The following is a 226774-nucleotide window of genomic DNA, read 5'->3' on the forward strand; positions in this document are numbered from 1 at the left end:
CCTTTGCTGAAACCTTCCCCATCGCCGAGGCCGCCGCCGCCAACCGCCCCTATGTGCCGACCAATCTAGCCGAGGTGAATCAGCCTGAACTGTATCAGCGCATGCAGGCGACGGCGGAAACGCATTGCCCCGAGGGCAGCGAGCAGATGGCGCGTTTCCTGAGCGCGCATGCGGATACGCTGGCGCCGCTGCTGAGCCAGCATCCCGACTTGGATCTGAGCCCGCGCGCGCATGATGTGGAGTTCCACGGTACGCCGGCGCAGATCGAGCAGTGGCGTGCCTGAGCGGCGACTTCTGCCACCGAAAGGCCGCGGCCTCCCCGCCGTGGCTTTTTCGTGCCGCGGGCGGGGGCAACCCCGTCCAGCGTTCTTGACGCCCTCCGCCAGCCTGTTTAGGCTTGGTCCCGCGCCGTGCTCAATCACACCGTGCAGGGTTTGCAGGCCCATCATTTAACTCTCCCGCAGATACAACGGTCCGCTTTGGCACCGTTACGTCTGCTGCCACGCCGTACCCATTCGGGGCGGGCCGTGGCAGGGAGCCTTCGGGCTACCGGTTTTTGGTAGAGTTAGCCGGTCCTGCAACCTTGTCATGTGCCTGCCCCAGCCTCGCCTGGGCAGGTTTCCAAAGATGACATGGAGACCGTGATGACCTTCTCTACTTTTCCCCCCGCCATGCCGCCGCCCGCCTGTCCTCACTGCGCAGGCCAAACTCTCGCACCCGCCGCTGTGCCGGTGATGGAGCAGCTGCACCACTGTTCCCAGCGCTTGCCCGCCGCCGCCGGCGATGTGGCGCTGCTGGACGAATTGGGCCAGCAAATCAACCAGTGCTATGTCGAACTGGACTCCGCCTTGCTGCGCGGGATGATGGATATGCGCGCCGCCCACACTGGGCTGTTGGCCTTGCTGACTTTGCTGGAACGACGCGACGAGCCGCTGCTGTTCAGCAGCGAAGAAGCCTTGGCCCTGCTGGAGCCGATACAGCAGCGCTTGAAACAAGGCTTGGATCACTTCAACCACCTGCTGTGATTCCGGGGAGCATTGCCATGATGAAACTGCTGATCCAGCACAATCAGGCTCTCAAGCGCGCCGCCCGTTTGATCATTGCTTATTGAGATGCGGCTGGGGGTGATTTCTCTGGCGGAGAACAACCCAATCCATCCGGCCAATACCGAAGACATCCATCAGGAAATCAAGCAGGCGTTGGCGGCTTTCCACCTTTGGCGCAAATGGCGTGGCGAGCACGAGCCTGCGCGCGCCGCTTTATTGGAGATGTGGGCGTCCGGGAAGTGGACCAACCGCGATACCTGTGTGCGGCAGTGTTATCGCCTGGCGGGGTCCAACAATATGGTCACTGCCCGTCAGGCGCTGGTGGGCGCGCCGCCGCCGGAGCCTTTGGCGATTCAACGGCAACGCGCCATGTGGGCGGAGCCGTAGGCTGTCACCGCCCAACGCGCGGCCGTTCCGTGTGCCGAGAAGGGCCAGCCTGCTTCCGTTTACGCGCCGCCGCCGTCCGCGGCCAGCCAGCCCGCGCCGTTGCGGTCCAGCTCGCGTACCGCCTGCTCGCCGATGCACAGCCCCAGTTTGCGGTAGCTTTCGAACTGGGACTCGTCGAACCACTGATTGAGCGTGGATTGGTGCGGGAAAGCCGGATGTTCCGCTCGGTATTGCTGCACGTCCACCGGCTCCAGGCCATGACCCTGAATACAGGGTTTCAGATAAAGCAGGTGGCCGTTGGCGCCGGAGGCGTAGCGGATGTAGCCGACGGCGAAGGCGGCCCGGCTGAGGCCGGTGGCCGGGTCGCGGCGGATGGCGTCCACGTCGATGTGGATTTCCGCGCCCAGGTCTATCCGGCATTTGCGGATGGCGTTGCCCAGGTCTTCGAAAGTCATTTGCTCGTCCTGACCGGCGTCGCTAATCACGATCAGCCTGCATTCCCGCCGCAGCAATTCATACAGCCCCAGGTTTTCGAAATGGCCGCCGTCGCTGAGGTAGACGAAGTCCGAACGGGCATTGGTCTGGCCCAGCAATTCCTTGAGCAGGTAGACCCAGCCCTGCGGCGGGGACATCGCTTGCAGGTCCGCGCCGGGTTTGCCGGGATTGGGGCACCAGCGCCCCAGCCGCACATTGAACACCGTCAGCAGGAAGGTTACCGCCGGCGAGCTGTGATAGCCCTGGTTGGGGCTGACCGCCGCGCCGGACACCGCCATCAGCGAACCCAGCATCGGCCCCCGGTCCATGCCGGAGACATCGTCCAGCATATAGGCGTTGGTGGGCGCGAAGGCGTCGATGGCTTCCGGCGCGCCGTCCGGAAACTTGTAGCCGCAGTGCCGAGGGGTGAAGGTGAAGGAGGCGGCCTTGCGCTGCTGCCAGGCCAGGTCGTCGCCGGCCACCAGATTGAGGGCGGTGTTGATCAGGTGGTAGGGCCGTTGCGGCGGGGCGCCGTCCCGGCCGGCCAGTTCGGCCAGCGGCAGATCGTCGCCGGCGTTGAAGCCGGTGAAGCGGTTGACCGTGTCCGTCCGTTGCGGCGCGCTGGCGCCCAGGTAGCCGCGGGTAAGCCGGTTGCGGTAGAAGTTGTGCAGGGAGAACAGATTGATGTCGAAACGGGAGGACGCGAACACCGCCAGTCCCAGACAGGCCAGGATCAGCGCCGCGTAGAGCCCGCCGCCCAGGCCCTGCTGTTCCGATGCGGCGAAGTGCAGCGTGGTCCAGTCGCTGAGGTCGCAGTGGCGGAAGCCGCACAGCTGTTGGCGCAATTGCCAGCCGCCGGCGCGCACCTCCAGCGCGGTCAGCAGCCAGCTGAGGCCGGCGCTGAGCAGGATCAACAGGCCGGCGATGAAGACATAAGGCCCGATGCGGGCGAGCAGGTCGCGCCAGCCGGCGTTTTGCATGCCGCCGGTGCGCGCGGACTGGCCTTGCCACACCGCCGCCAGCGTGGTCAGCAGCCAGGCCGGCAGCGTTAGCGCGCGCAGCCAGTCGGCGCTCACCGCCAGCAGCGGCAGGGACAGCGCCACCACGACGAACAGCAGCGCCAGCGCCAGGTCCAGCGCCAGCAGCAGGCCGCCCAGACGGGACCACCATTCGCGTTGCAGGTCGGAGAAGCTGCGCTTGACCAGGCCGATGTGCAGCGCGGCGGTCAGGGCGAACACCGGCGGCAGCACGAGAAAAACGCCGCCCACCAAATACCAGGCTTGGGCCAGCGGCGCGCGGATGCCCAGGCCGTAATCCAGCGCTTGCAACGCCAGCCACAGCTTGCCGCCGCCGGCCAGGCCGGCCAGCAGCGCCCACAGCACGCTGCGCAGGTAGCCATTGCCGCGCAGCTGGCTGAAGCCGCGCGCCAGCAGGGCCCAGTAGCCGGCGTAAGCCAGACTGGACCCCAGCGCCACTCGCCACAGCGGCAACTGGTGCCAGAAGTCGTCCCGGCTGTCCAGGCGGTTGAGCGTGAACACCGCCATTGCGTAACAGAACAGCAGCAATAGAGCGACGCTGGCGCTGGCGGCGCCGGGCGGGGCGGCGTCCTTGCCGTCGCGGGTGGTGGCGCGCGCCAACAAGGCGGACAGCACGGCGGCGGCGGCGGCCACGGTCAGCGCGGCGGGGCCCGCGTAAGGGGTGGAGGCGATGTTGCGCGCCAAGCCCACCAGGAAGTGGGGGCCCAGCAGCAGCGCCAGCAGCAGGCTTTGCAGCACAACCTGGTTGAGGATGAAGTTGCGCCAGTAGGTGATGACGGCGGACAGGGTGTCCAGGCTGAACAAGCCGGTTTTGGGGGTCAGGTAGTTGCTGTAGTCGCGCAGGAACTGAATGGCCGGCTGGCGGCCTTGATGGTCGCGCAGCGTTTGTTCCATGCCGGCGTTGCCGGCGCGGTGTTTGAGCGCGGACAGCCAGCCGCCCAGGTAGCCGCCGCCGGAGACGGTGGACAGATAGTCGAACTCGCGCAACCAGCGGCTGCTCGCCAGCGCTTGCAGCACGCCCAGGTTGAAGGTGGCGCTGCGGATGCCGCCGCCGGAGAAGGCGAGGCCGGCTTGCGGCGCTTCATCGCCGCCCGGACGGTCCACGCCTTCGTCCGCCCGCGCGGCGGCGAGGCCGGCGCGTTCGTCGGCGTTGACTTGGGAGAAGGACTGGGTCGGGGTGCTCATCGGGTTCTTTCCGTTGGTCCGGCTTTGTCGGCAGGTGTTGGACTGGCAACCATTTCGTCGAGGCGGCTGATGATATTCATGGCCCTGAATCCGCTGCGCGGATGATGATTTTGATTGCCGGGGCTGCCCGGCGGGCAGGGAAAGGATATTTGTTTGGCCAAATATCCTCTCCACTCCTAAAGGCCACCCTGCAAGCCTGGCCTGCGGCTTCCCGCCGGGTCCCGTCAGGCCCGAGGCGCGGCTGAACTCGCGATTTGCTAGCGTCAAATCGCTCAAACAGGCAGCCGCTTAAGACCTCGGGCCTGCCACCCGGCGGCAGGCTTGAAGGGACCCGGGGCGCGTCGGATATGTAGTGTTTTTGGCGTTTTTCTAGTGGCTTCACATTGCTAGCTAAAACCGTGACTCGCCCTCCCTCAACGCCTGGCGTCCTCCAGAATCACCTCCGCCGCCTTCTCCGCGATCATGTACACCGCGGAGACGATGAAGAAGCCGGGGATGCGCGGAAACACCGAGGCGTCCACCACGCGCAGGCCGCTGACGCCGTGAACCCGGAAGCGGCTGTCCAGCACGCCGCCGGCTTCGCGCGCGCCGATGGCGCAGCTGCAGGAGGCATGGTGGCCCCAGGCGTTGTCGCGGACGAATTGACGCAGTTCATCGTCGCTTTGCACGGCCTCTCCGGGCAGTTCCTCTTCCGCGATCAGGTTTTGTTTTTTCAAGTCGGCGGTGAGGCTGCGCACGAACTTGATGCCTTCCACCACTGAGTCCAAATCCTGATCGCCGCCGGGGCTGCCTTCTTCGAAGTAGTGGAAGTTGATGTCCGGCGGGTCGCGCGGGTCGGCGGATCGCAGCGTCACCGTGCCGGCGCGGTTATTGGTATGCGCCTTGAGAATGGCCCAGGTCAGGTAGTTCAGGTGTTCGGGAAACAAGCGGGAGTAGCCGGGGAAATAGCCTTTGAACAGGCCCAGCAGCGCGAAGCAGAACAAGTCCGGCAGCGGCCGCTCTTGCGCCGAACGGCGGATTACCGCCAGCACCGCGCCATTGGTGGTGTAGACGCCTTTGCGGCCTTCCGCCCATTGCTTGTATTGCGGGTCGCCTGGGGCGAACTCCGCGCCTTTCAGGACTTCCCAATGCTTGAAGTTCATCCGGTTGACCACGCCCACTTCGTAGCGGTCCTGCAGATTCTGGCCGACGCCGGGCAGATCCACCCTCGGCGTGATGCCGCGCTCTTGCAAGTGGGCGGCCGGGCCGATGCCGGACAGCATCAGCAGTTGCGGGCTGTTGAAGGCGCCGCCGGCCAGGATCACTTCGCGGCTGCAGCGCGCCTCGCGGCGTTCGCCGGGGGCGTTGCTGACCCGGCCGCTGGCGCGGTAAAGGCCGGCGCCTTTCAGGTATTCCACGCCCACCGCGCGCAGGTTCTCGTCGAACAACACCCGGGTGGCCAGCGCGTCCAGTTCTACGCGCAGCCGGTCCGGGTGGCGCGCCGCCGCGTCCAGCACCCGTTCTCGGCTGCCGTTGCGCTGATGGTTGCGGGTGGCCAGCGGCGGGTAGCAGACGCCGACGGCGTTGTCGCGCACCAGCCGCCAGTCGTTGGGATCGGCTTGGCCTTGCAGCAGCCAGCGCCAGCTGCGGTGCGGCACGTCCACTTCGTCGAAGACCTTGTCCACCGACACCAACAAGGTGTCCACCAGGCCGGCGTCGCCCAGCGCGGATTCCGGAATCGCCTTCTCGGTTTGCAGCCAGCCGCGCCAGCCGTGGCGGGTGGGATTGACGCCGAGCAGGCCCAGCCAGCGGTACAGCGGGCGGTGGTGGCAGTTTTCCAGCCGTTCGAAATAGCCGCGCATGTGGTCCGCGCGCCAGCTGTCGTCGCCGGTGAGTTGGGCGATGCCGTCCCAGTCCGCGTTGTGCGGATAGACGGTGATCATGGCGTTGTGGGCGGTGCAGCCGCCCAGCGCGCCGGCGCGCGGGTAGAGCACGCCGTCCACTTTTTGGCCGTTCCATTCCGCGCGGTATTTGGGGTCGCGCTTTTGCTGGGCGTCGTTGGCGTAGTGGCGGACGAAGTAGTCCAGCTTCATCGCCTCGTTTTCCGAAGCCAGCGCGTGGAACACCGGCACGTCGTAATCGTCGGGCAGCCGTTCCGCCTGGGGCTGCCAGGCGTCGCCGCCCTTGAGCGCGCGCGGGTCGCCGCCGGCCTCCAGCAGTAAGACCCGATGCCCGGCTTCGGCCAGCCGCGCCGCCAGTGTGCCGCCGCCGGCGCCGGAACCCACCACGATGTATTCGTATTCGTCCATGGCGCGCGCTTTAGAAGGTTTTCAGGAATTCGATCAGCGCGTATTTGTCGCTGTCGCTGAGGCCGGGCTCCTGAGTCTGGTAGCCGGTGCCGAAGTAATGACCGCGGTTGACCACGAAGTCCGGGCAGGTGCTCAGTTCCAGCATCGGCTGCGCCAGGTTGGCGAACACCTTGCGCGCTTCTTCGTCGCTGGCGCCCGGCGGCAAAGCCTTGAGGTCGTGCTTGATCTTCAGCAGCAGCTCCAGCAATTTTTTATCGTGCTTGAGCCGTTCGCCCAGCGAGGGATTGTCCAGCGTCACTTGCAGATTGGCGATCAGGTTGACCGGGGTGCCGGCCGGGATGGGCCCCAGCTCCACGCCGTCCTTGCCGAACAACCAGGGCAGATAGCGTTGCAGCGGGCCTTGCAGTTCTTGCAGCGCATCCGGCAAGTAGCCGACGGGCACGCGCAGATAGCTGCGGGCGGTGGTGCGGTCGATCACGCCGGGCACCTTGTCGCCCAGCATCTTGTCCTTCTCGCGTTTTTCCGGCCACAGCAGTTTCTGGATGGAGTCGTTGAAGGAGTCCATGCGCGCCGCCACCGACGGGCTGGGGTTGAATTTGCCCAGGCTGTTGTTGAGCAGGAAGGGCGCGGTGGACCAGACGCTGATCAAGGAAGCCGGGCGGGTATAGCCGCGGCCGCCGGCCGGCATCTTGTACTGCCAGGGCGCGCCGGTGAAGGGGTTGTGGACGGTGATTTCGCCGACCGAGGGCAGGTCCTTATAGGTTTTGGACGAGAAGTTGTCCCAGATATTGCCCTTGAGCGCGTTGGTGGCCAGCGGGCTGCAGGCGTTGGTCTGCAACAGGGTTACCGGCACGCGCAGTTCGGTGGACAGGTAGTTGTCTTTCAGGAAGTCGTCGGCCTGGACGATCTGGCGCATCTGCGATTTGAAGTCCTCGGTCTTGGTCCATTCCCAGTATTTGTTGAAGCAGGCCAGGTAGCCCGGGCCGGCGCAGCCGGCGGTGGGGTCCAGCGGCGGGACTTTGGGCGGCAGCTTGCTGGAGTGGCAGCGCGCGCAGTTTTCCGCGAACACCGTTTTGCCGCGGCTGAGCTGAGCGGCGTCGCGGCTCAGGTATTGCTCGCCGCCGGGTGCGTCCTTCAGCTTGTGCGGGTCCGTGCTCTTCAGGAAGAACAGCGCCATGTTCACTGTCTGCTGTTCGGTGGACTGCCAGTACACCGAGTTCTTGCGCGCGTCGGCGATCTGGATCGGGGTGATGGTTTTGCCGCCCACCAAGGGGTTGAAGTGGAGCAGCCATTCTTCGCTGAACAAGCCGATATTCAGATAGACGCGGTTCAGCGCGCCCAGCGCGCCCACCGAATCCGAGCCGTCCTTCAGCACTCGCGGCGTCCACACGGTTTTGGGCGGCTGGAAGAACTGAGTCAACGGGCCGTCTTTGACGAAGTCGTTGAACTGCTTGTTGTTAAGTTCGCCGCCGGCCAGGGTTTCCTTGCCCCAGCGCTTGGCGATGTCCAGCCGCGGCCCCAGGCCGTATACCGCGTTCATGGTGCGGGGGTTGTTGATCGAGTCGGTGGAGATCAGCGAGGTGTCCAGCGCGCCGGGGCGCGAGGTGTGGAATAGCTGGAAGGGGAAGCTGCTGGGGTCCGCCTGCCAGGAGAAGATGCGGTCCACCCAGAAGTACTGAGCGCCTACGTTGGAGCTGAGGTTTTCCCACTTAGGATGTTCCGGGTCCGCCGGCGGTTTCACCGGGTTGGGGCCGACGTGGCAGAACGCACAGGACATGCCCACGCGGTAGGGGCGGATCAGGTCTTTGTTGTTGTAATACGCCGGGTCTTCGTAATAGCGCTTGGCGTCCCATTTCTTGGCCGCGGCGTCGTCGAAAGCGGGGTTGGGGAACAGGCGCAGGCCCACCACGCCGGTGGCGTAGCCGTAGAAGGAGCCGGCGGGCAGGTTCTTGCCGCGAGCGCCTATGGCCACGCCCGGATATTTTTGCTCGTTCTCGAACGGGTCTTTAGGGCAATCGGCGCGGCGCTGGTCCAGCCACAGGCCGAAGCGTTTATCGTCCGGGCCGCCTGCCTTGTCGAAACAGGGTTCGTTGACCAGGCCCAGGTAGTTCCAGCGGTTGTCGCGGCTGAACTTGAGGCTGGGATGGGAGGACAGGGTCTTGAGCAAGTCCAGGTTGCCGACGCTGACGGTGGACAGTTTGTCCCACAGCCTGTCGTTGCCCCCGGTCCACACCAGCCAGGTGTTGCGCCCCTTGATCTCGGCGGGGTTCAAGGCCACCGCGCCGTCCATGTCCTTGAAGTAGTCCTCGTCGGCGGCGGGGAAGGATTCCACTGTGCGCTGAGCCAGCTTTGCCTCGTCCTGCACGGTGCCGGGTTTGGGCTGATCGTCCCGGCAGCCGGCCAGGCTCAACAGCAATAGCAGCGCCGCTCCCCGGCGCAAGGTGAGGTTCATCCTAGCCATCGCATTTTCTCCAGTGGGCATCGCGGTGTTTTTGATTTTAAGAATTCATTTGGCATTTGAGAGCCTATCTCTGCCTATAGCACGGCTGTCGCCGCGGCGGCGCCTGCGTAGCTTTGCTGAGCGTTATTACTGATGGCGAAAAGCGGCCGGCATGATCGATAGTTGAAAGTTGCCCGCGGCGGGGAAAAGGATAATCGCGACGCTGATTAAAGCCGCGGGGGAGGCATGAGCGTGCTCGTAGCGGCTTCTGTCGCGCGGGCGCCGCAGCTGCGGGCCTGTTCTTTGTGTCTGGCGGGCGCCCGAGCGAAAACTCCGGCTCCCATCAGATTTGCATCAGGATTCGCCCGCGGGGCTGGGGGACACTTTCCCGGTCCAAGCACGAGCCCGGCAGGGCGTTTGACCGATGACCGATAACGATGTGTTGCACCCGCTGGAGACTTTGGAGGCCGCCGCCAAGCGCTGCGCGCCGGCCCAGGACGTCTGGTTGCTGCCGCCGCGCCGGGAAGAGGCGCGGTTGGAATTGAGCTGGGAAGACGGCGCGGAAGCGCTGACCCTGGCGGCGGATTGGCAGGGCCTGCTGTTGCTGGACCGCGTGGAAGTGAGCGTGGTTGCCGGCGCGCTGCCGTTTCAGCCTGTCCGGCTGGAGGCGTTCAGCAAGCTGCTGGCCTTCGTCGACGAAGCCAAGGCCGACGAGGCGCGAGACGCGGACGCGCCTGCAAGCGAAGCGCGCTGCGCGCAATTGCCGCTGGTCGATCTGGCGGCCTGGCAGGACCGCAAGCGTTGCGAGTACTGGTTCTTGCTGCAAGTGTTGACGCCGTCGCCGGCCTTCGCCGCGCTGCTGGCGCTGCTGCGCCGCAGCGAGAGCTACTGGCTGGTGCGTTTCCTGCTGGCCCAGTCCGCCTGCGGCGACAAGTTGCAGGCGCTGGGCGAGCGCTACGGCGTGTCTTACTCCCACTTCCGCCGCTTGTGCCGCCATGCGCTGGGCAACGCGGCCAAGACCGAGCTGCGAGACTGGCGCATGGCCCGTTCGCTGCTGGACGTGGCGGAGGGACGGGAAAACCTGACCCAGGTGGCGCTCAAGCACGGCTACGCCTCGTCGTCGCATTTTTCCAATGAAATCAAGGGGCTGATCGGCGTTTCGCCTCGCGGTCTGTCCAACATCATTCAACTGGCCACCAAATGAATCGAAGCTTTTTATCCGCCGCGCTGCTGGCCGCGGCGCTGCTCGCGTCCGTGCCGGCCGCCGCCGCGCCGGAACCGGCGCGCGCCGCCGACTCCGCCGGCTACGTTGCCAAGAAGGAGGGCCTGCGTTCTTTCTTCGACGCGATTTCCTCGCGGCTGAAAAAGCCGGTGATCGTCAGCAAGCAGGCGGCGCGCAAGCAGATCAGCGGCGATTTCGACTTGGCCAACCCGCAGGCGTTGCTGGACAAGATGACCCAGCAGTTGGGCCTGATCTGGTATCACGACGGCCAGGCCATCTATGTCTACGACGCCAGCGAAACCCGCAATGCGGTGGTGTCGCTGCGCAATGTGTCGCTCTCCGCCTTCAACGACTTCCTGCGCAAGTCCGGCCTCTACGACAAACGCTATCCGCTGCGCGGCGATAGTCGCAGCGGCACTTTCTATGTGTCCGGGCCGCCGGTTTTCGTGGATCTGGTGGTCAACGCCGCCGGCTTCATGGACAAGCAGAGCGACGGTATCGAACTGGGCCGGCAAAAGATTGGCGTGGTGCGGCTCAACAACACCTTCGTCAGCGACCGCAGCTATGAGTTGCGCGATCAGAAAATCGTCATCCCCGGCATGGCCACGGTGATTGAAAAGCTGCTGCAGGGCGAAGACAAGCCCTTGCAGACCCCCGGTGTGAATCCGGTACGGCCGCCGGCGCGGGGCAGCGACATCCCGGCGATGCCGGACTTTCCCGCCAGCGGCGAGCTGAAGGCGCCGGCCTACCAGGCCGGCCTCAGCCTGCCGGACGCGCTGAAGCAGGACGCGGCGGCCGGCGACATCAAGGTGATCGCCTATCCGGACACCAACAGCCTGCTGATCAAGGGCACCGCCGAACAGGTGCGCTTCATCGAAAACCTGGCGCTGGCGCTGGACGTGGCCAAGCGCCACGTCGAGCTGTCGCTGTGGATCATAGATCTGGACAAGGGCGATCTGGACCAGTTGGGCGTCAACTGGAGCGGCAGCGTCACCGTGGGCAACAAGCTGGGCGTGGCGCTGAACCCCAGCAGCTCGATCAGCACCCTGGACGGCACCCGCTTCATCGCCTCGGTGATGGCGCTGTCGCAGAAGAACAAGGCCAATGTGGTGTCGCGCCCGGTGGTGCTGACCCAGGAAAACGTGCCGGCCATCTTCGACAATAACCGCACCTTCTACGCCAAGCTGGTGGGCGAGCGCAACGCCAGCCTGCAACACGTGACCTACGGCACCCTGGTCAGCGTGCTGCCGCGTTTCTCCGCCGACGGCCAGATCGAGATGTCGCTGAACATCGAGGACGGCCGCGAGGCCAAGACGCCTGATTACGACAGGGACCCGCAGGATGCCTTGCCCGAGGTGGGCCGCACCCGCATCAGCACCGTGGCGCGAGTGCCGCAGGGCAAGAGCCTGTTGATAGGCGGCTACACCCGCGACGCCAATATCGAACAGAACAACAAGGTGCCGTTCTTGGGGAGCCTGCCCTTGGTGGGCGGCCTGTTCCGCTACCGCAGCCAGAACCAGAGCAATACCGTGCGCGTGTTCCTGATCCAGCCGCGCGAGATCGACGACCCGTTGACGCCGGACGCCAGCGATCTATCGGCGGCGGTGGCCAAGGAGGGCGGCATCGCCAGCGATCCGCTGCAGCAATGGGTGCGGGACTACCTGGACCGCGAGCAACGCGCCGAGGGCGCGGCCAAGGGCGCTACGCGTGGACATTAGCGGCCGTCCGCCACCGGTCTTTGGCGTCCGCTCGCCCAAGCACCAGGCCAAGCTGGACGCTCAGCGCGACGCCCAGCGTCAGGGCGAGGCCCGGCAGGCGGACGCGCAGCAAGTGGAGGACGCCAGCCCGGCGGCCGAGGTGCAGCGCTTTGTCCAATCCACCGATGAAATGTCCGCGGCGCTGACCCAGTTCCGCAACCGCCGCGATTACGACAAGAAGCTGGGCCATCTGGCCGACAGCTTCGAACGGGTGCTGGACGAGGAGGCCCAGCCCAAGGCGCAGCAGATCGTGAACGTGGCCAAGTCCCACGGGGTCAGCGCCGAGGAGTTGCTGCGCCAAGCGCGTTCCTTGTTCCCGGACGACAGCGATCTGGTGCTGGTGCTGCGCGAACTGTTGCGCCGCCGTCAGCTGGACGAGGTGGTGCGCAAGCGCCTGCAGGCCCTGCTCAAGCAGGTGGAGGACCAGGCCGAGGCCAAGCCTTTGAAGGCCGGCATCAATTGCGCGCTGAAGGCGAGGCTGTTTGGCAAGGCGCTGTCGCTGAGCCCCGGCCTGCTGCGCGCCAGCTACCGCCAGTTTCTGGAGAGCGAGGCGGCGGAAGTGGAGATTTACGCCGACTGGGTGGGCAGCTACGGCTACCAACGCAGAGCGGTGGTGTTGGACTTCATCGAAGGCGCGTTGCTGGCCGACATCGATTCGCTGGACGCCAGCTGTTCGCGGCTGGAGTTCGGCAATCTCCTGGGCCGGCTGAGCCAGCTCAAGCTGCTGCGTTCGGCCGACGCGCTCTTCGTCGGCCGCATGTTGAGCAATCCGCAGGTGTGCGCCTTCAACCCCAGCGAGGCGGACTGGTTGTTGTTTCTGCTGTCGCTGCTGCAACAGCCGCAGCAACTGGACGGCTTGCTGGCGGAGACGGTGGGCGACACCGCCTTGCTCAGCCGCCACAGCGAGCATTCCACCTTGTTGCAGGCGCTGTACCAGGCTTGCAAGGCGCTGCCGCCGCAGCTGTTCGTCGACGAACGCTGGCTGGACGCCTTGCAGGAGGAGTTCCGCCATCTGGCGGCCATCGCTTACCGCCACGAACTGGCCGAGCGCCGGCGCGAGGCCGAGGGCGGCGGCGCGGAGTAAACGAGAGCCGCCAGGCAAGGCGGGGAGATACGTCCCGTCTTGCCTGGCTGTTTTTCCCGGCGGGCCGCGGCCCGCCGCCAATATCGAATCGCTTGGATGACTAACGGTGTTTAATTCCCTGCTCAACGGCGCGCGCTCGCGGCCGGAATTGCTGATCCTGCTGTTGATGGTGATGATCATCGCGATGCTGATCATCCCCTTGCCCACCTATTTGGTGGACTTCCTGATCGGCCTCAACATCGTGATCGCCGTGCTGGTGTTCATGGGCTCGTTCTACATCGACCGCATCCTCAGTTTTTCCACCTTTCCCTCGGTGCTGCTGATCACCACGCTGTTCCGGCTGGCGCTGTCCATCAGCACCAGCCGCCTGATCCTGATCGAGGCCGACGCGGGCGAGATCATCAACACCTTTGGCCAGTTCGTCATCGGCGACAGCCTGGCGGTGGGCTTCGTGGTGTTTTCCATCGTCACCGTGGTGCAGTTCATCGTGATCACCAAGGGTTCGGAACGGGTGGCCGAGGTGGCGGCGCGCTTCTCGCTGGACGGCATGCCCGGCAAACAGATGAGCATCGACGCCGACCTCAAGGCCGGCATCGTGGACGCCGACGGCGCGCGCGAACGCCGCAGCGTGCTTGAACGCGAAAGCCAGCTTTACGGCTCCTTCGACGGCGCGATGAAGTTCATCAAGGGCGACGCCATCGCCGGCATCATCATCATCTTCGTCAACTTCATCGGCGGCATCGCCGTGGGCATGACCCAGCACGGCATGGACCTGTCCACCGCGCTGTCCACCTACACCATGCTCACCATCGGCGACGGCCTGGTGGCGCAGATTCCCGCGCTGCTGATCGCCATCAGCGCCGGCTTCATCGTCACTCGCGTCAACGGCGACAGCGACAATATGGGCCGCAACATCATGAGCCAGTTGCTGGGCAACCCGTTCGTGCTGGTGGTGACCGCGGTGCTGGCATTGGCGGTGGGCATGCTGCCCGGCTTTCCGCTGATCGTGTTCCTGATCCTGGCCGCGGCTTTGGGCGGCCTGTTCTATTACAAGCGCCGCATGGCACGCAAAGGCCCGTCGGGCGCGGCCCAGACTCCCGCGAGCGCGGCCGCCGGCGCGACGCCGGCGGGCGGCAAGGACAGCACCCTGGGCCTGATAGGCAATCTGGACAAAGTGGCGGCGGAGACCGTGCCGCTGATCCTGCTGGTGCCCAAGGCGCGCCGCGCCGCGCTGGAACAGGCTCAGCTGGCCGAGCGGCTGCGCAGTCAGTTTTTCATCGACTACGGCGTGCGGCTGCCGGATATGCTGCTGCGCGACGGAGAAAGCCTGCCGGACAACCGGGTGGCGGTGCTGATCAACGAAATCCGCGCCGACGAGTTCGAGCTGCATTTCGATCTGATGCGCGTGGTCAATTACTCGGACGAGGCCGCCGCGCTTGGGGTGCGGCCGGTGTTCAGCACCCAGGGCGCCAGCCAGTGCGCCTGGGTGCGTCCGGCCGACGGCGACAAGCTGACCAAGCTGGGTTACCAGCTGCGCCCGGCGCTGGATGAACTCTACCTATGCCTGGCCGCGCTGCTGGCGCGCCACGTCAACGAATACTTCGGCGTCCAGGAAACCAAGCACATGCTGGACCAACTGGAAGCCAAATACCCGGACCTGCTCAAGGAAGTGCTGCGCCACGCCACGGTGCAGCGCATCGCCGAAGTGCTGCAGCGTCTGCTGGCCGAACGCATCTCGGTACGCAATATGAAGCTGATCATGGAAGCGCTGGCGCTGTGGGCGCCGCGCGAGAAGGACGTGATCAATCTGGTGGAGCACGTGCGCGGCGCGCTGGCGCGCTACATCTGCCACAAGTTCGCCAGCGGCGGCGAGTTGCGCGCGGTGATGATGTCCGCCGAAGTGGAGGACATGGTGCGCAAGGGTATACGCCAGACCTCGGCGGGGGCCTTCCTCAACCTGGAGCCGGCCGCCTCGGACGAACTGATGGACTTGTTCGCGCTGGGTCTGGACGGCATGGGCATCGCGCACAAGGACTTGGTGCTGCTGGCCTCGGTGGATGTGCGGCGCTTCATCAAGAAACTGGTCGAAACCCGCTTCCGCGATCTGGAAGTGGTGTCCTTCGGCGAAATCGCCGACAGCGTGTCGGTGAACGTGATCAAAACCATCTAACCCCGGTTCCTTTAGAACCGATAGCGCGACAAACGTATCGGTTTTAAAGGGGACTGGAATCAAAAAGGAATCCGCCTATGTTCGCCATCGATATTGCCCAACTGGTCCGCTCCGCGTTGGAAGAGAGCGGCTGCGATCCCGCCCTGCTGGGCGAATTGGACAGCCATTCCACCATCGCGCTGGACCTGCACGATCTGCCCAGCATCCATGTCAGCGCCCAGGACGGCGAGGTGTGGCTGTGGTCGCGGGTGGGCGAGCACAACGAGGCGGTGTTGGCCCAGCGCGCCGCCCAGCTCTTGCAGGACCTGATGCAGGGCTGCCATTTCGCCCGCGGCGGTCAACTGCAACTGGCCGCCAATGAGGGGTATCTGGAACTGAAGGCGATGGCGCACCCGGATTATCTGGCCGACGGCAAGCGCTTCTCCGAGGCGCTGAACGGCTTCTTCGACGCGCTGGAGCGCTTCAGCGAGTCGCTGCTGCGATGAAAGCGCCGCGCCTGCTGCGCCGGCTGGCGTATCCGCAACGCCTGTCCGGCCCCATTCTGGAAGCCGCGCTGCCCGAGGTGGCGATAGGCGAGCTGTGCGACATCCGCCGCAGCTGGCAAGACCGCGACGTGGTGGCCCGCGCCCAGGTGGTGGGCTTTCAAGGCCCGCGCGCGGTGCTCAGCCTGATCGGCAACGCGCGCGGCCTGTCGCGCGAGGCAGTGTTGCAGCCCACCGGCCGCGCCTTGGCCGCCTGGATCGGCGAATCGGCGCTGGGCGCGGTGCTGGACCCCACCGGCCGCATCGTCGAGCGCTTCGCGCCCGAGGCCGGCGTGGGCGGCGAGGAGCGCGGCATCGATGCCGACCCGCCGCCGTACTCTCGGCGCGTGGGCATACGCGAGCCGCTGGCTACCGGGGTGCGCGCCATCGACGGCCTGCTGACCTGCGGCGTGGGCCAGCGCGTCGGCATCTTCGCCTCCGCCGGCTGCGGCAAGACCATGCTGATGCACATGCTGATCGAGCAGAGCGACGCCGACGTTTTCGTCATCGGCCTGATCGGCGAGCGCGGCCGCGAAGTGACGGAGTTCGCCGAGTCGCTGCGGGCCTCGCCCAAGCGCGATCGCTGCGCGCTGGTGTTCGCCACCTCGGACTTCTCCTCGGTGGACCGCTGCAACGCCGCGCTGCTGGCCACCACGGTGGCCGAGTACTTCCGCGATCAGGGCAAGAAAGTGGTGCTCTTCGTCGACTCCATGACCCGCTACGCCCGCGCGCTGCGCGACGTGGCGCTGGCCGCGGGAGAACCTCCGGCTCGGCGAGGCTACCCGGCCTCGGTGTTCGACAGCCTGCCGCGGCTGCTGGAGCGCCCCGGCGCCACCCGCGGCGGCAGCATTACCGCCTTCTACACCGTGCTGCTGGAAAGCGACGACGAGCCGGACCCGATGGCGGACGAGATCCGCTCCATTCTGGACGGCCACATCTATCTGAGCCGCAAGCTGGCCGGCCAGGGCCATTACCCGGCCATCGACGTGCTCAAGAGCGCCAGCCGCGTGGCCGGCCAGGTGTGCGACAGCGGCCATCTACAGGCGGCCTCGGCGCTGCGCGCCTTGATGGCGCGGCTGGAGGAGCTGCAAGTCTTCATCGACCTGGGCGAATACCGCCCGGGCGAGAACTCGGACAACGACCGCGCGATGAACGCCCGCGACGCGCTGCGCCGCTGGTTGCGCCAGCCGGTGGACGAGGGCGCGGGGTTCGCCGACACCCTGCGCAGCCTGCATGAGCTTGTTGCCTAAGCTGGGCGCGCTGCTGCGCCGTTGTCAGGCGGCGCAATCGCGTTGCGAGGCCGAGCTGGTTCAGCTGGCGCGCCAGGACGGCGCGTTGGCGGCGGAGCAAGAGGCGTTGGCTTCGCAGGGCCAGGGCCTGCGCCAATTGCTGCTGGCGCAACGGCCGGCCGGGGCGATGAGCCGCGGCCAGCTCTTCGCGTTGCAGCGCAAGCAGGCGGTGCTCCGCCGCCAGTTGCAAAACCTGGACCTGCAAAGCGGACAGTTGGAGGAGCAGCGCCAAGGCCTGGCCGGCCGGCGCGAGGAACAACAGGCTTTGCGCCGGCAATGGCTGCGCAAGGAAGACAAATATCAACGCTGGGCCAAGTTGCAGCGCCGTCAGGAACGCATGCGGCGTTTGCGGCTGGACGAGGCCGAGCAGGAAGAGAGGACGATATGGAAGCGATGACGCCCATTCCCGCGCCGAGCGCGGACACCCGGCCGGCCACCGCGGCCGACGCGGACGGCGCCGCCGAGGCCTTTGCCCGCGAAGCCCAAAGACAGCGGCGAGACGCCGCCGATCCGGACCGCGACGGCGAGGACGTGGCCGGCGAACGCGAGCAAGACCGCTCCCGCCTGCCGGCAGGAGCCTTGTGGCAACCGCCGCTGCCGCCGCACTGGCATGCGGCGCGGTTGAACGCCGGCGGCCGCCGCGCGGCGGAGGCCGCTTTGTCGGCGCCGGGCAAACGGGGGCAGGCGCCTTTGGGCGACGGAGAACGTCCGTCCGCCGATGCCCGCGGCAAGACCGCCGCCGGGCCGCAGGGCCTGCGCGCCGCCGCTGCGGCGCTGGCGGCTGAGCACGTCGCCAGCCTGACGCCGGCGGCCGACGCGCCGGTCAAAGTCGGGGCGCAGACGCTGGGGGCGCTGTTCAAGGCCGAGCCGGCGCCGCGCAAAACCGAGCACGTGCCGGCCAAGGGCGAGGCCGCGCTGCCTGGGGCCGCCGCGCGCGTAGAAGCGTCTATCGCCATGCCCACGGCTACGCCGACGCCGCATGGACGGAGCGCGCCGAAAGCAGACGCCGCCGCGTCGGCTCCCGCGCCGACGCCGGCCGTCACGCGCGAAGGCGGCGAGGCGCGCAAGAACGAGACCGCGCCGGCGGCCGCCGCGCCGATTGCGCCGCAGCAGGCCCAAGGGTCCGCGCCGGCGACGCCGCCGCGCGATACCGCGCCGCCGGCGCGGCCGCGCCAGGACCCGACCCCGGCTCAGGCACAAACGACCTTGTCCGCGGCCAGCGCGCCGGAACCGGCCCAGCCGGGCCTGACCTACCGTTTCCAGCGCTGGGGCGGCGAACACGCGGTGAACGTGCAAAGCCAGCCCGGCGGCGTGCTCAGCCTGCAGCCGTCGGACAGCCTGGTGCAACAGCGTTTGGGGGAGCAATGGCAGTCCGGCAACCCGCAGCAATGGCAGATGGCCCGCGACGACGGCCGCGAGCAGGGGCGGCAGCAGCCGCAGCGGGATGAGGAGGAGGACGCCTGATGCTGGCGCTCAGACAAATCGACGCGCGCGAGCGCGCTTTGCAGCGCGCCGCCGCTGCCTGGAGGCGCCAGGGTTGGGACGCCACGCTGGAAACGCCGCCGCGCGGCGGCTTGTGGTTGTCGGTGGCCGACGCCGAACAGCGCTGGCAGGGCTGGCTGCAACCGCGCGCCTGGCTGGAGAGCGCCGCGCCGGAACTCGCGCGGCTGGCGCTGTCCGCCGGCGTGGAGGCGCAGGCGGCGCAATGGCTGGCGGCGGCGGAACGGCCGTTGACGCCGCCGATGCCGGAGCTGGCCTATCAGCGCTTGAGCCTGGGCGAAGCGGGGCCGGGCGACGCTTTGCCGCGCCAGGCGCTGCTGCGGGTGATGTGCGCGGAGGGGCCGCTGTGGCTGGAGCGCGCGCCGGCGTTCGAGGCGGGAGACGCGCTGGACCCGGCGCCGTTGCTGAGCTGGCCGCTGCGCTTCGTCATCGGCGACAGCCGCCTCAGCCTGGGTCTGCTGCGGGGGGTGGCGCGCGGCGACGTGCTGCTGATCCGCGAGCAGACGGCGGCGGTGCGCTGCCACGACCGCGCGCTGGGCACTTATCAATCGTATGAGGAAGGAATCGTCATGGAATGGGATGAATCGCAACAGGCGACGGAGCAGGAAGCGCCGGCGCGAGACATGGGGCAGCTGCCGGTGGAACTGGAGTTCGTGCTGCATCGCGGACGGGTGACGCTGACGGAGTTGCAGGACTTGTGTCGTGGCCAGTTGTTGAACCTGCCGGCGGATGTTGAGCGGCGGGTGGAAGTGCGCGCCAACGGCGCGCTGCTGGGACGCGGGGAACTGGTGCAGCTGGCCGGTCATCTGGGGGTGGAAGTGACGGAGTGGCTGGGCGGAGCCGCCGATGTCGAATGATATTTCGCTGATCGCGCTGCTGGCTTTCGCCACGCTGCTGCCTTTCCTGATCGCTTCCGGCACTTGCTTCATCAAGTTCTCCATCGTGTTTGTGATGGTGCGCAACGCATTGGGTTTGCAGCAGGTGCCGTCCAATATGACGCTCAACGGCATCGCGCTGATGCTGTCGATGTTCGTGATGCTGCCGATCGCTCAGCAGGCCTACAGCCATTACCAGGAAGAACAGGTCAGCTTCAACAGCGTGGAGTCGGTGAGCAACTTCGTTGAGAACGGTCTGGACGGCTATCGCGGCTATTTGCAGAAGTATTCCGATCCGGAACTGGTGAGCTTCTTTGAAAAAGCCCAGGCGCAGCGCACCGAACGCGAAACCGGCAATGCGGCCGAGGACGAACAGCCGTCCATTTTCGCCTTGCTGCCGGCCTACGCGCTCAGCGAGATCAAGAGCGCGTTCAAGATCGGCTTTTATCTCTACCTGCCCTTCGTGGTGGTGGATTTGGTGATCTCCAGCATCTTGCTGGCGCTGGGGATGATGATGATGAGCCCGGTGACGATATCGGTGCCGATCAAGCTGGTGCTGTTCGTGGCGCTGGATGGCTGGACTTTGTTGTCGAAGGGACTGGTGTTGCAGTACCTGGACCTGGCGACGTAATGGGCGGCAAAACCGCCAATGCTGCGTTGCGCCTCCTTGCCGTGCTAGATGCACTGTCTGCGTCGGCGCGCCTTGCCTTGGCCGCTGCGCGCGGTTTTGCCGCCCATTACCTAGACCTGGTGATTGTATGAATGAAAAACCGCCGATGCTGCGTTGCGCCTCCTTGTCGTACGACGGGTACTGCCTGCGTCGGCGCGCCTTGCCTCGGCCGCTGCGCTCGGTTTTGCTTCCTGAGTCTTGGAGAGCTGAATGGCTTTAATGGCGCGGGGGGAGTGCCGCGCTGTCCATGCCGCCCGCCTCAATTTTGGAGTTTTGCTATGAATGATCTGGTGTTCGCCGGCAACAAGGCGCTGTATCTGGTGCTGCTGATGTCGGCCTGGCCCATCATCGTCGCCACCGCCATCGGCCTGCTGGTGGGCCTGTTCCAGACCGTGACCCAGTTGCAGGAACAGACGCTGCCCTTCGGCATCAAGTTGTTCGGCGTCAGCCTGTGTCTGTTCCTGCTGTCCGGCTGGTACGGCGAAACCCTGCTCGGCTTTGGCCGGGAGGTGATGCGCATGGCGCTGGCCCGAGGCTGAGACGGATGCAGTTTGGCCTGTTCTTCGAAATCCACGGCTGGGTGGCCTCGGCCGCGCTCGGTTTCGCCCGCGTGGCGCCGGTGTTTTTCATCTTGCCTTTCCTGAACAGCAATGTGCTCAGCGGCGTGGTGCGCACCTCGGCCACCATGCTGGTGGCGCTGGGGCTGTGGCCGCATCCGGTGGAGGCGCTGCCGGCCTTTCAGGCGCTGCCCTTCCTCGCGATGATCGCGCGCGAGGCCGCGGTGGGCCTGCTGCTGGGCTGCCTGCTGGCCTGGCCGTTCTGGGTATTCCACGCCCTGGGCAGCATCATAGACAACCAGCGCGGCGCCACCTTGAGCAGCAGCATAGACCCGGCCAACGGGGTGGACACTTCGGAATTGGCCAATATGTTCAATCTGTTCGCCGCCGCGGTTTATCTGCAAGGCGGCGGCATGAGCCTGATGCTGGACTTGTTCCGTCAGAGCTATCAGCTGTGCGACCCGCTGGGCGTTTGCACGCCGGCGCTGCAGCCGACGCTAAGCCTGCTCAATCAGGTGATCAGCAAGGCGGTGGTGCTGGCCAGTCCGGTGGTGGCGGCCTTGCTGTTGTCCGAGGTGGTGTTGGGCCTGCTGTCGCGTTTCGCGCCGCAGATGAACGCCTTCGCGGTATCGCTGACGGTGAAGAGCGCGGTGGCGCTGTTGATCATGCTGATGTATTTCGGCCCGGTGTTGCCTGATACGGTGACGCGGCTGGCCTTCCCGCCGGAAGCGCTGCCCGGCTGGCTGAGCGCGCCGGTGCGTTGAGATGTCGAACAAAACCGAACAGCCCACGCGCAAGCGCTTGCAGGACGCGGCCAAGAAAGGCCAGTCCTTCAAGAGTCGAGACCTGGTGGTGGCCTGCCTGACCCTGTGCGGCGTCGCCTATCTGGTGTCCTTCGGCTCGCTGGTGGAGCTGATGGGCGCTTTCCGCCAGGTGATCGCCGGCGGCTTTCAGCAGGACATGCAGGGCTATGCCCAGGCGGTGGCCTGGCTGGGCATCAAGCTCTTGCTGCCCATCTTTCTGCTGTGCATCGTCGCCTCCGCCTTGCCGTCTCTGCTGCAAAGCGGCTTCGTGCTGGCCAGCGAGGCCTTGAAGCTCAATCTGGAAGCCTTGAATCCGGTCAACGGCTTCAAGAAGTTGTTCAGCCTGCGCACGGTGAAGGAGGCGGTGAAGGCGCTGTTGTACTTGACCAGTTTCGTGGTGGCGGTGCTGGTGCTGTGGCACAAGCACAAGGCGCTGCTGTTCGCCCAACTCAACGGCGATCCGATAGGCATGGCGGCGATCTGGCGCGAACTGCTGCTGGCGCTGGTGTTGACCTGCCTGGGCTGCATCGTGGCGGTGCTGGTGCTGGACGCGATCGCCGAGTACTTCCTGTTCATGAAGGACATGAAGATGGACAAGCAGGAGGTCAAGCGCGAGATGAAGGAGCAGGAGGGCAACCCGGAGATCAAGTCTCGCCGCCGCGAGGCGCATATGGAGATCCTGTCCGAGCAGGTGAAGTCCGACATCGAAAACTCGCGCTTGATCGTGGCCAACCCCACCCATATCGCCGTCGGCATCTATTTCAAACCCGAACTGCTGCCCATCCCCTTCATCTCGGTGATGGAGACCAATCAGCGCGCGCTGGCGGTACGGGCCTACGCGGAGAAGGTGGGCGTGCCGGTGGTGCGCGACATCCCGCTGGCGCGGCGCATTTTCGCCAGCCATCGCCGCTATTCCCTGGTCAGCCTGGACGAGGTGGAGGAAGTGCTGCGCTTGCTGATGTGGTTGGAGCAGGTGGAAAACGCCGGAGCGGAGGCGTCTCCGGAGCCGCCGCAGGCGGAGCAGGGGACGGGCGCGAGCGCCGCCGGCTCTGCTGTGGATAAATCCGCCGGCACGCCCGCTTCTGTGGATAAGCGGGATGGTCAGGAGGGCTGAGCGCATTCACGTCCTCAAAACGCGCGGGACCGTGAACAGGCCCTCGCCTGGCTAAGCCAGCCTCTTCCCTGGCCGCTGCGGTCCCAAAGCCGGCAGGACCGTATTGAACAAGCCCGGATATCCGATGCGCCCCCGCCATGAGCGATTCCTGAATGTTTCCCCTCGTCGGCCGCTGTTAAATGACAGCGGCGACGGTCATTTCACACCCAAGACAACCGTCGTCTCTAGCCAGCTCTGCCGGGTTGGTGACAGCGATTAGGAGATGTTTGATGAACCCTGAAGACAATGTCAGCGACGACCGCCTGGCAGAGATGGTCTGGGAAGCGGTAAGCGCAGGCGCCACCCTGAAAGACGTGCACGGCATTCCGCCGGACATGATGGAAGGTCTGTACGCCCACGCTTACGATTTTTACAACAAGGGAAGGCTCGACGAAGCGGAAACCTTCTTCCGCTTCCTATGCATCTACGACTTCTACAACCCCGACTACATCATGGGGCTGGCCGCCGTGTGCCAGCTCAAGAAACAGTTCCAGAAGGCCGCCGATCTGTACGCGGTGGCTTTCGCCCTGAGCAAGAACGACTACCGGCCGGTGTTTTTCACCGGACAGTGCCAGTTGTTCATGCGCAAGGCGGCCAAGGCCAGGCAATGTTTCGAGCTGGTGTGCGAGCAAAGCGACGATGAGTCGCTACGCGCCAAGGCCCAAGTGTATCTGGACAGTTTGCAGGAGACGGAGGCCGAGCAATCCCGTCAGCAGGAAAAGGAGCAAGCATGAGCGGTAACACTATCGGTCAAGGCTTCAATCTTGGCAGTGCCGAGCTGGCGAAAGCGCTTTCGGGCAATACCCAGGCGAGCGAGAAATTCGTCGATGCCGCGCAGAAGTCTGCGCAAGCGCTGTTCACGATGCGCGTCAGCGATGACGCCGGCGCCGCCAAGCCGCGCGGCGACCTGAACACGCCGCCGCTGACCCAGCCCACGGCCAAGGCCAAGGAAGAACTGGACGGCGCGGGCAAGCTGACGCTGCTGCTGGGACAGTTGATGTCCTTGCTGGGCAACGTTTCGCTATCGCAGCTGGAAAGCCGCATCGCCACCTGGCGCGCAATGATGGACGCGCAAGCGGCGATGGGCCAGAAGCTGTCGGACGAATTGCAGCAGGCGATAGGCGAGGCGGAACAAGCCACCGAAGCCTACCAGACGGCGCTGGGCGATTTGAAAACGGCCAAAGAAACGTTGGAAGCGGCCAAGCAGAAACTGGCCCAGGCCCAGGCCAAGCTGGATGGCCTGACACCGGAAGACGCCGGCTACCAGCAGGCGCTGGCGGCGCGCGATCAGGCCGCCAACGAGGCGCAGGCCGCCAAGCTCAAGGCCGACAAGGCGGAACAGGCCGCCACCGACGCGCACAATCTGGCCAAGGACAAGACCGCCAAGACCGACTCGCTGTTGACCCAGGCTCAGGGGCTCAATACCAAGGGCGGCGCGGTGCAGCAAGGCGCGGAAGACCACCTGACCGGCGTGGCCAAACTGACCATGCTGATGGCGATGTTCGTCGAGATGGTGGGCAAGAACAGCGAAGAAAGCCTGAAAAACGATCTGGCATTGTTCCAGGCCATGCAGGAAGGCCGCCAGAAGGAAATGGACAAGAAATCCGCCGAGTACCAGGAAGAAGTGCGCAAGGCGGAAGAACTCAATCGCACCATGGGGTGCATTGGCAAGATTCTAGGCGCGGTGCTGACGGTGGTCAGCGTCGTGGCCGCAGTATTTACCGGCGGCGCCAGCCTGGCGCTGGCCGCGGTGGGCCTCGCGCTGATGGTGGCGGACGAGGTGGTCAAGGCCACTACCGGCGAATCCTTCATGGAAAAGGCCATGAAGCCAATCATGGATGCCGTCATGACGATGCTGAAGCCTCTGATGGACCTGGTGGGCAAGATCGTCAGTGAAACGCTCAAGGCATTCGGCGTGGATAAAAACCTTGCGGATACCATCGGCTCCATCGCCGGCATGATTTACGCCGCGGTTGCCATGGTCTTTGCGGTGGTGGCGATCTCCATGGTGGGCAAGGGCGTCGCTAGCAAGCTGGGCGGCGCGCTGAGCAAGATGATGGGCGATTCGATGCGAAAGATGGTGCCCACCCTGCTCAAGGAGATGGCCAAGAACGGCAGCAAGGTGTTGACCCAGGGCTTCCAGCGCCTGGCCAACAGCCTGGGCCTGCCCAAGGACGCCGCGGCCAAGCAGCTGATGGCCAACACCCTCAACCGCGTGGTGGTGGGCGGGGAAGTGGCGCAAGCCGCCACCCAGGCCGGCGGCAATGTGGCGCAGGGGGTGTTCATGAAGAACGCCAGCGACATGTTGGCGGACTTCACGCTGGCGCGCGCCGCGATGGAGCAGATCGAACAATGGCTGAAGCAGGCGGTGGAAGTCTTCGCCAGCACCCAGAAAGTCACCCAGGACCTGACCACGATGATGTCTTCCGCGCTGCAGCAGAATGCTGAGGCCGGCCGCTTCGTGCTGCGTCAGAGTCACGCTTGAGTTAGGAGAGAATATTATGGCAACCATTATTGGCAGTGTTTCCACCCACAATCCGTTTCCGGCGGCGCTTGAATCCGGCGCGGCTGAAAAATCCTCCGTCGCCAAGTCCTTGGTGGACATCAAGGACATCCTGCCCATCCTGAACAGCGCCGGCCGCGACGGCAAGGCGCTGGCCGAAGTGATGAGCGGCCCGCAACTGCGCCCGCCGTCCGCCGAGGTGAGCAAGCAAGTGACCGACGCGCTGAAGAGCTATTTGAGCGAAAAAGCCCAGGACCCGGCTTTTGTTCAGGACCTGGGTGCTGTGTATCGGAAGGTTGAGTCCGGCGTCAGCAAGCTGGTGGACGACAAGGTCAAGGAGCAGGCCGAACAGGGCAAGTCCTTCGACATCAGCGGCATGGCGCCCAACGGCGCGGCCTTGATGGTGGCCGCCATTGTGCTGATGTCGGCGCTGCGTACCGCCGACAACACGCTGAGCAGCAAGCTGTCGCTGGTGGGCTTCGACGCCACCAAGGCCACCGCCGCCTCCATGGTGCGCGAGGGCGTGGCCAATCTGTCCAGCAGTGTTGTCCAGAGCGTCGGTCAGATGGCCATTACCGGCGTGGGCGCCAAGAAGAGCCTGAGCGGTATCAACGCCGAGCGAGGCGCGTTGAAGAACAACGCGCCCAAGCTGGCCAAGCTGGGCGATGAGGGCCGCAACATCCAGTCCACGCTGGGCCGCCAGAACACCGTCAAGCTGGGCACCGACGCCGACGGCCTGAAGCAGGTGGGCTTGAAGCCGCAGCAGCCAGGCGCGGCCAAGCCGGGCGCGGGGGAGTTGAACGCGCAGTCCAACGCCGCCGGCAGCGTGGCGGACGGCATGGCCGGCGACAAGATCGGCCTGCAGTCCAGCAACCAGCGTTTGGCCAAGGAGCATGAAACCGCGCTGCGCAGCGCCGGCGAGAACTTGTCTGTGAAGGGACAGGCGGAACAGCTGGCCATGGACGACACCAAGCTCAAGGCTCAGGCCAAGCAAACCACAGGCAAGGCGATCATGGACAGCTCGTCCGCGGCCAGCAATATTGCCGGAGGTTCCGGCCGCTACGCCGCCACGCTGGAGCAGTCCGAGCAGCAGATCAGCCAGGCTTCCAGCCGCGTGGCCAACACGGCCTCCGAGGAAACCCGCGAGAGCAGCCGCAAATCCGACAGCTTCATCCAGGAGCTGCTGCGCACCTTGGACAACATCAGCCAGTCCAAGAACGCCGCCATGGGCGCGGTGGCCGGCAACATTCGCGCTTGATCCGCTAGCCCGGAACCGGACGGGACCATCCCAGGCTCCGTCCGCCGGCCCGGCCATCCCGGTCGGGTCGGCCTTCCATACCATTCATCCCGCCAGCGCCTGGGCGCCTGCCTCGGCGCTGGCCATGCAGGGGAATCCCCATGAACGGCATTCAAACCACTCTTTCCACGCCGCTGACGCGGCCACAGCTTGCTGAAACCCCGGCCGCCGCGCCGCGCGCCGATGTCGCCGGCGTTGCCGTCGAAACCCGCGCCGCCGCGGCGCAAGGACCGGAGCTGTCCGCGCTCAATACCGCCCAGGGCAAGGCCGACGCGCTGCGCCAGGCCAACGAAACCGTCCGGCGCGTCATCGAAGGACTGGCCGCGTATGAAAGCAAGCTGGCGGCCCAGCGCCGGCAAGCTGCTATTTCCGGTGGCGAGCTGCCGCCGGCCGAGCGCGTGGCATTCCAGCGCGGCGCGCTGACGCGGGCCTTGAACGAGGCCCGCGACATGCAGACCTTGGCAACCCAACAGTTCGTTGGCGCGCTGAAGAGCGTGGGAGATAGCGGCTATGTGATGACACCGCAGCAAAAGCAGCAGCTGCTCGATGGTATCGAGAAGGAAGTCGCCGACGTTTCGCCGACGGCGTGGGAGTTTGCCGCGCCGATGCTGAACGCGACCCGAGACGCCTCCGGCGGAGTGATCTCCGACCGCGAACTGTGGGAACTGATCGGCGATTCCATCGGCAACATCAAGGATGGCTACTTGGGCGTGTATGAGAACGTGGTGGGTAAATACATCGAGTTCTACCAAGAATTCAGCGACATCTTGTCCAAGATGGCCGATTGGATCTCATCCAACGACAAGGGCGACAAAGTCACTTTGAATGTGGGCGATCTGTACGACGCGCTGAAGCAATTGAAGGCGAAATACGAGAACACGGAGTTGTTTGCCAGCACCGCCGATACGCCAGAGAAGGCCAAGGAAGAAGCGGAAAAATGGGCCGCGGAACTGGGCTTGCCCAAGGAGTGTGTGAAGGAACAACCCAAGGGTTCAGGCAGGTACGTGGTGGTTATCGACACCGGTCCGGTGCAGAAAATGATGACGGCGCTGGAAGGGCTGGCGGGCGGCGTGCCGGCGAAAGACAAAAAGGTGGAAATGGACAACGCCAAGTTCCAGTCCTGGCAGTCCGGCTTCAAGGCGCAGGAGGAAAACCTGAAGAACACCCTGCAAACGCTGACCCAGAAATACAGCAACGCCAACTCGCTGTTCGACAATCTTGTCAAGGTGCTCAGCAGCACCATCAGTAGTTGCACGGAAACCGCCAAGTCCTTCCTGCAAGGCTAAGAGCGGCAGACAAAACTCCCGCGATGCCGCGCGCCGATTTGCCGTACGACGGCTACCGTCGGCGCGCCTTGCCTCAGCCGTAAAACCGACTTCTGTTAGCCGCTCTATAAGGCTAAGGAGAACCACATCATGCCCATTACCGGAGCATCCCCTCTACTGACCCGCTCGCTGTCCATGCCGGCGGACACGTCGCGGCGGCCGGCCACCCCGCTCTCGGAGCGTTTCAGCGGCGGGCGCAGCAGCGCCGCCACGCCGGCGCGTCGCCACTCGGTGAGCGATCCGGCCAGTTTCAAGGCCCAGCATACCCGCGACAGCGTGGCGGCCTTGTTCGCCGCCTCGACGGACGCCAAGGCGCTGGACAAGCTCTACCTGGCTTCGCCCAATGTCTACGCCAAATTGGAAATCGAGGAGTTCGCCAAGGTTTACGCGCAGCTTAAGCAGCAGCCGGATCTCAGTCCGCAGGACGCAAAGTCCCTGGACGATCTGGCGCAGCAATACACCGCCCGAATCCTGAAAGACGGCCTGGGCGCCAAATCCGCCTTCGGCCCGTGGACCCAGAGCACCAATAAGCAATACCAGCTGCGCAATCAGCTGGAGCACAAGCTGGCGCTATTGGCGCACCAGCATTGCGGCGGCGACACCATGAAGCTGGGCAACGACTTCATGCAGCGCGAGGTCAGCACCTTCATCCTGTCCTATGTCGAAACCCAACTGGGGCGTTCACTGGATGCAGCCACCGGAGAGCAAGTGATGGAACTGGTGGACAGTGCGGCGAAGCTGGCCTTCGACGCGCTGCGTCAGAGCCGCGGCGAGATGCTGGGACTGAGCGGCACGAGCCTGGGACGGCAGGCGCGCGACCTCGACACCGTGGCGATTCTGCCGCAGCTGCTGCGCAGCGTGCTGGCGGGGCTGGGGCAGGAGACGCCGCCGCGAGCGACGCCGGATCTTCCCGACGCGCCCAAGGGGCCGGACGCTCCCAAGCCCGATCCCTCCGCCGCGCCGGCGGGCGGGCCCAATATCACCATCAATGTCGGTGGCATCAACATCGATAACAGCGTGAATATCACGGGTAGCGGCAATACCTCGGATAGCGGCAACAGCAGCAGCCAGCGCCCCGCCCGTGTAGGGCGAGATCCAAACAGGCTGGTGCAACGTTTGAATCTGAAGATGCATCAGCAGCAGCAAGGCGCTCAGCGCGGGTCGGAGAGCGGCGATGAGCAGACCCGCCGCGCGGCCGCCTCTGGCGATGGCGCAGGGCGTTCGTTCCGCTCCATGGAGACGCAAACGGAGGCAACCGGCGGTCGCGATGGAACGTCGCGTACGACCGAAGTGCCAACGCCGGTGACGGATCTGAGCACCTCGAGCATCACCGTCAGCTCGACGGATGCCGAGCGCGTGGTGATCCCCGCGGATGTGTCCACGCAGGCCGACGACACCGCCGCCGCTTCCCCGCTGTCTTTCAAGCTTTGGCGCAGCAGTTTCCCCGAGGTGGTGTTGAAGTCCGTCATTTACCAGTCCGATGCCAACAAGGCGGCCGGCGCGTTGGCGCAGGACATCCGCACCGCCATGCTGCTGGACAGCCGCAGCGAACTGGACCGCGGCCCCCTGGTACAGGCGCGAGATGCTTTTTTACCCAAGCCCGGCTCAAGCGAGGACGAAAAACTTTATGGTGCGGCCATGTCGGAAACAGCGTGGCAGCATTTGCGGCAGGGACTGGAACAGCACCCGCAGCAGGCGCAGCTGCGCGGCCAGATCCTGAAAACAGCGCGCTTGACCAGCATCGGCAAGTTCGAGGGCGACAAGGACTGCGTGATCCGGCGCTTGCTGAACTGGGCGTCCGTCCAGGCGCCGGCGGCCGGCCAAGCGACCACTGGCGCCGGCCGGCGCGTGGAAGGGGCGTTGCGGAGAGATCCCTTCAATGTCCAGAATCTGTCCAGCCAGCCGGTAGCCCATGCGGCCACGGCGCAACGCAGCCAGCCGCTGACGGCGCCGACGCGGACGGATACCCCGCCGGTCCAGGCCGATGGCGGCGTGGAACCGGCGCGCGTAGAACCCAAGGCGATGGATCTGCGCAGGCAAGCCTTCCTGCAAGGGATGCTGAACGGTGCCACCGCCGCGCCAGCGGCCCAAGAAGTGGAGCGGCTTCAGTCCGCAAGACCTGATCTGGAAGCGGCGGAGCCGACCAGGGAGTATTTCTCGCCGGTGATTATGAACGAATCGACGGTCAAAGTGGCCGAGCTGAGGAAGAACAAGGGCTTGGAGCAATTGCCCGTCAACACATCCTTGATGGATGGACTGAGCGGGGCCTCGAAGCCCGCGGATAGCGTGCCGGCCGAGCTGACCTCGATGCGTTTCCAGCCAGTGACCATGAGCAAGCTAGGTGTCAAAGTGGCCGAGCTGCGTCAGAACAAGGCCTTGGATCAGCTGTCCGCCAGCCAGGCCTTGATGGATGGATTGCGCTCAGCCTTGAAGCCTGTGGACGACACTCCGATTGAGACACAACAGAGCTGGGGAAGCCTACTGGTTGAAGCCTTGTCGGAAGGCGCTTTGAAGAAACAGGCCGCTCTGCCGGAGACTTTGAGGCAAGCGTTGAGCACGCATCCGCAGCGCCTGGTATTGGCGGAGTTCGCCCAGCGGTTACGAGACCAGACAAATCTGTGTCCGTCTGTTGCTGGGGGGCCTTATCCCTTGGTGGGGGCTTTGTTGGAGGGGCTGGGCGTTAGTGCCAAAGCGCCGTCCCGTGTTATCACTACCGTGGATGGCAAGTATTTTGATGCCAGCGGTGTGAAGGGAGCGGCGCAGTGAGCCCCAAACTTGAGCAACAAGTGGTGGCGGTAATGGCCTGTTGCCTTTCGGTGGAGGAGTCCAAGCTGCAGCCGCAGGCGTTGCTGGTGGATGAGTTGTACGCGGACTCGATGGAGCTGCTGGACATGGTGTTGCTGTTGAACGACGAGTTCGGCATCGAGATCGGCGTCGACGACATCGTCGACATCAAGACCGTGGCCCATGTCTGCCAGGTGGTGGAGCGGCAGCTGGCGCGCCGTGTCGCTCAGTCGCCGCTAGGCTCCGCTTGCGGCAGCGCGGCCTCCAGCGCCTGAAGCAGATCCCGCAGCCGGGCGGAGTCCGGCTGCGGCAGGCGCAGCGCGGTTTGCATTTCCGCCGCCAGGGCGGGCAAGCGCGGCAGGCCGGCGCTGAGGGCCACGCCGTGCAGGCGGTGCGCGTAGTGTTCCGCCTGCGTCCAGTCCCGCGCCTGCAAGGCTTGGCGCAGCGCGGCGGCGTCGGCGTCGCAGCTTTGGCTTAGCAATTGCGTCAGCTCGCCGTCGGGCGGGGCCGGCGCGGCGGGCTGCGGGCCGGGGCGGTGGTCCAGCCACAGCGTCATGATCTGTTCCAGCTGGGCCAGCCGCAGCGGCTTCGTCAGGCAGCTGTCTATGCCGCTGTCCAGACACCGCTGCTGGTGTTCTATGCCGGTGGTGGCCGAGATGGCGATGATGGGCAGATAGGGCTGCCACTGCAGCGCCGGGTGGCGGCGCAGCCGCAGCGCCAGTTGATAGCCGCTGATGCCGGGCAGGTTGCAGTCCAGCAGCGCCATCGCAAAGCGCTGGCCCTGATCCAGCAAGGCCAGCGCGGCGGCGCCGTTGTCCGCCGTCACCGCGCGGTAGCCCAGCTGCAACAACTGCTGGGTGATGATGAAACGGTTGGCCGGCTGGTCCTCCACCACCAGGATGGGATCGCAGGCTTCCTTGAGCGCCGCCGGCGCGCTGACGGCGTCCGGCTCTGCGTCCGCGACGGCTTCTGCCGGCGCATGGCGCACCGGCAGCCACAGTGTGACCGTGGTACCGCGCTCCGGCTGGCTGTCCAACGCGATGCGGCCGGACATCAACTCAACCAGTTGCCGGCAAATCAGCAAGCCCAGCCCGGTGCCTCCGTAACGCTGCTGGGTGTTGTCCGCCTGCGCGTATTCTTGAAACAAGCGGGCCTGCTGTTCCGGCGCGATGCCGATGCCGGTGTCGCTGACCTGGATGCACAGCAGCGCCCGTTCCTTTTCTATTTCCTGTAGTTCCAGCCGCAGGCTCACCTCGCCCTGACGCGTGAACTTGACCGCGTTGCTGAGCAGATTGCTCAGAATCTGGCGCAGGCGCACCGGGTCCACCACTAGCAGGCGGCCGCACAGGCCCAACATTTTCAGCTCTAGCTCCAGCCCCTTCTTTTCCGCGCAGGCGCGATAGATCGCCGCCACGCCGCTGGCCAGCGCCGCCGCGTCGGTGGCCAGCGGCTCCAGGCGCAGCCGCCGGGCGTTGAGCTTGGACACGTCCAGCACATTGTCCAACAGCTCCAGCAAATTCACCGCCGAGGCGTTGGCCAGCGCCGCCAGCTCGCGTTCGCGCGGCGGAAGTTCTGCCTGGCGCAGCAGTTCCACCGAGGCCAGCACCGCGTTCATCGGCGTGCGAATTTCATGGCTCATTACCGCCAGAAAGGTGGATTTCTCCGCCTCGCTGCGTTGGGCGGCGCGGCGGGCGGTGTGGGCGCGCTGAGCGAACACCAACAGCAAGAGCAGGACTAGGCCGACGCCGGCCAGCTCCAGCGCGTAGTAGCGGGCGATGGAGTGCCAGGAGGGCGCGCCGTAATCGGTGGTTTGCAGCCAGTCTTCCAGCATGTGCTCGGTGTCGTCCGCGGTTAGCTGTGCCAGCGAATTATTGATGATGGACAGCAGCTGCGGGTGGTCCTTGTTAACGGCCATCGACACCAGTCTGGGCATTTCGCTGACGCTGCCGGCAATGCGCAGCGAGCCGTAATAGCGGCGGCGGATCATGGACTGCATTACCGCGTCCAGCCCCACCGCGGCGTAGGCCTTGCCGTCCGCCACCGCGTCCAGCGCCGCCAGCGGCGTGGGCGTGGCCACAATGTTCACGGCGGGAAAATTCTCGCGCAGGAAGTATTCGTAAGGGTCGCCGCTTTCCACCGCGATGGTCTTGTTGGACAGCTTGGTGGTGCTGAACACGATGGGCTTGTCCGGCTGGGTGACCAGCACGGTGCTGCCGGAAAAATAAGGATCGCTGAAGCGGATGCGCCGTCCCGCTTCCGGCGGGATCAAGCCGGAGGACAGCGCGGTGAGCAGGTCGATGCGGCCGCTCAGCATCATGTCCACCGCTTGCTGGCGGTTGGCCACCGGCACCAGCTCGAAGCGCAGGCCGCTGATATCGGAAATGCGGCTCAGATAAGCCTGGGTCAGGCCGCGGTGCTTGCCGTCCTCCAGGTATTCGATAGGCCAGCCGTGCGGGTCTATCGCGTAACGCACCACCGGGTGCTTGGCCAGCCAGGCGCGCTCCGCCTTATTGAGGCCGGCGCGGCAGAAGCCGGCGGGTAAGCAGAACGCCAACAGCAGACAGGAGAAGAGCAAGAGGCGCGCGCGCATGGCTTTAGTGGCTGGCCAGCCGGCTTTGCAGTTTGAACAGTTCGTTGTCGCTGCGCAGGCCCAGCTTTTTCAGCGCCGATTGCTTCTGGTTGCTGATGGTTTTGATGCTGCGGGAGAACTTGACGGCGATGTCGCTGACCGTCATGCCGTCCAGACAGCAGCGCAGCACCTCGCGCTCGCGCGGGGACAGTTCCGGGTGATCCAGCAGGCTGCGCAGCATGGCTTTCTGCGGCGCAGGCAGGTTGGCGCAGCTCTCGTCCAGCGCGGCGCTCATGTCCGGGCTCAGATAGCCGTGGCCGTCGGCCAGCAGGCGGATGGCCGCCACTAGCTCGTCCAGGCTCTGTTCCTTGCCGATGAAACCGTGCGCGCCGCAGCGCAGCGCCAGCGCCACCGTGGCCGGGGTGTAATAGGCCGACATCACCAGGATGCGCACTCGGGCGAAGCGCCTGCGCAGCCCGCGGATCAGGCTGAAGCCGTCGATGTCGCCGGGGCTGAGCGCGTAGTCGGTGACCACGACGTCGACGCCGTCGTGCTGTTTCAGATGCTGGATCAGCGGCGCGCTGCTGGTGAACTGTCCAGCCACGTTCAGGTCGGTTTCATTGGCCAGGCGGCCGGCCAGGCTGTTCAGCACCATCAGGTGATCATCCAGCAACGTGATCTGTATCGGCTGGCTCCGCAATGATTTGGCATCAGGCATATGAGTATCCCAACAGATGGCGGCGCGGCTGCGCCTTGCGCCATGGTTATGTCTCTGAACCTGTGTACTCTGTTGCGCGGGCGGCGGCTCCGGTTTCGCTCCGGCATCAGGCTTGGTATAGGCCATTACGCAAAGGTTTGGCGGCTTGGAACGCGTGCGCCGCGGGTCTGGCCGGTTGAGGAAACTGAGGGTGGAATGGCGGGACGGGCCAGGCGCTGCGGCGCGGCCGTCGTTGCCTGCGGCGGGGCCGGAGGCGAAGGCGTGCGCATTCGTGATCTCGTTCCCCGGATTGTTAAAGACGGCCAGCAGGCCATTATTCCGTGCCCGCTGCGCCTTGTGAAGCGATTTCGATGCATGCCGGCGGCGTTTAGCGCGCCGGCATGGAGTCGGCGGCGAGAGCCGCCGCCGGAGTGGGGGGGGATGCGCTGATTAGAACGTGTTCACGATCTCGCGAGCTAAGGCGAGACAAGGCGAAAACCGCTGAGAAAGCGGAATGGTCGAGTGGTACATGAGCATTTTGAGCTCATTTTTAACGCGGCATCGCCGAAGCGCAGCAGATGATGAACAGACTCTTAGAAACCCGAGAGCACGATCTTGCCCTTGGCCCGGTTGCTCTCCAGCAAGGCGTGGGCGCGCTTCAGGTTGGCGGCGTCGATGCGGCCGAAGCGCTCGGCCACCGTGCTGCGGATCAGGCCGGCGTCCACCAGCTCGGCCAGCCGGTTCAAGAGCAGATGTTGTTGAATCTGGTCGTCGGTGCCAAACAGCGAACGGGTGTACATGAACTCCCAATGCAGCGACACGCTCTTGCGCTTCAGCTCGCGCACGTCCAGCGCCGCCGGGTCGTCAATCAGCGCCAGCTTGCCTTGCGGCGCGATGGCGGCGGCGATCTCCTTGAAGTGGGCGTCTGTCTGATTCAGGCTGGCCACGTAATCCACCTGGGCATAACCGATGCGCTTGAGCTCCTCGCTCAGCGGGAGGCGGTGGTCGATCACATGGTGAGCGCCCAGCTCTTTGACCCAAGCCTGGGTTTCCGGCCGCGAGGCGGTGCCGATCACGGTCAGACCGGTCAACTGGCGAGCCAACTGAACCAGGATGGAGCCGACGCCGCCGGCCGCGCCCACCACCAGCAAACTCCGGCCGCTGGGCGCGCGGTTGTCCAGCACTTGCAGCCGGTCGAACAACAGCTCCCAGGCGGTGATGGCGGTCAGCGGCAAGGCGGCGGCCTGCTCGAAGTCCAGGCTGTGGGGCATGCGGCCGACGATGCGCTCGTCCACCGCGTGCAGCTCGCTGTTGGCGCCGGGACGGTGCAGCGCGCCGGCGTACCATACCTTGTCGCCGGGTTGGAACAGGCTGACCTTGCCGCCCACCGAGCGCACCACGCCGGCGGCATCCCAGCCCAGCACCTTGGCTTGGCCAGCCTCCGGCGCCGCGCCGGCGCGGACCTTGGCGTCCACCGGATTGACCGAGACGGCTTTAACCTCCACCAGCAGATCATGCTCGCCGATGACGGGCTCGGGCAACTGCACGTCCCGCAGCGATTCCGGATGCTCGATAGGCAGGTTCTGGTAATAAGCGACGGCTTTCATATTCGTATTCTCCATAGTGCGGGGGCCGATAGGGCCCAGTGTTGATGGAGTGGATGTTATTCCTGTTTTTACGGGCGAAAAGCCGGCTAAAATTCGATTTAGTTTCAAATAAATTTTGATAATCATGGTCCGTTTCGAAGATTTGCAGGTATTCGTCCGTGCCGCGGACAACGGCAGCCTGTCCGCCGCGGCGCGTCAGCTGGACCTGAGCCCGGCGGTGGCCAGCGCGGCGCTGAAGCGGCTGGAAAAAACCGTGGGTGCGCAATTGCTGGCGCGTTCCACCCGCAGCCTGCGGCTGACGCTGGCCGGAGAGCGCTATCTGGCCCATGCGCGCGCGGCGTTGGAGGCGGTGGAAGCCGGCGGCCAGGCGCTGGCCTTGCAGCGGCAGGCGCTGAGCGGGGAATTGTCGCTGTCCATGCCGTCGGACCTGGGGCGCAGCCGGCTGCGCGGCTGGCTGGACGCCTTCCTTGAGCGGCACGCCGGCTTGCGCCTGCAATTGCGGATCAGCGACAGGGTGGCGGATTTGTATCGGCAGCCGGTGGACGTGGCCTTGCGCTACGGCGTGCCGGAGGATTCCAGCCTGGTGGCCTTGCCGCTGGCGCCGGACAACCGCCGGGTGTTGTGCGCATCGCCGGACTATCTGGCGCGCCACGGCCGGCCGCAGTCGCCGCAGGAACTACGCCGCCATCAATGCCTGCGCTTGGTGTTGGGCACTGCGCTGCACGAGCGTTGGAGTTTCAGCCAGGGCCAACAGCGGGAGCTGGTGACGGTGGACGGCCGTCGCCAGAGCGACGACGGCGAAGTGGTGAGGCGTTGGGCGCTGGAGGGTTTGGGGATTGCCTATAAATCGCGGCTGGACGCGCTGGACGACTTGCGCGCCGGCCGTCTGCTGCCTTTGCTGGAGGACTGGCAGACCGAGGCCGCGCCGCTGTGCTTGGTGATTCCGCATCGCCTGATGCTGTCGCCGGCGGTGGTGGCGCTGCGCGAGCATTTGCAAGCTTGCTTGCAGGATTACCTGGCTGCGCCTTGAGCGTTGGTTTTCGGTGGGGGAGTGTGGTGGGTATCGCCTGTCGGCTCCCTCATCCTACAAACTATCCTGCGATAGCGCGGGGGGCGCCGTCTTCTTCCTGCCCGCTGGACGGAACCGGTCCTAAAGCGTCCATTCAACAGAATAATCATCGCGATAGGCGTCAGGCTCACAACCTCATCCCCACCCGACCTCAGCCCCCGGCCGTGCGCGCCTGCCAAGCCGGATCGCTGGCGAACCGCTCCACCAGAAAATCCAGCATCGCCCGCAAAGTGGCCGGCATCTGCCGGCGCGAAGCGTAAATACCGTAAATGCCCAATTCCTGCGGCTGATACTCCGGCAACAAAGCCACCAACTGACCGCTGGCGATTAGCGGCGCGGCGGAATACAAGGGTTGCAAGGCGATGCCCGCGCCGGCCGCGGTGGCGGACAACAACACCATGGACTCATTGGCGCTCAGATTGCCGCTGACCGGCACCGCCAACTGCTCGCCGTGACGCTGAAAGCGCCACAGGCTCTTGCCAAAGTAGGAGTAAGTCAGACAGTTGTGCAGCGACAAATCCTCCAACCGCTTGGGCGCGCCGTGGGCGGCCAGGTAGGCGGGAGAGGCGCAGATCACCGACGCGCAACTGGCCAGCGGCCGGGCGATCAGACTGGGGTCCAGCGCGTTGGTGATGCGGATGGCCAGGTCGATTCTTTCTTCCACCAGATTGACCGCGCGGTTGCTGATCTGCAAATCAATGGCGGTTTGCGGAAAGCGGCGCAGAAACTCGGTCACCGCCGCCGCCAGCGCGTCCTGCGCCAGCGACTGCGCGCAACTGATGCGCAGCAGCCCCTGCGGCTGGCCAGGGTCCGCGCTGTTGGCCGCCGGCATCTGACCGGCGATTTCCAGCATCTGCCGGCAACGCGCCAGCGTCTCCTCGCCGGCCGGGGTCAGGCTTAGCCGCCGCGTGGTGCGGTGCAGGAGGCGGGTGCCGGCCCATTCCTCCATCTCCGCCAGATAGCGGGTGATCATCGCCCGCGACATGTCCAGAGTCTCCGCCGCGGCCACCAGGCTGCCGCGTTCGGTAATGGTCACAAACACTTGCGCGGCGGTGATCCTATCCATGATTCGCTCGATTTATGCAACTAACCATTGCTTATTATCCGGTTTTTGATTCGAAAATAGCAATCTATGATTCACATCAGGCTTGCTACCAAGCCGACCGATCTCAAATTCACCAAATGGAAACCATCATGATCCAACACCGCATTTCCGGCAGCTTTGTAGCAGGCGCCCTGTTGATGTCCGCCGCCTTCGCCCAAGCCGACGCTTTGAAAGTCGATGTCTACAACCCCGGCGCCAAGAGCCTGTTCCCGGTGTCCTCGGAACTGGTCACCGGCAAGAGCGAGGCTGTGCTGATCGACGCTCAGTTCCAGCGCAACGATGCCGAGGCCCTGGTAGCCAAGGTCAAGGCCAGCGGCAAGAAGCTGACCACGGTGTTCATCTCCCATCCGGACCCGGACTTCTACTTTGGTCTGGACGTGATCAAAGCCGCCTTCCCGGACGCCAAGGTGCTGGCCACCGCGTCCACCATCGAGGCGATCAAGGCTTCCAAGGACGGCAAGATGGCTTACTGGGGCCCGATCCTGAAGGACAACGCGCCCAAGACCGTGATCGTGCCGGAGCCCATCCAGGGCGACACCCTGAAAGTGGACGGCCAGAAGTTGCAAGTGATGGGTCTGAAAGGCCCGACTCCGGACCGCACCTATATCTGGGCGCCGTCGATCAAGACCGCAATGGGCGGCGTGCTGACCTACGGCAATATGCATGTCTGGACCGCGGACACCCAAACTCCGAAAGACCGCGCGGACTGGCAGAAGTCGTTGAAGAACCTGCAGGCGTTGAAGCCCAAGGTCGTGGTGCCGGGCCATTTCCTGAACAATGCGCCGCACACCCTGGCTTCGGTGAAGTTCACCAGCGACTACCTGAAAACGCTGGAAGCGGAACTGCCCAAGGCCAAGAACTCGGCCGAACTGGTGACGGCGATGAAGCAGCGCTATCCGAAGCTGGAAGGCGTGGCGGATTTGGAGCTGAGCGCCAAGGTGCTCAAGGGCGAGATGAAGTGGCCGCAATAAGGCTCTGAGGGCCGCCAGCGAAAGTCCTGATGCTGCACGGCGCCGACTTGCCGTACTTCATGTACGGTCGGCGTCGGCGCGCCTTGCCTCAGGATTGGTTTGCCGCCCTTCATGCTTTCTACGCCTGAAGATTTGAATGTATGGCCGCCCGCGTTGCGGGCGGCGCAAGAAAGGAAACCGCCATGTCCGGCATTGTTTTGCACACTATTTTTGATCCGCTCTGCGGCTGGTGCTACGGCGCCGCGCCCTTGCTGGAAGCCGCGCGCGGCGTGCCGGGCTTGACGGTGGCGCTGCACGGCGGCGGTATGATGGTGGGCGCCAATCGTCGCCGGGTCAGCCCGGAGTGGCGCCAATTCGTATTGCCGCACGACCGCCGTATAGCCGAAGTCTCGGGCCAGCCTTTCGGCGAAGCTTATTTCGACGGCTTGCTCAAGGATCATGGCGCGGTGATGGATTCCGCGCCGCCCACCACCGCTGTTCTGGCGGCGGAGGAAACGGCCGGCAGCGGCTTGGAACTATTGCATCGCATTCAGCGCGCCCACTTCGTGGAAGGCCGTCGCATCGCGGAATTTCCGGTACTGGCCGAGCTGGCCGCCGACATCGGTCTGGACGCGGACGCTTTCGCCGCGGCTTACCATCGTTTGGAGGGCGCGGCCACCGACGCTCACTTCCAGGAAAGCCGCCGGCTGTTGGCCCAGGCGGGCGGCCAGGGCTTCCCCACGCTGGCGTTGGAGGAAAACGGCCGCTTGACGGTGCTGGATCTGGGCGCCTACCTGGGCCGGCCGGACGCCTGGCGCGCTCGTCTGAGCCAAGCCGCGTCCAGCGCGGCCCCGGCTGCGACGCAGGCGTTGGCCTGCGGCCCGGACAGCTGTGTGTTGCCGCAATGAGGGAAGGGCATGAGCAAACCGATTTTTGGATGGAACAACATGAACGCTAATCAAACCCCGGGCCAGGGCCACCTGAGCAATGTGGACATCGTCCGCGCCACTTACGAAGGCGATTCCGAGGCCAACGGCCGCAATCTCTTGGCCGCGTTGGCGCCGGACGCGGAGTGGACAGAAGCCGCCGGCTTCCCCTATGCCGGCACCTATGTGGGCGCGGAGTCCATCGTCAAGAACGTGCACGAGCGGTTGGGCCGCGAGTGGGAAGGCTACCGCGCGGCGGTGGACAGCTTCTACGACGCAGGGGAACACGTGATCGCCCAAGGCTTCTACCATGGCGTCTACCGTGCCACCGGCAAAGGCTTTGTCGCCTCTTTCGCCCACATCTACACGCTGCGGGACGGCAAGATCGTCAAGTTCGTGCAGATTGTGGACAGCGCCAAGGTGCTGGAAGCGATGCGGGCCTGAGAACCTGTTTACGATCTGCTGCGCGTCGGCGATACGGCGTTGAAACCCGCTTCGAAATGCTCATGTACCACTTGTACATTCCGCTTTCTCAGCGGTTTTCGCCTTGTCTCGCCTTAGCTCGCTAGATCATGAACCGGTTCTGAAAACCGGGTCCGCCAATAAAAAACCGCCAGCCGGCAACGGTTGGCGGTTTTTTTTGCGTAGAGCAGGCGCTCAGGGGCTGATGGCGAAGAACACGAAGGACGCGAAGATCACCAGATGGACGATGCCCTGCAAAATGGTGGTGCGGCCCACGGCCAGCGACATCGAGCTGACCAGCAGGGTCAGTACCAGGAAGATGGTTTCCTTGTTTTCCAGGCCCAGGATCAGCGGTTCGCCCATCACCACGAAGATCAGCGCCACGGTGGGGATGGTCAGGCCGATGGAGGCCAGCGCCGAACCCAGGGCCAGGTTGAGGCTGGTCTGCACCCGGTCCGCGCGCGCGGCGTTGGCGGCGGCCAGGCCTTCCGGCAGCAGCACCAGCGCGGCGATGATGATGCCCACCACGGCGGCAGGCGCGCCGGCCGCTTCCACAAAGCCTTCGATCGACGGCGACAGCAGCTTGGCCAGGCTGACCACGCCCACCAGGCAAACCAGCAGCAGTGCCAGGCTGATCAAGGTCACTTTGACGGACGGCGGCGGCGCGTGTTCGTCCTCGCTATGGCTGCCTTCCAGCAAGAAGTAGTCGCGGTGGCGTATGGTTTGCACAAAGACGAAGGCGCCGTACAGCACCAGGGACACCACGCCGGTGAAAGCCAGTTGCGAGGAGGATAGCAGCGGACCGGGCTCGCTGGTGCCGTAGTTGGGCAAGACCAGCGCCAGCACCGAAATGGCGGCCAATACCGTCAGCGCCACCTTGGCGCCGCTGAGCTGGAAGTTCTGTTCGCGATGGCGCAGGCCGCCCAGCAGCAGGCAGATGCCGACGATGCCGTTGCAGGTGATCATGATGGCGGAAAAGATGGTGTCGCGCGCCAGCGCCAGCTTGCTTTCTCCGCCGGCCAGCATGAAGGAGACAATCAGGGCGACTTCGATCACGGTGACCGCCAGCGCCAGGATCAGCGTGCCGTAAGGCTCGCCCACCTTGTGCGCCACCACTTCGGCGTGGTGGACGGCGGCGAAGACGGTGCCGGCCAACAGCACCGCCAGCAGGGCGATGAACAGCGAGGAGGCGGCAAAGGTGGGTGCGGCCACGATTGCGGCCCAGGCGACAAGCGGGGCGGCGACGGTCCAGTGGGGAATGGTTTTCAGAGACATTGTTTTCCTTGTTATTGACGGGTTGGAGTCAAGCCGCGGCGCGGGCGCCAACAGACGGGTGCTATCACTATACGAATCGGCCTGCGTTCTCGCGACCCCAACGTAACACGGGGCGCGTGGGCGGCCGGGAACCGGCCGGGGCTCGGGAGCAAAGGGGTGCGGCGCTTGCGCGCGAAGGATATAGACAATGGCAATTGGAAGCGGTTCGCCAATGCCTAAAAAAAATGGCCGGATTTCCGGCCATTGGTTGAGAACGGTGGCGATCAGGCTGCGGTTGCCAGGTTCTCTTGACGTTTCAGGCGCTGGAAGGCGCCCCACAAGGCCAGCGCGGCCGCCGTGCCCAGCAGCAGGTTGACCAGCGGCATCGCCAGCCAGACGCCGTCCAGCTTCAGCCACAGCGGCAACAGCCACAAGGCGGGCAGCAGCAGTATGGTTTTGCCTATGGTCAGCAGCAAGGCCGCCCGCGTCAGCGCCATCGCTTGCAGGGCGATGATGCCGATGATCACCAGGCCGTCGAAAGGCATGGCCAGCAAGTGCAGGCGCAACGCGTGGCTGCCGGCGGCGATCAGCGCCAGGTCTTCGCTGTTGTACATCCGCACGATCAGCGTGGGGAAGAGCTGTACCGCCGCCAACGCCGTCAGACCCAGCAGCATGGTGACGCGCAATCCGTAGCGCAGCGCTTCGCGGGTGCGTTCCGGGCGGCCGGCGCCGGTGGAGTGGCTGAGCAAGGGCTGCAGGCCCACCGCCAGCCCGTGCACCACCAGGGTGAACAGCGCTTCGCTGTAGCCGGCGGTGGCGTAGGCCGCCACGCTGAGGTCCGTGCCCCAGCGCAGCAGCTGGAAGTTGTGGGCGAACATCAGCAAGGCCAGGTTGAACTCCATCAACAGGCTGGACAGGCCCAGCGCCAGGACGGGGCCGCAACAGCGCCAATCCAGCCGCCAGTTCGCCAGCCGCAGGCGCAGCCGCGCGTGGCGGGTGAAAAAATAGCCTAGGCCGGCCAGCATTACGACGGATTCGGACAGCAAGGTAGCCTGGGCCGAGCCGGCCAGGCCCAGCTTGAGCACGCCGACGAACAGGTAGTTGAAGACCACGTTGAGCAGTGAGCCTATCACCATCAACAGCGTGGCCAGCCGCGGGCGGCCGTCGTTGCGCAGCAGATAGGTGGCCACCATTTGGCCCATGGTGAACAGCGCGCCGCCCAGCATCCATTGCAGATAGTTGCGCGCCTCCGCCATCACGATAGGCTGCTTGTCGGCTTGCAGCCATTGCAGCAGGGTGTCCAGATATGTGAGGCCCAACAGCGGGATGGCCAGGCTGATCAGGGCCAGCAGCGCCAGCGCCGCCACCAGGGTGGCGCGCGCGCGCTCGTAGTCGCCCCCGCCTTGTAGGATGGCGATGCGGGTGGCCGCGCCCATGCTCAGCATGGCGCCCAGGCCCACTTGCATCATCACCAGCGGATAGGCCAGGGCGATGGCCGCCAAGCCGTGGCTGCCGACGAAGTGGCCGACGAAGATGCCGTCGATGACCACGTAAAGGCCGGTGGCCAGCATGCCGGCGAGGGAGGGAATGGTGTATTGCCAAAACAGTTTGGACACCGGCAACGTGTCCAGGTCGCGGTGGTTTGTTGTTGTGTGTGACATGGTAGTGCCTAAGGAGAGTTTCAAAAGATCGAGGGACGACCGGGCGGCGCGCCTTGCCTGGGCGGGCCGGGTGTTGTCCATTCAATTAATCAATCACGGTTGATTAATTAATTCTTTGAGGTAGCATCTGGGGAAAAGTTCAGAGGCGGATATGGCCAGGAAAACCAAGGAAGAATCGCAAAAGACCCGGGATGCCATCCTGGACGGAGCGGAGCGGGTGTTTCTGCTGCAAGGCGTCGCCAATGCCACCATGGCGCAGATCGCCGACGCGGCCGGCGTGTCGCGCGGCGCGGTCTACGGTCATTACGACAACAAGATGGAAGTGTGCCGGGCAATGGTGGACCGGGTGTTCGAACTGGACGCGCTGCGTTTCCCGGCGGAGCAGGCGTCGGCGGGCGAAACCCTGGTGGCGGTGGGTATGTATTATTTGCGCCAGTTCCACGAGCCTGGCCCGGCGCAACGGGTGACCGAGTTCCTGTATCACAAGTGCGAGCGCAATGAGGAAAACCGAGGCATCCTGCGCCGCCGCGAGCTGATGGACCGCGCCACCATGCATTATGTGCGCCGCCAGTTGAGACGCGCCATCGCTCTGGAAGAGCTGCCGCAGGACATCGAGGTGGGCATCGCGGCCGAGTTCCTGGTGCGTTTGTTCGAAGGCATGTACGGGATGATGGACGGCGGCAAGGCGCCCTTCGCGGCTTGCGAGCGCATTTTGCGCGGGGCTTGGCTGAGTCTGGCAACGGTGCCGGCCTGGAGGGGCCGGGGCTCGCATTCATCCGCATCAATATGAACATTGGGCATTAGGTATGGGTTGCCGCCGCGCGGCCATCTAGACTGGCTCCTCACCCCGGCCGGACCGGGGAACACAGGAGGAGGCCATGCAACAAGATCACAAGCGGGAAAGGCGCGCGCAGCGCTGGTTGGAAACGCGCTCCATCGATTATGTCCCGGCGGAGGAGCGGCGCGGCAAAGCCTGGCACCAGGCGCCGTTCTGGTTTGCCGGCAATTTCGTGCTGACCACCATGATGGTCGGCTTCGCCGGGCCACTGCTGGGCCTGGGCGTCGGTTGGTCGATTCTTGCCATTGCGCTGGGCGTGGGTTTGGGCACCTTTTTGATGGCCTGCCACGCCAACCAGGGGCCACGCCTGGGTTTGCCGCAGATGATTCAGTCGCGCGCCCAGTTTGGCCGCCGCGGCGCCGTTCTGCCGTTCATGGCGGCGGTCTTTGTTTATATCGGTTTTAATGTGTTCGACGTGATCCTGGCGGCCGATGCCATCGCCGTGGTGTTTGAAGCGCCGCGGCCGGCGAGCTATGCGGTCTTGATCGCTGCGGCGGGCATTGTGTCCATCGTAGGCCACGATCTGCTGCATGTGGTGCAGCGCTGGCTGACCTGCGTGTTGATTCTGATATTCGGTGCGCTGAGCATTGCCCTATGTGTCAGGCTGGCTGCCGCCGGTGGCGTGGAGATGGGTGTTTTCGCCTGGTCGGCCTGGTTGGCGCAGATGTCGGCGGCGGCCGGCTATCAGCTTAGCTACTCGGTGTATGTGTCGGATTATTCTCGTTATTTGCCCGAGGAGACGCCGGCCGCGCGGCTGATCGCTTGGACTTGGCTGGGCGCAGCCGGTTCGGCCTTGTGGCTGATGTCGTTGGGCGCGGTGCTAGCGGGGGAGCTGGCGCCGTCGAATGTCATAGAGGGCCTGAGACAATTGGGCGAGGCGCTGGCTCCGGGGTTTGGCGTTTTAGCCGTGCTGATTGCCGCGCCAGCCTTGGTGGGCATCATGGCGGTGAACTTCTACGGCGCCATGCTGACCGGGCTCAGCGCATTGGACGCGATGCGGCCTGTGCCGCGTGGGCTGATTTTCCGCGTGGGCGGAATAACGGTTTCCGCCGTGGTGGTGTGGTTGTCGGCGCTGGGCCTGTCGGCGGATTACCTGGCCAGCTTCAATGTCTTTGTGTCGTTGATGCTTTATCTGCTGGTACCCTGGAGCGCGGTCAATCTGGTGGATTTCTATTGGGTGCGACGCGGGCGCTATGCGATCCGCGACATCTGTCTAGCCGACGGCGTTTATGGGCAATGGTCGCGCCCTGGTCTGTTGTCCTATCTTGGCGGTCTGCTGGCCATGTTGCCCTTTGTGGTGCTGGGGGCCTATGCCGGGCCGGCGGCGAGGGCTTTGGGCGGTGTGGATCTGTCATGGGTGGTGGGGCTGCTGGTGTCCGGCGGCGCTTATTGGATGTTGAGCCGCCAAGAGGCGGCCCAAGCGGCATGGGAGCGGTGAGATGAACAAGATCAAAGTAGCTTGTTGCCAGGTGGCACCGGTATTTGGGGATGTCGATGGCAATCTGGCGCGCGCCGAGCGGGCGCTGGAGTCGGCGGCGGCGCTAGGCGCGCAAGTGGCGGTCTTGCCGGAACTGGCCAATACCGGCTATGTATTCGCCAGCCGCGAGGAGGCGCAGGGCTTGGCCGAGGGGGTTGATGGCCGCAGCGTGTCAGCCTGGGCGGGGTTAGCGCGGCGGTTGGGCATGGTGGTGGCGGCGGGTTTTTGCGAAGCCGGCGCCAATGGCGGTCTGTACAACAGCGCGGTCTTGTTGGGGCCGGATGGCGAACAGGCCTGGTATCGCAAGGCTCATCTGTGGGATGCCGAAAAGCTGATCTTCGATTTGGGCGACCAGCCACCGCCGGTGTTGGATACGCGGTTTGGTCGGCTGGCTCTGATGATCTGCTATGACTTGGAGGTGCCGGAGTGGGTGCGTTTGCCGGCCTTGGCCGGCGCTGAATTATTGTGCGCGCCGGTGAATTGGCCCGTGTTGCCGCATCCGCCGGCGGAGCGGCAGGCCGAGCGTTTCAAGGCTCAGGCCAACGCGGCGTTCAACCGCTTGCCGATCGCGGTGTGCGACCGCCATGGCCGCGAGCGCGGCGTGGACTGGAGCGGCGCTTCGCTGATCGTCGACGCCAACGGCTATCCGCAGGCGCTGGCCGAGACGGGGTTGAAGTCGGACCAGTTATTGCTGGCGGAGCTGGACCTGGCGGCCAGCCGGGACAAGTTCATCAGTCAGCGCAATCATGTGCTTGATGACCGGCGGCCCGGATTGTACCGGGCGCCGCAAGATGAGGACCGCCGGGCGGTGTCCGCAGGCGCAATTGGCGCGGGCTGAGGCCGAACATCTGCCGGCACAGCCGGGTTAGCGCGCTTTGATCGGAAAAGCCGCAGCTTGCGGCGATGTCGGCCAGCGGCCGGCCGCTGTGCTGGATGGCGTGACAGGCGGCTTCCATTCGTGTGAGGCGGATGAACTCGCCTACGCTGGCCTGAAACACCCGCTTCATGCGCCGGTCCATCTGGCCGACGCTGAGACCGGACAGATCGCACAATTCCTCCAGGTGCAAGGGTCGGTCGTAATGGGTCTGGATATGGTCGACGCAGGCGGCGAAGCGTTCGTCCAGCAGCTTCTCGCGGGTGAGCTCGGTCAGGTCCTTGGAAATGCAGACCAGTCCGATCAAGCGTCCGTCAGGATCGTGCAGCGATTGTTTGTTGGTCAGACACCAGCCGGGCGCACGATCATGGTAGACGGTGAGGTCCAGCCGGTTGCGCACCGGCCGCTGCTCCGAGAAGACTTGCAGATCCTGGTTGCGGTAGCGGTTGGCCATGGCGCTGGGAAACAACTCGTGCGCGGTCAATCCTTCCGCCTGCCATTTGTTGCGCAGCGCGCAACGTCCCACGCAACCCTCGCTCAAGGCCAGGTAGCGGCTGTCCAGGTCTTTGACCGCGAACACCACATCGGGCAACTGATCGAACAAGACGGCCATCGCCTGCATGGCGTTCAGGTCGCTGACGATGTAGGGGCGTTGCGGCGGCATGGGCATGGCGGGCGGCCTTATAAGCGGTTTACGGTGTGTTGCGCTCCAAAGAAACAGCCAGCCGCCGACGGCGGACCGGGCTATCTAATCTTAATGTCATTCATTAATCATTTTTTGAAAACAAAGTGCATTAATTCAACCCATTTTGCAAGTCCGCCGCGGACGGGCCGCGGCGGCTTGGGTTGACGTTGCTAGCGCGAGGCTTTTAACCGCTCGCTAATCGTAGCTGGCGCTGACCGTGACGTTGGCGAAAGGTTGACGCGCCTGCAGCGTCAGGTAGTACCAGCGGCCGGCCTGCGGCGCGGCGATGGCCACGCTCTCCTCGTTGCCTGACCCGGCGGATGCGTAGTCGTAATTGCCGGGGGTGGGGTAGCGGTCCAGCGCTACGTAGAGATCGACGTCCCCGCTGCCGCCGCTGGTCCACAGCTTGAGGTTGCGCGCGCCGGCCGGCAGCATGATGGTGGCGTAGGCCGCGCCGGAGGCGGAGGCTGAGAGGCCGCTGATGGAGCAGTTCTTGCCCAGGTAGCTGGGAGAGGCTTCCTTGCACGGCGGCAGCCCCGTGTCGGGCGGCAGCGGCGGCTGGCCGGAGGTGGTGGCGCTTTGCGCCCAACTGGCGAACTCTGCGTCGTAGCGGGCGCCTATCTGCTGGATCTGGTTGCGATAGCCGTTGTAATCGCCGCTGCGGAAGCGGGCGAGGAAGCCGTCCACATCGCCGCGGTGGCGCTCCATCATGAAGCGGGTGGCCATATAGCCCCAGCGGTAGGCGCGGGTGACGTAGTCCGTCATGTCGTAGGTGTTGCCGAATATCTGGCTCAGCGTGTAAGTGCCGCTGCGGGCGGCGTCAATGGCCGGCTGGTTGCCGTTGCCCAGCGACAGGTATTCGGCCAGCCCTTCTATCCACCATACCGTGGGCAGGCGGGTGCTGGCGCTGAAATCGCCGTACATGTCGAAGCGGCCGTCCAGGTAGTGGATGTATTCGTGTTCCAGGTTCCAGACCTTGAAGGTTGGGCGCAGCCAAGAGGCTTCGTGAGCGATGAAGCGCGCTTGGTTGCCGGCCGCGGCCGGGTCGCCTTCCAGATACATGCCGCCGTTGTCGGTGCTGATGCCGTAGATGATGGAGGCGTACTTGGCGTAGTTGTTGTAATCGTCGAACACCACTACTTCCAGCGAGGTGTTGTTGTCGTTGGCCACCGGCTGTTTGCGGGTTTGCAGCATCTGGTGGAAGTAAGACTCCTCTTTTTGCAGCAGCGCGCAGGAGGACTGCAGCTGGTCCAGGGTCATTTCCTGGGAGCGGATGCGGATACTGGCGCTGCAGGTGTAGCGATTGACCAGGATGGCGTCGGCGAGCCGGGTTTCGAAGTCGCAGGTGCCGTAATCGGCGCAGCTGGCGGCGTCGTAATACTTCACCGCCTCGGCGGCGGCCAGCCACAGCTCGTTGTCGTTGCCGGTCATGCTGCTGCCGGAGAGAATGGCCTGGACCTGAGGTTTGATCGCGGGCTTCAGCGCCGGGTATTGCATGAAGCGCAGCCCTTCGCGGGTGGCGTCGCCCAGCTGGAAGGCGCTTTCGGTGCCGAGCAGGGCGCTCTTGTTGGCCAGGGCGAAGCGGGTCAGCGCCGCCGAGTAGCTGCCGTCGTTCTGCAACAGCGGCGCGGCATTGGCGCGGCCGTGGGCGTAGAAGAACACCGTCAGCGCGCCGGTGAAGCCCTGGCTGGCGGTGGTTTCGCGCAGGGCCTGGGCGGCGTTGGGCTGGCTGGCGCTATTGGTGTAGCGCTGCACGATGGCGCGCATGCTGGGCAGATAGTAAGCCTCGTCCGCCATATTGGTGATCAGCTTCATCACCTCGCCGGCGGTCGTGGAGGCCTGGGCGTTGGCGGAGAACAGCGTGTTGCCGTCGGCCAGTTGCTTGATGCCGGGGCGCAGCACGGAGAGCAGATTGGGGTCCAGCGCCGGCAGGGCGCCGCCGCTGGCCAGGTAATAGCCGGCGCGCAGATAGAGGGTGAGGTTGACCAGAGTCATCGAGCCGGCGTTGTACGCCGCGGCTTCTTGGGCGAAGCGTCCGGCGACGGCGTTGAGGTTGGCCGCGCTGTAGAGCGTGGCGGCCAGTTTGCTGTCCACCGAGAACAGGCCGTAGGCGCAGGTGTAGTCGGGTAGGCCGGCCAGGTAGTTGGCCAGCGCCGCGCCGCTGTAGCCGGCCATCGCTTTCACGTCCGGGCATTGCACAACTGCGGCGCGGCGGATCAGCTTGCTTTTGGGCTTGCCGATCACGGTGCGGTCGTCCGGCAAGCGGTAGCGGGATTGCGCGTCGCTTGGCGGACGCTGTTGCCATTGCCGCGGCGGCGGCGCTTGTTTCGGCCGGGCCTGAGCCTGATGAGGGGCTTTTTGCAGCTTGGGCGCGGCCAACGCCGGCTGCGCCAGCAAGGCGGCGGCCAGGCTTAGGCTCAGCGCGGCGAGAGGAATGATCTGCATGGCTTGTCTCCGTGTGTCAGGGCGTGTCCCTGATGGCGAGATCATGCCAATGGCACAGCGGGCTTTCTTGGCGCGCTTGAGCGTCCGCGCGCGCAGATTTGCCAAATCCGCTGCCGGCACGGGGCAGCAGGCTAAGAGCCTGTTCAAAGTCTGGCGAGCCAGGGCGAGACAAAGCGAAAACGAGCTAAAAAGCGGAATGGCCGAGTGGTACATGAGCATTTTGGGCTTGTGCTCACCGTGCAATGCTTCATGACGCGCGGCAAATCGTAAACACGCTCTAAAGGGTTTTCGCTAGGCGGTGATTGACGTGGGCGGCGCGAGGCTATATCATGCGCGTCTCTCTGGAGGGGTTCCCGAGCGGTCAAAGGGATCAGACTGTAAATCTGACGGCTCTGCCTTCGAAGGTTCGAATCCTTCTCCCTCCACCAGATTCAACAAAAAAGCCAGGCGTTGCCTGGCTTTTTTGCGTTCCATCGTCTCACAGACCAAGGTGGCGGGCGTGGAAACGCAGCTGTTCCTCAATCAGGCTGGCGACGAAGTAATAGCTGTGGTCGTACTCGGCGTGGCGGTGCAGCTCCAGCGGGTAGCCGCAGTCCCGCGCCGCCCGTTCCAGCGCCTCCGGTTGCAACTGCACGTCCAGAAAGCTGTCGGCTAGGCCAATGTCCACGCGCAGCGGCAGTTGTCGCTGCGCGTGTTTGAGCAACAGGCTGGCGTCCCAAGCCTCCCAGGCGGCGTGGTCTTCGCCCAAGTAGGCGGCGAAGGCCTTCTGGCCCCAAGGCGCGTTGACCGGATGGCAGATCGGGCTGAACGCCGATGCCGAGACATAGTCCTGCGGCCGCTTCAGCGCGCAGATCAGCGCGCCGTGACCTCCCATCGAGTGGCCGGCCACCGCGCGCTGCTCGGTGACGGGGAAGTTGGCTTCGATCAGCGCCGGCAGTTCCCGGCTGACGTAGTCGTACATCCGGTAGTGACGGTCCCACGGCGCCTGGGTGGCGTTCAGGTAGAAGCCGGCGCCCTGGCCCAGGTCGAAAGCCTCGTCGTCCGCCGCTTCCGCGCCGCGCGGGCTGGTGTCCGGCGCGACGATGGCCAGTCCCAGTTCTGCGGCGACGCGTTGAGCGCCGGCTTTTTGCATGAAGTTCTCATCGGTGCAGGTCAGGCCGGACAGCCAGTACAGCACCGGCACGCGCCGGTTGGCCCCGGCTTGCGGCGGCAGGTAGACGGCGAAGCGCATCCGACAGCCCAGCGTCTCCGAATCGTGCAGATACTGCCGGTGCCAGCCGCCAAACGATTTGTTGGCGCTGATGTTTTCCAGGTTCACGCGCGTCTCCGGCTCAGTAGTGGATCACGGAACGAATGCTCTTGCCCTCGTGCATCAAGTCGAAGGCTTCGTTGACACGCTCCAGCGGCATGGTGTGGGTGATGAAGTCGTCCAGACGGAATTCGCCCTTCAGATAACGCTCCACATAGTCCGGCAGTTCGCTGCGGCCGCGCACGCCGCCAAAGGCGGAGCCGCGCCATACTCGGCCAGTGACCAGCTGGAACGGGCGAGTGGAGATTTCCTGCCCGGCCCCGGCCACGCCGATGATCACCGATTCGCCCCAGCCTTTGTGGCAGCATTCCAGCGCCGCGCGCATCACCTTGACGTTGCCTATGCATTCGAAGGAGAAATCAACGCCGCCGTCGGTCATCTCCACGATCACGTCTTGGATGGGCTTGTCGAAATCATTGGGGTTGACGCAATCACTGGCGCCCAGCTTCTTCGCCAGTTCGAACTTGCTCTCATTGATGTCGATGCCGATGATGCGGCCGGCGCCGGCCATGCGCGCGCCGATGATGGCGGACAGGCCGATGCCGCCCAAACCGAAGATGGCCACGCTGTCGCCTGCCTTGACCTTGGCTGTGTTGATCACGGCGCCCATGCCGGTGGTGACGCCGCAGCCCAGCAGGCACACTTCTTCCAGCGGCGCGGCCGGATTGACCTTGGCCAGAGAGATTTCCGGCAGCACTGTGTATTCGGCGAAGGTGGAGGTGCCCATATAGTGGTAGATGGGCTTGCCGTCTTTGGAGAAACGGGTGCTGCCGTCCGGCATCAGGCCCTTGCCCTGGGTGGCGCGGATTTTCTGGCACAGATTGGTTTTGCCGGACAGACAGAATTTGCACTCGCGGCATTCCGGGGTGTAGAGGGGAATCACGTGGTCGCCCACCGCCACGCTGCTGACGCCGGGGCCGACGGATTCTACGATGCCGCCGCCTTCATGGCCCAGGATGCAGGGAAACACGCCTTCCGGGTCTTCGCCGGACAGGGTGAAGGCGTCAGTGTGGCACACGCCGGTAGCCACCATTTTCACCCGCACCTCGCCAGCGCGAGGCGGCTGCACTTCCACTTCTTCAATGCTCAGCGGCTGACCGGCGGCCCAGGCCACGGCGGCCTTGCACTTGATGATGTCCTGGCTCATGAGCCCTCCTTGGTGTTGGATCGACGCCGTTGGCGGTTTTTGGCCATCGGCGGCAAAAGTTCAATTGTATTTCTCGTGTTTGAATAGATAATCGTGGCAATTGGTAAATGATTTTTTCCGAGGTGGAATAATGTTGGGTTGGGAAGGCATTTGCGAATTCGTCAGCGTGGCGGAACAGGGCAGTTTCACCAAGGCGGCGCAGGCGTTGGGGATTTCCGTCGCTCAGGTCAGCCGTCAGGTCACGCAGCTGGAGCAGCGGCTGGGCGCCAAATTGCTGTATCGAACCACCCGCCATCAGGCGCTGACCGAGATCGGCGCGTTGTATCTGCGCCACTGTCGGCAGTTATTGGATTCGCTGGCGGAGGCGGAGCAGGCGATTTCGCGTTATCAGGCGCAGCCGCAGGGCAAGCTCAAACTCACCGCGCCGCTGGCTTATGGCGAAAGCCATATCGCGCCGTTGTTGACTCGATTTCTACAACGCCACCCGCAGCTGGAGGCCAGCCTGAACCTGTCCAACCAAGTGCTGGATCTGGTGCAGGACGGTTACGATCTGGCGATCCGCATCGGCCATTTGAGCGATTCCACGCTGATAGCGCGAAGGCTGGCTTCGCGTCGCCATCATGTCTGCGCCGCGCCGGCCTATCTGGAGCGCTGCGGCACGCCCTTGGAGCCGGCGGACCTGGAGCGTCACAACTGCCTGTCTTTGGGGGGCGAGCACTGGCATCTGCTGGAAGGCGGCCGCAGGCGGCAGGTGAGGATCAAGGGCAGCTTGCGTTGCAACAGCGGCCACGCCTTGGCGCACGCGGCGCGCTTTGGCCTGGGGTTGGCGCAATTGCCGGATTATTACGTCGCCCGCTTTTTGAGCAGCGGAGAGCTGATCGAGGTGCTGGCCGACTACCGTGAGCCGGAAGAGGGCATCTGGGCCTTGACGCCGCACAACCGCCAGCTGTCGCCCAAGGTCCGGCTGCTGATGGACTTCCTGGCGGACTCCCTGACCGACGATCCGCTGGCCTTGCCGGAATAGCAGGCCGCTTTCGCGGTTGCCAAGCCCGGACGTAGTGGCAATAATCGCGCATTCGATTTTTGGCGGGAGCGTGGAAATGTTGGCGATTGGCGAATGCAGGGTGGAGCGCTTGGTGGTGCACCGGGTGGGCAACGCCGCGCGCGGCGAGGGCGCGCGCTTGTCCGAACGGACCAGCTCCGTGGACGAGGAAGTGTCCTCCTTGTTGTTGGGCGGCTATTTGAAGAACATCGTGTCGGACAAGCGCCAGCATCAGTTTTTCCACGAGTCCGATCTTAATCTGAACGAGATTTACCACTATACCCGCCAGTTTTTCCGCGGAGAGCTGGACTTCCTGGCGGTGTCCCAGCGCATCGCCAAGCATCTGTACGCGCGTTCGCAGCACCCCAACATCAATGCCGGCGACCTGCTGGTGATCTTGTTTTCCGGCCTCAACGACGGAGACCGCGAGCTGCGCGCGCTAGGGGTGTTCAAATCCGAGATCCGCGATGATTTCCTCACCGTGGTGGAGTCCGGCGACGTATTCGACATCAGCCACGCGTCCGGTATCAACCCGCGCTTGATCGACAAGGGCGCGTTGATTTTGGAGCATGGCCCCACGGTGTACGCGGTGGACCGGCTCAGCCGCGAGGCCAAGTTCTGGCTGGACGATTTTCTGAAAGCCATGCGGGTGCCGGACAAGGCATCCAGCAGCAAAATGATGGCCAGCGTGGTGGAGCAGTTGTCGGAGGAGATAGAGGACCCGCTGCAACAGGCGCGCTTCAAGGACGAGTTCCTCAACCTGGTGAGCAGCGAGGAAGACGTGTCGGCCAAGCAACTGGCCAGCGCCGCTGAAAAGTTCGTCCCGCGCGAACAGGTGGATCAAGCCATGGGCTCCGCCGCGGAATCTTATGGTTTCGCGCTGGACGAGGAGGCTAAATTGCCGGCCAAGGGGATGGCGCGGCAGTTGGAAAAAACCTTGTCCAAGTACGGCGTCGGCCACGGCATCAGCGTGCTGCTGCCCAGCGGCATAACCTTGAAGAATATCCAGTCGCAAAATGACGGCGAAGGCGAATTGACCCTGACCCTGCGTCTCAACAAACGCGGCTGATCGCCAGCCGCGCTTGTGTCTTGCCGCGCCGGTAGCGTGACCGGCGCGAAATCTTTTGTCGTGTTTCCGCATCAAGCAGGGGGCGGGCTTATCGCCTTGCCCTGCTTAGAACCGGTTCACGATCTGCTGCGCTGCGGCGATACGGCGTTAAAAACAAGCTCAAAATGCTCATGTACCCCTTGTACATTCCGCTTTTTCGCTCGTTTTCGCCTTGTCTCGCTCTTGCTCGCGAGATCGTGAACAGCTTAGGCTTGCAGCGCCAGCGTGCCGCTGCGGCCGGGAATCTCTCCCATCACCACGCGGCCGGCGGGCAGCGCGGCCGTGTCCAGGCTGCTGAACAGCTCGATGCAGCTGCACAACTGATAACCCTGGGCTTTCCAGCCCACCAGCAGGTGCTCAAAGGTATAGCCCAGGCGCAAGCCTTCCAGTTCGGCGTGCAGCGTGTACACATGGCCGGTGGCCGGGGCTTCTTCCGTCAGCGCCAGGATGTGGTGATGAACATTGTCGGCGGTAAGTCCGTCCAGGCCAATCAGCTCGTCCAGCGTAGGCAGCGTGGTGGGCAATTGCGGCACGCCCAGCGGCTGGCCGGCGGCGTCCACCGGCTGGAACGGGTGAGTGCCGCGGCCGTCGGACGCATACAGCATGCCTAGCTCGCGTTCATAGGCCAGCGCCGCGTCGTTGATCTGCCAGCCGGCAGCGCCGTGGGTGCGCGCCGGTTCGCCGAAGATCTGTTCGAAGCGTTCGGCCGCCTTGCGCATTTCGGCGCGGGTCCAGGCGGCGTCCTTGCCGGCGACATAGTCCTGCCACTTGATGTGGTCCCAAGTGTGGATGCCGACTTCGAAGCCCTGCGCGCGCACTTCGCGCATTAGCTCGGCTTCGCGCTTGCCGATGTCAGGGCCGGGCAGCACGGTGCCGTACAGCAGGGTGCGGATGCCGTAGTGTTCCACCACCGAGGTGCGCGACACCTTGGACAGGAAGCCGGGGCGGAACACCCGTTTGATCGCGCGGCCGGTATGGTCCGGGCCCAGGCTGAACAAGAAGGTGGCCTTGGCGTGGTGCTGCTGCAGCATGTGCATCAGCCGCGGCACGCCGTCGCGGGTGCCGCGCCAGGTGTCGACGTCGATTTTAAGAGCGAGTTTTCTCATGAAGGATCTCTGGAGCCGGCGCCAGGCCGTGGATCTTGGGCCGGCGCCGGGAACCGCTTACTGGGACAGGTCGCGGCTGGCGGCCACTTGGTCGCGGTAGTAGTCGTAGATGCCGCGCAGCGCGTCGGCCATGGTCACGCTCGGTTTCCAGTCCAGGTCCGTCATGGTGTTGTCGATCTTGGGCACGCGGTTCTGCACGTCCTGATAGCCCTTGCCGTAGTAAGCGCCGGACGTGGTTTCCTCGATCTTCACCTTGTCGGCGTTCAGTTGGTATTCCGGGTAGACGCGGGCCAGGTCCAGCATCATCGAGGACAGTTCGCGGATGGAATAGTTGTTGGCCGGGTTGCCGATGTTGTAGATCTGGCCGGAGGCCTTGCCGTCTTTGTTCTCGATGATCTTCATCAGCGCGCTGATGCCGTCGTCCACATAGGTGAAGGCGCGTTTTTGATGGCCGCCGTCCACCAGCTTGATGGTCTCGCCGCGCACGATGTGGCCCAGGAACTGGGTGATCACGCGGCTGGAGCCTTCTTTCGGGGTATTGATGTTGTCCAGTCCGCCGCCGATCCAGTTGAACGGACGGAACAGCGTGTAGTTCAGGCCTTCTTGCATGCCGTAGGCGTGGATCACGCGGTCCATCAGCTGCTTGGAGCAGGAGTAGATCCAGCGCGGCTTGTTGATCGGGCCGCAGATCAACTCGGAGTTCTCCGGATCGAACTCTTCGTCATGGCACATGCCGTAGACTTCCGAGGTGGACGGGAACACCAGGTGTTTCTTGTACTGCACGCACTGGCGCACGATGGGCAGGTTGGCTTCGAAGTCCAGCTCGAACACGCGCAGCGGGTTGTTCACATAGGTGGACGGAGTGGCAATGGCCACCAGCGGCAGCACCACGTCGCATTTCTTCACGTGGTACTCGATCCACTCCTTGTTGATGGTGATATCGCCTTCGAAGAAGTGGAAGCGCGGGTGGTCTTTCCATTCGGCCACGCGGTCATCGTGCATGTCCATGCCGTAGATGTGCCAGTCGGTGGTTTCGATGATGCGTTTGGTCAGGTGGTGGCCAATAAAGCCGTTGACGCCGAGGATCAGTACTTTTTTCATTGAGATTTCCTTCATCGTCCCCTGGAGGGGGACTGTGATTTGCATGTGTATTCCGTGAGTGCGCCGCTTCAGGCCAGCGTCAGCGTCTGTGTTGTCGTCGGATCCAGCGCCGCGCCGTCCAGCGTGGCGGATAGTACCTTCAAGCGGCCGCCGTCCACGGCGTCCAGCCACAGCGCGCCGTTTTCTGAGTGTAGCCGGGCGGTTTGCAATTGCTGACCGTGGCCGCCTGCGCGCAGGGTTTTCCAGATCACCAGCCGGCCGCCGTCGATGTCGGCGAAGGCGCCCGGGAACGGATGGGTCAGCGCGCGCACGAAGTTGTGCAGATCGGCGGCGCCGGCTTGCGGGTCAATGCGGCCGTCCTCCGGTTTGCGGCCGCCGAAATAGCCGCCTTGGCTCAAATCCTGTTGGCGGAATTCGGCCTTGCCGGCAAGCAGCGCCGGCAGGCTGCGGGCCAGCACCATTTCCGCGGCCACGGTGACCTTGGCGAACACTTCGTCGGCATTATCATCCGGCAAGATGGGCACCGCCATCTGATCGACGAGGGGGCCGTTGTCCGGCTTGACGTTCATCACGTGCAGGGTGGCGCCGGTTTTGGTTTCGCCGTGAATGATGGCCCAGTTGATCGGCACCCGGCCGCGGTATTTGGGCAGCAGCGAGCCATGCATATTGAAGGCGCCGCGCGACGGGCATTCCAGCAGCGGGGCTTTGAGCATGTGACGGTAATAGAAAGAGAACAGGAAGTCCGGCCGCGCCGCTTGCACTTGGGCCAGCACTTCCGGCGTATTCGGGTCGTCCGGGGTGATCACCGGTATGCCGTAGTCGCGGGCCACCTGCTCCACGCTGGCGAACCAGATGTTTTCATTGGGGTTGTCACGGTGGGTGACCACCAGCGCCACATCCACGCCGCCGCCGATCAGCGCTCTCAGGCAGCGCACGCCGACATTGTGATAAGCGAAGACCACGGCTTTCATGGTTTGTCCTTTTGCTCCAGCACCGCGCCGATCACATAGCGCGGTCTATCCCGCACTTCTTGGTAGATGCGGCCGATGTATTCGCCGAGCAGGCCGATGCCGAACAGCGCGATGCCGATCAGCAGGAAGGCGATGGCGAACAGAGTGAACAATCCGCCCACTTCCGGGCCGACGATGAAGCGCCGCAGCACCAGGTAGACCACCAGCACGCCGGAGCCGGCGGAGACCAGCATGCCCAGCAGCGAGAACAGCTGCAGCGGCACGATGGAGAAACCGGTCATCAGGTCGAAGTTCAGGCGGATCAGGCTGTACAGCGAGTACTTGGATTCGCCGGCGAAGCGCTCTTCATGGCCGACGGTGACTTCGGTCGGGTTCTGCGCAAACTGATAGGCCAGCGCCGGGATGAAGGTGTGCAGCTCGTTGCACTGATTGATGGTGTCGATGATGCGGCGGCTGTAGGCGCGCATCATGCAACCCTGATCGGTCATCTTGATGCGGGTCAGTTTCTCGCGCAGGCGGTTCATCGCGCGGCTGGCCAGGTGGCGCCACAGGCTGTCGTTGCGCTGGCGGCGGATGGAGCCGACGTAGTCGTGGCCCTTGTCCATTTCAGCCAGCAGCAGCTTGATGTCCTCCGGCGGGTTTTGCAGGTCGGCGTCCAGCGTCACCACCCGATCGCCGCGGCTGTATTCGAAGCCGGCCAGAATGGCGCGGTGCTGGCCGAAGTTGCCGTTGAACAGCACCACTCGGGTCACGTCCGGCCGCAGGTCGAACTGCGCGGCGAGCATGGCCGGGCTTTTATCGCGGCTGCCGTCGTTGACGAAGACGATTTCATAACGCACGCCCAGCGCGTCCAGCGCGGGGTAGAGGCGGTCGAACAGCGCCGGCAGCACGTCCTGCTCGTTGTATACCGGGATGACGACGGAAAGATCGATTACGCTTTTCATAGATGTTTTATACGCTCAGCACGGGCTTCAGCACGCCGCTCACGGCGGCGCACACGCGTTCCACGTCCTCGTCGGCCATGGCCGGGAACAGCGGCAGGGTGACGGTGCGGCGGCCGATGTCTTCCGCCACCGGGAAATCTCCCGGCTGGAAGCCCATCTCGCGGAACAAGGTGAACAAATGCATGGCGGGGTAGTGCACGCCCACGCCTATGCCCAGGTCTTTCATCCGGGCGATGAATTCGCCGCGGTCCATGCTCATTCGGTCCAGCGGCAACAGCGGCTGGAACATATGCCAATTGCTCTGGGCCATGTCCTCTAGCGGCAGTTCGCAGCCCAGCTGGCGGTCGAAATGGCGGAAATACAGCGCCGCCAGCTCGCGGCGGCGGGCGTTGAACCTCTCCAGCCGCGGCAACTGGCCCAGGCCGATGGCGGCGGCGATATCGGTCATATTGGCCTTGCCGCCCAGCACGTCCACGTCCATGCCGCCGTCGGCGTGGCGGGTCACGCCCTGTAGCCGAAGCTTCTCGAACAGACGGGCTTCGTCCTCGTCGTTCAGCACCAGGCAGCCGCCTTCGCCGCTGGTCATGTTCTTGTTGGCGTGGAAGCTGAAGGACACCAAATCGCCAAAGCTGCCGATGCGGCGGCCACGCCAGTTGGCGCCCATGGACTGGGCGGCGTCCTCGATCACGCGCAGACGGTGGCGCTTGGCGATGTCGTAGAGGCGGTCGCGGTCCACCGGCAGGCCGGCCAGGTCCACCGGGATGATGGCGCGGGTGCGCGGGGTGATCGCCGCTTCCGCCTGGTTCAGGTCGATGTTGCGGCTGGCGCGGTCGGCGTCGACGAATACTGGTTTGGCGCCCACTTTCAGAATCACGTTGGCGGTGGCCACCCAGCTCAGCGGGCAGGTAATCACCTCGTCGCCGGGGCCGACGCCGGCCACTTGCAAGGCCATTTCCAGCGCGGCGGTGGCGGATGCCACCACCCGTACCGGACGGCCGCCGACATGGGCGGACAGCTCGGCTTCCAGTTGACGGGATTTGGGACCGGTGGTGATCCAGCCGGAACGCAGCACCTCGCCGACGGCGGCGATGGTGGCTTCGTCGATGTCCGGGCGGGTGAAGGGCAGGAAATCCATTTGAGCCTTTCTGCTTAGCTGCGGGCGACCAGCACCACGCCGATGATGATGACGCCGATGCCGATCAGTTTCTGAGCGCTCAGCGCTTCGCCGAACAGCCAATAGGCCAGCAGCGCGTTGACCACGTAGCCGATGGACAGCATAGGGTAAGCGATGCTGACCTCCACTCGCGACAGCGCCATGATCCATACCACCACGCTGACGACATAGCAGGACAGGCCCCCGACGATGGGCAGATTGGTGGCCAGCGACCAGCCTATCGGCAGTACGTTGGAGGCGGAAAAGTCAAAGTGGCCGATCTGGCGCACGCCGGCCTTCAAGCATAGCTGGGCGGCGGCGTTGAGCAGCACGCCGAGCAGAATCAGGCCGAATTCGATCAACTTCATAGTAGAGCGGGTCCAAAGGTTGGCTGTTTCACGGCTTGGCCACCACCAGGCGGCGCGGATCTTGGTAGACCACCCGCATCGGCAAGCCCTGGGCTTGCAGTTCCTGATAGGTGGCGGGGTCGGTCATCGCCAGCGCGCGCGGGGCGGCGTTCCAGGCGGCGACGAATTGTTCCAGTCGCGGCATCCAGCGCTGCGGCTCCTGGCTCTCGCCGAATTCAAACTCATCGACAAACTGCACCAGGGTGACCGGGCGGCCCAGATAGAACGGGAAAGTCTGGTCGTAATAACGGACCGAGAACACCGGCGTGTCCGCATTGAGATAAGGCTGGATCTGGCGGACGATTTCCTTGCTGCCCTTCAGCCGGCCATAGCTGTCGTGGCCGGCGGCGGCGACGCTGACGGCCAGCAAGCTGCCGAAAGCCAGCCAGCACAGAGCGGCCAGCTTGCGTTCGCGGCCCAGCAAGCGCCGGGCGACGGCGGCGCAGACCAGGAACAGCAAGGCGGCGGCGGCGACGAAATGGGCGAAGCCGTGCAGCACATCAAGCGGGATGTCCTCGGACGCGAAACGATCAACAAAGGGGTAGAGCGCAAGCGCGGCCAGCCACAGCAGCAGCGTCGGCAGCAGGTGCTTCTTCAGCGCGGCGGAGGGCATGCGCTGCAGCGTGGGCGCCAGCAGCAGGGCCAACGCCGGGAACATCGGGAGGATGTAGGACGGCAGCTTGGAACTGGATTTGCTGAAGAAGGCGAAGATGAAGACCGACCAGATCAGCAGCAGGCGGCCGACGCGCAGCCGCGCGCCCGGTTCGCGCCAGCCGTCGCGGCACAGCGCCGGCAGCAGGCTGGTCCAGGGCAGCAGGCCCAGCAGCAGATAGGGAACGAAATACCACGGCGCGCCGGTGCGTTTGTGTTCGGTGGTGAGGAAGCGCTCCAGGTGCTCGCGGATGAAGAAGAAGTGAGCGAAGTCCGGGTTGCGCTGGGACACCAGGATGAACCAGGGCGCGGTCAGCAGCAGGAACAAGGCCAGGCCGCTCAGCCAGTGCATGCGTTTCCAGAAGCCCCATTGCCAATTGAGCAGGCTGTACAGCACCAGCGTGGCGCCGGGGATCAACAGGCCGATCAAGCCCTTGCTCAGCGTGGCGGCGGCCATCGCCGCCCAGGTGACCCACATCCAGTGACGGGTCGCGCGCGCGTCGGCGCTGTCGTGTTGCGCCAGCAGGAAGCCGCACAGCGCCACGGTGAGAAAGAAGCTCACCCCCATGTCCAGCGAAAGGAAATGGCTATTGGCGACAATCCAGGCGCAGCTGCCGGCGGTCAGCGCCGCGTAGCGCCCGGCGTCTACGCCCCAGAGCCGGCGCGCGGTGAAACCGCACATCGCTACGGACAGAAAGCCGGTCAGGCCCGGCCAGAAGCGGGCGGCGAACTCGTTGACGCCGAAGGCGGCGAAGCTCAGCGCGCCCATCCAGTATTGCAGCGCCGGTTTTTCGAAGTAGAGCAGGCCGTTCAGCCGCGGCGTGATCCAGTCGCCGCTGTGCAGCATGAACAGCGACAGCGTCGCGTAGCGGCCTTCGTCGGCGTGAATCAGCCCGCGGTAGCCGAGGGAGCCGAACCAGACGACGGCGAACAGCAGCCACAGCGCCGGCTCCTGCCAGGGGCGGGCGGCGCGGCTGGAGAGCCCAGCCGAAAAATGGGGTTGATTCATGCGGAACGGATGGTCATGGGATTGTTATGGGCAGCTGCGCAAGGATACCCGATTTCGTCGTTCTTGTGATTGGCTAAACTCATGTGAGGGCTGAAGAAAGCGGCGGTATCCGGTTCGGTCGCGGCTCTCAGGCCAGCCAGTCTCGCGGGGCCAGAAAGCGCTCGGTCAGCGCCGCTTCCGGGCTGCCCGGCTCCGGCTGGTAATCGTATTCCCAGCGCGCCAGCGGCGGCATCGACATCAGGATGGATTCGGTGCGGCCTCCGGACTGCAGGCCAAACAGGGTGCCGCGGTCCCAGACCAGGTTGAATTCGACATAGCGGCCGCGGCGATAAAGCTGGAACTGGCGCTCGCGGTGGCCCCAGCTATCGCCCTTGCGGCGTTCGACGATGGGCAAGTAAGCGTTGATGAAGCCGTTGCCCACCGCCTGCATGAAGCGGAAACAGGAATCGAAGCCCCAGGCGTTCAGGTCGTCGAAGAACAGGCCGCCGACGCCGCGCGCCTCTTGGCGATGTTTCAGGTAGAAGTACTCGTCGCACCAGCGCTTGTAGTCCGGGTACACCTGCTCGCCGAAGGGCTGGCATAAATCGCGGGCCACGCGGTGCCAGTGCACCACGTCGGCTTCCACCGCATAGAACGGAGTCAGATCGAAACCGCCGCCGAACCACCATACCGGCGCCTCGCCGTCCTTTTCCGCAATAAAGAAGCGGACATTGGTGTGGCTGGTGGGAATGTGCGGGTTTTCCGGGTGGATCACCAGCGACACGCCCATGGCCTGAAAGCCGCGGCCGGCCAGCTCCGGCCGGTGGGCGGTGGCGGAGGCGGGCAGCGCGTCGCCGTAGACGTGGGAGAAATTGACCCCGGCCTGCTCGAACAAGGCCCCCTTGGCCAAGACCCGGCTGCGTCCGCCGCCGCCGCCCGGCCGTTGCCAAGCGTCCTCGACGAATTGAGCGCCGCCGTCCGCCTGCTCCAGCGCCGCGCAGATGCGGTCTTGCAGGTCCAAGAGAAAGGCTTTGACATCATTGACGCGCGGCTGGCTCATCGCAGTATCCTGAAGGCTTGAAATGGGCTGCATTGTAGCAGACGGGGCGGCGCGCGCAGGCGCGAGCCGCCGGAGCCTTGAATACGGGAGACGCGTATCGTGATTGATCTGTATACCTGGGGCACGCCCAATGGGCGCAAGATTTCCATCATGCTGGAAGAGCTGGAGTTGCCGTACGCCGTGCACACGGTGGACATTGGCAAGGGCGAGCAGTTTGCCGAATCCTTTCTGGCCATCAGCCCCAACAACAAGATCCCTGCCATCGTGGACAGCGACGGGCCGGACGGGCGGCCGCTGGCGATGTTCGAGTCCGGCGCCATTCTGCAATATCTGGCGGAAAAGCATGGCCGTTTGTTGCCGGCGGCGGGCGCGGCGCGCTACGAGGCGCTGCAATGGCTGATGTTCCAGATGGGCGGCTTTGGGCCGATGCTGGGGCAGGCTCACCATTTCCTGCGCTACGCGCCGGAAAGCCTGCCTTACGCGCAGAAGCGATACCACGACGAGGCTTTGCGTCTGTACGGGGTGCTGGACCGGCAGTTGGAAGGGCGAGATTACGTCGCCGGCGAGTATAGCGTCGCCGACATCGCGCTTTATCCATGGGCGGCGCGTCACGAATGGCATCAGGTGGATCTGACGGCGTTTCCCCGGGTATGGGATTGGTTCCAACGGCTGAGCGCCCGCCCGGCGGTGCGGCGCGGCATGGCGGTGCCGACGGCCTGAAACGCAAAACCAGCCGCGAACGCAGGGGCCGCGGCTGGCGAGTGTAGGCAAGACGCGCGATCAGAAGTGGTAGCTGATGCCGGCCTTCAGCACGCTGGTGCCGGAGGTTTTGACCAAGCTCTGGCCCGCCATTTGGAAGTCATTGCCGGCGATGTATTCGTATTCGCCACGCAGAGACAGGTTTTTGTGCAGCTGATACTGCGCGCCGAAACCAAGACCTAAGCGGGTGTCGTTGAAAGTCTTGTTGCCAACTTGGTCGATCTTGAGCTTGGTATGGACATTGTTCAGGCTGGCCTTGCCGAAGACTTCCAAATCCTGGGTCACCGGCAGAATGCCCAACACGGCAATGCGTTCGGCCTTGGTGGCGACCGACACATCGCCGCGGCTGCCTCCGAACACGGGCACCGACGGTGCGATGGAGCCGTTGGCCTTGGATTTGCCGAAATCGGCGTAGGACAGTTCGGTTGCCAGGTATTGGTTGAAACGGTAGCCCGCGCCCAGTTCCCATACCGTGCCGGCGGCCTTGGCGTCTTTCAGAATGATGTTGCGGTTGCCGGACTCCAGCTTGGAGAAGTTATAACCGGTGTTGCCGAAGACGTAGAAGCCGGGATCGGCTGCATGCGCGGACAGAGCTGCCAGGCTCAACACGGAAACGATGATTAGTTTTTTCATTTTTGCGACTATTTGCTTTGTTGATAACGGCGATATTGTGCGAATAAGAAGTAATTCAGTCTGTTGAGCTTGTAAGCGCTCTTTGTGTGCAGGGTGAAGGGCTTGTGTAACGATATGTAACAAAACAGGGCGGGCACCTGAAAGAAAAGATGCCCGCCGAAGCCGGCGGGCACGCAAAGTCACACAAAGGGAAGAGAACGGAACCGTTGCAAGACCGGCTGGGGGCCGATCCGGCTCGTGCAAACAGTTTGCTTCAGCTGATCCTGGCCTTCCATTGTTGCTGTGTTCTGGCTTGATGACGGTTGGTGACGAGCCGGCTTAGAAGTTTGCTCAGCTGTTAAATTCAACTTTCAGTTGTGATCGCTTGCAACTTTAATTCAGGCTGATAAAGCCGATGCGACTGCGCGGGCAAGAAAAAAGGCAAGCAGGAAGCTTGCCTTGATTGCGAGTGCGCGGCGTTCAGGCGGCGGCGAACAGGGCCCAACCGTTTTGCTCGGCGGCAGTGGCCGGCGCTTGAGCGCGCTGGTTGAAAAACTTCAGGCTGCGCTTGAGCACTTCGCCGCGCTCATTGTCCACCATCACCATATGGTAGCTGTTGGACAAAGGCATGAAATCGACCTTGCCGCCCAGGTGGCGTTGCAGGTGATGGGCGGAGCGCGGGCTGGTGATGTCGTCCTCGTCGGCATGTACGATCAGCGTCGGACAAGTGATCTGCTCCAGCCGCGACATCAACTGGCGACGCAGTCCATCCACTTGGCGGATGCAGGCCAACGGGATGTAGGCGTAGTGGAAGCGCTCGCCGCGTTCGAAGCGCTGCTGGATCGCTTTGCGGATGCGGGCGTTCTTGATGCCGAAAGGTTCAACCTCCGGCACGCGCATCTTCTTGGCCAGGCCGGGAATGCGGTAGACGATGTGGCGGGCCCAAGTCAGCTTGGGCAGGCTCCAGCCGTCGAGGAACAGCGGCGGCGCGTACAGCGCGAGGCCGTCCTTGTGGTTTTCCAGCCGCGCCACTTCCAGCGCCACCAGGCCGCCCAGGCAAACGCCGGCCAGATGCACTACCTTGTGGCGTGTTTTCAGCTCCAGGTATTCCTTGCGTATGGTTTCCACCCAGTCCTGCCAGCGGACGGACAGCAGATCTTCCGGCTCGCCACCATGTCCCGGCAGCAGCGGGGTGTGCGTGACGATGTCAGCCTCCTCCAGCGTGCGTCCAAGCGCGCCAAGGTCGTATGCGCTGCCGCCCAGACCGTGTACCAGCAGGGCGGCCGGTCGTGAAGAAACCATGGAAAATACCCGAATCCAAGTTGAGATGCTGGCATTATCCAGGGACGGCGGTCCTGGGTCTGTTGGCTTCCTGTCCCCGCTTTGTGACGGACCGTGACCCAATTCAGATTATTTAACAAACTGCGGCTTTACTTTTTGCCGGCTCAGGAGGCGGCGCTCCGGCATCTTTATCGGGAGTGTTTAGGGGCTGTTCAAAGTCTCGCGAGCTAAGGCGAGACAAGGCGAAAACAGCTGAGAAAGCTGAGTGTGCCAGCGGTACACGCGCATTTCGAATGCTCTACCACCGTGTCATGCCTCACTGCGCGCCGCAGATCGTAAACCGTGCTATTGCTGCGGCTGCATGATGCACAGCGTAAAGCGCGCGCCGCCTAGTTCGCTGGCGGCCACGCTGGCTTGGCCGCCGTGGTGTTCGGTGATCAGTTTGACGAAGGACAGGCCCAAACCGTAGCCGCCGGTGGCCCGGTCGCGGCTGCGGTCCAGACGCAGGAAGGGTTCGAACACCTTGTCGCGTTCAGCCTCGGGGATGCCGCAGCCGTCGTCATCTACATGGATCAGCAACTGGCCGGCGGCGTTGTGACACACCGTCAGCCGGACTTGAGCGTTGGCGTATTTGAAGGCGTTGAGCAAGAGGTTGCGGCTGGCCACGTACATTAGTTTGCGGTCGAAGGCGCCATTGCCCAGCGCGCAGTCCAGCTCCAGCTTGATGCCGGGCGGTTTCAGCGGCGTGACCAGATCGACCAGATCGTCGAACCAGTCGTAAAGGTCAACCGTTTCCCAGTGCAAGGGCACTTCGTTGCGGTTGAGCTTGGCGAACTCCATGCTGGTATTGAACAGTTCTTCCAATTCCTGCATATCGCGCTCCATGCCTTCGCGGTAGCGCTTCCACTCCTTTTCGTCCTCTTCCTCTTCCAGCATGGTCAGGCCGAAGCGCAGCCGCGCGATCGGAGTGCGGATTTCGTGGGCGATGGCGTGCGACAGCGCCTGGCGCGTTTCCATCTGCCGCTCCAGCCGTGCCGCCATGCTGTTGAAGGCGCGCGACAAGGGCGCCAGCAGCCGGCTCTTGGAGGGTTGTGCACGGGCGCTGAAATCCCCGTCGGCGAAAATCTCCGCCTTGAGGCGCACTTCCAGCAAGTCCTTCCATAGCGGGCGCAGGCTGAAATAGATCAGTGTGCCCAGCGTGGAGCCGGTCAGCAAAATCCACAGCAGCAGGATTTCCATGTCCTCGCTGATCCAGCTGCTATTGCTGGGCGGCGCCTCCAAGGGGCCCAGCAGCAGCAGGCGCGGATCATGGGGCAGCGGCACGTAGAGCAATTGGTTGTCGAAGTCTAGATAGGGGCGGCCGCTTAGCAGCGCGGCGTGGCCTTCCGGTTCGAAATCGTCGGGAGGATGGGCGATCAGCTTGACAGGGTAGCTGAAGGCGCGGGCGATATCGGCGAGTTTGCGGTCCCAATCCTGGTGCGGCGTTTGTTCCAGCTGCTGGCGGATCAGGGTCACGGTGCCGTTCATGAATTGAAGCTTGCTGTCGCGGTCGCTGTTTTCGTACAGCTTGGTGACCATGAAGCCAAAGCCGATGATGATGATCAGCTCAGCCAGCATGGTGGCGAAGAAGTAGCGGGCAAACAGGGTGCCCAGCGACGGCTTGAGCCAGCCGCGAAGACGACGCGCGCTCATGCTTTATTCCCAGTCGCTGCGAGAGAACAGATAGCCTTTGCCGCGAACGGTCTTGATCCGGGCCGGTGCGTCCGGATTGTCGCCCAGCTTGCGGCGCAGCCGCGAAATGCGTGCGTCTATCGAGCGGTCCAGCCCGTCGAAGCCTATCCCGCGCAACTCGCTCATGATGTCGTCGCGCGACAGCACCTGGCCGGCGTGGGAGGACAGCAGCCACAGCAGGTCGAATTCGGCGGTGGTCAGGTCGATCAAGTCCCCGCTCAGCGTCGCCTCGCGCGTGGCCTGGCTGATGCAGAACTGGCCGAAGGTGAAGCTGTCGTCGCCGCCGTTATCGCCATCGGCCTGAGCGCCGGGGCCGCCGCGGCGCAGCAGCGCGCGCACCCGGGCCAGCAGGCGGCGCGGTTCCACCGGCTTGGCCAGATAATCGTCGGCGCCCAGTTCCAGGCCCAGGATTTCGTCCACGTCCTCGTCGCGCGCGGTCATCATCAAAACCCTGCCGTTATAGCGCGGACGGATTTCACGGCAGACGTCGAAGCCTTCCTTGCCTGGCAGCATGATGTCCAGGATCACCAGGTCCGGCTTTTCTTCCAGGATGATGGCCGGCGCGGTGTCGCCGCGGCCGTGCTGGGAGATGCGATAGCCGTGCTTGCTCAGATAGGCGCCTATCAATTCGGCTAGTCTCACGTCGTCTTCGACAATGAGAATATAGGGGGTATCGCTGTTCATGTCCGTCGACGGGATTCTGTGGTTCAAATCAAAATATTAGCACGCGGGGTTCGCCGGCGACTTTAGCATTATCGTGACTGCTATTCGTCATAAATTATCGATAGTTTCTACAAATGACATGGCGTGCTTGATTTTCCGGAACTATCAATCCAGAATCGGTCAGGCAAAAAAAGCCGGCCGTGGCCGCTGTCGTCGCCAGGGACCGGGGAATTAAAACGGGATAAAGAGAATAGGAACTTGCCATATGCAACAGATAAGAGAATGGGCCGTGTGGCTGGCCGTCGCCCTGGCCGGCGCAGCGGCCTTCGCCGTAGTGGCCCTCAATCGCGGCGAACCGGTCAACGCTGTTTGGCTGATTGTGGCGGCGGTGTCGGTCTACTCCATCGCCTATCGCTTTTACGGCCGCTTCATCGCCCACAAAGTGCTGGAACTGGACGCCCGCCGACTGACCCCGGCGGAAAAATACAATGACGGCCTGGATTACGTGCCCACCAATAAATGGGTGCTGTTCGGCCACCACTTCGCCGCCATCGCCGGCGCGGGGCCGCTGGTGGGGCCGGTGCTGGCCGCGCAGATGGGCTATCTGCCGGGCACGCTGTGGATTTTGGTGGGGGTGATGCTGGCCGGCGCGGTGCAGGACTTCCTGATTCTGTTCTTGTCGGTGCGCCGCGACGGCAAATCGCTGGGTGAGATCATCCGCACCGAATTGGGGGCGATTCCCGGTGTTATCGCCTCCATCGGCATTCTGATGATCATGGTGATCCTGCTGGCGGTGCTGGCTTTGGTGGTGGTCAAGGCGCTGACCGGCAGCCCCTGGGGCACCTTCACCATTGCGGCCACGATACCGATCGCCCTGTTCATGGGCGTCTACACCCGCTATATCCGGCCGGGCAAAATCGGCGAGATTTCCGTCATCGGCTTTATCCTGCTGATGCTGGCCATCGTTTACGGCGGCGACATCGCCAAGAACGAAACCCTGGCGCCGCTGTTTACCCTGAGCGGCACCACGTTGGCCTGGACTCTGATCGGCTACGGCTTCATCGCCTCGGTGCTGCCGGTGTGGCTGCTGCTGGCGCCGCGAGATTATCTGTCCACCTTCCTGAAAATCGGCACCATTGTCGGCCTGGCCATCGGCATCATGATCGTGGCGCCCAATATGCACATGCCTGCGGTGACCAAGTTCATCGACGGCAGCGGCCCGGTGTTCTCCGGCAATCTGTTCCCCTTCCTGTTCATCACCATCGCCTGCGGCGCGGTGTCCGGCTTCCATGCGCTGGTGGCCTCCGGCACCACGCCCAAGATGCTGGAGAATGAAACCCACGCGCGCATGATCGGCTACGGTTCCATGTTGATGGAAAGCTTCGTCGCCATCATGGCCTTGATTGCTGCCTGCGTGTTGGACCCGGGCGTCTACTTCGCGATGAACAGCCCGGCGGCGGTGATAGGCAAGACCGCGGAGGAAGCCGCCCAGGTGATTTCCAGCTGGGGCTTCGTCATCACGCCGGATATGCTGACCCAGATGGCCAAGGACGTGGGCGAGAGCACCATTCTGTCCCGCGCCGGCGGGGCGCCGACCTTGGCGGTGGGCATGGCGCACATTCTGTCCAATGTGATTGGCGGGCCGGCGATGATGGCCTTCTGGTATCACTTCGCCATCCTGTTTGAAGCCCTGTTCATTCTGACCACCATCGACGCGGGCACTCGCGTGCTGCGCTTCATGATCCAGGACCTGTTGGGCCTGGTCGTCAAGCCCATGGCCAACACCGAATCCTGGACCGCCAACTTGATCGCCACGGGCCTCGCCGTGACCGGCTGGGGCTATTTCCTGTATCAGGGCGTGGTGGATCCGTTGGGCGGCATCAACACCTTGTGGCCGCTGTTCGGCATCGCCAACCAGATGCTGGCCGGCATCGCGCTGATCCTGGCCACCGCGGTGCTGATCAAAATGCAGAAAACCCGCTACATCTGGGTCACCGCCCTGCCTACGTTGTGGCTGCTGGTGGTGACGCTGACCGCTGGCTGGCAGAAGCTGTTCCACGCCAGCCCCAAGATCAGCTTCCTGGCGCACGCCGACAAGTTCTCCGCCGCCGCGGCCAAGGGCGAGCTTCTGGCGCCGGCCAAGAATATGGCGCAAATGCATCAGATCATCTTCAATGACTATGTGGACGCCACTTTGACGGCGCTGTTCATGGCGGTGGTGATCGCCATGCTGGTGTTCGCGTTGAATGTGATGCGCAAATCGCTGGCGGTGAAGTGGTCCACCGCCAAAGAGGTGCCGGCGGTGTTCCGTGAGGAGGGCGCGTAATGAACAAGCTATGGCAGCAATGGGCGAAAACCGCCCGGTTGATGGTGGGCGTCAAGGATTACGACGCTTACGTCGCCAGCCGCCGCCGTTTCAATCCCAACGCGGAGGTGATGAGCCGGGAGGCCTTTTTTCGCCGCTGTCAGGATGAACGCTATGGCGGCAAGAGCATGAAGAAGTGTCCGTGCTGAGTCCTGATGGTTCGGCATAGTTGAACGCCCGGCTTGGCCGGGCGTTTTTCATTGCGTGAGAGGCTGCGCGGTTTGCACGCCGTGCGTTTTATATTTGTAAATGACTATGGGATTGTTTTTCGATTTGCAAATCCAAAATGGTTTGGATTTTAGGTGTTTTTCTGTCCTTGGGTTATTCTGGACGGCCTTTTCACTAGCCCGGATGCGTATGCGAAATGCGCGCCGTTGATGGACGATATGAGCGATTCCACGTTTGCAACCCCGATCCTTGACCGCCTGCTGGAGGGCGGAGTAATTGACCAGGCGCTTTACCAGACGGCGCGCGAAAAGCTGCGCGAGCAGGGCGCGGAGCCTTTCTCCACCTTGGGGGGCGGCTTGGACTGGTTGGAAGAGGAGGAGGTGCTGAGCCTGGAGCAAATGATTGAAATCGAAACCAAGGCGGATGCGGATGAAGGTTTTGCTTCCAATGCGGTGCGCAGGCAAGCGGTGGATGAGTACAACCAGGATTGGGAACTGGAGTTGGCTCTGCTCCAGCAGCAACGGACCACTTCATGGCGCGGAAAGTTGGCTTGGGGGCTGGGTGGCGCGGCGTTGCTTGGCGCGGCAGGCTGGTATTTCCTGACGCCGCCGCTGGTGCCGAGATGCGAAGCATCGGTGGTGAAGAAAAACATACATAAGTCTTTGTGGTCGGCGCAGGCGCACCTGATGTCGCGAAAACCCAGCGCGAGCGCGCCGATAGCGGGCAATTTAGGGAACCTCAAGCTGGAACAGGTCAAGGAACTGGGCTACATCAAGACGGAGCGCGCACGCGGTTGCGTGGCCATGTTGGTTATAAATGAGCAACGCGCGCCCATTGCGTACGAGGTGAAGGGGAAGGGCGAGGATATCTTCGTGATGGGGGGCGACGAGCGTTTGCTGCGCACACGCTACGCTCAGTTGAATTCGGATGGGGCGCTGCCGGAATTGGGCAAGCCTTTGGGGCGGGAGGGCGTGAGGCAGGCGCTGCAACAAGGGGTGCTGGACTTTAGCAAGCTGGGTGGTTCGGCGGCCGACGCATTGGCCCGTATGCAAGGAGCGGCTGGCCAGCCGGAAGTAGCCCTAGGCGAAGTATTGCCTTTGAACGATTGCGTACAAGGTGCGGGCGGCGTTTGGAGCTGCAAGCTGATGGTGCAATATCGCGACCCGTTCATGGTTGCGATCGGCAAGGAGGACCGCTTGCTGCTGGAAGGGGAGTTTGGTTTTGTTCGGGACGGGAAAGACTGGCGCCCGGCTGATAACTTCAAGAGGCAGTTTGCCGCAGCCTTGGTGCAAAGCCGGCTGATGGTTATGAAGGGTTTGTCGCGCGAGCAGGTATCGGGCAATGAGTGACTCTCAAAGCGGCTGAAGAGAGACGACGCCTAGGCATGTCCGCAATGCAACCCCACTATCACCGCCCGGCGTAAACCGGGCGGTTTTGTTTTGGCTTACACAGTGTTTAGTGCAGCAGATGGCTGACGCCGAAGTTGATCAGGCCGCCGCCGACGATCAGCCAGCCAAACAGGATGGAAGCCAGCAGCATCGGTTTGGCGCCGGCCTGGCGGATGGCGGAGAAGTGGGTGGTGATGCCCAGCGCGCCCATCGCGGCGGCCAGCAGCAGGTTGTCCAGCGAGACGATGGCGCCGACCCACGCGGCAGGCAGCAGGTTGAAGGAGTTGAAGGCGGCCACGGCCAGGAAGGCAACGGCGAACCAGGGGATGGCAATGCCGCTCTTTTGTTGACGGCTGCCGTGCGGCTTGGCGGCCAGCCAGCTGGACAAGGCGATCAAAAACGGCGCCAACATCATTACGCGTATCATCTTGGTGATCACCGCGGTGGTCATCGCCGCCTCGCTGACCGATTTGCCGGCGGCAACGGCTTGCGCCACTTCATGGATGGTGGAGCCCGCGAACACGCCGTAGTTGAACTCGGAAATGCCCAGATGGCTAGTCCATTGATACAGCATCGGCCACAGGAACATCGCCACGGTGCCAAACACCACCACGGTAGCGACGGCTACAGCCACTTTTTCCGCATGAGCCTTGATCACCGGTTCCGTGGCCAGAATCGCGGCCGCGCCGCAGATGGAACTGCCGGCGCCGATCAGGATCACGCTTTGCTCGTCCATGCCCAAGTATTTGCGGCCGATGCGGAAAGCCAGCAGAAAGGTGGTGCATAGCACCAAGGTATCGATCAATACGCCGGCAAAGCCTACTGCGGCGATGTCCTGAAATGTGAGTTTGAAGCCGAACAAGATGATGCCCAGTCGCAGCAGCTTTTGCTTGGAGAACTGGATGCCGTGGTGGCTGGCGCCGGCAAAGTAGCGGTAGACGGTGTTGCCTATCAGCATGCCGCCCAGAATGGCGATGGTGAGCGCGGAGAAGCCCAGGTGTTTCATCGCAGGCAAATCCGCTGCGTACAGCGAAGCCACGGCGACGGCGATGGCCAACGCCAGGCCCGGCATGATTTGGCGAAGGTTTGTCATAAGTAAATGCCTGTTTGGTCTATGGCGGATGGAGCTAACGATACGCCCCTCGTTTTCAGTAGAGAAACGGATAAAATGGATATATATCAGTAGTAAAATCGATATTAAGGAGGTGGTATGGGCTTGAAGCTGACCCTGCGCGAACTGGAGGTCTTTGTCGCGGTGGCCGAATACGGCACCGTCACCCAGGCGGCTAGCCATGTCGCCCTGACGCAGTCCGCGGCCAGCCAGGCGTTGGACAAGCTGGAAACCGGCCTCGATGTGCGTCTGTTCGACCGGATCGGCAAGCGGCTGAGCCTGAACGAGCACGGCCGGCTACTGTGGCCCAAGGCGCGGGCGATGCTGGATGCGGCCCAAGACATGCAAAGTCTGTTCAACGCCGGGGCGATGTCTTTGAAGATAGGCGCCAGCAGCACGGTGGCCAACTATTTATTGCCGCAGCAACTGGCGGCCTTCCGCGCCGCCTGGCCGCTGGCGCGGCTGGAACTGGACGTGGCCAATACCCGCGATATCGTCGATGCGGTAGCGGCGCTGCGTGTGGATTTCGGTTTCATCGAAGGGCCTTGCCACCACCCGGACTTGATTGCTCAGCCCTGGCGTCAGGACGAACTGGTGGTGTTCTCCGCCGCCGATCATCCCTTGGCGCGAGGCGAAGCGGCGCGCCAGGACCTGGCTAAGGCCGAATGGATTTTGCGCGAAACCGGCTCCGGCACGCGCGAGGAAGTGGACCGTTTGCTGTTGCCGCACCTGGCCATGCTCAACGTGAGCATGGAGTTGGGCCATTCCGAGGCGATCAAGCACGCTGTGGCGGCCGGCCTCGGCGTCAGCTGCCTGTCGCGGAGGGTGGTGGCCGATCTGTTGCAGACCGGCGCGGTGGTGGAAGTGAGAGCCGGTTTGCCGGCGCTGACGCGTACGCTGTACCAAGTGCAGCACCGCGACAAGACGCTGACCCGCGGCATGGCCGCGTTCCAGAACATGACGATGGCGGCGCTGCTGGCCTGAATGAAAACACGCCGGACAGCTTGGCTGTCCGGCGAGGATGGATGACGGGACTTAATGCGCGCCGCTGTCGCCGCCGGAGGCGGTGAACGGTGGCTTGGCGAACCACACCAGGCCGATCAGCAGTACGAACAGCACGCCGGACAGCCAGAAAATCTCGTTGGCCGCCATGATGTAACCCTGCTTGGTGATCTGCAGCGAGGTCAGCGCCGCCTGCTGCCCGGAGGACAGGCCGGCCATGTCCAGCAGCCGGAACCAGGCGTTGGAGGCCTGATCGTAGAGGCTGACATGCTCGGTCAAGCGTGCGTGGTGCATCGCCTCGCGGCGGTCCCACATCGTGGTGGTGATCGAGGTGCCGATGCTGCCGGCCAGAATCCGCAGGAAGTTGGACAGGCTGGACGCGCTGGCGATCTGGCTCGGGTGCAGGCCGGATAGCGTGATGGTGGTCAGCGGCATGAAGAAGCAGGCCACGCCTATGCCCTGCACCACCTGTGGCCATACTACGTAGGCGAAGTCCATCTGGGGGTTGAAGGTGCTGCGCCAGAAGAAGCAGATGGCGTACACGCTGAAGCTCACCGTCACCACCCAGCGCATGTCCAGCCGCTGCGCGTACTTGCCGATGATGGGCGACAGCACCACCGGGATCAGCCCGATGGGCGCCGCGGCCAGGCCGGCCCAGGTGGCCGTGTAGCCCATCTGGGTCTGCAGCATCAAGGGCAACAGCACCACGGTGCCGAAGTAGAGCATGAAGCCCAGGCTGATGGCGACGGTGCCGACGGTGAAGTTGCGCTGTTTGAACAGGCTGAGGTCGACGATGGGGTGCTTCTCTCCAAGCTCCCAGATCACCAGATAAACCAGCGCCAGCACTGCGATCACCGCAAGTGTGATCACCTCGGTGGAGTTGAACCAGTCCAGCTCCTTGCCGCGGTCCAGCACCATTTGCAGCGCGCCCACGCCGACGACCAGCAGGGCTAGGCCGATGCGGTCGATCGGCAGATCTACGGTTTCGGTTTCGCGTGGCTTGAGGATGCGCCAGGAAATGAAGGCCGCCGCCAGTCCCACCGGCACGTTGATGAAGAAGATCCAGCCCCAGTGCCAGTTGTCGCTGATCACCCCGCCCAGAATCGGGCCGAACACCGGCGCGACGATCACCGTCATCGCCCATAGCGCCAGCGCCATGCCTTTCTTCTCCGGCGGATAGCAGGACAACAGCAGGCTCTGCGACAGCGGAATCATCGGGCCGGCCACCGCGCCTTGCAGCACGCGGAAGAAAATCAGCATTTCCAGGCTGCTGGACATGCCGCACAGCCAGGAGGTGAGCACGAACAGCAGGGTGGAGGCGGTGAACAGCTTCACCTCGCCCAGGCGTTTGGCCAGCCAGCCGGTCAGTGGCACCGCGATGGCGTTGGCCACCCCGAATGAGGTGATCACCCAGGTGCCCTGGCTGGTGGCCGCGCCCAGGTTGCCCGAGATGGTGGGCAGCGCCACGTTGGCGATGGTGGTGTCCAGCACTTGCATGAACACCGACATCGACAGCGCCAGCGTGATCCAGACCAGCTTGGAGCCGGTCAATGGTGGATGATTCATGGTCCGGCCCCCTTATTCGGCCTTGCCTTCACCCGCGTTGGCCGCCAGCAGCGTCCGCACCAGTTCGTCGGCCTGTTTCAGGTCCGGCAACTGGCCGGAGACGTCCTGGTGGGCGACGAAGGGCTGGGCTTCGGCCACGGCCTTGCCGTCGGTGCTGGAGGTGTCCACCACCACGTCCATCGACAAGCCGACGCGCAGCGGGTGCGATTGCAGGTCTTTCGGGTCCAGCTGGATGCGCACCGGTACGCGTTGCACCACCTTGATCCAGTTGCCGGTGGCGTTCTGCGCCGGCAGCAGCGAGAAAGCGCTGCCGGTGCCGGCGGATAGGCCCACCACTTTGCCGTGGTACACGATCTTGCCGCCGTAGAGGTCGGATTTCAGCTCCACCGGCTGGCCGATACGGATCTTGGCCAGTTGGCCTTCCTTAAAGTTGGCGTCCACCCACAGGTTTTGCAGCGGGATCACCGACATCAGCGGGGTGCCGGCGGCCAGGCGCTGGCCCACCTGCACATTGCGGCGGGCGACGGCGCCGTCCAATGGCGCCTTGATTTCGGTGCGCTGCAGCGCGAGCCAGGCTTCTTTCAGCCGGCTGGCGGCGGCCTTGACCGCGGGCTGCTGCGCCAGCGCGTCCTTGCCCAGCAGCGCGGCGCTGGCTTTTTGCTGTTCGCGCGCGGCGTCCAGCGCGGCCTTGGCGCCGGCGACGGCGTCGTTGGCGTGGCTCAACTCTTCCGCCGACAGCGCGTCGGTGCCGGCCAGCTGTTTGCGGCGCTTCAGATCGGCGTCGGCGCGGGCCAGTTCGGTTTCGCGCAGCGTGACTTGAGCGGCCAGTTGCTGGGTGTTGCTCATCAACTGCCGAGTCTGGCGCACGACTTGAGCGAATTCATTGCGGGCGCGGTCGAAGTTGAGCTGCGCGTCGTTCTTGTCCAGGCTGACCAGCAATTGGCCGGCCTTGACGTGCTGGGTGTCGTCCACCAGGACTTTGGCGACGGTGCCGCCCACTTCCGGGGTGACTTGCACCAGATGGCCGCTGACATAAGCGTCGTCGGTGCTTTCCTGGTGGCTGAGCACCAGCGTCCAGTACGCCCCATAGCCGATGGCGATGGCGGCGAATAGGGTGGTGGCGACGATCAGATTGCGTTTGCGGCCTTGCGCGGTTTTGGTTTTCTTGTCCATGGATGCGTTCTCAGTGGGTGGCGGGCGCAGCGTTGAAGCCGCCGCCCAATGCGGTGTTCAGGGAAACCCAGGCCAGTTTGCGGCCGGCTTCGGCGTCGATGCGCGCCGATTGTTGCGCCAGTGCGCTGTCTTGGGCGTCCAGCAGGTTCAGTTTGTTGATGATGCCGGCCTTGAAGCGGGCGGCGGCGGAGTCGGCGGCGCGACGGCTGCTGTCTTGTGCTTGGCGGGCCTGTTCCAGCTGCTTGCCGCTTTGTTGCCAGCCGCTGACGGAGTCGGCGGCGTCGCGGAGCGCGTCCAGTACGGTCTGGTTGTAGCTGTGTACGGCGATGTCGTAGCCGGCCCGCTGTTTGCCCAAATTGGCCTGGATCGCGCCGGAGTGGAAGAGGGGCAGGCTGATCGCCGGCATGAAGCCCCAGAAGGTGGAGTCGCCGTTCATCAACTTGTTGAATTCCAGCGAGGTCTGGCCGGCGAAGGCGGTCAGCTTGATATTGGGATAGAACTCGGCGCGCGCGGCTTTGACCGCGCCGGCGGTGGCTTCCACCCGCGCGCGTTGGGCGGCGATGTCCGGGCGCTTGCTCAGCAGGTCGGCGTTCAGTCCGTCGGCGTCCATGGCCGGCACCGTCAGCGTCTTGCCGGGCTGCAAGCCGCGCAAGGCTTCCGGGCCTTGGCCGGTCAGCGCCGCCAGCGCGTGACGGGCGCGGTCGCTGTCCTGAGTCAGCGCGCTTTGCTGCTGGCGCAGGCGATGCAGCGAGACTTCGTTGCCGCGCTGGTTATCGCCCGGCAGCAGGCCGGCGTTGATGCGGGCTTGGGTTAGCGTCTGGCGGCTTTCCGCCAGTTGGATGCGCTTGGCCAGCACCGCGCTTTGCGCCTGCAGCCGTTGCAACTGGGTGTATTGGGCGATGACGGCTTGAGTCAGCGTCAGCCGGGTTTGCGCGCCTTCGAAGGCGATGGCTTGCTGCTGGCCGACGGCTTCGTCGATCTGGCCGCGGTGCTTGCCCCAGAAGTCGAACTCCCAGCTGCCCATCAGCATCGCGGTGTAGGCGTTGACGTAGTCGCGCGAGATCGGCGCCGGGAACTCGTAATGCAGCTGCGTCATATTGGCGCTGAAATCGAGTTTGGGGCCGCTATTGCCTTCGACGATGCCGACTGCGGCGCGCGCTTGGCGCAGCCGGGCCTCGGCCAGTTTCAGCGAGGGCGCGTCCTGCAGGGCCTTGGCCACCAGCTGGCTCAGCGCGGCGTCGTTCAGTTGCGTCCACCAATCATTGGCGATCCGTTCGCCCTGGCCATCGGTCAGCCGTAATTGTTCGGCTTTGAGCTCAGATGCGGGGACGTTGTCAGGGCCGAAGCTCGCGCAGCCGCCCAACAGGGCGCTGAGCAGCAGGGCGCTGACGCCGTGCTGCCATTGAGTCTTTTTCACCTAGTGGGACTCCCGTGTTCACTTGCTGTATTAGCAATTGGTAAAGTGATTGATGATGTGATAGTCACGCAGGTTATTATAAGGACGAAAAAAAGCCGGTTTCCCAGCTTCAACCGCCCAGGCTGCAGAGCAGCTTGCGCAATAAGCGTTCGAACTCCTGTTTTTCCGCGGCGTCGAAATCCGACCACAACTCGCGGTGGCATTCGCGGGAAACGGGCAGCAGGGATTCCACGAGTTGAACGCCGCCCGGCGTCAACTCCAGCAGGATCTTGCGCCGGTCTTCCGCGCTGGGCGAACGAGCCGCCCAACCGTTTTTGACTAGTTCGTCGGCAATGCGCGTGGCGTTGGTGCGCGATGAATCCAGCGTGTCGCTGATTTCAGACGGATAGAGCGCTTGTTGCGGACAGGCGTATAGCGCCAGCAGGGCCATCCACACCGTCTCGTTGAGGCCGTGATGCTTCAGCTTGTCGCACAGGTGAGCGGACAGCCGAGGCAGGATGTGGTACAGCAAGCGCGCCAGAATGACTTCCTGGCGGGGTACGCCGGGAAAACGCGCTTCGATTCGGTTTACAGCCTGCTCAAGCGTTTGAAATGACTTGGTTGGATTCATGAGCGCCATTTTAGTAACGGATGTTACTATTCCGCAAGTGATAATTTTGAAGGGGATGGGACGAGTGCAGGTTGGCGGGACGTTGAATGCAAAAACGCCCAAGAGCGATTGCCTTGGGCGCTGGAAGGCGGAGCCAGCTAAGCTTAGGAAGCTGTTCACGATCTGCTGCGCGTCACGGTGGACACACCTTCGAAATGCTCATGTACCGTATGTACATCCCGCTTTCTCAGCGGTTTTCGCTTTGTCTCGCCTTAGCTCGCGAGATCGTGCACAGGCTCTTAGTCCAGAAGCTGCAGCACCCGTTCCGGCGGCCGTCCCACCACGGCGCGTTCGCCGCAGACGGCGATAGGGCGTTCGATCAGTTTGGGATTGTCTATCATGGCGGTAATCAGATGTCTGGGTTCCAGCGTGATGTCGTCCAGGTAGAGTTCGGTGTATTCCTCCTCCTTCTGGCGAATCAAGTCGCGCGGCTCCATGTTCAGCAGCGTCAGCAGGTGCTCCAGTTCTTCGTAACTGGGCGGGTGCTTCAGATACTCTACGATTTCGATTTCCGCGCCGGCGTTTTCCAGCAGGCTCAGCGCCTCCCTGGATTTGGAACAGCGCGGGTTGTGATACAGGCGAATCATGCTGGTCTCTCCTTGTTATGGCTGGCGTGGAGTGGATTGATCGTGGCACGAAATCGAAGCCGGCGCCAGCGGCGCGCGCTTGAAAAGCGCGATATGAGGCTATGACGTTTTATTTACATCAGTCCGGTTTGGCAAGTGCTGGCCTAACCGTTAACATGCATTGACTCTCATTGTTATTTATCCGCCATGCATCCCTCCACACGCAGCCACTTCGGGCTGGCAATCCTGCTGGCGGCCCTGTCCACGCTGGGGCCGTTTTCGATCGACACTTTCCTGCCGGCGATGAGCGCGATCGGGCAAAGCCTGGCTGTCTCGCCACTGCAGATGCAGCAGGCGCTGACAGTATATTTATTGTCTTACGCGGTGATGATGCTATGGCACGGCTCGATCTCGGACGCGGTGGGACGCCGCCCGGTGGTGCTGGTCACCACCTTGTTGTTCAGCCTGGCGTCGATAGGCTGCGCCTTGGCCGACAGCCTGGGCCAACTGCTGTTGTTCCGGGCGCTGCAAGGCTTCTGCGGCGGCGCTGGCCTGGTGGTGGGGCGCGCCATCATCCGCGACAAGCTGGACGGCGCCGACGCCCAGCGGCTGATGTCGCAGGTCACCATGTTGTTTTCGCTGTCGCCTGCCATCGCGCCGGTGGTGGGCGGCTGGTTGTTCGGCGCCTTTGGCTGGCACTCCATCTTCGTGTTCATGGCGTTGATTGGCCTGGCCCTCTTCCTGATGAGCTGGTTCGCCTTGCCGGAAACCCATCATGAGTCCGCGCGCCAGCCCTTGAAAATCAAATACCTGTTGGCCAATTACTGGCAGGTGGGGCGTAAGCGCGAGTTTCAGCTGTTGACTGCGGCGGTGTCATTCAATTTCGCTGGGTTCTTCCTGTACATCCCATCGGCGCCGGTCTTTTTGATGCAGCATTTGCATCTGGGACCGGGGCAGTTCCTGTGGATGTTTGGCCCAGCGGTGTCCGGCATCATGTTCGGCGCTTACCTGTCCGGCAAGATGGCGGGGCGGGTATCGCAGAAGGATATTGTGTCTCGCGGCTATGTGGTGATGTTCATCGCCGCCGGCTGGAACTTGCTGTACAACCTGCTGGTTCCGGAAGCCGCGATGCCGTGGGCGGTGTTGCCTCTGGCGCTGTACACCACCGGCATGTCAATCGCCGCGCCATCCATCACCCTGAATCTGATGGATCAGTTCCCATCGCTGCGCGGCACCGCTTCGTCGTTGCAAGGCTTTTTCCAGACCATGATGTCCAGCGTGGTGGCGGGCTTGATCGCGCCATTGGTCTGGGGTAGCCCATTGAGCCTGGCGGCCTGCATGATGGTCATGCTGGTGTTGGGCTTCGTGTTCCGGATGGGCTATAGGCGGAAGGTAACAATGGCATGCTGAGAGCGTCGTGGAGTCTCCACGATTTAAAACTCTATAAATAAAAACACCACAGCGTTGCTGTGGTGTTTTTATTAGTGCTCAGCTTTCTTTGAAGGCTAAGGCAAACTCGCGTAAGCGCCCGGACTGCTTGGCGGCAATCATGCGGTCACGCAGGAAGGCCAACAGAATACCTATTGCCAGTCCCCCAAAGATACCAAGCATGGTGATCTGCGCACGTTTGGGCTTGCTTTTCAGTTCTGGGATATCCGCCTTGTCCAGCACCTGAATTTGAGAAGAGTCCTTGGCCTCTTCTATACGAGCCAGCTCGTATTGTTTGGAGAGCAGCTCAAAGATGGTTTCCTGGTATTTGACATCTCGTAGTCGGCGGAGATATTCAAGCCCGGACTGAGGTACTTTTCCGGTTGGCACCATCACGTCGCCAGCAGTTTCTTTGCCGGTTTCCATTTTTGCCAGTTGGGTCTTTAAGCCGGCAAGTTCTTGGCTTGTACGCTGGTACAACGGATTCTGCTCGGTTGCATAGCTGCGCATAGCTTCCAACTGCACTTCTTTAGCCGCGATACTCGCTTTGAGTTGGGTAACCGTACTCATGATTGCGGAGACCTGTCCTTCCGGTTGAATCAGGCCGGTACGTTCCTGGGTTTGGCGCAGCGCGGTTTCCGCTTCGGCAAGTTGTGCTTTGGTTTGCTTGAGTTGGTTTTCAAAGAACAGGCGCCGTTTGGCCGCGTCGGTCACCGCCAGGCTTTGATTCAGCTTGATAAGCTGCTCGATATAGGCATTAGCCAGCTTGGCAGCAAACTGAGGCTCTTGGTCATCCACGCTGACAGTGATTATGCCGTCTTTACCACTAGTAATTGAGCTGGCGTTTTGCAACTCTTTGCGGGTGGCATCCAGGGAGTCTGTTTGATAGCGCTGCTTAAGTTTGAATTGCTGAATCAAATTGTCGGCAACGGTTCTGCTTTGCAGCATACCGATATAAAGATCGTTTGGATTTTTTAGTCCAGAGACGCTGCCGGCAACTCCGGCCAAGCCGCCTAACTGTCCCAGAAGGGCGCTCATACCGGTGCTCTGCTGCTGTGGGGGCAGGATTTTTGCGGTTGAGGTAAACGTGGGAGGCAGGAGTAGACTGAAAAGCAGTGCAACTCCCCCCAGGCAGGCTGTGCTGCCGATAATCCAGTATTTTTGCTGTACTAAGACTCGAATGATTTCCAGAAGATTGATCTCTTCGGAGTCGTCGTGTGGTCTGATGGAGTTCTCATTCATGGACATAATCAATTCCAGGTGTTAAGGCGGCGGATTGCTTATTTCAGGACTTTAAGACCGGCAGCACCCAAGCCGAACTGATAGAGAATCGAGGTCCACTCTTTCAAGGACTGAGTCCAACTGCTGACGACGACTTCGTCTGGTACGACGATGGTATCGCCTGGATTGATGCGTTTCCCTCCCAAGCTGGAGAACCAGCCGGCATTATTGTTGCTGGCCACGGTGCCATCCGCCCGGAGTACATAGGTGGCGGACTTATCGCCGGTCTGGGTGATGCCGCCTGCGAGATCAAGGTAGTCTTTAACCGCGCGTTGCGGGCGATAGATGAAAGCATTGCTTTGATAGACCGCGCCTAAAACATTGACGGTACCTGGTCGGCGTGGAATGGTGATGGTATCTCCATTTTGCAAGGGCAGGTCTGGTAGGTCTTTGACTTGGGCATCGGCTCCGTTGAGTTCCAGCACCACTCTGCCCTCCGCCTTGACCGTGCGCATTTTCTCGGCCAACTTGCGCTGACGCTCCACTTCCGCGGTGATGGCTGCAACATTGTCTTTGTCGGTTTGTTTGGAGAGTCTGGCTGCTGCAGTTTGTTCCAGTTCTTTCTCGAAACGGGAGGCAACCTGATCCAGCTTGATTTGCTGCTCTTTACGTATACTTTCACGCTGCAGGGCAGTGGCAAAGATATAACCATATTCGGTTACCCCACCCAAACGCATGACTAGCTCGCGCAGTGTTTCGCCTTTTTGCAGTTGAAAAGTCCCGGTTTGTTTGACTTCGCCGCTGATCCGGACAAACTCGGTTTCTTGGCGAAGGTCCACCGGCAAAGCTCCAGGAGCGAATACTCGGAAAATATCACCCGCGGCCAGCTTGAGTTGTTTCAAAGATGGCGCGTTGATGTTGCTGGTATCCGGGGTCGCCTGCCATTGCAAGGCAAATTGGTTATCCGTATTTTTCTCCAGCCGCCATGCCTTGTTTTCCGCGGCGGACTCCAGGCCGCCAGCCCAACGCAACAAGTCCGCGGCGCTTTCTCCGGTGGAAAACTCATAAATCGCGGGGTGTTTGACGTCGCCTAGCAGAGCCGTTCTCTTACCGGCAGGGGAGATGCGAACGACATCTCCATCGCGTAGGGTCAGGTCGGTGGATTTGTCGCCATCAACCAGAATCTTGTACAAGTCGAGAGTGCCGACTAGTTTGCCATCGCGCATCAATTGGATGTTGCGCATCGAGCCATTGTCGTTGGGGCCGCCGGAGGCGAACAGCGCATTCAGTAATGTGCTCATTCCGCTCAGGGTATAACTCCCTGGCGCCTGAGCATTGCCGACCACATAAACTTGTACTGCTCGCGCTTGCAGCAGACTGGCGCTGAGCTCGAAGTTGTTGAAAACGCGAGAAACGCTTTTCTTGAGAGTGTCTTGCAAGTCCTTGAACTTGATGCCGGCAACGGCTACCGAACCGACACGGGGCAGGTAGACTGTGCCGTTGCGTTCCACGGTCAAGGTCAGGTCAATGTCGACCATTCCCCAGCCCTTGACCTGAATTTGATCTCCCGCCCCGATGATGTAATCTGGATTGACCTGAGCCGCATCGGTGGGTGCAAACGTCGATGGCGGGTTGTTGAACAGATCGCTGCCAAAAATGGGCAAGGTTTTACCTGTTGCCACCCGGACAAACTCAACAAATGGGCTTAGTTGCTGCTCTTCTTGTTTGCGCGCCTGAACGGGCCGCATTTGGTTTGTTTGTCCAAAACGCGTAGATTGATTCGGGAAGGGGGGCTGGTTGGCAATATTGGGCATGCCGAATGAGGGGTCACTGTCATAGCCCTGCATCATCGTTTCCGAAAAGCCGGCGGCGGCAGATTTGCTATTTGGAGCTGCGTGGGCTGAGGCAGCACCGAAGGCGAAGATGCCAGCAATCAGGCTGATGGAAATGCCGCTTGAAATATTTTTGAAGTTTTTCATTGCTTATAAGGCCATATTCAATAGTTATTCAGTTTAATGATTTCGAAACTTGGATACCGGCTTGATTGGGCCCAATCATCATCGTGGTGCGGTACCGGGACTCATCTCGCTGAGCCTGCCATAGCCAGGCGCCGGAGGCATAACCGATCAGGCTGCCTGCGGCGACATCCGATAGCCAATGTTCTTTGCCGGCAACCCGGCCGAGCGCGCCAATTGCAGCCAAACCGTAGAGCCAAGGCTGGTCATATTCTTTGGCAAAGGGGGTGACGGCTCCAAATAGAGCGGCAGCATGGTTGGATGTGAAGCTGCTCTGGAAGCGGGCGGCATCGGCGCTTTGCTTTCGCCATGGATTATCACTGCTATCGGGGCGGGCTCTATTGACCAAGCCTTTGAATGCCATGCTGCCAGCACTTGCCAGAGCGGCGGACTCAAGGGAAATCAGGCCGGTATTGCTTAAACGCTCATCGCCGAAGGCGAAGGCGCTGCCAGCCAGGCCGATTGCCATGAGAGGAGCGGCATCACCGATATGTTTCCAGCCGCGTAGCAGGCGGTGATCTTGGCGTTGGTTGATAGCCTTATTAATGGATTTGTCCAGCACCATGGCCGCCAGGGTTAGCCCCGCCGCGGTTGTCAATGCGCTGGTCTTGTCGTCGAGGCGGGAAAATTGCCGGCCGCTATCCTCGAGACGCAGGCGTATCGCGGGCCAGGGCTGGAAGGTCGGCAATGGTGGATTGACCGCAGGAAGGTTCTGCTCATCGGGGCGCTCTGCAAAATTGCCAAGGCCGTCATACATTTCCACATCACGACGAGGATCGCTGAGAATGTCGTAAAGATCGCCAGGCGACATGACCATTTGGCCAACGTCCCGAGTCCATGGCGAGATAGAAAAATTGCCAACGGCCTGCGTGTCCAAGGTCAGCATGCTGTTCAGCGGGATGGATATGAACAGACCCTTATCTTTATAAGGTGAGCTTGGCGTGCCCGGGGAGGTGATGTCGTTGCCATTGGTGCTGGTATACCAAGCGCCAATTTCTATGCCAGAGTGGAAGCGGCGTTTTACTTCGAGACGCGCCCCCATGTCTTTGGCCAGAAAACGCCCGGCGCGGACAGTGGCGGTCACATTCATCGGCAACCGGTAATGCAGGGCGGCGAGAGCGGTTACGGTTTGATAATCGCGCTTGCCGAACCAGCCTTTGACGTCGCGCTGCTGTACCGCATCGACAGTGAGGTCTACCGCCCAGTGCCGCGTTTCCGGGAAATACAAGACTTGGCCGCCTGCGCCACGGAACATTTCCTCATAAATACCCGCAGAGGCCCGCGCATAGGTATTGGCGCCGAATGTCAGGTATTGGTTGAGCAGCAGGCGATCGAGCTTAGGGGTATTGGTTTTTTTGTAATCGGCTACGTCGGAGCGCACATGAGGCAATAAGCTATTCGATGCTTGTTTAACGTCAGAAACCGTATTGTATAGGTTGGTGCTCAAGGCGCTGTTTAGGTATAGGCCGCTGCCCAGTCTTTTGGTATAGGTCGCCGCCGCTGCGATCTCATAACGAAACGCCCCGCTGGGGTCGTTAAAATAGACGCCTGTTTTTGGCACAAGACGGAAGCGGTTGGCCTCATTGTCTTCCGCATTGATCTGGACAATATCGCCGTCTTTGCCTGCCATGACTTCCAGACTGACGCCATCTCGAATGGTAGAGGCCAATTGCTCGGCCGAACGCTCTGCTAGTTCAGCATCCCTGCCTGGCTTGATCGAGACGCTTTCCAAGAAAGTCTGCCGATCGACTTTGCCCAGCAAGTAATTGTTCAGTACCGTCAAATTAAAGAAACTATAGGTGACGATAGGCTGCTCCAGTTTGGTATACACAACGCGGATATTGCGCGTTTCTATCGGAGCAAAATAAAGAGTGGTACGCACCGCGCGACCAACGGCGCGGCCTACATTGGAAATACGGCTATTGGTGAGCTCCAGCAACAGCTCGTCACCTTGAACACTGATGCGGATATTCTTGAAATCCTGACGACTGAGCGCAGATACCAAGCGATGGCCATAGCTGGTGTCGTTTTGCCATTGGCCAAGCGTTGGCCGGATCGGTACTTCCGGACTACCTGTGAAGTAGGCGGGTTCAGAAATTTTGGGAACAAATTCCCGCTCATTGAGAGGGATTTCAATGGAGGCATTCAAGCTGGCATGGGTATTTTGCTTGGCAAGCTGTAGTCCTAGCCAACCCCAACGGTATTCTATGCCAACTGCCGGGCCCTTTTTTCTTTGACTGGCAAAGGTATCTACTGCACGAAAATCTTTTGGGTAATTGTTGGCGTCGTATTCGGCTACCAGTGACCAATTCGGATAGTTTTGAGGGGTCCACCGAGCTCCGCCAAATGGGCCTTCAATACGTCCTGAAGCAAATCCAATTGAGGTCTCTAAATTAGGTAGAAGATGTTTGCTGGCAACAATATAATTGCCCCGCCATAAGGCTGTGCCAAATATGTCTGTGCGCCCATAAGATAGGGCTGGCCATGTCGAGGTTTCAGAGAATATCTTCCACTTTGTATCTATGGCCTTGTCTTTATAGCTGCCATAGCCGCCTCCGTATTGCTGATCGTTAAAGCCAGCAATGCCAGATATTGAGATGTAGCGACCAGAAACTTCCAGGAATGGTAAAATAGTGGCGGAGGTCCAGAGAGTGTCATAAGGTTTGTCCGCGCTAAAACCAAAGCTCAGAGAACCATCGCGGCCAACATCGGCGGATGGCATATTGATGTAGCCAAGCTGACCATTGAGGCTTGGTTGAGCTAAAGCGAGTGGCACGCAATAATAATATGCGCCGCCAATTAAAACCCCTTTGATTATCCCGCTGCGCAAAGAAAGTGAAATTGACACAATATTTTGAATTATTTAAATTTTCTATGGTGCTATGAGGGTGTGATGTTTCGAGGCACCGCATAGCTCAAAATTATAATGGAATGCAGAATAAAACACCAGGCAGTTATCTTTATTTGTTGAAGATAAGCTGCCTGATCAATACAGCTAAATCCACTTGGCCTAAGCAATCATCAGGCCAAATGGTTGAGCTGTTAGTGGTGAGAGGTTGCGGAGTGGCTGGTCGACGAATCGCTATTGCTCGAGACAGCTACGGCAGCTGCCACAGCGGCGCCGATAGCAGCAATAGTGCCAACGCTCAAGCCAGCAATGCCTGCAGTGGTGCCGGCGGCGCCAGCGGCGGCTGCGGAGGTGGTGCCGGCAGCGCTAGAGCCAGCGGCGGAGGTGGCAGCGGCTTCTTCCGCTGCGAATACCGGAGCGGAAAGTACGCCAGCCAAAGCGATCAGCATGATTTTTTTCAACATGATGAAGTCCTTATATGTTCGAAAATTGGACACAAGAATATTTGCAAGATACTACAGCCTGCATTATAAGACAGTATATTGTCTTTAGCAAAGTGAATGCTGTATGACGAGCGCTATTTGACGGCTTAACTATGGTTTATGTCCAAAAGTGCAGACGAGTTCTATGGGTGCTGAGAACGGCCTGAAAAACCTGCGGCTCTTTAGTGTAGGTCATCTCGCCCGCTGTCGGGAAATGCAGATCTTGCAGACGTGACACCCAGAAGCGCAGCGCGGCGGCGCGCAGCATCAGCGGCCAGGCCTTTTTCTCTTCCGGTGTGAGCTTGCGCTCAGACTGGTAGCCGGAAAGCAGTGCGGCGGCGCGATCATCGTCTATGTTGTGATCATCGTTGCGTGCCCAGTCGTTGACCGCGATGGCCAGGTCGTAGAGTAGCACGTCGTTGCAAGCGTAGTAGAAGTCGATGAAGCCGGCTATGCGGTCGCCGTCCAATAGCACATTGTCGCGGAACAAGTCGGCGTGGATCACGCCCGAGGGCAGGTGATCGAAGCGGTGGCTGTCCTGGAACTGCACCTCCTCGCGAAGCAAGGCGGCGGCGTCTTCGTCCATGCGGGGGTAAACCATGCGGGCGGTTTCGCTCCACCAGCGCGGGCCGCGGGGATTGGCCATCTTGCCGGGGAAGGTGGCGCCGGCGATATGCATTTGCGCCAGCATCTCGCCGACGGCGCGACATTGCGCCGGGGTGGGCTGCGCGACGTCGGCGCCGTCCAGGCAACTGACCAGGCAGGCCGGTTTGCCGGCCAGCATCGAGGCGAACTGGTCTGTATTGTCGGCTACCGGCGCCGGGCAGGCTACGCCGTGGCGCGCCAAGTGGCTCATCAGCGTCAGGTAATAGGGCAGTTCCTGCAGTTTCAGCGCTTCGAACAGCGTCAGCACGTAGCGGCCATGCGTGGTGGTGACGAAGTAGTTGGTATTGGTGATGCCGGAGGCGATGCCCTGCAAGTCCAGCAGCTGGCCCAAGGTGTAACGCTTGAGCCATTCCTGCATCTGGTCATGGCTGACCGTGGTGTAAACAGACATGGTTGCCCTCTCAGAACCGGATCAGCACCCAGCGCGGGATGATGATGCGGTTGGCGGGATCGATCTGTTTCATGGAGCCGGAGCCGTTATCGTCCATCAGGTAGTAGGGCACGCCGTGCGACGGTGTCACCTTGACCATGTACAAATGGCCGTTGAGCCGGTATTCCTCGATCTTGTCTTCGCCCTTCTGAATGATGCGCACCTCAGGTTCCGCGGTGGCGGCGTTTTGTTCGCTGATCGCCGGCGGCGGCGGCACCGGAGTCTTGGCGGGAGGGGGCGTATCGGCCCAGGCGGCTGTCAATGGCAGCAGGGCGAGGGCGGCGAGCAGGCGGCGCATGGCGTGGTCCTTGATTGTCATCAGTTTTAAAGATGCAGCAGTTGTTCGCGCTCTTCGGGCAGCGCTTCAAAACCGCGGGTTTCGTAATGTTTGAAGATAGTTTCGACGATTTGCCGCGGATCGTCGATCAGTTGGATCAGATTCATGTCGTCGGGGTTGATCATGCCCTCGCTGATCAAGCGGTCCTTGACCCAGTCCAGCAGGCCTTCCCAGAACTCCCTGCAGCACAGAATGATCGGAATCTTGCGGCTCTTGCCGGTCTGGATCAGCGTCAGCGCCTCGAACATTTCGTCCAGCGTGCCGAAGCCGCCCGGCATCACCACGTAGGCGATGGCGTGTTTGACGAACATGACCTTGCGGCTGAAGAAGTGGTTGAACTTGATGCTCAGGTCTTGGTATTCATTGGGTTTCTGTTCATGCGGGAGCACGATATTCAGCGCCACCGACGGGCTTCTGCCGTAGAATGCTCCCTTATTGGCGGCTTCCATGATGCCGGGGCCGCCCCCGGAAACGACAGAGAAGCCCGAGTCCGACAGCAGGCGCGCGACTTCTTCGGTCAATTTGTAATACTTGTGGTCGCGCGGCGTGCGCGCGCTGCCAAAAATGCTCACCGCCGGCATGATGCCTTGCAAGGCTTCCGCCGAATCGACAAACTCCGACATGATCTTCATCACATGCCAGGCTTCGCGGGAACGGAAACGCTGCATCATTGCGTGACGATCGCTGGTTTGCGGTAATTTATCGGACAAGCTCATATTCTGCCTCTTTTTATGAAAACACTGTTATTGATCGACGGCTCTTCTTATTTGTACCGCGCCTTTCACGCGATGCCCGATTTGCGCTCTCCGGATGGCCGCCCGGTGGGGGCTGTCTACGGCATGGTGAACATGCTCAGGCGGCTGGAGAAGGAAGTGCAGTTCGATTATAGCGCCTGCGTTTTCGACGCCAAAGGCAAGACGTTTCGCGACGACCTTTACCCCGAATACAAGGCCAATCGCCCGTCGATGCCGGAGGAACTCGCCTCCCAGATTACGGCGGTCCATGAGGTGGTGCAAGCCTCGGGCTGGCCGATGCTGGTAGTGCCGGGGGTGGAAGCCGACGACGTGATCGGCACGCTGGCGCGAGCCGGCGCGGCCGCCGGCATGAGGGTAATCATCTCCACCGGCGACAAGGACATGGCGCAATTGGTGGATGGCCTGGTGTCCATCGTCAATACCATGACCAATGAAACCTTCGACCGCGACGGGGTCAAGGACAAGTTCGGCGTGCCGCCGGAATTGATCGTCGACTACCTGACCCTGATCGGCGACAAGGTGGACAATGTGCCGGGCGTCGACAAGTGCGGTCCCAAGACCGCGGTCAAGTGGCTGGAGCAGTACGGCAGTCTGGACGCCATCATCGCACAGGCGGAAGAGGTGGGCGGCAAGGTGGGCGAGAACCTGCGCGCGGCGCTGGACTGGTTGCCCAAGGGCCGCGAGCTGATCACCATCAAGTGCGATGTCGATCTGAACGCGGACATGCCTTACGGCCTGGACAGCTTGCAGCATGGGGTCAAGGACAAGCCGCGGCTGGCCGAGTTATATCAGGGATTGGGATTCCGTACTTTCTACCGCGAGGTGACCGAGGGTGAAGACATACCCGCGGTGGCGCAAACCACCGCCGGGGCCCAGGGGGACGACCTGTTCGCCATTGAAGTCGCGCAAGACAGCCCGGCTCTGCCGGAGGCGGTGGCGGAGCGACGTTATGAAACCATTCTGGTCGCTGAGCAACTGGATGCCTGGCTGGCCAAGCTGGCGGTGGCGGACGTGGTATCGCTGGACACCGAGACCACGAGTCTGGACCAGATGCAGGCGCGTATTATCGGCATCAGTTTCTCGGTGCGTTCCGGCGAGGCCGCCTATTTGCCGTTGGGGCATCACTATGCCGGGGCGCCTGAGCAATTGGATCTGGAGCAAAGCCTGGCCAAGCTCAAACCTTGGCTGGAAGACGCCAACAGGAAAAAATGCGGCCAGAACCTGAAGTACGACCGTCATGTATTCGCCAATCACGACATTCGCCTGGCGGGCGTGATCGACGATTCCCTGCTGGCCTCCTATGTGGTGGAAAGCCATGAGCGCCACAATATGGACGATCTGGCGCGCCGTCACCTGGGCGAATCCACGGTCAGCTACGAGGAGATTTGCGGCAAAGGCGCCAAGCAGATCGGCTTCGGCGAGGTGGACGTGGACACTGCGTCCAACTACGCGGCCGAGGACGCCGACATCACGCTGCGCTTGAATCAATACTTCTCCGGCCTGCTGACAGGACGCTTGCGCGAGGTCTACCGCGACATCGAGCTGCCGGTGGCCGAGGTGTTGTTTACGATGGAACGACATGGGGTGTTGATAGACCGCGACCGGCTAGCGGCGCAAAGCCACCAATTGGGCACGGAAATGCTGCGGCTGGAGAGCCAGGCTTATGAATTGGCCGGCCAGCCGTTTAATCTGAACTCGCCCAAACAGTTGCAGGAAATCCTGTTCGGCAAGTTGGCCATTCCCACCAAGGGCGTGAAGAAGACTCCGTCCGGCGGTTATTCCACTGATGAGTCGGTGTTGGAGGCCTTGGCGCTGGACCACCCCCTGCCCAAGTGCATTCTGGAATATCGCGGCCTGGCCAAGCTCAAGTCCACCTACACTGACAAATTGCCGCTGCTGATCAATGCTGCCACCGGCCGAGTGCATACTAATTACGCCCAAGCGGTAGCGATCACCGGACGCTTGGCCAGCTCGGACCCCAATCTTCAGAACATTCCAGTGCGCACACCGGAAGGGCGTCGCGTGCGGGAGGCTTTCATCGCGCCGCCGGGGCATGTGATTGTCAGCGCCGACTATTCGCAGATTGAGCTACGCATCATGGCGCATTTGTCCGACGACGCCGGCATGTTGCAAGCCTTCGCCAGCGGAGAGGACATCCACCGCGCCACTGCCGCCGAGGTGTTCGGCGTGGAATTGTCCCAAGTCAGCCCTGATCAGCGGCGGGCCGCCAAGGCGATCAATTTCGGCCTGATCTACGGCATGAGCGCGTTTGGCCTGGCCGCGCAGCTGGACATAGAGCGCAGCGCCGCCCAGCAATACATCGATCGTTACTTCATGCGCTATCCGGGCGTGGCGGAGTATATGCAGACCACGCGCGAAACCGCGCGCGAGCAAGGTTATGTTGAAACCGTGTTTGGCCGTCGCTTGTATCTGCCGGAAATCAAGCTCTCGAATCAGGCGCGCCGCGCTGGCGCCGAGCGCGCGGCGATCAATGCGCCGATGCAGGGTACGGCGGCGGATCTGATCAAACTGGCGATGATAGCGGTGCAGAACTGGCTGCAGGACGACGCCATGGGCAGCAAACTGATCATGCAGGTGCACGACGAGCTGGTGCTGGAAGTGCCGGAAGCCGAGTTGGAGCGGGTTAAGCGGCGTTTGCCTGAGATCATGGCCGGCGTGGCCAAGCTCAAGGTGCCGCTATTGGCGGAGGTGGGCGCGGGGGAAAGTTGGGAAAGCGCGCACTGAGCGAGATTTGCATCGTAATCTGAAAGCCAGCCGGGTAGGCTGGCTTTTTTCATGCTCATGTCGTTTTGTTGGCCCTGGCCTAAATGCCTGGCTGGTCTGGCGTTTTCGGGAACAAGATCGGTTCCGTTAGCCTCGCTTTGCTCAATATATTGTCCAGACTCCCAATGATACGGGGCCTGACATGCGAACTCAGATCGGTTTCACCCTGATTGAGGCCATGACGGTTCTGGCGATCATGTTGCTGTGTTTGGCGATCGCCGCGCCGGGACTGAGCCGTTTGTTGTTGACGCAGCAATTGCGCAGCCACGCCCAAGCCATGGCCAATCTCTTGCACTTTGCCCGCAGCGAGGCGCTGCGTAGCAACCGTCCGGTATACGTGTGCGCGGCCAACCTGAAGCGGAACCTGCAATTGCAAGGCTGTGCCAAGCAGCGGCAGGTGTGGGACCGTGGCGCCCTGGTTTACGCGGATAAGGAGGGCGGCGTCCAAGCGGGTTACGACAGTCAGGAGCGCTTGCATTTGCTGGTGTTCGCCGTGGGCAAGGTGCGAATGCGCGCGGAGCGGGACCAGTTGCAATTCATGCCGGACGGACGGCTGGCGCGCGGGCAGGGTGCTCGCCTGGTGCTGGAAAGCCCGCGCGCGGGTCTGTGTTTGATTCTGACGGTCAGCGGCTATGGCCGTGCGGAAGTCGGCAAGGCGGATCATGCTTGCCCGGCCTGAGTCCGCCTTGCGCGGCGGCGCTTTGCTGGAAACCATGCTGGCCTTGTTCGTTGTCATGGTTTCAATGTTGGCGCTGTCCTCTGTGCAGCTACGTGCCCTGCTGCATGGCCGCGACGCCTTGTTGAGAGCGGAGGTGATCGCGGCAGCGCTGGAGCTGGGCGAAGCGGCGCTGTTGTGGCCGGAGACGGAAGAGGCGCAGGCGGCTGCGCAACAGCAGGCGGATTGGTCGCGCTTGCGGCAGCGGCTGGAAGGTTTTGGGGGAAACGCCATTGAGGCGCGGCAGTGCCGCGGCGCGTTGAATGCGATGGCGGAGTTGTGCGAGCAGCAGGGCGATGTCGTCTATGTGCGGTTGACTTGGGACGAGAGGGCGGGCGGAGATGGCCCCGGTCGTTTTGCTCGTCGTTACGTGCTGGCATTGGAAGCGCCTTAGCCGTGGCGGCCGGTGTGCGTGACCAGGGTTTTTCCCTGGTGGAGATGATGGTGGCGATGAGCCTGGGCCTGCTGGTGTTGGCGTTGGCCTTGCAAGGCGCGTTGACGATGCAGGGTAGCCTGCGAGCGCTCGAGAGCCGTTTGCGGCGACACCAGGACGGGCAGTTTGCGCTGGCGCAACTGGCGGAGAGCTGGCGCAGGCATGGACGCTTCGCGTGCGCGCAAGCTGCGGAGTCGCCGGGGCGCGGGTTCGAGGCGCCGGAAGGCATGCGCTTTCGCTACGGCGTCGGCGCTGCGGCGGTATCGGTGACGGAGGAGGCGACGCAGACCATGTTGCGTTGGCACGGCGAGGCGGATTGGGAAGAAGCGGCATTGGCCAGTTGCTCTAGTCTGAGGCTGTTGACGCAGGGTGAACCGGGCTTGCAATGGCGGCGGGAGTCCGGCGCGCATGTGCTGGCCTGGCAGGGGGACGCTGCGGCGGGGCCGTTGCGCGGCGCGGATAGCGCCTCCTTGGAGGTATTGGCCATCGCTTCGCAGCGTTACGTCCTGCGTAGGGAGGGCGACGGCGATGCTTTATGGCTGGAGGAAAACCGGCCCGGCCGCGCGGCGGAGCCGCCGCAATTGCTGGCAACGGGCGTGGCGGCGTTGCGACAGCGCTTTGGCGTTCGCCATGCCTGTCGGCCGCTGGAGCTGACCTGGCGGGAACAAGCGGATCAACTCAGCGTTGAGGATTGGATGCGTTTGTCGCGGGTGGAGCTGTCGCTTGAGATTCAGTCGGATGGCCGCCGGCAGGGATGGACCACCGTGGTGGCGTTGACGCCGGCCCTGCCGTGCGCATTGGAGCCGAGCGGATGAGAGGCTCCCGGCCGCACGGCGCCGTGTTGTGGCTGATCCTGCCGCTGCTCAGCCTGTTGACGGTGCTGGCCATGGGAACCGCCCGTTCAGTGGCGGTGGAACAGCGCGCCACGCGCAATCTGGCGGAACAGCGGGCGCTGCGGCTGGCGGCGCTGCAGGCCTTGCGGGCGGCGGAGCGGCGAGTTTTGGACTTGAATCTCCGCTTTGAGGATGGCTTGGCGGGCGAAAGCGGCATTCCCTGGCACGGCGACACCCGCGGCTTGGGTTGGTTCATGCCGGACTGTCTATCCACCGTTGACGGAGTCGGTTACGGTTTGTGTTCGACCGAGCCAGATTTATGGCGGCGCAGCGTGCAGATCAACGGCGCGCGGTGGCCGCTATTGCATCCTTGCGGACCCAGTCGTCCGCTTGAGCTGACGCCGGGCCGTCCGCCGACATCGTGCTTGCCGGCGCGGGTACGAGTTGGACAGCGTTGGAGCCCGCCGCGCTATGTGCTGGAGTTGCTCAATCCTACATTTCGGTTCGTCGGCGTCGATGGTCGTCTGTTCCGGATCAGTGTGCGGGTTTGGGGCGAAAGCGAGCGTAGCGCGCTGACTGTGCAAAGTTGGTTCTGGGCCGGAGTGGGCGATCAGGCCGGCCGCGGCGGGCGTTTGAACTGGCGGCAATTGGAGGAGGAATGAGGGCGCAAGCCGGGATGACCTTGCTGGAGTTGCTGGCGGCGATGGCGGTGACGGCCATCCTGGCCGCGATGGCCTGGCCGGCTTATCAGCAGCAGATATTGCGCGGGCAGTTGGCTGAGGCGCGCGCGGCCTTGTTGGAGAATCTCCATTTCGTCCAGCGCTGGCATTTGGAAAACCGTTCACAGTCCGGGCCGTGGCCGCCGTTGCCGAGGCCGAGCACGAGCGAGTTTGAAATCAGGCTGGGCAGCGCCAGTCTGGCGGCGGACCGCGCCGGACAAGCCAGTTTCCGTTTGTTGGCCAGGCCCAGGACGGGGCACCGTTTGGCCGGCCGTTTGCAGTTGAGCCTGGATCAGGACGGCAATCTATCGCAGTGCGGACCGGATGAGTCCGGCCCGCAGTCATGCGTGGCCTGGGGAGATTGAGCGTCGCCTGCCGCGGCTTATCGCTCTATATCGCGGCAGCCCTGAGCCAGTACGCGGCCGCCACGGGTAGTCAAACGCGCTTGCTCGTCCAGCCGCGACCAGATCAATTGTTGGCTTACGTAACGCTCGCCTTGAGCGACCTTGGCCGAGGTCAGCCGATAGCGGTGGTTATTCCAGCTGAGGCGGATAGCGGCGTCGCTCTGCTGGAGTGGATACTCCACCACCACCATTTTGCTGCCGTTGCAGCGGTATTTGACGGTTTGCATGGTCGTGTCGGCGGAGGCCGACGCGGCGGCGCAGGATGCGCTCAGCAGCGTTGCGCCGAGCAACGCTGATTTCCATGCCTTCATGCTCCCTCCTTTTCCCTCCATGGGGCGACTTTCAGCAACAACACCATGCCGGGCAGCGCCAGCGCGGTGCACAACAGGAAAAAATGGGTCCAGCCTATGGCGTCGATGATATAGCCGGTAGAGGCGTTGGCTAGGGTACGGGGCACCGCGGCCAGGCTGGTGAACAAGGCGAATTGGGTGGCGGTGTAGGCCGGGTGGGTGCTCTTGGCGATGAAGGCGACGAAGGCGGCGGTGCCGAGACCGACGCCCAGCGCTTCGAAGCCGATGACCACGGCCAGCATGCTCAGTTCATGCGCGCCGATGGAGGCGAAACGTCCATAGCTGGCCAGCCAGGCGAAGCCCAGAATGGATAGTACCTGAACCACGCCGAAGGCCCACAGCGCCCGGTTGATGCCCAGTTTGATCATCCACAGGCCGCCGAGCAGGCCACCTATCACCGCCGGCCACAGCGCGGCGTGCTTGGCCACCAGCCCGATCTGGGACTTGGCGTAACCCATGTCCAAGTAGAACGGGGTGGCCAGCGAGGTGGCCATGCTGTCCCCTAGCTTGTACAGGAAGATGAAGCCCAGAATCCAGGCGGCGCCTTGCCAGCCCTGGCGGGTGATGAACTCATGGAAGGGCTCCACCACGGCTTCTCGCAGCGTTTTGGGCGCTTGGCCCGCCAGTTTGGGCTCGCTGACTTTTAGCGTCATCAGTACGCCCGGAATCATGAACAAGGCGGTGATCAAGAAGACGCGGTCCCAGGGGATGTAATCCGCCAGGATCAAGGACAGCGAGCCGGGCACCAGGCCGGCCAGCCGGTAGGCGTTGATATGCACGGTGTTGCCGAGCCCCAGTTCGTTGTCGCTGAGAATTTCGCGGCGATAGGCGTCCAGCACGATGTCCTGGCTGGCGGAGAAGAAGGCCACGCCCACCGCCAGCGCGGCGATGCTCCAGATGTGCTGGCCCGGGTTGAACAGGCCGAAGCCTGCCATGGTGGCGATGAGCGCCAGTTGGGTCAGCAGCATCCAGCCGCGGCGGCGGCCCAGCAGCGGCGGCACGTAGCGGTCCATCAATGGGGACCACAGGAATTTCCAGGTATAGGGCAAGCCGATCAGCGCGAACAAGCCGATGGCCTTGAGGTCGACGCCTTCGCTGCGCAGCCAGGCGGGCAGCAGGTTGATCAGGGTGTACAGCGGAAGACCGGATGCGAAGCCGGTGAAGACGCAGATCAGCATCGTGCGCGAGAAGACGTCGCGCCGCCAGTCGATGGTTGTGTTGCTCATGGGCAGGCCAGTTTCTACGGATCGCGCGGCGGGACCGGCCCGCCGCTTGTTGTTATTGGCGCGCCACCCGGTAGAACGCCAGGCTGCCGCGCAAGTTGGGCATGAAAGTCACCCGTTTGACCCCATTCATCACCACGCGTTCCACCACGCGCAGCCGATTCTTGGCGCACAGCGCTTCAAAGTCGCCGAGCATGCACCAGTGAATGTTGGGCGTATCGTACCACTGGTAGGGGATGGTGTCGGAAACCGGCATGTGGCCCTGCAGGATTTGCCAGCGGTTTTCCCAGAAGCCAAAGTTGGGAAAAGTGACGATGGCTTCGCGGCCTACTCGCAGCATTTCGTTGAGAATCTGCTCGGTTTCGCGCATTGCCTGTATGGTTTGCGACAGCACTACGTGGTCGAAGGCGTCGCTGTCGAATTCGGCCAAGCCGGTTTCCAGGTTGCCTTGCAGCGCGTTGACGCCGGAGGCTACGCATTTGACGACATTGCTCACATCTAGGTCCACGCCGTAACCCACCACTTGTTTGTTGCGGCCCAGCCAGGACAGCAGCGCGCCGTCGCCGCAGCCTAGATCCAGAACCCGGCTGCCGGGCGTGATCCAGTCGGCGATCAGGCCCAGGTCGGCGCGCAGCGGCGCCGTGGTTTGCGGGGCGTTCATGCTTGCACCTCCCGCGCCACGCGGTCGAGGTAGGCGCGCATCAATTGGACATAGGGTTCGTCGGTCATCAAAAAGGCGTCGTGGCCGTGTACGGACTCGATTTCGGCATAAGACACCGGCCGGTTGGCGGCCACCAGCGCCTTGACGGTTTCGCGCGATCGCTCCGGTGAAAAGCGCCAGTCGCTAGTGAAGCTGGCTACCAGGAATTGGGCGCTGGCCTTCTTCAGCGCAGCGACCAGGTCTCCGCCAAAGCTCTTGGCCGGGTCGAAGTAATCCAGCGCCTTGGTCATCAGCAGGTAGGTATTGGCGTCGAAGGCGTCGGAGAATTTGTCGCCCTGATAACGCAGATAGGATTCGATCTCGAACTCCACGTCGTAGCCGAAGCGATAGTCTCCGGAACGCAGCATGCGGCCGAATTTCGCGCCCATGCCGTCGTCGGATAGATAGGTGATGTGACCGAGCATGCGCGCCAGCCGCAGGCCGCGCCGCGGCAGCGCATTATGGGCGTAGAAGTCGCCGCCGTGGAATTCGGGGTCGGTGATGATGGCTTGGCGCGCCACGTCGTTGAAGGCGATGTTCTGAGCCGACAGCTTGGGGGCGGATGCGATCACCAGCGCGTGGGCAATGCGCTCCGGGTAGTCGATGCTCCATTGCAAGGCCTGCATGCCGCCCAGGCTGCCGCCTATCACCGCCGCCCAGCGTTCTATGCCCAATCGGTCCGCCAAGCGCGACTGGCTGTAGACCCAGTCGGACACGGTGACGACGGGAAAGGCGGAGCCCCAGGGCTGGCCGGTGGCGGGATTGATGCTGGAGGGGCCGGTGCTGCCATGACACCCTCCCAGATTGTTGACGCCGACCACGAAGAAGCGGCGGGTGTCGATGGGCTTGCCGGGACCAACCATATTGTCCCACCAGCCGGCGGCCTTGTCGTCCGCCTGGTAGCGGCCGGCTACATGATGATGGCCGGACAGGGCGTGACAGATCAGGATGGCGTTGCTCTTGGCGGCATTGAGTTCGCCATAGGTCTCGAAGCGCAGCTGGTAGCCTTGCAGTATGGCGCCGCTATTGAGCGGCAAGGGGGTATCGAACACGGCGGTTTGAGCCGTAACGATGCCGACGGAGTCGTGGGAGTCGGACATGATGACTTGAGTGCCTCTTTTGCTATTTTCGGCATGCGCGGCGTTGGCCATGCTCATGCTGTCGCTCCACCGGCGGCCGGTCTGTGCCGGCCATTCTCGTCGCGGAGCCTCCTGTAGGCTACAGTCAGGACTTTAGCATGTCTTGAGCCGCCGGCGACAGCGTCTTGCCAGCCGCGGCGGCGCGCCGGATAATCGGGCGACTTTCCTTCTCTGGCCCGCCATGTTTGGTCGTCTCTTCAAGTTCTTCGTGCTGTGCGGCGTGCTGCTGATGTTGGCCCGCTGGCTGCTCAACCGTCGCCAGCGGCAGAGCCTGCACGAGCTGTTCAGCACGCTGGCCCTGGCGTTGCTAGTCAGCGCGGGGCTATTTTCGGTGCTGTATCTATTGGGCTGGCACCGTCTTTAAGGCCTGTTTACGATCTGCCTCGCATCGTGAAACCTGGCTCGGTAAGCGCACTTTCAAAATGCTCATGTAGCGCGTGTACACTCCGCTTTTTCAGCCGTTTTCGCCTTGTTTCGTTCTTGCTCGCCAGACATTGAACTGCTTTACAGAGAGCCATTGCGCCCATCCTTGATCCCGCTCAGCGCCTCCTGCCCGCTCGCTGGCTAGACTGCCCGGCTTTGGGCGTTGTTTGGCAATGGACCTGACCCGGCATCTGCATACCTTTGGTTATTATCTGAAGCGCCGTTTTGGCGAGCCGGTGCATAAATTATCGCTGGCGGGCGACTTCACCTGTCCCAACCGCGACGGCACCTTGGGGCGCGGCGGCTGTACCTTTTGCAATGTGCGCAGCTTCGGCCGAGATCCGGCGGCCTTGTCGATCAGCGAGCAATTGGCGCGGGAGAAAATCAAGACTGACCGCGCGCGCCGTTATCTGGCTTATTTCCAGGCTTATACCAGCACCTACGCCGAAACCGAGCAACTGCGCCGCTTGTACGACGAGGCGCTGGCCGGCGCCGATGTGGTGGGTTTGTGCGTGGGTACCCGGCCGGACTGCGTGCCGGACGCCGCGCTGGCCTTGCTGGCGGAATACCAGCAGCAAGGCGGCGAGGTATGGCTGGAACTAGGACTGCAGACCGCGCACGACCGGACCCAGGCCCTGATCCGGCGTGGCCACGGCTTGGCTGAGTATCGCGATGCGGTGCGGCGAGCGCATGGCCACGGGCTCAAGGTGTGCACTCATTTGATCGCCGGCCTGCCCGGAGAGGACGCAGCCGCTGTCCATGCCTCGCTGAACGCGGTGTTGGACATCGGCGTGGAAGGATTGAAGTTGCATCCGCTGATGGTGGTGCGCGGTTCGCGGATGGCGGCGCAATACCGGCGGGGCGAAGTGGCGCCGTGGAGCTTGGACGATTACGCGGAGGTGGCGGCCAGCCTGATCCGCCATACCCCGCCGCAAGTGGTGTACCACCGAGTGTCGGCCACCGCGCAGGCGCCAACCCTGATCGCGCCGGACTGGTGCGGCCCGCGCTGGGCCGCCTTGCAGGCGATAGGCCGGCTTCTGGCGCGTGACGGCGGCCAGGGCAGCGCTTTGGGGCGGGCCTGGCGGGCGGATGAGGAGCCACTTGCGTAAATTATCTGCGTGAACGATTGTCAGATTCAGGAGCCGCTCCCGACTCATGGGGGTAGAGACCGGAGACACCGCCATGCTGATCAAGAAACCCGCCGATATTTCCTCGTCGGACATCACGCCGGAAGGCGTATATCTGAACCGCCGCCATTTCATGCTGGGCAGCGCGGGCCTGCTGCTGTCCGCTGAGACTTTGGCGGCGCTGTCCGCCAAGAAAAGCCCGCTGTCGACCTTGGCCGGCAACGACAAGGCCAATAGCCTGAAAGAGATTACCGGCTATAACAATTTCTATGAATTCGGCACCGACAAGGCCGATCCGGCGGCAAACGCCGGCAGTCTGAAAACCCGACCCTGGAATGTGTTGGTGGACGGGGAGGTGGCCAAGCCGCGCAGCTTCGGCATCGAGCAGCTGTTGAAATTTCCGCTGGAGGAGCGGATTTACCGGCTACGTTGCGTTGAAGGCTGGAGCATGGTGATTCCCTGGGTGGGTTTTCCGCTGGCCAGCCTACTTAAACAGATGAATCCGACCTCGCGCGCCAAATATGTGGCTTTCGAAACCCTGCAGCGACCGGCGGAAATGCCCGGTCAGCGCGGCCGGGTGCTGGACTGGCCCTATCGCGAGGGTCTGCGCATCGATGAAGCGATGCATCCGCTGACCATTCTGGCCGTCGGCTTGTACAACGATGTGTTGCCCAATCAGAACGGCGCCCCCATCCGCTTGGTGGTGCCGTGGAAATACGGCTTCAAGAGCATCAAATCCATCGTACGCATCCATTTGCAGGAAACCGTGCCGGCCACCAGCTGGAATCTGGCGAATGCGCGCGAGTATGGTTTCTATTCCAATGTGAATCCGGAAGTGGATCACCCGCGCTGGAGCCAGGCCAGCGAGCGCCGCATCGGCGAATTCTTCAAGCGCAAGACGTTGATGTTCAACGGCTACGGAGAGCAGGTGGCGGGTTTGTACCGCGGCCTGGATCTGCGCAAGAACTATTGATGGAGCGGGGATGACGACTTTGCGCCTTAAATCCGCTTCCGCCCGTCCTGCCGACCGCGTGTTGGCCGGGTTCAAATGCCTGTTGTTCGTGGCCTGTCTGTTGCCGCTGGCGCGTGCCGCCTGGATCGTGTTGTCCGGAGAAGCGGTGAACCCGGTGGAGTTCATCACTCGTTCCACCGGCACCTGGACCCTGGTCTGGTTGCTGGCGACGCTGGCGATGACGCCGTTGCGGCGCTTTGGCGTCGGCGGCTGGCCGCTTAAGTGCCGGCGCATGCTGGGCCTGTTCGCCTTTTTCTATCTGAGCCTGCATTTCCTGACCTATCTATGGCTGGATCAGTTTTTTGATTGGGCCGGCATCGTCAGGGATATCTACAAACGCCCCTTCATCACCGTCGGCTTTGCCGCGCTGTTGTTGATGACGCCGCTGGCGCTGACCTCGACCCAAGGTTGGATGCGCAGGCTCAAGCGCAATTGGGGCCGGCTGCATCGGCTGGTGTACCCGACGGCGCTGCTGGCGGTGGTGCATTACTGGTGGCTGGTGAAGAAGGACTTGAGCCAGCCCTTGATCTACGCCGCGGTGCTGGCCCTGCTGCTTGGGCTGAGGCTGTGGTGGCGATTTAGCCGCGCGGCGGCGGATAGACCTGGCTGAAGTGCTCGACTATCGGAAAAGGCTGATAGAAGTGGTGTAGTCGTTGTTTCCATTCAAGGTAGCCGGCTGATTGGCGGAAACCCTGCTGATGAGCTTCCACACTAGTCCAGCGAACTAGTAGTAGATACTTGTCCTCTTGTTCCAGGCATCGCTGCAATTCATGGCCCAGATAACCAGGAGCGGCTGCGATTAGCTTGGAGGCTTGGGCAAAAGCGATTTCGAATTCTGTACCGAGGCCAGGTTTGATGTGCAGCAAGGCAGCTTCCAATATCACGGCATGGTTTCCTGTGTGGAATGGGCACGACTAGTGTCGGGGTTTGCCTCGCGGCGCGCAAACTTCTACAGTGGCGTTTTGTTTTTTCAGGCTGTGAAGATCATGTCCAAGGGAAAGGCCCCGGTCACTCAGGCGATCCGGGTATTGCGTGAGCATCATGTCAGCTTTAGCGAGCATGTGTACAAGTACGAGGAAAAGGGCGGCACCACGGTGTCGGCGCGAGAGTTGGGCGTGGACGAGCACTGCGTGATCAAGACCTTGATCATGGAGGACGAGAACAAGCGACCGTTGATCGTGCTAATGCACGGGGACCGCGAAGTGGGCACTGGCATGTTGGCCAAGCAGATCGGCGTCAAGAAGGTGCATCCCTGCGATCCCAAGACTGCGGACAAGCACAGCGGCTACCAAGTGGGCGGCACCAGCCCGTTCGGCACCCGCCATGCGATGCCGGTGTATATGGAAGCCAGCATCTTGGAGTTGGAGCGCATCTATATCAACGGCGGCAAGCGCGGCTTCCTGATCGGCATCGATCCCAAGGACGCCGAGCAGGTGCTGAAACCGACTCTGGTCAACGCAGCGGCTTGAGTTCGGGGAAGTTGCGCTGGTAGATGGCGTGAAGGCTGCCGTCGGCCTGCATTGCTTGCAAGGCTTGATCGATTGCCGGCCGCAGCTTGGCGATGTTTGGGTAGCTGCGTGAATACATCAGGGACAGCGGGGTAGCCTTATTCAGTGGCGTGGGGAGGTAGGCGAAGTCGCGCTCGTGTTCGGCGGCCTGGTGGTGGATCAGGAACAGGCCGCGTTCCAGCGTCAGCGGCGCCAGATCGAGATGGCCGATTTGTAGCAGCTTGAGCGCGCTTTCCTCGTCGTTGGTGTTCAGCGTGTTCAAACGGTATTGCTGAAGCAGCGGCTGATACCATTGGCCCGGCTGTACCCCGATGCGGTAGGCGCGCAAGTCGTCCAGGCTGCGGAAGCCGGCGGGGGGATGGGCGAGCCGGGGTTTGTAATAGAAGAAGTAGCTGCTGCTGTGGATTAGCGGCGGGGAGAAATCGAAACTGAGCGCGCGTTGCGGCGTCGGCCGATAGGGAAAGGCCGCCGCGGCGCGGCCCGCCTTGACTTCGGCCTCCGCGCGCGGCCAGCTCATGTAGTGAAAACGTGCTATATAGCCGGCGCGCCGGCAAGCTTGGCGCACCATGTCGGCGAAGACGCCGTCGGCGGTGAAGCTGCGCGACACATAGGGCGGCCACTCGCCCGTGGCGAAGTCTATCGCCGGTGTTTCGGCGCGGGCGGGCGCGGCCAGGCAATAGAGAACAAGCAGCAGCGGACGCCACATGGTGCGACTCCAGGATCAGGGTGGGAGCATGCTTTGTTATCGCACAGCGCCCACCCCGTCGCCAGCGGGACGGCTACCACCACCAGAACATGAAGCCCCAGGCGGCGTCCACCAAGGCCAGCGCCGCCAACAATGGCATCAAGGCGAGCGCCAGGCGCGGGCCGGAGCTCCAGCGTGCGAGAATGGCGCGCCCCAGCCATAGCGACCACAGATTGGCTCCGGCCAGCAAGGCCAGCCGCGCGTCGTTGGCCCAGAACATCGGCACCCCTTCCGCCTTCAGCAGCGTCACCGTCAGCGCGGACAGGCCAAGGAACACGCCGCAACCGGCCAGCGGGATCAGGCTTTGGGCCAGGTGGTGCAGCCGTTGAGTCCGCCAAGGGCCGGCGATGCGCACGCCGGCGGCCAGGCAGAGCAACAGGCCGCTGCCCAGCGTCAGGGCGGTGGCCAGCACGTAGCTGATTAACGCCGCGCCATCCAGCCAAGAGAACACGTCGTTGTGCTGCGGATAATGAGTCAGCAGCCACCACGGCGCCTCGGTATCCAGCGGCCACAGGATGTCATGATCCACCAGCCATTCCGCCGCCGCCTGTTTCATGGCCACGAACCAAGGGCTCATGGTCCAGTGGAAGGCGCCCATCGCCACCCCCAGCAAGCCATAGACAATCAAGGCGGTTTGCCAGCCATCGGCCTCTTTGGCTGCGACCTTGACCACTTCTTCAGTGGGCGAGCGCAGGCTCAGCTCGATGGCGTCGCGATGGCCGCTGCAGCGGCCGCACATATGGCAGCCGCTGCCGCCTTGCATATGGCGCAGCGGTTGCAGCGGCGCGCAATCCACCGCCTGTATCGGGATGGTTTTGCCTTGCTGCGAGGCTTTCCAGGCGGCCTCGTCCACTCGGTAATACATTGGCGCCAGCTTGGACAGCAGGCCGAACACGCCGTTGACCGGGCACAGGTGGCGACACCAGGCGCGTTTGCCGCGGGTATAGATGAAGCCGATGATCACCGCGGCCACGGTGGAGCCGCCTAGCACCAGCAACGCGGCCTTAGGGTATTGGTAGACGCTGACCAGTTGGCCGTAGATGGTGGTCAGAGCGAAGGCGACGAAGGGCCAGCCGCCCCAGCGCATCCAGCGCGGGATAGGGCGGCCCAGGCCTTTTTTGGCAGCCCACTCGGACAAAGCGCCTTCCGGGCAGAGAACGCCGCACCACAGCCGGCCGAACAACACCATGGACAACAGCACGAACGGCCACCAAATGCCCCAGAACACGAATTGGGCGAAGATGGTCAGATTGTTCCAGATCCGGGCGCTGTCTTCCGGCAAGTCCAGGCAGGCCGGCACGATCAGCAGCGCGGCGTAGACCAGCACCACGCCCCATTGCAGCGCGCGCAGCAGGCCGGCGTGATCCCGCAGCCACAAGCCGACGGCGGCCATGAAACCCTGGGCCGTCGGCTGGCGACAGGAACCGCCGGCGCGCGCGGCGACGTCGGCGGAATGGGGAAGCGGCGGGCGGGCGGATTTCATACGGCCAGCGTCTGCTTGCGGTTGCGCCACTGGAACAGCGCCCAGATCGTCGCCCAGAACAGCGCGTAGGCGATCAGGCTCATCAGGGCGGGGTGGGCGCGGTAGCCCGTGAGCGAGGCGATGACGCCGCCGGCCGGGCTCATGTCGTCAAGCAGCGAGGAGCTGTCCCACAGCGGGTCGACCAGCGCCGGCAGAATGTCCATCGAGATCAACTTTTCCACGCCGCTGAGGAAGAGCGAAGCGCCCAACAGCAGCAGCATGATTTCGGTGATGCGGAAGAACAAGCGCCAGGATAGATATTTGCCGCCCAACTGCAATAGATAGAAGGTCAGAAAGGCCAGGCCCAGGCCTATTATGGCGGCAAAGCTCATGCTGGCCAGCGTGGAGCCGTCGGCCTCGGCCAACATGCCGTAGAGGAAGACCACGGTTTCGCTGCCTTCGCGGGCGATGGCGATGGCGGCCAGCAGGGTGACGCCCCACCAGTTGGCATTGCTGGCGTTTTTGCGCAGGCCGGCCTCCAGCTCTTTCTTCAGCGTGCGGCCATGCTCGCGCATCCACAGCACCATGTGCACGATCAGCGCCGCGGCGGTGAACACCATCACGGTCTGGAAGATGTCCTGAGCGCCGGCCATCAGGCTGCTGGCGGCGAACAGGGCCACGGCCAGGCCGACGGCGGCGAGCAGGCCCAGCGCCACGCCGGCCCACAAATAGCGTTTGCCGGCGGCGCCGGCCGGGTTCTGGTTCATCCAGGCATTGAGGATGCCCACGACCAGCAAGGCTTCGACGCTTTCGCGCCAGACGATGAATAGGACTTGTCCCATGAGGTCTACTCCTGAATACGGCTTACACAGCGGATGAGCCGCGTTTACTTGGCGACGATGACGCCTTGGCCGGTCTTCATGTGAAATTCGTCAAAAAACTTGTATTCGCCGGGGGACAGCGGCTGGAAAACCAGGAAGGACTCCGCGCCGGGGCCGAGCACCTTTTCCTTGCGCAGCGGCGTGCTTTCGAATTCGGCCGGGGTCTTGCCGGCATTGATCACTTCAACCTTGAACTTCTTGCCGGCGGGGACCACCAGGCGGGCGGGTGTGAACACGCCGTCCTTCATCACCAGTTTGAACACCGGCATGTCGTCGGCTATGGCCGACATGGACAACAGGCAGGCCGCGGCGGCGGCCAGGGTCAAGGGCGCGAACTTCATCGGAATGGGTCTCCGGATTGAAAACAGCGCAGGCGAAGGCATGCGCTGTCTTATTTTAACGCATGAGAATGGCTTGCGTTTACATTCTCATTCGCATTAATCCTGTTTTTGCAAGAACAACGGGATTAATAGCCGCCTTTTTTGCCGATGCCGGCATAAGTGAATTCGTAGTTCAGTTCAAAGGGCTTGAACCACGGGCCCACGCCGGTTTCCTTGTCGATGTGGCGGCCAAAGTGAGCGTGCTGGTTGGCCGACGGCGGCAGGATGGTGTATTTCAGCTTGTATTTGCCCGGGCCTTGCAGCTTGATGTTGTCGCCATAGTGCGGACCGTCGTTGGCCACCATCGGCATCAGATCGCCCTTAAGCACTTCCTTGCCGCCCACCTTGCTCAGTTCGTACTTCACCACCAGATAGGGCATCCATGCGCCTTCTTCGAAGCCGTTGGGATTGTTCTTGGTAGCGTGGATGTCGGCCTCCAGGTGGATGTCGGATGCCTCCGCCTTGCGCATCATGCCTTCCGGTTCCATCTTTGTCGGCTGCAGGTAGACCGCGCCGATCTCCATGCCGTTCTTCAGGGCCGGCTTGCCGATCGGGTATTCCTTGGCCATGGCGGCGGTGGAAGCGGTGAGTGCTGCGGTGGCGATAGCCAGTTGGACAAAGCGACGCATATTGTTTCCTTTTGGTTTCAATTGAATAGGGCACTGCTTGGCCCAAGCGGGCCGCTGGGCGGCGAAGGACGCCGGCCGGGCGGATAGGCGCTTTATTCTTGGTTTGCTTGGCCTGCCTAAAAATACTAATGCTAATCATTATCGTTTTCAAACGAAAATGTGTTGTCGAATGTAGCAGATGCGACGCCGGGCGGCGCTGGCCATAGGAATGGCATGCGCCGCGTTGGCGCGCTAGATTGAAAAGACCTTGGAAGCCAGCTTCGCAATGCTTATGCGTCGTTTGCGCATATTGCTTTCCCTGCTGGCTGCTTCTTGCCTAGCGCTTGTTCGCCCGTCTTTGGACGGATTAGTCGTTTTGGGCCGCCAGCAAGCTTAGCTGCCTCAGGCTTTCGTCCAAAATCAGCAACTGCAGCATCTGCTCGGCCAGATGCTCGGCCCCGTTTCGGTAGGCGGCGGCGAAGGCGTCCACCGCTGCGGCGTCGAACTGGCCGCTGCTGAGCCGCGCCAGACGTTCGCCCAGACCATCCATGCGCGGAGCCAGGCTGGTTTTCAGCCAGCCGGACAGCGGCGGGTTGAAGCCGCGTTTCTTGCGCTGGAAGAAGTCCGCAGGCAGCGCCGGGTGAACGGCGCGGCGGAAGATCAGCTTGGCAGGCTGGGTGAAACGCTGTTTGCCGTCCACCGCCAGCAAAGTCTGATAGAAGCGGTGGTCCACCAGCGGGGCGCGGCCCTCCAGGCCGTGGGCCATGGTGCACAGGTCGGACTTTTGCAGGATGTAGTCCGGTAGATAATTGGCGAAGTCTATGGCCAGCAAATGATGCAGACCGGCCGGCGCATTGGCCGGCGGCGGACCAATATCGTCCGGCGCGCGCCAGTGGCAGAGTCGCGAGAGCGGCCGGTTGCCTTGCAGGAACAGGCGTTGGCCGGGGGTGAAGCCGGAAAAGCGCAGCGAATAGGCGTCTTGCCAACTCATCGCCAACTCGGTGGCGAGTTTGTCGGCGCCCTTGCCGTCCAGCGAGGGCTGGATCGTCAGCGGCAGCTTGATCAGGCTGCGCCAGCGAGTGCGCAGATGCTTGTTGACGCGCTTGTAGCCAGCCAGCAGCTCATCGCCGCCGTCGCCCAAGAGCACCACTTTGACGTGGCGGCTGACTTCGCGCGCCAGGTACCACGTGGGGAAGCTGGACGGATCGGCGAAAGGCTGGTCGAGGTCGGCGACGATGCGTTCGAAATCGGCCGCCAGATTCTCCGGCATCTGCACCGCCAGATTGGCCAGCCCCATTCTTTGCGCGGAATCGGCGGCGTCGGCGGCCTCGTCCAGCTTGGATCCAGGGAAGGCGGCGGTGAAGCTGCTGAATTGCGTCAACTGTTGCAAGGCCAGCCGGCTGGCGATCACGGTGGAGTCTATGCCGCCTGACAGCAGCACGCCCAGCGGGCGGTCGGCGACGGTGCGCATCGCCACAGCGCTGTCCAGCTCTTGAAGCCAGTCGCCGCCGTCCTTGGCTGGCTGCCAGTAGCGCAGTTTGCGCAGGGAGCGGGTGTCCAGGTCAAACTCCAGCCGGTGGCCGTTTTCCAGGCGCTGTATGTGGCTGAACAAGGTGGCGGGCGCCGGGATGTAGCGGTGCGCCAGATAGGCGTCGATGGCGTCGGCGGAAAAGTCGCGCCGTTGGGGCGGCAGGAAGGGCAGCACCGAGCGCACCAGCGAGCCGAAGGCGAAGTTTCCGTCCAGCAGCGAATAGACCAGCGGTTTCTCGCCCATCCGGTCGCGCGCCAGATGCACTTTGCGCTGTTTCAAATCCAGGATGGCGAAGGCGAACATGCCGCGCAGCCGTTGCAGCAGGGTTTCAATGCCCCAGGCCTGGTAGCCGCGCAGGATGAACTCGGTGTCGGAGTGCGTGGTGAAGCGCGCGCCGGCGGCTTCCAGTTCGGCCTTGTCGGCGGCCCAGTCATAGACTTCGCCGTTATAGCAGATCCAGACCTGAGCATCCTCGCTGGCCATCGGCTGGTTGGCGATGGGGCGCGGGTCGATGATGGACAAGCGCGCGTGCAGCAGCGCGTTGTGGATGTCCCCGTCTGTCGCCGTTTGCCAGTCGGCGTTCAGCCATAATTGATTGGTCGCGTCGGGTCCGCGCCGGCCCAGCTCCGTCAACATGGCCTGGGCGGTGGCCGTGGCGGCGGGGCGTTGAGAGAAGAAACCGGCGATTCCACACATGATTTTCTGTCCGAATGGGCAACGCGCCCGGTAAGCCGCCGAGCGCAGAGCGCTCAGAACCTGCTTACGATCTACTGCGCGTCGGCGATACGGCGTTGAAAACACCTTCGAAATGCTCATGTACCGTGTGTACACTCCGCTTTCTCAGCCGTTTTCGCCTTGTCTCGCCTTAGCTCGCGAGATCGTAAACACGTTCTCAGACGGCACCGCAGGCGCGTTGGAAAAATTGAATGGCCGAAGTATCCGGGCAGGGCGGCGCCAGTGTCAAACCTTGTCGCCGCGCAGATCCGGCAGCAGTGCGGCCACCAAGCCCAGCAGCGGCAGGAAGGCGCATAGCTGATAGACGAATTCGATGCCGTGGCTGTCGGCCAGTTGGCCCAGCACCGCGGCGCCGATGCCGCCGATGCCGAAGGCGAAGCCGTAGAACATGCCTGACACCATGCCCACCCGGCCCGGCAACAGCTCCTGCGCGTAAATGATGATGGCGGGGAAGGCCGAGGCCAGCACGAAGCCGATGCCCAGCGACAGCACGCTGGTCCAGAACAGATTGACGTAGGGCAGTAGCAAGGTCAGCGGCGCGATGCCGAGGATGGAGAACCAGATCACCCGCTTGCGGCCGATGGCGTCGCCGATCGGCCCGCCGAAGATGGTGCCCAGCGCGACCGCTAACAGAAACAAGAACAGATGGAGCTGCGCGGCCTGCACGCCCAAGCCGAAGTGCTTGATTAAATAGAAGGTAAAGTAGCTGGTGATGCTGGCGGTGTAGAAGTATTTGGAGAACAGCAGCACCAGCAGGGCGAACAGCGTCAGCTTCACTCGCGCCGGCGACAACTGGGGCGGCGTTGCGATGGCGGCGGTTTTGGCCTTGCGCTGCTGATGGCTGTACCACTGGCCGATCTTGAACAATACCGCCATCGCCAACAAGGCGGCCAGGCCGAACCAGGCGATGCTGCCCTGCCCCAAGGGGATGACGATCAGCGCCGCCAGAAGCGGCCCGCTGGCGCTGCCGGCGTTGCCTCCCACCTGAAAAATGGATTGGGCCAGACCAGGACGGCCGCCGGAGGCCATGCGGGCCACCCGCGACGATTCCGGATGAAATACCGAGGAGCCTGTGCCCACCAGCGCCGCGGCCAACAACAGCAGGGGGAAGCTGCCGGCGCTGGACAGTAATAACAGGCCGCACAGGGTGGCTCCCATGCCCAGCACCAGCGAGTACGGCATCGGTTTCTTGTCGGTGTAGAGCCCCACCAGCGGCTGCAACAGCGAGGCGGTGCATTGGTAGGTCAAGGTCATCAGGCCGATTTCGGCGAAGCTGAGCTGGTAGTTGCCTTTAAGTAGCGGATAGATCGCCAGCAGCAGCGATTGCAGCATGTCGTTGAGAAAATGGGAGAAACTGATGGCGCCCAGCACACGGAAGCGAGTGCTGTCTTGATCGGGCGTGGCGGCGGTGGCGGTGGTCATGGGCTTGAGAATCATTCAGCTAGTGGGTGAATGTCATACTAGCGAGCAAAATGGCGTCCGTCCTGCCAAAATAAGGCAGTTATCTTTGCAAAAGAGGCATTGTGGCGGACTTCGACCATTTGCATGACTATGACGGCGGCGCGGCCCCGGTGGTGGGCAAGGCGCGTGACTACGCTGCCGGCGGAGTCTCGCCGCGCCACGCCCACCCCACGGCACAACTGCTGTACGCAGTGGAAGGCGTGATGATGGTGACCACCGATCAGGGCCGATGGATCGTGCCGCCGACGCGCGGCATCTGGCTGCCCATCGCCACTTGGCATCAGGTGAATATGCTGAGCAGGGTGCGGATGCGCACGGTGTATGTGCGCGGCGACGCCTTGACCGGCTTGCCCGAAGAGTGCTGCGTGCTGGCGGTGTCGCCCTTGTTGCGCGAGCTGATTCAGGCCGCAACCGGCATTGCGGTGCCTTACCCGCCGGATAGCCGGGCGGAACGAGTGATGCGTTTGATTCTGGACGAGATCCGCAGCCTGCCGAGCTTGGCTTTGTCCTTGCCGCAGCCGGCGTCGGCGGCGCTGGACCAATTGTGTAGGCAGTTGCTCAGCCACCCCGGCGACGCGCGCGGCGTAGCCGAGTGGGCGGCGCAGGCGGCGATGGACCCGCGCACATTGCAGCGCCGCTTCCAGCGCGAGACCGGGCTGAGTTTCGGGCAGTGGCGGCGACAAGCGCGGTTGATTGCGGCTTTGGAGCGTCTGGCGCGTGGCGCCAGCGTGTTGGAGGTGGCGCTGGATCTGGGTTATACCAGCCCCAGCGCTTTCTCGACGATGTTCAAGCGCGAATTGGGCGCGTCGCCGAGCGCTTTCTTCGATGCGCAGCAGCTTTAGAACGGGGCGGCCAGCCTCAGCGCAATCTCAGCCAGCCGGCGCCCCTGCGCCAGCGCCAGCTGTTTCTCGTCGTCGCTGATGGCTTGTTCGTTGCGCACGCCTGAGACATGGCTGACGCCATAAGGCGTGCCGCCGGTGCTCGTGCGGGTCAGCGCGGTTTCCGTGTAGGGCAGGCCCACCATCAGCATGCCGTGGTGCAGCAAGGGCACCATCATGGTCAACAGGGTGGATTCCTGCCCACCGTGCAGCGAGGCGCTGCTGGTGAACACGCAGGCGGGTTTGCCGGCCAGCGCGCCTTGCATCCATTCCGGGCTGGTGCCGTCCAGAAAATATTTCACCGCCGCGGCCATATTGCCGAAGCGGGTGGGGCTGCCCAGCGCCAGGCCGATGCATTCGACGAGATCCGCGGCCTCGACATAGGGCGCGCCGGCCTCGGGGACGGCGGCCTCGGTGGCTTCGCAGACCGCGGACACCTTGGGCACGGTGCGCAGCCGGGCCTGGCAGCCGGGCACGCTTTCAATGCCGCGGGCGATCAGCCGGGCCAGTTCGCGGGTGGCGCCGTGCTGGCTGTAGTAGAGCACCAAGAGGTCTTGCATGGGTTTGGGGCCTTCTTTATGAGATCAAAAACGATAGGTCGCGCGCCGCCGCGCAAGCGGATGCATGATAAAGCAACTCTGTGCGGCTTGCCTGATCCGCGCTTTGCCATTATTTTGCCGAGATGCAAATGAGTCGAATCGAACCGTATCTGGGCTTTGCGCGCTTTCTTGCCCGGCGCATGGGCAGTCATCGCGTCGCGCAAGTGTCCGGCAGCCTGACCTTCACCACGCTGTTGGCGCTGGTACCCTTGTTCACCATCGCCTTGACGGTGATTTCCGCGTTTCCGGTATTCTCGGATCTGAGCACCCGTTTCAAGATCATGCTGTTGTCCACGCTGGTTCCGGAGTTCGCCGGCAAGGTGATTACCGTCTATATGCGCCAGTTCGCCGACAACGCGGAGAAGTTGACCGCCGCCGGCATTGTGATGCTGGGCGTGACCGCGCTGATGCTGATGTCCACCATAGACCGTACTTTCAACGCCATCTGGGGCGTGCGCCGCGGGCGGCCGTTATTGCAGCAGAGCATGGTGTACTGGACGGTGCTGACGCTGGGGCCGCTGGTGCTGGGCGGCAGCCTGCTGGCTTGGCGCAGCCTGTTCAAGGTCAGCAAGTTCGATCACGCGCTGCCGGTATTGGCCAATATGGTGGAAGCCGGTGGGTCCATCTTGCTGACTGCCCTGGTGCTGTCGCTGTTGTACCGCATCGTGCCCAACCGTTTTGTGCCGATCAAGCACGCCAGCGTGGGCGCCTTGCTGACTGCGATCTTGCTGGAGGCCACGCGCGCCTTGTTCGGCTTCTACATCGGTCAGGTCGCCAATTACCAATTGGTGTACGGGGCCTTCGCCAGCATCCCGATTTTCCTGTTGTGGGTGTATTGCCTGTGGATGGTGGTACTCAGCGGCGCGGTGTTCACGGCATCGTTGTCTTATTGGGAGGGCGACGCATGGCGGCGTCGCTTCGAGCCTAGGCGGCGTTTTCTCGATGCGGTGGAGGTGTTGCTGCTGCTGGATGAGGCGCAGAACCGAGGCGAACTGCTGAGCCCGGTGCAGTTGCGCAGCCAGGTGAAGGTGGGCTACGACGAGCTGGGCTGGGTGCTGGACATGTTGAGCTCCCGCGGTTTTGTTCAGAAAAGCCAGCGCGACGGCTGGGTGCTGGGCAAGAAGTTGTCGGCCATCTGCATGGTGGAGCTGTTCGAATTGTTCGTTTATCGCAGCGACAACTACCGCGACGACGATGTCGGCGCCGGCGTGGAAACCCTGTTGGGGCCGATGACGGCCGAGCTTCAGTCCGTGACGCTGGAAGATTTCGCCCGCCGCGTTGGCCGGAAATAATCGCGGTTGGCGTAGAAGGCCGGATCTTCATTGTCCGGCCACCAGCCGGGAATGCCTAGCAGCGGCAGCGGCCACAGCGAGCGCGGGGTCGGCATGAAGTCGTCGTCGTCCAGGTGTCGCGCCAACTCCGTGTCCAGATGGTCCCGCCGGCGAGCTTCGTCCCAGTGGAAGAAGGCTTCCGGCACCGCCAGCGGCAGCGCCTTGCCGCACCAGCCGATATGCGGCCGCAGGCCGACTTCGAACAGCGCGTGGCCGATGGCGTGAACGCCGATGCGACGGTCCCAATCTTGGCGATGTTCCAGAAACAGACGCTGCCATTCCATATCGTCCAGCATCCGGCTGAAAGCCGGGTCGGCGACGGCGACGATGACGCCGCATTCGTCCAACAGCGTGGCCGCGTCGCGCAGCGGGCCGCGCTTGGTCTCTCCGCGGGCGAGGGCGCGCAGGTGGCGGCGGTTCAGCGCCTGTTTGCTCCGCGGCCAAGCCAGCCAGGCCAAGGCGTTGAACCAATCGTGCCAGTTGCCGCTGCGGGTGGGGATCTCTCCGGTGTGGCCGATGTGCATCTCGTAATAGGCTTCCGGCTCCAGATCGCAGGCAAAGCGCAGTGCCGGTGGCAGCGCGTTCGGGCGTTGTTGCCGGTAGCGCCGCAGCAGCAGGTCGTAGTCCTCTTGCTCCGGCCAGGAGGCGGGAGCGATCAGCTCGGCGGCGTCGCGTACGGGCCGATATAGAGGGTGGGAGAGATAGTCGGTTTGCCAGGCGCTCACGGTGGACATCTTGGAAAAAGATTCAGGCCGGCATTTTAGCGCAATAGCAGCAATTCCTCGCCGCTGATGCAGTTGCGGCCATTGTGTTTGGCCTGGTACAGCTGTTTGTCCGCCCGGCCCAGCACTTCGTCGATTTCAGTCTCGTCGGTGCGCAGCACGGCGACGCCTATGCTGACCGTGTATTGCAGAGTGCCCGCCTCGCCGTCCGGCAAACGGGCTTCCGCGACGACGCGGCGCAGGCGCTCCGCCGCCAGCAGCGCGTCTTCCATCCGCGTGTCCGGCAGCACCGCGGCGAACTCCTCGCCGCCCAGGCGGCCGCAAATATCGGTGCTGCGGAGCACGTTGCGGCAGCTTTGCGCGAAGTGGACGATGACTTCGTCGCCCTTGGCGTGGCCATGACGGTCGTTGATGTTCTTGAAGTGATCCAAATCCATCATCAGCACGGTCAAGGACAATTGATAACGCCGGTTGCGTTCGATTTCGCGGCTGGACAGCGCGATGAACTGGCGGCGGTTGCACAGGCCGGTCAGTTCATCCAGGGTGGCAAGCTGATAGAGTTTCTTTTCGTGAGCGTCGCGTTGCAGCGCGATGGCGATCAGGTGGGTGCTGCGTTGAGCCAACTGCAACTCTTCCGGCTCGGGTTGGCGCGGATCCGGGTGATAGATGGCGAAAGCGCCGAGCAGTCGGCGGTCGCTGGAGAATATGGGCGTGGACCAGCAGGCGCTCAGGCCAAAGGGCGCCACTAGTTCGCGGTAGCTGGCCCAAAGCGGGCTATTGGCAATGTCGTCGACGATGACCAGGCTTTTACGGTGGACGGCGGTGCCGCAGGAGCCTGCCTCCGGGCCCACCGGCACTTGTGCCAGCAGTTTGCGGTAGCTCGGAGGCAGGCTTTGGCCGGCCGCCAGCCCCAAGGTTTCTCCGCTGGCGTCCAGCAGCATGATGGAACAGACGCCACGGTTCAGTTGCGACTCCATCATTCGACAGATCTGGTTAAGCGTGTCTTGCAACGGCGCATTGCCGGCAATCATCTCCATCACCGCGTTTTCTTCTGCCAGCAGACGTTCGCTCTGGCGACTGTGGGTGATTTCGCGCTCCACCGCCAGAATGCTGCGCAGCTCGCCGCCCAGCCCGAATTCGGGGAACAGCCTCACCTCGAAAATAAAGCGCCGGGTGCCCATGCTCAGCTCCAGTTCGAAGCGGCGGGCCTCGCCGCCGGCGATAAGCCGCTCGCACTCCTCTGCAAAACGCGCGCGCGCAGCTTCGGGCCAGGCTTTGTCATGGACGCTGCGGCCAAGGTGCTCTTCGCGCGCCAGCGTTGAGTAGCGGCTGACGCTGCGGTTGATGAATTGGCAGCGCAGGTTGAGATCGTAGCGGGCAATGACGTCTTCCGAGTTCTCCACCAGAGTGCGGAACTCCTGTTCGCGCCGCAGCATCGCGGACTCGGCCAGCTTGCGCGCGGTGACGATCTGGCACAGCGCGTGGATATGGCTGATGCGGCCCACTTCGTCCTTGTGAAACTGGGTGCGTTGCTCCAGCCATTCCCAATGACCGTGGGCGTGACGCACGCGGAACTCCATGCCGCAGGCGCTTTCTTGTCTTTGCTCCGGGTGGCTGAGCAAGGCGGTGAACAGCGAGCGGTCCTCGGGATGAAGCAGCTCCAGCCAGCGGGAAAAAGCCATTCGCTCAGCGTCCGCCGGCAGGCCTAACAGGGCGTGCAGCGTTTGAGGCGCGCCGCGCACTGCTTGGCCGGCCAGGTCGAACTCGAGCAAACCCAGCCGCGCGTCCTGGAGGGCCTGGCGCCAGCCGCTCAGATCGCCGCCGGGGCCGTGGACGAGGGATGGTGTTTGCAAGCGCAACAAAAGATGGTCGGGGAGCGGGCAGGGCAGGGGAAAGGCCAGTAAATCGGCATGGGCCGCTAGCAGGCCGTCGCGATGGCCGGGGTGGGCCGGGTCCAGCAGCAGCGCGAGGTCGTGCCGGCTGAAACCGTAACTGGTCAGCACGCCGTCTTGGCGCGAGGGCGCCGGCGCGTAGTCGGAGACGGCGAGAAGACGGCCGGCGGCGTCGGCCAGCACGAGCGGCTGTTGGCTCTCCCGGACCTGGCGGCTGAGCGTGGCCAGCTGCCGCCGGCGTCGCCATGGCGGCAGGCCCAGCAGCGCCAACAAGGGGACGAACAACGGCCAGCCGGCGAGCCAGTCGGGCGTCGCGGCTTGCGCGTAGTCGGCCCCGAACAGGCACAGCGAGCCCGCGGCGGCGAACAGTCGACGGCGCGGACTGGCCCGGCGGCGTAAGGCTGGGTTCAAGCGGTTCTCCGAAGGCGCGGCGGCGCGCAAAGCTGCAATGATGGCACCAGGCGCCAAGCTGGGCGCTTTTCGTAATATTGATAGCATTCCCCAGCGTCGTTTTTATGCAACAAATGCAGTATGCTGCAAACATTGTTGCGGAGCTGGCCAAATGGATTACTTCCCGATCTTCCTTAAATTGCAAGGCGCGTCTTGTTTGCTGGTGGGCGGCGGCGAGGTGGCGCTGCGCAAGGCGCGGCTTTTGCTGTCCGCCGGCGCGGAACTGACGGTGGCGGCGCCGGAGTTGACGCCTGAGTTGGCCGAGATGGCGAGGCAGGGCCAACTGACCCATTTGCGCGCCTGTTTCGAGCCGGCCCAACTGAGCGGCCGGCGTCTGGTGGTGGCTGCCACCAACGAGCGCGAAGTCAACCGCCAAGTTTCCCTGTCCTGTCTGGCCTTGAATATTCCCGTCAATGTGGTGGACGACCCTGAACTGTCCAGCTACATCACCCCGGCCATTGTGGATCGTTCGCCCTTAGTGATAGCCGTGTCAACCGGAGGCGGGGTGCCGGTGTTGGCGAGGTTGATCCGCGGCCGGCTGGAAAGCCTGATTCCCAGCGGGTTTGGGCGATTGGCGCGTTTTGCCGCCGGTTTCCGCGATCGGGTCAAAGCCGGCATTCCCGATGTTGAGCGCCGTCGGGCTTTCTGGGAGTCGGTGCTGGAGGGGCCGTTGGCCGAAGCGGTGATCAACGGCGACGAGGCCGCCGCTGTGCAGGCGATGGAGCGAAGGCTGGAGGACGCCGGCGCGCAGACTGCGCAGGGCGCCGTCTATCTGGTGGGGGCGGGGCCGGGCAATCCGGATTTGCTGACTTTTCGGGCTCTGCGGCTGATGCAGCAGGCCGATGTGGTCTTGCACGACAATCTGGTGGCGCCGGAGCTGCTGGAGTTGGTGCGACGCGACGCCGAGCGCATTTACGTGGGGAAGGCCAGAGCCAACCATACGCTGCCGCAAGGCGACATCAACTTATTGATGGTGGAACTGGCGCAACAAGGCAAACGGGTATTACGGCTCAAGGGCGGAGATCCGTTCACCTTCGGTCGCGGCGGCGAGGAGATCGAGACGCTGGCGGCGCATGGCATCGCTTTCGAGGTCGTGCCCGGCATCACTTCCGCCAGCGGCGCGGCGGCGTATGCGGGCATACCGCTGACCCATCGAGATTACGCGCAGTCGGTGACCTTCGTTACCGGCCACAAGCAGGACGGCAGCATTCACCTTGACTGGCCCGCGTTGACGCGGCCGGCTCAGACCGTAGTAGTCTACATGGGGGTGTCCACTGCTCAGGAGTTGTGCCTCGCTTTCATCAAGCATGGCAAGCCGGCTACGACGCCGGCCGCAGCGGTGGAGTGGGCGACCACTGAGCGGCAGAGAACGGTGGCGGGCACGCTGGGGGATCTGCCGGAACTGATGTCCAAGCATCATATCGCCTCGCCCGCCTTGATCATTGTCGGCGAGGTGGTGGGGTTGGCGGACAAACTGGGCTGGTACCGGACCCGAGTCTGTTGACGTATGTTTTACCGTTGCGCTGGCCGAGAAAAGCGCGCTATACAAGGCGGAAGGCCCCAGGGAAATGAGATGTCGGCAGGCCCTTGGGGAATACTGCTGATACAATGGCGGACTGACGTGTTGATCAACCTTTTTGCTTCAGTGTCCCGGCTCCGCGCCGCCGACGCTGCCAACATGAAGAATCAGGCATGGTAGGTGTATTGATAATCGCGCATGGCGACTTGGGACGCAGTCTGGCGGATTGCGCCAGGCATATCCTGGGCCGAGAGCCGGAAAATCTGGCATTGATGGCGGTCGACAAGACCGATGACCCGGAAAGCAAGCAAGCCGAAGCCCAGTTGTTGGTGGACAGGCTGGACGCGGGCGACGGGGTGGTGATCCTGACCGATATGTATGGCGGCACGCCGTCCAATATCGCCAGCCGGCTGATCCGCCCGGGGCGGGTGGAGGCGGTGGCCGGGGCGAGTCTGCCCATGGTGGTCCGAGCCTTGTGCTATAGCAGCCAGCCGTTGGAAATCGTCGTGAGCAAGGCGATCACCGGCGGCCTGGAGGGTGTGCTGTATATTATTCCGGGGGAAGGCAATGCTGCGAATTGAAGTAGAAATCATCAACAAGCTCGGCCTGCATGCCCGCGCCTCCAGCAAGTTCACTCAGCTGGCCAGCCGCTACAAAAGCGATATCTTCATCGCGCGCAACAATCGCCGGGTCAACGGCAAGAGCATCATGGGCGTGATGATGCTGGCGGCGGCCAAGGGGGCGACCGTGGAGTTGGAGGTGAGCGGGGAGGATGAGCAAGTGGCGTTGGACGCCCTGGTGGCCCTGATCAACAACCGATTCGACGAAGCCGAATAAGCCGGAGCCTAAGGACGGGACGATGAGCATCATCCTGCACGGGGTGGCCATAGGCGGCGGCATTGCCATTGGCCGCGCCCATTTGATTTCGCGCAGCATGGACGATGTCGCGCACTATCTGCTGGAAGACGAGGAAGTCCCGGCGGAGTTGGCGCGCTTTGACGAAGCCATCCGCGACACCCGCAAAGAGCTGGAAATGCTGTGGGGCAGCATTCCGGAGAACGCGCCCGCGGAGCTGGGCGCTTTCCTGTCTTTGCACATCATGCTGTTGGGCGACGTCACCATCTCGCGCGAGCCGCGCGAAATCATCGAAAAACAGCGCTGCAACGCCGAGTGGGCGTTGAAGCTGCAATGCGAGTCCTTGGTCGAGCAGTTCGACGCGATCGAGGAAGATTATCTGCGCGAACGCAAGAACGATGTGCTGCAAGTGGTGGAGCGCATCTTCAAGAACCTGGACGGCGACGTGCCGCAACTGCCGGCGCCGGAAGACCTGGTCGACGACCACATTCTGGTAGCGCATGATCTGTCGCCGGCCGATATGGTCTATTTCAAGGACTCCAACTTCGCCGCCTTCGTCACCGATGTCGGCGGGGCCACTTCGCATACCGCGATTTTGGGGCGCAGCCTGGATCTGCCGTCGGTGATCGCCTTGCATCACTCGCGCGAACTGATCCGTGAAGACGAGTTGATCATCGTCGACGGCCTGCAAGGCGTGGTGATCATCAATCCTGACGATTTGGTGCTGGCTGAGTACCGCCGCCGGCTGCGCGCCTGGCGCGACGCCCGGCGCAAGCTGTCGTCTATCCGCAAGTCCAACGCCAAGACCCAGGACGGCACCGCGATCGAACTGCTGGCCAATATCGAGTTGCCGCAGGACGTGGAAGACGTGCGCAAGTCCGGCGCGGTGGGCGTGGGCCTGTTCCGCAGCGAATTCCTGTTTCTGGGCCGCGACACTTTGCCGGACGAGGATGAGCAGTACGAGGCTTACCGGCATGTGGCGGAAACCATGAAGGGTTTGCCGGTGACCATCCGCACCATGGATTTAGGCGCGGACAAGAACCCGAAATGGCTGAACCACGCGGTGGCGGACAATCCGGCGCTGGGCCTGACCGGCATTCGACTGTGCCTGGCCGAGCCGCTGATGTTCCGCGCGCAATTGCGGGCGCTACTGCGCGCCTCGGTGCACGGCAAGATCAAGGTCTTGTTTCCGATGGTGAATTCGCTGCCGGAGTTGAAACAGGCGTTGGCGCAGTTTGAATACGCCAAGCAGGAGTTGCGCGAGGAGAAGATCGCCTATTCGGAAGAGATCGAAGTGGGCGCGATGATTGAAATTCCGTCGGCGGCGCTGGTGGTGGGCAGTTTTCTCAAACATATCGACTTCCTGTCGGTGGGCACCAACGATTTGATCCAGTACACGCTGGCGATCGACCGCAACGACGATTCGGTCAGTCATCTGTACGATCCTATCCATCCGGCGGTGTTGAAGCTGATCCTGCACACCATCAAGGCCGGCATCAAGGGAGGCGTCCCGGTGTCGGTGTGCGGCGAGATGGCTGGCGACGCCAGACTGACGCGTTTGCTGCTGGGCATGGGCCTGCGCAAGTTCTCCATGCATCCGGCCAACCTGCTGGCGGTCAAGCAACAGGTGCTCAATACTCACCTGGATCAGATCGCGCCGATTGCGGCGCGCATGCTTAGAACCGAAGACCCTGATAAAATCGCCGATCTTTTGCAACAACTGAATGCCGAGCCGGGCGCCTGATCCGGCTTTTTCCTTTCTTATGCTGAACGATCCCATCGACCTGAACGCCGTGCGGCGGGTGCTGGTCATCAAGCTGCGTCACCATGGCGACGTGCTGCTGACTTCGCCGCTGTTTTCCGCGCTGCAGCAGCAGGCGCCGCATCTGGAGATCGACGCGCTGGTCTACCATGACACCTGGGAAATGCTGAGCCTTCACCCGGCGATTGCGCAACTGCACACCATAGACCGCCACTGGAAAAAACTTGGGCTGCTGGGCCAGTGCCGCGCCGAGTTGGGCTTGCTGAGCCGTTTGCGAGCCCGTGGCTATGATCTGGTGATCACGCTGACCGAGCATAATCGCGGGGCCTGGCTGGCGCGCTTGCTCGCGCCGCGCTGGTCGGTGGGGCCGCAGGGCCCTTATGGGCGCTTTTTCAAGAAGAGCTTTACTCACCGCTATCTGCAGGTGCCGGGCAACCGCCGCCACACCATTGAGATCCATTTGGATGCTTTGAGGCGGATCGGCGTTTATCCGAATGAAAGCCAGCGTGAGCTGGTGCTGGTGCCGGGGCACAACGCAGAGGCCACGCTGGCGGCCAAGCTGGCCGAGCGCGGTTTGCGGCCGGGCGCGTACATTCTGGTCCACCCGACCTCCCGCTGGTCGTTCAAGAGCTGGCCGGTGGAAAAGATGAGCGCGCTGATCGACGCCTTGAGCGCGCGCGGCGAGCAACTGGTGCTGTCGGCCGCGCCGGGCGACGAAGAAATGGCGATGATCGCCGACATCGAAGCACGGCTGAAGCGACCGGTGGCCAGCCTGGCCGGCGCGTTGAGCCTGAAGGAATTGGCGGCGGCGATAGATCAGGCGCGCTTGTATATCGGCGTGGATTCGGTGCCCATGCATATCGCCTCGGCGATGAAGACGCCTTGCGTCGCCTTGTTCGGTCCGTCGGGGGATGTTGAATGGGGCCCGTGGCAGGTGCCGCACCGGGTGGTGTCGGAGCCTGTGCCCTGTCGCCCCTGCGGCAACGCCGGCTGCGGCGGAGGCTGGCAGAGCGAATGTCTGCAGCGTATCGAAGTGGACGCAGTGCTGGCGGCGGTGGACGCGGTCTTGAAGGAGAGCGCATGAAGCGGCTGGCGATTATCCGGCAGAAATACAACCCTGCGGGGGGCGCGGAACGCATTGTCAGCGCCATCGTCAAGCAATTGCAGGCCGGTGGCGAATTCAGCCCGTTGTTAATCAGCCGCAATTGGGAAAGCCTGCCGGGCGTGGACACGGTGAGGGTCAAATCATTCTATCTGGGCAGTGTTTGGCGCGACTGGAGTTTCGCCCGCGCCGCCCGCGCCGCGTGGCGGCAAGCCGGCGCCGACCTGGTGCAATCGCATGAGCGCATTCCCGGCTGCCATGTGTTTCGCGCGGGCGACGGCGTACACGCCGCCTGGCTGGACGCGCGACTGGAAGGGGCACCCTGGTGGCGACGGCTGAGCACCTTTTGTAATCCTTACCACCATTTCATGCTGTGCACCGAGCGGGCGATGTTCCAGCATCCGGCGTTGCGGGCGGTGATTTGCAATTCGGAGTTGGTGCGCGACGACGTGGTGGGCCGTTTCGGCGTGGACCCGCGGCGCTGCACAGTGATCCGCAATGGCGTGGATAGCGACTTTTTCAATCCGGCGGCGGCGCGCGAGCAGCGGGAAGCGCTGCGCGAGCGATACGGCATTCCACAGACGGCGCCGGTACTGGTCTATGTGGGCTCCGGCTTCGAGCGCAAGGGCGTGGCGCAGGCGCTGCGCGCCATCGCGCCCCATGCCGTCGTGCATTTGGTGGTGGTGGGCGGCGACAAGAAGTTGGCGCGCTATCAACGGCTGGCTACGCAATTGGGCGTATCCGAGCGGACGCACTTTACCGGTCCGCAGCGCGATGTACGCAGCCATTACGGACTGGCGGACGGTTTTATTCTGCCAACGCTGTACGAGCCGTTTGGTTCGGTGGTAATTGAAGCGATGGCCTGCGGCTTGCCGGTGCTGACCAGCACGCGTTGCGGCGGTGCCGAGTTGCTGGAGCCGGGTGTTACCGGCTGGCTGGCCGAGGCGGGGGATGCGGCCGCCTGGCAAGACAATGTGGCGGCTTGGCTGGCCGCGCGCGCGGACTGGCCGCGTAGCGGGGAGCTTGCGCGCGCACGGGTGGCGGGCTTGAGCGAGAGCAATATGGTGGCGCAGATGTTGGTCTTGTACCGGAATCTGTCGTCCGGCGACGGCAAGCGCGGGGCTTGCGCATGAAGGGCTGGCGATGAGGCCGGGACGTTTCCCAGGGCGTTTGCTGATTTTTGCGGCGCTGTTGTTGCGGCTGCCTTGGCAATGGCTGCGCCGCAAACCGGACCCTGAGCGAACGCGCCGGGTATTGATCCTGCATCAGTTTCTGCTGGGCGACGCCTTGATGGCGACCAGCCTGTTGGCCAAAGCGCGTGAGCGCTTCCCCAAGGCGGAGATTGTGCTGGCCTGCCCGCCGGGACAAGCGCCGCTGTATGGAACGCGACCCTATGGGATTCGACCGTTGCCGTGGCAGCCGCGCGATTTTACTTCGATCCGGCGTTTGTTCGCCGAAGAGCGTTTCGACATCGTCTACCTGATGGGCGAAAACCGGCTGAGTTTTCTGGCGCGCGCGATTGGAGCCCGCTGGATAGTGGGCTTTGCAGGGGAAGCGCCGTTTTACAAGAATTGGCTGCTGGACGAGGCGGTGCCGTACGCCGGGGAGCCTGAAGCCTGGACCGATACCGCCGCGCACTTGATCGACGGACCCGAACCCAGGCCGTTTCGTTTACAGGATTGGCCGACATCGGCAGAGAGCCTGCCGTCCTTGCCAGCCCGTTTCGTCGTGCTGCATGTTGGCGCGAGTTCGGCAACCCGCTTCTGGCCGGCATCCAGTTGGAACCGGGTCGCCGCGGCTGTCCGGGCTTGCCGGTGCGTGGTAGTGTGGTCATGCGGGCCAGGGGAACAGCATTTGCTGTCGGCCATAGAAGTGGGGCCGGATGACCTTGTTATGGCAGGCACGCTGAGCCTGGCGCAATTGCGTGATGTTTTGGGTCGTGCCAAAGCCTGCGTATGCCCGGACACTGGCATTGCGCATCTGGCCAAAGTGGCGGGCACGCCCTTACTGATGCTGTTTGGACCGGGCAGCGAAACCTTGTTTGGCGCGAGCCGGTTTTTCGCCGGCTTTACCTGTGTTGGCGTCGGCCCTGCATGGTTTCCTTGCCGCAATCAGCGCAGCGTGCATTATCGCGACGTGGATTGGGCTCTGCGTTGTTTTAGAAAATTTGGAAATCAGGCCGGCGAATGCCGCCAGGCGCAGTGTATGGCTGCGATACCTGTCGGGCAAGTGGCCAAGACTTTGGAAAAACTTCTGCATGAATAATCATCTGGGTTGTGAGCCGCGCTGGCATGGCCGCTTGGCCATCGGTCTGTCCTTGGCGTTTTTGACCTTGGCGAATGTGTCCCACACGATTGCGTTGCGCTATGTGATTTTGCTGGTGATGCTGATCCTGGTGGCGAAAAACCATGCCGAACTCAAAAGCTGTTGGCGCGAGCAGCGAGGGCCTGTTGTTGCCATAGGCGCGTTTTTGCTATTCGCGTTGTTTCATACCCTATTGCTTTCAATGTGGCCGGAAGCCTCCGCCAGCGAATTCCGCAGCCAGCTATTGATCGGCGGCTTGTGGTTTGTGGCTGGCCTGGCTTTGTTCCACACGCCTCGGCGCTGGACGATTTCGGACTTGGTCATCGTCGCCGGCTGCGTATTGGCCTTGGCCGAGTTTACCCGTGGCGCTTATGTCTATCTGACTAAGGGCTTGTGGCCATTCAATGAGGTGTTCACCACAGCCACCAAGCTGGAGTTCACCTTCTTCATGAATTTTGTGCTGGCCTTCATTGTGGCCGCGTTTTGTTTTGGGAAACGCGGGGCCCAGCCGCTCACATTCTTTCCTCGCTGGGCGCTGTGCTTGGCCGCGGCTTTGATTCTGTTTGTCAGCCTCAAAGCGGGCGCGCGCAACGGCATGATTGGTATCATTTATCTGATGCTGTCCATGCTGCTGGTTTATTCAGTGTTTGAAGGCGTGAAAATTGGGTGGGGCAAAACCCTGCTTATTGCCAGCCTGGTCTTGGCTGCCTTGGGAAGCCTTGCCGCATATGCGATCAAGCAAGACAGTCGAAATCAAATATTTTTTGAGTCGGCGACCGCGGGTTGGCATTATGCAGACACCAAAGCTTGGCTGCGTGTAGCGCCGCTACCCAAGTTGTCCAATGGTATGATTGTGGATGGCTCGGCTTATGAGCGAGTAGCCTGGATTCATAGCGGTCTTGACCTCATTGCGGCCAAACCGATCGGCTATGGCTATAGCCGCAATGCCTTCACTAATGCGTTAACGGCGACGGGTCATCCCAATCAGGTTGGTCACAGTCACAGCGGTTTCATCGATCTGGGCGTGGGCTTGGGCGTGGTGGGTATCGCGCTATGGCTGGCGTTTTGCGGCGTGCTGATCTGGACCGGGTATCGGGCTTTCCGTCTTCGGCGCGATACGCTGGGGCTGGTGTTGATGCTGGTGACTTGCGGTTTTCTTGGGCGCATGTTGCTGGAAAGCGTGAACAAGGATCATATGCTGCATATCTTCCTGTTCACCGCCGCCGCCTTGTTGGCGGAGCTGAGACAGCGTGAGAAAGACGCCGCGCATGCGTGATTGGGTGCTGTTCACCGAGTCCTCGCCCAATGTTGGCGGGCAGGAACTGCAACTGATGCAGCAGATGCGCCTGCTGAGGGAGCGCGGCTTTCGCTCGGTGCTGGCCTGCCGACCGCAGACGCGGGTGATGGAGGTCGCGCGTCAACGTGGGTTGGAGGTGTTGCCGCTGCGTTTTCGCAACAGCCTGCATATGCCTTCGATCTTGGCCTTGAGCGCTTGGATGCGCCGTCATTGTCCGCGGCTGGCCATCTGCCATAGCGGCCACGACAGTAATAATCTGGCTATCGCCGCCCGGCTGATGGGGCGCCGCAGGCCTTTCCTGCTTCGCTCGCGCACTTATCAACCCGGCCAGGCTTCGGCTTGGAGCTATAACCAGCTGATGGACGCAACCATGTTGCCCAGCGCTTATCTCAAGCGTTGTTTGCTGGAGAATCCGGCGATCCTTCCCGAAAAGCTGCACGTGGTCTATCCCGGCATCGATTTCAACGTTTTGGATCAAGCGGCCTCGTTGCCTTTGCCGGCAGAGCTGGAGCAGTGGCTGTCCCGTTCTTCCGGTCCTTTGCTGGTGCAAGCGGCGATGCTGCGCGGGGAAAAAGGGCATAGGACGGTGTTGGCCGCCTTGGATTTGCTGCGTGACAAGTGGCCGGACGCGCGTTATTTGATTGCGGGAGAAGGGCCAGAGCAGCAGGCGATCACGGAGCTGGCGCGCAGCTTGGGTTTGCAGGATAGGGTGTTGCTCGCCGGCGTGGTAAGTCCGGTGGCCGCCCTGCTGGCACGCGCCGATCTGGTGTTGATGCCGTCCAGCTACGAGCCCTTGGGCATGTCTCAGATCGAGGCGCTGGGCCTGGGCGTGCCGGTGATCGCCAGCGACACCGGAGGCATTCCCGAGACCATGAGCCATGGCGAGACCGGCATGTTGGCGCCGCCGGGAGACGCCCCCGCCTGGGCCTCTGCGATTGATCTGGCGCTGAGCCAGCCGGCAATGATGAAAATTTGGGCCCAAGCCGGACGCGCCGATGTGCGTTCGCGCTTTGCGCCGGAACAAAACCTGCGGCGCATCCTGGAACTCAGCGGCATGAGCGCGCCGGGGATGTGATGCTTTGACTGATCACCGCCCCGTGGGTGCGGGTGTCGAACGATAGGAACGAATGAAGAATTCTTTGCAAAGCAATTGGGCGATTTATCGCCGTTTGCTGGGGTATTTGAGCCGCTACTGGAAGGTCTTTCTGATCTCGCTGGTGTCGATGACGGTGGCGGCCTTGACCGAGCCGGCGTTTGCCCGCTTGATGAAGCCCTTGATCGACAACGGTTTCGTCAACCGTGATCCGCATGCGATCACCTGGGTGCCCTTGGCCATCATCGGGGTGTTCGCGGTGCGTGGCGTTACCAGCTTCATCAATGAATACACTTCCAGCTGGTTGACCGGGCACCTGGTGCAGACGCTGCGCGAACAGATGTTCGCCAAGATGCTGCGTCTGCCGGTGCAGTACTATGCCGACAATCAGTCGGGCAGACTGGTGTCGAGGATCTCCTACGACGTCAATCAGGTGACCGAGGCCGGCTTCAGCGTGATTACGGTTACGGTCAAGGACGGGGTCACCGCGATCAGCCTGCTGGCTTGGTTGTTGTATATCGATTGGCAGCTGACTCTGATCTGTCTGCTAGTGTTGCCGGTGGTGTCTTTCTGCATGCGGATAGTAGGCAAACGGCTGCGCAATCTATCGCGCGAGAATCAGCAGAATATGGCTTTATTGACCCAGGTATTGGGCGAGGGCATCAACTGCCAGCGCGTGATCAAGGTCTATGGCGGCGAAGCGCGCGAGAGCGAACGTTTTCACCTAGCGGCGGCGGCGATCCGCCGTAACGCGGTCAAGCAGAGCGCGGCAACGTCCGCGAACACCGGCGTTACTCAGCTGATGATCGCTTGCGCCTTGGCCGCCATCCTGTATTTCGCCACGCTGCGCGCCCAGGGCGGCGCTTTCACCGCCGGCGATTTCATGTCCTTTTTGACTGCGATGATGTTGCTGTTCGCGCCGGTCAAGCGCATCACCGGCATTGCCCAGGCCATGCAGCGCGGCTTGGCTGCGGCGGAGTCGGTCTTCGATTTTCTCGACTTGCCGGAAGAGCCCGATCACGGCCGCACCGCATTGCCGCGCACCCGCGGCAAGTTGCAGCTGTCGGGAGTGAGCTTCGGCTATCCGGCGGCGGAGCGGCAGGTGCTGAGGAACATTAATCTGCAGGCTCAGCCCGGCGAGACCATTGCCTTGGTGGGTTCGTCCGGCAGCGGCAAAACCACTTTGGTCAGCCTGATACCGCGATTTTACGATCCGGACGGCGGCGAGATTCGTTTGGACGATGTGCGCTTGCAGGACATGCCCTTGAGCGATCTGCGTCGGCACATCGCCATGGTGAGCCAGGACGTGGTGCTGTTCAACGACAGCGTGGCGGCCAATATCGCTTACGGCGAAGCGTCGCACAGTCGCGAAGCGGTGGTGGAGGCGGCGCGCGCGGCCAATGCGCTGGAGTTCATCGAGGCGATGCCGGACGGTTTTGACACCCTGATCGGTGAAAACGGCGTGCGTCTGTCCGGCGGGCAGCGCCAGCGTTTGGCGATTGCCCGCGCCTTGTTGAAAAACGCCCCCTTGTTGATTCTGGACGAGGCGACCTCGGCCCTGGATACTCAATCCGAGAGATTGGTGCAGAGCGCTCTGGAAAATCTGATGAAGAATCGCACAACCATCGTGATCGCCCATCGTTTGTCCACGATAGAAAACGCCGATCGCATTGTGGTGATGCATCACGGGGAGATTGTCGAAGAAGGCTCGCACGCGCAGTTGCTCGCGCGAGGGGGGCTCTACGCCAAGCTGCATAGCCTGCAGTTCAAGGATGAGGATGCTGCCGCTGGCTGAGCGTTTACGGTGGTGAAAGCAAATCGGCCAAGGCGGATGCCTTGGCCGATTTGTTATGTGGACTGTGATTCAGAGCTTGGCTTCAAACAGTGGGTCTTGCGGCGCTAAGCGGCGGCCGTTTTCCTGAATGGTGTGCCAAACCGGCTGGCCTTGCACTTGCGACTGAACATCGCGCGCCAGCAGGCAATAGGCTTCGCGATTGCATTCGCTGGAATAGGCCCGCAACAACGTGACTTTGGCCGGCAGATCGTCCGGATTGTCGCGCAGCGAATCTTTCAGCACCCGAACCGCATCGCGGGTACGGCCGTAGGCGAGGAAAACTTCCGCCTCGCCCACCGGATCGATGCCGCGCTGGCACGGCTTGGTGTAACGTATTTTCTTCCAAAAGAATTGCAGGGCGTAATATCCCGCCATCAGTCCAAAACTGGCGGCAAACGCGCTCAACGCTACCATGTGGCTTCTCCCCTTCCGCTTTGCAACGACTTGGCCTCGCCGGCGGCTCCCCGATATTGTGCGCTCTGGCTTCAAGCTTTGCGCGGGGCTGTCCTGCCGGCCTTCTCCATCTCCGGTAGATTCATTATTCTGATGAAGCGGCGCAAGCGGCAATCCGTAGAAATCCTTACCGGATCTGTACCGATGCCGTTTGAGCATTAACTATTTCTGTCCAGTATTTTCTCGAGTATTGCAGAAGGCAGGCCGGCCTGAATAGTGGCGCGTCCCAGTTGTTGCAATAGCACAAATCGGATGGTGCCCGCTTCCACCTTCTTGTCGTGGCTCATCAACTCCAGCCAGCGCGCCAGCGGCATTCGCGGGCTTTTGACCGGGAGGCCGGCGGCGGCCACCAGGCCGCGCACGCGTTCGACGTCCGAGGAGGATAGCCAGCCCAGTTCGGCGGAGGCGGCGGCAGCCAGCACCATGCCGGCGCCGATGGCTTCGCCATGCAGCCAGGCGCCGTAGCCCAGGCCGGCTTCGATGGCGTGGCCAAAGGTGTGGCCCAGGTTGAGCAGGGCGCGCACGCCTTGCTCCTTTTCATCCTGGCCGACGATGTCGGCTTTCATCTCGCAGCTGCGCTTGACCGCATGCTGCAGCGCATCGGGGTCGCGCGCGCGCAGGCGCGGCATGTTTTCCTCCAGCCAGCCTAGGAAGACTGCGTCGCCAAGCAGGCCGTACTTGATCACCTCGGCGAGGCCAGCGGACAACTCGCGCTCCGGCAGCGTGTCCAGCAGCGACATGTCGGCGATCACCGCTTTGGGCTGGTAGAACGCGCCTATCATGTTCTTGCCCTGCGGATGATTGATCGCGGTCTTGCCGCCGACAGAGGAGTCGACTTGCGCCAGCAGAGTGGTGGGAATCTGGATGAAGGGCGCGCCGCGTTGATAGCAGGCGGCGGCGAAGCCGGTCATGTCGCCGACGACGCCGCCGCCCAGCGCGATCAAGGTGGTCTTGCGCTCGGCGTTGCGCGACAGCAACGCGTCGAAGATCAGGTTCAGCGTGCTCCAGTCCTTGTGCTGCTCGCCATCCGGAAGCACAACGCTGAAGGAGTCGATCCGGTGGCGGGCCAGCGCTTGTTGCAGCCTGGCGAGATACAGCGGCGCCACGGTCTCGTTGCTGACGATGGCGACCTTGGGCAAGGGCAGGTGGGGAAGCAGCAACTCGACCTGTTCCAGCAAGTCCCGGCCAATGTGAATCGGGTAACGGGTGTCGGGCAGGATCAGGTCGAGGGTAATCACAATCAGCTTCCTTGTTCGGGGCGGTGTTTGGGGGGGAGGCCGGAGAGCTGCTCCATCAGGCGGGCAACCAACAGGCTGACATTCTGCTGCGTGGTGTCGACGACGATGTCGGCAACTTCGCGGTATAAGGGGTCGCGTTCCTGAAACAGGCTTTCCAGCTTGCCCCTGGGGTCGGCGATCTGCAGCAATGGACGGTTTTTGTCGTGCAGGGTGCGGGCCAGCAAATCGTCTATGGTGGCGCGCAGATAGATCACGGTGCCGTGAGCGGCCAGGCAGGCGCGGTTTTGCGGACGGATGATGGCGCCTCCGCCCGTGGCCAGAACGATGTTGTCCAGGCGGGCGAGGTCGGCGATGACCGAGGTTTCCCGGTCTCGGAAGCGCAGCTCGCCTTCGATGTCGAAGATGGTCGCGACGCGCACGCCGGTCCTGGCCTCGATCTCGTGGTCAGAGTCGTAAAAGGTTTTGTCGGTGCGCCGCGCCAAAGCTCGGCCAACCGTGGTCTTGCCCGCGCCCATCAAGCCGACCAGAAAAAAATTGCCTGCCGGTTTCTCCATGGCAGGCATTGTAGCCGAGCTTGGCCGCTCTGTCTTTCGGCGTTGCAGCAGCGCCTGGGGCGCTGCCGCGGCCGGGGTTTTACTGATTATTGCCGCTTAGGTCCTCTACCACGCGCGGTGTGATGAAGACCAGCAATTCAGTGCGGTTGTCGTACTTCTGCGAACTGCGGAACAGGGCGCCAAGGAAGGGAATATCGCCGAGCAGCGGCACTTTGTTGACGATGTCGCTGATCTGCTGCTGGTAAATGCCGCCGATGACCACCGTGCCGCCGTTCTCCACCAGCACCTGAGTGTTGACCTTCTTGGTGTCCAGCGCCGGTGTGCCGCCCACGGTCAGCGTTGGGCTGACGCTATCCTTGTTGACCTTGATGTCCAGCATCACGTGGTTGTCCGGCGTGATTTGCGGCTTGACGTTCAGGCTGAGCACCGCTTTTTTGAACGAGGTGGAGGTCGCGCCGCTGGACGAGGCCTCCTGATAGGGGATCTCCGTGCCTTGCTCAATGGTGGCTTCCTGCCGGTCCGCGGTCATGATGCGCGGACTGGAAATCACCCGTCCCTTGTTCTCGGTTTGCAGCGCCTGTAATTCCAGGCCGATGATGGCGGACTTGCCCACGCTATAGAGCGCAGTCAGCGAGCCCGCAGGATTGGTGATTGGCAGATTGACGCCGGGAGCAATGACATAGGGTGTTTGCGCGGCACTGCCCACGATGCCCAGGCGGCCATTGGCGTTGGTGATGGCGTTGCCGAGCCCGCCGCCGGAAATAATGCCGGTGCTGCCTACGCGGTCGAAGGACAGTTTGACGCCCAGATTGCGGCTCCAGTTGTCGGTGGCCTCGACGATGCGCGCCTCAATCAGTACCTGTTTCACCGGCACATCGGTCTTGCCTATGATGTCGCGAATCTTGTCTATGGTGCTGCCGGTGTCGTTGATGATCAGCGTATTGGTTTTGGGATCGATCAGCGCGCTGCCGCGCTCGGTTAGGATGCTTTCCTTCTTGCCGGTGGTGTTCGTGCCGTCCAGCACCTTTTTGAAATCCTCCGCCGAGCGGTAGCGCAGCACGAAGGTTTCCGAGCGCACCGGTTCCAGTGTGGCCAGTTGCTGCCTGGCTTCCTGTACCTGTTTGTCGCGCGCCAGCAACTCCTCGCGCGGCGCGATCTGAATGATGTTGCCGGCGCGGCGCTGGTCCAGGCCCTTGGTTTGCAGGATCAGGTCCAGCGCCTGATCCCAGGGCACGTCTTTCAGCCGCAGTGTGATATTGCCGCTGACCGAGTCGCTGGTGACGATGTTGAGGCCGGTGAATTCAGCGATCACCTGCAAGACGGTACGCACTTCGATGTTCTGGAAGTTCAGGGACAGCTTGTCGCCCTTGTACTGCGGCTTCTGGTTGCTGTCGGCGTTGGCCGCGGACTCCAGCGCCGGCCGGCGGATTTCGACGACCAACTGGCCGTCGGTCTGGTAGGAGGAGAAGTCCCAGTCGCCTTGCGGCTGAATCTGGATGCGGCTGTTGCCGCCCTGATTGCGGGCGTCGATCTTGGACACCGGGGTGCCGAAGTCTGACACATCCAGGCGTCGCTGGTTCTGCCTCTCCAGTTGAGTGCCCAGTACGTCCACTAGCAATTGTTTGCCTTCGCGGCGGATATCGACCGGGGTATTGGCGGACGGCAGCTTGATCTCCACCCGGCCTTCGCCGTTCTTGCCGCGGCGGAAGTCCAGCGCCAGCGGCTGAGCGCTGGCGATCTGGGCCTGACTTGGGTGCGCGGCGGTTTGCGGGGTTGCCGCGGGGCGCTCCACCGGCGTGGCGGCTTGCGCGGCGTTGCCCAGATTGGGATTCAGCGTGACCCGCAGCGTGTTGCCGGCCACGCTGCTGCTGTACAGCGCATTGCGGCTCAGGCTCAGCACCAGCCGGGAGCGGCCGTTGGCTTCCACCGCCACCGCCGATTTAACCAGCGGGCCGCCGAAGTCTTGCTGCGGCTTGGCCATCTTGACGCTGGCGCCCGCGAAGTCGAAGGCGATGCGCGGAGGGTTGGCGATGGCGAAGCTGTTGGGCTGGACGGCGGGGCCGTCAAAGCTGACTTGCAGCACCTGTTGGTCGCCGTCGCCGTTGGCCAGCTGGATCGCGGTGATCGCCGGGCCGGCGTCGGCGCAACTGAACAGCAGGGACAGGCCCAGCCCGGACAACAGTTTGATGGAGTGCTTGCTCATTTGTTTTGCCCTTGTTCGTCCAGGTACATGCTGGTGTTGCGCTGCACCCATTCTCCGTTCAAATCTTCCACGGTTTCAGTCAACTGGATGTCCGTGTCGCCGACTTTCTTGATCTGGCCGAAATTGGGCCCGACGAAATTACCGGCCTGAACGCGGTAAATCGCGCCTTCCGGCGTGCGTACCAGGCCGTAGTTGGCGCCGCCGCGGCGGATGACGCCAACAATCTTCAACTTGTCCAGATCGTAGTTTTCCAGCGCTTCGCGCGGCCGCTTCATGTCCGGCGCGTTTGCCAGGTTCTGGTTCTTGGCCGCGGCGAGTTTCTGCGTGTTGAAGGGGTCTAGCAGGTCAAAGGCCTGATAGGCGAACGGCCGGTAGGGCTGAGCCTGAGGCAAAGGCTCGATCTGGCCGCGCAGGCCCTGGGTGTTGGTTTGCATCCACTGGCGCAGATCGTCGGTATCGCTGCTGCCGCAGGCGGCGAGCAGCAAGGGCAGTAAGCAAGCGAGAGTTCTTGTCATGGGGTTTGCGGCTCACTTGTTGGCGGGGGCCGGCTGTATGGCCCGCTCCTCGGGCTCCAGCGCTCGGAAGGTCTTGGCGGTGGCGTCCATGGTCAGGCGTGCGCCCTTGGCGTCCGGCGTCAGGCTGATATCGGCGATGGTGACGATGCGGGACAGCTGTGCCACATCGCTGACGAAGGCGGCCAAGTCGTTATAACTGCCGGTCAGGCGAATGGTGATCGGCACTTCCGCCATCTCGGCCGTCTTGATTTCCGGATTGGGCCGGAACAGCTCGAACTGTAGCCCGCGGCCGATACCGGCTTGGTTGATCTCGGTCAACAGCGTGTCCATGTTGGATTTGGTCGGCAGTTGCTTGAGCAGGGCGCCGAAGGAGGCGTCGATCTCCTTCAATTGCTGTTGCAGCGCATCCAGGTTGACCGCTTGGCGTTTCTTGTCGACGTATGTCTGTTTGAGCTGTTCTTCCTGCTGCTTGGCGCCGTTGAGGCGGTCCAGCTCATCGCTGAGCACAAAGAAATAACCAAGGCCCACGAAGCAGGCGACCAGCAGCGCCAGCGCGATGACCTGGCCCTGCAGCGGCCAATTGGTGATGTCCTTGGGGTCTAGCGTGCGCAATTCGTCCAGCGTCATGGTTTGGCTCCGTGGGCGGCGGCGGGCTGGCCGGTTTTGGGCGGGGCGGCTTCGCGCAGGCTGCAGTTCAGGGTGAATTCGTTGGCGCGTTGGCCATTGACGCTAGAGGCTTTGACTTCCACCAGTACCGGCGCGTCAAAAACACTGGATTGCGCCAGGCTGCGCATATAGTTGGAAACCCGGGCGCCAGACAGCGCATAGCCGGACAGCGTGAACTGGTTGCCGGTCTGCTTGAAGCTTTTCAGGTAGACGCCATCCGGGGTTTGGCGGACGAGTTGGTCAAAAACATGCACGCCCTCGTTGCGGCCCTGTTCCAGCCGCTCCACCAACTGCTTGCGCGACAGCAGATCGTCGCGTTGTTTTTTCAAGGTGCCGATATTCTTGATCTGGCTGTCCAGCTTGGAGATTTCGCCTTGCAGGAAATCGTTGCGCTGTTGTTGATGGGACAGGCGGCCGCCGATGATCAGATAGCTGAGCACCACCAAGGCCAGCGAGGCCACCAGCGTAAGTCCCAGCATTACTTGGAAGCGCAGCCGATGCGCCGCTTTTTTCTGTTCGCGGTGCGGGAGGAGGTTGATGCGAATCATCAGTCGAACCTCCGCATGGCCAAGCCACAGGCCACCAGCAGCGCCGGCGCGTCCATCAGCAGTTCCTTCAGACGGATATGGCTGGATTGCACCATGGTGCTGAACGGGTTGGCGATCATGGTGCTGATCTGGGTACGGCCGGCCACCGCGTCGTCCAGGCCCGGCAGCATGCTGCAGCCGCCGGCCAACAGGATGTAGTCGACGCGCAGGTATTGCGACACGCTGACCGTGGTGTAGAAGAACTGCAGCGCGCGCTGTATCTCCTGCGCCAGCGAGTCGACGAAAGGATGCATCAGTTCGGACTCATAGCCGTCCGGCAGGCTCATCCCGCGTTTGCCGCTTTCCGCTTCTTCGTAGCTGATGCCGTAGCGGCGCTGGATGTCGCGCGTCAATTGCTGGCCGCCAAATACCTGCTCGCGGTAATAAACTTGCTGGTTGTTGCGGATGACGTTGCAGTGGATGCGGGTGGCGCCGATGTCGAACAGGGCGAAGGTCTGGTTCATGCCCTGTTCCGGCAACTGCTGCTCGACTTGTTCAAAGGCCGTCATCATGGCGAAGGACTCGACGTCCACCACCTGAGCGCGCAGGCCAGCCATCTCCACCACCGCCACGCGCTCTTCCACTTTTTCCTTGCGGGCGGCGCAAAGCAGCACTTCCAGATCGTCTATGCTGGACGGCGCCGGCCCCAGCACCTGATGGTCCAGGTTCACCTCTTCCAGCGGGAAGGGAATGCTTTGATTGGCTTCGGATTCGATCAATTCCGCCAAGTTGTCGGTCTGGCTGACCGGCACCAGCAGCTTCTTATAAATCGCCATCGACGTGGGAATGGCGATGGCGACATGGCGGGTGGGGCTGCCCAGCCGCTTCCAGGCGCGGCGCAGGGTTTCCGCTATGCCTTCGATGTCCACCAGATTGCCGTCGCTGATGGCGTCTTTGGGCAAGATTTCAATCACATAGCGCTCAACCTGGCAATTTTTACCCGAGCGGGATAGCTCCACCAATTTGATGGCGGTGCTGCTGATATCCAGTCCCAGCATTGGAACATTTTTAGCCTTCCCCAATCCAAGTTGTTCTAGCCAGGGAGGGGCGGATTTGAGTTTGTCGATAAGCATCAGGTGCCTCGATTGGTCCTATGCGACAGTTTTTTGGCCTGTCGCTGCCATTGTTTGTCTTGCCTGCTTTCACAAGACGTTATAATCCGGTTTCCAGTGAAAGCCCATTGTAAATATGCTAAGACGAATCCTCGCAATACTTGCAGGTCTGTTTCTAGGTGGAGCCGTATTGGTTGCTGGCGCAGGCGCCATTGCAATCATCATAACCTACCCGCGCTTGCCGAGTCTTGATGTACTGACGGACTATCGTCCGAAAATTCCCCTTCGCGTATATTCCGCCGACAATCAACTGATAGGCGAATTCGGCGAAGAGCGTCGTTCCTTCTCCCGAATCCACGAAGTGCCGCAGTTAATGAAGCAGGCGGTGATGGCGGCAGAGGACGAGCGTTTCTACCAGCACAGCGGCGTTGATTACGTTGGCGTGGTGCGCGCGGCAGTTGGCAATCTGGTGTCCGGACACGCCCGTTCCGGCGCCAGCACCATCACCATGCAGGTGGCAAAGAACTTCTTTCTGTCCAGCGAGAAAACCTTTACCCGCAAGTTCAACGAAGCGCTGCTGGCCTTCAAGATCGAACACACGCTGACCAAGGATCAGATCCTGGAGCTGTACTTCAACCAGATCTATCTGGGGCAGCGCGCCTACGGCTTCTCCGCCGCGGCGCAGGCCTATTACGGCAAGCCGCTGGCGGACTTGTCCGTGGCGGAAATGGCGATGCTGGCCGGCCTGCCCAAGGCGCCGTCCGCCTACAACCCCATCGTCAACCCGGACCGCGCCCGTCTGCGCCAGCAATACGTGCTGCGCCGGATGCGCGAGCTCAACTTCATCACTCAGGAGCAATACGACGCCGCCTTGGCGGAGCCGATGAAGCTGGCCAGCCAGAGCGCGGACAGCAGCAGCCAGCCGGCGCAGTATGTGGCGGAAATGGTGCGCCAGGCGATGTATGAGCGCTATCGCGAATCGGCGTACACCGAAGGCTTCAAGGTTTACACCACGCTGGACAGCCGCCACCAGAAATGGGCGTACGACGCCTTGCGCGCCGGCCTGGTGGATTACGACCGCAAAATGGGCTACCGCGGCCCAGAGAGCACAGTGGAACTGTCCGGCGCCGAAGGCGAGCAGCAGACCGAGGCGCTGGACGACGCCATTAGCGAACTGCGCGACAGCGGCGACATGCTGCCGGCCATCGTCTTGTCCGCCAGCCCGGCGGAAGTGCGCGCCTATATGCGCGGCGGCAAGGTGGCGGTGATCAAGGGCAACGGCCTGGACTTCGCCCGCCGCGCCCTGGGCGGCAAGGTCAGCGCCGCGCAGCAGATCCGCCGCGGTTCGGTAATCCGCATCCGCGCGCATGAAAAAGGCTATTGGGAAATCGTGCAGATGCCGGAAGTGGAGGGCGCCTTCGTGTCCATGGACACCCGCACCGGCGCGATCCGCTCGCTGGTGGGCGGTTTCGATTTCAACCGCCGCAGCTTCAACCATGTGACCCAGGCCTGGCGCCAGCCCGGCTCCACCTTCAAGCCCTTTATCTACTCCGCCGGCATCGAACGCGGCCTGACGCCGTCTACGATGATCAACGACGCGCCGCTGTCGGTGGTGGGCGCGGACGGTCAGCGCTGGGAGCCCAAGAACGACAACGGCAAATTCGCCGGCATGATCACCATGCGCAGCGGCCTGACCCAGTCCAAAAACCTGGTGTCCGTGCGGGTGCTGATGGCCACCGGCACCGATTACGCCCAGCAATACATCCAGCGTTTCGGCTTCGCCGCCAAGCAGCATCCGGCCTACCTGACCATGGCGCTGGGCGCCGGCGCGGTGACGCCGCTGCAAATGGTGGAGGGCTACTCGGTGTTCGCCAATGGCGGCTACCGCAGCAAGGGCTATTTCATCGACCGCATCGAAGACCAGTCCGGCCGCGTGCTGGCCAAGACCGTGCCCACTGTCGCAGGCCAGAACGCGCCGCAGGCCATAGACCCGCGCAACGCCTTCATCATGACCTCCATGCTCAAGGACGTGGTGCGCTACGGCACCGGCTACCGCGCGATGAGCCTGGGGCGCACCGATCTGGCCGGCAAAACCGGCACCACCTCGGATTGGAAGGACGCCTGGTTCGTTGGCTACAACCCCAATCTGGTGGCCGCCGCCTGGGTGGGCTTTGATCAGCCGCGCTCGTTAGGCCGCTACGGTTACGGCGGCACCGCGGCGCTGCCGGTGTGGATCAATTACATGGCCAATGCGCTCAAGGGGCAGCCGGAAGTGGACATGCCGGTACCGGCAGGCATTGTGGTCAAGGCGGGCGCCGGCCAGCGCGGTGGTGACGAGTACTACTATGAAGAGTTCCAGAAGACCAATCCGGAACTGAAGGTGGACAACCACGGCGCAGTGCCGGGCGCGGGCGGCGACGCCAGCGGCGGCGCCAGCGAGACGCAGGACAAGCCTGCCGCGCAGGATGCGGTGGAGAACGTCAAGGACCAGTTGTTCTAGAAACGTGCTCCATTCAATGTGCACAGCCCCGCCTCCCGGCGGGGCTTTTGCATGGGCGGCTAGCTCAGATCACGCCTTGCGCCAGCATCGCCGCCGCCACCTTGCCGAAGGCCGCCACATTGGCGCCGCGTGCGTAGTCTACAGCGCCGTCCGGCTGGCCGCCGTGCCGCACGCAGGCCTCGTGAATCTCCTCCATGATACGGCGTAGCCTGGCGTCCACCTCCTGCGCGCTCCAGGGCAAATGGGTGGCGTTCTGGCTCATTTCCAGGCCGGACACCGCCACGCCGCCGGCGTTGGAGGCCTTGCCGGGGGCGTACAGCGCGCCGGCCCGCTGAAAGCGCTGCGCCGCTTGGGCGGAGCAGGGCATATTGGCCCCTTCCGCCACGCAGAAGCAGCCACTGGCCAACAAGGCTTCCGCATCGTCGGCGTCCAGCTCGTTTTGCGTGGCGCAGGGCAGCGCGATATCGCAGCGCAAGCGCCATGGGCGCTGTCCAAGGAGAAAGTCCAGGCCGTGGTTGGCGGCGAAAGAGGCCAGCCGGCCGCGGCGTTGGTGCTTGTGTTCGACCAATGCCGCCAGCAAGTCCGGGCTAAGGCCATCCGGCAGGCTGAGCGTGCCTTCCGAATCCGACAGGCTGATTACCCGGACGCCCAGCGCCAGCAGCTTTTCCGCCGCGTACAGCGCGACGTTGCCTGAACCGGACAAGGCGGCACGCTGGCCGGCCAGCGTCTGTCCGCGCGTGGCCAGCATGCGCTCGACGAAATACGCCAGGCCGTAGCCGGTGGCCTCCGGCCGCATCAGGCTGCCGCCGTAGCTGGGCCCTTTGCCGGTGAACACGCCTGAAAACTGATTGCTCAAGCGCTTGTGTTGGCCGAACAGATAGCCGATCTCGCGCGCGCCTACGCCAATGTCGCCGGCCGGCACATCGGTTTCCGCGCCGATATGGCGGAACAGCTCGCTGGCGAAGGCTTGGCAGAAGCGCATCACCTCGCCCTCGCTCTTGCCCTTGGGGTCGAAGTCCGCGCCGCCTTTGGCGCCGCCCAGAGGCAGGCCGGTCAAGGCGTTCTTGAAGGTTTGTTCGAAAGCCAGGAATTTCAGCGTGCCCAGCGTCACCGAGGGATGAAAGCGCAGGCCGCCCTTGTACGGCCCCAGCGCGCTGTTCATCTGCACCCGGTAGCCGCGATTGACCTGGACATGGCCGTGATCGTCCACCCAGGACACGCGGAACAGGATGACGCGCTCCGGCTCCAGCAGCCGCTCCAGCAAGCCGTGGTCGAAGAAGTGCGGATGGCTACCCAGGAAGTCGTCCAGGCCGTGCAGCACTTCCGCCGCGGCCTGGTGGAATTCGATTTGTTCCGGGTCGCGCAGGCGAACCCGGTCCAATAAAGTTTGCAGAGCATGATGCATGGACAAGACCTTTGGTGTGGCGGGCCGAGCGGATGAGCCGGCCCTGTGTTGTCATGGGTCGTGTAAAGAGCGGTCCGCAGCGCCGGAGCTTGATATGAGTTGTGAGCGAGGAGTCCGGCGAAGCGGCGGTATGTCTGCCTGGCCGCGGGTGGCGGGCAAGCTTGCCGCGGAGCGGCGGGGGCGAGCGGGTCCGATCGGACGCGGGGCCGTGAGCCGCGTCGCTCGGGGTGGCCGGATGACGCGGGAATCCCCAGTGTAACCGATATCCCCGCTGCTCTCCCCCCGGCCTGGTCGTCATGACGGGCCGCTTCCCATCGGTATATTTTCCTTGGGGTGCAAACTTGGCGCTTGGGGGCGGTCTATCTCTCTTTGCAAACTATCCGGAGGAGTCGGCCCCATGCTGCAGAATTACTTTCCCATCCTGTTATTCATCGTTGTCGGACTGCTGGTGGGAGTGGTGCCGCTGCTGATGGGCAAGCTGTTGGGGCCCAACCGGCCGGATCCGGAAAAACTATCGCCGTATGAATGCGGCTTCGAGGCCTTCGAAGACGCGCGCATGCGTTTCGATGTCCGCTACTACCTGGTGGCCATCTTGTTCATTCTGTTCGATCTGGAAGTCGCCTTCATGATTCCCTGGGCGGTGACGCTGAAGGAACTGGGCGGTTTTGGCTTGGGCGCGATGGCGGTGTTCCTGGGCGTGTTGGTCGTCGGCTTCATCTATGAATGGAAGAAGGGCGCCCTGCAGTGGGACTGAGGATAGGCTGAGCCAGCGCTCTCGCACCCGCGCCCGCATTGCCGGCGCGGGTTTGTTTTTGGGGACGCGCCTCAGGATAAGACGCGCCGGCCGGCGCGATGTAGTTCAGGCGGGCGTTAAAAACGCTTTCAGAATGCTCATGTACCACCTATACGTTCCGCTTCTTCAACCGTTTTCGTCTTGTTTCACCTTAGCTCGCGAGATCGTAAACACGTTCTTAGGGCCAAGGCCCAGTCCTGCGCGCGGATCGCCGTTTCACAGGCGGTGAATGCGTGCCGCAAGCGCGGTGTTGCTCAACAAGGATGTCGATGGCGCTCATGACCTGTACTCGTGGGATGGGGGGCGCAGTATGGCCGCGGCGGCGGCGGAATGACCCGAATCAAGAAATTCCAAACCATGGCTCAGTCCCGGCGCAGCGCTCGCCGGGTGGAAAGGGCGGGGCGGCGGCGTCCAGACCGGTGAAGGGAAATGGGGCGGATCATGACGCCCTCCTTGCGGTTGGCGGTGGCGGATGGCGCCGTGTAGGCCGCCGGACTGCTGGAAATCGTTGATTCGAATCAATGCTCCCGGAATGCCCGAATCCGTACAGTTCGGCCCGAGTACCGCGCCGGCGGTGCAAGCATTCGAGGAGGACATGATGAGCTCGAGCTTCACCAAATCGACCGCCCGCAATATTTTTTACGGCGGCTCGGTTTTCTTTTTTCTGTTGTTTCTGGGGCTGACCCTGGACACCACCCTGGCCTTGCCCAGCCATAACGCCAAGGCTCAACTCACCGGGCAGGCGGTGCGCGGCAAGAAAATCTGGGAGACGCGCAGTTGCGGTGGCTGCCACACCCTGCTGGGCGAAGGCGCCTACTTTGGGCCGGAGCTGGGCAACGTCTACGTGCGCCGCGGCCCGGAATTCATCAAGGGCTGGATGCAGGCGATGCCGACCAACGCGCCGGGCCGCCGCCAGATGCCGCAGTTCCATCTGAACCCGGCCGAGCTGGACGACCTGGTGGCCTTCCTGAAATACGCGTCGCAGATCAACACCAATAACTGGCCGCCCAATATCGAGGGCTGATCCCGTCCCATCCCTTTCCCTTGGAGAACACAATGAGCAACGCTACCGTGGCCACGCCGCCGCGCGGCGCGGCCGCCGCCGTCGCGCAGGTGCGCTACCGCTCGCAGGCCGTGGCCAAACCCTATTTCATCGCCGCCATCGGCCTGTTTATCGGACAGATCGTGTTTGGCCTGATCATCGGCCTGCAATACGTGATCGGCGATTTTCTGTTTCCCGCCGTGCCTTTCGGCACCGCCCGCATGGTGCATACCAACCTGCTGATCGTCTGGCTGCTGTTCGGCTTCATGGGTGCCGGCTACTACCTGATCCCGGAGGAGAGCGAGCGCGAACTGCACAGCCCGCGGCTGGCCATCATCACCTTCTGGGTGTTCCTGGTGGCCGGCGCGTTGACCATACTCGGCTACCTGGGCCTGCCTTACCATGAGCTGGCCCGGCTCACCGGCAACGACCTGCTGCCCACCATGGGCCGCGGTTATCTGGAACAGCCGCTGATCACCAAAGTGGGCATCGTGTTGGTGGCGCTGTCCTTCCTCTACAACCTGTCCATGACCCTGCTGGCAGGCCGCAAGACCAGCATCAGCATCGTGATGATGCTGGGCCTGTGGGGCCTGGCCGTGTTCTTCCTGTTCTCCTTTGTTAACCCCGACAACCTGGTGCTGGACAAGTACTACTGGTGGTGGGTGGTGCACCTGTGGGTGGAAGGCGTGTGGGAACTGATCATGGGCGCGATGCTGGCCTTCGTTCTGGTCAAGGTGACCGGGGTGGACCGCGAGGTGATCGAAAAATGGCTGTACCTGATCATCGCCATGACGCTGATCACCGGCATCATCGGCACCGGCCACCATTACTTCTGGATTGGCGTGCCGGCTTACTGGCAACTGTGGGGTTCCATCTTCTCCGCGCTGGAGCCGGTGCCCTTCTTCATGATGACCCTGTTCGCCTTCAATATGGTCAAACGCCGCCGCCGCGAACATCCCAACCAGGCCGCTACGCTGTGGGCATTGGGCACCGGGGTGATGTCCTTCCTCGGCGCCGGGGTGTGGGGCTTCATCGGCACGCTGTCGGTGGTCAATTACTACACCCACGGCACCCAGGTGACCGCCTCCCACGGCCACATGGCTTTCTATGGCGCTTACGTGATGGTGGTGCTGACCATGATCTCCTACACCATGCCGCTGCTGCGCGGCCGCGAGGCCAATTGCGCGCAGGCGCAGAAAGTGGAAAAAACCGCGTTCTGGGTGATGACCCTGTCCATCGTGGCCATCACCCTGTGCCTGACCGCCGCCGGCGCGGTCCAGGTGTGGTTGCAGCGGATGTCCGCCACGCCGCTGTCCTTCATGGAGACGCAGGAAAGGATCATGCCCATCTACTGGGGGCGCTGGGTGTTTGGCATCAGCTTCTTCTGCGGGCTGATGTTGTACCTGATCAGCTTCTTTGTGACCGGCAAGCGCGAGGATTGATGGTGGCGCAAGCAAGGATGGCGGCAAGGGAGGCCATGGTATGGAACTGAGCGCGCCGCCAGAGCGCCGCGTGCCGGGCGATCTGGCGATGTGGTGTTTCATCCTGGCCGAGCTGGCGGTATTCGGTGTGTTCTTCCTGGCCTATGCCTGGGCACGCCGGCAACAGCCGGCCTTGTTCGCAGCGGGGCAGAGCGAGCTGGAGCTGGGCCTGCCCACGCTCAATACCCTGCTGTTGCTGGCCGGCAGCGCCGCCATGCTGGCCGCGCTCAGCGCCTTTTCCGCTGGGAGGCAATGCGCCGGGCGGCGCTGGCTGGCGCAGACCTTGCTGGCCGGCGGCGGCTTTCTCGGCTTGAAAGGCTATGAGCTGGTGGGCAAAGCCTTGCAGGGCATCACCTTGTCCAGCAACGATTTCTGGATGTTCTACCTGTCGTTGACGGTGTTTCATTTCCTGCATGTGGTATTGGGCATGGTGATTGTGGCGGCGGTGTGGCGGCTGGCACGCAACGGCCGTTACGCGCCGGAGTCCATGGACGAGGTGGAAACCGCCGCCGCCTATTGGCATATGGTGGATCTGGTGTGGTTGTTGCTGTTTGCTCTGGTCTACGTGGCGAGATAAAGCGGCCGCGCAAAGCCTTATTTCGCATCAAGGCGGCTGCCGCGCCGCATCGGCATCATGCCCTCATGACTTATCCCACCCCTTTTACGCAAACCGGCCTGTGGCTGCTCTTGTCCGGGCTGACCCTGCTGGCGGCCTGGCTGGCCGAAGGCGGCCGGTTGCCGCATCTGGCGCTGATCGCGCTGGGCCTGGCCTGGCTCAAGGGTGTGCTGCTGGTGGAACGCTATATGGGCTTGCGCGAGGCGCCGTGCTGGCTGCGCGCGCTGGTGCAGGGCTGGCTGGCGCTGGTGTCGGCCGCGCTGCTGCTCAGCTTTATCTGAAGGAACGCCGATGAACGCGCCTGAACTCCTGACTATTCCTGTTCCCTTCTATCAGCCGCAAGGCGCGGAGTGCGAGCTGTTCGAAGCCGCCTGGCGTCAACAATTGCCGGTGCTGATCAAAGGCCCCACCGGCTGCGGAAAGACCCGCTTCGTCGCCCATATGGCGGCTCGGCTCGGCCTGCCGCTGATCACCGTTTCCTGCCACGACGACCTGAGCGCCGCAGACCTGGTGGGCCGCCACTTGATCGCCGACGGCGCCACCGTGTGGTGCGACGGCCCGCTGACCCGCGCGGTGCGCATAGGCGGCATCTGCTACCTGGACGAAGTGGTGGAAGCGCGCAAGGACACCACCGTGGTGCTGCACCCGCTGACCGACGACCGCCGCATCCTGCCGGTGGAACGCACCGGCGAAGTGCTGCAAGCGCCGCCGGGCTTCATGTTGGTGGTGTCCTACAACCCCGGCTACCAGCATGTGCTGAAAACGCTGAAGCCCAGCACCCGCCAACGCTTCGTCGCCATGACTTTCGATTTTCCGCCGCCGGAAGTGGAAATCGGCGTGCTGATGCTGGAAAGCGGAATCGGCGAAGCGCTGGCGCGCCAGCTGGTGACGCTGGCCGGCCAGCTGCGGCGTTTGTCCGGCTACGACCTGGAAGAAGCCGCCAGCACGCGGTTGCTGGTGTACGCCGCCAAGCTGATCCAGGCCGGCCTGCCGCCTTTGCAAGCCTGCCGCACCGCGCTGGCGGAGCCGCTGAGCGACGACGCCGACACCGTGGCGGCGCTGCTGGCGGTGATCCAGACCCAATTCCCGGACTGAGTGGCATGGAAGACATTGTCGGCGGCTGGTGGGACACACTGGCGCGGCGCGCGGCGCGGCGCGGTTTTCCGGAATGCGCGGTAGAGCTGGCCCAGGTGACGGTGCAAGCGCCGCTGTTCTTCCGCGCCATGGGCGGCGACCCGGCGCTGGCGCTGCGCTCCACCGTGGGCACCGAGCACGGTGCGCGGCGCGGCTGGCTGCAGCGGTTGGCCGGCACCGGGTCCAGGGTGGAGCTGGCCTGGCGAGACAGCCAGGCGCTCTATCTGCCGGAACGCATCGACTACTTTCCCAGCGCGGCTCTCAACCGCGACTGTTACTTCTGGCTGCTGGCCCAAGCCGCTTACGTCGCCGGCAGCGATGGCGACTGGCTGAGCCGCAACCGCCTGGCCGCGTCACGCGCCTTGGCGGACATGCCGGGCCTGGCCGCCGTTTACCGCCGGTTGGCGGCGGCCGCCTTGGAACTGCGGCCGAACCCCGCCAGCCTGCCGCCGGCGGAGGCCGCGGTGGAGCGCGCGATACGGGCGGCGCTGAGCCGGCCGGAACACGCCGTGGCGCTGCCGCCGTTGAGCCGGCCGCCGCAACCGGTGCCGCTGTGGCTGCACCCGGAACCGCCGCTGACGGACGCCGACGGGCAGGCCAGCCCCCACGCCGACTGCGAACGCGGCGGCGGCAAGGACGCCCAGCGCCAGCGCCGCCGCTATCGCGCCCGGCGCATGGAACAGGACCAGCGCAAGAACGGCATGCTGATGGTGTTCCGCGCGGAAAGCCTGTTCACCTGGGACGAATACGTCAAAGTCAACCGCCACAATGACGACGACGATGACGGCAACGGCGAAATCGCCGCCGAAGACATGAACCGGCTGACCCTGGGCCAGGACGCCCACACTCGCGGCAGCCGGCTGCGTTTCGATCTTGACCTGCCGGCCGCCGCCTACGACGACACTCCGCTGGGGCCGGGCATCAAGCTGCCGGAATGGCACTGGAAGCGGCAATGCCTGGTGGAGGACCACTGCCTGCTGCGGCCGATGCTGCCGCGCGACGCCGCGCCGGCCCCGCTGCCGGAGCGTTTGCAGCCGCTGGCGCGCCGGTTGCGGCGGCAATTCCAGTCGTTGGCGCCGGAGCGCTGCCGACGCAGCGGCGAAACCGCCGGGCCGGACATCGACCTGGACCGGCTGATCCGCTTCCTTGCGGAACGGCGCGGCGGCGCGGCGCTTAGCGAACCGGCGCTGTATCAGGACTGGCCGCCGGGCGAGCGCAGCCTGGCCTGCCTGACCCTGGCCGACCTGTCCCTGTCCACCGAAAGCTGGCTGGGCGAAACCGGCCGGGTGATCGACGTGATCCGCGACAGCCTGCTGCTGTTCGCCGAGGCTTTGAGCGTCAGCGGCGACGATTTCGGCCTGTACGGCTTCTCCTCGCTGCGGCGGCAGGAAGTGCGGCTGCAAATCCTGAAAGACTTTGCCGAGCGTTACGACGACGCTGCCCGCGGCCGCATCCTTGCCATCCGGCCCGGCTACTACACCCGCATGGGCGCGGCCATCCGCCAGTGCGCCCGCATCCTGAGCCAGCGGCCGGCGCAGCGGCGTTTGTTGTTGCTGATCTCGGACGGCAAGCCCAACGATCTGGACCACTACGAAGGCCGTTACGGCATAGAAGACACGCGCCAGGCGGTGCTGGAAGCCCGCCGCGCCGGCCTGACGCCGTTCTGCGTCACCATAGACAGCGAGGCGGGCGACTACCTGCCGCATCTGTTCGGCCGCAACGGTTATGCGCTGGTGCGGCAGGCGGAGCGCTTGCCGCAGGCGTTGACCAGGCTGTATGCCAGCCTTACCGCATGAACGCGGCCAACAAAACCCCTGATGCTGCGTCGGCGCGCCTTGCCTCAGGGGTTGTGTTAGCCGCTCTAGCGGGCGGAATGGCCGTTGTTTGATCAGGCTCCAAGTCCGCTTGAGTCATGACTGGCAAGCTGAAAGTCACCCACAACGAAGACCCTCATGGCCAAAAAATTCCCGCTTCACCCCGCCCACCCCGAACGCATCTGCTGGGGTTGTGATCTGTATTGCCCGGCCCACTCCCTGCAATGTGGCAACGGCTCCAGCCGCACGCAACATCCGGCGGAAGTGCTGGGCGATGATTGGTATCTGCACGGCGACTGGGGCCTGGACGATTCGCCTGTCGTGCTCAAAGACGGCTGACAAGACAATTTCCCGTTTCTCCCGCCACGCGGCCGGCTCTAATCACATCGAACTAGGCCGCTGCTGCCAATGGCGCATGGCCGTTGGCGGAGCGCGATTTTATAGTGTAAGCCTCCACCCTTATCGAGCCACACCGTCATGAGCCATTTGGACATCCCATCCTTCCTGCGCCACCAGCCGCTGTTTCAGCAACTCTCCCCGGAGCAGATACAAGCGCTGGTTCCGCACACCCAAGAACTGCGCGGCCTCAAGGGCCAGGTAATCTTCCAGAAGGGCGACCCCTGCGACGGCATGTTCCTGGTGGTGTACGGCCGGGTGAAGCTGGCGCTGTCCTCGGCGCAGGGCAGTGAAAAAGTGATGGAAATCGTCCACCCCGGCCAGAGTTTTGCCGAGGCGGTGATGTTCCTGGGCCGGCCCTGCCCGGTAATGGCCCAGTTTCTGGAAGACGGCATGCTGCTCAAAGTGGAAGCGGCCGGCATCCTGCAAGCGATAGACCACGACCCGGCCTTTGCCCGGCGCTTGCTGGCTGGCCTGTCGCTGCGCCTGCACGGCCTGGTGCGGGACGTGGAGCGCTACTCCATAGAAAGCTCCTTGCAGCGGGTGATTGGCTATCTGCTGCAACACATTCCGGAGGAGGGCGACAGCCTCACGCCGCAGGTATCGCTGCCGGTGAACAAAAGCCTGATCGCCTCCCGTCTCAACCTGACCCCGGAAACCTTCTCGCGCATGCTGCACCAGTTGATCGAAGCGGAGCTGATCCAGGTGGACGGGCGCGACATCACGCTGGTGGATGTGGAGCGGCTGAAGGCCTTCGGCAGCTGCGCTTAGAACGCCCCGGAGCGTAGCGATACCCACCTGCAACAGGTCTGCCCAATAAGCGGCCGGATAGCCGCCTCTTGGCGGTTATCGCCTAAGGCCCCGCCCATATGCTGCCCTGAGTCACAGCAAAGGGTTGAAGTGATCCAAGCCCTGTTTCAAGCGCTGCTCTATCGGCTCCAGCAGGGCCAAGGCTTCTTCGCTGCTGAACAGCAGCGGCTCGTCGCGTCGTTCCAGCAAAGTCAGCAAGGCTAACAGCCCAGTGTGGGCGGCGCGCATATCCATCATCCCGCGCAACAAGGCGGAGTCCAGTTTGACATAGCACTGGTTGATTTGCTGGCCCAACTCGTCCAGCAGCCCCGCATCGCCGGCAGCAGCAGGCAAGCGCTGGGAACATGAATACAACTGCTCCATCAACGGCACAGCGGCGGGTGCGACAGTTTGGCCTGCGCAGTGAGGACAGGCGGGCGGCGGCATGGCGGGGGGAAAAGTAGAGAAGGTCATCACGGTCTCCATGTCATCTTTGGAAACCTGCCCAGGCGAGGCTAGGGCAGGCACATGACAAGGTGGCAAGACCGGCTAGCTTCTTCCAAAGAACCGGCAGTCCAGAGGACTCCCTGCCACGGCCCGCCCCGAATGGGTACGGCGTGGCAACAGACGTAACGGTGCCAAAGCGGACCGTTGTGTCTGCGGGAGAAGCTAGTTTGGGCTTGCCAGCCCTGCGCTGTGTGATTGAGCACGGCGCGGACCCAAGCCTAAACAGGCTGGGAGGGGGCGTCAAGGGTGGGGGGGGAGGCGGGGCAGGTGATGGCTCTTCGGCTGAAGTGAGCCGCTTAGTTATATCCCAGAGCAGATGCCCCCAATTCTGGTGTGCAAAGCTGGAGAGGATATTTGTCATAACTGGTATTGGAGAGCAGATCAGCGCCCCGACAGGGATTGAATTGCTTTGTTAATTTACTGATTCTATTGTTATTTGTTGTTATTGTTTTTAAAAGATACCCCCTTGGATGCCCCCTTGGTCATAATTTTGGTTGATATTAGGTTTCATTAGGAGAATGCCTCATCAATGAAATCATTGTTGTAGCCGCAGAATAGGCTCGTGCTTAGATCCGCTAACAAAACCCCTGATCCTGTGTTTTGCCTCCTTTTCGTACCATTGAAACTGCCTGTGTCGTCGCGCTTTGGCCTAGGTTCTCCGCGAGGTTTTGTTAGCGGCTCTTAATAATCTGTAATATCTGGGAACGGTAAATTTGCAGATTTAAACGTGATGTCTACTTATGTTAATGCTTGATTTTAATGTTGTATCAGTTTGATCAAGCAGTTTTGGTGGATTTGTTTTTAAAGTGATGTTTTCGAATTTGGTTGCAAGTGTTAGGTCTTAATGTCTTTGACTGATTTTTCGTTAAAAATTTGAGTTGCTTCTTCTATTAGCTGATCTAGCTTTTCAATTCGATCATATACAGATGAATCTGTAAAAAACACATCGGGATTATGAACTATTGCATTTCTGAAAACAGATAGATCTAAGACGCGATCTTTGTAATTTTGAGACAATATACCTTTTTTTATTCCAAAATTAACAAGGTTTCTCCAATTTTTGGATCCGTTTAGCTTTTCTATTTCGTCATCTTGGGCAATTAAATTGTCAAGATTTCTAAGGGTTCGGTTAAGTTTTTCCCATCGGGAGAGGAATGCGGCGAAATTGTTGTTGGTTGTTGCTGCAATATTTATAGCGACTTCTTCTTTTTGATCCTCTGTTACTTGGACTTTGTCTAGGTTGTCTAGTGCTTCTTGAAATTTTTCATTTACATCCGCAGTAAATGTTTGAACTTCCGTTAGTTCGCTTGGTGTCAAAAATCTATTGTGAGCAACCTTGCATCGAAATTCATATAGTTTTTCCCAGCGTTTTTTCAGGTAATTGCTGTCGCAATTGACAATTGGCGCGAAGTAACGCTCCCAGTTGGAGCGGGGCACGATTTCTTTTAGCTCTTTCAAGTTTAGTTCTGTTATTTCGGAAGCTATTGCAATAGCTTCAATAAACTTACGAGAGTCACCCGTGCTGTATTCTTTAAATAGAAGGTTTGATAATTGAATAAAATCTAACTCATAAAGATAATTCTGTGATCTGTCGCTAGACTTTGACTTGATAGAATCAACAACCTCTTGAGGTATCGCTTCTTTTTGCCAGCCAACGCCTATGTTGGCTAACATAAATTTTGTAATTAATTTGCGGAGAAGATTTTCGGTATGATGAATTAGGGGGTAAGCTTTGATGCAAAGGTCTGTGCTGATTTCATCCCAGACTGTTTCAGGTGGGCGACCGCTAACCTTTGTGAGTATTGTCCTTAAGGATTTTAATAATTCTCTAAACTGCTCGATACTCTGATTATTGTGGCAGGTAAGTTTGATATGGAAATATCTTTGATGCTCACGCCCTATGTCTTCGTATATTACTTCGTATCTAAAACTTTTTCCATGATAGAAGATGTCATCTCCTTGAATTTTAATATTTTCATAGGCTTGGATGAGGTTGTTGAATGAATGTACGGATCTGCAGAATTCTTCTGCAGAATCAATAAGAACTAAGTATTCAACTCTCAATTTGACCTCGTGTAGAAATAGTAAGCATATGGATTTTGTTTAAGGTATTGGTAGTGATGGTCTTTATTAAATAGAATTTCAGGGTGACAAGATATTGGCTTTTAAGCCTGAAAATTAAAGCTCAACAGGCAGGCCTAAACCTTTAGGTTGCCCTAATCAAGACTTATGGTTTGTATTACTTCAATAGCATACCATTGAATTTGTATAACTGCTTTGAATAACTATAGAAGAATTTGTCTGGTTGATCGAAGCTGGTGACAATATTGAGTCTCCTGTGCAGGGGTAATATACAACTCGAATCCCATCGAAACCGTGGATTGGCCCCTAAGTTATTGTCCTGTAACGGCTTTTCATCCACGGTTTGTCCACGGCCTCTCCCCCCATTTCGTGGATGCCGCATAAACTTCAATAAAATCAATGCCATGAAGGGAAGGGCGAATCCACCATTTCCACGACTTCCGCCGGCAAACCCGTGGATTAATTTTTAAGCAGCGCTCCGAAACCGTGGATGGCCCCTGCCTTCCTTTTTCATGGCTTTTTATCTCTATCTCTTTGTTTTTTAAATAAGAAGAAATACTTAGAGGCCGTAAAAGGGTAAAACCCCGATGTGGAAGAATTGGGGCAAACCGTGGAAGTTTGAGGGGAAACCGTGGATTTTGGAGGGCAAACCGTGGATGGGTTCTTCTCAACAATCAATGATTTAAGTCGTGAAGCGGGGTCAATCCACGGAATTTTTTTACCTACTCCCCTACCCAATGGCGCGGAAACCGGCGATTTCTGCCGTTTTCGTCGAATGCGTTGTGTCAATGTCATGCTCGGTGTGTAAAAGGCTTCGCGGTTTTGTAGTTTGGGCGGGGGAGTGCGCGACAGCCCACACTAGGCGGGCTGTAGAGGAGAGGCGTGGGGGGTTTAGGGCTGAACGTCCGACGCGGCGTAGAGGCCGAGCTTTTCCAGTTGCGGCAGGCTGATGGCGGTCAGGTGGCCCTGGCGGCGGCCAGGGATATGGATAGTCTTTTTGACGCTGCCGGCCAATACCATTGGACTTTGCCGCAACTGGTTTTGGAAGCGGCAGCCGCGAAGCCGGTGTGGCAATAACTGAGCTTGTAGGTAGCTGAGCTAGGACGCAAAAAAGCCGCGCCGTTTGCCGGACGCGGCTTTTTGATTTGTGACGCACATTGTTTTGCAAGCAGAAGTGGCGCCCCCGACAGGAATCGAACCTGTAACTGCCCCTTAGGAGGGGGCCGTTATATCCATTTAACTACGGAGACGCTTAGATAAACTTGCTGGCTCAGGCGCTGCGGTCCACCGACAGGCGGGCCAATTCCACCAAGGCCTGGCGGGTGTCCGATTCCGGAATCGGCGCCAGCGCGGCGACGGCCTGTTCGGCCACTTTGACCGCTTCGGCCCGGGCGTAGTCCAGCGCGCCGCAGGATTGTACCGCAGCCAGCACGTCCTGGAAACGATCGCGGCTGGCGTGTTCCAGCGCGTCGCGCACGGTGGCGGAGGCTTCCGGATTGCCGTTGCGCATGGTGTAGATCAGGGGCAGCGTTGGTTTGCCTTCGGCCAGATCGTCGCCCAGGCTCTTGCCTATGGTCTCGGCGTCGCCGCTGTAGTCCAGCACGTCGTCGATGATCTGGAAGGCGGTGCCCAGGTACATGCCGTATTCGGCCATTGCCCGCACTTGCTCGGCGCTGGCGCCGGCGCTGAGCGCGCCCACGCGGGCGGAGGCTTCAAACAGCTTGGCGGTCTTGTACTTGATCACGCGCAGGTATTCGTCTTCGGTAACGTCGGTGTTGCCGATGTTGAGCAGCTGCAGCACCTCGCCCTCGGCGATGATGTTGGTGGCTTCCGCCATCACCGCCAGGATGTCCATATTGCGGGTGGTCACCATCATCTGGAAGGCGCGGGTGTAGAGGAAGTCGCCCACCAGCACGCTGGCGGCGTTGCCGAACAGCGCGTTGGCGGTTTCTCGGCCGCGGCGCAGGTCGGATTCGTCCACCACGTCGTCGTGCAGCAGGGTGGCGGTGTGGATGAATTCGATCATCGCCGCCAGCTCGTGCAATTGTTCGCCGCCGTGGCCCAGCGCGCGGCCGGACAATAGCGTCAGCACCGGGCGCAGGCGCTTGCCGCCGGCGGAAATGATGTATTCCGCTACCTGGCGGATCAGGACGACATCAGAGTGCAGCCGGGCGCGGATGACGCGGTCTACGGCCTGCATGTCGTCGGCTATCAGTGTACGGAAAAGCGGGGTGGACACGATTTCAACCAGTTATTTGAGATGGGTACGCCAAAGGCGAGAATGTTACCAGAAAAGCCCCTTAAGCCGCCATGGCGCTTACTTCTTAGAACTAAGTCAATGAAATCATTGACAACTTGACGGGCTGTCCGTATAGTTTCGCGTTCTCCCGCAATAGGCGGCGAGATTTTTATATTCAGGAGCTCATGCGAATGTATGCGGTCATAAAAACCGGCGGCAAGCAGTACAAAGTTGTCGTTGGTGAAAAACTCAAAGTAGAACAGATACCTGCAGACGTCGACAGCCAGATCGTACTTGAAGAAGTGCTGATGATTGCTGACGGTGAACAGGTTGTTGTAGGCGCCCCGATGATTGCCGGCGCCACTGTTAAGGCCACCGTTGTTTCCCACGGTCGTGGCGACAAGATCCGCATCTTCAAGATGCGTCGTCGCAAGCACTACCAGAAACATCAGGGTCATCGTCAAAACTTCACCGAAATCCGCATCGACGCGATTTCGAAGTAAGGATAAACAGTCATGGCACACAAAAAAGCAGGCGGTAGCTCCCGCAACGGTCGTGACTCCGAAGCCAAACGCCTGGGCGTTAAGGTTTACGGCAGCGAACTGATTCCGGCAGGTTCCATCATCGTGCGTCAGCGCGGCACCCGCTTCCACGCAGGTGAAAACGTTGGCCAGGGCAAGGATCACACCTTGTTCGCCAAGGTTGACGGCTATGTTGAATTCACCATCAAAGGTGCAATGAAGCGCAAGTTCGTTAATGTGGTTCCGTACACCGGCGTAGACGGCGAATAATTTTTCGCTTTCTAGTGACCGAGAAAGCCCTATCCTGCGATAGGGCTTTTTTTATACCGAGGGGCAAGGCGTGAGGGTTGAAGCGTGTCAATCCTGACCCCTGACTCCTCGCCAGACAGAGGTTGAAAACATGAAGTTTATTGATGAAGCCCGCATTGAAGTGTTCGCGGGCCGCGGCGGCAACGGCGTGGCCAGTTTCCGCCGCGAGAAGTTCGTTCCCTTCGGCGGCCCGGATGGCGGCGACGGCGGCAAGGGCGGTAGCGTGTACGCGGTGGCGGATGAAAACGTCAACACCTTGGTGGAATTCCGTTTCGTTAAGAAATACCTGGCGGAACACGGCGAGCGCGGTCGCGGCGCTGATTGCTACGGCAAGGGCGGCGACGATATCGAACTGAAAATGCCGGTGGGCACGGTGATTACCGACCACGACACGGGTGAGCTGGTGGCGGATCTGACCCACCACGGCCAGCGCGTCATGATTGCGCGCGGCGGCAAGGGCGGCCTGGGCAACATCCATTTCAAATCCTCCACCAACCGCGCGCCGCGTCAATGCACGCCGGGCGAGCAGGGCGAACAGCGCACCTTGAAGCTGGAGCTGAAGGTGCTGGCGGACGTGGGCCTGCTGGGCATGCCCAACGCGGGCAAGTCCACCTTCATCCGCGCGGTGTCGGCGGCGCGTCCCAAGGTGGCGGACTACCCGTTCACCACGCTGCACCCCAATTTGGGCGTGGTGCGGATGGACGATACGCGCAGCTTTGTGATTGCCGATATTCCGGGGCTGATTGAAGGCGCGGCGGAAGGCGCCGGCTTGGGCCACCGCTTCCTCAAGCATTTGCAGCGCACGGGCCTGCTGTTGCACGTGGTGGATGTGGCCCCGTTTGACCCGGATGTCGATCCGGTGCGCGAGGCGCGCGCCATCGTTGAGGAATTGAAGAAGTACGACGAGGAGCTGCACGGCAAGCCGCGCTGGCTGGTATTGAACAAGGTGGATATGCTGCCTCCGGGCGAGCGCGAGCTGACGGTGTCAGCCTTCCTTAAAGCCTATGGCTGGCCGGAAGAGCAGCCGGACGACCGTTTCGGCTTCGATATCAAGGCGCCGCGCGTGTTCAGCATCTCCGCGTTGAACCACGAAGGCACCCGCGAGCTGACTTTCGCCATCATGTCCTACCTGGATGTGGTGCGCGCCGAGCAGCGCAAGCTGGCGGACGAGGCGCAGCAGCAAGCCGCCGCCGCGCGCCAAACCGTGATTACCCCGGATGCGGCTATGCATCAGGATACGGCTGAAGAATAAACGGCTTCCTGCCGTCTCGGTAAGAAAAAGGCCAGTCGCGAGACTGGCCTTCTTCATTTCATCCCATAGCCGCGGGCGTGAGTCGTCGTGTCGCGCACCAGAACAACAGCGCCAGCAGGCTGACGGCGGCGCCCAGTCCGCAAACGGCTTGCCAGCCGGCACGGGCGTAGGCCGCGGTGGCGCTTATGGCGCCCAGCCCGCTGCCCAGCGCGTAGAACAGCATGTAAAGGCCGACCAGCCGGCTATGCGCTTCGGGGCGGGAGCGGAAAATCAGGCTCTGGTTGGTCACGTGCAGCGCCTGGCCGCCCAGGTCCAGTAGCAGGATGCCGACCAGCAGGGCGGCCAGCGATTGCTGCATCAGCGACAGCGGCCACCAGGCTAGAAGCAGCAGCGCCAGCGCCGCCGCGCTGGTGCGTTGACCCAGCCCGCGGTCAGCCCACTGTCCGGCGCGCGCGGCAGCCAGCGCGCCAAGCGCGCCCACCAGGCCAAAGGCGCCGATGGCGGTATGGGAGTAGTTGTGCGGCGGTGCGCTCAAGGGCAGCACCAGCGCGCTCCAGAAGATATTGAAGGCCGCGAACATCAGCAGCGCCAGCATGCCGCGCACTTGCAGCGCCCTCTCGCGCCGCAGCAAGGTCAACATGGAGGCAAGCAGCGTTGGGTAGCGCATCGCGTTCGCGGAGGGAGCCAGCGCGGGCAGCCGCCGCCACAGGGGCAGCGCTAGCGCGAGCATCAGCGCCGCGGCGCAGAGATAAACGCCGCGCCAGCCGGCCAGATCGCTGACGGCGCCGGCGAACACCCGCGCCAGCAGCAGGCCGATGAAGACGCCGCTTTGCGCCGCGCCAACGACGCGTCCTTGCTCATGGGGCGCGGCGGCGCTGGCCGCGTAGGCGATCAGCCCCTGCGTCATTGCCGTGCCCAGCAAGCCCACCGCTAACACGCCGGCCAGCAGCGCGGGCGCGGAGCGCGCCATGGCGACGGTTGTCAGCGCGGCCACCAGCGCCAGCAGTTGCGCCGCCATCAGGCGGCGGCGTTCCAGCAGGTCGCCTAGCGGCACCAGCAGCAGCAAGGCCAGCACGCAGCCGATCTGAGTGGCGGTGACCACGCCGCCCACCGCCGCCTGGCGGATGGCGAAATCCCGAGCCAGCGCATCCAGCAAGGGTTGAGCGTAATAGACGTTGGCCACGCTCAAGCCGCTGGCGGCGGCGAATAGCCATACCAGGCTGGCGGGCATGTCCACTGCCTGGGCGGGCGGCGGCTTGCGCAGCGGCGGGGAGGGAGGGGCGAGCGCGGCTTTCATGATCCCGATTCCGTTCAATGTAGTTGCAAAATGAAACTGATTGAATGCTAGGGCACCCAGTTTTAAAATGCAACTAATTGATCCATTCACCGCAGACTCAAGGAGAGGCCATGCCGCGCCGCAAGATCATGAACCCGCAGCCGTGTCCGGTGGCGCGTGGCGTCGACATCGTTGGGGACCGCTGGTCGCTGCTGATCGTGCGCGATGCCTTCGACGGTGTGCGCCGTTTTGGCGATTTCCAGCGCAGCCTGGGCGTGGCCCGCAACATCCTGTCGGACCGGCTGCGCAAGCTGGTGGACGCCGAGGTGCTTGCCACTCAGGCGGCTTCGGACGGCAGCGCTTATCAGGAGTATGTATTGACAGCCAAGGGAGAAAGCCTGTTTGTGGTGGTGCTGGCCTTGCGCCAGTGGGGCGAACGGTATTTGTTTGAACCTGGCGAGCCTCATTCGCTGCTGATCGACAAGGGCAGCGGGCAGCCCGTGCCCTTGATGTTGCCCAAGACCCAGGACGGGGCGGCGCTGCTGCCCGCCGTCACGGAAGTCCGGAAGTTGACGTGAGTGGATTCCTTGGCGGGCCGCCTCTGCGTATGCAAGTCTGAGGCATGGCCTGTCGTCCTGTTCCCATCCCGCATTCTGGTGTTCTGCCCGACACCGGCACGCGCGCGCCGATTGTTTGTTCTTATAAATACTTTTTCATGTCCAGGTACACCCATTCCGATACCAAGCGTTACTTGTGTGGGTGCTTGGTTGTTGTATTTTGTCCTCAACAGACCGCGAATTTGCCGAATCTCTGAAATACCAAGTCATTAATTTTTTCTGATGACATGACGTAAGCTTAGATGAGATCGGCATTGGCAGTGGGCAGCGGAGACGGTATAGACAAATTGCTCTATTTATATAACATGAACCGCTCAGCCCCTTGCGGAGCTGGAGCAAATCTAGAGGGCAAAAGCCCCAAGCGCTTTATCTTGTGAAATACCTATGCCCGGCCGTCGGCCCGGGGTTTTCACCGTTGGCTGTAGATGAAGTCTATGAGGAGAAGCAAATGAAGAAAGCATTGGCTGTGATGGCCTTGGGTCTGATGACCGCGTCTATCGGAGCATGGGCCAAGGATTGGAAGGAAGTCCGCTTCGGGGTGGACGCCAGTTACGCGCCGTTTGAATCCAAAGCGGCCAATGGCCAGCTAGTGGGTTTCGACATTGATCTGGGCAATGAAATCTGTAAGCGCCTGAAAGCCAAGTGCGTGTGGGTGGAAAATGATTTCGACGGCATGATCCCGGCCTTGAAAGCCAAGAAATTCGACGGCGTGCTGTCTTCTATGTCGATGACCGAGGCCCGGATGAAGGAAATCAACTTCTCCGCCAAATTGTTCAACACTCCTACCCGAATGGTGGCCAAGGCCGGTTCCGGCCTGTTGCCCACCCCGGCTTCGCTGAAGGGCAAGCGCGTGGGCGTGGAGCAGGGCACCATTCAGGAAGCCTACGCCAAGAAACACTGGGCGCCGGCCGGTGTGGAAGTCGTGCCTTACCAGAACCAGACCCAAGTGCTGTCCGACCTGACGGCCGGCCGTCTGGATGCTTCGCTGCAAGACGCGGTGCAGGCCGAAGAAGGCTTCCTGAAGAAGCCGGAAGGCAAGGGCTTCGCTTTTGCCGGCAAAGAACTGGTGGACCCGCAAACCCTGGGCGAAGGCGCCGCCATCGGTCTGCGCAAGGAAGACAAGGAACTGAAGGCCGACATCGACAAAGCCATCGCCGGCATGCTCAAAGACGGCACTTATAAGAAGATTGAGAAGAAATATTTCAACTTCGACGTTTACGGCAAGTAAGCCGTAAGAGCCTGTTCAGGGCCGTATCGCCGCTGTGCGGCAGGCTTTGAACCAGTTCTTGTAAGCCGCCGACAAGACCGTTGCATTGGAACCCGCAGCGCCTCCGTGGCCGGAGTTGGCCATCCGTTTTGTCGGCGGCTCGTCTTTTGCGCAAGTCAGGAACGGCCCGACGCCCACCGTCGCCGCTCCTGAAAGGGGATGAGCATGTTTTTGTATGGATTTGGTTCCATTATCTGGGACGGCACGCTGGTGACGCTGGAGCTGGCGGTGCTGTCCTTGCTGCTGGCTTTCCTCATCGGCCTCATCGGGGCCGGGGCCAAGCTGTCCAGCAATCCCTTGCTGAGCGGCGTGTCCACGCTGTACACCACTTTGATCCGCGGCGTGCCGGACTTGGTGCTGATGCTGCTGATTTTTTACAGCCTGCAGATCGGCATCAACCATCTTACCGAATGGCAAGGCATGGAACGGATTGATCTCAATCCCTTCGTGTCCGGCGTGGTGACCTTGGGTTTTATCTATGGCGCCTACTTTACCGAAACGCTGCGCGGCGCCTTCATCTCCGTGCCCAAGGGCCAGCTGGAGGCCGGCACCGCTTACGGCATGAGCCACTGGCAGGTGTTTTCCCGCGTCCAGTTTCCGCAGATGATGCGTTTCGCGTTGCCCGGCATTTCCAATAACTGGCAGGTGATGCTAAAAGCCACCGCCCTGGTGTCCATCATCGGCCTGACCGACGTGGTTAAAGTGTCGATAGACGCCGGCAAGAGCACTTACAAAGTGTTCTTCTTCACCTTGGTGGCCGGGGCGATCTACCTGCTGCTCACCACGGTGTCCAACTTCGTGCTGATGTGGCTGGAGCGCCGTTATTCCATGGGCGTGAGGGAGGCCGAGCTATGATTGACATCATTCAACAATACTGGCGTCCCTTCCTGTGGTCGGACGGCTACCATCTCTCCGGCCTCGCCGTCACCATGTGGCTGCTGGTGCTGTCCATCGCCTTTGGCTTTGTCGTGTCCATCCCGCTGGCGGTGGCGCGGGTATCCAAGGTCAAGTGGCTGGCGCGCAGCGTCTGGTTCTACACCTATGTGTTCCGCGGCACGCCGCTCTATGTGCAGCTGCTGTTCTTCTACACCGGCATGTACAGCCTGGACGCGGTGCGCGAGGTGGGTTTCCTCAACCACTTCTTCCGCGAGGGCTACAACTGCACCATCCTGGCGTTCGCGCTCAACACCTGCGCTTACACCACCGAGATCTTCGCCGGCGCGATCAAGGCCACCCCTTACGGCGAGATTGAGGCAGGGCGGGCTTACGGCATGAGCAAATTCACCCTTTACCGCCGGGTGATCATTCCGTCCGCGCTGCGCCGCGCGCTGCCGGCGTACAGCAATGAAGTGATCCTGATGCTGCACGCCACTACCGTGGCTTTTACCGCCACCGTGCCGGACGTGCTGAAAGTGGCGCGGGACGTCAACGCCGCCACCTACGACTCCTTCAACGCCTTCGGTCTGGCCGCCCTGATCTATCTGGGCGTCACCTTCGTCCTGGTGGGCCTGTTCCGCAAGGCCGAGACCAGATGGCTGGCCTATTTGCAGCCGGCGAAAACCTGAGAAACGGATTAAGAAGATGGACAAGCTGAATATCCAGAACATTCACAAGAGCTATGGCAGCCACGAGGTGCTCAAAGGCGTTTCGCTGACGGCCAAGGCCGGCGACGTGATCAGCATCATCGGCTCGTCAGGCTCCGGCAAAAGCACTTTTCTGCGTTGCATCAACTTCCTGGAAAAACCGAACCAGGGCAGCATCAGCCTCAATGGCGAGCCCATCCGCCTGGCCACCACCAAGAACGGCGAATTGACGCCGGCGGACCAGAAGCAGCTGCAGGGCATGCGCACCAAGCTGGCCATGGTGTTTCAGCACTTCAATCTGTGGGCGCACATGACGGTGCTGGAGAACGTGATCGAAGCGCCGGTGCACGTGTTGGGGATTTCCAAGGAGGAGGCCACCCAGCGCGCGATCAAATACCTGCGCAAGGTGGGCCTGGACGAGCGCGCCCAGGATAAATATCCGGCGCACTTGTCAGGCGGCCAGCAACAGCGGGTGGCGATAGCGCGCGCGTTGGCGATGGAGCCGGAGGTCATGCTGTTTGACGAGCCCACCTCGGCGCTGGACCCGGAACTGGTGGGCGAGGTGTTGAAAGTGATGCAGGCGCTGGCCGAGGAAGGCCGCACCATGATCGTGGTCACCCACGAAATGGGCTTCGCCCGCAATGTGTCCAACCACGTGATGTTCCTGCACCAGGGGCGGGTAGAGGAGGAGGGTTGCCCGGACGAGGTGTTCGGCAACACCAAGAGCGAGAGGCTGAAGGCTTTCTTGTCCGGCAGCCTGAAGTGATCTGAGTCTTACCCTGCTCAAGGGGGATACGGCCCGCCGGCGCATCATGACCGGCGGGTTCGTTGTATTCAGGGTTGTGGATAAATCAGAAAAATGGGAAAGGCTGTGGATAAGCCTGGTGGGCTATCGGGGATGGTCGGCGCGGAACAGCGTCCACTCTTCCACTGTGCGGCCGTCCGGCAACTGGCATAGCGAGTACTCATTGCCCTGAGCGTCTTTTTGCGGCAACAGCTTGCCGCCTTTTTCCACGCAATACACCGAGGCCGGATTGGCCATGCCCACCGCCGGTCGCTCCGGGGCCTTGGTCTGGCTGCAGGCGCTCAGGCTCAGCAGCGCGGCGGCGCAAATCAAGATTCTCATGCGGTTTCCTTTCAGGGTCAGGCCGACAACAGCTTGCCGGATTTAAAGGCCTCGCGGCTGGCTACCTTGGCCAGCGACAGGCCGGTGGTGGTGTAAGTGCGGGCGCTAGTGGCGTACAACATGCCAGGGCGGTTGGCGCGGATCTCACTGCAGCGGTCGCTGATCGGGTCGATTACCTCGGCCAACAGTTCGCCGCTGGCCACCTCGCTGCCCGGCTGGGCGTGATACACCACCACGCCAGCGTGCGGCGCGTACAGGTTTTCCGAACCGGCCAGCGGCGTGGCGGGGAAGGGCAGTTCCGGCAGCGGCGGCGCGGCTTCGGCGATGACGCCGCGGTGGCGCAGGAAGTTGAGGATGCCTTCCGCGTCCTGGCGCGCGTAATCGTGATGGACGTCGCTTTCTCCGCGCAGTTCCACCGTTACCGCCAGGCAGGCCATGTCGATCTGCGCGTCCAGGCCTTCTGCCGTCGCCAGATCGCGCAGCTGCCACCACAGCTGGCTGCAGGCTTCATCGAAGGGATGGTCGCCGGAGTCGGTGGCCAGCAGGGTGGCGCAAGCGCCCAGATAGCGCGACAGCGGCTCGCACTGTTCCCATAGCGGGGTGCCGGTGTACAGGTGCAGGCCGGCGCGGCAGTCGCAGTGCAGGTCCAGCACCACGTCGGCGTCGAAAGCCAGCTTCATCAGCGTGTGGCGTAGCGATTGCAGCTCGCTGTCGGCGCGTAGCGCGCCCAATTGCTGGCGCGCCTCCGCGCGGATCAAGGCGGTATTGGCCTTGCCGTCGCGGCCCAGCTGCCCTTTCACCGCCTCGAAAATCGTTTCGGACAGCACCGGGTAATAGCGGTTGAAGTTCTGGCCGCTTTGCAGATCGAAACGCCCCAGCAGCTTCTCGCTTTGGTTCTGGTTCAGGCCGATGGGGTTGGCCACCGGCACCAGGATCACCTCGCCGCGCAGCAGGCCGGCGGCGTCCAGCCGCTGCAAGCCTTGCTTCAAGTGCCAGGCGGTCAGCATGCCCGGCAATTCGTCGGCGTGCAGGCTGGCCTGGATATAGATTTTCTGGCCGCTCTGCGGCACGCCGAAATGGAAGCTGGTCAGATCGCGCTGGCTGCCCAGACTGGGCGACAGCAAGGGCTGGCGGTGGGTGTACATGGGTTCTCCTCTTACGGTGTGCGGCTGGGTTGTGGAATCTTATTCCAAACCTGCCCACGCAAGATAGGGCCGCCGCGCCGAGATGCGTTGACGAACGACCATGCCCCCCGGACAATCATGGCTTTTGCCATTCCACGCCCGCGCGCGTGGTGGAGTGCCCTTGGATTCTCTCTCCGACTTCTTCCAGCCCGGCATCGAGCCCGCCTCCTTGCAGGCGGTGTCGCGCTTGACCGGCGCCTGGCCTTATCTCGCCGTCTTCGTCACCCTGTTCCGCGGCGGCGATGAAGAAGTGCTGATGCGGCTGCTGGTGTTGCGGGAACTGGGCGGCCGCGCAGAAGCGCCGCTATGGACGCCGCAGGAAATCGCCCAGCGTTTCGCCTATCTGAACGACACCAAGCTGGCCACCATTCTGGGCCGGCTGCGCGAAGGCGGCCTGCTGGTTTATGACAGCGACAGCGGGGTCTACCAGCTGTCCGAAGGCGCGCGCGTCGCGCTGGCGGCGCTGGCCACCATGGTGGATTTTGCCGGCGACGATGTGGAGCTGGGCTATCTGACCAGCCAAGTGGCCGCCGGCCAGGCGGTGGGTCAGGTATCCGACGAGGCGCTCAAACACCTGCTGGCGCGCTTGAACGAACTGTACGCGGAATTCGAGGAAGCGCTGGAGTCGCAATCTGAATTCCGTATCCGCGCCGCTCAGCACCGCTTGGAAGCGGTGTGGCGCTGGGTGGCCAAATCCACCGAAGTGGTCAAGAGCCTGACCCAGGACGACAGCCTCAGCCTGCTGGTGTTGAACCAGGCGCAAGCCATCGCGCTGGCGCAAAGCCGCATGCTGGCGCTGGCCGGCACGTTTGAGCGCCGGCTGGCGCAATTGGCCGCGCAGCGCGTGCACCTGGGCGGCTCCGGCCTCACCTCCACCGACATCGCGGACTGGCTGCGCCGCATGGCGGCCGGCCAGCTGGCGCACAAGCTGGACGCCTGTCTGTCCATTGCCCCCGAGCCGGCCTTCCTGTCCACGCCGGAGTTGGCCGATGTGGCCGAATTCGAACTGCTGGCGCGCGAGCGCGCCAAGGCCGGCTCCATGACGCTGCCGGGTGGCGAAGCCGCGCCGCTGGCCGACGCGCCGGAAATGGAGCGCTTGCTGGAGGCCGAGGCGATGTACGACGCCTTGCTGGAGCTGGGCATGTCCGGCGCGGCCGACGCCCACATCAGCCAGGCGGTGCTGGCCGACAGTTACAACGAAACCGCCTACCGGCTGTCGTTGCTGTCCTTGATTGGCGATCCGGAAACCAGCAACGACCAAAGCATCGTCGCCGCGTTGGCCAAGCTGCCGTTCAGCCTGCAAGGCGGCGAGCGCGTGATCGAGCCGGACCACCCGGAAGTGGCGTCGCTGTCCGACGCGCGCCTGGTGGCCGCGGCGCAAAAAGGTTCTTAATGGAAACAGAAATCAAAACCCTGACCGCCCGTCTGCTGGCGCACCGGGTGGTGCCGCGCGGCGACGCGCTGGCGAAGAAGGCGCTGCTGGACGACAGCTTCCGCCTGGAGTTGGACAAGAGCCTGGCCGCCGTCGGCCTGCGTTTGGTGGAGAACCCCTACGCCGAGCATGTGGCCGTGGCGCTGCTGCCGGAAATGACCGAGCCGGTGTTCGGCTCCGGCGACGCCTGGCTCAACAACAACCTGGGCCTGCCGCGCGACGGCGTGGCGTTGCTGGTCATCCTGTGGTCCTTGATCATCCTGCCCAAGCGCGAGCGCCAGATCGCCCGCGTGGAGGCCGGCAAGGAAAATCAGAGCGATATGTTCGGCGCGCAAAAGCCGCTGGAAACCGGCGACGCCGTCTCCACCGGCGTGTCCGAGGACGCGCTCTACGCGGACTTCGGCAAGGCGCTGGGCGGCCGAACCCGCTTCAACGCCAACCTGGGCCGCCTGGTGAATCTGGGCTTTATCGTGCGCCGCAACCGCTGGCTGGACGAAGGCCCGATGCTGGACCTGATGATCGACTACGCTCAACTGGCGCCGCGCATCATCGAAGGGGCGCTGGCCGATGTGCTGCTGCGCCGCGAAGGCCGCGACGCGCTGGCCGACAAGCGCGCGGAAGCGACTGAGGACGAGCAGGAAGCCGCCGCGGACGCCGACGACTCCGCCGGCCCGCTGTTTGACCTGCCGCCGGACGACGACGCGGCCAACGAGGAGACGCGCTGATGTTCCAGATGAAATCGGTGGAAATGGTGCACTGGGACTTCTGGCAGCGGCTGACCGTGCCGCTGGACGCGCAGATCGTCACCATCATCGGCCCCAACGGCTCCGGCAAGACCACCTTGCTGGACGCGATGCGCACCTTGCTGGCGATCAAATGCTCGGGCAAGCGAGATTACAAACGCTACGTTCGCAACAACAAAGAGCCCTTCGCCTATCTGCGCGGCGTGGTGGACAACCCGCGTCGCCCCAGCGGCGGCCTGTATCCGACGCCCTTCTTCCCCATCGTCGCGGACGCTGTCACCTTGCTGTGCCGGGTCAAGAAGCAAGGCGGGGACTGGGTGCGCCACTACGCCATTCTGGACGGCGACGTGCCGCTGGAGCAGGCCGAAGGCCAGGCCCAATGGCTGGGCGTGCAGGAATACCGCCGCCGGCTGGAAATGGCCGGCCTGACCCCGGCGGTGGCCGAAGTGCTGGCGCTGGAACAGGGCGATACCGACAAACTCACCGAATACAGCCCGCGCCAACTGCTTGACCTGGTGTTCCAGGTTTTCGGCGATAAGGACGTGCTGGACAACTACCAGCGCGCCCGCGACGAGCAACGCGCCACCGAGCTGGAACTGGAATCGCTGAGCCGTCAGGAAGAAGCGCTGCAGACGCGGGTGGAAACCATGAAGACCCGCGCCAACCGCTATCTGGAATGGCGGCAACTGAATACCGGCATCGCCCGGCTGCGCGACGAGGCGCTGCCGGTGCTGGCCTATCTGGACGCCAAGTCCGCGCTCGGCAATGTCTGGAAAAACTACCGGGGCAATTTCCACGCGCTGAACCAGGCCCGGGGCGAGCATGCCGACACCTTGCAGCTGGTGGCCAAACTCAAGGCCGCGGAAGTGGCCGCCGACGCCTCGCGCAAGGCGGCGGAAACCGCCCGCGTCGGCGCGCAGGAAGCCTTCATGGCGGCCAAGGGCGAGCACGCAGGCGTGGCTGGTCAGCTCAAGGAACGGGATCGGCTGCAAGCGCTGGCCAGCAAGGAATACGGCGCCGACGCCGCCCAGTTGGCCGATAAGCTCGCCGCGTTGCGCGGTGAAGCCGAGCAATTGAAAGACGGCCTGCGCGAACTGAAAAAGCAGCGCCAAGACAGCTCCCAGCATCTGGAGGCGCTGGAAATCGGCCGCGGCCGCGCGCCGGAAGACGTGCGCCAGTTCAAGGCCGCGCTGGACGAGGCCGGCATTGGACATCAGATGTTGTCCGACATCGTGGAAGTGCTGGACCCGAACTGGCAGGCGGCAGTGGAGGCGCTGTTGAGAGGTTATCGCCACGTGGTGCTGCTGGAACGCGAAAGCGACCGCCGCGAAGCCTGGCGCATCGGCGAGAAACTTCGCTATCGCCACTTCGTGGTGCCGGAGCGCTGCAGCCCGCCGCGCGCCAACGCCGGCAGCCTGATGGAAGTGGTGCGCTTCTCCGCCGACGCGCCCGAGTGGCTGTACCGGCAGTTGAACAGCGTCAGCCGCGTAGACAGCGCGGAGCAGGGCGCCGACGTCAGCGGAGACTGGATCACCCGCGACGGCTACTTCCGCGAACGTCGCGGCGCGCGCCACATCGGCGTGCCGGCGCATGAGTTCGCCTTCGGCGAAGCCGCGCGCCAATCGCGGCTGCTGGCGGTGCGTGAAGCCTTGAAGGCGTTGAACACGCGCATCCTGGCCGACGAAGAGCGCTTGGTGGCGGACACCCGCGAGGCCGCCGGCTTGGCTGAATACCTGGGCGGCATGGACGCCATCCGCCAACTGGACAGCCGCGCCGAAGAGTTCGCCGCGTTGGAAACGCGCAAGCAGGGGCTGGAAAGCGAAATCGCCCGCTTGGGCGCGGCGCTGGGCCTCGTCAGCGCGGAGAAGGAAGCCGCCGATCAGCGCTACAGCGACGCTCGGTTGGCGCACGACCGAGTTTGCCAGCGCGAACAGGACAGCCTGGCCGTCTTCCGCCAAAAACAACAGGAAGTGGAGCAGGCGCGTCGCCAAGTGCGCCGCCTGCTGTCCGAACTGCGCGAATGGGCGGAGCGTCTGCCTGATGCGGCGCTAGCGCCGGATAACGTCGCAGCGCTCGAAAGCGAGTTCGATACCGCCGCGGATGCCAAGCATCAGCTCAACTACCTGGAAGAGCGGCTGCAAAACGGCGACTGGGAGCAGGACGAAGCCGTGCTGGCCTTGAAGGACAAGCTGGTGGAGGATCTGACCGCTCTGGACCGCGAACGTCAGCGCCGCCAGAGTGAAGTGGACCGCTCGCGCGAGCTCACCGACGAAGCGCGCGCCGCCTATATGGGCAAGCTGCGCGCCACCGTCCGCGTCTACGGTCAAAACGTCAAGCGTCTGGGCGAACTGGCCGGCATCCAGGTGGAAGTGGAACTGCCGCAGCTGTCCAACGACGACGCCGCGCTGGCCCAGGCCGGGCTGGTGCTCAGGTTCAACTTCGACCAGAAGGGCCTGATGGGTATGAACGACGGCGAGGCCTCCGGCGGCCAGCAGGTGATGAAGTCGCTAATCCTGTTGATCGGCCTGATGATGGACGAGTCCAACCCGTCCGGTTTCGTGTTCATCGATGAACCGTTCGCCCATCTGGACATCTTCAACATCGACCGCGTCGCCGGCTTCCTCAAAGCCACCGAGGCGCAGTACCTGATCACTACGCCGAATACCCACAACATCAATATCTTCGCGCCGTCGGAACTGACGCTGGCCACCCGCAAGAAGCGGCCGGGCGAGCAATGGGCGCCGCCCATTCTGCAAACCCGCCGCCGAGTGGACGGCGGCGAGCCGGCTTGAGCCAGACCACGCAGCCGCCCCTCGGGCGGCTTTTTTCTATTCGACGGGCACTGCCGCTCACGGCTGGTTGTAGCTGTACACGATGCCGTTGATGGTGGACTTGAAACCGTAGCGCGGGAAGGCAGGATTCGGGTTCTTGGCGAGGTAAGCGTCCGCCAGCGCTTCGGCCGCCTGTCGGTAGAACTTGGTCTGGTTCTTGTTGTACCAAGGGTCGTCGTGGGGATTGGGGTTGAATTTGTAGCTCTGGTCCCGGCCGCCGGCGATGTAAATGCGGATGCCGCGAGCGCCGGGGCCGGAGCCTCCGCTCTTTTGCTCCACATAGTTGAACGTGATGCCGCTGTTTTTGTAATTGGGCAGGCTGCCGCTGATATTGGCGGCCAGCGCGCCGCCGGCGGTCAGAGACAGCGCGCTGACGGCCAGCAAGGCCGCGACGCGGCGGAACAGGAAGTTGAGTGGGGGATTCATGGCATTCCTTCGGATAATGGTTGAGAACCGTCGACAACGGTCGGCTTTGCCGGCGAGGCGTTAGCGTCGTGAAATAGCGCGTAAATGTCGCCTATTTATACAAATGGCAATTAAATTGCGTAATTTAATGACATTTAGATTGTGAAGATAGGCGAGCGTGGAGCGATCAGCAAGCGCCGCATGCCAGTCCTTAAGACCGGGCCGGCTAAGCGGCGATGGCCCGCTTGAGCGGGACAGAGGCTTTTGGATGGCGGCCCGTCGTCGCTGGCCTATGCTGAGAAGGAGGCATGGGCGTAGTGAGAAAGCGGGTTTAAATGGAAGAACGCGACTTGGTGGGCAGCGCCATTCCCATGGCGCAGCTCAAGCTGGAACTGCGGACGAATGGCGTATTGGTCATTTCGGTGTACGAGATTGACGACAATGAGCCGTTTTTCGTCTACGAGTCCGACAGCGACTTTGACCCTGAGACGATTTTGAGCGCCGCGGAGCGACGTTTGGACCCGGTGCGGCTGGATGTGTTCAAGCATGTGTTCTTCCAGGCCAGGGACGATGTCGAGGGTGATAGGGAAGAGGGCGAAGGGTAAAGGGCTGCCGCGCACTTGTTCATTGCTGGCCAACACCCCGGCTGGGAGGGGTGTTGATTTTTACGCCGGTCATCAGCTTGATCCAAGGCGGAGGGCAAGCGTCCTTGCTGACGCTCCACACCCAAAGCCCGCCTGGGGGCGGGCTTCGGGTACTGATGGATGGCCCGGTCCCGGAACCGGGCGCATGCGCTTAGAACCTATTTACGATCAGCTGCGCGTCGGCAGGATGGATAGAAAAGGGCGTTGAAACCGTCTTCGAAATGCTCATGTACCATGAGTACATTCCGCTTTTTCAGCCGTTTTCGTCTTGTCTCGCCTTTGCTCGCGAAATCGTAAACCTGTTCTTAGCGCAGGTTCAGCGCTTTGATCGCGTTGTTGATTTCATCCGCCAGACGCACTTCCTGACCCAGCTGCTCATGCCATTGCTGATTTTGGAAGAAGGCGTAGCGCGCCTTGGAGTTGTTGCCGGCTTGCCAGCCGTCTTTCAGTTGACCGTCGAAGAAGAACTGTTCCAGCAGCGCGTGGCCGGCGGCGTGGGCCTGGTTTTGCGCGTGCTGATCGTGCATGCGCGGCGCGCCTATCAGGTGCAGTTCGATGTCGCGGCCCTGCTCTTCGTAGCGCCCTTGGATCGGATGCTCGAACACCAGCGGCTGCAGCGTGGCGTGGGTGATGGTGGCGCGGCCGGTGATGTGGCGCGACGGGGTGTATACGGTCAGGTCCAGCCGCAGGTTCAGGCCGCCCGCCTGGCCGGGTTTGTTGACGTTGTAGCTGACGATGAACAGGCCGGATTTTTGATCGCGATCGATAGTCATGTTTGGACTCCTTGAGATCAATAACATCAGATGAGAAGTTGGAGCGTCTGGTGGGACGTCCAGGCCCAATGGCGATGTGCTAGCCGCGGCGGTAACCGCTGCTGCCCTGTATTTATATAACCTTTGATTTTATTTTCAGCCGTACTTAATGGCAGTTGGAAATAAAGTGGGGGTGGGGCTTGCGCGCGGGGCTAGGGAAGGAAGGGGAAGAAAAGCGCGCCGCCAGGGCTGGCGGCGCGAGGGAAAGTCAGGCTTGTTGCTCAAAGCGCACAGGCTGTTTGCCCAGGCGTTTGGCCCGCACCACCACGGTGCCGGCGATCTTGTCGTGCCAGCCCTGCTTGCGGGCGTCCAGGCCCACCCAGATCAGGCCCAGCAAGAAAGGGAAGCAGGATACGAAGTAGCCTAGATAACGCAGCGCCGCCTGCCCCGGCGTCATCGGCGCGCCGGTTTTGGCATCCACGATACGAGCGCCCAGCAGCATCTTGCCCGGCGTGCTGCTCTTGAACCACCAGAAGGCCAGCACCGCCGCCGCGGGCAGCACCCAGTTGATCATCAGGCTGGCCAGCGGGCTCAATTCAAAGCGGCCTTGCATCATGGCGGCCTGCATCATCCAACCGTCGCCGCTTTCCGCCACGCGGTTGGTTTCGCCGCTGACGCCGGCCAGCAGCCAGATCGCCGGCGCCAGTGCCAGGCAGAGCAGCAGGGTGTCGACCAGGCTGGCCAGCACCCGCAGCCAGAAGCCGACGTATTCCAGTTCTTCCGCGCCCTCTTGCATCTTCAGTCCTCCAGATTGGGTTTGTGCTTGGCCGCCACGCGCAGGTAGTGTTCGGCGGAGTATTGGAAGTAGGCCAGTTCTTTTTCGGTCAGCGGCCGCGCCTGTTTGACCGGATTGCCCAGATAAAGATAGCCGGACTCCAGCCGCTTGCCCGGCGGCACCAGGCTGCCGGCGCCGATCAGCACCCGCGGTTCGATCACCGCGCGGTCCAGCACGATGCTGCCGATGCCGACCAACACTTCGTCGCCTATGGTGCAGCCGTGCAGGGTGACGTGGTGGCCGATGGTGACGTTGCGGCCTATCACCAGCGGCGCGCCGGCCGGGTCCGCGGCGCTTCTGTGGCTGACGTGCAGCATGGCGAAATCCTGGATGTTGGAGTTCTCGCCTATGCTGATGGCGTTGACGTCGCCGCGGATCACGGCACAGGGCCAGACCGACGCGCCTTCCGCCAACGAGACTTCGCCGATGACCACCGCCGCCGGGTCGATGTAGCAGCTGTCGTGGATTTGCGGCTGATGCCCGTCATAAGGGCGGATATTGCTTTTCATCGGTCTGTCCTCATCTGAAATCGGGTAAAGTTCCCATCATACCCCCACAGGATGCCAATATGAGCCAGAACCCCTTGCTGGACTTTTCCGGACTGACCCGTTTCGCGGAGATCAAACCGGAGCACATTTCCCCCGCCATCGACGAATTGCTGTCCGCCGCGCGCGCCGCGGTGGCGCGGCTGACCGCGGAGCAGGGCGCGCCCAGCTGGGAAAGCTTCGTCGATCCGCTGACCGACGCCACCGAGCATCTCAGCCGCGCCTGGGGCGTGGTGGGCCATCTGAACGCGGTGGTGAACACGCCGGAGCTGCGCGAGGCGTACAACGCCAATATCCCTCGCATTTCCGAGTTCTGGACCGAGATGGGCCAGAACCTGGATTTGTACGCTCGCTTCAAGGCGCTGGCGGCCAGTCCCGAGCATGACGGCTACAGCGCGGCGCGCAAGAAAATCGTTTCCAACGATCTGCGTGATTTCCGCCTGTCCGGCGCGGAACTGCCGCAGGCGGAGAAAGAGCGTTTCGCCGCCATTCAGACGCGGCTGGCCGAGCTGTCCGCCAAGTTCGAGCAGAACGTGCTGGACGCCACCGACGCCTTCAGCCTGTACATCGAGGACAAGGCCGAGCTGTCCGGCGTGCCCGAGGATTCGCTGGAACTGTTCGCCGCCGCCGCGGCCGGCGACGATAAGAGCGGCTACAAGATCACCTTGCAGTTCCCGTTCTATTTCCCGGTGTTGCAGTACGCGGACAACCGCGCGCTGCGCGAAAAGCTGTATCAGGCCAATGTGCAGCGCGCCTCGGAGTTCGGCCCGGCCGAACGCGACAACAGCCCCATCATCCGCGAAAAGCTGCAACTGGCGCGCGAGGAAGCCCAACTGCTGGGCTTCGCCAACTTCGCCGAACTGTCCTTGTTCACCAAGATGGCGGAAAGCCCGGAACAGGTGATCGCCTTCCTGCGCGATCTGGCCGCGCGCGCCAAGCCGTTCGCGGTCAAGGACCGCCAGGAACTGGAAGCCTTCGCCGCCGCCGAACTGGGACTGGCCAAGCTGGAAGCCTGGGATCTGGCCTACGCCGCGGAAAAGCTGCGCGTGGCGCGTTACGCCTTCTCCGAGCAAGAAGTGAAGCAATACTTCCCGGAAAGCAAGGTGCTGCCCGGCCTGTTCGGCGTGGTGTCCACGCTGTTTGGCGTGGAAGTGCGTCCGAGCAGCGCGCCGGTCTGGCATCCGGACGTGCGCTTCTTCGACATCCACAAAGACGGCCAACTGATCGGCAGCTTCTATTTCGATTTGTACGCCCGCGACGGCAAGCGTTCCGGCGCCTGGATGGACGACGCGCGCGGCCGCCGCAGCAAGAGCGGCCAGGTGCAGACGCCTATCGCCTATCTGACCTGCAACTTTACCCGTCCGGTGGGCGACAAGCCGGCGCTGTTCACCCACGATGAAGTGATCACCTTGTTCCACGAGTTCGGCCACGGTCTGCACCATATGCTGACCCGCGTCGATGAACTGGGCGTGGCGGGCATCAACGGCGTGGAGTGGGACGCGGTGGAGTTGCCCAGCCAGTTCCTGGAAAACTTCGCCTGGGAATGGGACGTGGTGCAGGGTATGACTAGCCATGTGGACAGCGGGGCGACTTTACCGCGCGAGCTGTTCGACAAGATGCTGGCGGCCAAGAACTTCCAGAGTGGTATGGCTACGGTGCGCCAGCTGGAGTTCGCGCTGTTCGACCTGCAGCTGTACAGCGTATTCGACGCCGACAAGGGCGACTGGCTGGCCTTGCTGGACGAGGTGCGCCGCGAGGTGGCGGTGAACTTCCCGCCGGCCTACAACCGCTTCCCCAATAGCTTCAGCCACATCTTCGCCGGCGGCTATTCGGCCGGCTATTACAGCTACAAATGGGCGGAAGTGCTGTCCGCGGACGCCTATGCGGCTTTCGAGGAGGCTGGCGGCGCCAATCCGGACACCGGCAAGCGCTTCTGGGACGAGATTCTGGCGGTGGGCGGCAGCCGTCCGGCGCTGGAGTCCTTCCGCGCTTTCCGCGGCCGCGATCCGCAGATCGACGCCTTGCTGCGCCATTCCGGCATGGTGGAGACGGTTTGAAACGTTTGTTTTATGCCGGAGGAAAAATATTCCGGTCTTTGCCGGAACTCTTGTGAAGCGTCGCGGCTCTAATTTTTTGCTCAGTGGGTTATCTCCAGAGCAGCAAGCGAGCCAGACGCATATCAGGGTAGATTGATATAGTGTCTATTGCGCGCCTCCGTGTAGACGGAGGCGCCTTTTTTTTGCCGCGGATCGCGCGGCTAAAAGATTCAGCTATCTCGCTCTGGTTTGGCGGACGGCGTCAGCGGCTGCAAGATGTGGCGGCGCTGGAAGGTGGGAGTTCGCATCGAGAAGGGCGGCGTCAACGGCGCCAGACGAGGACGGTTGGGATTGCGCGTCGGGCATAATGCCTGTTGCGCGTCGTGCTGCTTGTGCTTGATAGTCAAGAACTTGCTCCGGTTACAACGACGCTTTCGATCATAGGCCGGCATTCCGGGCCTTGGCAAATTACCGTCGTCCGGCTGTTGTTTATTTGTTTAAACATTTTTGTTTAATCAACCATTAAATAATCGACGTAGGCGACTGTCGCCGCCCAAAGCTTGGCAGTGCCGCGCGCTGCGGTTATGGTGTCGGCCTTTGCATGAAAAACATTTGGAGAGCCCGCCGATGCGTTTTGCCACCTGGAACGTCAATTCCCTCAAGGTCCGCCTGCCGCAGGTGATCCAATGGCTGTCCGACAGCCCGGTGGACGTGCTCTGCCTGCAAGAACTGAAAATGGATCAGGATGTGTTTCCGCTAGCCGAGATCGAAGCGGCCGGTTATCGCGCCGCCTGGTTCGGTCAGAAAACCTACAACGGCGTGGCCATTCTGGCCCGCGCGCCGCTGGAGCTGGAAGACGTGGTGTGCGGCATCCCGGATTACGGCGACGAGCAGCGCCGAGTGATTGCCGCCACGGTGAACGGCATTCGGGTGATCTGCGGCTATTTCGTCAACGGCGAGGCGGTGGATTCGCCCAAGTATCCGTACAAGCTGGAATGGCTGGCCAATCTGGAGCGCTATGTCGCCGCCGAGTTGCAGCGCCACCCGCAGCTGCTGCTGTTGGGCGACTACAATATCGCTCCGGAAGACCGCGATGTGTACGACCCGGAAAGCTGGCACGAGCAAGTGCTGTGCAGTACGCCGGAGCGAGAATCCTTCCGCCGTCTGATCGCGTTGGGCCTGAGCGACAGCTTCCGGCTGTTCAATCAGGAGGAGAAGCAATACAGCTGGTGGGATTACCGCGCGATGATGTTCCGCCGCAACAAGGGCGTGCGCATCGACCATATCCTGGTCAGCGACGCGTTGAAGCCGCGGGCGCTGGACTGCGTGATCGACAAGGCGCCGCGCAAGTGGGAGCGGCCGTCGGACCATACTCCGGTGGTGCTGACGCTGGCGGATTGAGCGTCTCCGCCATTCTAAAGGCCGGCTGCCGCCGGCCTATCCGCCAGCTTTCTTGGCTTGCCTCAAAAATATCGCCGGCCGGTTTTGCTAGTCTGGAGCTTTCTTGCTTTCAGATGGCTGCGCGATGACCCAAAACCACCCCAAGCTGCCGGTAGACCCGTATTACGAGGGCGTGCCGGAATATATGACCCAGGTATACGACTGGGCTTACGTCAACCCGCGCAAGGCCGGCTGGCTGGATCGCAACCTGGTTGTGCGCGTGTTGCTGTTCTTCAACGATCAAAGACTGATGCGCGCCTATCTGGAGCAGATCCGGCCCGGCGACAAGGTGTGGCAGGTGGCTCATGTCTACGGCGACCTGGTGCAGCGGGCCGCGGACCGGGCGGGCCGGGACGGGCGCTTTGTGCTTACCGACATCACCCCGGTGCAGATAGAGCACGCCGAGCGCAAGCTGCGAGATCGTCCTCAAGCCGCGGTGGTGCGCGCCAACGCCGGCAATTACCGGCTGGAATCCGACGATTTCAACTTGATTTGCAGCTTCTTCCTGCTGCACGAGGTGCCGGATCATCTGAAGCGTGCCATCGTCGACAATATGCTGTCGCAAGTGCCACCCGGCGGCCGCGCGGTCTTCGTCGATTACCATAGGCCCAAGCCGTGGCAGCCGATAGGCTGGCTGCTCAAATGGGTGAACCGCGTGCTGGAGCCGTTCGCCGAGGCGTTGTGGAATCATGAGATCCGTGACTACGCGCAAGAGGCTGATGGTTTCGACTGGAGCAAGCGCACCTTGTTTGGCGGGGTGTATCAGGTGACGACCGCGAAGAGGAAGCGGTGAAGGCATGCCGTACTTGACGTTACACGGGCTTACAAGCGACTAACAGACCCGGGGCGGGGGCAGGGCTAGGATACGTCTCAAGGAAGCGCCGAATCCGGCGCGATGTGATCGGTGAACGGGAGCCCAAGGTTCCCAAGCCTGAAACTGGAGATGCATCATGAACAAACTGACTCTGCTTGCCCTGACCGCCGCTTTCGGCCTGAGCTCCGCTGCTGGTTTCGCCGCCGAAACCGCCAAGCCGACCGCTTCCGCTCCGGTAGCCAAAATGGCTCCGGCCGCCAAGAAAGCTGAAAAGCACCCGGCCAAGATCCACCACGCCAAGAAAGGCGAAAAGGTAGCCGCTTCCGCTCCGGCGCAAAAAGCCCAGGCCGCCAAGGCTGAAGCCTCCGCTCCGGCCAAGAAGCACGCCGCTAAGAAGCCGCATGCGAAGAAGCCCGCCTCCGCCGCCGCTCAGAAAGCCCAAGCCGCCAAGGCTGAAGCATCCGCTCCGGCCAAGGCCAAGCACGCCGCTAAGAAGCCGCATGCGAAGAAGGCTGCTTCCGCCGCCGCTCAGAAAGCCCAAGCCGCCAAGGCTGAAGCTTCCGCTCCGGCCAAGAAGCACGCCGCTAAAAAGCCGCACGCCAAGCACGCTAAAAAGGTAGCTTCCGCTCCGGCGCAAAAAGCCCAGGCCGCTAAAGCCGAAGCCTCCGCTCCGGCCAAGAAAGCGGAGAAAAAGCCCGCTCAACACAAGAAGCACGCCGGCAAGGCCAAAAAGGCCGCTGCATCGGCTGCCAAATAAACCGGACCCCGCGTCTGGCTCGCTAAAAAAAACAGGCCCCTCAGGGAGGCCAAGACTCAAAGGAGGCCTCGGCCTCCTTTTTCTTTTTGAGTGGCTTCTTAAGAGCCTGTTCAACGTCGCGCGAGCGAGAGCGAGACAAGGCGAAAACCGCTGAGAAAGCGGAATGTACATAGGGAAGATGAGTATTTCGAAGAGGGGCTCTGCGGGGTGTCGCTGAAGCGCAGCAGACTTTGAACAGGTTCTTGGCGCGCGACCGCCGCCGCTAGGACAGGCGTGCCCGGCGACCGTATGCTGTTACACTCGAGTGGTTCGATGCCGACCGCATGCTTCGGCGTTGAAACCGCTTTCGTTCATTTTGCGCATAAGGAGCTTCCATGTTAGCCGCCCCGCAAGTTTCCGCCTTCCTGCCGCCGCGCCGCATTCTGATGGGACCGGGTCCGTCCGACGTTTATCCGGAAGTACTGGCCGCTCAGGCCCGTCCCACTGTCGGCCACCTGGACCCGTTGTTCGTCGGCATGATGGACGAGGTGAAAAGCCTGCTGCAATACGCGTTCCAAACTACAAACCCGATGACGGTGGCGCTGTCGGCGCCAGGCTCCGCCGGCATGGAGGCCTGCTTCGTCAACCTGGTTGAGCCGGGGGAGAAAGTCATCGTCTGCCGCAACGGCGTGTTCGGCGAGCGCATGCGCCAGAATGTGGTGCGGCTGGGCGCGGTGCCGGTGTTGGTGGATAGCCCGTGGGGCCAGCCGGTGGACCCGGATGCGGTGGAGAGCGCGCTGAAAGCCAATCCGGACGCGCGTTTCCTGGCTTTTGTCCACGCCGAAACCTCCACTGGCGCGCTGTCCGACGCCAAGACGCTGTGCGCGCTGGCCAAACGTCACGGCTGCCTGAGCATCGTCGACGCGGTGACTTCGCTGGGCGGGGTGGAGCTGCGGGTGGACGAATGGGGTGTAGACGCGGTGTATTCCGGCAGCCAGAAGTGTCTGTCCTGCGTGCCCGGCCTGTCGCCGTTGTCGTTCTCGCCGGCTGCGGTGGATAAGTTGCAGGCGCGGCAAAGTCTGGTGCCCAGTTGGTTTCTTGACCAGACTCTGGTGATGGCCTATTGGGGCGGCGGCAAGCGCAGCTACCATCACACCGCGCCGGTGAACGCTTTGTACGCGCTGCATGAGTCGTTGCGTCAGCTAGCCGTCGAGGGACTGGAGACAGCCTGGCAGCGCCATCGCGATATGCATCTGATTCTGCGCGACGGCCTGGAAAAGCTGGGGCTGAAGTTTGTGGTGGACGCCGCCGCGCGGCTGCCGCAGTTGAACGCGGTCTATATTCCCGAGGGCATAGACGACGCCGCCACGCGCAATCGTCTGTTGCAGGAGTACAACTTGGAGATAGGCGGCGGGCTGGGCGATTTGGCCGGCAAGGCCTGGCGCATCGGCCTGATGGGTTACGGCGCGCGCCGCGAGAATGTGGCCTTGTGTCTGAAAGCGCTGGAGAGCGTGCTGAAATAAGCGTTCGCTCCCTGCCCAGCGGGCGCGGTGAGACCGCGCGTCAGCCGTTGGAATGGAAAAACGCCATCCGTGAAGGATGGCGTTTTTATTGCGGCGGAAGCCAGGCGACGGCTTATTTTTCGACGAAGGCGCGTTCGATCGCGTAGTCGGCCGGTTCGCCCATGCGCGGCGATTCCTTGAAGCCCATGCCGTTCAGGATCTCGCACAGGTCGTGCAGCATGGACGGGCTGCCGCAGATCAGCGCGCGGTCGTGTTCCGGGTTCATTTGTGGCAGGCCGATGTCGGCGCACAGTTTGCCGCTGGTGATCAGATCGGTCAGCCGGCCCTGATTGCGGAACGGCTCGCGGGTCACGGTCGGGTAGTAGATCAGTTTTTCGCGCACCATCTCGCCGAAGAATTCGTTTTCCGGCAGTTCTTTGGTGATGTAGTCGTGGTAGCCCAGCTCGCTGACCCAGCGCACGCCGTGGGTCAAAATCACCTTGTCGTAACGCTCGTACACGTCCGGATCTTTGATGATGGACATGAAGGGGGCGAGGCCGGTGCCGGTGGACAGCAGGTAGAGGTTCTTGCCGGGCAGCAGATTGTCCTGCACCAGGGTGCCGGTGGGCTTCTTGCTGATCATCACGGTGTCGCCCACCTTCAGGTGCTGCAGGCGGGAGGTCAGCGGACCGTCCTGAACCTTGATGCTGTAGAACTCCATGTGCTCTTCGTAGTTGGAGCTAACGATGGAGTAGGCGCGCATCAGCGGCTTGCCGTTGACTTCCAGACCTATCATCACGAACTGGCCGTTGATGAAGCGCAGGCCGGCGTCGCGGGTGCAGGTGAAGCTGAACAGGGTGTCGTTCCAGTGATGGACGGACAGGACCTTTTCGGAGGTCAGGTTGGGAGAGGACATAAGGTTTGCTGCTCGCTAATTTATGAAGTAGAAGCTCGAAAAGTATTGGGGCCGATTTTAACCGGTTTGGCGCTTCGCCGCTCGCTCTTGCTGGGCAAACCCGGAGCGAGCGGCGTTAAATTCAATTGGAACAGCATGTTAACCGACATTGCCGTTACAGCCGAACGATTGTTTTCTGATGTGTTTATCGCTGCGCGTTATTTGTGGGCGGCGCAACGAAAGAGGGCGTCACCATGGCGGGACGCCCTCTCAGACAACATACGGAGAAATACTGTGCGCTTTACCCTTGCTGGCTTCACTACCACTACTACTGCCGCAAGGCCGTTACCAAAGAGCGGGCTGTCCAAGACAGCTCAATGACTGTTGCCGTGTTGAGGCGGAGCCATCATCATGACGGGCTGCCGCGCATGTGTCCTTGATGGACATCACAGAAAGACCAACCGCGCCTTTCTTACTTGGCAAATCGACAAACGGTAATCTCAAGTTTGCTAACTCTGAATTTGGCGGACCGGCCGGGCCTGGGCTGCTTGTGCTCCGTCTTGGAGGCTGGCTTGGCGTTGCGGACTGTGCCGATTTGGCTGGCCGTGGTTATTGGCCAATGCTCAACGCGTGTATCACTGGATGGCCGCCGGCATTCTGCCGTGAAAGCATTCGGAACCCTCCCTGTCGTGTTGACTATTCCACTATAAGACTCCGCCGCGCCCAATGCAAGAGGGGTTCAGCCGGCCTTTGGGTCTGGCAGCGGGGCGGCCAGCGCCAGCCGCGCGGGGCGCAAATGTTGTTCGAACTGGCGGCTGGCCGCTTGCCAGGAATAGCGTTCCGCGACGGCGCGCACATGGCCGCGGTCCAATTCCAGGGCTTTGAGGCAGGCGGCCCGCAGGTCCGCGTCCAGCACGCCGGCGCCGCTGTCGCCCACCACGTCCAGCGGGCCTGCCACTGGATAGGCGGCCACCGGCGTGCCGCAGGCCATCGCCTCCAGCAGCACCAGGCCGAAGGTGTCGGTCAGGCTGGGGAACACGAAGACGTCGGCTGCGCGGTAGAAACGCGCCAGTTCATGCTGGGGAAAGATGCCGGCGAAGTGAACGTCCTGATATTGCTGTTTCAGCCGGGCCAGTTGCGGGCCGTCGCCCACCACCCATTTGCTGCCCGGCAGCTCCAGCTTGAGGAAGGCTTCGATGTTTTTTTCCACCGCCACCCGGCCGATGTAGACGAAGCGCGGCGGCGCGGTGCCGTCCAGCCGGTCGCGCGGGCCGGGGCTGAATAGCGCGGTGTCCACGCCGCGGCTCCACAGCTTGACGTTGCGGAAGCCGCGGGCGGTCAAATCGTCGGCGATGGATTGAGTGGGCACCATCACGCAATGGGCGGCGTTGTGGAAGCGGCGCATCCAGGCGTAACTGACCGCCAGCGGCAGCCGGCAGCGGGCGTGCACGTATTCCGGAAAGCGGGTGTGGTAGGCGGTGGAGAAGGCCAGGCCGTGGCGCAGGCAATAGCGGCGCGCGGCCAGGCCCAGCGGTCCCTCGGTGGCGATGTGGACGGCGTCCGGGGCGAAGGCGGAGATGCGTGCGGCTACTGTGCGGTAGGGGAACAGCGACAGCCGGATGTCGGGGTAAGTGGGGCAGGGCAGAGTGCGAAAGGCCTGCGGGGTGATCATTTCCACCTGGTGTCCGAAGCCGGCCAGTTCGCGGGCGGTTTCGGTCAGCGAGCGGACCACGCCGTTGACCTGGGGCAGCCAGGCGTCGGTGACGATCAGGATGCGCATGTCGGTTCCTTGTGGTCGGCTTGCGCCGCTTGGGGTTGCGGCGCGGCGGCCGGCTGGCCCAGTTGGGTCCAGTACAGCACTTCCAGCCGTCCGTCGGGGTGTTCCACCAGCGCGGACAGGCTTTCCACCCAGTCGCCGCTGTTGCCGTAGAGGATGCCGTCGATATCGCGAACCTCGGCCTTGTGGATATGGCCGCAGATCACGCCGTCGAAGCCGCGCCGGCGCGCTTCTCCGGCGAGAATGGTTTCGAAGTTGCTGATGAAGTTGACCGCGTTTTTGACTCGGTGTTTCAGATATTGCGACAGAGACCAGTACGGCAGGCCCAGTTTCAGCCGCGCCCAGTTGAAGCCGCGGTTCAGTTCCAGGATCAGGGTGTATAGGGTGTCGCCGACGTAGGCCAGCCATTTGGCGTATTGGATCACGCCGTCGAACTCGTCGCCGTGCAGGATCAGCAGCCGCTTGCCGTCGGCGGTGCGGTGCTCGGCCTCTTGGCGGATGGCGATGCCGCCGAAGTCCAGCCCGGCGTATTGCCGCGCCGCCTCGTCGTGGTTGCCGGGCACGTAGATCACCTTGGTGCCCTTGCGAGCCTTGCGCAGCACTTTCTGCACCACGTCGTTATGGCTTTGTTTCCAGTACCAGGATTTTTTCAGTTGCCAGCCGTCGACGATGTCGCCGACCAGGTACAGGTATTCGGATTCGTGAAAGCGCAGGAAATCCAGCAGGTGGTCGGCGCGGCAGCCGGAGGTGCCGAGGTGGACGTCGGAAATCCAGATCGCGCGCAGTTGTCGGGCGCTGTCGGGGGCGGGGTCTGGCTGCATGGCGGCTCCGTCGGCCTGTGGACTGCTGGCGATGCTGCCAGCGGCAGGTGACAGTCGCGTGAGATTTCAGTGACGAGGCGATGAAATTTCTTGAGCGCAGCCTTTAAGATTGTCTTAAGCGCAGGCTGCTGTAATCCGGTTTTGCGGCGGCGCTTGTTACGGCGGCGAGAGCGCGCTAGGCTGCCGGGACCTTGAACGCCCGGCGGCGGGGAGACGGATATGCGGGTTTTGGTGGTGGAGGACGACGCTCAGATCGGCGACGGGTTGAAGATGGGCCTGGAGCAGCTGGGTTTCGTCGCGGATTGGTTTCGCGATGGCAAGCAGGGCCTGGCGGCGCTTGGCGCCGCGCCCTACGACGCGGTGGTGCTGGACCTGGGGCTGCCGGGCATGGACGGCATGGATATCTTGTCCGCCTGGCGGCGCGGCGGTCAGGATGTGCCGGTACTGGTGTTGACCGCGCGCGACGCGCTGGCAGACCGCGTGGGCGGCCTGGACGCCGGCGCCGACGATTATTTGGTCAAGCCGTTCGCGCTGACGGAGGTGGCGGCGCGGCTGCGCGCGCTTCATCGTCGCCGCCACGGCCAGAGCCATCCGGAATGGCGGCATGGCCGTCTCTGTCTGGACCCTGTGGCGCGCGCGGCCACGCTGGACGGCGCGCCGCTTGAGTTGACCGCGCGCGAGCTGGCGCTGCTTGAGCTGCTGCTCAGCCACAAGGGACGAGTGCTGCCGCGCGAGCTGATCGAGGACAAGCTCTACGGTTGGGGACAGGAGCTGGAAAGCAACGCGGTGGAGGTGCATGTGCATCATTTGCGCAAGAAGCTGGGCAGCGCCTTCATCCGCACGCTGCGCGGCGTCGGCTATACCTTGGGAGATCCGGCATGAGAGGACCGCGCAGCCTGCAGGCGCGGCTATTGCTGCTGCTGTTGTTGATTGTGCCGGCGATCTGGCTGGTGGCTTCCGCCGCCGCGGCCTGGCTGGCGCACGAGGAGGTGGACGAGCTGTTCGACACCCAGATGGGCCAGTTCGCTCGGCAGCTGCTGCTGGTGGATGTCGGCGACGAAGAGGTGATTGATCTGCCCAAGCTCAAGCATCTGCTCAAACACGCGGACAAGGGGCAGTTGGACAACGACGATTTCGGCTTGGCGGTATGGGACCGCCACGGCCGGTTGCTGCTCAGCGACGGCCGAGGCCGTCGCTTCGATTTCGAGCCGGAACGGCGCGGCTTCCACGATTATCGCGGCAAGGACAGCGATCACAACTGGCGACTGATCTATCTGGCCGCGCCGGACGGTTCGCGGCTGGTGGCGGTGGGGCAGAAGCAGGGCTTGCGACACGACATGGTGCTGAAGGTGGTGTCCGCCCAGCTGCTGCCGTGGTTGTTGGGTCTGCCGGTGATGCTGTTGCTGATCCTGCTGGCGGTGCGTCGCGAACTGGGGCCGCTCAAGCGTCTGGCCGCCGGCATTGCCCAGCGCGCGCCGGACGACAGCGAGCCGGTGTCGCGCGAGGTGCCGCGGGAGGTGATGCCGTTGGTGGACGCGCTCAACGCCTTGTTCGCCCGCATTGCCTCCACGCTGGAACATGAGCGCCGCTTCACCGCCGACGCCGCGCATGAACTGCGCACGCCGCTGGCGGCGCTGAAAGTGCAGGCCGAGGTGTTGGAACTGTTGCCGGACGAGGAACGGCGCAAGCACGCGTTGCGGCAGCTGATGCTGGGCATAGACCGCGCCACGCGGCTGGTGGAGCAGTTGTTGGCTCTGTCGCGGCTGGACCCGCTTAGCCGGCCGGGACAGGGGCAGCCCATCGCCTGGGCGACGCTGGCGGAGCGCTTGCTGGCGGAGATGGCGGCGGAGGCTGCGCTCAAGGGGGTGAAGCTGGAGACGGAATGGCGTTGCGTGCCGGAGCGGGCCTTGCCTTTGAGCGGCGATGAAACCCTGGTGGGGCTGATGCTGCGCAATCTGCTGGAGAACGCTATCCGCTACGGCGCCGAGGGCGGCGAGGCGCGGCTGGTGCTGGCCGAGGACGCGGTTAGCGTGCTGGACCGTGGTCCGGGCGTGGCGGCGGAATGGCTGGCACGGATACGCGAGCGCTTCTTCCGCCCGCCGGGCCAGGACGTGGCCGGCAGCGGGCTGGGTCTGTCCATCGTCGAGCGGGTGGCGGAGCTGCACGGCCTGAGGCTGAGCCTGGTCAACCGCGACGGCGGCGGGCTGGAAGCCAGTTTGCGTCGGCGCTGAGACTGCGGCAATTCGCCGCATGGGAACGCCGGGGGAATCCGGTTATGCTGGCTGCGCTGGCCCTGACGCAGCCAGCGTTCTACATTTGGTTGCAGCTCGCCGGTTTCGGCGGGCTTTCTTTTTGCCTAGTCGGGTCGGGACGGCGCGCCAAAGCGCATCAGCCAGAACAGCGCGTTGCAGACGCCGCCTGCCATGGCGCCAAGGTAGAGGTTCATCAGGTCGTTGTACAGCAGCGGTTCGGCCAGTCTGGCGTAGACGAAGGTGACCGCGCTGCCGCTGAAAGCACCGGGCAGGAAGGCGACCAAGGCCAACAGCCAGCGCGGCCATCCCTGCTGCCAGCCAGCGATGGGACGGGCCAGCAACATGCGCAGCAGGCAGAGCAGCAGACCGAATCCCAATGCCGGGATCGCACCCATCAAATAAGCCATCATCGGCACCACGCCGCTGGCCAGCAAGGCCACCAGCGGGCCGAGCAGGATGAACAGGGTCAGGCCGCAAGCGAGGATTTTCAGATAGGGCGTTTTCATCCGGCGGGGAGAGGGCGGTGGCAAAAGGCCTCCAGCCTAGCAGACTGGAGGCACGGCGGCGAGAGGGCGAGGAATCAGAACTGTAATTGCACGCGGCCCCACACGGTGCGGCCGGGTTCGTTGACCTGCAGGGTGCGGTCGTAACCGGCCACCATCGCGCCTCCCTTGCTGACGCTTTCGGCGTAGGCTTTGTTGAACAGGTTGTCCACGCCAACCAGCAGTTTGGCGTGTTTGTTCAGCCGCAGGCCGCCGTCCAGCGACACCACGCCGAAGCCCGGCGTCGCGCCGATGTCGGTGCCGACGATATTGCCTTGGCCCGGAGCCACGCGGTCCTGGCGCTGCACGCCGCGCACGGTCAGGCCGGCCGCGTATTTGCCGTTGTCCCATTTCAGCGCCGCCTTGGCGTCCAGCGGCGGAGTCTGGCCCAGCGGGCGGTTCTCATCGAGGTTGGCGGCCCAAACCCAGGCCAGGCTGCCGGACAGCGTCCATTCCGGCGCGAAGCGCCAGCTGAGGTCGCCTTCGAAACCGTAGCGGCGGGCATCGATATTGCGGGCCTTGCCACCGATTGCGCCGGCCTCGCCTTCCACCAGGATAAAGTTCTGCACGCGGCTGGCGTAGGCGGATAGCGAACCTTGCAGCTTGTCGTCGCGGTAGAGCAGCCCGGCGTCCAGCTGACGGTTGGTTTCGCTGTTCAGCGTCGAGCTCTTGTTGCGCTCCCAGAAGTCAGGCGCGCGTTCGGCTTGGCCCAGGCCGACGTAGCGGGTCCAATTGCCCGCCGTGTGCTCATAGCGAAGGAAGCCGGCGTTGAGCTGATACTGGGTTTCCTGGCGCGCTTGGGCCGGCATCATGTGCGTGGCGGCCTTGGCCTCGTAAACCGCCTGAGTCTGGTCGCGGCGCAGACCGGCAATCAGCTTGCCGCCGGCGCCCAGCGGGTGGCTGGCTTCGGCGTAGACGCCGTGATTGTCGAAGCTTTGGTTGGGCGCGCGCGGCTGGTCCACGTATTGGCCGGCATTGACGCCTTTGCCCATGCGGCTGCGGTGGCGGTCGCTGAGCCAGTCGAACCCGGCGCTCACTTCCCAGTCGCCAAACGCCATGTCGGCGGCCAGGCGGCCGGTGTCGGCGCTGCGGTCCGGGTTCATCGCGGAACGGCTGGCCGGGGCGGTCTGCGGGCGCAGGGAGTAGTTGTCCATCACGTGGTCGACATAGCTATGACCCAGTTGCAGCCGCAGCGCGTCCAGCCAGCCGCTGAGGTTGCGGCGCTCGGCTTTGAAGCTCCAGGCGTCGCGGTCGAACTTGCTGCCGTCCATGCCTCGGTCCGCGTAGGCGGCCTGGCCGCGGCTTCGGTCCAGAGCCAGTTCCAGCGTGGTGTCCCGGTCCGGGGTCAGGCCGGCGATCAGGGTCTGGCTGTCGCGGTCGAAGCTGGAGTGGACTTTGGCGCCGTTGCCGTCCTTGTAGTCGCCGCCGTGATTGCGGCTGGCGATGGCGCGCACATAGCCCAGGCTGGAGCCGAAGGCGGCATCGGCGTAGACATCGTTGCGGTCGGCGTTGCCGCCGGTCAGACTGCCGTTGAAGCGCACGCCGGCCTCGTCAAAGCGCTTGGTCTTGCGTTCGAAGTTGACGCCGCCGCTGATCAGGCCGGGCCCGAGTTTGACGCTTTGCGGACCCTTGACCACGTTCACTTCGTCATAGGCGTCCGGGTAAAGATAGGCGGTGGGCGGGTCCATGCGGCCGCCGCAGCCGCCGAACACGAAATTGCCGTCGGCGAGGATGGCCAGTCGCGAACCGCCCAGGCCGCGCAGCAGCGGATCGCCGGAGGCGCCGCCCTTGCGGATGACGTTGAAACCGGGCAAGCCTTTGAGCAAGCCGGCGCCGTCGGCGGACGGCAGCGGCTGGCGCGGCGCGCGCGGGTCCACCGACATTTTCAGCGGCTGTTCCTCCTTGGCGGCGGTGACGAGGACCTCCTCGCCGCGGAATTCCGGCAGCTCCTGGGCAAAGGCGTGGCCGACGGCGAGCGCCAGCGGGATAGGCAGCAAATAGTGTTTTTTAGACATTTTTTAGAAACTAACATTAACAAATTTGAGAATGACAATTCTAAATTGCATGATGTCCCGCCCCAATGCGGCAAAGTGTCGCAGCGTCCCTGGGCGTTCCATGGTGATAAAGTGTTGGCCATGATTGCCGGATTTCCTGTTTCTTCCCCCCGTCTGGGCCTGACCGCGGACATCGCGCGCTCGGCGCGGCTGATAGGCTGGCTGCGCTGGCTGATGTTGCTGCTGGGCTCTACGGTGGCCTTGGCCTGCTGGTGGCAGCAGGTCTATCTGCCCTGGCCTTTGCTCTCCCAGGCGCTGCTGACGCTGGCCGCGGTCAACGTCTGCCTGCCGTGGTGGCTGCGCCACGGCGGCGACCCTTTGCTGGCTTTGCGCTTGGGACTGGCCGCCGACGTGTTGGTGTTGACCGAGCTGTTGGCCTTCACGGGCGGCGCGGCCAATCCGCTGGCTTCGCTGTTTCTGCCGCCGGTGCTATTCGCCGCCTTGCTGTCGCCGGGCTTGTTCGCCTGGGCCCTGGCGCTGGTCAGCGTGGCGGCTTACGGCCTGTTGTTCGAGTGGCATCTGTCCTGGCCGGTGGACCACGGCAATGCCCTGCATATCTTTTCCATGCATCTGACCGGGATGTGGTTGAGCTTTGCGCTGTCTGCGCTGTTGATCGCCGGCTTCGTATCCTGGCTGGCGCGGCAGCTGGCGCTGCGGGAAGCGGCGCTGGCGACGGCGCGGGAAACCCAGTTGCGCGACGAGCAACTATTGGCGGTGGGCATGCAGGCGGCCGGAGCCGCCCACTCGCTGTCCACGCCGTTGAACACCATGACCCTGCTGGTGGACGAGTTGCTGGCCACCCGGCAGCAGGACGCTGAGCTGATGGAGGACTTGCGGCTGATGAAGGCGCAATTGGCCAATTGCGGCAGCGCGTTGGCGCGCTTGAAGTTGGGGTCTGAGTCCGCGCCGGGGGAGAGCGGGCTGTTTGCCGCGCTGGCCGAGCAGCTGGCCGGCTGGCGTTCGCTGCGGCCGGACGTGCGGCTGGATTGGCAGGCGCCACGGGGACCGGACCCGCTGGTGGCGTTGGACCCGGCGTTCTGGCCGGCGTTTTTCAATCTGATCAACAACGCGGCCGAGGCCGGCGGCGGCGAACTGACGGTGGCGGCGCGGCTGGAGCAGGGGGCCTTGCTCCTGGACATCGTCAACCATCAAGGCTGTTTGACCGACCAGCAGCTGGAGCGCGCCGGGCTGACCCCGTTGCCGTCCGACAAGCCGGTGGGCATGGGGCTGGGCGTGATGCTGAGCCACGCCACGCTGGCGCGGCTGGGCGGTTCGCTGCGCTTGCTGAACCGGCCGGAGGGCGGCGTGCACGCGCAGGTGCGCCTGCCCTTGCTAGTGAATGATAAGGACGGAGCCTGATGCTGGACTTTCTTTTGGTGGACGACGACGAGGCCTTTGTCGCCATTTTAGCGCGCTCGCTTAGCCGGCGCGGTTTTCAGGTGGCAGCGGCCCAAACCGCCTCGCAGGCTCTGGAGCTGGCCGGCGAAGCCCCGGCGCGCATCGTGCTGGACCTGAATCTGGACGGCGACAGCGGGCTGCGCTTGCTGCCGGCGCTGCACGCCGCCTGTCCGCGCAGCGCCATTCTGATCCTGACCGGCTACGCCAGCATCGCCACCGCGGTGGAGGCCACCAAGCTGGGCGCGGTGCAATACCTGGCCAAGCCGGCGACGGTGGATGAAATCCTGGCCGCTTTCGAACAACAGCAGGCCAATCCGGAACTGCCTCTTACGCCGCAGCCTATGTCATTGCGACGGGTGACCTGGGAGCATCTGCAGCGGGTGCTTAGCGAGAACGACGGCAATATCTCCGCCACCGCGCGGGCCTTGAACATGCACCGGCGCACTTTACAACGGATGCTGGCGAAAAAGCCGGTGAAGAGTTGAAGACAGGCCTGTTGTATTGCTACAGCCTCGCCCGGCTGCCGGCAATTGGCTGGATGCGGACTGTAGCGGTCTTTGTTTCTCAATTACCTATCAATGACAAGGGTATAAATCCGGCTTGGCCGCGCCATCAGAAAAATTGATTGGAGCGTCCACTCTAGCCGCCGTATGGTGAATGTCCATAACCATGCCAATGGAGGGGACAACCATGCTTCACGGACAGATGATGGACCGGCCTTTGCTGATTTCCGATTTGCTGCGCCACGCCGAAACCTATCACGGCGACACGCCCATCGTATCGCGTACCGTTGAGGGCCCCATCCATCGCTATACCTATCGCGAAGCGGCGCGGCGAGCGCGCCAACTGGCCAACGCGCTGGCGGCGCTGGGCGTGCGCCAGGGCGATTGCGTGGGCACCCTGGCCTGGAACGGCTACCGCCATTACGAAACCTATTTCGCCGTGTCCGGTTACGGAGCGGTGTGCCACACGGTGAATCCGCGGCTGTTCGCGGAGCAGATCGCCTGGATCGTCAACCACGCGGAAGACAAGGTGCTGATGTTCGATCTGAGCTTCCTGCCGCTGGTGGAGCAGATCGCGTCGCAGCTGGGCACGGTGGAAACCTTTGTGCTGATGACGGACAAGGCGCATATGCCGACGCAGACGCCGCTGGCCAACTTGCTGTGCTACGAAGACTTGGTCAACAGCCACAGCGACCAGTACCAGTGGCCGTTGCTGGACGAAAACGCAGCATCCAGCCTGTGCTACACCTCAGGCACCACCGGCAATCCCAAGGGTGTGCTGTTCTCGCATCGCTCCACCGTGCTGCACGCCTACGGCAGCGCCTTGCCGGACAGCTTCGACATCTCGGCGCGCGCCTGCGTGATGCCGGTGGTGCCGATGTTCCATGTCAACGCCTGGGGCCTGCCTTACAGTTGCACCATGAACGGCAGCAAGCTGGTGCTGCCGGGGCCCAAGTTGGACGGGGTCAATCTGTACGAGCTGATCGAAAGCGAGCAGGTGACCGTGACAGCCGGGGTGCCGACGGTGTGGATGATGCTGTTGCAGCATTGTCAGAAGAATCATCTGAAACTGCATTCCCTGAAGCGGGTGATCGCGGGCGGCTCGGCGGTGCCGGAAAGCATGATCGAACAACTGGCCGAGCACGGCGTGGAAATGCGTCAACTATGGGGCATGACCGAGCTGTCGCCATGCGGCACCACCGGCACGCCCAAGCTCAAGCACGAAGGCCTGGACCAGGCCGGACTCAACGCCTTGCTCAGCAAGCAAGGGCGGCCGATCTACGGCATCGAGCTTCGCATTGTCGACGACGCCGGCAAACCGCTGCCGCACGACGGCGTGGCTTTCGGTAATCTGCAAGTGCGCGGCCTGTGGGTATTGTCGCAATATTTCCGCCGCGAACTGGATGCCAGCCACAGCGCCGACGGCTGGTTCAACACCGGCGACGTGGTGACCATAGACGCCGACGGTTTCATGCGCATCACCGACCGCACCAAGGACGTGATCAAGTCCGGCGGCGAGTGGATCAGCTCCATCGAACTGGAGAACATTCTGGTGGGCCACCCGGCGGTGGCGGAGGCGGCGGCCATCGGCATTCCGCATCCCAAGTGGGACGAGCGGCCGCTGATGGTGGTGGTGCTTAAGCCCGAGGCCAGCGCCACGGTGGAAGAATTGCTGGGCTTCTATGAAGGCAAGATAGCCAAATGGTGGACGCCGGACGATGTGGTCTTTGTTGAGGAACTGCCGCACACCGCCACCGGCAAATTGCAGAAAGTGCGGCTGCGCGAGCAGTTCCGCGATTATCGCTGGCGTTCCTGACGCCGGCGGCGGAATAGGCTGGACTGAATAGAGTAATTACGCTACAGTGGCGGCTGCACTGAAAACCGTATGGTTTTGAGGTGTTAGCCCCTCGAAATGTCGGCCGGTCCGCCGGACGACGTTTCTTCCTCGTGTTGGCCCCTGCCGTTGTCAAACCGCAGGGGGTTTTTTTGCCCGTCGTACCGGCTGGCCGAGTCCCTATCCTCCTGTGTTTGATCAAACAAAATCATAATCTGTCACAACAGTACCCATATTTGATATTTATAACGGGTGACTTCCGTTAAACTGCCTGGATATAAATCAACAATAACAATTGGCTGCCAACGGTATGGGGAGTGTCGCCGGCAATGCGCGGCATCGGAGCCATGGTTGTCAATCACGCGAGAAAAAAAGGACTGTTCATGAAATCTCTTCGTAGCCGGCTGATCGCCTTGAACGCGCTATTGATGGCTTTGTTCGGGCTGGTGCTCGTCGTCATCGTCTTCGTGCAGATGCGCACGGAAATACTGCAGGGCCTGGACCAGGAATTCGAGGCCAGCCTCAAGGGGCAAAGCTCGGTGGTGACCACCTGGCTGGGAGAGAAGAAGCAGCAAATCGTCGCGCAAAGCACAATGGCGTCCGAGTCCGACGCCATTCGTTTTCTGAAAACCGGCGCCAAGGCCGGCGGATTCAATGTCAACTACGCCGGTTACGCCGACGGCCGCTCGCTGTTTTCCGATGACTGGACCGCGCCGGCCGACTACAAGGTAGCCGACCGCGATTGGTACAAGCGCGCGAAGGATAGCGGCCAGGCCGTGGTGACCGACCCGTACCTGGACGAAGCCACCAAGAAACTGACGGTGACGATTTCCGCTCCCTTCAACCACAACGGCGCTTTCGCCGGCGTGGTGGGCGGCGACGTGATGGTGGACGCGCTGGTGAAATCGGTGCTGGGCTTGAAAGTGCGCGGCAACGGCTACGCCTTCATCATGGACAAGAAGGGCACGGTGATCGCCCACCCGCAAACCGAGCTGGCCTTGAAGCCCATCACCAGCGTGGCGCCGGAACTGACGCCGGAGCGCTTGGCCGATATCGTTAGCCACAACCAGGCGTCGGAAGTGCAGATCGGCGGCCAGGCCATGCTGTTGTCCGCGCAGGAAATCCCCGGCACCAACTGGGTGATGGCCTTGGCGGCGGACCGCGCCACCGTGCTGGCGCCGTTGACCACCTTGCTGTACACCATCGCCGGCCTTTCCGCGCTGGTGTTTGTGCTGATGATTCCGTTGGCGAGCCTGGTGATCGGCCGCATGTTGGCCGGTTTGGTGCGCCTGAAAAACGCGATGGAGGACATTTCCCACGGCGAAGGCGATCTGACCTTGCGGTTGAAGGACGACGGCCAGGATGAGATAGCCGCCACCGCGCGCGCCTTCAACACCTTCGTCGCCCAGTTGGCACAGTTGTTCCGCGGCCTGAAGCAGGACGCCGCAGGAGTGGTCAACGGGGTGCAGGACGCCAGTCAATTGGTGGCCGGCGTGGCGGACAGCTCGCGCCATATTTCCGACGTGTCCTCGTCCAACGCCGCCACGCTGGAACAGATCACGGTGTCGATCTCCCACATCGCGGACAGCGCGCGTCAGGCGGACGAGCTGACCAGTCTGACCGGCGCCAGCCTGGAGGCCAGCGCCAGCAATATGCAGCGCCTGTCCAGCGGCATGGAGGGCACGGTGCAGTCGGTGCGCGGCTTGGAGTCCATGTTGTCCTCGCTGGACAAGCGCTCGCAGGAAATCTCCGGCATCACCAATGTGATTCGCGACATCGCGGACCAGACCAACCTGTTGGCCTTGAACGCGGCGATCGAGGCGGCGCGCGCCGGCGAACAGGGCCGCGGCTTCGCCGTGGTGGCCGACGAGGTGCGCAAACTGGCCGAGCGCACCGCCCAGGCCACGCTGGAAATCTCCAATATGGTCAGCGCGATCCGCGACGAAACCGGTCGCGCGGTCAACGACGTCAACCAGACCGTGGCCGCGGTGGACGAGGGCGTGGAACTGACCCGCGAGGCCGTGGCCAAGATAGAGGACATCCGCGCTTCCATGCTGGACGTGGTGGCCAAGATGAACGAGATTTCCGACTCCACCAGCGAACAGCACAAGGCGACGACCTTGATCGCGCAAAGCTCGGAGGCGATCAACGGCCATGTGCTGGAAAACGACGATGCCTTGCAGAATGTCAGCAGCACGCTGACCGGCTTGTCGCTCAATGCCAGCAAGATGAATGCGGAGTTCAACAAGTTCCGCCTGTAAGAGCTTGTTCAAAGTCTCGCGAGCAAGAGCGAGACAAGGCGAAAACGGCTGAGAAAGTCGGATGTACGCGTGGTGCATCAGCATTTCGAAGCCTTACCCACCGTGGGACGCCTCACGACGCGCAGCAGATCGTAAACAGATTCTAAGGTTGCGTGGGAAACAAAACACGGCCGGAGAGCATGCTCCCCGGCCGTTGTCACGCGTGGCCGCTCAGTAGGCCTCAGCATCCAGCCGGCCACCCAGCCCCAGCTCGGTTTGCAGGCCGCGGGCGACGCCAAGCAGACATTCCAGCCCGGCCTGCAGTTCGGCGCCGCTGCTGCTGTCCGGCAGCCGCAGCAAGGCCAGCAGCAACTCGCCATCGGCGTCTGCCGCCAGTGTCACCGGGCTGGCGAAATTGTGCTGTAGCAGGCGTTGCAGCGTGACGGCGTCGCTGGGCAGCACGCCAAGCGGGCAAGCCATTTCCAGTCCGGCGGCGCTTTCCTCGAAGTGCACCGCGAACTCGTCGCCGAAGAATAGCACCGGTGCCTCGTCGTCCAGAGCCAGCCCCAAGGTATCGTACAAGCTGAGCAAGAGTGTGTTCATCGTGTGAGCCCTCACGATTTGAGCAGGGTGGACAAGCCCTGCGCCTGTAGCCAGGCGTTTGCGTCGCCGATGCGTTGGCTGTAGGACAAATTGAGCAGCGAGCCAAAGGGCAACTGTTTCATTACCTTGTTGCCGGGCGCGCCGGTGTTGTAGGCCTGCACCTCCAGGTTGCCGCCCTGAGTCAGCACCTTGCCGAACAATTTACGCATGTCCTCGTCCAGCGCTGCCTCGGGCTGGCTAGGCACGTGTCTCTGATGCTGGGCAATCGCCTCGCGCTTGATCTCGGCGTCCAGCATGCCGGTGCGATCCTTGCCGCTCTTGCAGTTCCAGCACGGCACCGCGCCGATCTCGAAGGCCAGCATCGCTACCCGTTGCGCAGCCTTGTAAGGCTCGCCGCCGTCGCTGCGGTGGGATTGCTTTGCCCAGATTTCCTGAAGCTGCATGGCCATGATTTCGACCTGCTTCTTATTGGCCGGGTTTTGCGCCAGGTAGTCGCCCACCCAGCCGCCGGGGGCTGTACCCGGCTTCAGATCCGGACCCAACAATTGATGCAAGGCTTCGAGGTTGAGCTTGTCGGATTCTTTGTGGCCCATGCCCAGCTTGAGCGCCAGTTCGTTGACGCCGAAATTGAAGGCGGCCACCTCCAGGTTCACCCTGACGGATTGCAGCTCGCCATCAGCGTTTTTGATTTGCAGCGTCAGCGGTTGCGGCGCCGATGTCAAAGCGCGCCAGGCGCCGATCTGGTCGCGCAGCATGCCGCTTTCGCCGCCCAGACCCGGCGTCACCAGCGCGGTGGAGGTCAGCCGCAGGGTGACGGTGTCGCCGGCCAGCGCTTGTTGCAGTGTGCCCGGCTGCGAGAACAGCGCGGCGGTGGCGACCTCGGTGGCGCGCTGCAGCGCGCCGGCTTGGCGTTGCTGCGCGTCTTCCACGCCGTAAGGCGACAGAATGCCGTGGCGGATGCCTTTGAACCGCGTCTGGTCTGCGTCGTCCTTCAGCTCGGACAACCACAGGTTGGCCGCGTGGCGGGTTTCAGTCGTGGAAGCGGAGCAGACGCCGTTATTGTCATAGCCTTGCGGGAAGATGTCGGCGGCGCCCAGTTTCATCTGTCCGGCAGGAATCAGCGTGCAGCTGTATTCGCGCCCATTGTGTTGCAGGCGGGTTTCCACCGTCTGCCATGGACGTTGGTTCAATAAGCGGGTGCTGGCCTGCTGCAATGAGGCTTTAGCTTCGCGCTGCGCCAGCTTTGCCGGCAGGCCGGCGCGAGTCAGGGCCGTGGCGATCACAGTCCTCACATCGTGGCTCAGCTTAGCATTGGCGGTCATTTCCCGCGGCTGCACCGCGCGGTCGGTTTTGAAGCGGGCGGCTTGCAATTGCTCTGCCATCGCGTGCAAGGTCTTGGCCTCGGTGCTGTCGCCCAGGCCGAATCCATGCAGGGCCAGGTGGGCGGCTTCCAGTTTGTGACTTTGTAGCGCGTACAAACCATGCAAGGAACGCGAGGATGCCTGCGCGGTTTGCGCATGCTGGCTCAGGTGGCTGAGCCAGCCGCCGGCGGGTTCCACGCGTTGGATGTCGGCGGCGCTGAGTTTGCGCGGCGCCGGCGCATTGCCGGCAACGGGACCGGTCTGGGTTTGGGTGGCGGCTTGAGCGTTATTGCCGTGCATCCAGTGAGAGGGGCGTAGTGCTTGGAGGAAATTCAGGCGGAGCATGATAAAGGACATTTCATCAAGAAGAGATGCTGGTTACTATGCGGGAGACGATATTCAGCGGATTTCAAAAAGCGCTTATCGAAACGGGGCCGGCCGGTTGTGTTTCGGGCGCTGAAAACTTATGACCGAATCGACTTCCTATGCCTTGCGCGCCGGCGCCTTGCTGGCGGCCGGCGACCTGAACGGCGCGCTGCTGGCCGCGCAAAGCGGTTTACAGGCACAGGCGGACAACGCCGAATTGTGGAACCTGCTGGGTGTGTGCGCAGCGCGGCTGGAGCAACTGGCGATGGCGGAGCAGTGTTGGCGCCAAGCGTTGCAATGCGACCCGTGGACCCCGGACGCCCATTACAATCTGGGCCGCTGTCTGATGGCGCAAGGCCAGCTGGCGCAGGCGGAGGCGCATTACCGCGCGGAACTGGCGCAGCGCCCGGAGCACGCCGCCTGCCAAGGCAATCTGGGGGTATTGTTGGAGGAGGCGGGGCGGTTGGATGAGGCCGAGGCCCAATATCGGCAGGCCTTGCGCTTGTGGCCGCAGTCCGCCGCTCATTGTTTCAACCTGGGTCGTTTATTGTATCGGCAGCAACCGGAAGAGGCCGAGGACTGCTTGCGCCGGGCATTGGCCTGCGCGCCGGACGATGTCGACGCGCTCAATCTGCTGGGACAGCTGCTGGCGGAGCGCGGCGAGCGGGGCGAGGCGGAAACGCTGTTGCGCCGGGCGTTGGCGCTGGAGGCGAGCCATGCCGGGGCGCTGACCAATCTGGGTTTGCTGTTACAGGCTCAGCGGCGTTGGGCCGAGGCGGAAGCCTGCTTGAGCGCGGCGGCTGAGCGAACACCGGAACAGGCGCAGGTGCTGGGCAATCTGGCCTTGTGCCTGTGGCGCCAAGGGCGCAGCGCTGAGGCGGAGCCGTTGGCGCGCCGGGCGTTGGCGCTGGAACCGGCCGGCGCGGAAGCGCATCAGCAATTGGCGCTGGCTCTGGCGCAGCAAGGCGCTTGGGATGAGGCCGAGGCGACGTTGCGCGCCGGGTTGGACGCTCAGCCGCTGCACGCCGGGCTGCGTCGCAATCTGGGCTATCTGCTGCTGGCCCTGCGGCGCTGGGGAGAAGGCTGGCCCTTGCACGAGGCCCGGCTGGAAACCGCGCCGTCTCCGGCTTTGACGTCGCCGCGCTGGCGCGGCGAGGCATTGACCGGACGTCGTCTGCTGCTGTGGTTCGAGCAGGGCTACGGCGACGCTTTGCAGATGGCGCGTTACTTGCCGCAGCTGTTGCAGCGTTCGCCAGGGAGCGTGGTCGCCGCCTGCCGGCCGGCCTTGCTGCCCTTGTTGGCGGCTCAGGGCTGGCCGGTGGAGTGCTTGCCGATATCCGACCTGGGCGGGCCGTGGCCCGAGCACGATTGTCATGTATTTTCGATGAGCTTGCCCGGCTTGTTGCAACCGGAGCCAATGCCGGAGCCGGCGTATCTGCGCGCCGACGCCGCCGGCCGCGCCGCCTGGCGCGCGCGCTTGCCGGCCGGCGGACGCAAAGTGGGGCTGGTGTGGCGCGGCAGACCGGAGCATGAATTCGACCATTGCCGCTCTTTGCCGGATCTGGAGACGCTGCACCCGTTGCTGACAGCGCCAGGGATCACCTGGCTGGCCTTGCAGCCGGAGTTGAACGAGACGGAGCGCGACTGGCTGCGCGCGCGCGGCGTGGAGGCACTGGGAGATGAACTGACGGACTTCGCCGCCAGCGCCGCCTTGCTGGCGGAGTTGGACGGGCTGGTGACGGTGGACACCGCCTTCGGCCACCTGGCCGGCGCCTTGGGACTGCCCTGCGCCTTGTTGCTGTCGGCTGATCACACCGACTGGCGCTGGGGTCTGGACAGCGAAACCACGCCCTGGTATCCGGAGCATCGCTTATTCCGCCAAAGCGCGCCGGGCGATTGGACCGAGCCGTTGGCGCGGGTTCTGTCGGCGGGTTTCGGCGCTAGCGCCTGAGCCGGCGGCTTACAGCCATTTGCCCGGATTCATCAAGCGCTCCGGGTCCAGCGCGGCTTTGAGCGTGCGCATCAACTCCAGCGCCAGCGGGTCCTTGTAGCGTTCCAGCCATTGCGGTTTGAGCTGGCCTATGCCGTGTTCGGCCGCCAGCGTGCCGCCCAGCCGGTAGACGTGGTCGTAGACGATGGCGTTGACCGCGGGCTCGTCGTCGAACAGATCGACGTTGCCGGGCCGGGTGTAGCTGATGTTGTAATGCAGATTGCCGTCGCCGGCGTGACCAAAGGCGACGATGCGCACGCCGGGGTAAGCCTGGCGAAGGGCGGCGCCGCAGTCGCGCACCAGTTGCGGCAAGGCCGAGGTGGGCACTGCGATGTCGTGCTTGATGCTGGGCCCGTCTTGTTTCTGGATTTCCGAAATCTCCTCGCGCAGCAGCCACAGCTTGCGTCGCTCGGCCTCGCTTTGCGCCACCACCCCGTCGCGCGGGGTCTGCCCGGCCAGCCAGTCCAGCAGCGCCTCGTTCAGCGCGGCGTCGTCGCCGCCGTCGGACAACTCGATCAACAGCAGCCACGGCGCGGTGAACGGCAACTGGCCGGGCCGGTGGCGTGCTATCGCTTGTTGGCAATCGGCCTCGATCACCTCGAAGGCGGTGAGGCGGTCGTCGAAGCGTTGGCGCAGGCCGTTGAGCCAGCGAATGGCGGTTTCGATGTCGTCGACGCCGATCAGCGCCGTGGCGCGGGCGCTGGGCAGCGGGAACAGCTTGAGCGTGGCGGCGGTGATCAGGCCCAGTTGCCCCTCTGCGCCGATGAACCATTGCTTCAGATCCAGGCCGGTGGTGTCTTTGCGCAGGCCGGCCAGCGCGTCCAGCACTCTGCCGTCCGGCAGTACCACTTCCAGGCCCAGCGTCAGTTCGCGCATGGTGCCGTAGCGCAGCACGGCCACGCCGCCGGCGTTGGTGGACAGGTTGCCGCCGATCTGGCAACTGCCTTCCGAGGCCAGCGACAGAGGAAACAGCCGGCCGGCCTGCTCCGCCGCCAGTTGCACTTCGCGTAGGGTGGCGCCGGCCTCCACGGTGATGGCGTTGTTGTCCGCGTCCAGCCTGCGCACGGCGCGCAGGCGCCGCATCGCCACCACCAATTGGCGGCCGCTGGCGTCAGGCGTGGCCGCGCCGCAGGTGGAGGTGTTGCCGCCTTGCGGCACGATGGCCACCTGATGGCGGCGGCAGAGCTTGACCAGCTCGGCGGCCTCGGCTGTGCTGCCGGGCAGCGCCACCGCCAGCGGGAGGCCCTGGTAGCGGCGGCGCCAGTCCAGGGTGTAGGGCGCGGTGTCGGCGGCGTCGGTCAGCAGATGGGCGGGGCCGATCAGAGCCGCGACGGCCTGGAGAAAATCGTGCATGTCAGAAAGGGCCTCCGGCTGCGCGCAGCAGGTCGGGCAAGCCGTCGTGGTCGCCCAAGGGCCGCTCCGGCGCGTCGCTCCAGTGCAGAGGGCCGATGGCGGCGTTGCGCGCCGGGTGCAGCGGGTAGTGCACCTGGTTGTCGGTGCGGTTGACGTCGCCGACGCAGAGCAGGCGCACGGGCTGCGCGGTGTTGTTGATGAAGGTGTGAGCCAGGCCGGTGCCGGCCTTGAAGCCGACTGAATCGCCCGGCCGCAGCCGGTGCAGCGCGCCGTCCAGCCAGACGTCGGGCTCGCCCTCCAGCACATGGACGAATTCATCCTCGGTTTTTTCGGCGTGCGGCCAACTGGTGCGTTGGCCCGGCTCCAAGAGTTCATGATGGATGCCCAGCCGGGCGAAGCCGTAATGCTTGCCCAGCGCCGCACCCCGCGCCAGCGGCTCCCGGCTGTCGGGGTAGCTTTGGGAGTCGGCTTCGATCAACTCGCTCCAGTGTCGGATGCAATCGGGACGGGGGGACATGGCGGGGCTCCGTGGGCGCTCAGTCGGGAATATCCGGGGCCATCAGCACGTCTGGGTGCTGCCAGCCCGGCTGTTGGGCGATGCGTTCCAGCCAGGCCTGGACCCGCGGCCAGCAGGCGATGTCGAGGCCGGCGTCGGCCAGCCACCATAGATAGGCGCTGGCGGACAGGTCGGCGATGCTCGGCCGCTGGCCGGCGAGATAGGGTTGTTCGGCCAGCGCGGCGTCCAGAGTGTCCAGATCGGCGCGCGCGCGCTGTTCCAGCCAGGCCTCCACCTCCGGCTGCGGGAGGCGATTTAGCCGCGACCAGCGCAGATTGGGCACCGACAGGCCAATGCGGTTGGCTTCCCAGCTTAGCCATTCGCGCACGGTTTCCCGGCTGCCGTGCTCGCCGCTGAGCTGGCCGAAATTATTGGCCAGCCATTGCAGAATGGCGTTGGACTGGCACAGCGCGGTGCCGTCGGCCACCAACACAGGGACTTCGCCGAAGCGGCTGGCGGCGCGAAAATCCTCTGGCCGCTGCTCGCGCGGCACGGTCAGGTCCACGTGAACGTAATCATGGGAAACATCGGCCAGCATTAGCGCCAGGCGCACCTTGTAACTGTGGCCGGACAGGCGGTTGCCGTAAAGAGTCAGTGTGGTCATGAGCGTTGGGATCGATTCGAAGTTTGGCTAGCCGATGATACCGCCGTTGCGCCGCGGCGCGAACCCAGCCAAGCCAGCGCAAAGGCCAGCGGCACCGAGAACAGCGCCGGGTTGGCGTAAGGGAATAGCGGCTTGGCGTGGCCCAGCGCGCCCACCCACACAGCCGGGCCGGCCACGATCAGCGCCGCCGCAGCGACAAGCCCGCCCAGGCTGCCCCACAGCGCGCCGCGCGCGCTGAGGCCGGGCCAGTGCAGGGCGAGCAGCAGCACCGGGAAATTGGCGGAGGCGGCGATGGCGAAGGCCAGGCCCATCAGGAAAGCGATGTTTTGCTGCTGGAACAGCGTGGACAGCAGCAGCGCCAGCAGACCCAGACCGACGGTGGCCCATCGCGATACCCGCAGTTCGGCGTTGGCGTCGGCGCGGCCGCGCCGCCACCAGGCGGCGTAGAGATCGTGGCTGATGGCGCTGGCGCCGGCCATGGCCAGGCCGGCTACCACCGCCAGGATGGTGGCGAAAGCCACCGCCGCCACCAGGCCCTGCCAGGCCGGCCCGCCCAGCAGGGTGGCCAGATGGATGGCGGCCATATTGCCGCCGCCCAGCAGCTTGCCGGCGGCGTCGTGGAAGCCGGGCTCCGGCGTCACCAAGGCCAGGGCGCCGTAGCCGATGACGATGTTGACGGCGAAGAACAGCGCGATCAGGCCGGTGGCGAAGCAGGCGGACTGCCGCGCGGCGCGGCGGTCCGGCACGGTGAAGAAGCGCATCAGCACATGGGGCAAGCCCAGCAGGCCCAAACAGAGGCCCAGGCCCAGCGACAGCACTTCCAGCGGATCGCTCAGCGCCGGGCTGGGCAGGAAGACTTGCGGCCCGCGCAGCGCCTCGGCGGCGGCGAACAGCCGCGCCGGGTCGCCGCTGAAGCGCGCCAGCACGCCGCCGGCCAGCAGCAGCGCGCAGCCGAACATTAGCACCGCTTTGACCATTTGTACCCAAGTGGTGGCCAGCATGCCGCCCAGCGCCACGTAAAGCACCATCAGCGCCCCCACCAGGCTCACGGCGGCCAGATAGGGCAGGCCGAACAGCAGTTCGATCAGCTTGCCTGCGCCCACCATCTGCACGATCAGATAAAACAGCGTCACCGTCAGCGAGTTGACGCTGGCGGCCAACCGCACCCCGTCGTGGTCGAAGCGTCGGCCCAGCACCGCGGCGGCGGTGTAGCAGCCGCTGCCGCGCAGTTTTTCTGCCAGCAATAACAGCAAGAGCGGCCAGCCGGCCAGGGTGCCGACGGCGTAGGCCAGCGAATCGTAGCCCTGGGACAGATACATGCCGGCGGCGCCAAGAAAGGCCGCCGCGGATAGATAGTCTCCGGCCAGCGCCAGCCCGTTCTGCCAGCCGCGGATACGGCCGCCTGCGGTGTAGAAGTCGCCGGCCGATGCGGTGCGCCGCGCGGCGGCGGCGGTGATGGCCAGGGTCAGCAACACAAAAAAAAGGAAAAAGGCGGAGGCGTGGTTCATCGGCGCTCCGAGTCGTCGGCGCGGCCGGCGGCCAGCGCGTAACCGGCGGCCAGCAGGAAGAACAGCAGGAACATGGCTAGCGCCAGTAGAACGGACGCCGGCCAGCCGGCGAACTTGGCGCCGAGCCAGGACGGGCGCAGCGCCAGCAGCAAATAGTAGCCGAGGCAGCCTGCGGCGGCGGTCCAGGCCAGCCGGCGAGAGAGAGAGAGGGGAGCAGAGGGCTGGCCCATGTGGGATTACGCCAGAAGTCTAAACCGAGCAGTTTAGCGCATCGGCGGGCCGGGCAGGGACATCAGACCATGCCCGGCGGCGGGCCACGTGAATCAGCCTGCTAGCGGACGATACAAGTGATAACGGCCGCTTTGCCGTTCCGCCAACAGCAGCAGCGGGGGTAGTGACGGGGCCGAGGTATCGATGGCGCGGCGGTTGCGGCTTACCGGCACGCCTTCAGGCAGGCGTTGCTGAAAATGGTCAGAGCGCTCGGCGGCGTCCTTCAGCGTTTGGTAGTCGCGCTCGAAACCCTCAGGGTCGCTATCCGCCTTGCCCAGAAAGGAGACGAACTGGGCGATGGAGTCGGCGTTCTTGAGTCCTTTGAACTCAATGTTGATGTTGTTGATCTGCGCCAGATCGGCGCCGCCGTAGCGGCTATCCTTCTCGATATGCTTATTCGCCAGATTGATCAGTTCGAATACATCGACATCACCGACCCGGGCCTGTTTTTGTGTGCCGACATAAGCGAAGTCCAGCGTGTTGGGGCCGCCATGTGACAGTTCATGGATCAGTACATCAGCGACCGCGCTCGGGTTTTTGCCCATCCGTTCGTAATAGGCGTAGAAGCCATCGCGGCCAACATTGATGATTTTTGAATTGGGTTTGCGGCCCAGCATCTGGTATTGCTCCCTGGATAGTTCCGCCACCGTGGTGGGAGAGCCGACCCGGCTATCGAAATTGAAGTTGGCGGTGTCGATGCGTGCCAGATCGTTCCGGATCTGGTCCAGATACTTGGTCAGCTGAGCCAAGCGTTTCGGCTCCTGATGGAAGGTTTTGCCAAAATAGGCCTCTTCCGCCAACTGGACCTGGGGGCGAAGGTCGGAGCGGTTCAAAGCTTGGATCGCATTGGCGATTTTGGTTTGCGCAATCGGCAGCGCTTTGTTTATGGCTTTACGCGCGGCCCGGATTTTAAGCGGCTTGCCGATGATAGGCATATCAACCAGTTTGAATGCGGGATTGTCCAGGTTGGCTGATTTGGTCAGCCCCACCTCGATGCGCTTACCGTGGGCGCTCAGCTCTATGTGCAGATTGCGGGCGCCCCCAAGCTGAATGTGCTTGCCGTGTCGTTGAACGGGGTAGTACCGCTGGTCGATGGCCAGGACATATTGGCCATCGCCGGTGCGCTGGATGCCAAAGTGATTGGGTGTGGAGAGTTGGAGCTCGTCCAGGGCGAGCGGCGCGATATCGTGCTTGGCGATGGCCGCGCGCAGTTCGGGGGTGGCCTGTCGAGTGAGCTCGTGCTTGAGATGCCACTCGCCTAGGCGGTTTTCCACTTCCTGGGGCGCGGCGTCCGGTCGGCGGGCATCGTAGATGTACTCCTTGCCGGTGGCGAGCTCGTGACGGTAGGGCACCAGGCGGCCAAACAGCTCAATGGCTTCTAGCCGCGCCGGTTGCGCCCCTAAGGAGTTGTGAACGTTATAGACGTGAGGCGTGCCCGCACTGCTGGAGCGATGCAAGTGATGCGGACCCAGTGCCAGTGTATGGGCGGCTAATTGTTCCTGTTTGCTGAAATGCCGGAATTTGCCATCACCCAGCAAGCGCCATTCCTGTGCGAGATGGTTGAAGTAGACTTCGCGGTTTGCGAACTTGCCCTGCTGCTTGGCCGGGATTTGCGCAAAGCTGCGGCCATCTTTCTCCAACAAGGCCACGTCATGGTGCTTGCCGTTGGCTTTGAGTTTGATGTGGTTACGACCATTTTTGAGATGAAATACCGGCAGGTTTATTCTTGACGCCTTGCTGGCAGGCTGAGGCGCGGTTTGCAAGCGCTGCCGCTCGGCATGGCTCATCCCTTCAATGCTGAAGCGGGCTTGTTGGGTCACTTGCTGCAGCAGGTTAAGCTCTTCTTCCCGCGAGGTGGGTTTGCCCTCCAGGTCATTGGCGGCATGCTCTAGCAGAGGACCGACGATGTATTGGGCTATGGCCAAGGGCTGGCTGCCTGGCAGCAGAGTCAGGACTTGAGAGGTGATGGCATCGACTTTCTCTGTGATGTCGGTGATGGCCGAGATCTCCTCGGACGTGGCGCAGCTGCGGCCGTGTCTCCAGCTGTCGACATGCTTGCTTTCCGTGGCCAGCGCGGTGATGGGATTGCGCAAGGTTTTGCCGATTTGGCGCAGAACTTGGGCGAAGGACAGATTCTCGCCTTCGTTCATGCAGGAAAAATCAAACATCTTCACGATCTTGACGTCGTCAGGCGCGGCGGTTGTGGTCGTGGTCTTGGGTTTGGGAACGACATGGCGCGCTTGGCGGAGCAGCGGCGTTTCCGGCTGCGGAGGCGCGGAAAGGGGAGAGGGCTGGCTGTGGGCCTGGACCAGCGCCGAGGGGAAGGCGGACGGCGCGGAAGACGCTGGAAGCAACCCTGATTCTCGGTTGAGCAGCGGCTGGACCCCGGCCTGGACATACAGGCTGCTCAGCAGAACGTTTTTCAAGGTGAGTGGAAAGGCGGCGGGCGGCGGCGTGGAGGCTGACGAATCGGATGTATTGCGTATCTGTTTCACCTGAGCAAACAGATTTTCCGCTTCACGGCGTTCCGCCGGGGTTTTCGCGTTGGCGAGCAGTTGAGCTTCAATCGGGCTTGGCTGTTGGGAGGGGCGACTTGAGAAAAAGGGAATGGAAGGCATATGGCAGTCCTGAGCAATGAGGGCGATCTTGGGCATCGCGACAGGGGCAATATTAGAGACAGGCTGGAAGCCCGCCTCTCAAAAAGTGTCCATATGCAGCCTTGGTCTTGTTTCGTCACAGCAGGATGCCTACCATGGTCATGTGCTGCACATGACCATCTATCAGGGAGCTTGGGCAATGACAATGGAGCGGATTCCGGTGCTGGTCACCGCGGAGGACAAGAAGCGCTACAAGGCGCTGGCCGAGGCCGCAGGCCTGCCGGTGGGCGAATTCATGCGTCGCGCCGCAGATGCCTTCCGGCCCGGGGACGACGACGCCTTGCTGGCCGGCATGATGGCGCAGATGGAGAAAACCACCGCCCAGGCCGGCGCTGCCATCGATGAGGCCTTGAACTATGTAGAAGCTTCCAACCGCCGCATCGCCGCGATGGAAGCGCGCGCCAGCGGCAAGCGGGTGGCGTGATGGGCGTGGGCGACAAGATGTGGGACGCGCTGACCACCGTGATCAAGATGAACGACAAGGTGGAGCGCATGGCCGGCGCGATGAAAAGCCAGCAGGCTAAGATTGAAAGCCTGACCGAGCGCGTGATCCGCTTGGAGACTCTGCTGGAAATCGCGCTGGCGCAGCAGGGGGCCAAGCCGGCGCGGCTCAAGCGCATAGGCCGGCAGCCTGAAGCCGATGCCGGCGGCGAGTGAGTTTCAGCCCAGCAGCAGCGCGACGTAGAGCCGGAAACGGTCCTCGTGGCGCTCCAGATCCAGGCCGGTGATTTCGGCGATGCGGTCCAGCCGGTAGTCCAGCGTGTTGCGGTGGATGTGCAGCGCCCGCGCGGTGGCGCCGGGATGCGATTGATGGGCGAACCAGGCTTCGGCGGTGCGGCGCAGCCCGCTCTTGCCGGCTTGCTCCAGCCGTTGCAGCGGCTGCCGCAATTGTTGGGCCTGCCAGCCGTGGTCGAGGCCGGACAGCAGCACCGGCAGCGCCAGTTCGTAATAGCTGTGAGCCCGCTTTTTGGGCTGCCGTTGCCGGCCGATGCGCGCGGCGGCGCGCGCGCTGAGGCAGGATTGGGCCGCGCCGTCCCGTCCGGGTAGCGCAATGCCCATGCCCAGGCGGAAGCCGGGAGTGTCCATCTCCTCCAGCCAGCCTGCCAGCGCGCTCAGCCGGCGTTGCAGCAGCGCTTCGCGCTCGGCTTCGCCGTCTTCCTCGCAGGCCTCCACCAGCACCAGTTCGTAAGGGCCGGTGGCCGCGCTAAGCAGTCGCGGCCAGCGTGCGGCCAACGCTGATTGCAACTGCTGCAGCGTTGCCTGGGCCTGATCGGCGGCCAAGTTATCCTCGTCCAGTTGCAGGCTCAGCACCACATGAGGTTGTTCCAGCCTCAGCCCCAGCCGTTGCGCCCAAGCGTCCAGCGCCGGGCCGGGTTCGCCTCGTATCCACTCCAGCACAAAGGCTTCGCGCTGACGCGCATCGTGTTGCAGCGCCCGCTGCAACTGGGCCTGCTCCAGAATCATCTCGGCGGTGAGCCGCACCAATTCGCCAAACTGGCGCACCTGCTCCGGCTGGCCGGTAAGGCCGACCACGCCCGCGATACGACCGTCCACATGCAAGGGCAGGTTGATGCCGGGGCGGGAACCGTGCAGTTTGCCGGCGGTGACGTCGTCGATTTCCACCGTGCGCCGCTGCGCCAGCGCCAGCAGCGCGCCATCGTGCAATTGCCCCAGCCTGTCGGAGTCGCCGCTGCCCAGGATTGCGCCTTGGGCATCCATTACATTCACGTTGAAAGGGATGATGCGCATGGTGCGGCTGACGATGTCTTGCGCCAGTTCCGTGGTCAGAATGGACATGAACACTCCTTTTGATGTGCTTTTGCCCAATATATCCGTGGATTGATCCGATATAAATAGTGCGTTTGCATGAAGCATTTTCCGAGCGCGCTGACCAGAATGGGCGGCACAATACAAAAACAATATTCATCAGAACCAAGGAGACGCGCCGGAGGGACGGCCCCCGTGCGCAGAGGAGATGGATTTGAACCCTAGCGACACCCTGAGCGCGCCGCGGCAAGACATTCTGGCCGGCGCTTACAAGAAAGCCGTGTGGCGGCTGATTCCCTTTATTTTTGTCTGTTACCTGTTCAACTACCTGGACCGGGTCAACGTCGGCTTCGCCAAGCTGGAGATGCTGGACGCGTTGGGTTTGAGCGAAACCGTCTACGGCTTGGGCGCCGGCATTTTCTTCATCGGCTATGTGTTGTGCGGCGTGCCCAGCAACCTGATGCTGCACAAGGTGGGCGCGCGGCGCTGGATCGCGCTGCTGATGCTGGTGTGGGGCACGCTGTCCGCCTGCCTGATGTTTGTTTCCACGCCGCAATCTTTTTATGTGCTGCGTTTTTTCACCGGCGTGGCCGAGGCCGGTTTCTTCCCCGGCATCGTGCTGTACTTCACCCGTTGGTTCCCGGCTGACAAACGCGGTCAGGTGATGGCGTTGTTCATGTCGGCGATCCCGGTGTCCGGCGTGCTGGGCGGGCCTTTGTCCGGCTGGATGCTGCAACATTTCGCCGCCGGACAAGGCGGCCTGGCCGGCTGGCAATGGCTGTTTCTGTTACAGGGCCTGCCCACGGTGCTGTTGGGCCTGGGCGTGTATTTCTATCTGAACGACGGCATTGCCCAGGCGCGCTGGCTGAGCGCGGAAGAAAAGGCGGCGATGCAACAGGCTCTGATCGACGATGAGGCGCGGCGCGCGGCGCAGCGTCCAATGGAGCAGTCTTTCGCCAGCGTGTTGCGCAACGCCAACGTCTGGATGCTGGGCGCGATTTACTTCGCCATCCAGATGGGGGTGTACGCCATCAACTTCTGGCTGCCGTCCATCATCAAGGGCCTGGGGTTCCAGAGCGCAGGCGTTATCGGCTGGCTTAGCGCCTTGCCCTACTTGGCCGCTTGTTTCTTCATGGTCTGGGTCGGCCGTTCCGGCGACCGGCGCGGGGAGCGCCGCTGGCACGTGGTGCTGCCGCTGCTGATGGGCGTGCTTGGCCTGCTGTTGGCGGCCAATAGCGGCGGCGCGGTCTGGCTGTCCATGCTGGGTCTGACCCTGGCCACCATGGGCGCGTTGGCCGGCCTGTCCATGTTCTGGCCGCTGCCCACCGCCTTTCTTGGCAGCGCCGCCGCCGCCGGCGGGCTGGCCTTGATCAATTCGCTGGGACAGGTGGCCGGTTTCGTCAGCCCCTTCCTGGTGGGCTGGATCAAGGACCTGACCCATAGCACGGACCCGGCGCTGTACATTCTGTCCGGAGTGATGCTGGCCGGCGCGCTGCTGGTGCTGAGGATTCCGCCGCGGCTGGTCAATCGCTAATATCTTGCTCTTGTCATCTTTTGTGATTGAAAACCGCATGAAAATCGTGATTGCCCCGGACTCCTACAAGGAAAGCCTGAGCGCGCTGCAGGTGGCTCAGGCGATAGAGGACGGCTTCCGCCAGGTATTCCCCGCCGCTCTCTACCACAAGCTGCCGATGGCGGACGGAGGCGAGGGCACGGTGCAGGCCATGTTGGACGCGCTGGGCGGCCAGCGGCGCGAGGCCACTGTGCGAGGCCCGTTGGGCGAGACGCTGTCCGCGAGCTACGGTTTGACCGCGGACGGCGTGGCGGTGATTGAAATGGCCGCCGCCAGCGGTCTGGCGCTGTTGCCGCCGGCGCGACGCAACCCCTTGCTGACTGGCAGCCACGGCACCGGCGACATGATTCGCGACGCGCTCGACGCGGGCGCGCGCCGCTTCGTGTTGGGCATAGGCGGCAGCGCCACCAACGATGGCGGCGCCGGCATGTTGCAGGCCTTGGGCGCCAGGCTGCTGGACGCGGAAGGACGAGACCTGCCGGCTGGCGGCGCGGCCTTGGCGAGACTGGCGCGGCTGGATCTGTCCGGACTGGACCCGCGTTTGGCCGCCTGCCGCATCGATGTGGCTTGCGATGTCGACAACCCCCTGATTGGCCCGCGCGGCGCGTCGGCGGTTTTCGGGCCGCAGAAGGGCGCGACGCCGGAGATGGTGGCGGAACTGGACGCGGCGCTGGCGCATTTCGCGGTGTTGATGGAGGCCGCGTCGGGAGTGGCCGCGGCAGGGGAGGCCGGCGCTGGCGCGGCCGGCGGCATGGGCGCCGCGCTGCTGGCTTGCCTGGGCGGCCGTCTGCGTTCCGGCAGCGCCATCGTCGCGGAGGCCGTCGGCCTGGACGCGGCGCTGGCCGACGCCGATCTGGCGCTGACCGGCGAAGGCCGCATCGATAGCCAGAGCGTGCAAGGCAAGACGCCGATTGGCGTCGCCCGCGTCGCTCAGCGATATGGCGTGCCGGTGCTGGCGATAGGGGGGTGTTTGGGCGCGGGCAGCGAACTGACCCACGCGCACGGGCTGGACGCCGTGTTCGCCGCGGTCAGCCGCCCGTGCAGTCAGGAACAGGCTTTGGCCGAGGCCGCGGACAATGTGAGCCGCGCCGCGCGCAACGCGGCGGCGGCATTGGCCCTGGGCATGAAACTAAGCTCTCAGAAACGCTCGAAGTCCGGCACATAACGCCACTGCCCGGCGGTCAACTGGCCAATGGCCAGCCGGCCGATGCGGATGCAGCGCAGCGCCAGAGGGCTGACGCCCAGGCCGGCGCAGATATCGTCCAGCCAGCGCGCGTCGCGCGCCGCGAGCACCAGGCGCAGCTGACGGTCGCTTTGGCGCGAAACCTTGAGGTCGCGCAGCGGCTTACCGCCGGGGCGCAAGCCTTTTTGACGCTGCTGCAGGTCGCCGGCGGCGGGCGCGGCGTCGACATTGATCAGGAACTCCAGTTGGCAATCGGCCAGCCGCTGCGCCAGCTTGCGGTCCTGGGTCAGCGCCACCAGGCCGTGGGCGTGGTCGGCGATGGCGCCGAAACCTTGCAGATGCTGGCGATGCCGCGGCAGCCAGCTCAGCCCGCTGATATCGCCCGGCAACTGGCTGTCCGGCCCCAGCAGCGCCATCGGCTCGGCGCCGGCGGGCTTGTGCAGCAGCAGGGTGACCGCCGCTTCGCGCTGCGCGTCGGGCCGGCCCATGAGTTCGACGCGCTGTTGTGGTTCCACCCGGCTGCCCAGCGCGGTGACGGTCTGGCCGTCCACTTTCACCAGTCCTTGTTCGATACAGGCGTCGGCTTCGCGCCGCGTGCACAGGCCCAGCTCCACCATGCGTTTTGAAAGTCGGATTGCGGCGTCGCTCATTGTGTCTGGCCTTGAGTGCGGGTGTTCGGGCGGCGATTATCCCCTTTGTCGGCGCAGCCGACAAATTCGACGAATCGAGTATCCTTCTCGTTTGGTACTGCCGCGGGACCGCCGCGCGGATTCATTTTGGAGAAGCCGTGAATATACTGATCATTGGAGCGAGCCGGGGGCTTGGCAAGGCTTTTGTCGAAGGGCTGGGGACAAAAGGGGACCGGGTGATCGGCGTTTCCAGGCGCAGGCCGGAGGGCTTGAAGCCGCCAACCGGCGTTGGCGTGGACTGGATCGAAGCCGACTTGTCCAATCCGGCCCTGGCCGTGCAACAGGTCATTAGCGCGCTTCCGGAACACTTGGACGTGGTGATGTGCAATGTGGGCATTTGGGAGCGGGAGGCGTTCGAGCCGTCTTATGCGTTTTCCCGTTGTTCGGATCTGGAGCTGATGGAAGTGGTCCAGGTCAATATCGCTTCGACCATTCTCTTGCTCAAGCATGTGTTGCCGCGCATGTCGGGCGCGGCCAAACCGCAGTTGTTCCTGACCGGGTCGACATCGGGCCTTCCGCGCAGCGGCCGCCCCGAAGTGGCTTTCGCCGCTAGCAAGTTCGCCTTGAGCGGCATGGCCGACGCGCTGCGAGAGGAGTACCGCGAACAGCGGCTGGCCGTGACGTGCCTGCAATTGGGCTACCTTAACACGGAGGACGATTTGTCCGTGTCCCGCGAGCAAGCCGCCGAACGAGGAGCCGGTCATCTGATCCCGCTGCATGACGTAGTGAGCTTGACGCGGGCTTTGCTGAATTTGTCCGATGCTTCCTTCGCGCGGGAAATCGTCCTGCCCGCGATCTTGGACGAGCGCTTCTGAACGTGGGCGCGCGGTGTGGACAAGCGCATCTAATCTCGTTTTCTGGGTCGTTTAAATGCTCAAATCGCATTAAAGTGTCGCTATTATGAGCTTGCTTCCCCAAGCGCTGGATGCGCTGAACTGCCCGCTGACCGGCATCAACCTGATCGAGGCTTCGGCCGGCACCGGCAAGACGTGGACCATCGCGGCCCTGTTCGCCCGGCTATTGCTGGAAGAGCGCGACGGCCAGCCGCCGCCCACTGTCGATCAAGTGCTGGTGGTCACCTATACCAAGGCCGCCACCGCCGAGCTGCGCGAGCGCCTGCGCCGACGGCTGAGCGAGCTGGCCCAGACGCTGGCCGGAGACGGCGAGGTTGGCGGAGATCCCTTCCTGTCGGCGCTGGCGACGCGCTTTCTGCCCGGCTCGGCGCGGGAGCAGGCGTCGCAGCGGCTTAACGCCGCGATCACCGGCTTCGACGCCGCCGCCATCTACACCATCCACGGCTTCTGCCAGCGGGTGCTGACCGACGCCGCTTTTGAAAGCAGCCAGACCTTCGACGCCGAACTGGTCAGCGACGACGAGGATCGCCTGATCGAAATCGTCGACGATTTTTGGCGTCGACGGGTGGTGGACGACCCCTTGCTTGCCCAAGTGCTGGTGGACAACGGGGAGACCCCGGACGGTTGGTTGGCCGACATCCGGCCCTATCTGTCCAAACCTTATCTGCGCATGCGCGCGCCGCACACCGCCGGCCTGGAGCGCGCCTTGCTCGCGGTGGAGCAAGGCTGGCGGGCGCTGGCGGCGCGGCCGGAATACGCGGCGGAGGCGGCCGATTTACTGCGCTCCGCCGCCGGTTTCAACGCGCGCAGCTACAGCCCCGCCATCATCGAGCGCGCCATAGGCGCTTTGGACGGCCTGCTGGCGACGCCGGAAACCACGCCGGTGCTGGATAAGGAAAGCCGTCGCCAGTTGGACAAGCTGCTGCCGGCTTCGCTGGCCAAGGGAATGAAAAAAGGCCACGCCGCGCCGGAACATCCCTTGTTCGGGCTGGCGGAGGCCTGGCTGGGGGCCTGGGACGCCTATCTGGACGAAGTGGCGCTGTCCGTGGCCCAGCTCAAGTTGGAACTGATCGCCTGGACCAACCAGCAACTGAGCGCGCGCCGGGCGGGCGAGCGCAGCCGCAGCTTCGACGATTTGCTGACCGACCTGGGGGCGGCCCTGGCCGATCCGATCAGCGGCCCGCTGCTGGCCGCTCACGTTGCTCGCAGCTTTCAGGTGGCGCTGATCGACGAGTTTCAGGACACGGACCCCATCCAGTACTCGATCTTCCGACATTGCTTCGTCGCGCAGCAGCGGCCTGTCTTCTTGGTGGGCGACCCGAAACAGGCCATCTACAGCTTTCGCGGCGCAGACATCTTCGCCTATCTGGCGGCGCGCGGAGACGCGCAACATCATTACACGCTGGACACCAACCGCCGGTCAGAGGTGCCGCTGGTGAGCACCGTCAACGCCTTGTTCGCGCGCGAGCTGCCGTTTCTGATCGAAGGCATCGCCTATCAGCCGGTGGCGGCGCAACCGGCTTCCGGCGGCCGGCTGGAGATCGACGACGACAGGCCGCCGTTCTGCTTCCAATGGCTGCAGCCGGAGAAGGCGGACAAGGCCGCCAGCGGCGAGAACGCCGCCGAACTGGCGGCCAACGCCAGCGCCGACGAGATCGCGCGCTTGTTGGCGCTGGCCGCCGACGGCCGTGCCGCCATCGTCGCCGGCGACGCCCGACGGCCTTTGGCCGGCGGCGATATCGCGGTGCTGGTGTCCACCCACCGTCAGGGCGACCGGGTGCGCCAGGCCTTGGCGGAGCGCGGCGTGGCCAGCGTGGCGCTGACCCAGGAAAGCGTGTTCGCCAGCCGCGAGGCCGGCGAGATGCTGGCCTTGCTGCGCGCTTGGGCGGAGCCGGCCAGCGAGGCGCGTCTGCGCGCGGCGCTGGTGACGGAACTGGCCGGGGTCGACGCCGGCGAATTGCTGGCCAGGGTGGAGGACGAGACGCGCTGGGAAGCGCAACTGCAGGCCAACGCCGCAGACCACCTGCTTTGGCGCGAGCGCGGATTCATGGCGGCCTGGCGGCATTTCTTCGCTCGGGAACGGGTGGCGGAACGCTTGTTGCCGCTGCCGGACGGCGAGCGACGGTTGACCAACTTGTCGCACCTGGCTGAATTGTTGCAACAAGAGAGCGACCAGCGTCAGGGCATGGCGCCGCTGCTGGGCTGGCTGGAAACGCGAGTGGCGCAGCCGCCGGGCGGAGAGGAGGCGGTGTTGAGGTTGGAGAGCGACGCGGCCCTGGTCAAGATCGTCACCATCCACACCGCCAAGGGCCTTCAGTATCCGGTGGTCTTCTGTCCCTTTCTGTGGGGCGGGGCGCTGGAACGGCGCGACGCCGCGTTCTGGCGCTACCACGCTGAAGATCAATCCTGGCTGGCGCCGGACGCCGCGGCCGACGCCGGGGTGAAACTGGCGGCGCGCAGCGAGTTGTTGGCGGAGAAGCTGCGCCTGCTCTATGTGGCGCTGACTCGGGCGCAGTATCGCCAATACCTGTGCTGGGGCTGGGTGCGGGGCATGGAGACGGCGGCTTTGAGCTGGCTGCTGCATGGCCGCGACGCGCGCGCGCTGCCGGAACTGGAGGCGCTGGAGTTGGACGCCGAGGTGCTAAGGCGAGAGCTGGGCGCTTTCGCGGCCGCGGCCAACGCCCAGGCGGCGGGCGCGTGCGCGGTGCTGGAGGAGAGCGGCGTGGGGCCGGCCTTGGCCGCGCGGCGCGAAACAGGACGGAATTATCTGGCCCAGACATTCTCGCGCCGGCTGGCCGCGCCGTGGCGGGTAGCCAGTTTCACCTCGCTGACCCATGCGCAGGCGGCCGGCAAATGGCAGGAAAGCCCGGACCACGACGCGGGTCAGCCGGCGGTGGCGGCGGAACTGCAAGCGCCCCCGGTCTTGGATCGTTTCGGTTTTCCGCGCGGCGCCAAGGCCGGTACCTGCCTGCACGAGATTTTTGAAACCATCAGCTTCGGCGTCGATGCGGCCGGGCTGCGGCAGGCGGTGGAGCTGGCTCTGGCCAAGCACGGCTTTGCGCCGGAGTGGGGCGACGCCGCTTGCGAAATGGTGACGGCGACGCTGAACGCGGAACTGGACCCGGGCGTGAAGCTGGCTGAAGTGCCGGACGGCAAACGGCTGGTGGAAATGGAGTTCATGTTGCCGGCGCCCAGGTTGGAAGTGGCGAAGCTGGCCGCCATCCTGTCCGCGCCCGAACACGGCTTGGCCGCCCCTTTGCGCGCGGCGGCGGCGCAGTTGGATTTTTCCACCGTGCGCGGTTTTCTCAAGGGCTTCATGGACTTGGTGTTCGAGTCCGGCGGCCGCATCTATTTAGTGGACTATAAATCCAACCACCTGGGAGGGCGGCACGAAGACTATCGCGCCGAGCGGCTGGCGGAATCCATCGCCCAAGAACACTATTACCTGCAATACCTGATTTACTGCGTGGCACTGCGGCGCTATTTCAGCGTCCGCGGCGTGGACTTCGCCGCCCGCTTCGGCGGCGTGCGTTATCTTTATCTGCGCGGCGTCGGCGTCGAGGCTTGCGGGATATGGAGCGACCAACCCGCGCCGGCCCTGTTGGAGGCGCTGGACCAATGGTTCGCCGGGCATGCGTAGGAATGCGGAGTGCGCAAGCCGCGGTCATAGGACTAAGCTGAACTATCTGGAGTGGAACGCGGCCGGAAGGGGAAAGTGGCACCGGGCGCGGGCCGACAATAAGAACCTGTTCAAAGTCCGCTGAGCGTCGTGAGACGTCACACGGTGAGTACAGCTTCGAAATGCTCATGTACCACCGGTGCATTCCGCTTTCTCAGCTGTTTTCGCCTTGTCTCGTTCTTGCTCGCGAGACTTTGGAACAGGTTAAAACCAAGGACGCATCATGTTTGAATCCGCCGAAATCGGCCACAGCATCGATAAAAAGACATTCCGCGAAGCCATGCCCAAATTGCGCGAGGCCTTGCTGGACCTGCAATACGATTTAAAGGAAAAGGCCGACTTTCCGGTGCTGATCCTGATTCACGGCTTCGACGGCGCCGGTCGCGGCGAAACCATGAATCTGATCAACGAATGGCTGGACCCGCGCCTGATCGACACCGTGGCTTTCGCCGAGGCCAACGACGACGCCCGCGCTCGTCCCTGGATGTGGCGCTACTGGATGCAATTGCCGGCCAAGGGCCGCATCGGCATGTTCTTCGGCTCCTATTACTCCGACGCCTTGTTCGACCGGGTGTTCGCCCGCAGCGACCGCGACGCGCTGGACAAGCAGATCTTCGACATCCTGCGTTTTGAACGCATGCTGACCATGGACGGCGCGTTAGTGCTGAAATTCTGGTTCCATCTGACTCGGGAGCAGCAGCACAAGCGGCTCAAGCAGATGGAAAAAGATCCAGCCAGCAGTTGGCGCGTGACCAAGACCGATTGGGAGCATTACGAGCGCTACGACAAGATACGCAAGTCCGCCGAGCACATTTTGCGGCTGACCAATACCGCCGCCGCGCCCTGGGTGGTGGTGGACGGCGAGGACGCCAATTACCGCAGCCTGACGGTGGGCAATACCCTGCTCAACGCCATTCGCAACCGGCTGGCGCAGGCGCAGGGTTCTAAGGCCGAGCTGATAGACGCGCCGCCGTTGCTGGCGCCGATAGACAACAAGTTGTTGCTGGATACCCTGCAACTGGACCAATCCATGGACAAGGCCAAGTACAAGGCCGAACTGGAGCAATTGCAGGGCCGGCTGCACCGGCTGACCCGACATCCGCGCTTCGCCCAGCATTCGTTGGTCCTGGCTTTCGAAGGCAACGACGCCGCCGGCAAGGGCGGGAGCATACGCCGCATCACCCAGGCGCTGGACGCGCGCCGCTACCGAGTGGTGCCCATCGCCGCGCCCACCCAGGAAGAAAAGGCCAAGCCCTGGTTGTGGCGCTTCTGGCGTCACGTGCCGGGCAAGGGCGGCATCACCATTTTCGACCGTACCTGGTACGGCCGGGTGCTGGTGGAGCGGGTGGAAGGCTTCGCCAAAGAGGCGGACTGGATGCGCGCCTATTACGAAATCAACGACTTTGAGCATCAACTGAGCGAAAACGGCGCCGTCATCGTTAAATTCTGGCTGGCCATCAGCAAGGAAGAGCAGATGGCGCGCTTCAAAGGACGCGAGGAAACCGGTTTCAAACGCTTCAAGATCACGGAGGAAGACTGGCGCAATCGCGACAAGTGGGACGCCTACAAGCTGGCCGTCAGCGATATGGTGGACCGCACCAGCACCAGCAAAGTGCCCTGGACGCTGGTGGAGGCCAACAATAAATACTATGCACGCATCAAAATTCTCAAAACCATTTGCGATGCGCTGGAAGCCCGGCTTGCTTGAGCGCGGCGTCAGCCTGATTGCCTTGCTGCTGGCGGCGCAGGCCGCGCCCGCGGCGGCGCCCAGCCTGCGCGCCGGTGTGGCCAATGACAGCTTCGGCCCGCTGTACAGCGCGCAGGACGGCGCGCTGGCCACTCAGTACCGTGCCGCGCTGGAGCTGATCGGCCGGCACAGCGGCGTCCGCTTCGAACTGGAGTACTACCCGTCGTCGCGGCTGCAGCAATTGTTCGAGGTGGGCAAGGTGGATGTGGAGGTGGGGGTCAATCCGGCCTGGCGCGCCTTGTCCCCGGTGGCCGGCTTCTACACTCGGCCCATCGACGTACAGACGCTGCGGCTGTGCTTCGCCGCCGGCAAGCGGCGCAAGGGGGCGACGCCGGCCAGCCTGAACGGCCTGAGTCTGGGCGTGCTGCAGGGGAGGACCTACCCTGTGCTGGAGCCTGGTTTCGCAAGCGGTCAGCTCAAGCGGATGGAGGCCGCCAGCGAGAGCGATCTGCTCAGCGGCCTGCGTCAGGGCAGCATGCAGGCCATCGTCCTGAGCCAGCGTCAGCTGGACGCGCTGCTGAACCGCGCGCCGGAGGCGCAGCCCTGCGCGGCCGGCGACGCCGTGGGCAGCGTGCCGGTGATGTTGCGTCTGCATCCGCAATACCGGCAGCTGTTGCCGCAATTGGACAAGGCGATTCAGCAGTTGCAAGATAACGGCAAATTGCGCTGAAGCGCTTCCAGTCTTTCCATTCAGGCTCCGCGCCGCGCGGAGCGCAAAGCATCCGGATTCCCGCCCATGTCTGTCCAGCAAGCCCTGTTGCCCGCCGAACTGGCGCACTTGTTCGCCCGCCTCGATCCCGGCGTGGACGAGGCCGCGTTGGCGCTGATTCATGAACTGGCCAGCGCCAATCAGGCCGGCCATGTCTGCCTGCCGCTGGCGCAGCGTCCGGAGCGCAAAGCCTTGCAGGCCAGCGCGCTGGTTGGCCGCCCCGGCGATTACGCTCCCTTGATCCTGGACGCGGCCGGCCGCTTGTATTTTGCCCGTCATTGGTTCGACGAAGCACGGCTTGCCGAGCGCCTGGCCGCCCTGGCCGAGCCGGGGCCGGCGCAGGACGGCGCGCGCTTGCGTCCGCTGCTGGAGGCCTTGTTCGGTTCGGCATCCGCGACGGGGCCGGACCGGCAGAAGCTGGCGGCGGCTCTGGCGGCGCGCCAGCGCTTGATGGTCATTTCCGGCGGTCCGGGCACCGGCAAGACCACCACCGTGCTCAAGTTGCTGGCCTTGCTGGCCGGACTGTCGCCGCGGCCGCTGGTCATGGCGATGGCAGCGCCCACCGGCAAGGCCGCCGCGCGGCTGTCGGAATCGGTTCGCGGCGCGCGCGAGCGGCTGGACTTGGCCGAGGAAACACTGCGGCAATTGCCGCAGCAGGCGCAGACTCTGCACCGCCTGCTGGGCTTGCGTCCGGGCGCGGCGGCGCCGCGCCACCACGCAGGCAACCCTTTACCGCTGGACGTGCTGGTGGTGGACGAGGCGTCGATGATAGATCTGTCCTTGATGGCGCGCATGGTGGAGGCCCTGCCGTCCCAAGCGCGGCTGATTCTGCTGGGCGATCGCGATCAGTTGGCCTCGGTGGACGCCGGCGCGGTGCTGGGCGATCTGTGCGCCAACATCCATTACCGGCCGGACACGCTGGAGTGGCTGCGGGTGAACTGCGGCGAAACTTTGCCGCCCACGCCGGGCGCGGGAGGCAAACTCACCGATTGCGTGGCGCTGCTCACTCACAGCCATCGTTTCGGCGCCGACTCCGGCATTGGCGAACTGGCGAGAAGGGTGAACGCCGGCGATGGCGCCGGCAGTTGGGCGGTGTTGCAAGATCCGGCTTGGCGCGATGTGGAGGCGGTGCCGACGCTGGACGCGGCGGAAGTGCTGGCGCGCTGGCGACCGTATTGGCGGGCGGTGCGCGCCGGCGAGCCCCTGGCCGAGCGCCAGCGAGCCTTCGCCGGTTTCATGTTGCTGGCGGCGGAGCGGCGGCAGGTAGAGGCCTTCAATCTGCGCATTGAGAGACAACTGGAAGCCGATGGGGACAAGCCGGCCGGCCGAGACTGGTATCCGGGGCGTCCGGTGATGATCAGCGAGAACGATTACGGCCTGGGCCTGTTCAACGGCGACATCGGCTTCACGGTGCAAGGCGAGGCCGGCTTGAGGGTGGCTTTTCCCGGAGACGACGGCGGCTGGCGCGAGTTCGCTCCCGGCCGCCTGCCGCAGCACGATACCGTGTACGCGATGACGGTGCACAAGAGCCAGGGGTCCGAGTTCGGCGAAGTCTGTTTGCAGCTGCCGGAGGCGGCGGGGCCGCTGCTGAACCGGGCGCTGGTGTATACCGCGATCACCCGGGCGCGGGAGCGCTTCGTCGTGTCCGGCGCGCAGCCGGTGTGGGAACAGGCGGCAGAGGCGGCGCCGCAACGTTACTCCGGGCTGGCCGATAAACTGAAATGACGTTGTTGTTAAATGGAATGGGCGACGCGGTTTTCGTATTGGCCACCGAGACAATTCCGCAACATCCTACCGCAAAATAATCTGTTTATTTGCCGGCTGTTACGCCAGATATAGTCAAAGCCGAAGAAGCATCCTAAGATGCAGCCTTCCCGAAACACATCGCAGCGGAGTCGGCAATGCAAGTGGATGCGGTTCTGGCCTATCTCGACAAGATCACCCGTTTTGATCGTCAGCAATTCACGCCCTTGTATATCGGCAAGGAGCGCTTGGGTTGGGTCAACGCGGCGTGGAAGGAACGTTTGCTGAACAGCGAATCCCAGCTGTTCGAGGAGCAATACCAGAAACTGCATTGCCGTCTCGACGGCAGTTACCGCAGCATCAGCCATGCGCTGGCCCAAGCAGCGCGGCGCTGGCAGCAGGCAGGCTGGCTCAATGGCTGGCGCAATGAAAACTTCACCGCCTTCCGTCACGATGGATCCCCGTATTTTGAGCTGGAGCGGGCCGCCTTCCGTCCGCTGGGCCTGACCAGCCGCGCCGTGCACCTGAACGGGCTGACCCGGCTGCCGTCCGGCGAAGTGCGGATGTGGGTGGGGCGTCGCAGTCCGCACAAGGCGGTGGACCCCAATCGCATGGACAATCTGGTTGGCGGCGGGGTGGCCGCCGGAGAGACCATTGAACTGGCTCTGGAGCGCGAGGGCTGGGAGGAAGCCGGCGTGCGCCGCGAGCAGGTGCTGGGCTTGCCGCAATCCAGCTTGCTGCTGGCCGAGCGCCCTGTGCAGCGAGGCCTGCATCGCGAATGGATTTACGCCTTCGACCTGTGGTTGGAGTCCGGCGAAATCCCCTGTAATCAGGACGGCGAGGTGGCCGAGCACATCCTGACGCCGTTTGCCGAAGTCGAGCGCTTGCTGCTGGAAGAGCGTTTCATGATAGATGCGGCGCTGGTGGCTACCGACTGCCTGGCGCGCCACGGCTATTGGGGAGAGAACACCCCGACGATAGACGCCGCCTTGGCGCGCATCCGCCGTCCGCAGCTGCACGACGTGCACGCACTGGCTCACTAGTCGGTTTCGAAAGCGCCGGGCCGCCTTAGCGGCGGTTCCGCCTGGCCCGGCGCGGCATTGGAATAACTCCCCTTGGTTTATGTTACAACTGCGTGAATTAATTCAGGAATCTTTGCCTGATACTGCTAGTAATGGGTAGAATCATTCACAAGAGCGGCAAAAGCCGTCAATAAATGCCATGGGCTAAAGGCCCGCGCCGTTTTCCCACGCCAAACACCGAGCCACCACACGCCGTCATCTACGAAACGGCGCTTGGCTTGTATTGATTTATGCCATTGGATTCATTTTGGCAGGATTAACGAAACGGCGGCATGGCGAATTTCTCACTTTTTGTCGGCGGCGATGGAAGCCGCCGCGGCCTTGGGGGACTCAAGGGGGATGTATCGTTTGAAACTGATCTCGGAGCAGTTCGGCGTCGACGACAGCGGGCCGCTGCATCCCAGCCAGGAGCAGGCGCGGCGGGCCGCGCTGGTGATGTGGAACGTCTACCGCGGCCAACTGCGCATCGAGATTCACAGAGTGGTGGACCTGCGCAGCCGCAAGACGGAAAAGCTTGAGGAGTTTTGCTGACTGTCGCGTTTTAGCCAATGTAGTTGACGACAAATAAACTACGTTCGTGTTCATTGGCTGAATATGACAAATGGGGTCGTGGTCGACGCTAATTTTCCATTGCGTGATTTCCAGCCCTTGGCTATTGTCCTACTTCCTATTAAACCCAAAGCAGGCGCGGCCCAAGCGGCGGCCTCTGCACTGGAGCGATCTTTGTTCAACTGGTTCGAAAAGCGGATCAATCCGTATCCCGACACGTCTCCCGCCCAACCCCCCAAGGGCTTTTTCCCATTTTTGTGGTTCTGCACCCGCAGCTTGCGCGGTCTGATTGCGGCCGTCATTCTGTTGACCGCCGGCATCGGCGCCTTTGAGGCTTTGCTGTTCTCCATGCTCGGTTCCGTCGTGGACTGGCTAAGCTTGGTCAAGCCCGCGCTGTTGTGGGACACGCAGCGCCATAATCTGTTGCTGCTGGCGGGCATTCTGCTGGCCAGCCCGTTGCTGATCGCCCTGCAGGCGTTGATCAAGTATCAGGGCATTTCCGCCAATTTTCCGATGCTGCTGCGCTGGAATTTCCATCGCCACCTGCTGCGGCAGAGCATGAACTTTTATCAAGACGAGTTCGCCGGCAGGGTATCCGCCAAGGTGATGCAAACCGCGATCGCGGTGCGCGAAACGGTGATGATCGTCGCCGACATTCTGGTGTTCGTGGTGATTTACTTCGTCACTATGATCGCCGTGGTCGGCAGTTTCGACAGCCGTTTGCTGTGGCCCTTCCTGGCCTGGCTGGCCTTGTACGTGGCCACGCTGTATTTCTTTGTGCCGCGCCTGGGTCTGGCCGCTACCGCCCAGGCCGACGCGCGCAGCCTGATGACCGGCCGCATCACCGACGCCTATACCAATATCGCCACGGTGAAGCTGTTCTCGCACGCCCAGCGGGAGGCCGGCTTCGCCCGCGGCGCGATGCAGGAATTCCTGGCCACGGCCTATCGTCAGATGCGTTTGATCAGCGGCTTCGAAATCATCAACCACAGCCTGAGCATGTTGCTGATCGCCAGTACCGCCGGCGCGACCTTGTGGCTGTGGAGCATGGGCGAAGTCGGCGTCGGCGCGGTGGCGGCGGCCACCGCGATGGCCTTGAGGTTGAACGGCATTTCGCACTGGATCATGTGGGAGATGGCTTCGCTGTTCGAACAAGTGGGCACGGTGCAGGACGGCATCGCCACCTTGTCGCGGCCGGTGTCGATCAATGACCGGGCCGACGCCAAGCCCTTGGAAGTGAAGCAGGGAGAAATCCGCTTCGACCAAGTGGACTTCAGTTACGGCGGCAGCAAGACCGTGATCGAGCAATTGTCGCTAACGATACGCCCGGGCGAGAAGATCGGCCTGGTTGGCCGTTCGGGCGCGGGCAAGTCCACCATCGTCAACTTGCTGTTGCGTTTCTATGATTTGGACGGCGGCCGCATTTTGATTGACGGGCAGGACATCGCTCATGTGACGCAGGACAGCCTGCGCGCCCAGGTGGGGATGGTGACGCAGGATACTTCCTTGTTGCACCGCTCTGTGCGCGATAACCTGCTCTACGGCAGGCCGGACGCCGGCGACGCCGAGATGGAGGCGGCCGCGCGCCGCGCCGAGGCGCATGACTTCATCCTGACCTTGACCGATCCGAAAGGTCGCAGTGCTTACGATGCCCATGTAGGAGAGCGAGGGGTCAAGCTGTCCGGCGGGCAGCGCCAGCGCATCGCCATCGCCAGGGTGATGTTGAAGGATGCGCCCATCCTGTTGCTGGATGAGGCCACCAGCGCGCTGGATTCGGAAGTGGAAGCGGCGATCCAGCGCAGCTTGTACCGGCTGATGGAAGGCAAAACCGTGGTGGCTATCGCTCACCGCTTGTCCACCATCGCGGCGATGGACCGGCTGATCGTGCTGGACAAGGGGCGCATCGTGGAAGAGGGCGATCACCGCAGCCTGTTGGCCAAGGGCGGGTTGTATTCGAGGCTGTGGGCGCACCAGAGCGGAGGCTTTCTCGGCGAAGAGGACGACGATGCCGCAGAGCCGATGGCCACGTTGGCCTGAGGCTAGACGAATGGAGCGAAGCGGGACGCGTGAGCGGCCCGCTTTTTCATTGCGGCGACGCTAGAGCAGCATGGCCGCGCAGGACGTGTTTCGACGAAAACATGGTTTTGACGTTAAGCGTGGGAAATAATGGGGAAAAGCGGGAAAAACAGAAAACTTCGAGGAGTTGTGGCGCACCCGACAGGGATCGAACCTGTGACCTTCAGCTTCGGAAACTGACACTCTATCCAACTGAGCTACGGGTGCGCTGTGCTTGCTTTGAGGCAGGCCCGCATCATAGCGCAACTTCCTTACCCGAGTCCAGTGTATGGTTTTGCCTTGCCTTCAGGCTTACCGTATAATTATCCTATTTTAAATGTCATTAATTCCAGGCGAGGCTCGTAATGAGTAATGAGAACGGAATGGCTCCCGGCCAGGTCATCAAAGTGCTGGTTGGCGTCGTTGTCTTTCTTGTGGTGGCAATTTGGCTTCTGGCCAAGCTGGCCACCAGCGGTTACAACGTGGATGCCGAAGTAATGACCAAGGAGGCCGTCGCGTCTCGCCTGAAACCGGTCGGCGAAGCCAAGGCCAGCGACGCGCCTCCGGGAATGCGCACTGGCGAACAGGTATATAAAGGCATCTGTATCTCCTGTCACGGCACCGGCCTCGCCGGCTCGCCCAAGTTTGGCGACACCGCCGCTTGGGGCTCGCGCATCGCCAAAGGCTGGGACATGTTGACCCAGCACGCGCTGCAGGGCTTCAACGCGATGCCGGCCAAGGGCGGCGCAACCGACTTGAGCGATGACGAAGTGAAGCGCGCGGTAGCCTATATGGGCAACTCCGCGGGCGGAAAGTTCACTGAGCCGCCGGTGGGCGGCGCTGGCGGCGCGGCCGCGGCGGCCGATCCGGCCGTGGTGGGCAAGAAGATCTACGACAGCGTGTGCATGGCCTGCCACGCGGCAGGCATCGCCGGCGCGCCTAAGTTCGGCGACAAGGCGGCCTGGGCCGTGCGTCTGAAGCCGGGCCTGGACGAAGTGGTCAAGATCGGCATCAAGGGCTTGAACGCGATGCCGGCCAAAGGCGGTTACACCGGCAGCGACGCCGAGTTCCGCTCCGCTGTCGAGTACATGGTGAATAATTCCAAATAATCGGCTGATCAACGCAGCAAAAAACGCCTTGCGGTATTACAAGGCGTTTTTTATCGCCTAAAAGCGAGGATTTCTATGTTTTTTGGGAAATTTCTGCCGGATGAAATGGCAATGTGCTATGTCAACAAAACCCCGCTGTAAGAAGGGACAGGTGCCCTTCGGAGGCGCATAGTGCATGATGGCTTCATCTGTTTAGGTCGTGAAGCGTCAGGCGCTTCGCGGCTTGGTGTGGGGATTCAGTGGGCTTCCACTTTCGCTTCACCCAGAGATGTTCCTCATTCTTCATATGGCGCCGCTGGCGCCATTTTCTTTTTGGCGGCCGGTATGGACCGTCGGCGCGGAAGCAAGTTCTCGCCTGCGTCGCCGCGCCTTCATGAATCCGCCGGTTTCTCCTTGTTGGCCAGCATGGCGCTGAGGCTGGCCAACCGCGATTTGCCCTCGGTTTTGCTGACGATGGGTTCGGCGCCGGGTTTGCCGAAGTGGCGCAGATCATCGCCGTTGATCTCGGAGATAAAGCGCGACGGCTCGACAAACTGCCATTCGCCGGCGCGTTTGCGCTTGACGCAATAGGTGAGCGTCAGCATGCGCTGCGCGCGGGTGATGCCGACGTACATCAGCCGGCGCTCTTCCTCCACCATGCCGTTGTCCACCGATTCGCTGTGGGGCAGGATGCCTTCCTCGGTGCCTACCAGGAACACGTAAGGGTATTCCAGGCCCTTGGACGCGTGCAGCGTGGACATCTTCACCGCGTCCACCTCGCCTTCCTCGCGGCCTTCCAGCATGGTGATCAGCGCGATGGTCTGGGTCAGCTCCACCAGATTCTTGCCGCTGTCCTCGCCTTTGCGGCTGAGCCAGCTCACCATTTCCAGGATGTTTTTCCACTTGGTTTCGGCGATGCGCGGGCTGTCCTCGCTATCGTAAAGCCAGGCTTCGTAGCCTATGGCCTGCATCATCTCCATCGCCAGCGGGCCGCCGTCCTCTCGGGTGGCGCGGTATTGCAGGTTGGCGATGAAGTCGCAGAACTGTTCCAACGGCTCGAGTTGGGCTTTTTGCACTTGCAGGCGGAAACCCTCTTCATGGGCGCAGGCGAACAGGCTCTTGCCGCGTTCGCCGGCCCAGGCGCCCAGACGTTCCAGCGTGGTGGCGCCTACGCCGCGCTTGGGCGTGGTCAGCGCGCGGATGAAGGCCGGATCGTCGTTGGGATTGGCGATCAAGCGCATATAAGCCAGCATGTCTTTGATTTCCGGCTTGTCGAAAAAACTCTGGCCGCCGGCCATCTGGTAAGGAATGCGTTGGTTGCGCAAGGCTTGTTCGAAGATGCGCGCCTGGTAGTTGCCCCGATAGAGGATGGCGTAGTCCTTGAACTCGGTGCGGTATTCGAATTTATGCGCCAACAGCCTTTGCACCACGGTCTCAGCCTCGTGCTCTTCGTCCTTGCACTGAACCACGTGGATGGGTTCGCCCAGGCCCAGTTCGCACCACAGTTGTTTCTCGAACAGCTTGGGGTTGTTGGAGATCACCGAGTTGGCCGCGCGCAGGATCCGGGCGGTGGAGCGGTAGTTCTGCTCCAGCTTGATGACCTTGAGCTTGGGGAAGTCGCTTTGCAGCAGCCTCAGGTTTTCCATATTGGCGCCGCGCCAAGCGTAGATGGACTGGTCGTCGTCGCCCACCGCGGTGAACATGCCGCGCAGGCCGGTCAGCAGCTTGACCAGCTGGTATTGGCAGGTGTTGGTGTCCTGGTATTCGTCTATCAGCAGGTAGCGCAGCTTGTGCTGCCACTTCTGCAGCACTTCTTCATTGCTCTGGAACAGTTGCACCGGCAGGCGGATCAGGTCGTCGAAGTCCATCGCCTGGTAGGCGCTCAAAGTGTCTTGATAGGCTACATACGTGGTGGCGCAGATGCTTTCCCATTCGCCCTGAGCCTCCAGCAGCATCTGGTCCGGTGTTTTCAGATCGTTCTTCCATAGCGAGATCTGGCTCTGCACCTTGCGCACCTCATCCTTTGAGGTGGTTTTCAGAATGTCGGAGATGATCTTGCCGGCGTCAAAGGCGTCGAGAATGGAGAATTGCGGTTTATAGCCCAGGTGTGGCGCTTCCTGGCGCAGCATTTGCATGCCCAGAGAGTGGAAAGTGGATACGGTGATGCCCCGGATTTCCGCCGGCGTCATCAGCTTGCCCACCCGTTCTAGCATCTCGCGCGCGGCCTTGTTGGTGAAGGTGATGGCGGCGATATTGCGCGCATTGATGCCGCCTTCGCGGATCAGGTGCGAAATCTTGAAGGTGATGACTCGGGTTTTGCCGGAACCTGCGCCGGCAAGCACCAGCAAGGGGCCGTCAAGATACTGGATCGCCGCGCGTTGCGGCGGATTGAGCAAGGGAGCGGACATGGCGGTATGGGGGAAGGGGCCCGGCAGGGCGCAGTAAATCGGTAACTCAGCCAGTGCATTGTAGCATGCGGTATCATGGCGCTATCCGCGGATGACATCTCAGATCGATCCGCCACTTATGGGGTGCATATGGCCATCTACGCTATTGGCGACATTCAAGGGTGTTTCCAGCCGTTTCAGCAGTTGCTGCGGCAAATCGATTTCAATCCCGGCAAGGATACTTTGTGGTTGACGGGAGATTTGGTCAATCGCGGGCCGCAGTCGCTGGAAGTCCTGCGCTGGGTGTTCCAGCATCAGGATCATGTCGAGATCGTGTTGGGCAACCACGATCTGCATTTGCTGGCGGTGTCCGAGGGCTTCGGCAAACTGCACCGCAGCGATACGGTGCTGGACATCCTCAACGCCGCCGATGGCAAGGTCCTGCTGGATTGGCTGCGCTGTCAGCCAATGATGATAGCCGGCCAGGGCTACGCGATGGTGCACGCTGGGCTGCTGCCGGAGTGGAGCATAGATCGCGCGCTGGACCTGGCGGAGGAAGTGGAAGCCGGGCTGTCCGGTCCCAGGCATCGTGAATTCCTGTCGCGCTTGTACGGCAACCGGCCGACGCGCTGGAACGAGGAGCTGCGCGGTTCGGACCGTTTGCGCGTGATCGTCAACGCGATGACCCGGATGCGTTTCTTGAACCGCGACGGAGAGATCGATCTTAATTATAAGGGCGAGCTGGAGAACGCACCGGCCGGCCTGACGCCCTGGTTCGAGGCGCCGGGACGCTGGCAAGGCGAGATGCCCATTATCTGCGGCCATTGGTCTGCGCTGGGCGTGCATATCACCGACGATGTGGCGGCTATCGACTCCGGTTGTTTGTGGGGCGGCAGCCTGACCGCGATGCGTTTGGGCGACCAAGCTTTATTTTCCTTGCCGTGTTCCGCATATCGCGAAATAACCGCGTAAAGAATATTGGCGGCGGCGCTGTAAATAAAATATTGACAAGCCATAGTCAGCCGGGCCCTATGGCTGTCATAATCTCGGCTCTTGCCAGAGCCGTTTTTTATTTGTATGAGTTACCTTTCGATTGAGTTCGCACTGGCATTCCTCGCCTTTTTCGCCCTGTATTGGCTGTGCCGCAAGCGCACGGATTGGCAGAATGGTTTGCTGTTATTGGGCAGTTACGCCTTTTATGCCAAGCTAGATTGGCGTTTTGCGCTGATTCTGGCCGTTTATACCCTGTTATTGACCCTGATATCGTCGCGGATGCTTGATTCCGTCCGTCCCAAGCGCTGGTTGCGCATGGGGCTGCTGATGGCGGTGGGCAATCTGGCGGTATTCAAATATTTCGACTTCTTCCGTGAAAGCGCGCAAGCGGCTTTGCATGCGCTGGGTATTGCGGCGATATTGCCGGCGGTGGATTTCCTGATGCCGGTGGGCATCTCCTTTTACACTTTTCAATCGGTCAGTTATCTGGTGTCCTTGTACCGCGGCGAGTTGCGTTTCGCCCGGGCCAGGGAACTGGGGCTGTTCCTGGCTTTCTTCCCCACTTTGTTGGCCGGGCCTATCTGCCGGGCCACCGGTCTGCTGGAGCAGTTGCGCAGCGGCGAACGCCGCCACATCTTGCAACTGGACCGCGCGTTGGGGCTGATCGTGCTGGCCCTGGCCAAAAAACTGTGGCTGGCCGGCTGGCTGGCCAGCGCCTGGGTGGACCCGGTGTTCAGCGCGCCGGAAACCTACCACGCGCTGGAGGTCTGGGCGGCGTTCTACGCCTACGCCTTCCAGATCTATCTGGATTTCTCCGGCTATACCGATCTGGTCACCGCCTTGGCGTTGTTGCTGGGCATCCAGTTGCCGCGCAATTTCGACGCGCCGTATCTGGCCCACAATCTACGCGATTTCTGGCGGCGCTGGCATATGTCGCTGTCCAGTTGGATTCGCGATTACATCTATATTCCCTTGGGCGGCAACAGGCTGGGCTTTGCCCGCGCCCAGCTCAATTTACTGCTTGCCATGGTGTTGTCCGGCCTGTGGCACGGCGCCAGCCTGAAATACCTGGCGTGGGGCGGCATGCACGGTTTGGGCGTGGTGGGTTTGAATCTGGGAGACAAGCTGCTTGGCAAGGAGGCTGTGTCGCGGCGGCTGACCTGGCTGGCGCGCCTACTGACCTTCCATTACGTTTGTCTGGCCTGGGTGTTTTTCCGCGCCGCGTCGCTGGAAGACGCCTGGAGTTTCTTGGAAGCCATGACCGGCACCGATCAGGAACTGACGCTGAACGCGCCGGGCTTCCTGGCGCTGAGCGCCGCGGCTTTTGCCGCGCTGCCCTATCTGGGCGCGGCTTGCGAACGCGGCATAGCCCAATTGGGTCGCCTGCCGTGGTGGGGCAAGCCCAGCTTGCTGGCCGGCTGCGCCTTGCTGATCATCGTGGTGTCGCCGCCGGGCATTCCGGGCTTTATTTATTACCAGTTTTAGCCGTATCGGCGCGATGGCATCTCCGCGGTCGCGCTTTTCGTTTCTTACCGCATTGAGGCAAGCGTCAAATGATCGCCCGTTCCGCCATCCGTCAGGCCCTGGCCATCCTCGGCAGCAGCATGTTGCTGCTGTGCTGGATTGAGCAGACCTCAATCAACGCCTATTGGCGGCAGACCTTTCACCGCCCCAGCCAGCTGGAGGCCTTGTCCGAGTTGAGCGTCTGGCGTCTAGGAGCGGAGCTGGGGCGGGAGTTCCGGGATCAGAGCCGAGGGCTGTTGACCAGGCTGGATCGGTGGGACGACGAGATGATCGCCTATTTCAACGCCTGCTGCCTGCGACCGGCTTTGTCGTCGGAAGCGGCGCCGGCGGAGCCCGTCGCGGCGCGGACAACGGCGGTAGTTCCTAGCGCGCGCCCGCTGCAGCCATTGCCGTCGCCGTCGGCTCCGCCTCCGCAAGCGGCGGCCAAAGATCCCCGCATCTTGCTGCGGCCGGGGAGCAAGGTGTTGCTGGCCGGCGATTCCATGATGCAGGGGGTGGCGCCGCATTTGCTGCGGCCCTTGTTCAAGCTGCACCAGATCAAGGCGCTGGACCTCAGCAAGCAGAGCACGGGGCTGACCTATCCCGACTTTTTCAATTGGCCGGATACGATAGAACGACAGTTGGCGGCGAATCCCGACACCGGCCTCGTGGTGGTTTTCTTGGGCGCCAACGATACATGGGACATGGTGGGCGGCAGCCGCTACATCCGCTTTGCCTCCGAGGAGTGGGAGCAGCGCTACCGCGAGCGCATCCGCGCCATCCTGGCTTCGGCTCGCAAGCACCGGACGCAACTGTTGTGGTTGGGCGCGCCGAACATGGGCAAGGACAAGCTCAATCGCGGGGTGCATTACATCAACGGCATCTTCCGGGAGGAAGTTAAAGGCGCAGGCCAGCGTTATTTGTCCACCCGCGAAGCCCTGGGGAGCGAGGACGAGGCGTTCACCAAGTTCATGACGCTGCCCGATCAGGGCGAAGTGGCGGTACGCACCGCCGATGGCATTCATTTCACTCGCCAGGGCCAGGTATTGCTGGCGCGGCGCGTGTTGGCAGAATTGAGGTTTGAATGAAGTTGAGAATCAGCGCGGCATGGGTCGGCTGGCTGGCGGCGGCATCGGCGTTGGCCGCGCCGGTGCAGGATTTCGGCGAGATCAACCTGCCGAGGCTGGCGTCGCGGTTGAAGGCGATCTCCACAGCAGTGCAACCGGTGCGAGTCACCCAACTGGGGGATTCGCACACCGCGGCGGATTATCTGACCGGCACGTTGCGCGAGCGTTTCCAGGCCAAATTCGGCGACGCCGGCATCGGCTGGACGCCGCCGATGGCCGTGCCCGGCCAGCGCCACGCACTGGTGATCGAGCGCAGCGAGGGTTGGGCCTTGACCAATAGCCGCAAGGACGGCGATCCGGACTTCCCGCTGGGCGGCTATATTGCCCAAGCCCAGAGGCCGGGCGCAGCCATCAGCCTGTTGCCGCGCAATCCGCTGGACGGCTTGTGGCGGGTGCGTTTCCGCGTACGAGCGGCCCAGGACGGGGCCGGCGCGCTGGACGTGGACGATGGTCACGGCAGCCGCAAATTGAATCCGCCAGAACCGGGTAGAGGCTGGCAGACGGTGGAGCAGAAGCTGTATTTCCCCTTCGTGGTGCGTGCCGGCGCGCTGCCGGCGGTGGAGCTGGGCGGGATAGAGCTGGAGCGGCTGGCGCCCGGCGTGGTGCTGGACAGCATCGGCAGCAACGGCGCTCAGCTTTCGATCTGGCAGCGCTGGGGCAAGAGCTGGAGCGCGCAGCTGGCGGAGCGCGGCAGCGATCTGGTGATCTTGGCCTACGGCGTCAACGAAGCCTTTGACGATCGTCTGGACCTGATCGAGTATCAGGTCAATCTGCAGGCGGCTATCAACACCATACGCCGGGATCTGCCGCAGGCGGCTATCCTTATGCTGGGCGCGCAGGATGCCGCGCGCAAGCGTGGCGCGGCCAGCAAGGAGTGCGCGCCGGGTCGTCCCTTGCAACTGGCCGCGGTCAAGCGCATTCAACAGAAAGTCGCGCGCGACAGCCATGTGCTGTATTGGGATTGGGAGCAGGCGATGGGCGGCCCTTGCAGCATGAAGCGTTGGCAAGCGCAGCAGCTGGCGCGGCCGGACATGGTGCACTTCTCGCAGCAAGGCTATGCCAAGTTGGCCGACGATTTATTCGATAACCTGATGGCGCGGCTCAGCCTGTGAGCGTGGCCGGCGATGGA

Annotated in this window: 201 protein-coding genes and 3 tRNA genes (1 of these 204 cut by a window edge); 112 read left to right on the forward strand and 92 right to left on the reverse strand. The window is 62.9% G+C overall.

The window, feature by feature from the left end:
- The 3 genes from DXT74_RS05350 to DXT74_RS05360 all read left to right on the forward strand — a co-directional run.
- Window positions 1-284, forward strand: the 3' portion of a protein-coding gene (locus tag DXT74_RS05350) for a hypothetical protein (RefSeq protein WP_194427467.1). Its footprint begins 1246 nt before the window's first position; the window shows 284 of its 1530 coding nt (coding positions 1247-1530); the start codon falls outside the window, past its left edge; the stop codon is at window positions 282-284.
- A 360-nt stretch (window positions 285-644) separates the two neighbouring features.
- On the forward strand, window positions 645-1025 hold the full coding sequence (locus tag DXT74_RS05355) for a hypothetical protein (protein ID WP_194427468.1): 381 nt from the start codon (window positions 645-647) through the stop codon (window positions 1023-1025).
- Window positions 1026-1100: 75 nt separating this feature from the next.
- Window positions 1101-1433, forward strand: a complete 333-nt coding sequence (locus DXT74_RS05360) for a hypothetical protein (protein ID WP_194427469.1) — start codon at window positions 1101-1103, stop codon at window positions 1431-1433.
- A 59-nt stretch (window positions 1434-1492) separates the two neighbouring features.
- Here DXT74_RS05360 and DXT74_RS05365 read toward each other — a convergent pair whose 3' ends face one another.
- The 3 genes from DXT74_RS05365 to DXT74_RS05375 form a co-directional block, all read right to left on the reverse strand.
- Window positions 1493-4129: a hypothetical protein gene (locus DXT74_RS05365; protein WP_194427470.1), complete on the reverse strand. Its 2637-nt coding sequence runs from the start codon at window positions 4127-4129 to the stop codon at window positions 1493-1495.
- 413 nt (window positions 4130-4542) lie between these two features.
- Window positions 4543-6417, reverse strand: a complete 1875-nt coding sequence (locus DXT74_RS05370) for a GMC family oxidoreductase (RefSeq protein ID WP_194427471.1) — start codon at window positions 6415-6417, stop codon at window positions 4543-4545.
- A 10-nt stretch (window positions 6418-6427) separates the two neighbouring features.
- A complete protein-coding gene (locus DXT74_RS05375; protein ID WP_196783829.1) occupies window positions 6428-8878 on the reverse strand; it encodes a hypothetical protein in 2451 nt (816 codons plus the stop codon).
- Window positions 8879-9281: 403 nt separating this feature from the next.
- On the opposite strand from DXT74_RS05375, the gene invF reads away from it, so the two are divergent.
- The 19 genes from invF (at window position 9282) to DXT74_RS05470 (ending at window position 30642) form a co-directional block, all read left to right on the forward strand.
- On the forward strand, window positions 9282-10061 hold the full coding sequence (gene invF / locus DXT74_RS05380; RefSeq protein ID WP_081862728.1) for an AraC family transcriptional regulator InvF: 780 nt from the start codon (window positions 9282-9284) through the stop codon (window positions 10059-10061).
- Window positions 10058-11797 carry a type III secretion system outer membrane ring subunit SctC gene (gene sctC / locus DXT74_RS05385; RefSeq protein WP_194427472.1) on the forward strand — a complete coding sequence of 580 codons (1740 nt, stop codon included), beginning with the start codon at window positions 10058-10060 and terminating at the stop codon, window positions 11795-11797. Before invF ends, sctC begins: the two co-directional genes overlap by 4 nt.
- Window positions 11787-12920, forward strand: coding sequence for a YopN/LcrE/InvE/MxiC type III secretion system gatekeeper (locus DXT74_RS05390; RefSeq protein ID WP_279625748.1), 1134 nt, complete (start codon window positions 11787-11789; stop codon window positions 12918-12920). Before sctC ends, DXT74_RS05390 begins: the two co-directional genes overlap by 11 nt.
- 106 nt (window positions 12921-13026) lie before the next feature.
- A complete protein-coding gene (locus DXT74_RS05395) occupies window positions 13027-15090 on the forward strand; it encodes an EscV/YscV/HrcV family type III secretion system export apparatus protein (protein ID WP_194427473.1) in 2064 nt (687 codons plus the stop codon).
- Window positions 15091-15167: 77 nt separating this feature from the next.
- On the forward strand, window positions 15168-15575 hold the full coding sequence (spaK, locus tag DXT74_RS05400) for an SPI-1 type III secretion system chaperone SpaK (protein WP_019103512.1): 408 nt from the start codon (window positions 15168-15170) through the stop codon (window positions 15573-15575).
- Window positions 15572-16861 (forward strand): type III secretion system ATPase SctN, encoded by a 1290-nt coding sequence (gene sctN, locus DXT74_RS05405; RefSeq protein ID WP_194427474.1) that lies wholly within the window; start codon window positions 15572-15574, stop codon window positions 16859-16861. The genes spaK and sctN overlap by 4 nt, the downstream gene beginning before the upstream one ends.
- Complete coding sequence (locus DXT74_RS05410) at window positions 16845-17297, forward strand: hypothetical protein (protein ID WP_043640881.1); 453 nt, start codon at window positions 16845-16847, stop codon at window positions 17295-17297. The genes sctN and DXT74_RS05410 overlap by 17 nt, the downstream gene beginning before the upstream one ends.
- The gene (locus tag DXT74_RS05415; protein WP_194427475.1) at window positions 17285-18364 is read left to right on the forward strand and encodes a type III secretion system needle length determinant, SpaN/EivJ family; all 1080 of its coding nucleotides are present in this window, start codon (window positions 17285-17287) and stop codon (window positions 18362-18364) included. The genes DXT74_RS05410 and DXT74_RS05415 overlap by 13 nt, the downstream gene beginning before the upstream one ends.
- The gene (locus DXT74_RS05420) at window positions 18364-19257 is read left to right on the forward strand and encodes a YscQ/HrcQ family type III secretion apparatus protein (protein ID WP_194427476.1); all 894 of its coding nucleotides are present in this window, start codon (window positions 18364-18366) and stop codon (window positions 19255-19257) included. Before DXT74_RS05415 ends, DXT74_RS05420 begins: the two co-directional genes overlap by 1 nt.
- Window positions 19247-19906: an EscR/YscR/HrcR family type III secretion system export apparatus protein gene (locus DXT74_RS05425; RefSeq protein WP_043589695.1), complete on the forward strand. Its 660-nt coding sequence runs from the start codon at window positions 19247-19249 to the stop codon at window positions 19904-19906. The genes DXT74_RS05420 and DXT74_RS05425 overlap by 11 nt, the downstream gene beginning before the upstream one ends.
- Before the next feature lie 317 nt (window positions 19907-20223).
- Window positions 20224-20484: an EscS/YscS/HrcS family type III secretion system export apparatus protein gene (locus DXT74_RS05430; RefSeq protein ID WP_019104573.1), complete on the forward strand. Its 261-nt coding sequence runs from the start codon at window positions 20224-20226 to the stop codon at window positions 20482-20484.
- Window positions 20485-20489: 5 nt separating this feature from the next.
- Window positions 20490-21266 carry a type III secretion system export apparatus subunit SctT gene (gene sctT, locus DXT74_RS05435; RefSeq protein WP_043640888.1) on the forward strand — a complete coding sequence of 259 codons (777 nt, stop codon included), beginning with the start codon at window positions 20490-20492 and terminating at the stop codon, window positions 21264-21266.
- 1 nt (window position 21267) lies between these two features.
- Window positions 21268-22419, forward strand: a complete 1152-nt coding sequence (locus DXT74_RS05440; protein WP_081862729.1) for an EscU/YscU/HrcU family type III secretion system export apparatus switch protein — start codon at window positions 21268-21270, stop codon at window positions 22417-22419.
- Window positions 22420-22688: 269 nt separating this feature from the next.
- A complete protein-coding gene (gene sicA / locus DXT74_RS05445) occupies window positions 22689-23192 on the forward strand; it encodes a type III secretion system translocator chaperone SicA (protein WP_043640891.1) in 504 nt (167 codons plus the stop codon).
- A complete protein-coding gene (gene sctE / locus DXT74_RS05450; RefSeq protein WP_194427477.1) occupies window positions 23189-24943 on the forward strand; it encodes a type III secretion system translocon subunit SctE in 1755 nt (584 codons plus the stop codon). Before sicA ends, sctE begins: the two co-directional genes overlap by 4 nt.
- A gap of 16 nt (window positions 24944-24959) precedes the next feature.
- The gene (locus tag DXT74_RS05455) at window positions 24960-26219 is read left to right on the forward strand and encodes an IpaC/SipC family type III secretion system effector (protein WP_162788079.1); all 1260 of its coding nucleotides are present in this window, start codon (window positions 24960-24962) and stop codon (window positions 26217-26219) included.
- A gap of 140 nt (window positions 26220-26359) precedes the next feature.
- A complete protein-coding gene (sctA, locus tag DXT74_RS05460) occupies window positions 26360-27544 on the forward strand; it encodes a type III secretion system needle tip protein SctA (protein WP_194427478.1) in 1185 nt (394 codons plus the stop codon).
- Between the two features lie 129 nt (window positions 27545-27673).
- Window positions 27674-30349 (forward strand): hypothetical protein, encoded by a 2676-nt coding sequence (locus tag DXT74_RS05465; RefSeq protein WP_194427479.1) that lies wholly within the window; start codon window positions 27674-27676, stop codon window positions 30347-30349.
- The gene (locus tag DXT74_RS05470; protein ID WP_143330155.1) at window positions 30346-30642 is read left to right on the forward strand and encodes an acyl carrier protein; all 297 of its coding nucleotides are present in this window, start codon (window positions 30346-30348) and stop codon (window positions 30640-30642) included. The genes DXT74_RS05465 and DXT74_RS05470 overlap by 4 nt, the downstream gene beginning before the upstream one ends.
- Here DXT74_RS05470 and DXT74_RS05475 read toward each other — a convergent pair.
- The 3 genes from DXT74_RS05475 to DXT74_RS05485 all read right to left on the reverse strand — a co-directional run bounded on the left by DXT74_RS05475 (window position 30594) and on the right by DXT74_RS05485 (window position 35240).
- Complete coding sequence (locus DXT74_RS05475; RefSeq protein WP_194427480.1) at window positions 30594-32957, reverse strand: ATP-binding protein; 2364 nt, start codon at window positions 32955-32957, stop codon at window positions 30594-30596. The two genes, DXT74_RS05470 and DXT74_RS05475, sit on opposite strands and share 49 nt — an antisense overlap.
- A gap of 4 nt (window positions 32958-32961) precedes the next feature.
- Window positions 32962-33654 carry a response regulator transcription factor gene (locus DXT74_RS05480; RefSeq protein WP_043640909.1) on the reverse strand — a complete coding sequence of 231 codons (693 nt, stop codon included), beginning with the start codon at window positions 33652-33654 and terminating at the stop codon, window positions 32962-32964.
- A gap of 572 nt (window positions 33655-34226) precedes the next feature.
- Window positions 34227-35240, reverse strand: a complete 1014-nt coding sequence (locus DXT74_RS05485; RefSeq protein ID WP_114154514.1) for a zinc-binding alcohol dehydrogenase family protein — start codon at window positions 35238-35240, stop codon at window positions 34227-34229.
- 124 nt (window positions 35241-35364) lie between these two features.
- On the opposite strand from DXT74_RS05485, the gene DXT74_RS05490 reads away from it, so the two are divergent.
- Window positions 35365-36270, forward strand: coding sequence for a LysR family transcriptional regulator (locus DXT74_RS05490; RefSeq protein ID WP_081554520.1), 906 nt, complete (start codon window positions 35365-35367; stop codon window positions 36268-36270).
- Window positions 36271-36460: 190 nt separating this feature from the next.
- On the opposite strand, the gene DXT74_RS05495 is transcribed toward DXT74_RS05490, so the two are convergent.
- On the reverse strand, window positions 36461-37375 hold the full coding sequence (locus tag DXT74_RS05495) for a LysR family transcriptional regulator (RefSeq protein ID WP_043589705.1): 915 nt from the start codon (window positions 37373-37375) through the stop codon (window positions 36461-36463).
- 128 nt (window positions 37376-37503) lie between these two features.
- Between DXT74_RS05495 and DXT74_RS05500 the strand changes: the two genes are divergently transcribed.
- From DXT74_RS05500 to DXT74_RS05510, 3 genes are all read left to right on the forward strand, one after another.
- Window positions 37504-38385, forward strand: a complete 882-nt coding sequence (locus DXT74_RS05500) for an MBL fold metallo-hydrolase (RefSeq protein ID WP_043635428.1) — start codon at window positions 37504-37506, stop codon at window positions 38383-38385.
- A 182-nt stretch (window positions 38386-38567) separates the two neighbouring features.
- Window positions 38568-39272: a DsbA family protein gene (locus tag DXT74_RS05505; RefSeq protein ID WP_043635281.1), complete on the forward strand. Its 705-nt coding sequence runs from the start codon at window positions 38568-38570 to the stop codon at window positions 39270-39272.
- 39 nt (window positions 39273-39311) lie between these two features.
- Window positions 39312-39734, forward strand: a complete 423-nt coding sequence (locus tag DXT74_RS05510) for a nuclear transport factor 2 family protein (RefSeq protein ID WP_052370434.1) — start codon at window positions 39312-39314, stop codon at window positions 39732-39734.
- Window positions 39735-39947: 213 nt separating this feature from the next.
- Here DXT74_RS05510 and DXT74_RS05515 read toward each other — a convergent pair whose 3' ends face one another.
- Window positions 39948-41027 carry a calcium:proton antiporter gene (locus tag DXT74_RS05515; protein WP_043635276.1) on the reverse strand — a complete coding sequence of 360 codons (1080 nt, stop codon included), beginning with the start codon at window positions 41025-41027 and terminating at the stop codon, window positions 39948-39950.
- A gap of 263 nt (window positions 41028-41290) precedes the next feature.
- Window positions 41291-42667, reverse strand: a complete 1377-nt coding sequence (locus DXT74_RS05520; protein WP_194427481.1) for an MATE family efflux transporter — start codon at window positions 42665-42667, stop codon at window positions 41291-41293.
- A gap of 151 nt (window positions 42668-42818) precedes the next feature.
- Here DXT74_RS05520 and DXT74_RS05525 point away from each other — a divergent pair, with 151 nt between their 5' ends.
- The 3 genes from DXT74_RS05525 to DXT74_RS05535 all read left to right on the forward strand — a co-directional run bounded on the left by DXT74_RS05525 (window position 42819) and on the right by DXT74_RS05535 (window position 45820).
- Window positions 42819-43457, forward strand: a complete 639-nt coding sequence (locus DXT74_RS05525; protein WP_052370428.1) for a TetR family transcriptional regulator — start codon at window positions 42819-42821, stop codon at window positions 43455-43457.
- Between the two features lie 88 nt (window positions 43458-43545).
- Window positions 43546-44943: a cytosine permease gene (locus tag DXT74_RS05530; protein ID WP_081554522.1), complete on the forward strand. Its 1398-nt coding sequence runs from the start codon at window positions 43546-43548 to the stop codon at window positions 44941-44943.
- Window position 44944: 1 nt separating this feature from the next.
- Entirely contained in the window at window positions 44945-45820 is an 876-nt protein-coding gene (locus DXT74_RS05535; protein WP_194427482.1) for a nitrilase-related carbon-nitrogen hydrolase, read from the forward strand.
- Here the strand turns inward: DXT74_RS05535 and DXT74_RS05540 are convergent.
- On the reverse strand, window positions 45714-46526 hold the full coding sequence (locus DXT74_RS05540) for an AraC family transcriptional regulator (RefSeq protein WP_231138278.1): 813 nt from the start codon (window positions 46524-46526) through the stop codon (window positions 45714-45716). The two genes, DXT74_RS05535 and DXT74_RS05540, sit on opposite strands and share 107 nt — an antisense overlap.
- A gap of 210 nt (window positions 46527-46736) precedes the next feature.
- The gene (locus DXT74_RS05545; RefSeq protein ID WP_194427483.1) at window positions 46737-48986 is read right to left on the reverse strand and encodes a M9 family metallopeptidase; all 2250 of its coding nucleotides are present in this window, start codon (window positions 48984-48986) and stop codon (window positions 46737-46739) included.
- Window positions 48987-49329: 343 nt separating this feature from the next.
- Between DXT74_RS05545 and DXT74_RS05550 the strand changes: the two genes are divergently transcribed.
- Window positions 49330-49414, forward strand: a tRNA-Tyr gene (locus tag DXT74_RS05550).
- 50 nt (window positions 49415-49464) lie between these two features.
- On the opposite strand, the gene fghA is transcribed toward DXT74_RS05550, so the two are convergent.
- Window positions 49465-50298, reverse strand: a complete 834-nt coding sequence (gene fghA, locus DXT74_RS05555; protein ID WP_194428051.1) for an S-formylglutathione hydrolase — start codon at window positions 50296-50298, stop codon at window positions 49465-49467.
- 19 nt (window positions 50299-50317) lie between these two features.
- Window positions 50318-51430, reverse strand: a complete 1113-nt coding sequence (locus DXT74_RS05560) for an S-(hydroxymethyl)glutathione dehydrogenase/class III alcohol dehydrogenase (RefSeq protein ID WP_345919927.1) — start codon at window positions 51428-51430, stop codon at window positions 50318-50320.
- A 142-nt stretch (window positions 51431-51572) separates the two neighbouring features.
- On the opposite strand from DXT74_RS05560, the gene DXT74_RS05565 reads away from it, so the two are divergent.
- Window positions 51573-52466 (forward strand): LysR substrate-binding domain-containing protein, encoded by an 894-nt coding sequence (locus tag DXT74_RS05565; protein ID WP_194427484.1) that lies wholly within the window; start codon window positions 51573-51575, stop codon window positions 52464-52466.
- Window positions 52467-52542: 76 nt separating this feature from the next.
- Window positions 52543-53553 carry a nucleoid-associated protein gene (locus DXT74_RS05570; RefSeq protein ID WP_231138279.1) on the forward strand — a complete coding sequence of 337 codons (1011 nt, stop codon included), beginning with the start codon at window positions 52543-52545 and terminating at the stop codon, window positions 53551-53553.
- 245 nt (window positions 53554-53798) lie between these two features.
- On the opposite strand, the gene DXT74_RS05575 is transcribed toward DXT74_RS05570, so the two are convergent.
- The 8 genes from DXT74_RS05575 to hemF form a co-directional block, all read right to left on the reverse strand.
- The gene (locus DXT74_RS05575) at window positions 53799-54698 is read right to left on the reverse strand and encodes a 4-deoxy-4-formamido-L-arabinose-phosphoundecaprenol deformylase (protein ID WP_194427485.1); all 900 of its coding nucleotides are present in this window, start codon (window positions 54696-54698) and stop codon (window positions 53799-53801) included.
- 57 nt (window positions 54699-54755) lie between these two features.
- Complete coding sequence (locus DXT74_RS05580; protein WP_052370425.1) at window positions 54756-55799, reverse strand: bifunctional UDP-4-keto-pentose/UDP-xylose synthase; 1044 nt, start codon at window positions 55797-55799, stop codon at window positions 54756-54758.
- A 68-nt stretch (window positions 55800-55867) separates the two neighbouring features.
- Entirely contained in the window at window positions 55868-56770 is a 903-nt protein-coding gene (locus tag DXT74_RS05585; RefSeq protein ID WP_194427486.1) for a formyltransferase, read from the reverse strand.
- Window positions 56767-57714, reverse strand: coding sequence for a glycosyltransferase (locus tag DXT74_RS05590; protein ID WP_019102860.1), 948 nt, complete (start codon window positions 57712-57714; stop codon window positions 56767-56769). The genes DXT74_RS05585 and DXT74_RS05590 overlap by 4 nt, the downstream gene beginning before the upstream one ends.
- A gap of 7 nt (window positions 57715-57721) precedes the next feature.
- Window positions 57722-58849 (reverse strand): DegT/DnrJ/EryC1/StrS aminotransferase family protein, encoded by a 1128-nt coding sequence (locus tag DXT74_RS05595; protein ID WP_194427487.1) that lies wholly within the window; start codon window positions 58847-58849, stop codon window positions 57722-57724.
- Window positions 58850-58863: 14 nt separating this feature from the next.
- Window positions 58864-59235, reverse strand: coding sequence for an SMR family transporter (locus DXT74_RS05600; RefSeq protein ID WP_019102862.1), 372 nt, complete (start codon window positions 59233-59235; stop codon window positions 58864-58866).
- Window positions 59236-59263: 28 nt separating this feature from the next.
- Window positions 59264-60934, reverse strand: a complete 1671-nt coding sequence (locus DXT74_RS05605) for a glycosyltransferase family 39 protein (protein ID WP_194427488.1) — start codon at window positions 60932-60934, stop codon at window positions 59264-59266.
- A 127-nt stretch (window positions 60935-61061) separates the two neighbouring features.
- Window positions 61062-61973 carry an oxygen-dependent coproporphyrinogen oxidase gene (gene hemF, locus DXT74_RS05610; protein WP_194427489.1) on the reverse strand — a complete coding sequence of 304 codons (912 nt, stop codon included), beginning with the start codon at window positions 61971-61973 and terminating at the stop codon, window positions 61062-61064.
- Between the two features lie 99 nt (window positions 61974-62072).
- Between hemF and DXT74_RS05615 the strand changes: the two genes are divergently transcribed.
- On the forward strand, window positions 62073-62693 hold the full coding sequence (locus DXT74_RS05615) for a glutathione S-transferase family protein (protein ID WP_194427490.1): 621 nt from the start codon (window positions 62073-62075) through the stop codon (window positions 62691-62693).
- Between the two features lie 60 nt (window positions 62694-62753).
- Here DXT74_RS05615 and DXT74_RS05620 read toward each other — a convergent pair whose 3' ends face one another.
- The 4 genes from DXT74_RS05620 to DXT74_RS05635 form a co-directional block, all read right to left on the reverse strand.
- Window positions 62754-63365, reverse strand: a complete 612-nt coding sequence (locus DXT74_RS05620) for an outer membrane beta-barrel protein (RefSeq protein WP_194427491.1) — start codon at window positions 63363-63365, stop codon at window positions 62754-62756.
- Between the two features lie 459 nt (window positions 63366-63824).
- The gene (locus DXT74_RS05625; protein ID WP_019100922.1) at window positions 63825-64646 is read right to left on the reverse strand and encodes a carboxylesterase; all 822 of its coding nucleotides are present in this window, start codon (window positions 64644-64646) and stop codon (window positions 63825-63827) included.
- Window positions 64647-64970: 324 nt separating this feature from the next.
- On the reverse strand, window positions 64971-66317 hold the full coding sequence (locus DXT74_RS05630; protein ID WP_043635239.1) for an ATP-binding protein: 1347 nt from the start codon (window positions 66315-66317) through the stop codon (window positions 64971-64973).
- 3 nt (window positions 66318-66320) lie between these two features.
- Entirely contained in the window at window positions 66321-67040 is a 720-nt protein-coding gene (locus tag DXT74_RS05635; protein ID WP_043635236.1) for a response regulator, read from the reverse strand.
- Between the two features lie 244 nt (window positions 67041-67284).
- Between DXT74_RS05635 and DXT74_RS05640 the strand changes: the two genes are divergently transcribed.
- The 3 genes from DXT74_RS05640 (at window position 67285) to DXT74_RS05650 (ending at window position 70901) form a co-directional block, all read left to right on the forward strand.
- On the forward strand, window positions 67285-69345 hold the full coding sequence (locus DXT74_RS05640; protein WP_043635231.1) for a carbon starvation CstA family protein: 2061 nt from the start codon (window positions 67285-67287) through the stop codon (window positions 69343-69345).
- Complete coding sequence (locus DXT74_RS05645; protein ID WP_043589723.1) at window positions 69345-69533, forward strand: YbdD/YjiX family protein; 189 nt, start codon at window positions 69345-69347, stop codon at window positions 69531-69533. Before DXT74_RS05640 ends, DXT74_RS05645 begins: the two co-directional genes overlap by 1 nt.
- A gap of 228 nt (window positions 69534-69761) precedes the next feature.
- Window positions 69762-70901, forward strand: a complete 1140-nt coding sequence (locus DXT74_RS05650) for a hypothetical protein (RefSeq protein ID WP_194427492.1) — start codon at window positions 69762-69764, stop codon at window positions 70899-70901.
- A 106-nt stretch (window positions 70902-71007) separates the two neighbouring features.
- On the opposite strand, the gene DXT74_RS05655 is transcribed toward DXT74_RS05650, so the two are convergent.
- The gene (locus DXT74_RS05655; protein ID WP_043635223.1) at window positions 71008-72033 is read right to left on the reverse strand and encodes a YeiH family putative sulfate export transporter; all 1026 of its coding nucleotides are present in this window, start codon (window positions 72031-72033) and stop codon (window positions 71008-71010) included.
- Window positions 72034-72150: 117 nt separating this feature from the next.
- Between DXT74_RS05655 and DXT74_RS05660 the strand changes: the two genes are divergently transcribed.
- Window positions 72151-73035 carry a LysR family transcriptional regulator gene (locus tag DXT74_RS05660; RefSeq protein WP_081554539.1) on the forward strand — a complete coding sequence of 295 codons (885 nt, stop codon included), beginning with the start codon at window positions 72151-72153 and terminating at the stop codon, window positions 73033-73035.
- 51 nt (window positions 73036-73086) lie between these two features.
- On the opposite strand, the gene DXT74_RS05665 is transcribed toward DXT74_RS05660, so the two are convergent.
- The 5 genes from DXT74_RS05665 to arsC form a co-directional block, all read right to left on the reverse strand.
- Complete coding sequence (locus DXT74_RS05665) at window positions 73087-74619, reverse strand: DHA2 family efflux MFS transporter permease subunit (protein WP_194427493.1); 1533 nt, start codon at window positions 74617-74619, stop codon at window positions 73087-73089.
- Window positions 74620-74631: 12 nt separating this feature from the next.
- The gene (locus DXT74_RS05670; RefSeq protein ID WP_043635217.1) at window positions 74632-75792 is read right to left on the reverse strand and encodes an EmrA/EmrK family multidrug efflux transporter periplasmic adaptor subunit; all 1161 of its coding nucleotides are present in this window, start codon (window positions 75790-75792) and stop codon (window positions 74632-74634) included.
- A gap of 10 nt (window positions 75793-75802) precedes the next feature.
- On the reverse strand, window positions 75803-77209 hold the full coding sequence (locus DXT74_RS05675) for an efflux transporter outer membrane subunit (protein ID WP_194427494.1): 1407 nt from the start codon (window positions 77207-77209) through the stop codon (window positions 75803-75805).
- A gap of 109 nt (window positions 77210-77318) precedes the next feature.
- On the reverse strand, window positions 77319-77819 hold the full coding sequence (locus tag DXT74_RS05680) for a MarR family transcriptional regulator (protein WP_043635397.1): 501 nt from the start codon (window positions 77817-77819) through the stop codon (window positions 77319-77321).
- Window positions 77820-78097: 278 nt separating this feature from the next.
- A complete protein-coding gene (gene arsC, locus DXT74_RS05685; protein WP_194427495.1) occupies window positions 78098-78445 on the reverse strand; it encodes an arsenate reductase (glutaredoxin) in 348 nt (115 codons plus the stop codon).
- A 186-nt stretch (window positions 78446-78631) separates the two neighbouring features.
- On the opposite strand from arsC, the gene DXT74_RS05690 reads away from it, so the two are divergent.
- Window positions 78632-79834 carry a multidrug effflux MFS transporter gene (locus DXT74_RS05690; protein WP_194427496.1) on the forward strand — a complete coding sequence of 401 codons (1203 nt, stop codon included), beginning with the start codon at window positions 78632-78634 and terminating at the stop codon, window positions 79832-79834.
- A 78-nt stretch (window positions 79835-79912) separates the two neighbouring features.
- On the opposite strand, the gene DXT74_RS05695 is transcribed toward DXT74_RS05690, so the two are convergent.
- The 7 genes from DXT74_RS05695 to DXT74_RS05725 all read right to left on the reverse strand — a co-directional run bounded on the left by DXT74_RS05695 (window position 79913) and on the right by DXT74_RS05725 (window position 88567).
- On the reverse strand, window positions 79913-81100 hold the full coding sequence (locus DXT74_RS05695) for a Wzz/FepE/Etk N-terminal domain-containing protein (protein WP_194427497.1): 1188 nt from the start codon (window positions 81098-81100) through the stop codon (window positions 79913-79915).
- Between the two features lie 32 nt (window positions 81101-81132).
- A complete protein-coding gene (locus DXT74_RS05700) occupies window positions 81133-83052 on the reverse strand; it encodes an SLBB domain-containing protein (RefSeq protein ID WP_194427498.1) in 1920 nt (639 codons plus the stop codon).
- 28 nt (window positions 83053-83080) lie between these two features.
- Entirely contained in the window at window positions 83081-85936 is a 2856-nt protein-coding gene (locus DXT74_RS05705; RefSeq protein ID WP_231138280.1) for a YjbH domain-containing protein, read from the reverse strand.
- A gap of 194 nt (window positions 85937-86130) precedes the next feature.
- A complete protein-coding gene (locus DXT74_RS05710) occupies window positions 86131-86400 on the reverse strand; it encodes a hypothetical protein (protein ID WP_194427499.1) in 270 nt (89 codons plus the stop codon).
- A 136-nt stretch (window positions 86401-86536) separates the two neighbouring features.
- On the reverse strand, window positions 86537-87475 hold the full coding sequence (gene thrB / locus DXT74_RS05715) for a homoserine kinase (RefSeq protein WP_043635204.1): 939 nt from the start codon (window positions 87473-87475) through the stop codon (window positions 86537-86539).
- A 10-nt stretch (window positions 87476-87485) separates the two neighbouring features.
- Window positions 87486-87812 (reverse strand): DUF2782 domain-containing protein, encoded by a 327-nt coding sequence (locus DXT74_RS05720; RefSeq protein ID WP_039755176.1) that lies wholly within the window; start codon window positions 87810-87812, stop codon window positions 87486-87488.
- Between the two features lie 26 nt (window positions 87813-87838).
- Window positions 87839-88567: a TIGR00730 family Rossman fold protein gene (locus DXT74_RS05725; protein ID WP_019101898.1), complete on the reverse strand. Its 729-nt coding sequence runs from the start codon at window positions 88565-88567 to the stop codon at window positions 87839-87841.
- A 15-nt stretch (window positions 88568-88582) separates the two neighbouring features.
- Here DXT74_RS05725 and polA point away from each other — a divergent pair, with 15 nt between their 5' ends.
- From polA to DXT74_RS05755, 6 genes are all read left to right on the forward strand, one after another.
- Entirely contained in the window at window positions 88583-91351 is a 2769-nt protein-coding gene (gene polA / locus DXT74_RS05730; protein ID WP_194427500.1) for a DNA polymerase I, read from the forward strand.
- Between the two features lie 181 nt (window positions 91352-91532).
- Entirely contained in the window at window positions 91533-92069 is a 537-nt protein-coding gene (locus DXT74_RS05735) for a GspH/FimT family pseudopilin (RefSeq protein ID WP_052370422.1), read from the forward strand.
- Complete coding sequence (locus DXT74_RS05740; RefSeq protein WP_194427501.1) at window positions 92053-92499, forward strand: hypothetical protein; 447 nt, start codon at window positions 92053-92055, stop codon at window positions 92497-92499. Before DXT74_RS05735 ends, DXT74_RS05740 begins: the two co-directional genes overlap by 17 nt.
- 14 nt (window positions 92500-92513) lie before the next feature.
- A complete protein-coding gene (locus tag DXT74_RS05745; protein WP_194427502.1) occupies window positions 92514-93353 on the forward strand; it encodes a PilW family protein in 840 nt (279 codons plus the stop codon).
- Complete coding sequence (locus DXT74_RS05750; RefSeq protein WP_194427503.1) at window positions 93350-94033, forward strand: hypothetical protein; 684 nt, start codon at window positions 93350-93352, stop codon at window positions 94031-94033. The genes DXT74_RS05745 and DXT74_RS05750 overlap by 4 nt, the downstream gene beginning before the upstream one ends.
- Window positions 94030-94455, forward strand: a complete 426-nt coding sequence (locus DXT74_RS05755) for a type IV pilin protein (RefSeq protein ID WP_194427504.1) — start codon at window positions 94030-94032, stop codon at window positions 94453-94455. The genes DXT74_RS05750 and DXT74_RS05755 overlap by 4 nt, the downstream gene beginning before the upstream one ends.
- A 17-nt stretch (window positions 94456-94472) precedes the next feature.
- Here DXT74_RS05755 and DXT74_RS05760 read toward each other — a convergent pair whose 3' ends face one another.
- From DXT74_RS05760 to DXT74_RS05775, 4 genes are read right to left on the reverse strand one after another with little or no spacing between them, the layout of a single operon-like run.
- Window positions 94473-94805, reverse strand: a complete 333-nt coding sequence (locus DXT74_RS05760; protein WP_194427505.1) for an MliC family protein — start codon at window positions 94803-94805, stop codon at window positions 94473-94475.
- Entirely contained in the window at window positions 94802-96070 is a 1269-nt protein-coding gene (locus DXT74_RS05765; protein WP_194427506.1) for an AmpG family muropeptide MFS transporter, read from the reverse strand. The genes DXT74_RS05760 and DXT74_RS05765 overlap by 4 nt, the downstream gene beginning before the upstream one ends.
- A 52-nt stretch (window positions 96071-96122) precedes the next feature.
- Window positions 96123-96728, reverse strand: a complete 606-nt coding sequence (metW, locus tag DXT74_RS05770; protein ID WP_081554553.1) for a methionine biosynthesis protein MetW — start codon at window positions 96726-96728, stop codon at window positions 96123-96125.
- Window positions 96725-97867: a homoserine O-acetyltransferase gene (locus DXT74_RS05775; protein ID WP_107733030.1), complete on the reverse strand. Its 1143-nt coding sequence runs from the start codon at window positions 97865-97867 to the stop codon at window positions 96725-96727. Before DXT74_RS05775 ends, metW begins: the two co-directional genes overlap by 4 nt.
- 220 nt (window positions 97868-98087) lie before the next feature.
- On the opposite strand from DXT74_RS05775, the gene DXT74_RS05780 reads away from it, so the two are divergent.
- From DXT74_RS05780 to DXT74_RS05795, 4 genes are all read left to right on the forward strand, one after another.
- Window positions 98088-98270, forward strand: coding sequence for a hypothetical protein (locus tag DXT74_RS05780; RefSeq protein WP_043635174.1), 183 nt, complete (start codon window positions 98088-98090; stop codon window positions 98268-98270).
- 232 nt (window positions 98271-98502) lie between these two features.
- Window positions 98503-99438, forward strand: coding sequence for a TIGR01212 family radical SAM protein (locus DXT74_RS05785; protein ID WP_194427507.1), 936 nt, complete (start codon window positions 98503-98505; stop codon window positions 99436-99438).
- Between the two features lie 46 nt (window positions 99439-99484).
- Window positions 99485-100429 carry a protein-methionine-sulfoxide reductase catalytic subunit MsrP gene (gene msrP, locus DXT74_RS05790; protein ID WP_231138281.1) on the forward strand — a complete coding sequence of 315 codons (945 nt, stop codon included), beginning with the start codon at window positions 99485-99487 and terminating at the stop codon, window positions 100427-100429.
- A 10-nt stretch (window positions 100430-100439) separates the two neighbouring features.
- A complete protein-coding gene (locus DXT74_RS05795) occupies window positions 100440-101078 on the forward strand; it encodes a sulfite oxidase heme-binding subunit YedZ (protein WP_194427508.1) in 639 nt (212 codons plus the stop codon).
- On the opposite strand, the gene DXT74_RS05800 is transcribed toward DXT74_RS05795, so the two are convergent.
- The gene (locus DXT74_RS05800; protein WP_194427509.1) at window positions 101047-101352 is read right to left on the reverse strand and encodes an antibiotic biosynthesis monooxygenase; all 306 of its coding nucleotides are present in this window, start codon (window positions 101350-101352) and stop codon (window positions 101047-101049) included. The two genes, DXT74_RS05795 and DXT74_RS05800, sit on opposite strands and share 32 nt — an antisense overlap.
- 102 nt (window positions 101353-101454) lie before the next feature.
- On the opposite strand from DXT74_RS05800, the gene ybaK reads away from it, so the two are divergent.
- Window positions 101455-101937: a Cys-tRNA(Pro) deacylase gene (gene ybaK / locus DXT74_RS05805; RefSeq protein ID WP_194427510.1), complete on the forward strand. Its 483-nt coding sequence runs from the start codon at window positions 101455-101457 to the stop codon at window positions 101935-101937.
- On the opposite strand, the gene DXT74_RS05810 is transcribed toward ybaK, so the two are convergent.
- The 7 genes from DXT74_RS05810 to DXT74_RS05840 form a co-directional block, all read right to left on the reverse strand.
- Window positions 101921-102682, reverse strand: coding sequence for an ABC transporter substrate-binding protein (locus DXT74_RS05810; RefSeq protein WP_194427511.1), 762 nt, complete (start codon window positions 102680-102682; stop codon window positions 101921-101923). The genes ybaK and DXT74_RS05810 overlap by 17 nt on opposite strands.
- Before the next feature lie 73 nt (window positions 102683-102755).
- Entirely contained in the window at window positions 102756-104204 is a 1449-nt protein-coding gene (locus tag DXT74_RS05815) for a 4Fe-4S binding protein (RefSeq protein WP_194427512.1), read from the reverse strand.
- Complete coding sequence (locus tag DXT74_RS05820; RefSeq protein WP_194427513.1) at window positions 104201-105025, reverse strand: FTR1 family protein; 825 nt, start codon at window positions 105023-105025, stop codon at window positions 104201-104203. The genes DXT74_RS05815 and DXT74_RS05820 overlap by 4 nt, the downstream gene beginning before the upstream one ends.
- 44 nt (window positions 105026-105069) lie before the next feature.
- Window positions 105070-105405: a cupredoxin domain-containing protein gene (locus DXT74_RS05825; RefSeq protein WP_019100458.1), complete on the reverse strand. Its 336-nt coding sequence runs from the start codon at window positions 105403-105405 to the stop codon at window positions 105070-105072.
- A 125-nt stretch (window positions 105406-105530) separates the two neighbouring features.
- Window positions 105531-106073: an iron transporter gene (locus DXT74_RS05830; RefSeq protein ID WP_194427514.1), complete on the reverse strand. Its 543-nt coding sequence runs from the start codon at window positions 106071-106073 to the stop codon at window positions 105531-105533.
- 346 nt (window positions 106074-106419) lie between these two features.
- Window positions 106420-108279, reverse strand: coding sequence for an asparagine synthase (glutamine-hydrolyzing) (gene asnB, locus DXT74_RS05835; protein ID WP_194427515.1), 1860 nt, complete (start codon window positions 108277-108279; stop codon window positions 106420-106422).
- Between the two features lie 264 nt (window positions 108280-108543).
- Window positions 108544-109740, reverse strand: a complete 1197-nt coding sequence (locus DXT74_RS05840) for an MFS transporter (RefSeq protein ID WP_081554606.1) — start codon at window positions 109738-109740, stop codon at window positions 108544-108546.
- A 101-nt stretch (window positions 109741-109841) separates the two neighbouring features.
- Here DXT74_RS05840 and DXT74_RS05845 point away from each other — a divergent pair, with 101 nt between their 5' ends.
- Entirely contained in the window at window positions 109842-110621 is a 780-nt protein-coding gene (locus DXT74_RS05845; protein WP_194427516.1) for a helix-turn-helix domain-containing protein, read from the forward strand.
- Here DXT74_RS05845 and wrbA read toward each other — a convergent pair.
- A complete protein-coding gene (gene wrbA, locus DXT74_RS05850; protein WP_194427517.1) occupies window positions 110618-111217 on the reverse strand; it encodes an NAD(P)H:quinone oxidoreductase in 600 nt (199 codons plus the stop codon). The two genes, DXT74_RS05845 and wrbA, sit on opposite strands and share 4 nt — an antisense overlap.
- A gap of 128 nt (window positions 111218-111345) precedes the next feature.
- On the opposite strand from wrbA, the gene DXT74_RS05855 reads away from it, so the two are divergent.
- Window positions 111346-112548 (forward strand): YihY family inner membrane protein, encoded by a 1203-nt coding sequence (locus DXT74_RS05855; RefSeq protein ID WP_081554562.1) that lies wholly within the window; start codon window positions 111346-111348, stop codon window positions 112546-112548.
- Here the strand turns inward: DXT74_RS05855 and DXT74_RS05860 are convergent.
- Window positions 112500-113321, reverse strand: coding sequence for a DUF3025 domain-containing protein (locus tag DXT74_RS05860; RefSeq protein WP_370551742.1), 822 nt, complete (start codon window positions 113319-113321; stop codon window positions 112500-112502). The genes DXT74_RS05855 and DXT74_RS05860 overlap by 49 nt on opposite strands.
- A 26-nt stretch (window positions 113322-113347) precedes the next feature.
- Complete coding sequence (locus tag DXT74_RS05865) at window positions 113348-115612, reverse strand: diguanylate cyclase (RefSeq protein WP_194427519.1); 2265 nt, start codon at window positions 115610-115612, stop codon at window positions 113348-113350.
- A gap of 151 nt (window positions 115613-115763) precedes the next feature.
- Between DXT74_RS05865 and cysG the strand changes: the two genes are divergently transcribed.
- From cysG to msbA, 10 genes are all read left to right on the forward strand, one after another.
- A complete protein-coding gene (cysG, locus tag DXT74_RS05870) occupies window positions 115764-117155 on the forward strand; it encodes a siroheme synthase CysG (RefSeq protein ID WP_194427520.1) in 1392 nt (463 codons plus the stop codon).
- A gap of 188 nt (window positions 117156-117343) precedes the next feature.
- Window positions 117344-117751 (forward strand): PTS sugar transporter subunit IIA, encoded by a 408-nt coding sequence (locus DXT74_RS05875; RefSeq protein ID WP_043635143.1) that lies wholly within the window; start codon window positions 117344-117346, stop codon window positions 117749-117751.
- Window positions 117738-118007: an HPr family phosphocarrier protein gene (locus DXT74_RS05880; RefSeq protein ID WP_019100446.1), complete on the forward strand. Its 270-nt coding sequence runs from the start codon at window positions 117738-117740 to the stop codon at window positions 118005-118007. The genes DXT74_RS05875 and DXT74_RS05880 overlap by 14 nt, the downstream gene beginning before the upstream one ends.
- 22 nt (window positions 118008-118029) lie before the next feature.
- A complete protein-coding gene (gene ptsP, locus DXT74_RS05885) occupies window positions 118030-119769 on the forward strand; it encodes a phosphoenolpyruvate--protein phosphotransferase (RefSeq protein ID WP_043635140.1) in 1740 nt (579 codons plus the stop codon).
- Window positions 119770-119788: 19 nt separating this feature from the next.
- On the forward strand, window positions 119789-120871 hold the full coding sequence (gene rfaQ, locus DXT74_RS05890) for a putative lipopolysaccharide heptosyltransferase III (RefSeq protein ID WP_194427521.1): 1083 nt from the start codon (window positions 119789-119791) through the stop codon (window positions 120869-120871).
- Entirely contained in the window at window positions 120868-122022 is a 1155-nt protein-coding gene (locus DXT74_RS05895; RefSeq protein ID WP_194427522.1) for a glycosyltransferase family 4 protein, read from the forward strand. Before rfaQ ends, DXT74_RS05895 begins: the two co-directional genes overlap by 4 nt.
- A gap of 157 nt (window positions 122023-122179) precedes the next feature.
- Window positions 122180-123154: a glycosyltransferase family 9 protein gene (locus tag DXT74_RS05900; RefSeq protein WP_194427523.1), complete on the forward strand. Its 975-nt coding sequence runs from the start codon at window positions 122180-122182 to the stop codon at window positions 123152-123154.
- On the forward strand, window positions 123147-124469 hold the full coding sequence (locus tag DXT74_RS05905; RefSeq protein ID WP_194427524.1) for an O-antigen ligase: 1323 nt from the start codon (window positions 123147-123149) through the stop codon (window positions 124467-124469). Before DXT74_RS05900 ends, DXT74_RS05905 begins: the two co-directional genes overlap by 8 nt.
- Entirely contained in the window at window positions 124462-125565 is a 1104-nt protein-coding gene (locus DXT74_RS05910; RefSeq protein WP_194427525.1) for a glycosyltransferase family 4 protein, read from the forward strand. The genes DXT74_RS05905 and DXT74_RS05910 overlap by 8 nt, the downstream gene beginning before the upstream one ends.
- Window positions 125566-125617: 52 nt before the next feature.
- On the forward strand, window positions 125618-127378 hold the full coding sequence (gene msbA, locus DXT74_RS05915; RefSeq protein ID WP_194427526.1) for a lipid A export permease/ATP-binding protein MsbA: 1761 nt from the start codon (window positions 125618-125620) through the stop codon (window positions 127376-127378).
- 69 nt (window positions 127379-127447) lie between these two features.
- Here the strand turns inward: msbA and DXT74_RS05920 are convergent, their stop codons facing one another.
- The 8 genes from DXT74_RS05920 to DXT74_RS05955 form a co-directional block, all read right to left on the reverse strand.
- Window positions 127448-127831: a FimV family protein gene (locus tag DXT74_RS05920; protein ID WP_231138282.1), complete on the reverse strand. Its 384-nt coding sequence runs from the start codon at window positions 127829-127831 to the stop codon at window positions 127448-127450.
- 197 nt (window positions 127832-128028) lie between these two features.
- Entirely contained in the window at window positions 128029-129108 is a 1080-nt protein-coding gene (aroB, locus tag DXT74_RS05925) for a 3-dehydroquinate synthase (RefSeq protein WP_043635120.1), read from the reverse strand.
- Window positions 129109-129110: 2 nt separating this feature from the next.
- The gene (aroK, locus tag DXT74_RS05930) at window positions 129111-129671 is read right to left on the reverse strand and encodes a shikimate kinase AroK (RefSeq protein WP_043635119.1); all 561 of its coding nucleotides are present in this window, start codon (window positions 129669-129671) and stop codon (window positions 129111-129113) included.
- Window positions 129672-129741: 70 nt separating this feature from the next.
- Window positions 129742-131865, reverse strand: coding sequence for a type IV pilus secretin PilQ (gene pilQ, locus DXT74_RS05935; protein WP_194427527.1), 2124 nt, complete (start codon window positions 131863-131865; stop codon window positions 129742-129744).
- Window positions 131862-132380 carry a pilus assembly protein PilP gene (locus DXT74_RS05940; protein ID WP_194427528.1) on the reverse strand — a complete coding sequence of 173 codons (519 nt, stop codon included), beginning with the start codon at window positions 132378-132380 and terminating at the stop codon, window positions 131862-131864. The genes pilQ and DXT74_RS05940 overlap by 4 nt, the downstream gene beginning before the upstream one ends.
- A gap of 12 nt (window positions 132381-132392) precedes the next feature.
- Window positions 132393-133007: a type 4a pilus biogenesis protein PilO gene (locus DXT74_RS05945; protein ID WP_043635113.1), complete on the reverse strand. Its 615-nt coding sequence runs from the start codon at window positions 133005-133007 to the stop codon at window positions 132393-132395.
- Entirely contained in the window at window positions 133004-133594 is a 591-nt protein-coding gene (locus DXT74_RS05950; RefSeq protein ID WP_043635110.1) for a PilN domain-containing protein, read from the reverse strand. The genes DXT74_RS05945 and DXT74_RS05950 overlap by 4 nt, the downstream gene beginning before the upstream one ends.
- A complete protein-coding gene (locus tag DXT74_RS05955) occupies window positions 133594-134631 on the reverse strand; it encodes a pilus assembly protein PilM (protein ID WP_231138283.1) in 1038 nt (345 codons plus the stop codon). Before DXT74_RS05955 ends, DXT74_RS05950 begins: the two co-directional genes overlap by 1 nt.
- A 292-nt stretch (window positions 134632-134923) precedes the next feature.
- Here DXT74_RS05955 and DXT74_RS05960 point away from each other — a divergent pair, with 292 nt between their 5' ends.
- On the forward strand, window positions 134924-137185 hold the full coding sequence (locus tag DXT74_RS05960) for a penicillin-binding protein 1A (RefSeq protein WP_231138284.1): 2262 nt from the start codon (window positions 134924-134926) through the stop codon (window positions 137183-137185).
- A gap of 64 nt (window positions 137186-137249) precedes the next feature.
- Here DXT74_RS05960 and gdhA read toward each other — a convergent pair whose 3' ends face one another.
- Window positions 137250-138590 (reverse strand): NADP-specific glutamate dehydrogenase, encoded by a 1341-nt coding sequence (gene gdhA / locus DXT74_RS05965; protein ID WP_194427530.1) that lies wholly within the window; start codon window positions 138588-138590, stop codon window positions 137250-137252.
- A 397-nt stretch (window positions 138591-138987) separates the two neighbouring features.
- Here gdhA and DXT74_RS05970 point away from each other — a divergent pair, with 397 nt between their 5' ends.
- From DXT74_RS05970 to DXT74_RS06010, 9 genes are all read left to right on the forward strand, one after another.
- Window positions 138988-139344 carry an NADH-quinone oxidoreductase subunit A gene (locus tag DXT74_RS05970; RefSeq protein WP_019103334.1) on the forward strand — a complete coding sequence of 119 codons (357 nt, stop codon included), beginning with the start codon at window positions 138988-138990 and terminating at the stop codon, window positions 139342-139344.
- 571 nt (window positions 139345-139915) lie between these two features.
- The gene (locus DXT74_RS05975; RefSeq protein WP_304489247.1) at window positions 139916-140407 is read left to right on the forward strand and encodes a cytochrome c; all 492 of its coding nucleotides are present in this window, start codon (window positions 139916-139918) and stop codon (window positions 140405-140407) included.
- Window positions 140408-140439: 32 nt separating this feature from the next.
- On the forward strand, window positions 140440-141867 hold the full coding sequence (locus DXT74_RS05980; RefSeq protein ID WP_196783832.1) for a cbb3-type cytochrome c oxidase subunit I: 1428 nt from the start codon (window positions 140440-140442) through the stop codon (window positions 141865-141867).
- A 40-nt stretch (window positions 141868-141907) separates the two neighbouring features.
- Entirely contained in the window at window positions 141908-142483 is a 576-nt protein-coding gene (locus DXT74_RS05985; protein ID WP_194427531.1) for a cytochrome c oxidase subunit 3, read from the forward strand.
- 65 nt (window positions 142484-142548) lie between these two features.
- Window positions 142549-142803 (forward strand): cytochrome C oxidase subunit IV family protein, encoded by a 255-nt coding sequence (locus DXT74_RS05990; RefSeq protein WP_194427532.1) that lies wholly within the window; start codon window positions 142549-142551, stop codon window positions 142801-142803.
- A gap of 10 nt (window positions 142804-142813) precedes the next feature.
- Entirely contained in the window at window positions 142814-143617 is an 804-nt protein-coding gene (locus DXT74_RS05995) for a CbbQ/NirQ/NorQ/GpvN family protein (RefSeq protein WP_194427533.1), read from the forward strand.
- 5 nt (window positions 143618-143622) lie between these two features.
- Window positions 143623-145452 carry a nitric oxide reductase activation protein NorD gene (locus tag DXT74_RS06000; RefSeq protein ID WP_194427534.1) on the forward strand — a complete coding sequence of 610 codons (1830 nt, stop codon included), beginning with the start codon at window positions 143623-143625 and terminating at the stop codon, window positions 145450-145452.
- Window positions 145453-145608: 156 nt separating this feature from the next.
- Entirely contained in the window at window positions 145609-145809 is a 201-nt protein-coding gene (locus DXT74_RS06005) for a DUF3079 domain-containing protein (RefSeq protein WP_043635063.1), read from the forward strand.
- A 138-nt stretch (window positions 145810-145947) separates the two neighbouring features.
- Entirely contained in the window at window positions 145948-146637 is a 690-nt protein-coding gene (locus tag DXT74_RS06010; protein WP_043635054.1) for a Crp/Fnr family transcriptional regulator, read from the forward strand.
- 111 nt (window positions 146638-146748) lie between these two features.
- On the opposite strand, the gene DXT74_RS06015 is transcribed toward DXT74_RS06010, so the two are convergent.
- The 5 genes from DXT74_RS06015 to ispB form a co-directional block, all read right to left on the reverse strand.
- Window positions 146749-147129 (reverse strand): hypothetical protein, encoded by a 381-nt coding sequence (locus DXT74_RS06015; RefSeq protein WP_194427535.1) that lies wholly within the window; start codon window positions 147127-147129, stop codon window positions 146749-146751.
- An 867-nt stretch (window positions 147130-147996) separates the two neighbouring features.
- On the reverse strand, window positions 147997-149226 hold the full coding sequence (locus DXT74_RS06020; RefSeq protein ID WP_194427536.1) for a HEPN domain-containing protein: 1230 nt from the start codon (window positions 149224-149226) through the stop codon (window positions 147997-147999).
- Window positions 149227-150135: 909 nt separating this feature from the next.
- Window positions 150136-150264: a hypothetical protein gene (locus DXT74_RS23015; RefSeq protein WP_255524790.1), complete on the reverse strand. Its 129-nt coding sequence runs from the start codon at window positions 150262-150264 to the stop codon at window positions 150136-150138.
- A gap of 155 nt (window positions 150265-150419) precedes the next feature.
- Window positions 150420-150494: transfer RNA gene (locus tag DXT74_RS06025), tRNA-Arg, on the reverse strand.
- A gap of 20 nt (window positions 150495-150514) precedes the next feature.
- Window positions 150515-151444 carry an octaprenyl diphosphate synthase gene (ispB, locus tag DXT74_RS06030; RefSeq protein WP_143330348.1) on the reverse strand — a complete coding sequence of 310 codons (930 nt, stop codon included), beginning with the start codon at window positions 151442-151444 and terminating at the stop codon, window positions 150515-150517.
- 230 nt (window positions 151445-151674) lie between these two features.
- Between ispB and rplU the strand changes: the two genes are divergently transcribed.
- The 3 genes from rplU to obgE all read left to right on the forward strand — a co-directional run bounded on the left by rplU (window position 151675) and on the right by obgE (window position 153565).
- Window positions 151675-151986, forward strand: a complete 312-nt coding sequence (gene rplU, locus DXT74_RS06035) for a 50S ribosomal protein L21 (protein ID WP_039753142.1) — start codon at window positions 151675-151677, stop codon at window positions 151984-151986.
- A gap of 12 nt (window positions 151987-151998) precedes the next feature.
- Entirely contained in the window at window positions 151999-152274 is a 276-nt protein-coding gene (rpmA, locus tag DXT74_RS06040) for a 50S ribosomal protein L27 (protein ID WP_043640972.1), read from the forward strand.
- 130 nt (window positions 152275-152404) lie between these two features.
- Window positions 152405-153565 carry a GTPase ObgE gene (obgE, locus tag DXT74_RS06045; RefSeq protein WP_194427537.1) on the forward strand — a complete coding sequence of 387 codons (1161 nt, stop codon included), beginning with the start codon at window positions 152405-152407 and terminating at the stop codon, window positions 153563-153565.
- A gap of 58 nt (window positions 153566-153623) precedes the next feature.
- Here obgE and DXT74_RS06050 read toward each other — a convergent pair whose 3' ends face one another.
- Window positions 153624-154862: an MFS transporter gene (locus DXT74_RS06050; protein WP_194427538.1), complete on the reverse strand. Its 1239-nt coding sequence runs from the start codon at window positions 154860-154862 to the stop codon at window positions 153624-153626.
- 110 nt (window positions 154863-154972) lie between these two features.
- Here DXT74_RS06050 and DXT74_RS06055 point away from each other — a divergent pair, with 110 nt between their 5' ends.
- From DXT74_RS06055 to DXT74_RS06075, 5 genes are all read left to right on the forward strand, one after another.
- Complete coding sequence (locus DXT74_RS06055; RefSeq protein WP_194427539.1) at window positions 154973-155419, forward strand: helix-turn-helix domain-containing protein; 447 nt, start codon at window positions 154973-154975, stop codon at window positions 155417-155419.
- Between the two features lie 487 nt (window positions 155420-155906).
- A complete protein-coding gene (locus tag DXT74_RS06060; protein WP_043640983.1) occupies window positions 155907-156686 on the forward strand; it encodes an ABC transporter substrate-binding protein in 780 nt (259 codons plus the stop codon).
- A gap of 204 nt (window positions 156687-156890) precedes the next feature.
- Window positions 156891-157580 (forward strand): ABC transporter permease, encoded by a 690-nt coding sequence (locus tag DXT74_RS06065; protein WP_043641009.1) that lies wholly within the window; start codon window positions 156891-156893, stop codon window positions 157578-157580.
- Window positions 157577-158290, forward strand: a complete 714-nt coding sequence (locus tag DXT74_RS06070; protein ID WP_019102446.1) for an ABC transporter permease — start codon at window positions 157577-157579, stop codon at window positions 158288-158290. Before DXT74_RS06065 ends, DXT74_RS06070 begins: the two co-directional genes overlap by 4 nt.
- 16 nt (window positions 158291-158306) lie before the next feature.
- Window positions 158307-159074, forward strand: coding sequence for an ABC transporter ATP-binding protein (locus tag DXT74_RS06075; RefSeq protein ID WP_043640987.1), 768 nt, complete (start codon window positions 158307-158309; stop codon window positions 159072-159074).
- 123 nt (window positions 159075-159197) lie between these two features.
- Here the strand turns inward: DXT74_RS06075 and DXT74_RS06080 are convergent, their stop codons facing one another.
- Window positions 159198-159434, reverse strand: coding sequence for a DUF333 domain-containing protein (locus DXT74_RS06080; protein WP_043640990.1), 237 nt, complete (start codon window positions 159432-159434; stop codon window positions 159198-159200).
- A 17-nt stretch (window positions 159435-159451) separates the two neighbouring features.
- Window positions 159452-160579, reverse strand: a complete 1128-nt coding sequence (locus DXT74_RS06085; RefSeq protein WP_194427540.1) for a succinylglutamate desuccinylase/aspartoacylase family protein — start codon at window positions 160577-160579, stop codon at window positions 159452-159454.
- A gap of 154 nt (window positions 160580-160733) precedes the next feature.
- Here DXT74_RS06085 and DXT74_RS06090 point away from each other — a divergent pair, with 154 nt between their 5' ends.
- The 3 genes from DXT74_RS06090 to DXT74_RS06100 are packed head-to-tail and all read left to right on the forward strand — an operon-like array spanning window position 160734 to window position 165585.
- Complete coding sequence (locus DXT74_RS06090; RefSeq protein WP_231138285.1) at window positions 160734-162011, forward strand: hypothetical protein; 1278 nt, start codon at window positions 160734-160736, stop codon at window positions 162009-162011.
- The gene (locus DXT74_RS06095) at window positions 162011-162775 is read left to right on the forward strand and encodes a hypothetical protein (protein ID WP_043640997.1); all 765 of its coding nucleotides are present in this window, start codon (window positions 162011-162013) and stop codon (window positions 162773-162775) included. Before DXT74_RS06090 ends, DXT74_RS06095 begins: the two co-directional genes overlap by 1 nt.
- Window positions 162775-165585 carry an AAA family ATPase gene (locus DXT74_RS06100; RefSeq protein WP_194427541.1) on the forward strand — a complete coding sequence of 937 codons (2811 nt, stop codon included), beginning with the start codon at window positions 162775-162777 and terminating at the stop codon, window positions 165583-165585. The genes DXT74_RS06095 and DXT74_RS06100 overlap by 1 nt, the downstream gene beginning before the upstream one ends.
- 57 nt (window positions 165586-165642) lie before the next feature.
- On the opposite strand, the gene DXT74_RS06105 is transcribed toward DXT74_RS06100, so the two are convergent.
- The gene (locus DXT74_RS06105; RefSeq protein WP_052370820.1) at window positions 165643-166050 is read right to left on the reverse strand and encodes a hypothetical protein; all 408 of its coding nucleotides are present in this window, start codon (window positions 166048-166050) and stop codon (window positions 165643-165645) included.
- A 314-nt stretch (window positions 166051-166364) separates the two neighbouring features.
- On the opposite strand from DXT74_RS06105, the gene DXT74_RS06110 reads away from it, so the two are divergent.
- Window positions 166365-166634 (forward strand): hypothetical protein, encoded by a 270-nt coding sequence (locus tag DXT74_RS06110; RefSeq protein ID WP_194427542.1) that lies wholly within the window; start codon window positions 166365-166367, stop codon window positions 166632-166634.
- 344 nt (window positions 166635-166978) lie between these two features.
- Here the strand turns inward: DXT74_RS06110 and DXT74_RS06115 are convergent, their stop codons facing one another.
- The 3 genes from DXT74_RS06115 to DXT74_RS06125 form a co-directional block, all read right to left on the reverse strand.
- Window positions 166979-167446 (reverse strand): DUF1842 domain-containing protein, encoded by a 468-nt coding sequence (locus DXT74_RS06115; protein WP_043637141.1) that lies wholly within the window; start codon window positions 167444-167446, stop codon window positions 166979-166981.
- Between the two features lie 247 nt (window positions 167447-167693).
- Window positions 167694-168221 (reverse strand): RDD family protein, encoded by a 528-nt coding sequence (locus DXT74_RS06120; RefSeq protein WP_043637139.1) that lies wholly within the window; start codon window positions 168219-168221, stop codon window positions 167694-167696.
- Window positions 168222-168223: 2 nt separating this feature from the next.
- Window positions 168224-168769, reverse strand: coding sequence for a gamma carbonic anhydrase family protein (locus tag DXT74_RS06125; protein WP_019104212.1), 546 nt, complete (start codon window positions 168767-168769; stop codon window positions 168224-168226).
- Between the two features lie 59 nt (window positions 168770-168828).
- Between DXT74_RS06125 and DXT74_RS06130 the strand changes: the two genes are divergently transcribed.
- Window positions 168829-170862, forward strand: coding sequence for a M3 family metallopeptidase (locus tag DXT74_RS06130; protein WP_118268354.1), 2034 nt, complete (start codon window positions 168829-168831; stop codon window positions 170860-170862).
- A gap of 209 nt (window positions 170863-171071) precedes the next feature.
- Here DXT74_RS06130 and DXT74_RS06135 read toward each other — a convergent pair whose 3' ends face one another.
- A complete protein-coding gene (locus DXT74_RS06135; RefSeq protein ID WP_156038958.1) occupies window positions 171072-171248 on the reverse strand; it encodes a hypothetical protein in 177 nt (58 codons plus the stop codon).
- A gap of 220 nt (window positions 171249-171468) precedes the next feature.
- On the opposite strand from DXT74_RS06135, the gene xth reads away from it, so the two are divergent.
- The 4 genes from xth (at window position 171469) to DXT74_RS06155 (ending at window position 175354) form a co-directional block, all read left to right on the forward strand.
- Window positions 171469-172242 (forward strand): exodeoxyribonuclease III, encoded by a 774-nt coding sequence (gene xth / locus DXT74_RS06140; RefSeq protein WP_194427543.1) that lies wholly within the window; start codon window positions 171469-171471, stop codon window positions 172240-172242.
- A gap of 124 nt (window positions 172243-172366) precedes the next feature.
- A complete protein-coding gene (rquA, locus tag DXT74_RS06145) occupies window positions 172367-173074 on the forward strand; it encodes a rhodoquinone biosynthesis methyltransferase RquA (protein ID WP_043637131.1) in 708 nt (235 codons plus the stop codon).
- 157 nt (window positions 173075-173231) lie between these two features.
- Complete coding sequence (locus DXT74_RS22800) at window positions 173232-173852, forward strand: hypothetical protein (protein WP_081556593.1); 621 nt, start codon at window positions 173232-173234, stop codon at window positions 173850-173852.
- A gap of 374 nt (window positions 173853-174226) precedes the next feature.
- The gene (locus DXT74_RS06155) at window positions 174227-175354 is read left to right on the forward strand and encodes an alanine--glyoxylate aminotransferase family protein (protein ID WP_043637127.1); all 1128 of its coding nucleotides are present in this window, start codon (window positions 174227-174229) and stop codon (window positions 175352-175354) included.
- Window positions 175355-175466: 112 nt separating this feature from the next.
- On the opposite strand, the gene DXT74_RS06160 is transcribed toward DXT74_RS06155, so the two are convergent.
- The 3 genes from DXT74_RS06160 to DXT74_RS06170 form a co-directional block, all read right to left on the reverse strand.
- Window positions 175467-176249 carry a ferredoxin--NADP reductase gene (locus DXT74_RS06160; protein WP_019104206.1) on the reverse strand — a complete coding sequence of 261 codons (783 nt, stop codon included), beginning with the start codon at window positions 176247-176249 and terminating at the stop codon, window positions 175467-175469.
- Between the two features lie 718 nt (window positions 176250-176967).
- Window positions 176968-178008 carry a glycosyltransferase family 1 protein gene (locus DXT74_RS06165; RefSeq protein WP_043637122.1) on the reverse strand — a complete coding sequence of 347 codons (1041 nt, stop codon included), beginning with the start codon at window positions 178006-178008 and terminating at the stop codon, window positions 176968-176970.
- Window positions 177996-178826: a UDP-2,3-diacylglucosamine diphosphatase gene (locus DXT74_RS06170; RefSeq protein ID WP_043637118.1), complete on the reverse strand. Its 831-nt coding sequence runs from the start codon at window positions 178824-178826 to the stop codon at window positions 177996-177998. Before DXT74_RS06170 ends, DXT74_RS06165 begins: the two co-directional genes overlap by 13 nt.
- A 219-nt stretch (window positions 178827-179045) precedes the next feature.
- On the opposite strand from DXT74_RS06170, the gene DXT74_RS06175 reads away from it, so the two are divergent.
- A complete protein-coding gene (locus tag DXT74_RS06175; RefSeq protein ID WP_019104203.1) occupies window positions 179046-179708 on the forward strand; it encodes a response regulator in 663 nt (220 codons plus the stop codon).
- Complete coding sequence (locus DXT74_RS23115; protein ID WP_194427544.1) at window positions 179705-181057, forward strand: ATP-binding protein; 1353 nt, start codon at window positions 179705-179707, stop codon at window positions 181055-181057. Before DXT74_RS06175 ends, DXT74_RS23115 begins: the two co-directional genes overlap by 4 nt.
- Window positions 181058-181182: 125 nt before the next feature.
- Here DXT74_RS23115 and DXT74_RS06185 read toward each other — a convergent pair whose 3' ends face one another.
- Entirely contained in the window at window positions 181183-181608 is a 426-nt protein-coding gene (locus DXT74_RS06185) for a hypothetical protein (RefSeq protein ID WP_143330345.1), read from the reverse strand.
- 50 nt (window positions 181609-181658) lie between these two features.
- Entirely contained in the window at window positions 181659-183635 is a 1977-nt protein-coding gene (locus DXT74_RS06190; protein ID WP_194427545.1) for a TonB-dependent copper receptor, read from the reverse strand.
- Between the two features lie 120 nt (window positions 183636-183755).
- On the opposite strand from DXT74_RS06190, the gene DXT74_RS06195 reads away from it, so the two are divergent.
- The 4 genes from DXT74_RS06195 (at window position 183756) to DXT74_RS06210 (ending at window position 189670) form a co-directional block, all read left to right on the forward strand.
- Entirely contained in the window at window positions 183756-185033 is a 1278-nt protein-coding gene (locus tag DXT74_RS06195) for an ATP-binding protein (protein ID WP_043637197.1), read from the forward strand.
- Window positions 185033-185557: a response regulator transcription factor gene (locus DXT74_RS06200; protein ID WP_043637108.1), complete on the forward strand. Its 525-nt coding sequence runs from the start codon at window positions 185033-185035 to the stop codon at window positions 185555-185557. The genes DXT74_RS06195 and DXT74_RS06200 overlap by 1 nt, the downstream gene beginning before the upstream one ends.
- Before the next feature lie 205 nt (window positions 185558-185762).
- Entirely contained in the window at window positions 185763-187391 is a 1629-nt protein-coding gene (locus DXT74_RS06205) for a 3-(methylthio)propionyl-CoA ligase (RefSeq protein WP_081556599.1), read from the forward strand.
- 401 nt (window positions 187392-187792) lie between these two features.
- Window positions 187793-189670 (forward strand): methyl-accepting chemotaxis protein, encoded by a 1878-nt coding sequence (locus DXT74_RS06210; RefSeq protein WP_194427546.1) that lies wholly within the window; start codon window positions 187793-187795, stop codon window positions 189668-189670.
- 210 nt (window positions 189671-189880) lie between these two features.
- Here DXT74_RS06210 and DXT74_RS06215 read toward each other — a convergent pair whose 3' ends face one another.
- Together DXT74_RS06215 and DXT74_RS06220 are read right to left on the reverse strand one after the other, a co-directional pair.
- Window positions 189881-190252 (reverse strand): CesT family type III secretion system chaperone, encoded by a 372-nt coding sequence (locus DXT74_RS06215; protein ID WP_194427547.1) that lies wholly within the window; start codon window positions 190250-190252, stop codon window positions 189881-189883.
- A gap of 11 nt (window positions 190253-190263) precedes the next feature.
- Window positions 190264-191958, reverse strand: coding sequence for a type III secretion system effector inositol phosphate phosphatase (locus DXT74_RS06220; protein WP_196783833.1), 1695 nt, complete (start codon window positions 191956-191958; stop codon window positions 190264-190266).
- A gap of 121 nt (window positions 191959-192079) precedes the next feature.
- On the opposite strand from DXT74_RS06220, the gene DXT74_RS06225 reads away from it, so the two are divergent.
- Window positions 192080-193930 (forward strand): tetratricopeptide repeat protein, encoded by a 1851-nt coding sequence (locus DXT74_RS06225; protein WP_194427548.1) that lies wholly within the window; start codon window positions 192080-192082, stop codon window positions 193928-193930.
- 9 nt (window positions 193931-193939) lie between these two features.
- On the opposite strand, the gene DXT74_RS06230 is transcribed toward DXT74_RS06225, so the two are convergent.
- From DXT74_RS06230 to DXT74_RS06255, 6 genes are all read right to left on the reverse strand, one after another.
- Window positions 193940-195322, reverse strand: coding sequence for an FAD-binding oxidoreductase (locus DXT74_RS06230; RefSeq protein ID WP_194427550.1), 1383 nt, complete (start codon window positions 195320-195322; stop codon window positions 193940-193942).
- A 1-nt stretch (window position 195323) separates the two neighbouring features.
- The gene (locus DXT74_RS06235; protein WP_194427551.1) at window positions 195324-195839 is read right to left on the reverse strand and encodes a cupin domain-containing protein; all 516 of its coding nucleotides are present in this window, start codon (window positions 195837-195839) and stop codon (window positions 195324-195326) included.
- A gap of 19 nt (window positions 195840-195858) precedes the next feature.
- A complete protein-coding gene (locus DXT74_RS06240) occupies window positions 195859-196482 on the reverse strand; it encodes a glutathione S-transferase family protein (protein WP_194427552.1) in 624 nt (207 codons plus the stop codon).
- Entirely contained in the window at window positions 196479-197990 is a 1512-nt protein-coding gene (locus tag DXT74_RS06245) for a sodium/solute symporter (RefSeq protein WP_194427553.1), read from the reverse strand. The genes DXT74_RS06240 and DXT74_RS06245 overlap by 4 nt, the downstream gene beginning before the upstream one ends.
- On the reverse strand, window positions 197987-198220 hold the full coding sequence (locus DXT74_RS06250; protein ID WP_052370511.1) for a DUF485 domain-containing protein: 234 nt from the start codon (window positions 198218-198220) through the stop codon (window positions 197987-197989). Before DXT74_RS06250 ends, DXT74_RS06245 begins: the two co-directional genes overlap by 4 nt.
- Window positions 198221-198313: 93 nt before the next feature.
- The gene (locus tag DXT74_RS06255) at window positions 198314-200878 is read right to left on the reverse strand and encodes a hypothetical protein (protein WP_194427554.1); all 2565 of its coding nucleotides are present in this window, start codon (window positions 200876-200878) and stop codon (window positions 198314-198316) included.
- A 178-nt stretch (window positions 200879-201056) separates the two neighbouring features.
- On the opposite strand from DXT74_RS06255, the gene DXT74_RS06260 reads away from it, so the two are divergent.
- Together DXT74_RS06260 and DXT74_RS06265 are read left to right on the forward strand one after the other, a co-directional pair.
- Complete coding sequence (locus DXT74_RS06260) at window positions 201057-201341, forward strand: hypothetical protein (RefSeq protein WP_043637093.1); 285 nt, start codon at window positions 201057-201059, stop codon at window positions 201339-201341.
- Window positions 201341-201574: a hypothetical protein gene (locus DXT74_RS06265; RefSeq protein WP_043637090.1), complete on the forward strand. Its 234-nt coding sequence runs from the start codon at window positions 201341-201343 to the stop codon at window positions 201572-201574. The genes DXT74_RS06260 and DXT74_RS06265 overlap by 1 nt, the downstream gene beginning before the upstream one ends.
- A 3-nt stretch (window positions 201575-201577) precedes the next feature.
- Here the strand turns inward: DXT74_RS06265 and DXT74_RS06270 are convergent, their stop codons facing one another.
- Window positions 201578-202714, reverse strand: coding sequence for a sugar diacid recognition domain-containing protein (locus tag DXT74_RS06270; RefSeq protein ID WP_194427555.1), 1137 nt, complete (start codon window positions 202712-202714; stop codon window positions 201578-201580).
- A 184-nt stretch (window positions 202715-202898) separates the two neighbouring features.
- Here DXT74_RS06270 and DXT74_RS06275 point away from each other — a divergent pair, with 184 nt between their 5' ends.
- On the forward strand, window positions 202899-204218 hold the full coding sequence (locus tag DXT74_RS06275; protein ID WP_231138286.1) for an MFS transporter: 1320 nt from the start codon (window positions 202899-202901) through the stop codon (window positions 204216-204218).
- Between the two features lie 37 nt (window positions 204219-204255).
- Entirely contained in the window at window positions 204256-205422 is a 1167-nt protein-coding gene (locus DXT74_RS06280) for a glycerate kinase (RefSeq protein ID WP_194427556.1), read from the forward strand.
- On the opposite strand, the gene DXT74_RS06285 is transcribed toward DXT74_RS06280, so the two are convergent.
- Window positions 205395-206090, reverse strand: a complete 696-nt coding sequence (locus DXT74_RS06285) for a S4 domain-containing protein (protein WP_194427557.1) — start codon at window positions 206088-206090, stop codon at window positions 205395-205397. The two genes, DXT74_RS06280 and DXT74_RS06285, sit on opposite strands and share 28 nt — an antisense overlap.
- Before the next feature lie 137 nt (window positions 206091-206227).
- On the opposite strand from DXT74_RS06285, the gene DXT74_RS06290 reads away from it, so the two are divergent.
- The 8 genes from DXT74_RS06290 (at window position 206228) to DXT74_RS06325 (ending at window position 218529) form a co-directional block, all read left to right on the forward strand.
- A complete protein-coding gene (locus DXT74_RS06290; protein ID WP_043637079.1) occupies window positions 206228-206944 on the forward strand; it encodes an SDR family oxidoreductase in 717 nt (238 codons plus the stop codon).
- An 85-nt stretch (window positions 206945-207029) separates the two neighbouring features.
- Window positions 207030-210623 carry an exodeoxyribonuclease V subunit beta gene (gene recB / locus DXT74_RS06295; protein WP_194427558.1) on the forward strand — a complete coding sequence of 1198 codons (3594 nt, stop codon included), beginning with the start codon at window positions 207030-207032 and terminating at the stop codon, window positions 210621-210623.
- 262 nt (window positions 210624-210885) lie between these two features.
- Window positions 210886-212370 carry a polyphosphate:AMP phosphotransferase gene (gene pap / locus DXT74_RS06300; RefSeq protein ID WP_019102245.1) on the forward strand — a complete coding sequence of 495 codons (1485 nt, stop codon included), beginning with the start codon at window positions 210886-210888 and terminating at the stop codon, window positions 212368-212370.
- Window positions 212345-213079: an ABC transporter substrate-binding protein gene (locus DXT74_RS06305; RefSeq protein ID WP_043637070.1), complete on the forward strand. Its 735-nt coding sequence runs from the start codon at window positions 212345-212347 to the stop codon at window positions 213077-213079. The genes pap and DXT74_RS06305 overlap by 26 nt, the downstream gene beginning before the upstream one ends.
- Before the next feature lie 66 nt (window positions 213080-213145).
- Entirely contained in the window at window positions 213146-214843 is a 1698-nt protein-coding gene (gene recD, locus DXT74_RS06310; protein ID WP_194427559.1) for an exodeoxyribonuclease V subunit alpha, read from the forward strand.
- 176 nt (window positions 214844-215019) lie between these two features.
- Window positions 215020-215904, forward strand: coding sequence for a DUF4743 domain-containing protein (locus DXT74_RS06315; RefSeq protein ID WP_194427560.1), 885 nt, complete (start codon window positions 215020-215022; stop codon window positions 215902-215904).
- Window positions 215905-216282: 378 nt separating this feature from the next.
- Complete coding sequence (locus tag DXT74_RS06320; RefSeq protein WP_019102249.1) at window positions 216283-216474, forward strand: hypothetical protein; 192 nt, start codon at window positions 216283-216285, stop codon at window positions 216472-216474.
- Window positions 216475-216666: 192 nt separating this feature from the next.
- Window positions 216667-218529, forward strand: coding sequence for an ABC transporter ATP-binding protein (locus DXT74_RS06325; protein ID WP_194427561.1), 1863 nt, complete (start codon window positions 216667-216669; stop codon window positions 218527-218529).
- Between the two features lie 169 nt (window positions 218530-218698).
- Here the strand turns inward: DXT74_RS06325 and DXT74_RS06330 are convergent.
- Window positions 218699-218775, reverse strand: a tRNA-Arg gene (locus DXT74_RS06330).
- A gap of 137 nt (window positions 218776-218912) precedes the next feature.
- On the opposite strand from DXT74_RS06330, the gene DXT74_RS06335 reads away from it, so the two are divergent.
- The gene (locus tag DXT74_RS06335) at window positions 218913-219656 is read left to right on the forward strand and encodes a cytochrome c5 family protein (protein WP_043637062.1); all 744 of its coding nucleotides are present in this window, start codon (window positions 218913-218915) and stop codon (window positions 219654-219656) included.
- Between the two features lie 371 nt (window positions 219657-220027).
- Here DXT74_RS06335 and DXT74_RS06340 read toward each other — a convergent pair whose 3' ends face one another.
- Window positions 220028-222043, reverse strand: coding sequence for a UvrD-helicase domain-containing protein (locus DXT74_RS06340; RefSeq protein WP_194427562.1), 2016 nt, complete (start codon window positions 222041-222043; stop codon window positions 220028-220030).
- Between the two features lie 129 nt (window positions 222044-222172).
- Between DXT74_RS06340 and DXT74_RS06345 the strand changes: the two genes are divergently transcribed.
- The 4 genes from DXT74_RS06345 (at window position 222173) to DXT74_RS06360 (ending at window position 226757) form a co-directional block, all read left to right on the forward strand.
- Window positions 222173-222994, forward strand: coding sequence for a symmetrical bis(5'-nucleosyl)-tetraphosphatase (locus tag DXT74_RS06345; protein WP_043637055.1), 822 nt, complete (start codon window positions 222173-222175; stop codon window positions 222992-222994).
- Window positions 222995-223099: 105 nt separating this feature from the next.
- Window positions 223100-224500 (forward strand): MBOAT family protein, encoded by a 1401-nt coding sequence (locus DXT74_RS06350; protein WP_043589890.1) that lies wholly within the window; start codon window positions 223100-223102, stop codon window positions 224498-224500.
- Between the two features lie 68 nt (window positions 224501-224568).
- A complete protein-coding gene (locus DXT74_RS06355; protein WP_194427563.1) occupies window positions 224569-225606 on the forward strand; it encodes an SGNH family hydrolase in 1038 nt (345 codons plus the stop codon).
- Entirely contained in the window at window positions 225603-226757 is a 1155-nt protein-coding gene (locus DXT74_RS06360; protein WP_194427564.1) for an SGNH/GDSL hydrolase family protein, read from the forward strand. The genes DXT74_RS06355 and DXT74_RS06360 overlap by 4 nt, the downstream gene beginning before the upstream one ends.
- The last annotated feature ends 17 nt before the right edge of the window (window positions 226758-226774 follow it).

It is taken from the genome of Chromobacterium sp. Rain0013 (genome assembly GCF_015291765.1).
Lineage (GTDB): Bacteria > Pseudomonadota > Gammaproteobacteria > Burkholderiales > Chromobacteriaceae > Chromobacterium > Chromobacterium haemolyticum.

Bases quoted from the DNA above. Each gene is read 5' to 3' on its own strand.
- DXT74_RS06235 (WP_194427551.1), bottom strand. From the start codon at position 195,839: ATGTCCCCCCGTCCCGATTGCATCCGACACTGGAGCGAGTTGATCGAA.
- DXT74_RS06005 (WP_043635063.1), top strand. From the start codon at position 145,609: ATGGCCAAAAAATTCCCGCTTCACCCCGCCCACCCCGAACGCATCTGC.
- DXT74_RS05540 (WP_231138278.1), bottom strand. From the start codon at position 46,526: ATGCCCATGCCGCCGCAACGCCCCTACATCGTCAGCGACCTGAACGCC.
- DXT74_RS06155 (WP_043637127.1), top strand. From the start codon at position 174,227: ATGTTAGCCGCCCCGCAAGTTTCCGCCTTCCTGCCGCCGCGCCGCATT.
- DXT74_RS05600 (WP_019102862.1), bottom strand. From the start codon at position 59,235: ATGAAGTTGATCGAATTCGGCCTGATTCTGCTCGGCGTGCTGCTCAAC.
- sctC (WP_194427472.1), top strand. From the start codon at position 10,058: ATGAATCGAAGCTTTTTATCCGCCGCGCTGCTGGCCGCGGCGCTGCTC.
- DXT74_RS05740 (WP_194427501.1), top strand. From the start codon at position 92,053: ATGCTTGCCCGGCCTGAGTCCGCCTTGCGCGGCGGCGCTTTGCTGGAA.
- DXT74_RS05485 (WP_114154514.1), bottom strand. From the start codon at position 35,240: ATGAAAGCCGTCGCTTATTACCAGAACCTGCCTATCGAGCATCCGGAA.
- DXT74_RS05785 (WP_194427507.1), top strand. From the start codon at position 98,503: ATGGACCTGACCCGGCATCTGCATACCTTTGGTTATTATCTGAAGCGC.
- recB (WP_194427558.1), top strand. From the start codon at position 207,030: ATGAGCTTGCTTCCCCAAGCGCTGGATGCGCTGAACTGCCCGCTGACC.
- DXT74_RS05535 (WP_194427482.1), top strand. From the start codon at position 44,945: ATGAACAAGATCAAAGTAGCTTGTTGCCAGGTGGCACCGGTATTTGGG.
- DXT74_RS22800 (WP_081556593.1), top strand. From the start codon at position 173,232: ATGAACAAACTGACTCTGCTTGCCCTGACCGCCGCTTTCGGCCTGAGC.
- DXT74_RS06215 (WP_194427547.1), bottom strand. From the start codon at position 190,252: ATGAACACACTCTTGCTCAGCTTGTACGATACCTTGGGGCTGGCTCTG.
- wrbA (WP_194427517.1), bottom strand. From the start codon at position 111,217: ATGCAAGACCTCTTGGTGCTCTACTACAGCCAGCACGGCGCCACCCGC.
- DXT74_RS06160 (WP_019104206.1), bottom strand. From the start codon at position 176,249: ATGTCCTCTCCCAACCTGACCTCCGAAAAGGTCCTGTCCGTCCATCAC.
- DXT74_RS05710 (WP_194427499.1), bottom strand. From the start codon at position 86,400: ATGTTGAAAAAAATCATGCTGATCGCTTTGGCTGGCGTACTTTCCGCT.
- DXT74_RS05765 (WP_194427506.1), bottom strand. From the start codon at position 96,070: ATGAGCAACACAACCATCGACTGGCGGCGCGACGTCTTCTCGCGCACG.
- DXT74_RS05990 (WP_194427532.1), top strand. From the start codon at position 142,549: ATGACTTATCCCACCCCTTTTACGCAAACCGGCCTGTGGCTGCTCTTG.
- DXT74_RS05690 (WP_194427496.1), top strand. From the start codon at position 78,632: ATGCATCCCTCCACACGCAGCCACTTCGGGCTGGCAATCCTGCTGGCG.
- DXT74_RS05645 (WP_043589723.1), top strand. From the start codon at position 69,345: ATGAACAAGCTATGGCAGCAATGGGCGAAAACCGCCCGGTTGATGGTG.
- DXT74_RS05440 (WP_081862729.1), top strand. From the start codon at position 21,268: ATGTCGAACAAAACCGAACAGCCCACGCGCAAGCGCTTGCAGGACGCG.
- DXT74_RS06080 (WP_043640990.1), bottom strand. From the start codon at position 159,434: ATGAGAATCTTGATTTGCGCCGCCGCGCTGCTGAGCCTGAGCGCCTGC.
- DXT74_RS05455 (WP_162788079.1), top strand. From the start codon at position 24,960: ATGGCAACCATTATTGGCAGTGTTTCCACCCACAATCCGTTTCCGGCG.
- DXT74_RS06000 (WP_194427534.1), top strand. From the start codon at position 143,623: ATGGAAGACATTGTCGGCGGCTGGTGGGACACACTGGCGCGGCGCGCG.
- DXT74_RS06205 (WP_081556599.1), top strand. From the start codon at position 185,763: ATGCTTCACGGACAGATGATGGACCGGCCTTTGCTGATTTCCGATTTG.
- DXT74_RS05565 (WP_194427484.1), top strand. From the start codon at position 51,573: ATGTTGGGTTGGGAAGGCATTTGCGAATTCGTCAGCGTGGCGGAACAG.
- DXT74_RS05480 (WP_043640909.1), bottom strand. From the start codon at position 33,654: ATGCCTGATGCCAAATCATTGCGGAGCCAGCCGATACAGATCACGTTG.
- DXT74_RS05595 (WP_194427487.1), bottom strand. From the start codon at position 58,849: ATGGATTTCCTGCCCTTCACCCGCCCGGACATCGACGAAGCCACCATC.
- DXT74_RS06265 (WP_043637090.1), top strand. From the start codon at position 201,341: ATGGGCGTGGGCGACAAGATGTGGGACGCGCTGACCACCGTGATCAAG.
- gdhA (WP_194427530.1), bottom strand. From the start codon at position 138,590: ATGCATCATGCTCTGCAAACTTTATTGGACCGGGTTCGCCTGCGCGAC.
- DXT74_RS06120 (WP_043637139.1), bottom strand. From the start codon at position 168,221: ATGCAAGAGGGCGCGGAAGAACTGGAATACGTCGGCTTCTGGCTGCGG.
- DXT74_RS06105 (WP_052370820.1), bottom strand. From the start codon at position 166,050: ATGAATCCCCCACTCAACTTCCTGTTCCGCCGCGTCGCGGCCTTGCTG.
- DXT74_RS05640 (WP_043635231.1), top strand. From the start codon at position 67,285: ATGCAACAGATAAGAGAATGGGCCGTGTGGCTGGCCGTCGCCCTGGCC.
- ispB (WP_143330348.1), bottom strand. From the start codon at position 151,444: ATGCAGGCCGTAGACCGCGTCATCCGCGCCCGGCTGCACTCTGATGTC.
- DXT74_RS06110 (WP_194427542.1), top strand. From the start codon at position 166,365: ATGGAAGAACGCGACTTGGTGGGCAGCGCCATTCCCATGGCGCAGCTC.
- DXT74_RS06055 (WP_194427539.1), top strand. From the start codon at position 154,973: ATGCCGCGCCGCAAGATCATGAACCCGCAGCCGTGTCCGGTGGCGCGT.
- DXT74_RS05700 (WP_194427498.1), bottom strand. From the start codon at position 83,052: ATGAAAAACTTCAAAAATATTTCAAGCGGCATTTCCATCAGCCTGATT.
- DXT74_RS05775 (WP_107733030.1), bottom strand. From the start codon at position 97,867: ATGTCCGACTCCCACGACTCCGTCGGCATCGTTACGGCTCAAACCGCC.
- DXT74_RS05985 (WP_194427531.1), top strand. From the start codon at position 141,908: ATGGAACTGAGCGCGCCGCCAGAGCGCCGCGTGCCGGGCGATCTGGCG.
- DXT74_RS05970 (WP_019103334.1), top strand. From the start codon at position 138,988: ATGCTGCAGAATTACTTTCCCATCCTGTTATTCATCGTTGTCGGACTG.
- DXT74_RS05725 (WP_019101898.1), bottom strand. From the start codon at position 88,567: ATGAGCTTGTCCGATAAATTACCGCAAACCAGCGATCGTCACGCAATG.
- DXT74_RS06085 (WP_194427540.1), bottom strand. From the start codon at position 160,579: ATGTACACCCACCGCCAGCCCTTGCTGTCGCCCAGTCTGGGCAGCCAG.
- DXT74_RS06255 (WP_194427554.1), bottom strand. From the start codon at position 200,878: ATGCCTTCCATTCCCTTTTTCTCAAGTCGCCCCTCCCAACAGCCAAGC.
- arsC (WP_194427495.1), bottom strand. From the start codon at position 78,445: ATGATTCGCCTGTATCACAACCCGCGCTGTTCCAAATCCAGGGAGGCG.
- DXT74_RS05860 (WP_370551742.1), bottom strand. From the start codon at position 113,321: ATGTCCACCGTGAGCGCCTGGCAAACCGACTATCTCTCCCACCCTCTA.
- DXT74_RS05415 (WP_194427475.1), top strand. From the start codon at position 17,285: ATGGAAGCGATGACGCCCATTCCCGCGCCGAGCGCGGACACCCGGCCG.
- xth (WP_194427543.1), top strand. From the start codon at position 171,469: ATGCGTTTTGCCACCTGGAACGTCAATTCCCTCAAGGTCCGCCTGCCG.
- DXT74_RS05420 (WP_194427476.1), top strand. From the start codon at position 18,364: ATGCTGGCGCTCAGACAAATCGACGCGCGCGAGCGCGCTTTGCAGCGC.
- DXT74_RS05605 (WP_194427488.1), bottom strand. From the start codon at position 60,934: ATGAATCAACCCCATTTTTCGGCTGGGCTCTCCAGCCGCGCCGCCCGC.
- DXT74_RS05515 (WP_043635276.1), bottom strand. From the start codon at position 41,027: ATGTCTCTGAAAACCATTCCCCACTGGACCGTCGCCGCCCCGCTTGTC.
- DXT74_RS05750 (WP_194427503.1), top strand. From the start codon at position 93,350: ATGAGAGGCTCCCGGCCGCACGGCGCCGTGTTGTGGCTGATCCTGCCG.
- DXT74_RS05920 (WP_231138282.1), bottom strand. From the start codon at position 127,831: ATGGTAGCGTTGAGCGCGTTTGCCGCCAGTTTTGGACTGATGGCGGGA.
- DXT74_RS05665 (WP_194427493.1), bottom strand. From the start codon at position 74,619: ATGAATCATCCACCATTGACCGGCTCCAAGCTGGTCTGGATCACGCTG.
- DXT74_RS06060 (WP_043640983.1), top strand. From the start codon at position 155,907: ATGAAGAAAGCATTGGCTGTGATGGCCTTGGGTCTGATGACCGCGTCT.
- DXT74_RS05945 (WP_043635113.1), bottom strand. From the start codon at position 133,007: ATGACGCTGGACGAATTGCGCACGCTAGACCCCAAGGACATCACCAAT.
- DXT74_RS05580 (WP_052370425.1), bottom strand. From the start codon at position 55,799: ATGAAAAAAGTACTGATCCTCGGCGTCAACGGCTTTATTGGCCACCAC.
- sctN (WP_194427474.1), top strand. From the start codon at position 15,572: ATGAAAGCGCCGCGCCTGCTGCGCCGGCTGGCGTATCCGCAACGCCTG.
- obgE (WP_194427537.1), top strand. From the start codon at position 152,405: ATGAAGTTTATTGATGAAGCCCGCATTGAAGTGTTCGCGGGCCGCGGC.
- pilQ (WP_194427527.1), bottom strand. From the start codon at position 131,865: ATGAGCAAGCACTCCATCAAACTGTTGTCCGGGCTGGGCCTGTCCCTG.
- DXT74_RS05585 (WP_194427486.1), bottom strand. From the start codon at position 56,770: ATGAAAGCCGTGGTCTTCGCTTATCACAATGTCGGCGTGCGCTGCCTG.
- DXT74_RS06285 (WP_194427557.1), bottom strand. From the start codon at position 206,090: ATGAGCGACGCCGCAATCCGACTTTCAAAACGCATGGTGGAGCTGGGC.
- DXT74_RS05905 (WP_194427524.1), top strand. From the start codon at position 123,147: ATGAATAATCATCTGGGTTGTGAGCCGCGCTGGCATGGCCGCTTGGCC.
- DXT74_RS05950 (WP_043635110.1), bottom strand. From the start codon at position 133,594: ATGATTCGCATCAACCTCCTCCCGCACCGCGAACAGAAAAAAGCGGCG.
- DXT74_RS05355 (WP_194427468.1), top strand. From the start codon at position 645: ATGACCTTCTCTACTTTTCCCCCCGCCATGCCGCCGCCCGCCTGTCCT.
- DXT74_RS06175 (WP_019104203.1), top strand. From the start codon at position 179,046: ATGCGGGTTTTGGTGGTGGAGGACGACGCTCAGATCGGCGACGGGTTG.
- DXT74_RS06165 (WP_043637122.1), bottom strand. From the start codon at position 178,008: ATGCGCATCCTGATCGTCACCGACGCCTGGCTGCCCCAGGTCAACGGC.
- DXT74_RS05635 (WP_043635236.1), bottom strand. From the start codon at position 67,040: ATGAACAGCGATACCCCCTATATTCTCATTGTCGAAGACGACGTGAGA.
- DXT74_RS06100 (WP_194427541.1), top strand. From the start codon at position 162,775: ATGTTCCAGATGAAATCGGTGGAAATGGTGCACTGGGACTTCTGGCAG.
- DXT74_RS05625 (WP_019100922.1), bottom strand. From the start codon at position 64,646: ATGGTTTCTTCACGACCGGCCGCCCTGCTGGTACACGGTCTGGGCGGC.
- DXT74_RS05910 (WP_194427525.1), top strand. From the start codon at position 124,462: ATGCGTGATTGGGTGCTGTTCACCGAGTCCTCGCCCAATGTTGGCGGG.
- DXT74_RS05820 (WP_194427513.1), bottom strand. From the start codon at position 105,025: ATGGGACAAGTCCTATTCATCGTCTGGCGCGAAAGCGTCGAAGCCTTG.
- rfaQ (WP_194427521.1), top strand. From the start codon at position 119,789: ATGCTGAACGATCCCATCGACCTGAACGCCGTGCGGCGGGTGCTGGTC.
- DXT74_RS06360 (WP_194427564.1), top strand. From the start codon at position 225,603: ATGAAGTTGAGAATCAGCGCGGCATGGGTCGGCTGGCTGGCGGCGGCA.
- DXT74_RS05760 (WP_194427505.1), bottom strand. From the start codon at position 94,805: ATGAAGGCATGGAAATCAGCGTTGCTCGGCGCAACGCTGCTGAGCGCA.
- asnB (WP_194427515.1), bottom strand. From the start codon at position 108,279: ATGTGTGGAATCGCCGGTTTCTTCTCTCAACGCCCCGCCGCCACGGCC.
- DXT74_RS05575 (WP_194427485.1), bottom strand. From the start codon at position 54,698: ATGAGAAAACTCGCTCTTAAAATCGACGTCGACACCTGGCGCGGCACC.
- hemF (WP_194427489.1), bottom strand. From the start codon at position 61,973: ATGAGCCAGCCGCGCGTCAATGATGTCAAAGCCTTTCTCTTGGACCTG.
- DXT74_RS23015 (WP_255524790.1), bottom strand. From the start codon at position 150,264: ATGGTATTGGCCGGCAGCGTCAAAAAGACTATCCATATCCCTGGCCGC.
- DXT74_RS06125 (WP_019104212.1), bottom strand. From the start codon at position 168,769: ATGAAAAGCAATATCCGCCCTTATGACGGGCATCAGCCGCAAATCCAC.
- msbA (WP_194427526.1), top strand. From the start codon at position 125,618: ATGAAGAATTCTTTGCAAAGCAATTGGGCGATTTATCGCCGTTTGCTG.
- sicA (WP_043640891.1), top strand. From the start codon at position 22,689: ATGAACCCTGAAGACAATGTCAGCGACGACCGCCTGGCAGAGATGGTC.
- DXT74_RS06115 (WP_043637141.1), bottom strand. From the start codon at position 167,446: ATGACTATCGATCGCGATCAAAAATCCGGCCTGTTCATCGTCAGCTAC.
- metW (WP_081554553.1), bottom strand. From the start codon at position 96,728: ATGAACGCCCCGCAAACCACGGCGCCGCTGCGCGCCGACCTGGGCCTG.
- DXT74_RS05505 (WP_043635281.1), top strand. From the start codon at position 38,568: ATGTCCGGCATTGTTTTGCACACTATTTTTGATCCGCTCTGCGGCTGG.
- DXT74_RS05590 (WP_019102860.1), bottom strand. From the start codon at position 57,714: ATGAAAAGCGTAATCGATCTTTCCGTCGTCATCCCGGTATACAACGAG.
- DXT74_RS05660 (WP_081554539.1), top strand. From the start codon at position 72,151: ATGGGCTTGAAGCTGACCCTGCGCGAACTGGAGGTCTTTGTCGCGGTG.
- DXT74_RS05525 (WP_052370428.1), top strand. From the start codon at position 42,819: ATGGCCAGGAAAACCAAGGAAGAATCGCAAAAGACCCGGGATGCCATC.
- DXT74_RS06270 (WP_194427555.1), bottom strand. From the start codon at position 202,714: ATGTCCATTCTGACCACGGAACTGGCGCAAGACATCGTCAGCCGCACC.
- DXT74_RS05830 (WP_194427514.1), bottom strand. From the start codon at position 106,073: ATGCGTCGCTTTGTCCAACTGGCTATCGCCACCGCAGCACTCACCGCT.
- DXT74_RS05365 (WP_194427470.1), bottom strand. From the start codon at position 4,129: ATGAGCACCCCGACCCAGTCCTTCTCCCAAGTCAACGCCGACGAACGC.
- DXT74_RS06245 (WP_194427553.1), bottom strand. From the start codon at position 197,990: ATGAACCACGCCTCCGCCTTTTTCCTTTTTTTTGTGTTGCTGACCCTG.
- thrB (WP_043635204.1), bottom strand. From the start codon at position 87,475: ATGTCTGTTTACACCACGGTCAGCCATGACCAGATGCAGGAATGGCTC.
- DXT74_RS05840 (WP_081554606.1), bottom strand. From the start codon at position 109,740: ATGACCACCGCCACCGCCGCCACGCCCGATCAAGACAGCACTCGCTTC.
- DXT74_RS06095 (WP_043640997.1), top strand. From the start codon at position 162,011: ATGGAAACAGAAATCAAAACCCTGACCGCCCGTCTGCTGGCGCACCGG.
- DXT74_RS05825 (WP_019100458.1), bottom strand. From the start codon at position 105,405: ATGAAGTTCGCGCCCTTGACCCTGGCCGCCGCCGCGGCCTGCCTGTTG.
- cysG (WP_194427520.1), top strand. From the start codon at position 115,764: ATGGATTACTTCCCGATCTTCCTTAAATTGCAAGGCGCGTCTTGTTTG.
- DXT74_RS05975 (WP_304489247.1), top strand. From the start codon at position 139,916: ATGCCCGAATCCGTACAGTTCGGCCCGAGTACCGCGCCGGCGGTGCAA.
- DXT74_RS05410 (WP_043640881.1), top strand. From the start codon at position 16,845: ATGAGCTTGTTGCCTAAGCTGGGCGCGCTGCTGCGCCGTTGTCAGGCG.
- polA (WP_194427500.1), top strand. From the start codon at position 88,583: ATGAAAACACTGTTATTGATCGACGGCTCTTCTTATTTGTACCGCGCC.
- DXT74_RS05520 (WP_194427481.1), bottom strand. From the start codon at position 42,667: ATGTCACACACAACAACAAACCACCGCGACCTGGACACGTTGCCGGTG.
- DXT74_RS06200 (WP_043637108.1), top strand. From the start codon at position 185,033: ATGCTGGACTTTCTTTTGGTGGACGACGACGAGGCCTTTGTCGCCATT.
- DXT74_RS05995 (WP_194427533.1), top strand. From the start codon at position 142,814: ATGAACGCGCCTGAACTCCTGACTATTCCTGTTCCCTTCTATCAGCCG.
- ybaK (WP_194427510.1), top strand. From the start codon at position 101,455: ATGTCCAAGGGAAAGGCCCCGGTCACTCAGGCGATCCGGGTATTGCGT.
- DXT74_RS06130 (WP_118268354.1), top strand. From the start codon at position 168,829: ATGAGCCAGAACCCCTTGCTGGACTTTTCCGGACTGACCCGTTTCGCG.
- DXT74_RS06340 (WP_194427562.1), bottom strand. From the start codon at position 222,043: ATGTCCGCTCCCTTGCTCAATCCGCCGCAACGCGCGGCGATCCAGTAT.
- DXT74_RS06195 (WP_043637197.1), top strand. From the start codon at position 183,756: ATGATTGCCGGATTTCCTGTTTCTTCCCCCCGTCTGGGCCTGACCGCG.
- DXT74_RS06225 (WP_194427548.1), top strand. From the start codon at position 192,080: ATGACCGAATCGACTTCCTATGCCTTGCGCGCCGGCGCCTTGCTGGCG.
- DXT74_RS06230 (WP_194427550.1), bottom strand. From the start codon at position 195,322: ATGCACGATTTTCTCCAGGCCGTCGCGGCTCTGATCGGCCCCGCCCAT.
- DXT74_RS05855 (WP_081554562.1), top strand. From the start codon at position 111,346: ATGAGTCGAATCGAACCGTATCTGGGCTTTGCGCGCTTTCTTGCCCGG.
- DXT74_RS05735 (WP_052370422.1), top strand. From the start codon at position 91,533: ATGCGAACTCAGATCGGTTTCACCCTGATTGAGGCCATGACGGTTCTG.
- DXT74_RS05695 (WP_194427497.1), bottom strand. From the start codon at position 81,100: ATGTCCATGAATGAGAACTCCATCAGACCACACGACGACTCCGAAGAG.
- rquA (WP_043637131.1), top strand. From the start codon at position 172,367: ATGACCCAAAACCACCCCAAGCTGCCGGTAGACCCGTATTACGAGGGC.
- DXT74_RS05670 (WP_043635217.1), bottom strand. From the start codon at position 75,792: ATGGACAAGAAAACCAAAACCGCGCAAGGCCGCAAACGCAATCTGATC.
- DXT74_RS05430 (WP_019104573.1), top strand. From the start codon at position 20,224: ATGAATGATCTGGTGTTCGCCGGCAACAAGGCGCTGTATCTGGTGCTG.
- DXT74_RS05980 (WP_196783832.1), top strand. From the start codon at position 140,440: ATGAGCAACGCTACCGTGGCCACGCCGCCGCGCGGCGCGGCCGCCGCC.
- DXT74_RS05370 (WP_194427471.1), bottom strand. From the start codon at position 6,417: ATGGACGAATACGAATACATCGTGGTGGGTTCCGGCGCCGGCGGCGGC.
- DXT74_RS06350 (WP_043589890.1), top strand. From the start codon at position 223,100: ATGAGTTACCTTTCGATTGAGTTCGCACTGGCATTCCTCGCCTTTTTC.
- DXT74_RS06015 (WP_194427535.1), bottom strand. From the start codon at position 147,129: ATGACCTTCTCTACTTTTCCCCCCGCCATGCCGCCGCCCGCCTGTCCT.
- DXT74_RS05655 (WP_043635223.1), bottom strand. From the start codon at position 72,033: ATGACAAACCTTCGCCAAATCATGCCGGGCCTGGCGTTGGCCATCGCC.
- rplU (WP_039753142.1), top strand. From the start codon at position 151,675: ATGTATGCGGTCATAAAAACCGGCGGCAAGCAGTACAAAGTTGTCGTT.
- DXT74_RS05620 (WP_194427491.1), bottom strand. From the start codon at position 63,365: ATGAAAAAACTAATCATCGTTTCCGTGTTGAGCCTGGCAGCTCTGTCC.
- DXT74_RS23115 (WP_194427544.1), top strand. From the start codon at position 179,705: ATGAGAGGACCGCGCAGCCTGCAGGCGCGGCTATTGCTGCTGCTGTTG.
- DXT74_RS05895 (WP_194427522.1), top strand. From the start codon at position 120,868: ATGAAGCGGCTGGCGATTATCCGGCAGAAATACAACCCTGCGGGGGGC.
- DXT74_RS05815 (WP_194427512.1), bottom strand. From the start codon at position 104,204: ATGAAATCCGCCCGCCCGCCGCTTCCCCATTCCGCCGACGTCGCCGCG.
- DXT74_RS05955 (WP_231138283.1), bottom strand. From the start codon at position 134,631: ATGCTGGGACTGGATATCAGCAGCACCGCCATCAAATTGGTGGAGCTA.
- recD (WP_194427559.1), top strand. From the start codon at position 213,146: ATGTCTGTCCAGCAAGCCCTGTTGCCCGCCGAACTGGCGCACTTGTTC.
- DXT74_RS05630 (WP_043635239.1), bottom strand. From the start codon at position 66,317: ATGAGCGCGCGTCGTCTTCGCGGCTGGCTCAAGCCGTCGCTGGGCACC.
- DXT74_RS05940 (WP_194427528.1), bottom strand. From the start codon at position 132,380: ATGACAAGAACTCTCGCTTGCTTACTGCCCTTGCTGCTCGCCGCCTGC.
- DXT74_RS05510 (WP_052370434.1), top strand. From the start codon at position 39,312: ATGAACGCTAATCAAACCCCGGGCCAGGGCCACCTGAGCAATGTGGAC.
- DXT74_RS06220 (WP_196783833.1), bottom strand. From the start codon at position 191,958: ATGCTCCGCCTGAATTTCCTCCAAGCACTACGCCCCTCTCACTGGATG.
- DXT74_RS05490 (WP_081554520.1), top strand. From the start codon at position 35,365: ATGGTCCGTTTCGAAGATTTGCAGGTATTCGTCCGTGCCGCGGACAAC.
- DXT74_RS06170 (WP_043637118.1), bottom strand. From the start codon at position 178,826: ATGCAGCCAGACCCCGCCCCCGACAGCGCCCGACAACTGCGCGCGATC.
- pap (WP_019102245.1), top strand. From the start codon at position 210,886: ATGTTTGAATCCGCCGAAATCGGCCACAGCATCGATAAAAAGACATTC.
- DXT74_RS06050 (WP_194427538.1), bottom strand. From the start codon at position 154,862: ATGAAAGCCGCGCTCGCCCCTCCCTCCCCGCCGCTGCGCAAGCCGCCG.
- DXT74_RS05495 (WP_043589705.1), bottom strand. From the start codon at position 37,375: ATGGATAGGATCACCGCCGCGCAAGTGTTTGTGACCATTACCGAACGC.
- DXT74_RS05500 (WP_043635428.1), top strand. From the start codon at position 37,504: ATGATCCAACACCGCATTTCCGGCAGCTTTGTAGCAGGCGCCCTGTTG.
- DXT74_RS06260 (WP_043637093.1), top strand. From the start codon at position 201,057: ATGACAATGGAGCGGATTCCGGTGCTGGTCACCGCGGAGGACAAGAAG.
- msrP (WP_231138281.1), top strand. From the start codon at position 99,485: ATGGGGGTAGAGACCGGAGACACCGCCATGCTGATCAAGAAACCCGCC.
- DXT74_RS06305 (WP_043637070.1), top strand. From the start codon at position 212,345: ATGCGCTGGAAGCCCGGCTTGCTTGAGCGCGGCGTCAGCCTGATTGCC.
- DXT74_RS06210 (WP_194427546.1), top strand. From the start codon at position 187,793: ATGAAATCTCTTCGTAGCCGGCTGATCGCCTTGAACGCGCTATTGATG.
- DXT74_RS06335 (WP_043637062.1), top strand. From the start codon at position 218,913: ATGAGTAATGAGAACGGAATGGCTCCCGGCCAGGTCATCAAAGTGCTG.
- DXT74_RS05810 (WP_194427511.1), bottom strand. From the start codon at position 102,682: ATGTGGCGTCCGCTGCTGCTTGTTCTCTATTGCCTGGCCGCGCCCGCC.
- DXT74_RS05465 (WP_194427479.1), top strand. From the start codon at position 27,674: ATGCCCATTACCGGAGCATCCCCTCTACTGACCCGCTCGCTGTCCATG.
- DXT74_RS06010 (WP_043635054.1), top strand. From the start codon at position 145,948: ATGAGCCATTTGGACATCCCATCCTTCCTGCGCCACCAGCCGCTGTTT.
- DXT74_RS06315 (WP_194427560.1), top strand. From the start codon at position 215,020: ATGCAAGTGGATGCGGTTCTGGCCTATCTCGACAAGATCACCCGTTTT.
- DXT74_RS05650 (WP_194427492.1), top strand. From the start codon at position 69,762: ATGGACGATATGAGCGATTCCACGTTTGCAACCCCGATCCTTGACCGC.
- invF (WP_081862728.1), top strand. From the start codon at position 9,282: ATGACCGATAACGATGTGTTGCACCCGCTGGAGACTTTGGAGGCCGCC.
- DXT74_RS05780 (WP_043635174.1), top strand. From the start codon at position 98,088: ATGTTTGGTCGTCTCTTCAAGTTCTTCGTGCTGTGCGGCGTGCTGCTG.
- DXT74_RS06240 (WP_194427552.1), bottom strand. From the start codon at position 196,482: ATGACCACACTGACTCTTTACGGCAACCGCCTGTCCGGCCACAGTTAC.
- DXT74_RS05570 (WP_231138279.1), top strand. From the start codon at position 52,543: ATGTTGGCGATTGGCGAATGCAGGGTGGAGCGCTTGGTGGTGCACCGG.
- DXT74_RS05545 (WP_194427483.1), bottom strand. From the start codon at position 48,986: ATGCAGATCATTCCTCTCGCCGCGCTGAGCCTAAGCCTGGCCGCCGCC.
- DXT74_RS05475 (WP_194427480.1), bottom strand. From the start codon at position 32,957: ATGCGCGCGCGCCTCTTGCTCTTCTCCTGTCTGCTGTTGGCGTTCTGC.
- DXT74_RS05680 (WP_043635397.1), bottom strand. From the start codon at position 77,819: ATGAATCCAACCAAGTCATTTCAAACGCTTGAGCAGGCTGTAAACCGA.
- spaK (WP_019103512.1), top strand. From the start codon at position 15,168: ATGTTCGCCATCGATATTGCCCAACTGGTCCGCTCCGCGTTGGAAGAG.
- DXT74_RS06280 (WP_194427556.1), top strand. From the start codon at position 204,256: ATGAAAATCGTGATTGCCCCGGACTCCTACAAGGAAAGCCTGAGCGCG.
- DXT74_RS06320 (WP_019102249.1), top strand. From the start codon at position 216,283: ATGTATCGTTTGAAACTGATCTCGGAGCAGTTCGGCGTCGACGACAGC.
- ptsP (WP_043635140.1), top strand. From the start codon at position 118,030: ATGAGCATCATCCTGCACGGGGTGGCCATAGGCGGCGGCATTGCCATT.
- DXT74_RS05755 (WP_194427504.1), top strand. From the start codon at position 94,030: ATGAGGGCGCAAGCCGGGATGACCTTGCTGGAGTTGCTGGCGGCGATG.
- aroK (WP_043635119.1), bottom strand. From the start codon at position 129,671: ATGCCTGCCATGGAGAAACCGGCAGGCAATTTTTTTCTGGTCGGCTTG.
- DXT74_RS06075 (WP_043640987.1), top strand. From the start codon at position 158,307: ATGGACAAGCTGAATATCCAGAACATTCACAAGAGCTATGGCAGCCAC.
- DXT74_RS05880 (WP_019100446.1), top strand. From the start codon at position 117,738: ATGCTGCGAATTGAAGTAGAAATCATCAACAAGCTCGGCCTGCATGCC.
- DXT74_RS05900 (WP_194427523.1), top strand. From the start codon at position 122,180: ATGGCGACCAGCCTGTTGGCCAAAGCGCGTGAGCGCTTCCCCAAGGCG.
- DXT74_RS06070 (WP_019102446.1), top strand. From the start codon at position 157,577: ATGATTGACATCATTCAACAATACTGGCGTCCCTTCCTGTGGTCGGAC.
- rpmA (WP_043640972.1), top strand. From the start codon at position 151,999: ATGGCACACAAAAAAGCAGGCGGTAGCTCCCGCAACGGTCGTGACTCC.
- DXT74_RS06190 (WP_194427545.1), bottom strand. From the start codon at position 183,635: ATGTCTAAAAAACACTATTTGCTGCCTATCCCGCTGGCGCTCGCCGTC.
- sctA (WP_194427478.1), top strand. From the start codon at position 26,360: ATGAACGGCATTCAAACCACTCTTTCCACGCCGCTGACGCGGCCACAG.
- sctE (WP_194427477.1), top strand. From the start codon at position 23,189: ATGAGCGGTAACACTATCGGTCAAGGCTTCAATCTTGGCAGTGCCGAG.
- DXT74_RS05530 (WP_081554522.1), top strand. From the start codon at position 43,546: ATGCAACAAGATCACAAGCGGGAAAGGCGCGCGCAGCGCTGGTTGGAA.
- DXT74_RS06250 (WP_052370511.1), bottom strand. From the start codon at position 198,220: ATGGGCCAGCCCTCTGCTCCCCTCTCTCTCTCTCGCCGGCTGGCCTGG.
- sctT (WP_043640888.1), top strand. From the start codon at position 20,490: ATGCAGTTTGGCCTGTTCTTCGAAATCCACGGCTGGGTGGCCTCGGCC.
- DXT74_RS05425 (WP_043589695.1), top strand. From the start codon at position 19,247: ATGTCGAATGATATTTCGCTGATCGCGCTGCTGGCTTTCGCCACGCTG.
- DXT74_RS06065 (WP_043641009.1), top strand. From the start codon at position 156,891: ATGTTTTTGTATGGATTTGGTTCCATTATCTGGGACGGCACGCTGGTG.
- DXT74_RS06345 (WP_043637055.1), top strand. From the start codon at position 222,173: ATGGCCATCTACGCTATTGGCGACATTCAAGGGTGTTTCCAGCCGTTT.
- DXT74_RS06355 (WP_194427563.1), top strand. From the start codon at position 224,569: ATGATCGCCCGTTCCGCCATCCGTCAGGCCCTGGCCATCCTCGGCAGC.
- DXT74_RS05875 (WP_043635143.1), top strand. From the start codon at position 117,344: ATGGTAGGTGTATTGATAATCGCGCATGGCGACTTGGGACGCAGTCTG.
- DXT74_RS05720 (WP_039755176.1), bottom strand. From the start codon at position 87,812: ATGCGCCGCCTGCTCGCCGCCCTCGCCCTGCTGCCATTGACAGCCGCC.
- DXT74_RS05795 (WP_194427508.1), top strand. From the start codon at position 100,440: ATGACGACTTTGCGCCTTAAATCCGCTTCCGCCCGTCCTGCCGACCGC.
- DXT74_RS05375 (WP_196783829.1), bottom strand. From the start codon at position 8,878: ATGGCTAGGATGAACCTCACCTTGCGCCGGGGAGCGGCGCTGCTATTG.